Below are 230,686 nucleotides of genomic sequence, written 5' to 3'. Positions count from 1 at the left end.
TGGGTATTGACTTTACGGGTTTCGACAACCGATTGACGGTGAATTTTGACTTGTACCACAAGTACACCCGCGATATGTTGATGTATGTAACGCTGCCAGCCGGAGCTTCGGTAGCGAACTCTTTAGTGAGAAACGAAGGCGAAATGCTGAACCGCGGTATGGAATTCAATGTCAGCAGTCGCAACCTGGTACAGAATTTTATGTGGACAACAGATTTCAACATCTCGTTCAACAGAAACCGCCTAGAGAAATTGGAATTGCAACAGATTTACAACACAGCGAATACCTCCGAAGTGGTGAATGAACCTGTAGTTCGTAATACTCCAGGACAACCTTTAGGTCGTTTCTTTGGCTATATCGCCGATGGGGTTGATCCTGAAACGGGCGATATGATCTACCGTGATTTGAATGGAGATGGCAGAATCTCACCGAGCGACCGTACGTTTATCGGCGATCCGAATCCTAAGTTTACTTTCGGTCTGACCAACAATTTCAGCTACAAAGGTTTCAATCTATCCGTGTTCTTACAAGGATCGTATGGCAATGATATTTTCAATGCTTCGCGTATGGAGATGGAAGGTATGTACGATGGTAAAAACCAGTCCACACGCGTATTGGACAGATGGCAAGTGCCAGGCCAAATTACAGATGTGCCACGGGCAAATTACACTATGCGTAATTCGACTTACTTTATTGAAAATGGCAGTTTCCTTCGTCTGAAAAACCTATCCTTCTCGTACAATATTCAAGCAGATAAATTGACACGCATGGGTATCACGCGCTTGCAGCCTTTTATCTCGGCGACCAACTTATTGACTTGGACCAACTATAGCGGTATGGATCCAGAAGTAAATCAGTGGGGAAATAGTGGTGCAGTACAAGGAATTGACTGGGGAACATATCCGCAGACAAAGTCGTACGTGCTTGGTGTAAACATTGATTTTTAATTGGCATAAAACATAAATCTGATGATACAGAAAATATATACGATAATCCTACTGGCAGGTGTGTTGGTAACCAGCAGCTGCTCTCTAGGGCTTGATCCGTTGGATAGCTATTCTGATGTGACCGAGGGAATCGACGAAAAAGGAAACGAGGTGGTGTTCAGAGACAAAGCCGCGGTGCTTAGTCATTTGCAAACCATCTACCAGCAAATGCGCGACCGACAAGAACATTGGTATTTGGACTTGTTGCTGCTTGCCGAAAGTCATTCGGATAATGCGTATGCCGGCACGACGGGCGCAGAGGTATTACCTTTCGAGAACAATGCTATAGATGGCGCCAACTCGGTATTGGGCAGAGATTGGGATCGTTATATGGTGGATGTGGCGAGAGCCAACCGATTGATCGTAAATATCGACTCGGTAACCGACGCGTCATTGACTAGTGCAGAACGCAGACAATACAAAGCCGAGGCACAGATCTTTCGTGCCATGGTGTACTTCGATATGGTGCGTATTTGGGGCAATGTGCCAGTCGTTACGATCGAAGGTCGCGACATTACCTCCGAAAATATTACCGATGTATACAATGATTACTTCCCTGATCAAAATACGACCGAAGAAGTCTATCAGCAAATTGAAAAGGATCTATTGGAAGCCGTAGAGTATGCCCCTGCCAATAATCCAGCCAACAAAACGCTGTTTACCAAATCAGTTGCTAGAGCATTGTTAGCGAAAGTGTACGCCGAAAAACCATTACGCGATTATGCAAAAGTGGTACAATATGCGGATCAGCTTGCCGCAGATGGCTTCGGTTTGGAAGAAGATTTTAGCAACCTATTTGGCATGAATGCCAATAATACCGATGCCAAAATGCGCAATACACGCGAATCGATCTTAGAAGCACAATTCTTTGCCGGTAGCGGCAATTGGGTCACTTGGATGCTGGGTCGTGATTTGTCCAACTACAATAATCAATTCTCCTGGGCCAAATGGATCACGCCATCGCGCGATTTGATTCGTGTATTCCAAGCGGAGAATGATGAAGTACGCTTCCGCGAATCGGTGGTGTATTATGCGGCGGGTTGGAGCAACTATTACCCATCCAACAATTACCCATTCATGTTCAAAACGCGTTCGGCATTCAATAGCATTATCAAATACCGCTATGCGGATATCCTGTTGCTGAAAGCAGAAGCGTTGTTACTCGGGCCGTCTGCGAACCTGACCGAAGCTGCAGCGATCATCGACCAAGTAAGACAACGCGTTGATTTACCCGTATTGCCTGCTGCGGTGCGCAACAATCGCGATCAATTGCTACAAGCTCTGATGAAAGAAAGACGCCTAGAATTGGCTTTTGAAGGCGAACGTTGGTTTGACCTCGTGCGCTGGGAAAAGGTAGAAGAAGTGATGAATAGCGTATACGGTCGCGATACCGGTCGCCGTCCGCAGGTATATTCTTTCGGTAGCGATTCCTACTTATTGCCTATTCCGCAAGGCGTATTGGATCAGAATTTAAAGCTAAACCAAAACCCAGGCTATTAACCCATAAATAATGATAACCATGATAAAACGACATATGATGCTACAATTTTCTTTAGGATTTCTGCTGATGCTTTCCTGTGGTTCGGAGAGTTCATTCACCGAAATGATGCCAGAGCCCGAGCCCACTTCTGGCGATGTGACCTTATACGTAACCTCCGGATACCGTATTCAGGAATTCAAGAAAACGTACCTCAATTTTAGTGCGAATGACAATCTATCGCCTAATACCTTATTCTTAGATCCGCAGCAAACTTACCAGACCATGGATGGTTTTGGCGCAGCCATCACCGGATCTTCGGCGTACAACCTATTAAAAATGTCTGCGGCAGATCGTACGAAGTTCTTGAAAGAAACCTTCTCGACTACCGAAGGAATGGGACAGAGCTATGTGCGTATTGCCATTGGCTGTTCAGACTTTTCGCTTAGCGAATACACGCTGAATGACAAACCGGGCATCGAGAATTTTGCTTTGCAAAAAGAAGAACTAGAATATGTAATCCCCGTGATGAAGGAGATCTTGGCGATCAACCCAGATATCAAAGTGATGGGTTCGCCATGGACAGCGCCACTTTGGATGAAGGTCAATAACCTGCAAGAGCGTGCTCCGTACACATCTTGGACAGGTGGACACCTTAATCCAGCGCATTACCAAGATTATGGAACGTACTTCGTAAAATGGATTCAAGCCATGGAAGCACAAGGCATTCGTATCCATTCCATCACGCCACAAAACGAGCCATTGAATCACTTGAATTCTGCTTCGATGGTGATGAAGTGGGAAGAGCAGCGCGATTTCATCAAGCAAGCTTTAGGCCCTAAATTGCGCGGTGCAGGCTTGCAAACGAAGATCTATGCCTACGATCATAACTACAACTATGATAATATGGCCGATCAGCAAAGTTACCCAGTCCGCATCTATGAAGATGCTGAAGCGTCGCAATACATTGCGGGAGCGGCGTATCATAACTATGGTGGCGATCGCAGTGAGTTGTTGGATATTCATGCCAAAGCACCAGACAAAGAATTGATCTTTTCTGAAACATCGATCGGTACGTGGAACAACGGAAATGTGTTGAGTACGCAGTTAATCGCCGATATGCGTGAAGTTGGCTTAGGAACGATCAACAACTGGAGCCGCGGTGTAATCGTGTGGAACTTGATGTTGGATGCGGATCGCGGCCCGACGCGTGAAGGCGGTTGTCTTACTTGCTATGGTGCGGTAGATATTGACTCGGATTACCGTACTATCAAGAAAAACTCGCATTACTTCGTCGTAGGTCATCTTTCGGCTGTGGTGAAATCAGGTGCGGTTCGCATTGGTTCAAAAGGAAAAACGCCAGAGGGGATCATACATAGCGCATTCCGCAATCCGGATAATAGCTTTGCGATTGTATTGGCCAACAGCAATTCGGTAGATACATCGGTCACATTTAGTGATGGTGATAAGCATTTCACACACATTGTACCAGCCAATTCCGTGGTTTCTTACCAATGGAGTAAATAAGAATTCGTATGAAAAGATATAGTTTTTTGATCGGATGCGTGATCGCTCTTATGGCGACCACAAGCTGCCAGAAAGAGCAATCTGCGATGGACGGCAGTCCAGAAATGACCCTACATACCACTTATGAAACAGCCTATTTCGCAGACAGTCTACAGTTTAGTGTAGACGTCAGCGATGGCAGTGGTGTACCTTTATCCACGTTAAAAGCCTATTTGTATTACGGGGACGAAATCGTGTCGGAAACGACTATTCGTACGAAAGAATATGGTCGCTACGAAGGCAAACTATTTGCGCCATATTATGCCGAAATCCCGAATGGCGCTGCTACCATCAAATTGGTGTTGCAAAACATCAACAAAGGAACAAGCGAAGAGCAAATTGCGGTGCCGCTGCAACGTCCAGATTATCCGCACCTTACGCTGGTGGCAGAAGACGGAACGCGACACGAAATGAGTAGAACGGCGCTTTATCAGTATACGGTGGAGAAAGAATTTCCAATGAAATTGAAAGGCTACATCGAAGCACCGGCTTTTGGTGCGCATGGCAATGTGCTGCAATTTGGCTACAGCGGTGATAAAATTACACAAGGCACTAACAGCCTAATCTCCTTCTCGTACCTTTCTGATGGGGTGTATCCGATCACCTTCAATACGATGAATTATGCAGCAGGACCATTCTTGAGCTATAGCATCAACGATGTGGATCTTCTGTTATCGGGAGAAGAATTGTATACGGCTGACTTATCATTGCAGAAAGATCAAGTGCTGCGCATTGATGGCATTGCGGATTTAGCAGATTGGTCGATCGATGCGGATTATATCCGTCAGGAAAATGGCGAATATCGTTTTGATGCGATGAATGGAACTTATCGTATTACGGCTGACTTCGTGCGTAAATATTTTATTATCGAAGCTATGCAAGCGGGGCAATTAGCGAAGCTAAATACCGATGGAACAGGAGCGATTTGGATTATCGGAGAAGGCATCGGAAAACCAAACTTGGCTAATCAAGTCGGTTGGACAACGGAAAAAGCATTATGTATGGCGCCAATCGGAAACAAACGCTACCGCGTAACGGTAGTAGGCGGCGAATCCATGCGTGCTGATAACATCAACTTTAAGTTTTTCCACCAGAAAGGTTGGGGCGGTGAGTTTGGTGGCACACATATCCGTACCGAAAGTGAATTGATTTTTATCGGTGATGGTACCAATGGCAGAGATTCTGGTAACTTGGGCATCACGACGGGCGCAGCATTAGAAGCGGGCAGTACGTATGTGCTAACCGTAGATGTGAGCGCCGGTAATCAAGCGGCCGTGCTTACCGTCGACAAACGCTAGAAACACGCAACACAAACTAAGATAGCTAGCCCGCTGTTGCCTGATCTCCAGATCAGGCAACAGCGGGCTTTTTTTATTCTGGAATCTTGTAATGATTGAGGTAGCGGACAATGCTATTTGCACGTCGGTTGACGTAAGCTGATGGTCTGCGTGCATCCCATTTGCGTGGGTTAGGCAATATCGCGATGATTAGCGCTGCTTCCTTACGACTCAAACTTTTGCCCGATTTACCATAATAATAATGTGATGCAGCTTCAGCACCATATACACCTTGTCCCATCTCAATGACATTGAGATACACCTCCAAAATCCGTTTCTTCGACCAGAATAATTCAATCAAGACAGTAAAGTAAGTTTCCAAGCCTTTGCGAAACCAAGATCGCGCTGGCCAAAGAAAAACATTCTTGGCCACTTGTTGACTGATTGTACTGCCGCCACGCAGTGCATCACCCGATTGATTACGTTTTATAGCTTGCTCGATGGCTTTGGTGTCAAAGCCATGATGCGTCATGAAAAAAGCATCTTCACCAGCCAAAGCTGCTTTCTTGAGGTTATCAGACATGTCCTCGTAAGGCAACCAAGTTTTGTCAATCTTAAAACCTTTGCCTTGCGCTTGCCATTCAAATCCGCGCTTGATCATCAGATACGTGATCGGCGGATTAATAAAACGTAAAGCAATTACCCAAAGGAAGCTAAAGGCGACCATGCCGAGAAAGATACGCACAGCCCACCAAAGGATCTTGTTCTGCTTTTTGCTTACCTTTTTCTTTTTGCTATTTTTTGTACCGCGCTTTATCGCCATGCTGATGATATGATCTCAATTAAAAATGCAAAGCTACGATCAAAGTAGACATAATTCCTAATTCGACTTTGAGATTGAGAGAGAAATATTGTTCTAAGCTGCTAAGTGTTGGGTTAAACGAAGAGCGGCCTGATCAACTTTGTTGATCAGGCCGCTCTTATTCTTAAATGCCTCGTTGGCTGATATTATTTCTTTCCACCAGCTACTTTGGAGATAATCCAAATGATGAGTGCAACGACAGCGACCACTATGATCACGCCTGTCCACATACCTGCTTTGAAAATTCCTTCGATGGCTTCACAACTTGTCAATAGAGTGGCGGCAAGCGTAAATAGCAGCGCCATTGGTATAAATCTTTTCATAATAGTTTTGTTTACCTATAAGAACAAGATGCTAAGCATAATGTTTGATCTTGTTGCGTGAAATACGGTTTTTGGATAACAAAAAAATAACCCCGAAACGGCTTGCCGTCTCGGGGTTATTGATATGATCTACATTTTAACGAGGGGAGGATTACTCCGCACGTAAAATTTTAGCTGCTTCTACCATCGATTCCAAAGCCGCTTTAGTTTCTGGCCAAGCACGAGTTTTCAATCCACAGTCAGGGTTTACCCACAATTGTTCCGCTGGCACTACGGCTTTTGCTTTACGCAATAGCTCCACCATCTCATCAGTACTAGGCACGCGTGGCGAGTGGATATCGTAAACACCAGGACCAATGTCGTTCGGGTATTTGAAATCACCCGCAAAAGCGTTCAATAATTTCATCTGAGAACGAGAAGTCTCGATCGTAATAACGTCTGCATCCATCGCGGCGATATCTTCAATCACATTGTTGAACTCCGAATAACACATGTGCGTGTGGATCTGTGTATCGTCATCTACATTCGAAGAAGAAACCCGGAAAGCACGTACAGCCCAGTTCAAGTAATCTTTTTGATCGGCTTTGCGCAAAGGTAATCCTTCACGGATAGCTGGCTCGTCGATTTGGATGATTTTGATACCTGCTTTTTCCAAAGCTTGTACCTCGTCTAAGATCGCTAAAGCGATTTGGTAAGTCGTGGTAGAGCGTGGTTGGTCGTTACGAACGAATGACCATTGCAAGATTGTAACTGGTCCGGTCAACATCCCTTTTACTGGACGGTTTGTCAACGATTGTGCGTAAGCAGACCAACGTACCGTCATATCTGCTGGGCGATAAACATCTCCATAAATAACCGGAGGTTTTACACAACGAGAACCGTAGGATTGTACCCAACCGTATTGCGTGAAAGCATATCCAGCTAATTGCTCACCAAAATATTCTACCATGTCATTACGTTCGAATTCGCCGTGTACTAATACGTCGATATCTAACTGCTCTTGCAAGCGAATCGTGTTTTCTGTTTCTTCTGCAATTGCTTTATCGTATTCTTCCTGCGAGATAGCGCCTTTTTTCAAATCAGCACGCCATTTACGGACGTCCTTCGTTTGAGGGAATGAACCAATCGTGGTGGTTGCAAACGCTGGAAGATTGAATTTCTCTTGTTGTGCTGCCTTACGATCTGCAAATACCGAAGTACGTTTTGCATCGTCATCGGTAATGTTGCTCGTACGTGTTTTTACTTCTGGTTTGTGGATTAGTGGCGATGTACGACGGCTTTCGGCAGCCGCTTTGTTGCTTTCGAAACGTTTTTGTGTTTCTGCATCAACATCACCATCAGCTAAAGTAGCCAGATCTTTTACCTCGGCTAATTTTTGTTTAGCAAATGCCAACCAGTTTTTAACCTCCGCAGGAAGAGATTCTTCATTTGTCTCATTGTCCAAATCAAATGGCACGTGCAATAGGGAAGAAGCTGGAGCTACCCAAACGCGGTCTTTGCCCAATGCATCTACTGCTTGTTGGATCTTGCTTAAGGATTTTTCATAGTCATTTTTCCAAATGTTACGCCCTTCTACCACACCTAAAGAAAGTGTTAGTGAAGCAGGAACTTTCGCCAAAATAGTATCCAATTGATCTTCGCCACGTACCAAATCAATGTGTAATGCGTGAACTGGAAGGTTTAGTGCTAAATCTTCGTTGTCTTTTAATGCCTCGAAGTAAGTAGTCGCGATCAATTTGGTATTGCCCGCTGCAGCATTCAACTTTTCGAATACTGTTTTGTACAATCCTTTTACTTTTTCGTCGATATCCAACGCCAAGTACGGCTCATCAATCTGTATGTATTGTGCACCAGCAGCGGCTAATTTGGAAACGATCTCTTCGTATACTGGCAACAAACGCTCGATTAGGTCGATGCGATCAAAGCCTTCTTCTTTTTCTTTACCCAACAAAAGGTATGTGATTGGTCCGATTAGCACCGGTTTGGTCTCGATGCCCAATGATTTAGCTTCGTTGTATTCTTTTAAGAATTTTTCAGAAGTTAATTTGAATTCCTGATTCTTAGTGAATTCAGGCACCATGTAATGGTAGTTGGTGTCAAACCACTTGGTCATTTCCATCGCCGTAACGTCTACGCCTTCTGCTTGGAAACCTCTTGCCAAAGCAAAATATAGGTCTAAGCTGTAATCACCATCGATTTTGTTTAAAAGCGATTGGTAACGCGCAGGAATAGCGCCAATGGTAAGCGACAAATCCAATACTTGATCGTAGAATGAAAAATCATTCGAAGGGATCAACGTAAAGCCATTGTCTTGTTGCAATTTCCAGTTGGCTTCACGGATGCTTTTTGCGGTATGTAGAAGTTCTTCTTGGCTGATTTTTTTTGCCCAATATGCCTCGTTCGCTTTTTTTAATTCGCGGAAAGGTCCTACTCTTGGGTAACCTAAGTTGTTTGTCGTTAACATAGTTTTATTTCTCTAATTTTTTTTCGGATGTAATACTTTGCTATCAGAGAAGGGCACCAGAAACAGTGACTTCAGCTTATCTTTCTCTTATCGCTCCCGTAAAGGGTAAGAGTAGAATGTAGCACCTTGTCCAAGTGACAGGTTGCCAAGGCTTCATCGGGTCTATTCCCTCTGCCTTTCTCTATAAGCACCACAAACTTATGTAACAAATGTATAAATTCCAAATTTCTTGCGAAAAGAGCAATGAAAAATGGATTAGCTTACCAAAAGTTTATATCCTTTGCCATGAACGTTGACAATTTCTACATTCGGATCTTCTTTCAGGTATTTGCGAAGCTTGCTCAAAAACACATCCATACTTCTGCCGGTGAAATAATTGTCATCGTGCCAGATTTTCACCAAAGCCTCTTCGCGTGTGAGCACGTCATTCTTTTTCAAGCAAAGTAAACGTAATAACTCCGCTTCTTTGGTAGACAATTTCTGCTGTTGTCCCTTGTACGAGATCACTTGGTTGGTGTAGTCAAAGAAATAACCGCCGATTTCAAATTTGTCTGGCGTTTCATCGTCTTTCTCTCGAGACGAGCGCTTTAAAAGCGCATTGATGCGCAACAATAATTCTTCCACCCGAAAGGGTTTGGTGATATAATCATCTCCACCCAATTCAAAGGCCTGTGTTTTGTCTTCCATCATGCCTTTGGCTGTAGCATAGATAATCGGTACGGTTTGATCCACCTTGCGGATATCCTTACCCAAGGAGAATCCGTCTTTTTTAGGCATCATCACATCGAAGATGCACAGATCAAATTCGCCTTTGCGGAATGCTTCCAGTGCTTCGATACCGTCTTTGCACAGCACCACGTCAAACTTTCCCTTGAGTTCGAGATAATCTTTTAAGAGATCGCCTAGGTTGGGATCGTCTTCTGCTAGTAGTATTTTTTGAGACATAAGTTCGTTTTAATATGTATTGATAATCAAGCTTAGCTTGTGCTGTTGGTAGCATGAAGTGGTAATGTCACCTCAAATTGTGTGCCTTTATCTTTTTCGCTTTTTACAGAGATCTTGCCATGTAGGATCTTAATAATGTTATTCACATAACTAAGCCCCAATCCAAAACCTTTTACGTTATGGATATTACCGGTAGGTATTCTATAAAATTGCTCAAAGATCTTTTCCTGATGCTCTTTAGACATGCCCACACCTTTATCTGCTACCGAAATGGTAATGCTATGCTTTGTGTTGATTGATTTTACGGTGATGTGCGGTGTGTCCTTGCTGTATTTGATGGCATTATCCAGCAAGTTGAAGATCACATTAGAAAGGTGTAATTCATCGCCAATCACCACATCTTCCGTCGCCGCTAGATCAATCTGTAAGGTGCCATCAGCTTTGTCCATCTGCAAGTGCATACTTTCTAATACATTCGATACCAACGCATTCATATGCACCTTGGTACGCTCGATATTCAGATTTTCCTTTTCTAAGCGTGCAATATTGAGCACGCGCTCAATGTGAGAACCTAATCGTACATTCTCATCATAAATGATATTAGCGAGTTTGGCTACCCGATTCTCATTGGATGCGATCTCCTTATCACGCAGCGATTCGCTGGCAATCATGATGGTTGCTACAGGCGTTTTGAATTCGTGCGTCATATTGTTGATGAAATCGGTCTTCATCTCAGAGATCTTTTTCTGTCTAAAAATGATGGTGAGCGTATATGCAAAACAACCTACTAATAAGGAGAGCAAAGCGAGCACGGCAATCACCATGAAGGTCATATTGCCGGCGATATGACTGTCTTTGTAGGGGAAATAAATGGAGAGCAAACCCGGAGATTTTCCTTGATCGCCTTGAAATAGTGCCGTACTGTAACCAACAACATCTTTTATAGGCAAAAGATTCTCATTGTCCATCTGAGATGCGGCCTGAATGATGAGTGGAGCACTAGGGCTGGATCGAATCTCCATTAAAAACGGCGATACAATGCCGCGATTATGTAATTCTTCTTGCAGGTAATGCATCGCTAGATCTGTTTTGATCCTTTCTTTCAGCGGACGCTTGGACATGGCGATGCTGGCAGTGATATCTTCCATCACTTTATTGTCCTTACCACCCAAAATGGCGATCGTATCGTATAAGTTGGTCGCGACCGAAAGCTTTCGGAAATTCAGATCTTTCAGTTTTTGCTCGACTTCCTGCAAGCGCATTCGCGTAGCTGCATCTTCCGTAGGCGGCAAAGTGGCCCAAGCAAAAGAGTGAACTTGCAGCGTAGCATCGTTCACAATCGGAATGATGAAACGCGTACTATCATCGCGACCTGCCACTTCGGCAATGCGTTTGCTGGCACCTACCACGGTAGAAATGGTGGGTAAAGTCGGGTCTAAAATATCGTAACTTTTCTCGATCGAGAAGGTAATTAAGTGATGATAATCTTTTCTGCGGACATAGGTTTCAAAGAAGGTATTGCTGACGTATGCGGCATTTGGAAAATTCCGTTTTAGATCTTCCTCTTCGTTTCTATAGCGGTCGCGCGCATCAAAGTTCTTTACCCTAAGCTTGTTGATCTCATCTTGCAAGGCAATTTGTTCGGCCAGGATAATCTCCTTTTCTCGTTGTATTTTTTGATCTTCCGCAAATTTTTTCTGATTTAATTTCGCTTGTTTGTTCGTGTATTCATATACCTCTTGGCGTTCTATCTTATTGGCTACGACCGACAAAGAAGCCTTGACGCTCTCGTCAAAGATTTGAGATTTCTGAATGTACGATTGGCGGATAAAGAAGTATTGCATGGCCATCACACCAAGCAGTGCGATAGACATGAACCAAATGATTAACGTAATACTTCTCTTCTTCATAGTTGCAAAAATAATTAGGCAAATGCGGTCTGCAGGGACTTTAACACAATTTAACAGCGTTTAGCACAGGGGATTATCGGGGGCGCGACCATATTAAACTAAAACAGTCACCAAGGCAAACCTTGGTGACTGTTTAAATATAGTATTAATAATACGAATATCTCGAATTACTGAACTTCAGAAACGCGGATCGTATTCGTTCTGCCTTTAGCATGTAATGGCGTAGAAGATGTGTTGATCACAATCTGTCCAGGATTTACCAATTTGTGCTCTTTTAGCAAATCATTCACATCTTGGATCGTACCGTCTGTACTTTCAAATTTATCGTAGATAAAAGTCTGTACACCCCAAACCAAACTTAGCGTAGTCAATAATTTCTTGTTGCCCGTGAACACATAGATATCTGCATTCGGACGGAAACTTGCAATTTCTAATGCGGTGTATCCAGATGAAGTCATGGCTACGATCGCAGAAGCATTTGTTTTTTCTGCCAAGAAAATAGAACTGTTACAAATAGCATCAGCTACTTTTGTAATGTTTACTGACTCACCATTCTCTTTATCGCTATAATAAGGATATGAAGTAGATTCTACGTGTGTGATGATTTTCGCCATGGTCTCGATTACGATCTCTGGGAATTCACCTACTGAAGTTTCTCCACTTAACATCACGGCATCAGCACCATCCAATACCGAGTTTGCTACGTCATTTACTTCTGCACGCGTAGGGCGTGGTGTAGTCGTCATCGTTTCCAACATTTGCGTTGCGATGATTACTGGTTTAGAAAGATCACGACATTTTTGTACAATGATTTTCTGCAAACCTGGTACTTCTTCCATCGGAAGCTCCACACCGAGGTCACCACGTGCTACCATGATGGCGTCCGTCTCTGCGATGATGGCGTCAATATTTTCGATGGCTTCTGGTTTCTCGATTTTAGCGATAACTTTCGCTTGAGAACCTTTCTTAGCAATGATTTCTTTACATTGGATGATATCATCTGCCGAACGTACGAATGACATCGCGATCCAGTCAGCACCGTGATCTAAGGCAAAGTCTAAGTTATCCAAATCCTCTTCTGTTAGCGAAGGGATAGATACTTTCGTATTTGGAAGGTTTACACCTTTACGAGAAGTCAAGATACCACCATGTACTACCGTACAAGTTACGGTATCCTTACGGTTAGTAGAGATGACACGAAGTTGTAATTTACCATCGTCCAACAAGATGACCTCATTTTCCTTCACATCGTTCGGGAAGTTTTGGTACGTAATATAAATACTATTCTCGTCGCCGATTTTCTCCTGAGTAGTGATTTCTACACGGCTACCATTCACCAAAATAGCACCACCTTCTTTCATTTTTCCGATCCGGATTTTCGGACCTTGAAGGTCGGCTAGGATACCAACATTAAATGGATTTTCCTGATTGATCTCATTGATTGTGTTGATCACTTTCAAATGATCCTCTTGCGCACCGTGAGAGAAGTTAAGACGACATACATCGACACCTTTAGCAATCAAACGAGTCAGAACTTCCTTGTTGGCTGAAGCAGGGCCTATTGTGGCGACAATCTTGGTGCGCTTTTTGAGCTTTTCCATTTACTTTATTATTTATGTTTCTTTAAATCAATTCTTGTAATAATAGCAGTGAAAGTAAGGCAAATGTCTTGCAATCGCTTGCTATATAAGTGTATCAATTACACTTTAATAAATCGCTAAAATATCAGATTTTCTTTGGATTTCAATATTATTGGATCTATTTCTTTTACGAGCAGTATGTCTACGACACTCTTTAAGCTATCGATTAAATTTTTTAAATCATCTTGGTCAATAAAATGTTTGATTAAGATGAAATAATCAAAGTTAGGTGCTTCGGGTATGAGTAAACCACCTTCTTCGCCACGATTACTAATCAGATAATATTCGTGATCGTAAGTGGTATTCACATATCGAAAAGTCTTGAAGTGTTGTGTTGTTGCTGTCTTTCCCCGCTTCTGCTCGTAGATAATATGGTAGTCCATTTCATTGCGCGACTTCTCTTTTGGAATACCTTTGTGGTCAATATAATCCTCTTTGCCGTGAGTGAGCTGCAGGTTGGTATGCTTGTTTACAAAATGGCATAGGCGATAATCGCGGAGCGAAGAACTAAGGCCAATCAGTACAAAATCCAACTCCAGATCAAAATCTGTTTCCAGTTTAAAAGTAACTTTACTCACAAGTTGCCGACATTTGGTGGACGCACAAAGGTACTATTTTAGTCGCGAACCGCTTGGCGCTATCGATTTATATTTATGTTATTTGATTGTTTAGGTAATTTAAAGTTGCGAAGAAGTAAATTAATCCCTATAATTGAGTGTCTATAGTCTGTGAAAGACACATCCTGCAAAACAACAGCGCAGCTGAATTGTTCTTTATTTGTATTTCTCAAAATCGGAGTTTGATTTTTGAGTAAATTTATTTTTCTTTGCACAGATTTATTAAACAATTAAATTAGAGAATCATGTCAGATATCGCATCAAGAGTAAAAGCTATTATCGTTGAAAAATTAGGTGTTGATGAAAATGAAGTTACACCTGAAGCTTCTTTCACAAACGATTTAGGTGCAGACTCACTTGACACTGTAGAATTGATCATGGAATTTGAAAAAGAATTCAACGTTGCTATTCCAGACGATCAAGCAGAAAACATCAGTACAGTTGGTCAAGCTATCACTTATTTAGAAAAGAACGTTAACTAACATTTTTATTAGGCCAAGCATATTTAATGGAGCTTAAAAGAGTAGTTGTTACAGGATTAGGCGCACTTACACCTATTGGCAATTCCGTCCCAGAATATTGGGAAGGTTTGATAAATGGTGTAAGTGGCGCTGCTCCTATTACACATTTTGATGCATCAAAATTCAAGACCCAATTTGCTTGTGAAGTAAAGGGCTTCGATCCACATAAGTATATGGATCGAAAAGAAGCACGTAAAGTAGATCCGTTTGTGCAATATGCCATCGCATCTACAGACGAAGCGGTAAAGGATGCTAATTTAGATTTTGAGAAACTAAACAGAAATCGAATTGGCGTAATTTGGGGAGCAGGTATTGGTGGTTTGACGACTTTTACAGAAGAGGTGGCAAACTATGTGAAGGGTGATGGAACGCCACGTTTTAATCCTTTCTTCATACCTAAGATGCTTATTGATATAGCTCCTGGCCATATTTCAATGCGTTACGGTCTTCACGGACCCAACTTTTCAGCAGTTTCTGCCTGTGCTTCAGCAACCAATGCGATGATTGATGCATTTACCTACATTCGTTTAGGTCGTGCAGACGTTATTATCACTGGTGGTTCCGAGGCCACAGTTAACGAAGCGGGAATTGGTGGTTTCAATGCGATGCATGCATTGTCTACACGTAATGATGATCCATCAACGGCTTCACGTCCGTTTGATAAAGATCGTGACGGATTTGTGTCGGGCGAAGGCTCTGGTGCAATCATTTTAGAAAGTCTTGAGCACGCTTTAGCACGCGGAGCGAAGATATATGCTGAAGTAGTTGGTGGTGGTATGAGTGCTGATGCACATCACATCACGGCTTCACACCCAGAAGGATTAGGTGCAAAATTGTCTATGGAGATGGCTGTCAAAGATGCTGAACTCGATTTTACGGACATTGATTATATCAACCTTCACGGCACATCGACTCCAGTTGGTGATTTGAGTGAACCAAAGGCTATTCTTGGTCTATTTGGTGAGCACGCTTACAAAATGAACTTGAGTTCTACAAAATCAATGACTGGTCACCTGTTAGGTGCTGCAGGTGCTGTAGAAACCATTGCTTCAATTCTTGCTGTGCAGAACGATATTGTCCCGCCAACGATCAATCACTTTACCGATGATCCAGAGATCGATAGTAAATTGAATTTTACCTTTAACAAAGCGCAAAAACGGGTTGTTAACGTCGCTCTTAGTAATACTTTTGGATTTGGAGGGCACAATGCTTCCATCATTGTCAAAAAGTATAAAGCGTAATGGTTATTTTATACAAGTAATAAAGAATTTGGTAGGTAGTCTTCGAAACGAGACTACCTATTTCTTTTTAAGGATTGTGCATGGCGCTTAACGTTTACAAATTATACCTTTCTCCCAAACGGAAATACTACAAGAAGCTGAAGAATATACTAGGATTCGTACCTGGTAATATCAAACTCTATCAGATGGCTTTTCGGCACAAGTCGGTGGCGGTAGCGATCAAAGAAGGAGTAAAAAACAGCAATGAAAGATTAGAGTTTCTGGGGGATGCCGTTTTAGGATCGGTGATCGCAGAGCTTTTATTTAAACTGTATCCGTACAAAGGCGAGGGCTTTTTGACGGAGATGCGCTCTAAAATTGTGTCTCGCGCCAACCTCAACCAGCTTTCTCGCAAGCTAGGACTGAATGAATTGATCGAATACGATAAGCGTTTAATTCATTTTTCTGCCAAGCAAGGTTCATTACTTGGAGATGCATTTGAAGCATTAATTGGCGCAGTATATCTGGATAAAGGCTATGAATTTACGCGCGAACTACTATTGGAACGCATCGTAAAAGCCCATGTGGATATCCATACTCTGGAAATGACGGAGACAAATTTCAAGAGCCGTCTGATCGAATGGTGCCAGCATAATAATAAAGAAGTATCCTTCGAACCAACCGCAAACCCAGAAGGTGAAACCGCAAAAATGTTTTCCGTGCGCGTAATGGTGGATGGTGAAGAGTGCGGTGTAGGTCGCGATTTCAATAAGAAAAGCGCCGAAAAGCTAGCTGCCGAAAAAGCTTGCGAGCACCTCAAAATTCTAGATGTGGTATAAAGCGACCTTCTTCGTTGCTTAAACCTTTTTACATATCACTTTCTTCTATTACCTTTGCCCCATGGCACAAGTAAAACCGACTCTGGCAAAGGGTACGCGCGATTTTTCTCCCGTAGAGATGGAGAAGCGTAATCATATCTTCAATACGCTACGCGCGATCTTCCGCAAATACGGATACAACGAAATACAAACTCCTTCTTTTGAAAACTTATCTACGCTAACGGGTAAATATGGCGAAGAAGGTGATCGGTTGATCTTCAAAATCCTGAATTCGGGTGATTATTTGGCCAAAGCATCGGCAGATTTATTAGCAGACAAAAATTCGCTAAAGCTCGTTCCGCAGATTTCAGAAAAAGCATTACGCTACGATCTAACTGTGCCATTTGCACGCTACGTTGTGATGCACCAGAATGATATCACGTTACCTTTCAAACGTTTTCAGATCCAGCCAGTATGGCGCGCAGATCGTCCGCAGCGTGGTCGCTATCGCGAGTTTTACCAGTGCGATGTCGATGTCGTGGGATCCCCATCTTTGCTTAACGAAGCCGAGTTTGTGCTCATTTACCACGAAGCGCTGCGCGCGTTAGGTTTGTCGGACTTCGATATTAAGATCAATAATCGCAAAATTCTCTCTGGAATTGCCGAAGTGATTGGCAAGCCAGAACTAATCGTCGATATGACGGTGGCTATAGATAAATTGGATAAAATTGGCTTAGAAGGCGTTAATAAAGAACTTCTAGAGCGTGGTTTTACGGATCAGGATTTGACAGTCTTGGAGCCAATTATCCTATTATCCGGTACGAATACAGAGAAGTTAGAAGCCTTAAAAACAGTATTGGCTTCCTCATCCGTTGGCTTGGCCGGTGTAGCAGAATTAGAAGAAGTTTTTGCGTACATCGCCGCATTAGATACCACCGGTGAAGTACTTTCTAACGCTGTAGAAGTAGATATTACACTAGCACGTGGCCTTAATTATTACACCGGTTGTATTTTTGAGGTGAAAACCAATGAAGTGCAAATGGGAAGTATCGGCGGTGGCGGACGCTACGATGATCTGACGAGCATGTTTGGTTTGAAAAACCTAACTGGTGTGGGCGTCTCTTTTGGTGCAGATCGGATCTACGATGTATTGGAAGAGTTAGGCTTGTTTCCTGAACAGTCTTCTGCCACTACACAAGTACTCATCTGTAACTTCGAGAAAAGTTTGGAACGCCATACCTTGCCGATGGTGAATCGTCTTCGTGAACAAGGTATCGCAGCCGAAATGTATCCCGAACCTTCAAAATTAAAAAAGCAAATGAGCTACGCGAATGGCAAAGGCATACCTTTTGTATGGCTAGTGGGGGAGGAAGAAGTAAATACAAATACCATCGCGGTAAAAGATATGAAATCGGGTGAACAAGTGATCCTCGACGAAGCTGCGGCGATCGAAAAAATACGTTCTTCACTTTCTCTGGGATAATATCGTACGATCGGCACAAGCCATGGCACATATGTCGCGATTAATTATTAGATTTGTAGTCAGAATAATAAGAAATTCAATACTTAGAAATTCAATACTTAGAAATGAGTTCAACACCTATAACGAAAGAAACTTATCTAGAGTGGTATAAGTCCATGCTACTCATGCGTAAATTTGAAGAGAAAGCAGGCCAGCTATATGGACAGCAGAAAATTCGTGGTTTTTGTCACTTGTACATCGGTCAAGAAGCTGTAGTTGCGGGTACTATGTCGGTGATCAATCCAGAGGATTCCATGATTACGGCATACCGTGACCATGCGCATGCTTTGGCTAAAGGTATTTCTGCAGATGCCTGTATGGCTGAGCTTTTTGGTAAAGCAACAGGCTGTTCTAAAGGTAAAGGCGGATCTATGCACTTCTTCTCTAAAGAACACAAATTCATGGGTGGCCATGGTATCGTTGGTGGACAAATTCCATTAGGTGCTGGTATCGCATTCGCGGAAAAATATTTGGGCACGAATAATGTAAACATTTGTTACATGGGTGATGGTGCTGTGCGTCAAGGTGCGTTCAACGAAACCTTGAACATGGCGATGTTGTGGAAATTACCAGTAGTATTCGTTTGTGAAAACAATGGCTATGCGATGGGAACTTCTGTACAACGCACCACAAACATGCAAGATATCTACAAAATGGGATTGGGCTTCGATATGCCAAGCGCACCTGTAGATGGAATGGATGTAGTAGCAGTACACAATGCCATGGACGAAGCGGTACAACGCGCACGTGCTGGTGAAGGACCAACATTCTTAGAAATTCGTACTTACCGTTACAAAGGTCACTCCATGTCTGACCCGGCTAAATACCGTACAAAAGACGAGTTAGAAGAGTACAAAGGCAGAGATCCATTGATCAATGTAAAACATGCCATCTTAGAGAACAAATACGCAGACGAAGCGTGGTTCAAAGAAATCGAAGAAGGCGTGAAAAAAGAAGTAGAACAATCTGTGAAGTTTGCAGAAGAGTCTGAATACCCAGATGCATCTGAAATCTACAAAGATGTCTACGTACAGGAAGACTATCCATTCATTATGGATTAATAATTGATATAATTACTTTAACTAAATAGATTAGAATCCTACCAAATGGCTGAAGTAGTAAAAATGCCCAAAATGAGCGATACCATGACCGAAGGGGTTATCGCAAAATGGCACAAAAAAGTGGGCGACAAAGTAAACTCTGGCGATTTGATCGCGGAGGTCGAAACCGACAAAGCAACGATGGACTTCGAGTCCTACCAAGAAGGTACTATCCTTTATATTGGTCCTAAAGAAGGTGAAGCAGTAGCAATCGACGCTGTGATCGCAGTTCTAGGGGAAGAAGGCGAAGATTATGAAGCCTTGTTGAAAGACGGCGGATCATCTTCGAAAGAAAGCAAATCAGAAGATAAATCGGAGGAGAAAGAGGAAGCAAAGTCAGAATCATCCGATAAGAAAGAAGAAACGGAAGAAGAAGATGCTGCTGATGATGTTACTGCCGAGGATCTCGGCGTAACCGTAATCACGATGCCATTGTTGAGTGATACCATGAAAGAAGGTGTCATCGCGCAATGGAACTTCAAAGTAGGCGATGCGATCAAATCTGATGATGCGATTGCAGATGTAGAGACGGATAAAGCAACGATGGAAGTGACGGCTTACGCAGATGGTACATTATTGTACATTGGTGTAGAAGCGGGTGATGCAGCTCAAGTGAATGAGATCATTGCTATCGTAGGACCAGAAGGTACCGACATCAAGCCATTGTTGAACAAAAAATCTTCTCCATCAAAATCTTCATCCGAAGACAAGAAAGAAGAAAAGTCAGCAGACAAAAAGGATGATACTTCCGCAAAAGCAGAGAGCGCAGAGAGCACATCATCTTCAGATGATTCACGTGTGAAAGCTTCTCCTTTGGCGCGCAAGATTGCAAAAGATAAAGGAATTGATCTGACTCAGGTAAAAGGTTCTGCAGAGGGCGGCCGTATCGTGAAGAAAGATGTAGAAGACTTTACGCCTTCGGCGGCAGCTTCTGCACCGGCTAAAGAAGCTTCGGCTCCAGCAGCATCTTCCGAGAAAACCACCATCAGCATTCCGCAATACATCGGCGAAGAGCGTTATACGGAGAAACCGGTGAATCAAATGCGTAAAACCATTGCGCGTAGATTGTCTGAGTCATTATTCACAGCGCCACATTTCTACCTAACGATCAGTTTGGATATGGACAATGCGATGGCTGCTCGTGCTCAGATCAACGAGGTTGCTCCAGTAAAAGTTTCATTCAACGATATCGTGATCAAAGCGGTAGCGGTAGCCTTGAAAAAACACCCTGCGGTGAACTCTTCTTGGCAAGGTGACAAGGTAAGATACAACGAGCATACCAACATCGGTGTGGCAATCGCAGTAGAAGATGGTCTTTTAGTACCCGTGGTACGTTTTGCAGATGGCAAATCACTATCACACATCTCTGCCGAAGTAAAAGATTTCGCTGGTAAAGCGAAAGCCAAAAAACTTCAGCCATCGGATTGGGAAGGTTCTACCTTCACCGTATCTAACTTAGGTATGTTCGGTATCGACGAGTTTACATCAATCATTAACTCACCTGATGGTGCAATCCTATCTGTAGGAGCAATCCAGCAAGTACCTGTCGTGAAGAATGGCGCAGTAGTACCAGGCAATGTGATGAAAGTGACATTAGGCTGTGATCACCGCGTAGTAGATGGCGCAACTGGCGCTGCCTTCTTACAGACTGTAAAAAGTTTGATCGAATCGCCAATTCGTTTGTTGGCGTAACTCGATTTCTTATATTTAAGGCCACTTCATTAGAAGTGGCTTTTTTGTTATCTCAATTTTTTTAAGCAAATACCATAGCGTGAAGTTTACCCTATCCTCTATATTATTCAGTGTATTGATTTTAGCGTCCTGCGCCTCCTCAGAAGAGAAACAAGCAGAGGCGGCGCAAAAGCAAGCCAACATAGACAGTATTGCCCTCGTGTACGATCCGGCGAATGCCGATCCAGAGATCGATCAATTTATGCGTAATCTTCATAGAAAGGGTTTCAATGGTAATGTGCTCGTAGCCAAGCAAGGTAAAATCATTTACCAAAATGCGTTTGGTTGGGCGAATTATTTGTTGAAAGACAGTTTGAACGTCAATTCCAAATTCGAATTAGCTTCGGTCTCAAAACCACTAACCGGCGTAGGCGTGATGCAATTAGTAGAGGCGGGCAAGTTACGCTTGGATCAGACGGTCACGGAGTTCTTTCCTGATTTCCCATTCCCCGGCGTCACCATTCAGCAATTGTTGTCCCATCGATCGGGCTTGCCTAATTATGTGTATTTCTCCGAAGATCATTGGAAAGATCGTAAGAAAGGAATGAGTAATATGGATGCGATGGCCTTATTGGCCGAGCATAAGCCCAACCGCTACGGTGCGCCAGATGGTCGTTTCCATTACAATAATTCCAATTTCATGGTGTTGGCTTCGATCGTGGAGAAGGTGACTGGACAAGATTTTGCGGTGTATATGCAAGAAAATGTATTCAAGCCTGCCGGAATGAAAAACACGGCTATTCTTTCTCGCGCCGTATACGAAAAAATCCCAACGGATGTAATTGGTCATGATAAAACTTGGCGCAGATCGGTCGTGCAAAATTATTTGGATGGACCAGTTGGAGATAAGGGAGCATATAGTACGGTGCAAGATTTATTTTTATTTGACCGCGCCTTGCGAGATGGTCGCTTACTCAAGCAAGAAACACAAGATTCCAGTTATGTAGCACGTAGTGATGCGCGTCGCAGCTTGTTTAGCTACGGTTACGGTTGGCGTACATTTAGTCCGCCAAACAACCCGATTGTATACCACACCGGTTGGTGGCACGGCTTCAAAAGTTTATATGTGCGCGATCTCAAAAACGATATCACCATTGTTTTGTTAACTAATATGGCAAACGGAAGTTTAAATCAGTTAGATGACTTGTATAAAATCCTGAAAATGCCTATTTTGAGACAAAACGCTTACAACTCAAACGGCGATTTGGTAAACTAAATAAACTTGGATACAAGATGAAAAAAACATTGATATTGGGCGCGAGCACGAACCCAGCAAGATACTCATACTTAGTAGCGAATAAACTAACACGCAAAGGCCACACTATCGTCAACGTTGGACTGAAACAAGGATCAGTAGCAGGAGTAGAAATCGAACCAGCAGAAACAGTGCATACGGATATTGATACGATTACCTTGTATGTAGGTCCGAGAAATCAAGCCGTCTATTACGACTATATTCTAAATACAAAACCCAAGCGCTTGATTATGAATCCGGGTACGGAGAATCCGGAGTTGAGCGAGAAGGCAACAGCCGCAGGCATCGAAGTGGTAGAAGCCTGCACCTTAGTTATGCTCAATACAGGACAGTTCTAAGATAGAATTCTAGAGATTAAATATTACGAGCGGCGGCATCTTCCAAGATGCCGCCGCTTTGTGTATGTATTCGTTCTAATGAATCTTTTCTCAATAATACTTTCGCTTGCACGATTTGATAGTATTTTTTCAGAAATGCAATAATTTATGGAATAATTAAGTTTCGTTTTTATTTATATTTTTCTTTTAAATTAAATATTGTTTCTGTATTTTGGTTTACTTACTGCGTCGCAGTGGGGCTAACTAATTAAATTATGAAGATTTTTTCTCGAATTGGTCTGCTGAGCATTTTATTATGCTTTGCAAGTGAAACTGTAGCGCAGCAGCAGATTGTTGTAACGGGGAGCGTCAATAATTCTCTTGGAGAGAGCCTAGCTGGGGCAACTATTCGTGTCAAATCTAACGGTGTGGTTGTCGCTACGAACGAAAATGGTCAGTTCAGTATTAGGTCTCCATCCACCGATACGCTCGTTGCGTCCAATGTAGGTTATGTAGCCAGAGAACTCCCTTTAGACAATAGACGCACGGTGCATATAACACTCGATGCCAGCGATGATTTCATCGATGAGGTCGTTGTTGTGGGTTACGGTACGCGTTCAAGATCCAAATTGCTGGGGTCGGTTTCTACTATTAATGCTGATCAACTACAGAATAGGCCCGTCACAAATGTTTCGTCTGCATTGTCTGGTTTGGCGGCGGGTGTTCAAGTTAAGCAAGGAAATGGTAGGCCAGGTAGCGATGGAGCAACGATACGTATTCGTGGTACGGGTACCTTAAACAACAATAATGCTCTGGTAATTATAGACGGTATTCAAGGGGCAATGGATGCTGTGAATCCAGAAGATATTGAAACAATATCTGTATTGAAAGACGCATCGGCAGCAGCAATATACGGTGCAAGAGCTGCTAATGGTGTTATCCTGATCACCACCAAAAAAGGTCAACAGAATCAAGCTACGCAGATAAGCTATTCGGGAATTATGTCTCACACGACACCGAGTAACAAGCCGGTCTTTGTAAACGATTATGTCACACACATGCGTCTCACTAATGAGGCTTCGAACAATGTGGGTAACAATGCAGGCATGTATCCACAAACGGCCATTGATCTTTGGATTGCTGCCAATGAAAATCCGAATGGACTTGCTCCATCTGGACTTCCTAATTATGTTGCTTATCCTAATACAGATTGGGGAGAATGGATCTATGACAACAGCTGGCTACAAAACCATAATATATCTGTGAACGGTGGTTCGACAGCCTCAAAATATCAGCTATCTGCCAGGATATTGGACAACCCAGGAATTATGTACAATACCGGTTTGAAGAGATATGAAGGGAGAATCAACTTTGAAACAGATATAAAAAACTTCTTGACCGTAGGTACGAATACATTTGGATCAATGGAAAACATAGATAGGGGAAGTGACACTTTTCTCTACAACTTTTTGAGACAAACTACGCCTGGTATTTACCCGAGATACGAGGGCATGTTTGGTGGAGCGGTAGCGGGTTCTAGCGAATCGCCACAGGTGAACAATATCTTGCGAAATCTGTACGATGTGATGGGCAGTAACGTAATCTCACAGCTCAATACAACGTGGTTTGCGAATCTCAAGATAGTAGAAGGGTTGTCATTTGAGACGCGCTTCAACTATCAAATAAGATTTGATGAACGTACTGCCTATTCAAATCCATCGGGAATGTATGATTTCTCGACGATGCAACGCGTCAATAGTGAAGTCAATCCCGCAACATTAACTACGTCGCAAACTACAGATAGGCGATATAGAAAATCATTTGATAACGTTTTGAGATACAAACGCCAATTTGCTGAACACAGTATCGGCGTGGTGTTGGGGCACAATGAATTTTATTACAATCGATATGTTTTTTCTGCTCAGCAACGAGGTTTGATTGATGAAACTATCACCAACATCGGGACGGGAAACGAGATGGTGAGTATCACGGGTGACGAGATTGACAATGCCATGCGTTCTTTTTTTGGAAATGTCACTTATGATTATGATGGCAAATATTTGGCAGAGTTTACATTGAGGCGAGATGGCTCTTCTAAATTTGGGTATGGTCGGCAATATGGCACTTTTCCGTCTATTGCCTTGGGATATTTATTGTCAAAAGAGTCTTTTATGGAGCCAGTAAACCCATATGTGCAAGATATCAAGATTAGAGGGTCGTGGGGTAGATTAGGGAATGATGGTGGAGATAATTTAAATGTATATGGTTGGCATGGTGTATATGGTGGGGTAAATTATTCTTTCAATGGTGCTCCGGTAAATGGTTTGCAATTAGTGAGGTTTGGGAATGATCTTTTGCAGTGGGAAGAGGCCGAAACGAAGGAGTTGGGATTAGAATTTGCAACATTTAATAAAAGGGCCACTTTTGAAGCGACGATCTACGATCGGCAAACCAACAATATCATTCGGCCTGCACAAGTTCCTATTACAACAGGTACCACGGAAGCACCATTTTACAATCAAGCCGCAGTTAGTAATAGGGGTATGGAGTTTAATGTTCGATGGCAAGACAAAATAGGGAAAGATTTTACCTATCGATTGGGGGCCAACTTTGCCTATAATAGTAATAAGGTAACAAGTTTCGAAGGCCGATTTGAAGAAGGTTATGTGCTCGATGCAACAGGAAATCAGATATGGCTTAGCAATTTAGGGGAAGTATCTTCGGGTGGGCTAAACCGAGTATTAGAAGGGTATCAAATCGATGAATTTTACGTGCGAAAAGTTTATCGCGGCAATGGCACTTATTTCAATAGTGACGGTACCGTAAATATTAATGGAGGTCCTAAGACCGGTATGATTCGTACAGAACAAGACTATCAATGGGTGCAGGCCATGAAGCAAGCAGGATATTCCTTTCTGACGGCGAGCATGAATGTTGCAGACCGATTTGGTTCTGGACTGTATTACGGAGATCTCATCTACGCTGATCTGAATGGAGACGGCATCTATGGTAATGCTTCCGATCAGTATTTCACAGGTACATCAACTACGCCAAGATATGTTCTTGGTTTCAATCTTGGCTTTACATATAAAGGATTTGATATGGCGGCACTTTTCTCGGGCGAGTTTGGACTCCAGTACTATTGGAACGAGCTCGGTTACAATAATAATGTCTTGCTTGCTGGTAATCAGATTACACAAAGAGTAGCAGACAATCGATACTATTATGACCCGAATAATCCTACTGACCCTAGAACAAATATAGACGGTTATTTTCCAAGATTGAAATTCGGTGCGGCCAATGAAGTAATCAATACGCAATTCAGTGATTATTGGTTGTACGATGCTGATTTTATAAGGCTGCGAAATCTACAAGTGGGTTATACATTCAACAACAGACTAACCGAGCGTCTAAAAGTGAGAAATCTACGTGTGTTTTTTTCAGGAGAAAACTTACTGATGTGGACTCGGTTTCCTGGATTAGATCCAGAGGTCGGAGCTGGTGCGGAGTATCCCACTATGAGACAGTATGCTTTTGGGTTAAATTTTGGCTTTTAAAACACAATAGGTATGAGAATGCAGATAAAAAAAACAAGAATAGTCATAAATGCACATTTATAGCACTTTTCCTTGTTGGAGTAACTTTCATAAGTGCTTGCGATAAAGATTTATTGAATACCACGCCTAACACGCAAATACTCACCAATAATATGTGGCTGACAGACAATTTAACAGATCAAGGCGTAAATGGAGTCTACCAAGCACTTCGATTGGGAATTCGCTTGTATGAATTCGATTCTTATGTGACAATGCAGGGAAGAGATAATTCTGCTTTGACAAACGGTAATGCCACTTCATCGACGGGTATTTTCTCTAATACTTGGCAGAATCTTTATGAAGGTGTGCAGCGAGCAAACAACGCTCTTTATGGTATTGTAAATATCTCGCCCACAGAGGAAACAAAGAAGGGGAGGTTAATTGCCGAAGTCAAATTTCTAAGGGCATTTTATTACTATCGACTTAATCAACTATTTAAAGGGGTGCCTATCTACACAGAGCCCATTGTTTGGAATGGAGCTACTTTGCCTCGAAATAGTGAACAAGAAGTTTGGACATTCATTCTCAACGATCTTGCTGATTGTATCGCCGAAGTCAATCTGCCCGATCGATATCCGGCTGCTAGCGCCAACTATGGTAGGATCACCAAATCTGCTGCATATGCATTACGAGGAAAAGTGTATATGTACTTAAGCGATTGGCAGAGTGCGATTCAGGATTTTAGAATAGTGCAGGAGCTTGGACATACCTTATTTCCTAGCTATCAAGAACTATTTTTGGATGTCAACGAACAAGCCCCAGAAATCATCTTTAGTATTCAAAACGCGCCGATACCCGGTTATGGCTCCGATTATCAATTTACATTTGGTTCTCGGACTGCTTTTGGATCCAATTGGAATACTTATTTAGTGCACCCAGATCTAGTCGATCTCTATCAAATGGCAGACGGTAGCCCTTTTAGTTGGAATGATCATATCGCTGGATACAATGAAATGACACCTGCACAGAGAGAAATTTATTTTTTGCGAAATAATTTGACAGATGGAGAGCGAACAGCCGCACAAAATAGGCAGTTGAACCTTTCTTTGTATCTGCCAACTCAGAACGAAGAAAGAATTCGGCGGGCTTACACTAATCGAGATCCAAGATTAGCCGCGAACGTTATTTTGCCATATGCTACATTTCTAGGGGATAATGCCGGTAGTGATCAGGTTTTTACCAATAGATGGCCGTTTAGACAAGATTTGGGAATAGGCTCGCCATTTGACCTCAGGACTGATATAGTGGCGAGGTTTTATTACCTGCCTAGAAAATTTGTGTATACAGGTGGAAATCCTCCGATTCCTGATCGCACTAGTGGCGGATATGATTATATCGTGATGAGATACGCAGATATTTTATTGCTCTGGTCAGAGGCTTTGAATGAACTTGGTCAAGTTACTAATGCTATTGCCAAAATAAATGAGGTAAGAGCGCGAGCCGGAGTTGGATTGTTGGATAATAGTTGGCATCAAGCATCACTCCGCGATGAAATTCGTGATGAGCGAAGAAGGGAATTCATGGGTGAAGGTGTTATTTTCTTTGATGAGATGAGGTGGCAAACGCTTCGACAAACCACATTTTACGAGGGCAATGGTATAAAGGAAGTATGGGGAACAAGAATAGCTCCATACAATTGGGTTGGCGATCAGCTGTATGCATGGCCTATACCACGTGTGGAACTAGATCTAAATACTTCTTTGCAACAAAATCCAGGTTGGATAGATTAATGCGTGATAATACAAAAACAAAGCGAGATAAGACTATAGCAATCTAAGATATCAACACTATTGACCTTCTCAACTCTATAATCTGCAATATGCGCCAAAAAAGAAACACCTGAAGCGGGGAACTTCAGGTGTTTCACTAACTAACCAATTATTAACCTAAATTATGAATACTAGTTTATTTACAAGATCTGTGCCATTTTAAAAGCGGACATATCCTTTAACAATCTTTTAACAAATATGGAGGCCTCGTACTAATATGTATCTTTGAGAAGCATGTCAGATATCAAGAAAAGGTTCGATAGGATATTATCCATTTACATTCATTTGCAGACAAAACGACTCGTCACCTCGTCGGAATTGGCTAATAAATTTAATGTAAGCGTGCGCACAATCTATCGCGATGTGCAATCTCTGCTGCAAGCTGGCATCCCAATTTATGGCGAAGCCGGTACTGGCTATTCTATGATGCCAGAGTTCCGACTTCCGGCAATCCCCTTTACGCGAGAGGAAGCATTGAGTTTCGTGGCGGCCGAGAAATTAGTCAGTCAGTACACCGACAAACAGTTGGCTCATAATTTTGCGACCGCGATTAGTAAGATGAAGGCTTTATTGAGGTATTCTGAAAAACAGCATTTGGAAGAAGCGCATACGCAGTTGCTGGTGCAAGGAATGGAGAATGTGTTCAACCAAGAAGTGCCCGATGGGTTGAGCGTCTTGATTGAAAGTATCGTGTCCAAACGATGTGTACACATTCGATATCAAAAACCAGCCAACGGATCACCTGATGAACGCATCATCGAACCAGTTGGTGTCTTCATTGAAGGACGGTTTTGGTACGTCATGGCGTACTGCCAGCTCAGACAAGATTACCGTCAATTTCGATTGGATCGAATACACTACATTAGACTTACGACAGATTCCTTTACCAAGGCGCATCAAGAGTTAGCTTTTTATTTAGCGAAGAAAAATCAAGCACCCAAAATAGCAGTAATTATTCACGTCGATCATGCTATTGCAAGATACCTAAACTGGGATCGGGTGAATTATGGATTTACGCATGAAGTCGTATTGGAAGATGCTATCGAAATGCATTTCCTGACGGACAATCTTGATGGTTATTTCGCCCGATGGTTTTTGATGTTTGCGGATCAGGCCAGAATTGTCGAACCGGCAAGTCTGCGCGATAGAATAGGAGAGCTGATCGCCGATAGCCTACAAAAGTGGCGTGAAAGTACGCCTTAAAAAAATAGGAGCTTCGCCAAGCAAAGCTCCTATCCGTAATTATTGATAAAGTCTAATTCTTTTCACGATCCCAGAAAAAAGGCGGTTCGATCCCCAACATGCGTAAATACACAAAACCCTGTCCGCGGTGATGTACTTCGTTGTCGATAAAATATAGGATGTTGTAAATGATTGGGAAATTGTACTGCCCAAATAAATTGTAATCTTCTGGAAAGCGCTCTTCAGGAATCTGTAGGAACAACTTTTCAATTTGTGGGGTTGCCTCGTCCCACGCTTGCAATAATGCTTCCTTAGTATTATAAGGCAAATCGTGATCGTAGGGTTTAGTTTCCTGATGTACGATGCCTTCCAGTCCCGGTACAGCTAGGCTAAGCAATTCTTTAATAAGATCTGCAAAGGTCCGCATGTTTTCGACGTGGAAGGTGAATAATTGATCTTCTGGAAACTTCTCAATGACGCGGCGCGTCAGGTTACGATGTCCAAGCCAGTGGGTTAATAAGTCATGTTTTGAGATAAGTGATGTGCTCATGATAATATGTTATTGATAAATGTATGCTGCAAACCTACGACCTGAAAATGACAACAGTATGTCAGCATATTTTTGTAATCTTCTTTTATTTTTCTTGAATTGATCAGGCTGATCCCTGAACATTACCGTTTGACAGAAATGCGGAAGAAGAATAACTTTTAAAAAATAATACACTAACTATTTGATAGTTATAACAAATTGTATACCTTTGCAAACCCTAAATGGGGGAAGTGTGTCTTGAGCGAAGCCCTACTGCTTCGATGGACGTTTAATTAATTTATTTTATAACATGTCAGGAATTATTGGTAAAAAAGTAGGAATGACCAGCCTGTTCAGTACAGAAGGGAAGAATATCCCTTGTACAGTAATCGAGGCTGGGCCGTGCGTGGTAACGCAGATACGTACGGTAGAGAAAGATGGCTATTCTGCTATTCAACTTGGCTATGATGATGCTAAGGAAAAGAATACGTCAGCTCCTCTAAAAGGACACTTCGCAAAAGCGGGAGTGGCTCCTAAGCGTAAACTAGTGGAATTCAAAACTTTCGAAGATGAGAAAGCACTAGGAGACACTGTAGATGTAACTTTATTCGAAGAAGGCGAGTTTGTCGACGTAGTCGGTACTTCTAAAGGTAAAGGTTTTCAAGGTGTAATGAAGCGTCATGGCTTTGGTGGTGTAGGTGGTGCGACTCACGGTCAGCACAACAGACTGCGTGCACCAGGTTCATTAGGTGCTTCATCTTGGCCTTCACGCGTATTCAAAGGGATGCGTATGGCGGGTCGTACAGGTGGTGAGAGAGTAAAAGTTCAAAACCTTCAGGTGTTGAAAGTTTACCCTGAGCAAAACCTAATCGTGGTTAGTGGTTCCATTCCTGGAGCCAAAGGTTCTTATGTAATCGTAGACAAGTAGAGAGAGATGGAAATTAACGTATTTAATTTATCAGGAAAAGAAACAGGTGCCAAGGTGCAGCTTCCTGAGTCGGTATTCGGTGTTAAGCCAAGCGACCATGCGATCTATTTGGATGTGAAACAGTACTTAGCGAACCAACGCCAGGGAACACACAAATCAAAACAACGTAATGAGATTGCTGGTTCTACCCGCAAATTACACAAGCAAAAAGGTACAGGTGGTGCTCGTGCGGGCTCTATCAAATCTCCTTTGTTCAATGGTGGTGGTCGTGTATTCGGTCCTCAACCACGTGACTATTCTTTCAAATTGAATAAAAAATTGAAACAATTGGCACGTAAATCAGCGTTGAGCTACAAAGCACAAGAAAATAATGTAGTTGTGTTGGACGAAATCAATTTCGATACCATCAAAACTAAAAACTACTTGGCTTTAGTAAACGCATTGAACATTGCTGATGACAAAACCTTATTGGTATTGCCAGCATACAATAACAATGTTTATTTATCAAGCAGAAACTTGAAGAAAGCAAAAGTAATCGTTGCTTCTGAGTTGAATACATACGATGTATTGAACGCAACGAAACTTGTGTTGACGACAGATTCTGTAAAAACTTTGGAGGAGGCATTCGCTAAGTAATTATGGAAATTATCAAAAAACCAGTCTTAACTGAGAAAGCTTCAATCTTGACGGAAAAACAAAACCGTTATGCTTTCAAAGTAGATCATAGAGCTAATAAAATCCAGATCAAAGAAGCTATCGAAGCGATGTTTGGTGTAACTGTTGTGGGCGTGAATACCATGGTCGTAGCAGGTAAAGCTAAAAGCCGTTTCACAAAAGCTGGAAACGTATCTGGTAGAGCTCCTAAGTACAAAAAAGCCGTCATCACTGTGAAAGATGGCGATACTATTGACTTTTACACTACACTATAATAAGAAATGGCAGTTAAAAGATTCAAACCGGTAACCCCTGGTACACGTTTCAGAGTTGGTGCAGACTACTCTGATGTGACTACTAACGTCCCTGAAAAGTCGTTGACAGTAGGATCTAACAAAAGATCAGGCGGTCGTAATAAATCCGGTAAAATGACTATGCGTTATATCGGTGGGGGACACAAAAAAGTGTACCGATTAATAGATTTCAAACGCGATAAAAAAGATATCCCTGCAAATGTTGCTACTATCGAGTACGATCCAAATCGTACAGCACGTATTGCTTTGTTGCACTACGCAGATGGTGAGAAACGCTACATCCTTGCTCCAGCTGGTTTAACAGTAGGCATGACTGTAGTAGCAGGTGAGTCAGTAGCCCCAGAAATTGGAAATACCTTGCCATTGGCAAAAATTCCTTTGGGTTCGATCATTCACAACATCGAGTTGAATCCAGGTCAAGGTGGTTCGATCGCTCGTTCTGCTGGTACATACGCTCAATTATCAGCGCGTGATGGCAAATATGCGATTATCAAATTGCCTTCTGGCGAGACTCGTATGATCCTTTCTACTTGTGTTGCTACAGTAGGTTCGGTTTCTAACGCCGAGCGTTCTAACGAAGTATTGGGTAAAGCAGGTCGTAAACGTTGGTTAGGCCGTCGTCCTCGCGTTCGTGGTGTAGCTATGAACCCGGTTGATCACCCTATGGGTGGTGGTGAAGGCCGTTCATCTGGAGGTCACCCACGCTCACGTACAGGTGTGTTAGCGAAAGGTTACAAAACACGCTACAAGAAGAAAACATCGAATCGTTACATCATTGAAAGAAGGAAAAAATAATGGCTCGTTCAATTAAAAAAGGTCCTTATATCGATCACAACTTAGAAAGAAAAGTTCTTTCTATGAATGAAACAAACAAAAAATCAGTTATCAAAACTTGGTCTCGTAGATCTATGATTTCACCTGATTTTGTGGGCCATACCTTCGCAGTGCACAACGGGAATAAATTTATCCCTGTTTATGTAACGGAAAATATGGTTGGTCACAAGCTTGGTGAGTTTGCACCTACGCGTACATTCAGAGGCCACGCAGAAAAGAAAAAATAATAGGTAATGGAAGCAACAAAAAAACTCAAAAAATCTGTCTTAATTAGACAGCGCAAAGAGCAGGAAAAAGCTCAAGTAGGAGGAGCTTCTACTGCCAAATTGTTGAACTGCCCTACCTCTCCGCGCAAAATGCGTTTGGTAGTGGATCTGATTCGTGGTGAAAAAGTAGAAAACGCTCTTTACATCTTGAAGCATACAGGTAAAGAAGCTGCTATTCGTGTTGAAAAACTATTATTGTCGGCGATCAAAAACTGGGAAACTAGTAATGAAGGCGCTACAGTAGAAGATAGCACTTTGTATGTAAAAGAAGTATCTGTAGGTGGTGGTCGTCAATTGAAAAGATTGCGCCCAGCTCCACAAGGTCGTGGCTATAGAATTCGCAAACGTTCGAATCACGTGACTTTGGTAGTAGATAGTTTAAAAAACGTTAACAACTAATTTATATACAAGAATGGGACAAAAAGCAAATCCAATAGGTAGCAGATTAGGAATCATCAAAGGATGGGATTCTAATTGGTTCGGAGGCAACAACTATTCCGATAAATTAGTTGAAGACGAGAAAATCAGAAAATATCTTTCTGTACGTATCGCTAAAGGTGGCGTAGCGAAAGTGGTTATCGAAAGAACACTTAAACGCATCACAGTTACGATCCATACAGCACGTCCAGGTATCGTTATCGGTAAAGGTGGTCAAGAAGTGGATAAGATCAAAGAAGAGTTGAAAAAACTGACTAAAAAGGATGTTCAAATCAACATTTTCGAGATCAAACGCCCAGAGCTTGACGCTAAATTGGTAGCAGAAGGTGTCGCTAAACAATTGGAAGCAAGGATTTCTTTCCGTCGCGCCATGAAGACAACTATTGCAGCTACGATGCGTATGGGTGCCGAAGGTATCAAGATTATGTGTTCTGGTCGTTTAGGTGGTGCTGAGATGGCACGTACCGAGCAGTACAAAGAAGGAAGAACTCCTCTACACACGCTACGTGCAGATATTGATTATGCATTAGCTGAAGCCTTGACTACTTATGGTAAGATTGGTGTAAAAGTGTGGATCTGTAAAGGCGAAGTGTATGGTAAACGTGATCTTTCTCCGAACATCGGACAAGGCGCTAACACCAAAACACGCGGCGGCAACGAAGGTGCTGGCGATCGTCGTGACAATCGTGGTGGTGCTCGTGGCGGACGTCGTGATGGCGGACGTGGTGGCAACAACAACCGCGGTGGCGCAGGTGCTAAAAGAGGATAATTAATAATTTTAGATTAAAGTAAGTGTCTGCGTGATGCAGACTTAAACAGAATACGAACATGTTACAGCCAAAAAGAACGAAGTTCAGAAAGATGCAGAAAGGCCGCATGAAAGGCAACGCTACTCGTGGAGCAGAGTTGGCTTTCGGATCTTTCGGTATCAAATCATTGGAACCAGCATGGATCACCAGTCGTCAGATCGAGGCAGCGCGTATCGCGGTTACTCGTTTCATGAAACGTGAGGGTCAAGTATGGATCCGCATTTTCCCTGACAAGCCTGTTACCAAAAAACCTGCAGAGGTACGTATGGGTAAAGGTAAGGGTGCTCCTGAGTATTGGGTGGCAGTTGTACGCCCAGGCCGGATGTTATTCGAAGCAGAAGGTGTATCTTTGGAAATTGCCAAAGAAGCATTGCGCCTAGCAGCTCAGAAATTACCGGTTCAAACCAAGTTTGTGATACGTAGAGATTACGTAGAAGCATAATAATCATCGGTAATGTCAACGATTAAGGCTTGTGGCCGTTACCCACAAGCCATTCTATAAATCAGCGATAACCCGGTAAAATTAGACATGATGAAAAATTCAGAAATCGTAGAATTATCAAAAGAGGATCTTGCAGCTCAACTTAAAGAAGAGAAGGCAGCCCTTAACAAATTGAAATTTGCACATGCTGTTTCAGCTGTTGAAAACCCTAACGTGATCAAAGCAGCTCGCAAAAACATTGCGCGTCTCTCTACAGAGATCTCTAAGCGTAAAAACGAAGCGAAAGCACAAGAAACAGCCTCTGAGGCATAAATTAAAAGTCGAAATGGAAAGAAATTTAAGAAAAACAAGAATCGGCTTAGTAGTTAGCAACAAGATGGACAAGTCTATCGTAGTAACGGTTGAACGTAAAGTGAAACACCCGATCTATGGTAAGTTCGTTAAAAAAACTACTAAATTTAAAGCTCATGACGAAACAAATACCTGCGGTATCGGCGACACGGTATTAATCATGGAAACTCGTCCGCTGAGTAAAACAAAGAACTGGAGATTGGTTGAAATTTTAGAAAGAGCTAAGTAATGTTACAACAGGAATCAAGATTAAATGTAGCCGACAATTCTGGAGCTAAAGAAGTTTTAGTGATCCGTGTGTTAGGCGGTACGCGCAAGCGTTATGCATCTATCGGTGATAAGATTGTTGTTACCGTAAAAAGCGCGATGCCTTCTGGAAACGTAAAGAAGGGATCAGTATCTAAAGCTGTAGTAGTACGTACGAAAAAAGAAATCCGTCGTAAAGATGGTTCTTACATTCGTTTCGATGACAATGCTGCAGTATTGTTAAACAACAACGATGAGCCACGCGGCACACGTATCTTTGGCCCAGTTGCTAGAGAGTTACGTGAGAAGCAGTTCATGAAGATTGTATCACTAGCACCGGAGGTTTTATAATTATGGCACAAAAGAAAAAAACAACTAGTCACAAAATCAAACTTAAAAAAGGAGATTTAGTGAAAGTTATCGCTGGTAACTCTAAAGGTGTACAAGGTAAAGTATTGCAGATCTTAGTAGATGCAGACAGAGCCGTGGTAGAAGGCGCTAACATCGTAAAAAAACACACTAAACCTAGTGCAGCAAATCCTAACGGTGGTATCATCGAGAAAGAAGCTGCTATCAATATCTCTAACTTGACTTTGATCGATCCTAAAACAGGAGAGCCTACTCGCGTAGGACGTCGAGTTAATGAAGATGGTAAAATTGTTCGTTACGCAAAAAAATCAGGGGAGGAAATTAAATAATGACTTACGCACCAAGATTAAAAGCGAAATATGCGGATGAAATTCGTAATTCGCTGAAAGAAAAATTTCAGTACAAAAGCGTGATGCAAGTTCCTAAACTGCAGAAGATTGTTGTATCTCAAGGTGTAGGCGCTGCGACAGCAGACAAGAAATTGATCGACAATGCAGTAGCAGAGTTGACAATGATTACTGGTCAGCAAGCAGTATCTACTAAATCTAAGAAAGATATCTCCAACTTCAAGTTGCGTAAAGGTATGCCTGTTGGTGCTCGCGTAACATTACGTGACAACACCATGTATGAATTCCTTGATCGTTTGATCTCTGTATCATTGCCACGTATCCGTGACTTCCGCGGTATCAATGATAAAGGTTTTGACGGTCGTGGTAACTACAACTTAGGTGTTACTGAGCAGATCATCTTCCCTGAGATCAACATTGATAAGATCAACAAGATCCAAGGTATGGATATCACTTTCGTGACTTCTGCTAACAATGACATTGAAGCATTGGAGTTATTGAAACAATTCGGTTTACCATTCAAAAATCAAAATACCAACAACAATGGCTAGAGAAGGTGTAAAAGCACGCGAAATTAAGCGTCAGAAATTAGTTGCAAAGTATGCAGACAAGCGCGCAGAATTAAAAGCTGCCGGTGATTATGCTGCTTTGGACAAATTGCCTAAGAATGCTTCTCCAGTACGTTTGCACAATCGTTGTAAATTGACTGGTCGTCCTAGAGGATATATGCGTCAATTTGGTATCTCTCGTGTAACTTTCCGTGAGATGGCTCTTGATGGCAAGATCCCGGGAGTGAGAAAAGCCTCTTGGTAATTTAAAAAAAATCTTTACTTTTGCCCCGATAAGCTTGTAAATAGCTTATCAGGGCATTTGCTTTGCAATTTTATGTACCGATAACAGGTCCGCAGCTAAGGTTAGCCCGTGGAAACCGTTGTCACAATTTTATTATATAATGAATACAGATCCAATAGCGGATTACCTTACACGAGTAAGGAATGCCATCAAGGCCAACCACAGGGTTGTTGAAATTCCTGCATCGAACCTTAAAAAAGAAATTACTAAAGTTCTCTTTGATAAAGGTTACATTGCTAATTACAAATTCGTAGAGGAAGGTCCTCAAGGCGCGATCAAAGTAGCTTTGAAGTACCACCCAGTTAGCAAAATCTCGGCTATTCGCACCTTGACACGTGTGAGTAAACCTGGTTTAAGAAAGTATGCAAGTGTTGAAAACATGCCTCGCGTGTTGAACGGTTTGGGTATCGCCATCTTGTCCACTTCTAAAGGAGTGATGACAGATAAAGAAGCTCGCGTTCAGAACGTTGGTGGTGAGGTTTTATGTTACGTTTATTAATCTAGGAAAAACACGAAGAAATGTCAAGAATTGGAAAAGCGCCTATCGCCATCCCTGCGGGTGTGACGGTAACTGTATCAGATAAGAATCTGGTAACAGTAAAAGGGCCAAAAGGAGAATTACTGCAGCAGGTAGATAGCGACATTACCGTTAGTCAAGAAGATGGTAATATCGTCGTAACTCGTCCTACTGAACAAAAAAGACACAAAGCTTTGCACGGTCTTTACCGCGCATTGATCAACAACATGGTTGTTGGTGTTACAGAAGGGTACAAAACTACGCAAGAATTGGTAGGTGTGGGTTACCGTGCCGCTGCCAATGGTAATACACTAGAGTTAACTTTAGGTTTCTCGCACCAGATCGTTTTCGTACTGCCAAAAGAGATCACCGTTACAACTACTGCCGATAAAGGTAAGAACCCAACGATCACGTTGGAATCTACTGACAAGCAATTGATCGGTCAAGTAGCGGCTAAGATCCGTAGCCTACGCAAACCAGAACCATACAAAGGTAAAGGTATCAAGTTTGCTGGCGAAGTGTTAAGAAGAAAAGCAGGTAAATCAGCTAAAAAATAATAACGATGGCAGGAAGTAAATTATCTCGCAGAGCGAGAATCAAAAAAGGAATTAGAAAACACCTGACCGGAACAACTGCACGTCCACGTTTGACCGTATTCAGAAGTAATAAAGCAATCTACGCGCAAGTAATCGACGATACTACTGGTAAAACATTGGCGTCTGCTTCTAGCATTTCGAAAGAATTTGCTGCAACAGGCAACAAAGTAGATCAGTCTAAAGCCGTAGGTACTATGGTTGCTGAGAAAGCAAAAGCTGCAGGTGTAGAAAAAGTAGTGTTTGACCGTAATGGGTATTTGTACCATGGCCGTATCAAGTCATTGGCTGAAGGTGCTCGCGAAGGCGGTTTAGACTTTTAATCAAACGAAGAGATGTCAACAAGCAATATTAAAAGAGTAAAATCAAGCGAGATGGAATTGAAAGATCGCTTAGTAAGCATTCAGCGTGTAGCGAAAGTAACTAAAGGTGGTCGTACCTTCAGTTTCTCTGCTATCGTTGTTGTAGGTGACGAAAATGGTATCGTAGGTTTTGGCCTAGGAAAAGCTAAAGAAGTTACTGAAGCGATCACTAAAGGAATCGATGACGCGAAAAAGAACTTGGTTAAAGTTCCTATCATTCATGGTACTGTGCCTCACGAGCAGTTAGGCAAATACTCAGGTGGATCTGTTTTGATCAAGCCTGCAGTAAGTGGTACTGGAGTACTTGCCGGCGGTGCGATGCGTGCCGTGTTGGAGAGTGCTGGTATTACAGACGTATTAGCAAAATCATTAGGTTCATCTAACCCACACAACGTAGTTAAAGCAACTATCGAAGCATTGGGTAGCATGAGAGATGCCTATACAGTAGCGCAACAACGCGGAATCGATTTGAATAAAGTATTTAACGGTTAATATCATGGCAAAAATTAAAATCACCCAGATAAAGAGCGTTATCGACAGAAGCGAGCGCCAAAAGAAAACAATTGAAGCTTTGGGATTGCGTAAAATCAATCATGCAGTGGAAGTTGAAGCCACACCAGCAATCATTGGTATGGTAAGAAAGGTCAACCACTTGGTAAAAGTAGAGACCGTCTAAGTAAAGACAATCTATGGAAAGGACACTCACTGTTCTTTCCATTTATAGTTTATTATCTAGTATTTATCGTTATGGCCTGTTTAGTGAGAGCGAAGGCATAACACAACATTAACAAAAATGAATTTAAGTAATTTAAGACCGGCTGAAGGATCAACTAAAAACAAAAAACGTATTGGTCGTGGTCAAGGTTCTGGACGTGGTGGTACTTCCACTCGTGGTCACAAAGGTGCTGGTTCTCGTTCTGGTCACAAAACCAAAATCGGTTTCGAAGGTGGTCAGATGCCTTTGCAACGTCGCGTACCTAAAGTTGGTTTCAAAAACATCAACCGTGTAGAATACGTAGGTGTAAACCTAGATGTATTGCAAGAATTAGTTACTAAGCACAACCTTACTACGGTAGATTTCGAAACTTTAAGAACTCATGGTCTTGCATCTAAAAATGATTTAGTAAAAGTACTAGGTCGTGGCGAATTAAGCGCTAAAGTAGATGTACAAGCTCATGCCTTCTCAGCAACAGCTCAGAAAGCAATTGAAGCAGCTGGAGGTTCTATCGTTAAAATTTAATTCATGAATAAACTAATCACAACATTAACCAATATATGGAAGATCGAAGAGCTTCGTAAACGTATCTTGTATACGTTCTTGTTGCTTTTTATCTACCGTGTAGGATGTCACGTTGTTTTGCCTGGAGTAAATCCGGCTCAATTGATGATTGGAAGTGGTAGAGACGGGACAGACATACTTGATATCATCAACATGTTTGCTGGGGGAGCATTCTCGAGTGCGGCTATCTTCGCCTTAGGTGTAATGCCGTATATCTCCGCATCCATTGTTGTGCAGCTTTTGGGAATAGCAGTGCCTTCTTTTCAGAAAATGCAGAAAGAAGGCGAATCCGGTCGTAAGAAATTGACCCAAATCACGCGTTACCTAACGGTCGCGATTACCGTGGTACAGGCGATCGCTTACGTCAGAACGCAAATTACTCCTGATGCCAAATTGATTGCTGATCCGATGTTTACTATTCTGGCAGCGATTGTTTTGACAGCGGGTACGTTATTTGTCATGTGGTTAGGTGAACGAATTACAGATAAAGGAATAGGAAACGGTATTTCTTTGATCATTATGTCGGGTATTATCGCACAACTTCCTGCTGGTATTTCAGCAGAAACGGTTTCCCGCATGGGTGGCCAAGGTGGTCCGATTGCCTTATTGGTCGAGTTTGTCGCGTTATTGTTCGTGGTTATCTTTACTATCTTGGTTGTACAAGGTGTGCGTAAGATCCCGGTTCAGTATGCTAAGAAAATCGTTGGAAACAAGCAAGTGGGTGGTGTAAGACAATACATCCCGTTGAAAGTAAATGCAGCGGGTGTCATGCCAATCATCTTCGCACAAGCGATCATGTTTTTACCGATGTCCTTGATTCAGTTCTTTCCAGATATTCAATCCGAATTTCTTCGGTCGTTGAGTAACTATACGTCATTCACGTACAACATGGTGTTTGCCATCCTGATCATTGCATTTACATTCTTTTATACAGCCATCATGGTGAATCCGCAGCAGATGTCGGAAGATATGAAGAAGAATGGTGGTTTTATCCCAGGTATCAAGCCAGGGCACGACACTAATCTATTCATTGACAATGTGATTTCACATATCACATTCCCGGGTGCTGTGTTTGTCGCAATCATCGCGATCTTGCCAGCCATTGCGGCGCTATTTGGCGTCAACAATCAGTTCGCACACTTCTTCGGAGGTACGTCATTACTGATCTTGGTGGGGGTAGTATTAGATACGTTGCAACAGATTGAAAGTCATCTATTGATGCGTCACTACGACGGTTTGATGAAAACTGGTCGTGTGAAAGGCCGTTCGGCTGCTGCAGTAGAAGGTGTAGATCAATCGGCATTATAAGTTCAATAGATGTCGAAGATCTTTCTGAAATCAGACGAAGAAATTGAGCAAGTGCGAGAGTCCGCTAAGGTACTCTCGCACTTATTAGCTGAAATCGCAGGTCGTGTCGAACCCGGCATTACCACGTTATCTCTGGATAAGTTTGCTTTTGAATTCATTAAAGACCACGGTGGTACACCGGCGTTTTTAAATTATCAAGGCTTTCCGTATTCGTTATGTATATCGGTCAATGATCAAATCGTGCACGGCTTTCCGAGCGAGTACGTATTGAAAGAAGGCGATATCGTATCGGTAGATGGCGGCGTTAACTTGAACGGATTCATTAGTGATTCGGCGTATACTTTCGCTGTGGGTACTATTTCAGCAGAGGCGCAGCAGTTACTGGATGTAACTAAAGCGGCTTTGGTAAAAGGAGTAGAACAAGCCCTAGCAGGTAAGCGTGTCGGAGATATTTCCTCGGCAGTACAAGATCACGTTGTTCCCTATAATTATGGTATCGTGCGCGAATTAGTCGGACATGGCGTCGGCTTTGAATTGCACGAAAAACCAGAAGTGCCTAACTATGGTAAACGTGGATCAGGTACTAAATTGGAAGAAGGCGTGGTGATTTGTATCGAGCCGATGATCAATGCGGGAAAAGCTGGAATCAAATTCTGGGATGATGGATGGACGGTCAGCACAATCGACGGAAAGTTATCTGCTCACTTTGAGCAAATGGTAGCGATCCGCAAGGGACGTCCAGATGTACTTTTGGACTTTCAGGAGATTGAAGCGGTTTTGAGTAAAAAGTAATTGGTTTTCAATTATTTTGTTTATCTTTGCACTCCTGTTTGTGCAGGCTATTAACACGTAAATTACAAGGGATATATGGCTAAGCAAGCCTCAATAGAACAAGACGGAATTATTCGGGAAGCACTTTCCAACGCTATGTTTCGTGTAGAATTGGAGAATGGGCATGAGATTATCGCTCATATTTCGGGTAAAATGCGGATGCATTATATCAAGATTTTACCAGGCGATAAAGTGAAGTTGGAAATGTCCCCATATGATTTAACCAAAGGAAGAATTACCTACCGTTACAAATAGCGGGTAATTTCCATTTGGTTTACAGCTTTTAAAAATATTATTAGACATGAAAGTTAGAGCATCAATTAAAAAACGCAGTGCGGACTGTAAAGTTATCCGCCGCAAAGGAAAACTATTTGTAATCAACAAAAAGAACCCTAAGTTCAAGCAACGCCAAGGGTAGTATTAACATAATCGCTAAAGTATTATATGGCAAGGATTTCAGGTATAGATTTACCTAAAAACAAAAGAGGAGTTATCGGCCTTACGTACATTTTCGGGATTGGTCGTTCGACGTCTGAATATATCTTAGATAAAGCAGGCATCAGTCACGATGTGAAAGTCCAAGAATGGGATGATGAGCAATTGACAGCTATTCGTACGATCATCAACGAAGAGATCAAAGTAGAAGGTGCATTGCGTTCTGAGGTTCAGTTGAACATCAAACGTCTGATGGACATCGGTTGTTACCGTGGTCTTCGTCACCGTAAACACTTACCACTTCGTGGTCAGCGTACTAAAAACAACTCTCGTACCCGTAAAGGTAAACGTAAGACTGTTGCAAACAAGAAAAAAGCTACTAAATAAGAATTAAGAAATGGCTAAAACTAAAAAAGTTACTAAAAAGCGTATTGTTATTGTGGAGCCAGTGGGTCAAGCCCATATCAGCGCTACTTTTAATAACATTATCGTAACTTTAACAAACAACCAAGGACAAACTATCTCTTGGTCGTCTGCCGGTAAAATGGGTTTCAGAGGTTCTAAAAAGAACACACCTTACGCGGCATCACAAGCAGCTCAAGATTGCGGTAAAGTCGCACACGATTTGGGATTGCGTAAAGTAGAGGTTTTCGTGAAAGGTCCTGGATCAGGTCGCGAGTCTGCTATCCGCACACTACAAACGATTGGTATCGATGTTACATTGATTAAAGATGTGACTCCACTTCCACACAACGGTTGTCGTCCTCCAAAACGTAGAAGAGTTTAATTAATAGAATTGTTTAAGATAAGATTCATCAGCTATAGGCTGATTGATACTTCAAACAGATAAGAAAATGGCAAGATATACAGGACCTAAGTCCAAGATTGCACGTAAATTCAGAGAGCCTATTTTTGGCCCAGATAAAGCGTTAGATAAAAAGAATTATCCTCCTGGTCAGCACGGACCATCTAAAAGAAGAGGGAAACAATCTGAATACGCTATTCAGTTGTTAGAAAAACAAAAAGCGAAATACACGTACGGAGTTTTAGAGCGTCAGTTCTCTAACCTATTCGTGAAAGCTTCTTCAAAACAAGGGGTTACTGGTGAGAACTTCTTGAAATTGCTAGAAGCGCGTTTAGACAACGTAGTATACCGTTTAGGCATCGCGCCAACGCGTTCATCTGCTCGTCAATTCGTATCCCACAAGCACATTACTGTTAATGGCGAAGTCGTTAACATTCCATCATACAGTTTACGTCCAGGTGATGTAGTAGCTGTTCGTGAGCGTTCAAAATCAGTTGAAGCAATCACAGATTCAGTAGCTAGTCACAAAATCAACAAATTCAGTTGGTTAGAGTGGAACGCAAACGATTTACAAGGTACATTCGTATCTTACCCAGAGAGATCTGATATTCCAGAGAATATCAAAGAGAACTTAATCGTAGAGTTGTACTCTAAATAAGAAATGATAGCATTAGGATAGTGGTATTCACTATCCTAATGCTATTGTATAAGTATATAATTTGTAACAAAATTAAAAGCAGATAAATGGCAATTTTAGCATTTCAAAGACCGGATAAGGTAATCATGCAGAAATCGACTGATTTTGATGGTACTTTTGAGTTTCGTCCACTTGAACCAGGTTTTGGTGTAACTATTGGTAATGCTTTGCGCCGTATTTTATTGTCCTCATTAGAAGGATATGCAATTACGTCAATAAGATTTTCAGGCGTTTCGCACGAATTTTCGACTATCAAAGGCGTTGTTGAAGACGTTACCGATATCATCTTAAACTTGAAACAAGTACGTTTCAAGAAAACAGGAGATCAAGGTGATTCAGAGAAGATATTTATCGTGCTGAACGGACAAGATCAGTTCAAAGCAGGTGATATTTCTAAGTTTTCTAACAACTTCGAGGTATTGAACCCTGATTTTGTGGTTTGCAACATGGATCCAGCCGTGACTATCGAAGTAGAACTTTCTGTTTCTAAAGGTCGTGGTTATGTCAATGCAGAAGAAAACAAAGTAACTGATGGTCCAGTAGGTGTCATCGCTATTGATTCTATCTACACGCCGATCAAAAATGTGAAATATACCATTGAGAACTATCGTGTAGAACAAAAGACCGATTACGAGAAATTGTTATTGGACATCTCTACTGATGGATCTATTCATCCAGAAGATGCATTGAAAGAAGCTGCTCGTATCTTGATTCAGCACTTCATGTTGTTCTCTGATGAAAACATGTTATTAGAGTCACAAACTAAAGAAGAAACTAAAGTAGTTGACGAGGAAATCTTGCACATGCGTAAGATCTTGAAAACTGAATTAGTAGATCTAGATCTTTCAGTTCGTGCTCTTAACTGTTTGAAAGCAGCAGACATTCGCACTTTAGCTGAATTGGTTACTTACGATGTAGCAGATATGTTGAAATTCCGCAACTTCGGTAAGAAATCATTGAGCGAGATTCAAGAGCTGGTAAAAGCGAAAGGTCTTTCTTTCGGTATGAATTTGTCTAAGTACAAATTGGAAGAAGATTAACAAAAATTAATAATAATAAGCGACCTGTTGCGTAATTCCTCTATACAGTATTGAGCAATGCGTATTGAGTAATGAGTTTTTGACTTCTTACTTTTTACTTCTCACTTTTTACTTAGAATAAGAACGGTACGCACAAAAACAAAACAAAAATGAGACACGGAAAAAAAGTAAACCACTTAGGCCGCACTGACAGTCACCGTAAAGCTATGCTTGCGAATATGGCGACTTCATTGATCAAGCACAAACGCATTATCACTACATTGGCGAAAGCGAAAGCATTACGTCAGTATGTAGAGCCATTAATCACTAAATCTAAAAACGATACGACTCACTCTCGTCGTACAGTGTTTGCTTATCTTAAAGATAAAGATGCTGTTACTTTGCTTTTCCGCGAGATTTCTGAGAAAGTAGCAAATCGTCCAGGTGGTTATACGCGTATCATCAAAATGGAAAACCGTTTAGGTGACAACGCAGAAATGGCATTCATCGAACTAGTAGATTACAACGAAGTATACGGTAAAACGGTACAAGCTGAGAAGAAAACTACTCGTCGTCGTGGTGGTGCGAAGAAGAAAGCAACTGCTGAAGCAGCTCCTGTTGAAGAAATAGTAGCAGCGGAAGAAGTAGCAGTAGAAGAAGTGGAAGCTACACCAGCTGTAGAAGAAACTCCAGCTACGGAAGAATCTTCAGAAGAAAAGAAAGACTAATTAGTTATTAGTTTCTAACTTACAGAAAGCCTGTTGTGCATTTGCACAACAGGCTTTTTTTTATGCTTTGGGATAATTACTATTTTCCATCCTTTTTCAATTCTCCTTAGCTATATTTGCTAGTACAGATGTTTACAAGTTCGTAGAGCTGGCAAATTACTATTTCGATGAAACTATTTGACGTTTACCCCATTAACCCGATTAGCATTACAAAGGCAATGGGATCATCCGTTTGGGATGATAATGGTACGCAGTACCTAGATCTATACGGCGGTCACGCTGTGATCTCGATTGGACATACGCACCCGCATTATGTGGATATGCTCAAACGACAGCTAGATCGCATTGGATTTTATTCTAATTCTGTCGAAATGCCATTGCAAAGGGAATTGGCAGAAAAGTTAGGACGTGTATCTGGCAAAGAAGATTTTGAACTATTTCTATGTAACTCAGGTGCAGAAGCCAATGAGAATGCGTTGAAATTAGCATCATTCCATACCGGACGAAAGAAAATAGTTTCTTTTTCTAAAGCATTTCACGGTCGTACTTCGCTAGCGGTAGCTGCTACCGACAATCCTGCTATTGTCGCTCCGGTAAACGAAACAGATAATATTATTTTCAGCGCCTTCAACGATGAAGAAGCCTTGGAACAAGTTTTTGCAACACAAGGTCATCAAATTGCCGCTGTGATCATTGAAGGTATACAAGGCGTAGGTGGCATTCGTGAAGCTTCTGTTTCATTTTTACAGGCAATCAGACGTTTTTGCGATCAGTATGGCGCGATCTACATTGCCGATTCGGTACAATGTGGTTATGGCCGTACAGGATTGTTCTATTCGCATGATTACGCTGGCGTCGAAGCAGATATTTATACGATGGCCAAAGGAATGGGAAATGGATTCCCAATCGGTGCAATATCTGTCTCTCCTAAATTCAAAGCATCTTACGGTATGCTAGGCACCACCTTTGGTGGTAATCACTTGGCATGTGCAGCCGCTATCGCCGTCTTGGATGTGATGGAACAAGATGACTTGATGAGCAATGCAGCAAAGGTAGGAGATTACCTTATCGAGAAATTGCGTGCCTTTGATCAAGTGTTGGAAGTACGCGGCCGTGGTCTGATGATTGGCATAGAATTACCAGCGGAGTTGGCGTCTGTGAAAAAAGACTTATTGATGAAGAATAAAATCTTTACCGGTGAGGCGAAGCCAAATGTGATTCGTTTATTACCAGCTCTGAATCTTAGTATAGCACATGCCGATCAGTTTTTGGCTGCATTTGCGGAGCAATTGCAGGCACAACAGGTTACAGCATAATTTAAGTAGAAACATGTGCGCTCTCGATAGAGCAATACCATATCATAATTTGAAATAAGAAGCATGCAGAAATTTTTCTCAGCGGCAGACATCGACAACTTGTCTGAAGCTGTACAAGAAGCATTGACATTAAAAGCCAACCCAAGAGCACACGCCGAATTGGGTAAGCATAAAACTTTAGGCCTCGTATTCTTAAATCCCAGCCTGCGTACGCGTTTGAGTACACAAAAAGCTGCTATTCAGCTTGGAATGGATGTGATGGTGATGAATATGGACAAAGATGGCTGGGCGCTAGAAACGCAAGATGGCGTAGTCATGAATGGCACCACCGTAGAGCATATTCGCGAAGCGGCAGCCGTCATGGGCGAATACTGTGATATCTTGGGTTTACGCTCTTTTCCATCTTTGAAAGACAAAGAAGCCGACTATACGGAAGATTTGTTCAACAAGTTTATCAAATTCTGTGGTGTTCCTGTCGTGTCGTTAGAAAGTGCAACGCGCCATCCATTACAAAGTTTGACGGATCTTATCACGATCACGGAGCATAAGACGGTCGACAAACCAAAAGTGGTACTCGCTTGGGCGCCACATGTCAAAGCTTTGCCGCAGGCAGTTCCTAACTCTTTCAGCGAGTGGATGGGAAAAGCGCAACAACAAGGTTTGGTCGATTTTGTGATTGCTCATCCAAAAGGCTACGAGTTATCCCAAGAGTTTACAGAGGGAGTTAATATTACGCATGATTTGAATGAAGCATTAGCAGGAGCTGATTTTGTGTATGTCAAAAACTGGTCTTCGTTTGAGGATTATGGCAAAGTATACCCGGTAGAAGAGGACTGGTTGATTACCAACAAAACGTTGGAGCAGACCAATGCAGCAAAAGTAATGCACTGTCTGCCTGTACGTCGCGATCTAGAATTATCTGCCGAAGTATTGGATGGACCACATTCTTTAGTCATTAAGGAAGCCAGCAACCGAGTCTGGGCAGCACAATTGGTGCTGAAACGTATGTTGGAAAACCTTAAATAGTACGTCAAGTAAACATGTCAAATCATTCGGATTTAAGTATCATAAAGATCGGTGGCAATATCATCGATGATCCAGCGAGGCTGGATGCATTTCTGGAAAAATTTGCTGCACTGCCAGGCAAAAAAATCTTGGTACATGGCGGCGGAAAGATCGCTACGCGCTTGGCCGCTGATTTGGGTTTAGAAGCACAAGTGGTGGATGGCCGACGCATTACTGATGCAGAAATGCTAAAAGTAGTAACCATGGTATATGCGGGTCTGACCAATAAGTCGATCGTAGCCTATTTGCAAAAGTATTCTTGCGACGCCGTTGGTTTAAGTGGGGCAGATGGTAATGCCATCAAAGCGGTAAAGCGACCGGTCGGTGAGATTGATTATGGATTTGCAGGCGATATTTTAGCAGATTCTGTCAATGAGCATGCGATCAAGCGTTTTTTGGAATCAGGCTTTACACCGGTATTCTCGGCGATCACGCACAACGGTTTGGGGCAACTGCTCAATACCAATGCCGATACCATTGCTTCTGCATTAGCGGTAGGTTTAGCATCTTCTTACAACGTATCCTTATTATACTGTTTTGAGAAAGATGGCGTATTGCGCGACGTGAATGATGATAGCTCCGTGATTGAAGTGATTAGAAGTGGCGAGTTTGAGTCGCTAAAAGCAAATCAGGTCGTACATGCAGGCATGATTCCAAAATTGCAAAACGCTTTTGACGCGATCGCTAAAGGCGTAGTCGATGTATTTATTGGTAATGCCGACAATCTACATCATTATCAACAACAAAAATTCGGTACGCGGCTGTCCGCATAACCGACTATAAAAATTAAAAATCGGAGTACCATGGCTAGAATCACCATCATCGGAAGCGGCAATATTGGCTTTTCTCTAGCCAAAGGGATGGCGCAGGCAGGCATCTATACACCTGAAGATATTACGTTGACCAGACGATCCGTACAATCTCTCACGCAGGAATCTGCTGCAGGTTTTTCTGTTAGTGCCGATAATGCCGCGGCCGTGCTAGGAGCGGAGATTGTGGTGCTCGCCATTTTGCCACAGCAAGCAAAGTTGGTGATGGAAGAGATTCGTGCCGCATTGAAACCGGAGCAGATCATCGTCTCGGTAATTTCGGGCGTTTCTTGCGCCGATATGCGTGCTGTGCTGGGGGAGCAAACGATCATCGTGCGCGCTATGCCCAATACCGCCATTGCTATCGGGCAGTCGATGACCTGTATTACGACCGATCGCGCTACAAATGATGAAGTGGCCGTAGTGGAAAAACTCTTCAATACCGTTGGTTCTGTAGTCGTTATCCAAGAAGAATTGATGACTGCGGCGACAGCATTATGCGCCTGCGGAATTGCTTTCTTCTTACGTAGTATTCGTGCGGCATCACAAGGTGGCGTCGAAATAGGTTTTCATGCACACGATGCGCTAAAGATGGCGGTGCAAACGGCCAAAGGTGCTGCCGATCTATTATTGCAAATGCAATCGCACCCAGAAAGCGAGATCGATAAAGTGACTTCTCCAAAAGGATGCACTATTGCCGGACTCAACGAGATGGAACACCATGGTTTCAGCTCTGCATTCATCAAAGGCATCAAATTATCTGCACAAAAAGCAGGAGGATTATACGATGAGTAAATACACGATTGAGCAGCTGCAACAAGACAGCCTTGCCTTATTGCATCAGCTGATTCAGACCCCGTCGCTAAGTAGGGAAGAAGAACAGACCGCTCAATTGATTCAAAATTTCCTGAAACAAAAAGGCATCGTTTCTGAGCGTGTGGGCCATAACGTAATTGCTTACAATCAATTCTTTGATGAGACAAAGCCCACTATTTTACTCAATTCACACCACGATACGGTTAAGCCAAATCCGGGATACACCCGTGATCCATTCCATGCCGAAATTGTTGATGGTAAATTGTATGGCTTAGGATCTAATGATGCCGGCGGTTGTTTGGTCGCTTTGATAGCCGCTTTCTGCTATTATTACGGGAAACCGAATTTAGCCTATAATTTATGTCTCGTTGCGTCAGCCGAAGAAGAAGTTTCAGGGAAGAATGGCGTAGAGTTAGCATACGCATCCATCAAACCTTGTGCGTTTGCGATTGTCGGCGAACCGACGCTCTTGGATTTGGCGGTAGCAGAAAAGGGCTTGATGGTGCTAGATTGTGTAGCACATGGCGAATCTGGTCATGCAGCACGCGAAGAAGGTGTAAATGCCATTTACCAAGCAATCGAGGACATCAACTGGTTTCGCTCATATCAATTTCCGAAGGAGTCGGCTTATTTAGGTCCGATCAAAATGTCGGTCACCATGATCAACGCAGGCTCGCAACATAACGTGGTGCCGGCTGAATGTACTTATGTGGTTGATGTACGTACAACGGACGTGTATAGCAATAACGAAGTGTTAGAAATCATCCGCTCAAAGGTGAAATCGGAGGTGACACCACGTTCTACGCGATTGAACTCATCTACGATACCAATGGATCATCCTATTGTGAAAGCGGGAATAAAGTTGGGCAAAAAAACGTATGGGAGCCCGACGATGAGCGACCAAGCCTTACTTCCAATTCCTTCACTGAAAGTCGGTCCCGGGCACTCCGCACGCTCCCATTCCGCGGATGAATTTATCTATGTAGCGGAGGTAAACGACGGAGTCGCATTTTATATCCAGCTACTTCAAGAGATTTTATAAGGTAATCTGTCTTTTGATACTCTCTTCTAGTGAGATGATCGTCTCCGTGCGCTGTATGCCTTTTAGCGCCTGAATATCTTCGTTCAATACCTTTCTAAGATGTGCTGTATCGCGACAAACAATTTTGGCAAATGCGCTGTATTGTCCAGTACAATAATGAAGCTCCACGACTTCTTTAATTTCTTTCAACTGATCCACCGCATCAGAGTATTGCGAACCTTTTTCTAAATAAATGCCTAGAAAAGCAGTGATATCATACCCGACTTTCTGAGGGTTAATCATCAGGTGCGAGCCGCGGATAATGCCCAATTCTTCCATTTTTTTCATGCGAACGTGGATCGTTCCGCCTGATACGATTAGCTTTTTAGCTATTTCCGTATAAGGTATGGATGCATTCTCCATTAGAATTGACAAGATTTGAACATCCAAATTATCTAAATCATAATTCGCATATTTCTTTTCCATATAGAATTCAGTTAAGTCAGTAGATTAAACTTTTTCAAAAATAATAAGATTTAACGGTATTATTATGTTTTGTTTGTAATATTGAGGGGTGTTTTTTGTGATATTATCATACTTGTAGTATATGCATGACTCATTTAGAATGCTTAAATTTATGAGGTTGCAATAATTACATGAACAGTTTGTATCAGCAAATAATCTCCTGCATTATTTAATAAATGGCTGGCTTTCTAGTTGCTAACGATGTAGGAGCATATTGCAGCACTCAAAACAAGATCAAGACAGATGCAAGATGATGTAACCATTTCTAGAAAGAAGCCACGTTTTCCGGTACATGCTGGATTAGCCAAGTACCTCAAATTTTATCAGCGCGATGCACGCTTACCCGTACGCTATAACGATCTGTTGGAATTTGACGAATCTGTGCCGGTATACGATAAACACGGAGAAGATACCTATTGGGAATCGCCGCTCTATCCGCAGCATACATTGGAGCAGTTGCATGCCAAGCTGAAGGTAGTATATGCGAGTCTGAAAGCTTCTGGCAATACCAAGATCGTAGAACATAAAATTGTAGACAGAATTGAATATTGTGCTTTTGGCAATACCAAACCTTTTCGGGTACGGATTATTAATCGCTTGAATGATGTATACGACTATTTCTACATCAAGCAAGCAGATGCGTCGCGCATACTAGGATTGGAGTTGGAAGAAATTGTGTCACCCAATCAGGTGAATTACATTTATGATCGAGATACCTTGGTAGAAGAGCATATCGTAGGCATCCCAGGAGATGTGTTTTCGAAAACCAGTATGCATCGCGAAGACTTTAACCAAACTCGGATTGCCAAAGAGTTCGTAAAATTTAACGAGCGCTGTATTATATCGTTGTTGGGAGATATGCGAGCTTACAATTTCGTGATGCAGATTACACCCGATTTCGACGACTATCAATTCCGGATTAGGGCCATAGACTTCGATCAACAATTCTACGAAGGCAATCCCAAAGTGTACATGCCGCAATTCTTTAAGGAAAACTTTCCTTATGTGAAGCTCTCCATGGAATATCTGACAGAGCGAACCGTATTACAATATCAGCAAGAAGAGCATTCGTCCATCGTGCATCGCGTTCGTAGCGAACGCCACCGCATCAAGGATCTGCGAGATGCCTCGCGCATGCAGCCGGTATCTACGCCGGAGAATATCGAACAGCTCAAATCTGGCTATGCCGAATTCTATAAAAACAGCGCGTACGAACGATGTAAGACGATGATAGATATTGTGGAGTTAAATGTGAAAAATGTGATCCGACAGGTGAGGCTATAGATTCCTATTTCACGCGAGATTTATTGTCCTTTACAAAAGATTCCCAGCCAGAATAGCTCTTGCTGTTACCCGCTGAACCAACCTTTTGAAAAGAATGACATACGGCAACCGCCAAACCATCCGTCGCATCTAGAAATTCAGGACTTTCTTCGAATTTCAATAGGCTCTTTAGCATGGCAGCAACTTGTTCTTTCGTGGCGTTCCCGTTGCCGGTGACAGATTGTTTTATTTTACGAGGCGCATATTCGAAGATCGGAAGATCGTAGTTCAGTCCTGCCGCCATGGCCACACCTTGCGCACGTCCCAGTTTTAGCATTACCTGCACATTTTTCCCATAGAAAGGCGCTTCTAAAGCCATGCAATCTGGTTTGTATTGCTCAATCAGCGAAGTGGTTTTTTTGAAGATACGCTGCAATTTAAGTGCGTGATCGTCCAGATGTCCCATCTTGATAACGCCCATACTCACCAGCGTAATTTTGCTGCCGACTTCCTTCACGACGCCGTAACCCAATACAACCGTGCCCGGATCGATCCCCAGTATAATTCGCTCTTTCGCCTTCTCCCTTTGCATGGAGCAATATTACAAAATATTATGGACAGTCAGGAAGACGGTTTGCTTGGCTATTGCGTGTAGATACGCTGAAAATCACTGGCAAATTACCGATCTGTTTGCCTCACTATGTCTTAAAAAATTCTTAACATTGTGCTTTCAAAATTCTCTTGAACAAAGTACAGAAGTCATATCTTAATATTTTCATCAAAGTGCTCATCGTGGCGCTGACATCCTGGTTTGTATACAGCAAAATCACGCATCAGCAAAACTTGAAGCAATTCAACGCATTGATCAGCGAATTTGATGGGTCTTCTATCTGGCTAATTTTGGGTGTAGTGGTCGTGATGATGTTTGCCAATTGGTCTCTAGAAGTCATAAAATGGCGTCATTTGAGCAAAAAGATCGAACCGCTAGGTTGGTGGACTGCGATTCGATCGGTTTTTTGCGGACTAACCTGGGCAATTTTCACACCCAATCGCATTGGAGAATATGGTGGGCGTGTGCTTTTATTGCAGCCTGAGAATCGTGCTTCAGGGGCAGTTGCGATGGGTGTAGGACTATTTGCACAACTCGTCTTGACCAGTGTATTCGGTGCGTTGAGTATTGCTTGGTTCGTGCAGACATTTCTTCCAACACCTGTTTTTGTAAAGATGGCCGTTTGGATGATCGCGATTATCTATGCCAGTGCTTTCCTGATTCTCTATTTCAATGTACATTGGGTAGATACACTAGTGGGCAAAGTAAAGTTTCTCGCGAAGGTCAAACCTTTCTTTAGCATCTTAGAAGATTTCACATCAAAAGAATTGTGTCATGTATTATTGATTTCCTTTGCGCGCTTTGCTATCTTCACGTCTCAATATATGGTGCTCATGCTTTTCTTCCTGCCCGAGCTACCATTGTTATCGATGGTGTTAATGATTTTTATTTTGTTTTTTGTACAGGCTGCAGTGCCCTCACTCGATCTATTTGATTTTAGTGTGCGGAGCTTCGTAGCTAGTAATTTATATGCTTATATCACCACACAAGAGATTGCCGTGATGGCTATTGTTTCTTTTGTATGGTTTGTCAATCTGATCTTGCCTGCTATTATAGGTACTTTCTTTGTGTTTCAAGTTAATTATGTCGGAGGCAATGGAAAGTCTTAATAGTTGCTTATTGGTTGCTACGCTGGTCTATGTAGGATTGGTGCTATACATGCGTTTTGGCTGGTATCGTACAGGCTTATCCATCGCACGTACTATAGAAACATCCTTGAAAAAGGTATCTGTACTTATTGCCGCTCGTAATGAGGAAGACAATATTGGTCGCACATTGGATTGTTTGGTTGCGCAATCGTATCCGAAAGAATTCTTAGAAGTAATTGTGATAGATGATCACTCTACCGATCTTACGGCAGAAATTGTCAGGAGCTACCAAAATCAAGGAGTGCGTCTGCTCCAATTGGATGAAGGCGATAAGCTTAACTCGTATAAGAAGTTGGCGATTGCCAAAGCTATTGATATGTCATCTGGAGATATCATCATGACTACCGATGCCGATTGTCGAATGGGAGCTAATTGGGTTAAAACCGTGGTCGATTATATGGAGCATGGCGGTTTTGAAATGGTATCTTCTCCGGTAGCTTATCACGAAGAGAAATCATTATTTGAACGATTGCAAACATTAGAGTTTCTTTATCTGATCGGATTAGGAGCTTCAGGAATTGGCAATGGCGTTCCGACAACTTGTAATGGTGCGAATTTAGCGTATCGCAAAGAAACTTTCTATCGCGTAGGTGGCTTCAAAGGAATTGATGATTTGGCCTCCGGCGATGATGAATTATTGTTGCACAAAGTGTCGGAAGAGGCAGCTCACCATATTGGCTTTTGTCGATCGGAAGAAGCGATCGTCTACACCGAGGCAAAACCAACATTGGCCTCTTTTATCAGTCAACGTAAACGTTGGGCGTCCAAGAGTACCAAATATAAAGATAAACGCATTGTAGCACTTGGTGTTGTTATTTGGCTCTTCAACTTGGCTCTTTTATGGGGCACGGTGCATTTCTTTTATATGCTACCCGTTTTTGATTGGGTTTTTGCCCTCTGCGTCGGGCTGAAAGTAGCCGTTGAATTTATATTTCTGCTGCCTATTACCCAATTTGTGCGTCGTACGGAGTTATTGCGCTATCTACCTTTCTTGTCCTTTGCACACGCCTTGTACCTCGTATACATCGGTGTAGCTGGTAATATGGGTAAATACGACTGGAAAGGTCGGACCGTCAAATAAGGTTATGCTTCTACCTTGGCGCGAATCGCGTTCTCCGCGGCCAATACAATTTCATCCAATAGCAAATCTCCTTTTTCTATAGGAGCCAATACTTCCCACGACATCGGCGTAAATGGTCTAAGTGGAAACATACCCCATTGTACCATCTTGTATGAGCCTTTTATCGCGATAGGAACTACGAGCGCGTCTGGATTTTTCTTTAATAGTGTGGCAATACCGCCTACAGAAAAGGCCTTCATCTGACCAGTTTTCGTGCGCGTGCCTTCTGGGAAAATGAATGCAGACCATTTTTGGTTATGCATATGCTGAGCTAGCTTCAGTATCTCAGCAATAGATTGCTTAGGGTCTTTGCGGTCAATGTTGGCTGCACCACCATGTTTCAGATTAAATGAAATGCTAGGAATACCCGCATTAGCCAGTTCTAGCTTAGAGATAAACTTTCCGTGAAAGCGGCGTAGAAAGAAGATAAGCGGTGGTATATCGTACATACTCTGGTGGTTCGCAACGAACACAATCGGTTTGCCAGTGGGCAATTGCTTATTATCAATAAATTGTACTCGGTTGAATAGTAAATAATTGCACGACACCAAGCCAGCGTTCAGCATATCTACACTCCATTTGTGCGCGCGATAACCACCTAATTTCAAACAAAGCCACTGAATAGGATGAAAGATCACGATCAGCACCCCAAAAGCGGCGTAGAAGAGCGGTGATAGCAAATAACCGATAATTTTTCTCATAATTTAAACTACTTGCAAAGATACAAAATGTCCAATACCTAATTTTCATCCATGAATTTGATAATGTTTATTTTTGTTTTAATAATATTTATATTATATTTAATAAAGTTAATATTTGAAATGAAGCTACCCACTATTTGTCCCAGTTGCGATGCGGATTTGCGCGTCGCCAAGTTGGAATGCCTTGCCTGCGGTACCGCGGTGAGTGGCACGTATGATTTGCCTCCGCTGATGTTATTGGATCGAGAGGAGCAGGAGTTTGTGATCCGTTTTTTGGAAAACTCTGGTAGCCTGAAAGAAATGGCCAGCCAGATGGGAAAAAGTTATCCAACCGTCCGAAATAAACTGGACGACCTGATCACAAAGCTAAAGAGTAATAAAAAGAGTAAATGATTTAATCCGTATACTTTTAAAACCTATATAATATGAAAAATAAGACCTATGTGGAGACGCAAAGTTTTTGGTCACGGTGGCTTATCGTGGTATTTCTACTTTTTATCGCATTGGGAATTTATGGTGCGATCAGAGATAATGAGTGGGAGTCAGATAAGATCATTGGTATATCTATCCTCGTCTTGATTATCGCCTTTTTCACTTTCATACGGTTGCATACTTCCGTCGACAGCACGGGGATAATGGTAGACTTCAAACCTTTTCTATGGCGGAAGATGTGGGCTTGGGACAAAATCGAAGATGTACAAATTCAGAAATACAGTTTGCTCGATTACGGTGGCTGGGGCTATCGGATAGGGCCTAAAGGTACGGCGTATACGGTGAAAGGAAAGTATGGTTTCCAAATCCATTTTAAGGATGGCAGCAAGATATTAGTCGGTACGCAAAAACCAGAAGAAGTTCAACAATTTTTAGATCAAATCAAGCATGAGCAGCTTTAGCCAAGTCTTCATAAATCCTTTTGCTAATCTATCCGATCGGATGATGCTTCGAATTGGTTTAGTCGCCTATGTTTGGGCTTCTTTACAAGTATATCTGTTTCGCTATGTGCCTGATGGTGTATTTCAGCAACACCTGACCTGTGAGATTTCTTGGTACGCAGGTTTTGTCAATGTAGCCATCAATATTCTATTTCCTGCTGCACTATTGTGGCTCATGGCCAAAGTGCTTTACAACAAGGTGCGCTGGCAAGATGTACTCGTAGTAGTCATGCTGGCACAAGTGGTCAATTATGTGACTGGTTTTTTGCTGATGAATCCCTATTCGCGATCTAAGAGCGAGCATATCCTTGCAGCCATCGAATCAGGAGATATGATGCTGAAAACAGTCGCTCCTTTTGATCTTTTTATTATCGTTAGTGCAGGCCTTGTTGGATTAGCCATGCTTATCTATTTTTTCTATTTACTCGTAGTTGGCATGAAGATAGCCATGAATTCGAAGAAAAAGGTTCACGCAGTCTGGATTGTATTAGTGACATTGTTGGCCGATACGCTTTTGCACCTGTGGGGACCATACCTTAAATAGATAACATGAGAATTGCTTTTATAATATTATTGACATTGTTTTATTCCTGCCGAGGTGTCTCGCAGTCTTTTGAAGGTGCTTGGAAAGGTGATTTGGCCGTGCCCACAGGCTCATTGCCACTTCACTTTTCACTACAAAAAGGAGATACGTGGACGGGCACTATGCGTAGTCCATCACAAACACGTTTGGATTTTAAATTAAATGTCATTGAAGTGGCAGGCGATTCTATTCATCTCCAATCAGCGGCATTGGGTATGTCTTATAAAGGGCGCATCAGCGCCGATGGTGAACATGTAGAAGGTACTTTTCGTCAAGGAAATTACACAGCACCTTTACGTTTGGGAAGATACGATAGCACACAAACCGTAAAACGACCACAAGAACCAGTAGCACCATTTCCATATAATGTTAAAGAAGTGACCTTCGAGAATACAGCGAGTGAGGTTACTTTGGCCGGTACGTTGACGCAACCTAAAGCGCCGGGAAAATATCCCGCTTTGATTTTAGTCAGTGGCTCAGGTCCGCAAAACCGTAATTCTGAACTAGAAGGGCACAAACCGTTTGAGGTATTGGCTGATTATCTAACACGTCAAGGTGTTGTCGTGTTGCGGTACGATGATCGCGGCGTAGCACAATCGACTGGAAATTTTTTGCAAAGCAATATTGGTGATTTTAGTCGCGATGCACTAGCTGGGTTACGATTTCTTAAAGCGCAAGCCACCGTAGATTCCACACGAGTAGGCATGATTGGACATAGCGAAGGCGGATTGATCTCGCTTCTGCTCGCAGGTCAGCATGCGCCCGATCTCAAATTTATCGTGTCGCTGGCTGGCCCATCTTTGCCGATAGATTCGTTGATGGTATTGCAATTATATCATGTGGGTAAAAGTCAGGGGATGAGCGAGAAGCAATTGGCCAAGGTGCGTCCAATCAATCGCAAGAATTTTGAAGTAGTCAAAAGTGACTTACCTGCGCCCAAGGCAATGACTCAGCTGTTGGAAAACATGAAATCGGTAGGTGGGGCTTCGGGTACGCTTCGAAAGGAGCTGCAAGTCATGTTGTTGGAGCCTTATCGCTATTTTATGCGCATAGATCCCGTGCCATTTATTCAAAAGATCAACATTCCGCTCTACGCCGCATTTGGCGAGAAAGATGTTCAGGTGCCTGCCAAAGAAAATCAGGAATCGCTCGTCGCCAATCTGGCGGGTAATCCCCAAAGCAGAATTAAAACGTACGCAAACTTGAATCATCTGCTACAGCCGGCTAAAACCGGTGGTTTACAAGAATATTATACGATTGAGACGACCATCGATCCAACACTCTTGAAAGATATTGCCGATTGGATTAAAGGGCTGTAACAAACGGAAGCAACGCCTTTAAGGCGTTGTATTGGCCACAGGCAAAACTTTTCCGTTAAAATACTTATGGCCTGTTTGCGCAAATTCTGCGATATACCTGCCCATTTCGAAAGCGAGCGTACCGGCTTGAACACCAGGAAACGCCTGCTCAAACATTTCTGTTTGGGAAGAGCCTAGCGCCAAGCAATTCACCGAAATGCCTAAAGGTTTGAATTCTTCTGCCAAGCATTCTGTCAAGATGGCCAAAGCACCTTTACTGGCCGAATAAGCCGCTAAACCGGGGAATTTAGATGAACCTTGCACGCCACCCATGCTACCAATATTCACGATATGCGCGCCGGGTTTCATCATCGGAACGATGTGCTGAATCATCTGGCTATGTCCTAGTAAATTAGTCTGTAGCACCTGCGCAAAATCTTGCGCAGAAGTTTCCAAAAAAGGTTTATTAATCAATACACCAGCATTATTGATCAAGATATCCACTTGCTCAAATTTAGATGCTATAAAAGGGACAAGAGAATCCGCGTAGTTGTCATTGACAATATCAAATTGCGCAGGATACAAGGTGCCACCATCGGGATTGAGTGAAGTCGCAATTTCATGTAATTTCCGCAGTTTATCAGCAGATCTTGCCAAGGCAATGACCTTATTTTCCTTTTTTGCGGTAAGATCCAAGACGGCTTCAAAGCCTACGCCGCTACTTGCTCCAGTAATAATGATATTTGCCATTTTCTATTTTTTATTTTACGTCGCGTAAAGATGAGGAATCTAATTGATATGCTACTGTGCGGTATACTATCCAAAAACCAATGGATAAATCCGTGCAAATAGGAGTAGTGTATACGCTATTAAGAAACCACCACTCAACGACATCAACCAATTGTACTCTTCGCGTTCGTACTTATTTTTTAATACGAGGATCAAGAGTGTTACGTACAGTAAGAAGAGCGTGATCGGGAAAAGTAGTACCCACTTATTTGTAAAATATAAGTTGATGCCACTCAGTTTGCTGGCATCCTGCGTGACATAAAAAGCCAGTAACATCACAAACAAAACAAAAAATAATCGTAATATTGACTTTGCGACGATCTTGCTAGTGGTATGATTTTTGGAAGACGAAGGCTTCATAGTAGTGAATAAATTTAGAATGATCAAAAATATCAAATTTAATATTATGCGTAAACAGGTAATGTCGATATTATCGCTTTTAGCGATTGTCTTTGTGATGGGTTCTTGCGGAGCACCACGTAAAACTACCGGTTCTGCCGCGGCAGAGTCTGGACCAACAGCGTCACAATGGCGCGCGGGAGTAAAAGGCAAGTGGGTGTTAAACACGGTAGATCGGGAGGATATTCCTGCTGCATACACGGTGAAAAATATTTTTGATGAAGCTCCTGTAGAGTGTTTTGTAGGAAGCGTATGGGAATTGCCAACAGGAAATTACCGTGGAAGTATTGAGTTTAGAAGCGAAGGTACGTTATGTGCTAACGGCGCTGTTCGCAACATCGTGTGGTCTATCTTCAATCCGGGTAAAGGAATGGGCGAGCCTCAATTCCAATTCAAGAAATTGTATGCTGGCGACAAAGCATCTAACGTTACTACTGGTTACCGTTTAGACTTATCCTATGCTGATGGAGAGACTATGGTGATGCGTATGCCGATTCCTTTAGATCAAGGAGAGGGAAATTTAGTTTTTAATTTTACTCGCTTAGATTAGGCTACAGGGCAATAAAACGGTATCAATCAGCTGAAACCTCCTAAAGTGTGTTACACATTAGGAGGTTTTTTTTATTTTTGGACAAATTATCAGATTACAATGCAACAAAAGGTAGCGTTAATTACAGGTATCACTGGGCAGGATGGAGCTTATCTTTCCGAATTCTTGCTGAAGAAAGGGTACATCGTGCACGGACTAAAACGTCGCAGTTCGCTGTTCAACACCGATCGTATTGATCACCTGTATCAAGATCCGCATACACAGCATCGTAATCTAATCTTGCACTACGGTGATTTGACCGATTCCACGAATTTGATTCGCGTTATCCAAGAAACACAACCTGACGAGATCTACAATCTGGCCGCACAGTCTCATGTGAAAGTGAGCTTCGATACACCTGAATATACGGCTAACGCCGATGGTGTAGGCGTACTACGTATTATGGAAGCTGTTCGTCTATTAGGTTTAGTCGAAAAAACAAAGATATACCAAGCCTCTACCTCCGAACTGTATGGTTTAGTGCAAGCAGTACCACAATCAGAAACGACACCATTTTATCCAAGAAGTCCTTATGCTGTGGCAAAAATGTATGCCTATTGGATTACGGTAAATTATCGTGAGGCGTATGGCATGTTTGCTTGCAATGGTATCCTGTTTAACCACGAAAGTCCGGTTCGCGGAGAGACTTTCGTCACGCGCAAGATTACACGTGCAGCAGCTAAGATCGCGTTGGGATTGCAGGACAAATTGTTTTTAGGAAATTTATCTGCACAACGCGATTGGGGACACGCTAAAGACTACGTAGAAGCGATGTGGCTCATGCTGCAACAAGAAAAACCCGAAGATTTCGTCATTGCAACTGGAGTCACTACCAGCGTGCGTGATTTCGTTCGTCTGAGTTTTGCAGAATTGGGAATCGAAATCGAGTTTAGTGGAAAAGGCGTTGCAGAGAAAGGCGTCATAATCGATCGCGATCAGGATCGTATGAAAGAATTGGGCATTAATGCCGATCACATCAAACTAGGACAAACTGTAGTGAAAGTAGATGCTGCCTACTTCCGTCCGACCGAAGTAGATCTGTTGGTTGGAGATCCAAATAAAGCAAAAAGCCGGTTGAACTGGCAACCAAAATACGGATTGGATGAGCTAGTAAGTGAGATGGTACAGGCCGATTTGCAGTTGATGCGCAAAGATGCTTACCTTAAAGCTGGCGGATTCGACACGTTGAACTATTTCGAATAAATCTACCTTGGAATAGTTTTTGTTTACATGTTATATAATCGTTAAAATTTAAACACTTTATAGTTAGAGTTTTCTCGACTTTTGGGTATATAAGGGATGAATGTTGATCGAGTGGAATTAGAAAGAGAAGAAGAAAAAAAAGCACCACAATCCGGTGTAAATAGAAATGTATACTTCTTTATATTGGCCATTGCCGCACTAATAGTGACCAATGTCTATTTTTATATAAAATTTAAATCGTCGGGTGAGAAACTATACACGGTAACCCTGCAGCGTGAAAACCTACAGACCGATATAGATCGCATCGAGGCCGAATTAGACAACGCTAGCAATCAAGGCGTCGAATACACCGATGATTTGGAAGCCTCCGAGAGCGAAGCGCGGATGGTTATTAACAATTTGCGTCAAGACTTAAGCAAAAACGATATTTCGGAAACTGAACTAGTGAATGTTCGCAATGAGGTAGCCGGTCTCAAAGATCGTGTATCTCAGTTTCGGGATGAAGTAGTGGGTCTACGTGTAAAAACCGAATTATTGGCCAGGGAGAATAGTCTCTTACAGGACGAATTGGATGCCAGTGAGCGCCAAATTGCGAATCTTAAAGACAGACAATCTGCCATGACAACAAAGATGTCTAAAGCATCTTCTATTAAGGTTTCGAATGTAAGTCTAAACGGTATCTCCGTGAAACGAGATGGTACGCATACCACCAATGTCAGAGCTAAACGCATCGATCAGATGCAAATCAGTTTTACCATTGCAGACAATCCAATCGCAGAGATCGGGAAGAAAGAGATATATGTACGCATCATTAATCCTAGCGGTAATCTTATTGCAAACTCAGAGGATTTATTCTATGTACATGGAGAGAAGCTGCAGTATACCTTTAAGGAAAACATCAGCTTTACGAATAATGGAGAAGAATATCAATTATTCTGGTCTGATGAAAATGCTGGGTTCAAAAAAGGAGCATATACTGTATTACTCTATGCCGATAACGCAATAATGGGGCGTGCAAGTGTGGTATTTAAATAGTAGCGTATTTATAATACTGTTCCAATCCTAGGATATTTTTCTTAATACTTTTAGTGACCATTAGTAGGTGCAGTCATTGGTAATAATATAGTAAAGGTTGTTCCTACATTTTCTGCTGTCTGAAATGATATTTCTCCTTGCATTGATTCTACAGTTTTCTTGACAAATGCAAGTCCCAGTCCAGTCCCCGAGCTTTTAGTCGTAAAATTAGGTTGAAATATTTTGGGAATGACATCCAGTGGAATTCCCAATCCATTGTCGCCAATGGCAATCTTCAACAGCTCATTTTCCGCTAAAGACAAACCAATCTTAATCATCACTTTTTTGCGACCACGGGAGGCTTCAATGGCGTTTTTAATTAAGTTATTGAAGCTGCGCAATATTTGATCTTTGTCGCCTAAGACAAAAAGCCTGTCTCGCCCAGTTTTATTTGCAATCAGAATATTGGTATTCATAGAGCTGTTAAAGAAAGTCACCACTTCCCGAACCTTTTCTAAAATATCAATATTCACTAATTCAGTACTCGGAAGTTTTGCAAAATTGGAGAATTCTACCGCAATCTTGGATAAGCTATCTATCTGTTCTACAAAGGAATCAGAGAATTTCTTAAAACGATCCTCAAACCGTGGATCGTTTTCATTGAAAGAACGCATTAATTGCTGTATGCCCAATTTCATAGGGGTTAGTGGGTTTTTAATCTCATGTGCTACTTGTCTAGCCATTTCGCGCCAAGCGTATTCTCGCTCTGCACTCATCAATTGTTTAGTGTTCTGCTCCATTTTAACCAACATCAGATTATACGCTTTAACCAAGGCTCCGATTTCGTCATCACGTTCCCAATATAGTGGCTCATTATTTTTATCACTCACGGTCGTCTCTACCATCTTCTCGCCAATTATTAACAATGGTCTGGTGATTAATCGAGAGACCGATACCGCAATAAACCCTGCAATCAGAATAATTACCGTGTAGATGTTTAGCAGCGAGTTAAGTAGCAAATTACTATTTCGGATTTCTTCTTTCTTCGCTGCATAATTGGGGATGTTCACAAACGCAGCCGAACTATTATCTTCATTTTTAATCGTCGAATAGCTCGAGTTAAAATCAAAATCACCAATCCTTTCCGTCAGTGTCACATTTGTTTTTTTAATGACATTGAGCTCATTATAAGCATCAGGATGGATGAATTGTGAGACTAATCCTGTCTCAAATATTCGTGGTTGCGAGGAGTAGACCAAAATGCCTCTTTTGTCGTATACATTGGCATCAAGATTAGAAAACTCATTAATCTCTCGAATCCGCTCAATAGCCCCTTCCGTCCATGCCTTCTTTTCATTAGCAGACAGAAGGTTCTCTAGCTTGTGCGATACTTCTTTGCTATAGCTTTCTTGCAATGCCAAATTGCTAGACTCTAGTTGTTTACGGATGGTGAAAAAGGCTATAGTGCCGGAGATCAGAATGGCCAAAATTACCGTACAGATAACAATGGTTTGAATCCTTGTACTATATCTTAGTTTGTTGCGTAATAATATGAACTGATATTGTAGTGTACGCCAATTGAATGATTTTCGAAATACCACTGTGGTTAGGTATTGAATCATCAGCGCGAGTAGGTATACCGTAAATAGCGAAATAAAGAGAAATGAAATGATTGCAAGTGATTGCCAAATGTCGAACTTGGGCTTACTCACAACAATGGTAGTATGCACATCTGGGCGAAAGACCATATGATAGAATCCCTTGTCATCGGGTAGTTCAAGGGCTTTGTTCAAATCTGGTGGAAATTGAACATCTTGAGACGGATATACATAGTTACCATTCTGCGTGAGTAATACTCGATCTTTATACAAAGCAAACGCTGCATCGCTAGCATAATGTTCCCGAATAATATCAACCTTACTGTCCACCAGAAATTCTGGATAGGGAAGCGAAGGGCTATAGGCGTAATTTCGCAAATTAACAAATATTTGCGCGTTACTTCTTTCATCTAAAAGTACGTCCATCTGAAAGAAATACTCGTGTGTGCCTAATTCACTTCGTACACGATAAAAATGATCAGTATTTGGTACACGTACTGCATTATTGATCACCTTTTCGCGATATTCTACCATCTTATTACTGTCGTAGTTATCCAAAGGCACTTCGTCAATATAATAGTAAAATTGATGCTCGTATCGAGAAAGGTAACCACTGAAGTAATGTGTTTTAATATGATTGTCAAGAAGTTGTGTTTGTTGAGTAACCATAGCATCCTGCAATAGTTGGCGCATGATGGTCGAGTCCGCTACCAAATTTTTCTCCATTTCCGAAAAAATGGAAATAGCATTTAGATCGTTTTCGGCTTCAAGGTATTTTAGAGTCAACGCCATTTGCTTCTGTTTTACCTTTCGTATACTTTGATGGTATATGAAGGAAGATAACAGGGATATTGATAATAAAACGATGACGATGTTGAAGAATGAATATTGTGTGTTTTTGTGCCGCGTATACGAACGGATTAGCAATACCGCCCCTACCAATAAGTTGTAATAGATAGCTTGCTCAAAAAATAACGCACTGATCAGTAGAAATAGGATTAACGTAATCAGCTGTATGTTGATTTCCGTAGTTAGATTTCGGAGCATGGTACGCACTTGTCCAATAGCAAAATCAATGTATAGAAGCAACAAAATAATATTGACACAGAATAAAAAGACGTTCACCCAACTGTAGCTACTAAAACCTAAGATATTGGTGAAATCCATATTCACACTCGATGTGTGGGTAATCAACGTACTTAGATGCTCCAACAACAAGTTACTAAACAAATAGATAGTGGATAATGCAAATCCGGCTAGTAATAATGCTTTGACATTTCGATTAATGGGATTCTGTGCTGCCAAAAAGACCTGTATGCTGCGGATATAAAAGATTAGCCATGCCGCGCTGGCTGTCGTGATTATGAATTCCCAAAGATTGGGCAAAAAAGGATTATAAGCGTAATAGCGTGGATCAAATAACTCCATGCTTGACGTGGCTGATAACCAATCGGCTTGTAGAGAGATCCATTTAAGTATAGCTAAGATCGTGGCCATTGCTAACACAGAAAGCCATGCACGTCCTTTCTTCGCTAACATGAAACAACCTCGGTTAATCAATGAAAGAAAAATAATCGAACCTAATACCCAAGCAAGCAGTTGCATGGTTAGGTAGACATTGTGATATTTTCCCTGTTTAAATTTGACAGAAAAAAGATAGCTGCCCGATTTACTGTACACATTGCGAACGATGTCATTATCGCTGTATCTGGCAATCTCAAGATTATCGGACGGGATAATGTTTTTGTAAAATCGATTCGAAAGATAACTATTCGAGTGGTTGAATGCACGTCTTACCAAGATGACTGCTAGGACAGATACATCTCGGTCTAATTTTTTTTTCTTGACAATATACGACCGTGGTTCGGCATCTACATAGGTAGTTTCTTGTACAAATGGTCGATCGCTAGGAGGCACAATTAGGTTCGAACTCCAGAATATGGGATTGTTATTTTTATAGACATAAAAATAAATCAGATTTTCGTCATCCGATAGGTTTTTAGTTAATTCTAATGCTTGTGTAGGATACCGTTCAACGTTAGAGAAGGTCTTTAGTGCCAATGAATCTGCGAACAAATCCTCAACAACCTTCTCTTTTCTATGAATATTTTTAGAAATAGTTTCGGTATTTATTGTTAGCATATCTGCTTCAGTGATCGTATTGTGTATGATCAGTGCTGTTGCAAAAAGCAAAAACATGACTATTGACAACAGAAGAAGCACCCTATTTCCCATGCAAAAATACTGTTTAGAAGTTTTTAAATATAACAAAAAAAGTCCGCGCTCATTAAATAGCGCGGACTCTTTGTAGTATTTAAACGAAGGCTAGTTGTGAACGTCTTCTTCGCGGAACAATTTTGCGGTGAAGTATTCTCTGTTCATTCGCGCAATGTTCGTCATCTTGATGCCAACTGGACATTCTGCTTCACAAGCACCCGTATTCGTACAGTTACCAAAACCTTCAGCGTCCATTTGATCTACCATACTTTGTGCACGCTCGTAACGCTCCGTTTGTCCTTGTGGCAACAAAGCAAATTGAGAGATCTTAGCAGATACGAATAGCATGGCAGAAGCATTTTTACAAGCTGCAACACAAGCTCCACAACCAATACACGTTGCAGACTCAAATGCTTCGTCAGCAATACGCTTTGGAATAGGAATAGAGTTCGCATCAGGCACACCACCTGTATTTACATTTACATAACCTCCAGCTTGTTGAATGCGTTCAAAAGAGGTGCGATCTACCGCCAAATCTTTCAACACAGGGAAAGCGGCAGCTCTCCAAGGTTCTATGACGATAGTTTGTCCGTCGTGGAAAGAACGCATGTGTAATTGACAGGTTGTCGTGCCATATTCTGGTCCGTGCGGGCGACCATTGATCACCAAAGAACACATTCCACAAATACCTTCGCGACAATCGTGATCGAAATAAATAGGATCTTCCCCTTTACGCGTAAGGTCATCATTTACGATATCCAACATCTCTAAGAAAGACATGTCATCTGCGATATCATTCGCTTGATAAGTGACAAATTGCCCTTTGTCTTTTATATTTGTTTGACGCCAAACTTTTAGCGTTAAATTCATCTGTCCACTCATAACTTCTATATAGAGTAACACATTGAGCCGAAGCTCAATGGATCTTATTTATAACTTCTTTGGGTTAATTTAACATTCTCGAATATCAGCTCCTCTTTGTGTAATACTTCAGGCTGATTGTCGGCAGTGTATTGCCATGCAGCTACATACGTGTAATCTTCGTCATTACGTAATGCCTCGCCTTCTTCTGTTTGTGATTCCAAACGGAAGTGACCACCACAAGACTCATTACGATTCAACGCATCGTCTACCATCAACTCACCCAGTTCCAAGAAGTCGGCTACGCGGCCAGCTTTCTCTAAAGACATATTTAGCTCTTCGTTGTTACCGAGTACATTCGCATTTTTCCAGAAATCTTTACGCAACTCCTGAATCATGCCTTTTGCTTTCGTCAAACCTTCAGCTGTACGCGCCATACCACAATATTCCCACATGATTTTACCCAACTCTTTGTGGATATCATCTACGGTTTTTGTACCGCGTAAGGCAAGTAGCGCATTTACGTTTGCTTCTACTTCTTTACGCGTTTCTTCGAATGCAGGATGGTTTTTATCTACAGGTGCAAATGAACCAAGATTTGCCAAGTAATCACCTACGGTGAATGGAATGACAAAATAACCATCTGAAAGACCTTGCATTAGTGCAGAAGCACCTAGACGATTCGCACCGTGATCGGAGAAGTTACATTCTCCCAAAGCATACAAACCAGGTACAGTAGTCATCAAGTTGTAATCTACCCAAATACCGCCCATTGTGTAGTGAACTGCTGGATAGATACGCATCGGTTGTTTGTATGGATTTTCGTCCGTGATTTTGTGGTACATGTCAAACAAGTTACCATATTTAGCACGTACAGTATCTTCGCCCAAACGAGCAATTGCGTCTGCAAAATCTAAGAATACCGCCACGCCCGATTTACCGACACCACGCTCATCATCCACCGCTTCTTTGGCGTTACGAGAAGCCACATCACGCGGCACCAAGTTACCGAAAGAAGGATATTTACGCTCCAAGAAGTAATCTCTGTCGTCTTCTTTGATATCGGCAGGGTGCAATTCGCCTTTACGCAATTTTGCAGCAACCTCTTTTGTTTTAGGAACCCATACACGACCATCGTTACGCAATGATTCAGACATCAAAGTCAGTTTCGATTGGTGATCGCCCGTTACTGGAATACAAGTTGGGTGGATCTGTGTATAACATGGATTGGCAAAGTACGCACCACGTTTGTGTGCGCGCCATGCTGCGGTCACATTACAGCCCATAGCGTTGGTAGACAAGAAGAATACGTTTCCGTAACCTCCCGTACACAACAATACGGCATGTCCTTCATGTGTTTCTATTTTTCCGGAAATCATATCACGGGTAACAATACCACGTGCATGTCCATCTATCTTCACCAAGTCAAGCATTTCATGACGGGTGTACGAAGTTACTTTTCCTTTTTGGATTTGACGGTTAAGCGCCGAATACGCACCTAATAATAATTGTTGTCCAGTTTGACCACGAGCGTAGAATGTACGGGATACCTGAGCACCACCGAAAGAACGGTTGTCTAAAAGACCACCATATTCACGTGCAAATGGAACACCTTGCGCCACACATTGATCGATGATGTTTACCGATACTTCTGCCAAACGATGTACGTTGGCTTCGCGAGCGCGGTAATCTCCACCTTTGATCGTGTCATAGAATAAACGGTAAACCGAGTCACCATCATTTTGATAGTTTTTCGCCGCATTGATACCACCTTGTGCTGCGATAGAGTGTGCACGACGTGGTGAATCTTGGTAGCAAAATGTTTTCACATTATAGCCCAGTTCTGCTAAAGAAGCAGCTGCCGAAGCGCCCGCCAAACCAGTACCCACTACGATGATAGTGAATTTACGTTTGTTGGCTGGGTTTACCAGCTTCATATTGAATTTATGTTTGGACCATTTTTCGGCTAATGGGCCAGCAGGTACTTTAGAATCTAACATAGTTAACGATCTATATATTTAAAAGATGCTGCGGAGCAACATCTGTAAATAACATTATTTTAAAAAGTAAAAATACAAAGGCATTAAAGCGAACAGAACCGGAATAATAACGCCAAATCCCCAAACGCCAATCGCACGAATCACGCCGATATAGCGACGGTGATTAAAACCGACGGTCTGAAAGGCAGACTGAAAGCCGTGGATCAAGTGAAATGAAAGCGCTCCCATCGCCACCACGTAGAATAATACAAGTAATGGGTTTTTGAAAGTTACTGCCACTTGCGTGTAAAGATCTTTCGATTTTATTGTTTCGATCCCATCATTTTCAGTTTTTAGATAGCCATTGTAGTTATCCGGTACATTATCGAACTGGTCAGTCTGACGATCACCTGTAGCGATCTCCGTACGGTACTCTACGTAAGGCGTAGTTCCGAATTTGTATTGAAACCAGAAATTCTGCATGTGCGTAGCGATAAAGATCAACAACACGGTGCCAAGAATACCCATATTTCTGGAATTCCAGGTACTGTTTGCTTTGCCGTCCGTTTCTTTGTACTGAATCGGGCGGGCAGCTTTGTTTTTGATCGTCAGGATCAATGCGTACACAGCGTGAATGATAATCGATGCATACAATAAATACGAAACCACTTTAATCGGAGTAAAGTGCGTCATGAAGTATGCATAGTTGTTGAATGAATAGCCTAGGTCGTCGTTGAATAACTGAAAGTTACCGATCAAATGGACTATTAAAAATGTACACAGGAATAGGCCTGTTAAGCTCATCACGAGTTTCTTCCCTAGCGAAGAAGTTAACACCGGCTTTGATTTACTCATTAGTCTTCTGAATTTATATAATTTAGTCACAAATTTATCATATAAACAACAATATGTCCCGTGGATAGGACTAAAAAGGACAATTTAGAATTGTTCTAAAAAAATAGGGCTATCGATGTCCGATAGCCCTATTTTTTTGGCTGTTAAAGCCAGTATGCTTTTGATCAAAGATCAACGAAGTCTATAAGAAATTATATCCTATAGCTAGTGTCCATAGATTTAATCGCTGTCTGTTATCACCGCGGTTGATGTTGCCTAGTCCGGCTTCATAACGCAGATCCAAAGATAACTTGGAGATATCTACCCCTACACCGCCTACAATAGCAGCAAAGTTCTTTTTGTAATCTACCTCAGATCCAAAGCTAGTAACATTGTCTTTGTCTACAATAAATGAAAACAAAGGTCCAGCCTGAATGCGTGCACCAATTGGTCCTAACCCAATTTTAGTACCTAACAATACTGGTACGTCAACAGTAGAAAACTTTACATCTTCACTGGTATTACCACGATTCAATGAGGTGTTTTTTGAAGTGTAATAAAGCTCCGGTTGTATGTGGAATCCTAGTACGCCAACACGTGCCCAAGCACCAGCTAAGAAACCTGCTTTAGTGCTAGAATCAAAATAATTTCCGTTTGAACGAAGGCTAGTAAAGTTCGCACCCGCTTTCAATCCTAAATCAAAAGATGGGAAAAGCTGTGCTTGCGCAGAAAAGATGGTAGTGATCGCAACGATTAGTGTAAGTATTCGTTTTTTCATAGTATTGTTTTAATTTTAACTTTTTCAAAGATACGAGAGAATAGCAAAAATTAAGCCACTAAAAATCAGAAATCATGACTAGCCTAAAAATATCAGCGGACGACTGGAAAGTTATTCGATTCAAGATTACACGCAAATACAACACATTAAGTGAAGAAGATCTTGCTTATGTGGAGGGCGAGGAAGAGCAATTGGTACAGCGGTTGGCTAAGCGTATTCGTCGCAATGCGGATTATGTGCGCTTTACATTGGGTAAAGAATTACAAGATATTCATACCAACAGATTGTAAGGAATGGAAGAAATTGCATGGTCGGACTTTGAAAAGGTGATCCTTTGCGTAGGAACCATTATAGACGCGCAAGATTTTCCAAAAGCAAAAAAGCCAGCCTATCAGTTGCAGATCGATTTTGGTGCGGAAATAGGTGTTCGTAAATCGAGTGCGCAAATTACAGCTCATTACACGCGGGAGGATTTGATTGGGAGGCAAATTGTTGCTGTCGTAAATTTCCCACGAAAGCAGATTGCCAATTTCTTTTCCGAATGCCTAGTGACGGGTTTCGCAGATGCGAATGGCGATATTGTGTTGACAGCAGTGGATAAGGCCGTTCCGAACGGCACAAGATTAAGTTAGATAATTCGAAAAAAGAGTAGATGAGATATTTTAGTGGGGAGGCCGAAACCTCAGGCTCGGTAGATGAATTGTTTATGCGTGAAGCGTTGCGCTTGGCCAAGATGGCGTACGACGAAGATGAGATTCCAATTGGAGCGGTCATCGTAGCTAATGGGCAGATCATTGCTAAAGGCTATAACCTGACAGAGCGCCTAAACGATGTTACCGCACATGCCGAGATGCAAGCATTCACCGCTGCTGCCAATCATTTGGGTGGCAAATATCTGAAAGGTTGTACGTTGTACGTCACGATAGAACCCTGTGTGATGTGCGCTGGCGCGGCTTATTGGGCGCAAATAGATCGCGTCGTGTATGGTGCAAAAGACGATAAACGCGGTTATAGCGCATTTCATGATCGCATTATTCATCCAAAGACAGAAATCGTTGGTGGTGTGTTAGAATCCTCTTGCAGCGAGCTCATACAATCATTTTTTCGTAATAAAAGGAGATAAGAGGTTGGAGAAAATGATGTTTTCAAACATAAAAACCAAACATTTGTTATCTTCGTAACGCAGCGTAAGCAGCATTGATTTATACTAAAATTATATAATTATGGCATTCGAATTAGCAGCGTTACCATACGCTAATGACGCATTAGAACCACACATTGATAAAGATACGATGGAAATCCATCACGATCGTCATCATCAGGCATACGTGGATAACTTGAATAAAGCTATCGCAGATACCGATGGAGCTGGCGCATCTTTGGAAGATTTGATCAAAAACATCAGCAAATATCCTGCAGCTGTTCGCAACAACGGTGGCGGTCACTTCAATCACGATTTATTCTGGTCTGTATTAGGCCCAAATGCAGGTGGTGAACCGACTGGTGAGTTAGCAGAGGCGATCAACGAAACATTTGGTTCATTCGCTGACTTGAAAAAGAAATTGCAAGAAGCTGGCGCTACGCGCTTTGGTTCAGGTTGGTCTTGGTTAATCGTTGGTCAAGATGGAAAATTGGCAGTAACTTCTACACCAAACCAAGACAACCCTTTAATGGATGTGGCAGAAGTAAAAGGTACGCCTATCTTCGGTATCGATGTATGGGAGCACGCTTACTACTTGAAATATCAAAACAAGCGCCCAGCATACTTAGAAGCTATCTTCGAGGTAGTAAACTGGGATGCTGTCGCAAAAAGATACGCAGCAGCAAAAGGATAATTTTTGTCCTGACGCTTTAGTGTTAAATATGTTAAGAAGCTGCCTTGGTGAAAACCAAAGGGCAGCTTCTTTCGTATTTTGTAATATATGATAGGAGGAATTATGAGTAACAAAATAATGTATTTATTCGCTTTGTGCACGCTGGTTTTTACCTCTTGCCAAGCCACGTCCAATACGTCTAAGCCGGTTTCTTTGGCGACATTGCCTGTCAATGGCGATCGCGAAGAAGCAATCATGGCAGCAGGATGTTTCTGGTGTATCGAAACTTCGCTTGGATTGTTAGAAGGAGTGGATACCGTGATCTCAGGATACATCGGTGGCAAAGGGGCAAATCCAACTTATGCACAAGTAACTACGGGGCAAACGGGATATGCCGAAGCTGTCAAAATCACTTATGATCCAAAGGTAATTTCGTACGATGAGCTGCTAAAAGCATTTTTTCAATTGCATGATCCAACTCAGTTGAACAGACAAGGAAATGATGTAGGGACGCAATATCGATCTGCGCTGTTTCCGTTGAATGCGGAGCAGGAAGAAAAAGCAGATTATTATATCTCGCAGCTGAATGCCGAGAAAGCGTATGACAAGCCGATCGTAACGACGATCGAAAAAGCGGATGTATTTTATCCGGCAGAAGATTATCATCAGGATTATTTTAATAAAAATCCGGGAAATAGCTATTGCCAATTCGTGGTACAGCCGAAGTTGGACAAGTTCAAAAAAGTCTTTGCCGACAAGCTAAAATAGTTCAACTTCTGATGGAACCCATTCAGTTTACCGTTCCTGTTTATGGTGAGGGTGTATTTGCCACTTTGGAGAATAAGGGCGGTAAATTGTATGGCTATTATCACCGTCATTCCGAGTTGCAAGTTACTTGCGTGCTGCAAGGAAAAGGAACGATCCTCGTCGGCAATATTGCACAATCGTTTCAACAAGGCGATGTATTTATTCTTCGTCCTGATGAACCGCACATGTTCACAAAATATGATGAGCCAAATTTGCTCAATGAAGACATTCATTTAGTCCATGTTTTTGTGCACCTCGAACGCATGGAAAAACTGTTTGTCATTCCCGAATTCGATCAAGTTGGTAGCTATTTGATTGGCTTGGATGCCAGCAAAAAGATACGCGCAGAGCGCGCAAGTGATTTGCAACAATTCTTTAGAGCGCTTTCGCAGAAAAATGGCATTCCACGTTTTGTAGAGTTTATTAGCTTATTGCACACGCTTACGCAGCGCGGGCAAGAAGGGGAGTCGCTTTATTCTGGTGCGCGAAAGATCAGTTACTCCGACAAAGACGGTGCACGAATCAGTGCGGTCTATAAGTATACCTTCGATCATTTGCAGGATGACGTCGCGGTTGCGGATGTAGCCAGTTTGGTGCATATGACGTCAAGTTCCTTTTGTAAATTTTTCAAAAAACACACGACCAAAACGTATGTAGGCTTCTTAAATGAAGTGCGGATTGAGAAATCTTGCCAGCTGTTAGTAAATAGACGGACAGAATCCGTCGCGGAAGCGGCATTTCAAGTAGGTTTTAGAACTACAGTTCATTTCAATCGCGTATTCAAGCAAATAATGGGCACCTCGCCTCGTCTGTACTTACAGCAGCACGGCATATAATATATACGATATTTGTCGTAATTAATCCTGGCATTTTATTCATTATGTCTATTATAAATAGCTTATATAGTTGTTTAATAGCTTGATATAAGTTTTTGTCCTTGTGGGTGCAATGTGCTTACAGGACAATATATGTTTACATTCAGACAATCGGTGTTTATGAGTTCTCCATACATAACCTTATCTTTACAGATAAGAATAAGATAAAAAGGAAAGATATGCTTAAAGGATTTTTTAATGTTCCTAGCCCAACAAACGAACCTATTTATTCGTACGCTCCGGGAACGAAGGAAAGAAAACTGCTTCAAGACGCGATTGCGACTGCTAGAGCGCAGGAAGTAGATATACCGATGTACATCGGATCAGAAGAAGTGCGCACTGGCAATAAATTGCCATTAACTCCTCCGCACGATCACAAACATGTTTTAGGATATTTCCATAAAGGAACACAAGAGCATGTAAAGGCTGCGATTGATGCGGCATTGTCTGCCAAAGAAGCTTGGGAAAACCTGCCATGGGAGCACCGTGCAGCTATTTTCTTGAAAGCAGCCGAATTGATCTCTACCAAATATCGCTATAAGCTGAATGCAGCTACGATGTTAGGACAATCAAAAAATGCCTTCCAAGCAGAGATTGATTCCGCTTGTGAAATTGCAGATTTCTTGCGTTTCAATGTACAATACATGACGGAGATCTATTCTCAGCAACCTCCAGTATCGCCCAAAGGTGTGTGGAATCGTGTAGAACAGCGTCCATTAGAAGGGTTTGTGTTTGCATTGACGCCATTTAACTTTACGGCTATTGCCGGTAACTTGCCTACTTCTGTAGCGATGATGGGTAATGTAGTGGTTTGGAAACCGTCTGACACCCAAATTTATTCAGCAAATGTATTGATGGAAATCTTCCGTGAGGCGGGCGTACCAGATGGCGTAATCAACTTGGTATACGTGCATGGTCCTGATGCGGGTGAGGTGATTTTCAAACACCCAGATTTTGCAGGTATTCACTTTACAGGATCTACAGGAGTTTTTCAAGATATCTGGAAAACAATCGGAGAGAACATTCATGTGTACAAAACTTATCCACGTATCGTGGGAGAGACGGGCGGTAAAGATTTTATCTTGGCACACCCTTCTGCAGAGGCAAAAGTAGTGAGCACGGCTCTAGTACGTGGCGCTTTCGAATTCCAAGGGCAGAAATGTTCGGCAGCATCTCGTGCCTACATTCCAAAATCACTTTGGCCAACGATTAAAGATCTAATCGGTAAAGATTTAGAAACGTTCAAAATGGGCGGTACAGAGGATTTCTCTAACTTCATCAATGCGGTGATCGATGAGAAATCATTTGATAAAATCACGAAGTACATCGACCGCGCAAAAGAATCTAGCGAAGCGGAAGTTGTTTTTGGTGGCGACTATGATAAATCAACAGGTTACTTCATTCGTCCTACGGTGATCGTTGCGCAAAATGCTGATTACGAAACCATGCAAGAAGAATTGTTCGGTCCTGTATTGACGATTTTTGTTTATGAAGATGATAAATGGTCTGAAACCTTGAAAACGATAGATCAGACTTCCATCTACGCCTTGACAGGTGCCGTGATTGCACAAGATCGCTACGCGATCGAAGAAGCAACTCATGCTTTGCGTCATTCGGCTGGTAACTTCTATATCAATGATAAATGTACTGGTGCTGTTGTAGGCCAACAACCATTTGGTGGTGCGCGCGGATCTGGTACCAATGATAAAGCTGGTTCAATGATTAACTTGTTGCGTTGGGTTTCTCCACGTACAATCAAGGAAACTTTCAATCCCGATACGGATTATCGTTACCCGTTTTTAGGAGAAGAATAATAAAATAAAGGTAGCATCAGCCGCCTTCCTGATAAACAAAAAGGAGCTTTCATCTCAGATGAAAGCTCCTTTTTTATGTTAGCAAACCAAGTAATTAAGATTTTGGATCTGCTAAATAGTGTTGATTGACTTACTTAACCGTATCGCGATTGAGTGTGCGCAAGATGCTGTCTGCTTCGCGCTCTTGCTGGCGTGCATCGATCTGATGTTGTTTATAGTTTTGCACCGCAATTCTACTCGCGCGTTGCGATACCACAAAACCAGCAATAGCGATAACGGTAATCACCGTGACGCCCCAAGCATGTTTTTTCTTATCCTGCTTGATTAACCAATACATGATTCCGATATAAGGAATCGCAAAAAAGAGATAGAAAACGATACTTGGAGTAATCATAATGCTGCTATATTTTATCCTGCAAAAGTAGGCTTTTAACTAGCATAGTTTAAAATTTTAACGTCATAAAATTGATGCATTTAATTTTGTGAAGTCAGTATTCAAGTGAGATTTTTTTGAAGTTGGTCGTATTTTTGATCTGCCATTTAGTGTATTCGTAAAAAAAGTTGAATACCATTGTTGACACGGAAATATTTCATACTTTTGTCTGTCAGAATTTTAAGAAGAAGATAGGATGCACTGTCATAACCACAATCAGCACATAGTTTTGCAAGCCAATAGTAGGTTTGTAGCTTATGCTATGCGCCATGATTATGCGTTGTGTTGTCCAATTCTGAGATTACGACGACCAATACTGCCTCGAGCTTGATAAAGGGGCAGGAAATTTCCGGATAGGCGGCCACCATTAAGCGCTCGAGCGTGTGCTGCTATTACAATCGTTAATTCATGTTTAGATTCCACGTTGAGTGGAGTGTTTTTTAGGTCGAAGTCTCAGAATGATACTTTCAGATTTTTTGATTATTCCTGCTAATGCCTCGCATAAAGATTATGCTCAGCAGATTTGTGACGAAATGTTTGAGTCTGCCAAAGCGCGAGGAACAGGTATTGCCCGTCGGCAACCCGAATATATTGCCAAGAAAATGGAGGAAGGCAAATCCGTTATTGCCTTGCACAAAGATGGTCGTTGGGCTGGTTTTTGTTACATAGAAACTTGGAGTCACGGCGATTACGTGGCCAATTCAGGCCTTATTGTCAACCCTATATTTCGTAAAGAAGGTTTAGCGAAAGCTATCAAGAAAGAGATTTTTGAGCTTTCGCGCGAGCGTTATCCGAAATCCAAAATTTTTGGATTGACGACCGGTTTGGCCGTGATGAAGATCAATTCTGATCTCGGCTATGAGCCGGTTACTTATGGTGAGCTTACCCAAGATGAAGAATTTTGGAAAGGATGCCAATCTTGTGTAAATTTCGATATTTTGACAGCCAAAGAGCGGAAAAACTGCATGTGCACCGCCATGCTGTGGGATCCGGTCGAGAAAGAACGAGAACTGAAAGAAAAAATCCAGCGTAAAGCAGAAGCGAAGGAGCGGCTAAATCGTATTGCTAAAAAGCAATCGCTGCTCAAACGCATCGAAGCTCGGCTTTGGAAATCTACCAAAAAAATGGTCACTTTTGTATTCCCAGTTGGTGTAAAACCAGTGAAGGGATTTTAATTTATATATCACAACAATAAGATGAAGAAAGTCGTTTTAGCATTCAGTGGTGGTTTGGATACCTCGTTTTGCTGTATATACTTATCGAAAGATTTAGGTTTGGAAGTACACTCGGTCATTATCAATACCGGAGGGTTTTCAGCCGAAGAATTGCAGACTGTAGAAAAACGGGCGTACGAACTGGGCGTAAAATCGCACACTACGATTGACGAAACAGAAGATTATTATAAAGATACGATCAAGTATTTGATCTTTGGTAATGTGCTCAAGAATGCCACGTATCCATTATCAGTATCGGCAGAACGCGTAACGCAGGCAACTGCGATTGCGAATTATGCGAAGAAAATTGGGGCTACTTGCGTAGCGCACGGTTCTACTGGCGCTGGAAACGATCAGGTACGTTTTGACATGATCTTCCAGACTTTGATTCCGGGCATCGAAATCATTACGCCGATTCGTGACCTTAAATTATCTCGCGAAGCGGAGATCGAATACCTCAACAAACATGGTGTAGAATATTCGGCCGAGAAAGCTAAATACTCGATCAACAAAGGACTTTGGGGAACATCTGTAGGTGGTGCAGAAACACTTACTTCGAATCAGTACTTGCCGGAATCGGCTTGGCCAACCCCAATCACGCAGGATCAACCGCGTCAGATCACAATCGACTTTGAAAAAGGCGAGCCAGTTGGTTTGAATGGCGAGAAAATTGGTGCGGTGAAAGTGATCCAACAATTGCAAGAGTTGGCACAACCTTATGGAATTGGTCGTGATATTCACGTGGGCGATACCATCATCGGTATCAAAGGTCGTGTTGGTTTTGAAGCTGCTGGGCCAATCATTTTGGTCAAAGCGCACCACATGTTGGAAAAACATACGTTGACGAAATGGCAATTGTCTTGGAAAGACCAAATCGCTGCTTTCTACGGAAACTATATGCACGAAGGGCAAATGCACGACCCAGTGATGCGCGATATTGAAGCGTTCTTGAGTAGTGCGCAAGCTACGGTAACTGGACGTGTGATCGTGGAGTTGCATCCGCACCGTTTTGTAATTATTGGTGTGGAGTCGGATCATGATTTGATGAACAACAAGTTCGGAAGTTATGGCGAAATGAATGAGGGCTACACCGGCGACGATGTGAAAGGCTTTTCAAAAATATTTGGTAATCAAGTAGGAATCTGGTTTAAAGTGAACGGGCAGTCGTAATCAGCGACAGCCAACAAATAAGAAAGTACATGACGAAGATAAAAGCAGGAATAGTAGGCTCGGCTGGCTATACCGGGGGTGAATTGTTGAGAGTGTTGATCTACCATCCTGAGGTAGAAATTGTATTTGCAAATAGCGGATCCAATGCCGGAAAGAAAGTGTATGCGGTGCATAATGACTTGTTGGGCGATACCGAACTCGAATTTTCTACAGATTTCCACGCTAATATCGATGTACTTTTCTTGTGCTTAGGTCATGGTGATGCGCGCAAATTTCTGGATGAAAATCCAGTTGATAGCAAGGTTAAGATTATTGATCTATCGCAGGATTACCGTTTGCGTGATCATCAGGCATATGCCAACGGTCAATTTGTATACGGATTGCCAGAACTGAACCGCGAAGCGATTAAGCAAGCGCATTATATCGCTAATCCAGGTTGTTTTGCTACTAATATTCAATTGGCACTGTTGCCACTGGCTAAGGCTGGCTTATTGCCGAATCAGATTCATGTAAATGCGACGACGGGATCTACGGGTGCCGGACAAAAACCGAGCGCGACAACGCATTTCTCTTGGCGCAACAATAATCTATCGGCTTATAAATCCTTCGAGCACCAACATTTGCAAGAAATCTCGGAGTCACTAGATCAATTGCAAACAGGTTATTTGCCAACGGGCGAAGAATCCTTGTTAGCGCGTGCCCAACAACGGATCAACTTCATTCCTCAACGTGGTGATTTTGCGAGGGGAATTTTCTCTGCGATCTATGTAGATGCCGATATTTCAGCGGCTGATGCCTATGCTTTGTATGAAGATTATTATCAATCGCATCCTTTTACATTTGTGAGTGAGCAAAATATCGATCTAAAACAAGTGGTGAATACCAATAAGAGCATCATGCATTTAGAAAAGCATGGCGATAAATTGTTGATTCTGAATGCGACAGATAATTTGCTCAAAGGTGCTTCTGGACAGGCTGTGCAGAATATGAACCTGATGTTTGGCTTAGACGAACGTGCTGGTTTGAACTTGAAGCCGGCTAGTTTTTAGATTAATCGATGCAATATAAAAAATGGCAGTGAGCAGTAGCTTGCTGCCATTTTTTTATGCGTCTTCGCGAGGCACGAGGCGATCTGTTTTTTTAAGTTGATAAGGTTAAGAAAGTTCAGAAAGTTGATAGCCATTGTTCCAAATCGAGTTTAGATTGCCGCAGCCTCGTTTCTCGGCTTCGCAAAGACGTGTCGATCAAGGGCTATGCAAAACCTACTTTTAAGATATGCAAACACAGATTTTTGTTATTCACGGATATACTTTCGTTCGGTTTTACGCAGTCGGAACGCTAGGTCGGATGAAGCAGTAACTTTCCAACTCATCAAATGCCGCCTTAGCGGATTGGCAATAGCAATGGGATGCACGAACGTTGTGCCAATACGGTCAAGCGGCGAGTTTTGGATACTTTTGCGATCAAAAGTATCATGCCTGCCCGGCTCGAGGGCAAGCATAGGATCTTATAAAACACAAAATGGGCTGCGTCCTTCAACGCAGCCCATTTTGTGTCTATTAAAACTTCTTTTTATGAAGCAAAAACTACATCTAGCGATTCTTGCAGTGCGATAATCGTTTTGCTCAGATCTTCCTCGGTATGCGCGGCAGAAATAAAGCCAACCTCGTAGCCCGAAGGGCCGAAGTAAATACCGCGGTTGAGTAATTCGCGGTGCATCACCTTGTACTGCTCCATCGATTCGTGCACGATCTCGTCAGCACGTTGAATTTTGTCTTGATCTGTGAAGGCAAACCAAAAGATCGATCCAATAGTAAATACCTTGACACGATATTCTTTTTGCGCAATATATGCTTGGATTTCCTGTACAAATTTTTGCGTGACCGCTTCCAGATTTTCATAAAATCCGTCTTGCGCCAAGATGCTCAATGCCGCAATACCGGCAGACATCGCTACAGGATTTCCTGACAACGTGCCGGCTTGATAAACACCGCCATCTGGCGATATGTGGCTCATCAATTCGTTGGATGCGCCGTAGGCACCTACCGGCATTCCGCCGCCGATGATTTTTCCATAAGTGATAATATCCGGTTTGACATCGTAGTAACGCGCTGCGCCTTCAAATCCTAAACGGAATCCGGTGATCACTTCATCAAAAATCAAAAGAGCACCATTCTCCTGCGTTATCTCGCGCAAGAATTGTACGTATTCGCGGTCTTGCATCAGCAATCCATTATTCGCTGGCACACCTTCGATGATTACCGTGGCGATCTGATCTTTAAAATCTGCGAAAACTTGTTTTAAAGCTTCATAATCATTTAATGCGATCACGATCGTTTCTTCTGCAAAAGCTTTTGGTACACCGGCCGAAGACGTTTCTCCGAAAGTGACCAAACCAGAACCCGCTTTTACCAACAACGCATCGGAGTGACCGTGGTAGCAACCTTCAAATTTGACGATCTTATCTCGTTTGGTATATCCTCTCGCTAAGCGAATGGCCGACATCACGGCTTCTGTGCCAGAACTTACAAAACGAATTTTTTCAAGGTATTGATTATTATTGATGATGAGGCTGGCCAATTTGTTTTCTAAAGCAGTAGGTGCGCCAAAGCTCAATCCTTTGTGCAATTGCTCCGCAACAGCTTCGCGTACGGCATCATTATTATGCCCCAAAATAAGTGGTCCCCAAGAACAGCAATAATCAATAAATTCATTGCCATCGGCATCCCACAAGTGTGCTTTGTCGCCACGCTCGATAAATAGGGGCGTGCCGTACACCGATTTGAAAGCACGTACCGGTGAGTTTACGCCGCCTGGGAAATAACCTTTTGCTTCTTCGAATAATTGACCTGATTTTTCTCTGGAAATATCCTTTTCTACCTTCGCCATCTAAAATTTTATTTTGAAATGCGAATTTATCCATTTCAGGCTAGATATCATTCATGTGAAAGTCAATATTGAATCCAAAGCTTTTGGATTAATGGTTTTAGACGCTGTGGGGCTTGTTTCTGTGATAAAAACCGTATATTCAGCGCTCAAACATAACTTACCGATGATATTTACTAAAAAAATAGCTGTAGCAGTAGGATTGTTAGCTGGTACGCTTACCGCATGCAAAACGAGTGCTCCTCCTGCACCAGAACCCTACGGCGCATTGCCTTCCGAACGTCAGCTACGCTGGCACGAAATGGAGACCTACGCGTTGATCCATTTTACACCGACTACGTATCAAAATAAAGAATGGGGATTTGGCGATGCCGATCCAGCTATATTTAATCCGACCGAGTTTGATGCGAATCAAATTGCGAGTGCAGCGGCAGCTGGCGGATTTAAAGGATTAATTTCTGTAGCGAAACACCACGATGGTTTCTGTCTGTGGCCAACTGCTACGACCAAATATAGCGTAGCAAGTTCTCCTTGGAGAGGTGGCAAGGGCGACATGGTGAAAGAGTTTATGGAAGCGGCCAAAAAGAATAATTTGAAATTTGGCGTTTATCTATCGGCTTGGGATCGCAATGATGAACGTTATGGATCCGAGGCTTATCCAGAAGCATATCGTCAGCAATTGACGGAATTGATGACCGGTTATGGCGATCTATTTACTTCATGGCATGATGGTGCCAACGGAGGCGATGGATATTACGGCGGCAGAAATGAAAAACGAACGATCGACCGCACTACATATTACAGTTGGAAAGATAAAACATGGCCAATTGTGCGGGAGCATCAACCTATGGCGATGATCTTTTCAGATATTGGTCTGGATATGCGTTGGGTTGGTAATGAGCACGGTCACGCGGCAGAAACAAGCTGGGCGACGATCACGCTAAAAGGAAAAGAAGGCAAAGAACCGATGCCAGGATTTATGGATGATAGCAACCTATCAACCGGTACGCGCGGTGGTGAAGCTTGGATTCCAGCAGAATGTGATGTGCCACATCGTTCAGGTTGGTTTTATCACCCAGAGCAAGATGGACAAGTAAAAAGTCCGGATGCCTTGTTCGATATTTATCTGAAATCGGTCGGTCGCGGAGCGAATATGAACCTAGGATTGGCACCTATGCCTAGTGGTTTGCTGCACGCTAATGATGTTGCTTCCTTGAAAGGTTTTGGGGAGAAACTAGAGAAAACATTTGCCACCAACTTGGCGGCTAACGCAAAAATTAAAACATTGAATACGCGTGGCGATCACAAGGCGTATGCAGCCGAGCAAATTCTAGATGACGATCGTTATTCTTACTACGCATCAGATGACGATGTATTGGAGCCTTGGTTGGAGTTGGATTTAGGAAGCGAACAAGAATTTGATTTGATTCGCTTGCGCGAAAACATCAAGTTAGGTCAACGTTTAGATAGTGTTCGGATCTCTACTTGGGACGGTCAAGATTGGAAAAAGATTGCCGGAGCAACCAGCATTGGCGCTACACGCATCATCAAATTAAGTGAGCCTGTAAAAGCGCGCAAACTTCGTATAGAGCTTTTTGCGCCAGTGGCGCCTACATTGAGTGACTTTGGTTTGTATAAAGAAGCTTTTGTAGATTATCAAGTGAGTGATGAAGCAAAGAAAATCGACCGTCTGAAAGCTACCGATTACAAAATTGTGTCTACAACTGACATATCTGCTGCTACAGATAATGATCCGAAAACCTGGGTGCAGGTGAATGAGAAAAACCTAGTTTTCGAATTGGGTGGAAAAACTGTTGCTGGCTTCTTCTACTTGCCACGCCAAGATGGCCAAAAAGATGGTATGGTAACACGGTATCGCTTTGCCGGAAGTCAGGACAATAAGAACTGGGAATCTTTCTTTGAGGGGGAGTTCTCCAACATTAAATCTAACCCTATTGAGCAAGTGGTGCGATTTAGCAAAAACGTGCAATATAAATTTATACGTTTTGAAGCTGTAGAGGCGACAGGTGAAGGGTTTACGGCAAGTGCTGTCGGCTTTTTCAAATAAATTCCTATTTCTGTAGGATAAAATTTACTTAAATAGCAACACTATTTCTTTTTAAGAAACAGTGTTGCTATTTTGCTCGTGCACTAATGGCTAACAATATGCTGCACTCGCAAAACTCCTTCAAGCTCACATGGTTGAGTGGGTTGATCATCGTCCTCATGATGATTGGTTGCCAAAAAGATCCGCGTTTTGCTGGATCTGAAATAAATAATACGTATACCATCAATTTCGATTTACAAAATGCCAATTTTGCTTCTTCCCAAGGAAATTCCAGTTTGCAAGCCCAAGTGCGGCAAGCGAACAATTTGAACGATATTGTCGACTATCTCTTTTTCTGGTCATTCAACAATGAAACGCTACAACCTGATGTCGCCATTCAGCCCGGTGCACAAATTACCTACAATGATGGTTTAATTCCCGCTAGCTTTGCCGCGGGCTGGCCATTTGAAGATTATGCAGCTGGCCGAGCGTTGTCTCAGACTGGTGTAAGAGAACTGGTGGTTGAAGTTCCTCTACAGGTGATCGCTTCTTTTGAAAGTCTTGGATTTGATATCAGTTCATCTGCCACCGGCCCTAAAGCATTTGATCTATATTATCGTTTTGCTGATGAAGATTGGCAACTTTTGCAAGGCAATAATCAATTTTCAAATTTCCTAACCAGTCAGGCACGTAATAGTTTCACCTTTAATTTAAGTACTCTCAATTTAACGATGCAGGAGCGAATCAGTTTTCAGTTGGTGACAGCAGCAGGTGAGCGTGGTAGTGGAAATGCGTACAATGAAAATAGCGGCGCATTGCGGATTGATAATTTGCGTCTTCGTGGAACGGTAAAAGCGACCGAAAGAACCGAAGGAGACCAGTTGCATGTTTACGCATTTGATCAGGTTACCGGAAATCTGACCTCTTCTGTTGTACAAGATTATATACCTAATATGCCTGCCATTTCCATGGAATTGCCGCATGGGCAATATCGGTTTTCTTTTGTGCGACGAACAGGTGATTCGGATTTACTCTTGCCGGCCTTCGTTTCATCGGCAGAAACCTATTTTTTTACCAATCGTTTTTCAGCTTATGCCGGCGAAGTATTCGGAGTGGAGAAATCGATCTTTGTTAACCAAAATATCCGAGAATCGGTATCGCTTGATCGCTATTATAGCCAGATCAAATTTCAATTTATCGATGCACAAGATCTATCTGCAGTAGATCGGGTAGTGGTAGTGCGACGAGGAGAACCGTTATTTTATGCTCCTTTTAATCCACAGATGGCAAATCCGGTACTTGATCAATCAGAAATAGTACTGATGCCTAATTTTGCACAAAGCAAGGAATTGCAGTTTAATCAATTTATTGGCAAAGTGGATAATCCAGTAAATTTATCGTACTCCTTATTAATTTATGGCATCAATGGCGAACTGCTGCGTACATTGGAAGTTTCTGCTATGGCTCGAAACAATGTGCAGGTACTTTTTAGAGGGGAGTTATTAGGTGATTTGCCATTCCAGACGAGTTTCCAAATAACTATCAATGAAGAATGGGACGAACAGGTAGAAGTACAGTTCTAAATCAAGGGGTTACAGCATTAATTTTTTATAATTGATTTTGTTTGTGTTGGTATATTGTATATCTTTGCACCTCGTTTGGTTGCAAGACTTGTTTTTGTGACCTGCGAATAAATGTTACAGTATAGCTTCCACTTACTAACAAACATTTACAAATATTAAATTTATAACGAAATGGCAAAAGAAGTCGGTGCGTTAGTAAAATTACAAGTAAAGGGCGGTGCGGCTAATCCATCACCTCCGGTAGGACCTGCGTTAGGTGCTAAAGGGGTGAACATTATGGATTTCTGTAAGCAGTTCAATGCTCGTACGCAAGACAAACCTGGTCAAGTTCTACCAGTTGTCATTACAGTTTACACGGACAAATCTTTTGATTTTATCATCAAAACTCCTCCGGTTGCGGTACAGTTGAAAGACGCTACCAAAATCAAGAGTGGATCTGGTGAGCCTAACCGTAAAAAAGTAGCTTCAGTTACTTGGGATCAGGTAAAACAGATTGCAGAAGATAAAATGCCAGATTTGAATGCGTTTACTGTAGAGTCAGCTATGAGAATGGTGGCAGGTACGGCGCGCAGTATGGGTATCACTGTATCAGGTGACGCTCCTTGGAACAATTAATTAACGAAATCAGTTTAAGAAAGTGGCTAGATTAACAAAAAATCAAAAAGCGGCACTATCCAAAATTGAAGCTGGTAAAGCGTATTCTTTGAAAGAAGCTGCGGCTTTGGTAAAAGAAATTACAACGACTAAGTTTGATGCTTCTGTGGATATCGACGTTCGTTTGGGCGTAGATCCTCGTAAAGCGAATCAAATGGTTCGTGGTATTGCAACGTTACCTCACGGAACAGGTAAAACTGTTCGTGTTTTAGTATTGTGTACTCCTGATAAGGAAGAAGAAGCTAAAGCAGCAGGTGCAGACTACGTAGGTCTTGATGATTACATCAGCAAGATCGAAGGTGGTTGGACTGACGTTGACATCATTATTACTATGCCTAGTGTAATGGCAAAAGTGGGTAAATTGGGCCGTATTTTAGGACCAAGAAACTTGATGCCTAACCCTAAAACAGGTACTGTAACTACAGAAGTAGGTAAAGCAGTAACTGATGTAAAAGGCGGTAAAATTGATTTCAAAGTCGACAAAACCGGTATCATCCACACTTCAGTTGGAAAAGTGTCATTCGATGCAGACAAGATTTATGATAACGCGTTAGAAGTGTTGCAAACACTTTCACGCCTTAAACCATCTGCAGCGAAAGGTACATACTTTAAAAGTATTCACATTTCATCGACTATGAGTCCTGGTATTCATATCGAGACTAAATCAGTAGCGGGTATTTAATCATGAGAAAAGAAGAAAAACAAGAAATTGTTCAAGCTTTGGCAGAGCAGATTAAATCCTACGGCAATTTTTACATTGCTGATACAGCTGATTTGTCTGTTGAAAAAGTGAGTAAAATCCGTCGCAAATGTTTCGAAAGCGGTATCGAGGTTCAAGTAGTGAAAAATACTTTGATCAAGAAAGCGTTATTAGAAGCAGGTGTAGATTCAGAAGAGATCTTTAGCGTATTGAAAGGTGCATCTACTATGATGTTCTCTGAGACTGGAAACGGTCCTGCGAAATTGATCAAACAATTGCGTAAAGAAGGTGAAAAGCCCCTATTAAAAGCGGCTTATATCCAAGAAACAGCTTTCGTAGGTGATTCTCAGCTAGATGCTTTGGTAAACCTAAAATCGAAAGAAGAATTAATCGCAGACGTTATTGCTCTACTTCAATCTCCAGCGAAAAACGTTATTTCTGCACTACAATCAGGCGGAAATACAGTTTCAGGATTGCTTAAAGCTTTAGAAGATAGAGGCTAACGAACCCTCTTATAAACGTTCGTTAAAATTTTAATTAACAATATTCATTTAGTACATTCAAAAAATCAAAATAAAATGGCAGATTTAAAACAACTTGCTGAGCAACTAGTAAACTTAACTGTAAAAGAAGTTAAAGAACTAGCTGATATCTTAAAAGACGAGTATGGCATCGAACCAGCTGCTGCTGCAGTTGCTGTTGCTGCTGCTCCTGCTGAAGGTGCTGCTGCTGCAGAAGAAAAAACTTCTTTCGACGTAATCTTGAAAGAAGCTGGTGGTTCTAAACTAGCAGTAGTTAAATTGGTAAAAGATTTAGCTGGTCTAGGTTTGAAAGAAGCAAAAGATCTAGTTGATGGTGCACCTAAAGAATTGAAAACTGGTGTTTCTAAAGACGAAGCTGAAGCTTTGAAAAAACAATTAGAAGAAGCTGGAGCTGTAGTTGAGGTTAAGTAATCTCTCCTGCGTAAAGCACCTTTAAGGTATAGACTCTGATGGATTTTCTATCAGAGTCTTTCCCTGTTTATACTATTTACCCCTCGATGTGGTGTTGTTGACTCATCGATTTTCAGGTTTTCAACAACAATGTTAGCGCAGTTTATTAAAACTAAAATCTTATTCCCTTGGCAAACAACAATATTCAAAAAGAAAGAGTGAATTTTGCTACAAGTAAGAAGGTAATTGATTATCCTGATTTCTTGGACGTGCAATTAGAATCTTTCAGGGAGTTTTTTCAACTAGAAACTACTTCTGACGACCGCCATCAGGAAGGGCTTTATCAGGTTTTCGCCGAAAACTTCCCTATTTCTGATTCAAGAAACATTTTTGTGCTAGAGTTTTTGGACTATTTTATAGATCCACCACGTTACGACATCCAAGAGTGTATTGAGCGTGGCTTAACGTACAGTGTACCTCTAAAAGCAAAATTAAAGTTATCTTGTAACGACGAAGAGCACGAAGATTTCGAGACAATTGTACAGGACGTGTACTTAGGTACTATTCCTTACATGACACCAAAAGGTACTTTCGTGATCAATGGTGCGGAACGGGTAATCGTATCCCAACTACACCGCTCACCTGGCGTATTCTTCGGTCAGAGTAGACACACAAATGGAACAAAACTTTATTCTGCTAGGGTAATTCCTTTTAAAGGATCTTGGATCGAATTCGCAACAGACGTAAACAATGTCATGTATGCTTACATCGATCGTAAGAAAAAATTCCCGGTTACCACTTTATTACGTGCTATCGGATTCGATTCGGATAAAGATATCCTCGAATTGTTCGACTTAGCGGATGAAGTTAAGGTAAGTAAATCGGGTCTTAAAAAATACGTTGGTCGTCGTTTGGCGGCAAGAGTATTGAAAAAATGGATAGAAGATTTCGTAGATGAGGATACTGGTGAAGTAGTATCTATCGATCGTAACGAAATCATCCTTGAACGTGAAACCGTACTAGAAGAAGATCACATTGAAATGATCATCGATGCTGGCGTTAAGTCTATTATCTTAGCGAAAGACGATGAGTCCAACAATGCGGATTACTCTATTATATATAACACATTACAAAAGGATACGTCTAACTCGGAAAAAGAAGCGGTGGAGCACATCTATCGCCAATTGCGTAACGCCGAACCACCTGATGAGGAAACAGCTCGCGGTATTATCGACCGTTTGTTCTTCTCCGATAAACGTTACGATTTAGGTGATGTAGGTCGTTACCGTATCAACCGTAAATTAGGCTTATCGACTGGATCAGAAACTAAAGTATTGACGCGCGAAGACATTATCGCAATTGTAAAATACTTGATCAACCTGATCAACTCAAAAGCTGAGGTGGATGATATCGATCACTTGTCCAACCGTCGTGTTCGTACCGTAGGTGAGCAATTATACGCTCAGTTCGGTGTAGGTCTTGCTCGTATGGCACGTACTATTCGTGAGCGTATGAACATCCGCGACAATGAAGTCTTTACACCAACAGATTTGATCAACGCTCGTACTTTATCGTCTGTGATCAACTCTTTCTTCGGAACCAACCAGTTATCTCAGTTCATGGATCAAACCAATCCATTGGCGGAGATCACCCACAAGCGTCGTTTATCAGCATTAGGTCCAGGTGGTCTATCTCGTGAGCGTGCAGGTTTCGAGGTTCGTGACGTTCACTACACGCACTACGGTCGTTTGTGTACTATCGAAACTCCAGAGGGACCAAACATTGGTTTGATTTCATCTTTAGCCGTACACGCGAAAATCAATAACCTTGGTTTTATCGAAACTCCTTACCGTAAGGTGGATGATGGTAAAGTCGTCGTAGATCAGCCAGTAGTATATCTTTCAGCGGAAGATGAAGATGGTAAAACGATCGCACAAGCGAATGCTATCTATGATGATAAAGGTAACTTCGAGGATGCTAAAGTAAAAGCAAGATACGAGGGTGACTTCCCGATTATCGAGCCAGAGAAATTGGATTACATGGACGTTGCGCCAAATCAGATTACCTCGATTGCGGCTTCATTGATTCCTTTCTTAGAGCATGATGATGCCAACCGTGCCTTGATGGGTTCCAACATGCAGCGCCAAGCGGTGCCATTGTTGCGTCCGCAAGCGCCGATCGTGGGTACAGGACTAGAAGGCCGTGTGGCTTCTGACTCTCGCACCTTGATCAATGCAGAAGGAAATGGTGTTGTTGAATACGTAGATGCACAAGAGATTCAAATTCGTTACGAACGTACCGATGCAGATCGTTTGGTATCTTTCGATGACGACGTCAAAACATATAAATTAATCAAATTCAAGAAAACCAACCAAAATACGTGTATCAATTTGAAGCCAATCGTTGTTAAAGGCGAGAAGGTAGTAAAAGGACAAGTATTGTGTGAAGGTTATGCAACAGAAGATGGCGAGTTGGCATTAGGCCGTAACTTGAAAGTAGCATTCATGCCTTGGCAAGGATATAACTTTGAGGATGCGATCGTAATTTCAGAGCGTGTGGTATCTCAGGATATCTTTACCTCATTGCATATCGAAGAGTTTGAATTAGAAGTTCGTGATACCAAACGTGGTGAAGAAGAATTGACTTCAGACATCCCTAACGTATCCGAAGAAGCTACAAAAGATCTAGACGAGAACGGTATCATCCGTATCGGTGCTGAAGTTGTAGAAGGCGATATCTTGATCGGTAAGATTACACCTAAAGGTGAATCTGATCCTTCACCAGAAGAGAAATTGCTTCGCGCAATCTTCGGTGATAAAGCTGGTGATGTGAAAGATGCTTCTTTGAAAACGCCACCATCTATCAAAGGTGTGGTTATTGATACGAAGTTGTTCTCACGTGCGAAGAAAATGTCTAAAGACATCGAAAGAAAAGCATTAGAGAAACTAGAAACTACGCATGAGAAAAACTTGCGCGTGTTGAAAGAGCGTTTGGTAGATAAATTATTCACGATCGTGAATGGTAAAACTAGCCAAGGTATTTACAACGTGTACAAAGAGCTATTAGTAGCCAAAGGTGCGAAGTTCACTCAGAAGATCTTAACTGACTTGGATTACGCGAACGTAAATCCAGCGGGTTGGACAACGGATGACGATAAAAACGATGCCATCAAAATTGCATTGCACAACTACGGCATCAAGTTCAATGAAGAGTTAGGAGCCTTCAAACGCGACAAGTTTGCGGTATCTGTCGGTGATGAGTTACCATCCGGAATCGTTCAAATGGCTAAAGTTTACGTCGCTAAAAAACGTAAGTTGAAAGTAGGTGATAAGATGGCTGGTCGTCACGGTAACAAAGGTATCGTAGCACGTATCGTGCGTGATGAGGATATGCCTTTCTTGGCCGACGGAACTCCAGTAGATATCGTATTGAATCCATTAGGTGTACCTTCTCGAATGAACTTGGGTCAGATTTATGAAACTGTTCTTGGATGGGCAGGTCAAAAACTGGGTATGAAGTTCGCTACGCCAATCTTTGACGGTGCCGAAATGGGACAAGTAGAAGAGTGGGTACAAAAAGCAGATCTTCCTGCATCGGGTCGTACGTACTTGTACAACGGTCTTACAGGTGAGCGCTTTGACCAACCAACAACAGTAGGTGTAATCTACATGTTGAAATTAGGTCACATGGTAGACGATAAGATGCATGCGCGTTCGATCGGACCATACTCATTGATCACACAACAACCTTTGGGTGGTAAAGCCCAGTTCGGTGGTCAGCGTTTTGGTGAGATGGAGGTTTGGGCACTAGAGGCATTCGGTGCATCTAATATCCTACAAGAGATCTTAACCGTGAAATCCGATGATGTGATTGGCCGTGCGAAAACCTATGAAGCGATCGTAAAAGGTAACAACTTACCAACGCCATCTGTACCAGAATCATTCAACGTATTGGTTCATGAGCTACGTGGTTTAGGTTTGGATATCACATTAGATTAATCAAGTAATTTGAGTTTGGGAGGTGCGAGCTTCCCAAACTTTACATACAGCTTTTAAGTTATACAACGTATGTCTTATAAAAAAGATAATAAAATCAAAAGTAACTTCACGTCGATTACGATCAGCTTAGCTTCTCCAGAGACTATCTTGGAGCGTTCTAGCGGTGAAGTAACTAAGCCGGAAACGATTAACTATCGTACCTACAAGCCGGAACGCGATGGATTATTCTGTGAGCGTATCTTCGGTCCGGTAAAGGATTACGAATGTCACTGTGGTAAGTACAAGCGTATCCGTTACAAAGGTATCGTTTGTGACCGTTGTGGTGTAGAAGTAACGGAGAAAAAAGTACGTCGTGAGCGTATGGGCCACATCAACTTGGTGGTTCCTGTAGCACATATCTGGTACTTCCGTTCTTTGCCAAACAAAATCGGTTACTTATTAGGTCTTCCAACCAAGAAATTGGATATGATCATCTACTACGAAAGATATGTGGTTATCCAAGCCGGTATCAAAGAAGATGATGGTCTTTCTTACATGGATTTCTTGACAGAAGAAGAGTACCTGGATATCCTAGATACTTTACCAAAAGAAAACCAATATTTAGACGACAATGATCCACAAAAATTTGTGGCTAAAATGGGTGCCGACGCTTTAGAAGAATTACTAAAACGTCTTGACCTTGATCAGTTGTCATACGATCTACGTCACCAAGCAGCGAACGAGACTTCACAACAACGTAAGAATGAGGCCTTGAAACGCCTTCACGTAGTAGAAGCTTTCCGTGGCGCTAATACACGTATCGAAAACCGTCCAGAATGGATGATCGTGAAAATTGTACCTATTATTCCACCAGAGTTGCGCCCATTAGTGCCTTTGGATGGTGGTCGTTTCGCAACTTCCGATTTGAATGATTTGTACCGTCGTGTTATCATCCGTAACAACCGTTTGAAACGTTTGATTGAGATCAAAGCACCAGAGGTCATCTTGCGTAACGAGAAGCGTATGCTTCAAGAAGCGGTAGATTCCTTGTTCGATAACTCTCGTAAGGTAAATGCGGTAAAAACCGAAGGTAACCGTGCCTTGAAATCCCTTTCAGATATCTTGAAAGGTAAGCAAGGTCGTTTCCGTCAAAACTTACTAGGTAAACGTGTGGATTATTCAGCACGTTCGGTTATCGTCGTAGGTCCACACTTGAAATTACACGAATGTGGTCTTCCAAAAGACATGGCTGCGGAGCTTTACAAACCGTTTATCATTCGTAAGATGATCGAGCGTGGTATCGTGAAAACAGTTAAATCTGCGAAGAAAATTGTTGATCGCAAAGATCCAGTCGTTTGGGATATCTTGGAAAATGTATTGAAAGGTCACCCGGTATTATTAAACCGTGCACCTACGCTTCACCGTTTGGGTATCCAAGCGTTCCAACCAACATTGGTAGAAGGTAAAGCGATTCAATTACACCCATTAGTATGTACGGCTTTCAACGCCGATTTTGATGGTGACCAGATGGCAGTCCACTTACCACTAGGTAACGCGGCAATCTTGGAAGCCCAAATCTTGATGTTGGCAGCACACAATATCTTAAACCCTGCGAATGGTTCACCGGTAACGGTTCCATCTCAGGATATGGTATTGGGTCTTTACTACATTACTAAAGGCCGTAAAACAGACGAATCTCGTCGTATGAAAGGGGAGGGAACTACGTTCTATTCTCCAGAAGAGGTGATTATTGCGTTGAACGAGAAGCAACTAGATTTGCACTCTTTTATCAAAGTAAAAACACAAGTAAAAACAAAAGAGGGTAACTTCGAACAACAAGTCATTGAAACTACAGTAGGCCGCGTGATCTTCAACCAGATCGTACCGGAAGAAGTAGGTTATATCAACGAATTGTTGACCAAGAAATCACTTCGTAACGTCATCGGTGAAATCGTAAAGAACACTGGTATGGCACGTGCGGCGCGTTTCTTGGATGATATGAAAGAATTAGGTTTCCAAACCGCTTTCAAAGGTGGTCTGTCATTTAACTTGCAGGATCTAAACATCCCAGCAGCGAAAACAGACTTGCTAGATCAAGCAACGAACGAGGTGGAAGAAGTAATGAACAACTATAACATGGGTTTCATTACCAACAACGAGCGTTACAACCAAATCATCGATATCTGGACACGTATCAACAACCGCCTTACAGCGCACGTAATGGATATCTTGTCTAACGATAACCAAGGATTCAACTCTGTTTACATGATGTTGGATTCTGGTGCACGTGGTTCCAAAGAGCAGATTCGTCAGCTATGTGGTATGCGTGGTTTGATGGCTAAGCCACAGAAATCAGGTACATCTGGTGGTGAGATTATCGAAAACCCGATCTTGTCCAACTTTAAAGAAGGACTTTCAGTACTCGAATACTTTATCTCTACTCACGGTGCGCGTAAAGGTTTGGCCGATACGGCTTTGAAAACGGCCGATGCGGGTTACTTGACACGTCGTTTGCATGATGTTGCACAAGATATGATTGTCATTGATCAGGATTGTGGAACGTTGCGCGGTATTTACACGACGGCATTGAAAGACAACGATGATATCATCGAGCCATTGTTCGATCGTATCTTGGGTCGTACACCGTTGAACGATGTAATACATCCAGAGACCAACGAAGTAATCGTTGCTGCCAACGAAGATATCACCGAAGAGATTGCAGAGGTGATTGAAAATGCTGGTATCGAAGGTATCGAAATCCGTTCGGTATTGACTTGTGAAGCTAAACGTGGTGTATGTGCTTGTTGTTACGGCCGTAACTTGGCGTCTGGTAAGCGAGTTCAAAAAGGAGAAGCTGTCGGTGTAATTGCGGCACAATCTATTGGTGAGCCGGGTACACAGTTGACACTTCGTACATTCCACGTGGGTGGTACGGCTTCCAACATTGCTTCTGATTCAGCGATCATCGCAAAATATGAAGGTATTGTGGAGTTTGAAAACTTACGTACCGTAGAAAAAGAAGGTGATGATGGTAAATATGATGTCGTACTAGGTCGTTCAGGTGAGATCAAAATCTTGAACGGAGAAAGACGCGTCGTATACCAACAAGTTATCCCTTACGGATCTAACTTATTCGTAAAAGAAGGTGATACCGTCGAAAAAGGCCAAAAATTGGTAGACTGGGATCCATATAATGCGGTAATTATCTCGGAGTTTGCCGGTAAAGTAGAGTTTGATGCCATCATCGAAGGGGTTACCTTCCGTGAAGAATCAGATGAGCAGACTGGTCACAAAGAGAAAGTAATTATCGAGACGCGTGATAAAACGAAAAACCCGACGATTAAAATCTTAGATTTGAAAGGCGAGATCATTCGTTCGTACAACATTCCGGTAGGTGCTCACGTTTCGGTATCTAACGGACAGAAAGTGAAAGATGGTGCGATCTTGGTTAAGATCCCTCGTTCTACTGGAAAAACGCGAGATATTACGGGTGGTCTTCCACGTGTTACCGAGCTTTTCGAAGCGCGTAATCCATCGAACCCAGCTGTCGTAACAGAGATCGACGGTGTAGTAACATTGGGCGGTGTGAAACGTGGTAACCGCGAGGTTTCTATCGAATCACGCGATGGTCAAGTGAAGAAATACTTAGTGCCATTGTCTAAACACATCTTGGTACAGGATAATGACTTTATCAAAGCAGGTATGCCACTTTCTGATGGTCAGATTTCTCCTGGAGATATCTTATCTATCAAAGGCCCATCTGCCGTACAAGAATACATTGTAAATGGTATCCAAGAGGTTTATCGTCTACAAGGTGTGAAGATCAATGATAAGCACTTCGAGACCATCGTTCACCAAATGATGCAGAAGGTAAATATTGAGGATCCAGGAGATACTCGTTTCTTAGAAAAAGAAGCGGTAAGCAAGTGGGACTTCATGGAAGAAAACGACTCCTTGTATGACAAAAAAGTCATCGTGGATGCCGGTGATTCTAAAACCCTTCGTCCAGGTCAGATTGTGACCCTTCGTAACTTACGTGAGGAGAACTCTAGCTTGAAACGTCAGGATATGAAATTGGCGGAAGTTCGCGATGCGATTCCAGCTACTTCTAGTCCATTGTTGCAAGGTATTACGCGTGCATCGTTAGGTACTAAATCATTCATCTCAGCAGCTTCCTTCCAGGAAACTACGAAAGTGTTGAATGAGGCAGCTATCGCAGGTAAACGTGATGATTTGTTAGGATTGAAAGAAAACGTAATTGTTGGACACTTAATCCCTTCAGGTACTGGTTTACGTCAGTACAGCAACATCATCGTAGGTTCTCGCGAAGAATACGATCAGCTATTAGCATCTAAAGAAGAAGACTAGTCTTCTTCTTTAGAATTTTGTAATTATAAATTATTAAGGCCGTGCTTAGTAAATTCGCACGGCCTTTTTTAATGAGTTTTTTCTGTCTTTAAAGACTAAGATGTTGGAGAATGCTTTAGCGCTTTACTAAGCTCATCAAAGTATGGACACGATCTACTAACCACTGATGATCCGCATCGTTATTGTCTGGTCTTTGAAAAAGCTTCGAACCTAATCCTACCGAGAATACGCCTGCTCCAAACCACTCATCAATACTTTCTTTGCTCACATCGACACCGCCGGTCGGCATAAAATGTAGATGTGGAAATAAGGGCTTGATTGCCTTGACGAATTTTGAGCCAACAATATCACCTGGGAAAAGTTTGACCAGCGATGCGCCCAATGATTCGGCGAGAGCGATTTCAGTGGGCGTCATACAACCCGGAATCCAGTGATGCCCTTTGGCAATAGTTTCTTGCGCAATCTCAGCAGATACAATGGGGCTAACGATAAATTCAGCACCCAATGCCAAAAAGTCCTTTGCTTCTTGTGCCGTCTTGATCGTGCCGATTCCTAAGGCCATATCGGGGAAATGCTCTTGCTTGTAAGCTAATAGCGTTTCGAAGTTGGCTTTTGCTTTTGCACCGCGATTGACGAACTCAAAGACACGTATACCACCTTGATAACAGGCTTTCAGCACATCTAAGCACGTGTTTGGATCATCATGATAATAAACGGGTATGGCAGGATGTTGTTGTATAAGAGAGAGTAATTTGTTCATTCTTTTAAGGGTAAAAATTAATATTTTCCGTTTCCAAAATCACCAGCTACGAAGAGTTTCTGATAGCCAGCGCCAGTCGCGATATCCACCACTTGTTGCGGCGTTGCATCTGTGATTAAGGCATGAATAAGGCCAGCCATAAAAGCATCGCCACTACCAATGCGATCGATCACTTCATGAGTTTCATAGATTGTGGACAAAGTGTCTTCCGAGCGATTATGGTACGTGCCATAAAAGAGGTTATGCTGTGGGTTATCGATAAACCGAAAAGTATTAGCTACATGTTGCACCGATGGAAATAGGGAGAAGATCTCGGCAGCAGATTGTTTGGCCGCTTCAAAATAATCCACGGAGGATGTTTGCCGATCCAATGTAGGATCTACATAAGTTCCTAGCATTTTATTCGCTGCCCAGATATTGCCCATCACCACATCACAATAAGCCACTAAATCGGGCATGATTTCGATGGGTTCTTGACCATATTGCCATAGTTTAGAGCGATAGTTTAAATCAACAGATATGGTGATGTCCCGTTTTTTTGCTTCTTTTAAAATGGGTTCAATCAGTTCGGCTACATTTTCATTCAACGCAGGAGATAGCGCGGTCCAGTGAAACCAATCGATCCCTTCAAACAATTGATCGAAGTGGATATCTTCTAAAGTAAGCTGGCTAAAGCTTGAATACCGACGATCATAAATCACTTCACCTTTGCTCAATCCATTTGCAGAAAGCAAAATGTAAGAACCAATGCGATCGCCAAAGCTCAGACTTTTGCTGGTATCCACGCCCAGCATCTGCAATTGTTCTTGGATCTCTGTGCTCAATAAATTATCTGGGAATGCACTACAATAGGCCGTTGAAGTGCCCATTTGGGCTAATCCACTAGCGACGTTGGCTTCTGATCCTCCCGGAAATACCTGCAGTTGATTGCGATCTTTCTCGAAGAAACTGTTTCCGACAGCCTGCAGGCGTAGGAGTATTTCTCCGAAACAAAGTACTTTTTTCATTCGAATATCATTCAATTTATTGGTTATGGACTCTCCGAATATACCTCTTAATACGGATTTACGGAGCAAGGTAGACTCGCTTTTTAATTGCAGTCCTTCTAATGTACAGTTTCTTTTTTACAGACACTAGTTTACCTACTACAATTCCTCGCAAACGTTAGCGTAACTAATCCTTTCATGAGCCGACTAATTTTGATAATATTGAAATGTTATAAACACTAAATAAACCACATGAGCATATTGGATAAGTTTTCCCTCGCGGGCAAAGTTATTGTTTTAACCGGTGCTACCGGAGTTCTCGGAAAGAGTTTTGTGCGCGCATTAGCGGAAGCAGGCGCGAAGATCGCGATCGTTGGTCGAAATGAAGAACGTGCTACGGAGCGTTTAAATTTAGTAAATAGCTTAGGCGCAGAGGGAATGATGATCGTGGCTGATGTGCTCCATGAGGCTTCTATGTTGGAGGCTAAAGAAGCGATTTTAGCCAAGTGGGGAACGATTGATGGATTGATCAATGCCGCGGGAGGAAATATCCCTGGTGCTACTATTGGTCCAGATCAGGATATTTTCGAAGCGAATATTCAAGACACCTTGAAGGCGGTCGAATTAAATCTTTTTGGTACCATCATCCCAACACATGTATTTGGCAAAGTGATGGCTGCGCAAGGGCGTGGTAGTATTATCAATATTGCTTCGCTGTCTTCTAGTCAGGCGATCAGTCGCGTATTAGGATATACAGTTGCCAAAAATGGGGTGGTAGGTTTCACCAAATGGATGGCTTCAGAATTGGCACTTCGATATGGCGATCAACTCCGTGTCAATGCCATTGCTCCGGGAGTATTTTTGACCGAACAGAATAGAACTTTATTAACCAATCCAGATGGATCTTATACCGATCGTGCACAGAAATTTGTAAATGGTACGCCATTTTCGCGGTTGGGTGATCCCGAAGAGCTCAATGGAACCTTAGTATATCTGTTAAGCGATGCATCGGCTTTCGTAAACGGCGAGACCGTGTATGTCGATGGCGGCTTCAACGCTTGGTCTGGTGTATAATAGAAAAAATAAGATGCAAAAATTTGAACAAACTTGGCGATGGTACGGACCGCAGGATCCGGTGAGCTTACAAGACGTACGGCAAGCTGGCGCGACGGGTATCGTCACGGCATTACATCATATCGCACACGGCGAAGTATGGCCGCTAGAAGATATACAAGAGCGTAAAAGTATCATTGAGGCAGCTGGCTTGGTATGGTCGGTTGTAGAAAGTGTACCGGTGCATGAAGCTATCAAAACCAAAAGAGATGATGCTGCAGCAAAGTACATTGAAAATTATAAACAAACGCTGCGCAACTTAGCGGCCTGCGATATCCATGTTGTCACGTACAACTTTATGCCTGTGCTGGATTGGACGCGCACCAAGCTAGATCTAGAAATGCCCAACGGCGCAAAAGCCTTATACTTCGATTGGGCTGATCTGGCTGCATTTGATTTATATATCTTTCAGCGGGAGCAGGCAGAAAAAGATTATCCCGAATCCGTAATCGCCGAAGCAAAGAAAAGATTTACGAGCTTCAGTGCCGCCGATGTAGAAGAATTAAAGCGTGTAATCCTCATGGGAATCCCAAGTGAGAAAGATATCTCTTTAGAAGATTTGCAGCGTAGTTTGATCTTGTACAAGGAAATCGGACGCGCAGGTTTATTAGAAAATTTAGGCTGGTTTTTGCGCGAAATACAATCGGTTTGTGAGGAGCATGGTATTAAGATGGCTATCCATCCGGATGATCCTCCGTATCCTATCTTAGGATTACCACGCATCGCCTCTGGCTTGGAAGATTACGTGAAGATTATCGAAGGAGTTAATGCTGAGTTCAATGGTGTGTGTTTCTGCACAGGCTCTTTGGGCGCTGGAGTGGATAATGATGTGCCAGCAATAGCAAGAGCCATAAAGCATCGCGTGCATTTTGCTCATTTCCGCAATGTGAAGAAAGATGCCGTAGGCAACTTTTACGAGGCCGATCACTTAGGCGGTGACGTGGATATGGCGCAAGTGCTGGACATCTTTATCGAAGAAAATCAGTCGCGAGCACAACCGATTCCTTTTCGTCCAGATCATGGACATCAGATGTTGGATGATCTCCATAAAGTGACCAATCCGGGTTATTCGGCTATCGGGCGACTGCGTGGACTGGCAGAGCTGCGTGGTCTCGAAGAAGGGTTGATCTATGCTAGAACAATGAAAAATACCAATAAATAAACCAAACACGAGAAATGGGGAGCAACGTAAAGGGGAACTACAGATGGGTGATATGTGGATTGTTGTTTGTTGCAACAACCATCAATTATTTGGACAGGCAGGTGCTGTCCCTTACTTGGAAGGACTTTATAGCACCAGAGTTTCATTGGACCAATAATGATTATGGTAATATCACGGCGCTGTTCTCGATTTTCTATGCAATTAGTATGTTGCTGGCCGGTAGGTTTGTAGATCTCGTCGGTACAAAAAAGGGGTTTTTGTGGGCTATTGGCGTATGGTCTGTTGGAGCTCTATTACATGCGTTTTGTGGTATTGCGACAGCTGGTATCACAGCGGGAGAATGGTTTGTTGGTTTTGAAGGGGCAAAAGAAGCCATCAGTCGAGTACATGATTTTTCACGCGTAGTCAATGTCAGTGTGGTACTCTTTATATTTGCACGTTTTGTATTGGCAGTAGGTGAGGCCGGAAACTTTCCAGCAGCGATCAAAGCTACTGCAGAATTTTTCCCAAAAAAGGATCGCGCTTTGTCTACCAGCATCTTCAATGCGGGTACGACCGTCGGTGCACTGGCTGCGCCGTTAACAATACCATACATTGCTGAAGCATTGGGCTGGGAGATGGCCTTTATCATCATCGGTGCGCTAGGTTTTGTCTGGATGGGATTCTGGATATTTATGTACGAAAAACCCGAGCTACATCCACGTGTCACACGCGAAGAGCTAGCCTACATTCAACAAGATGAAACACCTGTTTTAGCGCCGGCGGCAACGGAAGTTGTCGTTGAGCAACCTAAAGTCACCATAACAAAATGCTTGAAATATCGGCAGACTTGGGCATTTGCCTTAGGCAAATTTATGACGGATGGCGTATGGTGGTTTTTGCTGTTTTGGATGCCGGCATATTTGAGCTCCGTTTACGGTATCAAATCCTCGGATTTCATTGGACAAATTGCGCTCTTTGTCTTGTATAGCATCACGATGTTATCGATCATTGGTGGCTGGCTACCTACCTATTTCGTAGATAAGTTTGGGCTAGATCCGTATGCAGGCCGTATGCGAGCTATGCTAATTTTTGCCTTTTTCCCTTTGGTCGTATTATTAGCTCAACCATTAGGCGCCATTTCTTTTTGGTATCCTGTTTTGCTGATCGGTATTGGTGCAGCAGCGCATCAGTCTTGGTCTGCCAATCTTTATTCGGTGGTGGGTGATATGTTTCCTAAACGAGCGATTGCGACCGTTACGGGTATAGGCGGTTTGGCAGGTGGAGTGGGTGCATTCCTGATCAATAAATGTTCGGGTATGTTATTCGATTATGCCGAAAGACATTGGAGTACGGTAAATGGTACATCACTTCACGAGGCATTTCCACAATTTGAAAATATAGAGGCCGAAAAAATCTTGCTAGAACAACATGGTGTGGTGAATATCGAAGAATTCTTGAGTCAATTGGCATCTACGGGTGAAGTCGTAAGCAATGGTATTAATACAGGCTATTTGCTTGTGTTTTCTTTCTGTGGAATTGCCTATTTATTAGCATGGACCGTGATGAAAACCTTAGTGCCTAAGATGAAGCCGGTTGAGCTGTAGTCGACTTACGAAACACCAGCATAGGATCAAGCTTGGTCGTGGTCGTCACCGCTTGAAAGCGATTTTTACAGTTCATTAATTCTACCAGCTTTTCGATACCTAGCTTTCCCATTTCTAGAGCAGGTTGTACGACGGTGGATAGTGCCGGATTCAGTGAATCTGCCGCCTCCGTATTAGAAAACCCAATCACGGCAGCCTCTTCAGGTACACAGATTTCCATCTCCGATAGGATGGCTAGTGTGCTGAGTGTGAGTATGTCCGTGTTGCCCAATATTCCGATAGGTTTATCTACTTTAGAAAGTTTTTCCTGTAGCATTTCACGCAAGCTATGCACCAAATCTTGCCGTGATAATTGGTAATCGACTTCAATAATATTATCCTCTGAAAAAGGAATCTGGTTGGCCAGTAAAGCATTTTTGTGCCCAGCGGTACGCTTCTGGGTGACGCCCAAATCCTTGCCATTCAGCACCAAAATATGCTCTCGGCCCATATCAATCAAGTGCTGGGTAGCCGCAAATGCCCCACGCTCATTATCTACACCGATCTTGTGCGTTTCTAACTCAAAATCGATCCGATCAATCAGTACAATAGGTACTTCCTGATGTACTTCTTGCAAGAATTCAACACTCGTATTTGCCGAAGGCGAAATCAAGATACCATCTATGTTCTGACTCAAGAGTGATTGCAACAATTCAATTTCTTTGTCAGCATCCTCTCGGCTCTGCATGAAGATCAGCTTATAATTGTTGCTGTAGGCTGCTTGATGCGCGCCTTCTAATATCTGAGCCTGAAAGGGATTGGCCAAGTAAGGAATGATAATCGCTACCGTATTTGTACGACCTGTCTTCAAACTCTTGCCGAACATGTTCGGACGGTAATTATGAGCTGATGCTAGTTCCTGTACTTTACGTTTTGTTTCTACACTAATTTCATGGCTATCATTGAGCGCTTTGGATACCGAGGAGACCGATAGTCCCAGCATCTTTGCCAACTCTTTTAAAGTGATATTGCCCATGTTTTCCGTTTAGTAGAAATGTTCTATTAAGAGCGCAGATTAGCGTAAATCTACCAGCTCAAAATCCTTGAATTGATTCTTTTGAAAGGTAAACATACTTTGTGGAATTTTCTGGTTTACGTACAATGCATTCACCGTATACGTATAGCTTGAACTCGCTTTATCGTACACCGTGATATCATGAATATGATTATTTCCGTTGATGCGGATCTTTATTTTAGCGTAGCTAGACGATTTATCTGTCGGCGTAAGCTGAATGGCTTTCAAAGATTGATTGCCTGCCCGCTCATCGGCTAACGAGGTATACGTGTAGCCGGTACGGTAGAAGGTGAACAGGTTTTGTGGGCCGAGTGTTTCTGCACTCTTGTCCACTTCGCTCACTTGGATTTCTTGGTCTTCTGGCAAGATCGACCACACCGATTTCCCATCGCTTATAATTTCCTGAGCATTGAGCTTGATGTGGTATTTATTGCCCGCTTTGTCCAATTTCAGTGATCCGCTATCGTTGTATTGCTGTCCATCCGCTTGCTTCGCTTCGAAAGTGAAATCTGCCATCATGGTACGGTAGCTATCGTATTTTTTCGATACCTGATCCAAAGTTGCTTTTGCGCTGCCTGCTTTAGTTTGTGCTTTTGCTGCCGCAATAGGTAGGCACAACAAGGCTAAAATTAGGATTCGTGTTATCGGTATAATTCTCATACTTGCTTTCTTATCTTAATGTCTCCAAATACTGTTCTAAGGAGTACTCATCTGGATAGAGCACTTCGCGTGCCTTACTACCTTCAAATTGACCGACGATCCCAGCGGCCTCTAGCTGATCGATAATGCGGCCAGCCCGATTATAACCTAGTTTAAGTTTGCGTTGGATTAGCGATGTCGAGCCTTGCTGGTGCATCACGATTAGCCGTGCCGCATCTTCAAACAGCGCATCCCGATCAGACAAGTCGAAGTCGGCCAAACCACTGCCTTCGCCATTTTCATCGACATATTCTGGTAGATAATGCGCCGAAGGATAGCCGCGTTGTCCGCCAATGAAATCCGATACCTGATCCACCTCTGGTGTGTCTACAAAAGCACACTGAATCCGAATCAATTCACTTCCGGTGGCCAATAACATATCTCCACGACCAATCAGTTGATCTGCACCGCCCGAATCCAGAATCGTTCTCGAATCGACTTTAGATAACACACGGAACGCCAAACGCGCCGGAAAGTTAGCCTTGATCGTACCGGTAATGATATTTACCGAAGGCCGCTGTGTCGCGATGACCAAGTGTATACCTACTGCACGCGCTAATTGAGCCAATCGCGCAATAGGTGTTTCTACTTCTTTTCCGGCCGTCATCATCAAATCCGCAAACTCATCCACAATGAGTACAATGAATGGTAAGAATCGATGACCCTCCTCAGGGTTTAATCTTCGACCCACAAATTTCGCATTATACTCCTTCAAATTGCGGACGTGACCATTTTTCAATAGGTCGTAGCGCTGATCCATCTCGATACACAAGGAATTCAGCGTATTGATCACCTTCTTGGTATCTGTGATGATCGCGTCATCCTCGCCCGGAAGTTTTGCCAAGAAATGGCGTTCGATCTTCTTGAACAGCGAAAGCTCTACTTTCTTAGGATCCACCAAGACAAATTTCAGCTCTGCTGGATGTCTTTTGTATAGCAGTGACGTCAGAATCGCATTAATTCCAACCGATTTACCTTGTCCTGTCGCTCCAGCGACCAAAAGGTGTGGCATTTTTGCTAAATCGGCAATATAGACTTCATTTGAAATCGTTTTTCCCAATGCGATAGGCAGATCCATATCTGTTTTCTGAAATTTCTCCGTCGCAATAACCGAGCGCATCGATACCATCTCGGGATTGCTATTCGGCACTTCAATACCAATTGTTCCTTTGCCGGGCATCGGCGCAATAATCCGGATACCCAAAGCGGCTAAACTTAGTGCGATATCGTCTTCTAGGTTTTTGATCCGTGAAATACGAACTCCGGGTTTCGGTATAATCTCATACAGCGTAACCGTAGGTCCGATCGTCGCTTTAATATGCTCAATCTCGATGCTGTAGTTTCTCAGCGTATCAACAATCTTATTTTTATTGGCTTCGAGCTCCTGCTGATTAATCGTGATCTTACCTGTACCATAATCTTTCAGTAAATCGAGTGGGGGATGTTGATAGCCCGACAAATCCAATTTGGGGTCGTATTCGCCAAATTGCTTCACCAAATCACTTGCTTCTACCGCTTTTTCTTCCTTCACGGCTTCTACCGTAAGCGCCAGTTCTTCGTCATCGGCTTCTTCGATCTCGAAAGAGAGATCTGGTTCAACCGAAAGTGCAATGGCATCAGCTTCGTTGGTCGCCGGAATCGTCGGTTCGGGCGTATGCGTATCGACTACGTCAAAAGAGATCGTGCCCGATTGTGCCTCCGATCGAAGCGTATTTTTCTCCTTCGGTGTGCTTAGTTCTGGTTCCCAAGTAGGATTCTCTTGCTGATGTTGTTCTAGGCTGTCTTTCTCAACAGCATTTGCTCTTGGCTGTTGTACGATCCGTTCCCGCGATATGGATCTATCTTCGATGAAGCTATTCGTAGCCGTTGGTCTATCCAATCGTTCATTATCAAGATCATCATCGGTTTCTTCTCCGTCGTCATAGGCCTCTTCTTCAGGTGATCGCGCACTTTGAAAAGAGATCTTTAAATCATAGTTGTAGATCAGGATCAACGCCGCCAGCAATACAAAAATTAAAATCCCTGCTACACCCGCCGTGCCGATCTGCAAAGTGAGGATTTGGTTAGTCCAATACCCAAATTTACCTTCCAGAATATGTGGTGTGTCGGTGATAAAATCTTGTAAAAATCCTAACGTTAGAGAGGTAAAGATGATCGCAATAAGTGAATACAAGATGGTTTTGCCGACAGGCAATAACGAACGAAGATAAAGCAGTCGGTATCCAACCACGAATAAGATTAGAATGAACAAGAAGGACGCAACACCAAACCATTCGAAGATAAACTGATTGGCCAATAAGGCGCCAAACTTTCCAAGCTTATTTTCTATAACAGGTATTTCTAGAGCCTCGTCCAGTACTTCTTCCGAAGAGCTAAATAGTGTATTCCATCCGCCATTAGTTACATATATATAACTTTGATCTGCTTTCCAAGTGAAGAGGTAAGAGATAAATGCTACAGCAAAAAGCCCAGATGTGATGAGTAAAAACAAGCCAAACACCTTCATGACTTTTTGCTGTCCTTCCGTAAAATCTATTTTACGGAAGGTACGCGTTGTCTTCTTTGGTGTGTAAGAAGACGTTGTGCTTTTTGCGCGCCTCGCCCCACCAGTATCCGTATTTCCACTTTTGAATGAATTTCCTTTAGCCATGTAGATGACAGTTTATGCCTTTTACAAACTTACTAAAAATAGACAAAACTCCAGTTTTGACAAGCGCTGAAGTTGTATATTGTAGCAAGTACCGTGCTAGCACCGTTTGTTAAGGTATGAGTGCCAGAGAATAGGCATTTCAAAAAGATTTATTATGAGAAAATTTTGTGCATTCATAGCCGCAGTTGCCTTGTTATTAGCTTCGTGTAATAACAATGATCTGTTGTCAGGTCAATTAAGTAATGATGCGACAAATCAAATGGCTGTTTTAGCGATATTTAATGGTGTTTCCGATTCTGATCAGATGGAAGTCTTTTTGAACGGTGAACGACAAAATACAACGATTGACATGTTGCGGTACGGAGAATTTATGCGACATAAAACGGTCTATCCTGGTAGCAAGAGGTTGACGTTAAATGTCCGCTATGGCAACCAAACATTGTCTCCGCCAGCGACTGATTTAAACTTAGCGGCAGGCCGAAATTATTCTTTGCTACTCACCGGTGGCAACCCTATACAATCCACCTTGGTTGAAGACGATTTGATCTTGCCAAGAAGTGGTCAGTTTAAAGTGCGATTTGTCAATACAAATCCAGATGGATTAACAGTTTCCGTAGGTACATCAACGGATCCAGTGGGATTCTTTCGCCCATTGGAGGCAGGAAAGGTTTCAGCATTCGCGACGTACGATTTAGCTGATTATCCCTTGCGGTTTATGACTGGTGGTAGCATACAGAAGAGTCATGCTTTCGAATTAAAACCTGCCAACCAAGGTGTGTATACCATTTGGTTGACAGGTTCATTAGTAGCTAAAGATCGCAATGATCAGAATGCGCTATATACGGTGATTCAACACCCGTAATTAGTCCTTAACGACAATTAAATAATAGTTTTTCTTACCCCTTTGGGCAATGATGTACCGATCATTGATCAAATGATTGCTCGATACCACCAGCTCGCCGTCAGCTATTTTTTCGCGATTGAGCGACACGCCACCACCTTGTAGCATTTTACGCGCCTCACCTTTCGAAGGGAATATTTGCGTGGTTACTGCCAGAAAATCCAATATATGGATTCCATTATTTAACTCTGCGCGACTAAGATCGTATTGTGGCAGGCCTTCGAATACTTCGCGCACCTCTTCTTCGCTAAGTGACGCTAAGAAATCCAACGAACCATTGTTGAATAAGAAATCCGATGTTTTGATCGCCGTCTCGTAAGCCTCTACAGAGTGTGTGCGGATGGTGATATCCTGAGCCAAAGCTTTCTGCACAACACGTAAATGTGGCGCTTGATCGTGCTCCGTAATGATCGCGTCAATCTCCTCTTTTGTCTTTAACGTAAAGATTTTGATCCAACTTTTCGCGTCATCATCGGTAGCGTTCAGCCAGAATTGGTAGTATTTATAAGGCGAAGTTTTCTTTGCGTCAAGCCATACTGCTCCAGACTCCGTTTTGCCAAATTTCTGTCCATCCGATTTTTTAATCAGTTGTGTTGTCAAAGCATGAGCGCTTCCTTGATCAATACGACGAATCATCTCACTGCCGGTGACGATATTGCCCCACTGATCGGAGCCACCCATCTGTATTTTGCAATTGTGGTGTTTCCACAAATAATAGAAGTCGTATCCTTGGATCAGTTGATAGGTGAACTCCGTGAATGAAAGACCATTTTCGCCTTCCAATCGCTTCTTGACAGAATCCTTGGACATCATATAATTGACGGTAATTAACTTACCGACATCTCGGATAAAATCCAAGAAGCTGAAATCCTTAAACCAGTCATAGTTGTTGACCATTTTTGCATCTGTCTCGCCTTCGCCGAAAGACAGGAACTTCGAAAGCTGCGCCTTCAACCCATTGAGGTTGTGCTGCAAGGTGCTTTCATCCAATAGATTGCGTTCTGTGGATTTGAACGAAGGATCTCCGATCATACCTGTCGCGCCACCAACTAACGCGAAGGGTTTGTGCCCAGCAGATTGAAAGTGGATCAACGTCATGATCTGTGTAAGATGACCTACGTGCAAAGAATCTCCTGTCGGATCGAAGCCGATATATCCCGCAACGCGCTCGTTACTCAATACCTCTTCTGTACCGGGCATAATATCCTGGAGCATGCCACGCCAACGCAATTCTTCTACAAAATTCATCTTTAAATGATTTGATTTTTACGTGCTTATGTCGCTGTAGTGGAGTTTCGCATATGTTGCCATGTCACACGAACGCATAAGTCACCAATTTGTTAACATTATACTAAGATTGCAAAGATAAAACTTAAAGTGTATCTTACAGTTATTATATTCGGTTTGATTAATCCATTCAGCAAGTGAACTTTCTTTCGCATTTCTACTTTGAACGTTATGCATCCGAGTCGGCGCGGGTGGTAGGCTGCCTATTGCCTGATTTGCTGAAAAATGCGGATAAAGATTATGTTTTTCATCCCAACCGGTTTGAAGAGCAATTATTTGCGCATCCGCAGCTAACGGAAATCTACCAAGGCTGGTATCGACATGTGGACGTAGACAAGGTTTTCCATAGCAGTACATTTTTTCTAGAACACAACCATCAGCTTCGTAAGAAGCTTGATCCGATACTGAGCCATCTGCCCATACGAGCTTCTTTCATGGGGCATATCTCTTTAGAGTTGTTGCTTGATCATCTGCTAATAGAACATCAGATGGTCAATGTAAATCGATTGTATGAGCACCTTGCCCACGTCAACCGACCGATATTGAAGCGGTTTTTGGAAATCATCGGCTTGGCAGATACCAGCAAGTTTTTTCATTTCTATGATCAGTTTCTAGAATGGAAATACATACGTGAGTATGCTGACCTACGGAGTTTGCCTGTGCCATTATTCAATATCTCGAAGCGAGTGTGGAGTTTTCAGGAAACAGAAGCCGATCGACATGCCCTTGGTAATGCCCTAGAAGAGTATGCGGCTGATTCACTAAACGACTTTCGAGAGATATTCCGATTCGTAAATGATAAACTGACAGTCGTATAGACAAGTACGAAATTGCATTATCGAGCTCTTAGCGTGAGCGTCGTCTCCTGATAGTAATCCGATCTGCTAAACGTATTAATAAGTTTTAGTTCCCTCGAACCCACACTGAATTTGTAGCCGCGCCTACTACCATTCAAATCAAGATATAATGAATCTCCTCTAGCATCGAACATTCCTGGCCCTAAGTGGCTGTCGAACGTGTTGTCCACGTGGAATTTGTAAAACATGGGACCATCTTCCGCGAACGATCTAGTATCTCTTTTTGAGGAACTATTAGGGTCGCCCGGATTTTCGTTGTAGATGCGCTCTTCTGACCAAAAATCCCAACGACGATACAGTGCGTTTACATCGGTATCATTTTTCTCACAAGATGAGAATAAAAGACATAGCAATAGAGGCATGATTCGCAGGTTTTTCATGTAGTAGTTTTAGTATAATAAACTCTATTTTTTTAGATTTTGTTGTGCGTTACACTAGAAAAAAGTCGTTTAAAGCAGTTTGTAAGCTATCTCTCATTCCCATCTAGAAGATGTGATTGATGAAGTTTTTGATTTCATTATGCGGCTATTTAAATATTTTATATTAGGCTGTTTTAGCTCTAACGCAGCTCGTAACTTCGTTGATTTTGACAATACTTGGTGACACTTCCTCGCATATAAGCAAACATTTATATGTGATTAAAGGATTATTTTTAGACATTTGTAGTCGAATTGAATACAATTATTCTTAACTGCCACGAGTTGACTAACACAATTTTCTATGGGTAATAATAAGCTTTTCCGTAAGAAAAGTATAGATCAGATTCTGCTTGATTCACAAAAAGGAGGTTCTGGGCTGGCGCGCGTGCTTGGCGTGCGTGATTTAGTTTCTTTGGGAATAGCCGCTATCGTAGGGGCAGGGATATTTAGTACAATTGGTCTAGCCAGTTACAATGGTGGGCCTGCTATTTCTTTGCTTTTCTTATTTGTAGCTTTTGCCTGTGTTTTTACGGCTTTATCTTATGCTCAGTTTGCCAGTGCAGTGCCGGTTTCAGGTAGTGCATACACCTATGCTTATGTGTCTTTTGGTGAACTGTTCGCTTGGATCATTGGTTGGGCATTGGTATTAGAATATGCTGTTTCCAACATGGTGGTGGCCATATCTTGGTCACAATACTTTGTGTCGATGTTGGAAGGGTTTGGGATTTTGGTGCCCAAATGGCTGACGATGGCGCCAGCATACGCTTTTGACGCACATGCAAAAATGTTGGAAGTTGGGATTGCTAATTTAGAAGGTATTGATAGGATTGCTTTGCAAGCTTATGAAACTGCACCGCGAATCTTTGATCTACCAATCATTTTCGATTTGCCGGCAGGTTTGGTGACGGTATTTGTCACGTGGCTCGTGTATATTGGCATTAAGGAATCACGCCGTGCGAGCAACTTTATGGTACTCGTCAAGATCGGTGTTATTCTAGCTGTCATCTTCGGAGGAATGTTTTTCGTAAAGCCAGAAAACTGGACGCCTTTTGCGCCCAATGGTATGGAAGGTGTGCTTAGTGGCGTTGCAGCGGTATTTTTTGCTTTTATCGGATTTGACTCCATTTCCACCACAGCCGAAGAAAGTAAAAATCCGCAGCGTGATCTTCCACGGGCAATGATTTACTGTTTGCTGATCTGCGCCGTATTGTACGTATGTATCACCTTGGTTTTGACCGGTATGGTCAATTACAGCGCGTTGAATGTAAAAGATCCGCTGGCGTACGTTTTTTCGTATGTGGGATTTGATCACATGGCCGGGATTGTTTCTGTTACTTCCGTTATTGCTATTACCAGTGCACTTTTGGTTTTTCAACTGGCTCAGCCGAGAATCTGGATGACAATGAGTCGCGATGGGCTTTTGTGGAAGAAGTTTGCTACCATCCACCCAAAATATAAAACGCCTTCCTTTGCGACAATCATCACAGGCATTGTGGTAGCCGTACCAGCGTTATTCTTCAAGATGGATTTCTTTGTCGACCTTACCAGCGTCGGAACTTTCTTTGCCTTCATTATGGTTTGCGGTGGTGTGCTCTATATGGATCATGCCGGATTGACGGCGAAAGCAAAATTTAAAGTGCCATATATCAATGGTAAGTACATCGTAGGTTTGACTTTCATTGTCGGTTTGGTATTAGTTTATATCTACGGCGCCCCGCTGAGTGGAGCGCACGATCTGAAGTTGGGAAATGCATTGCTACACAATTCATTATTGGTCGTATTTTGGTTGGTATGGCTAGCCTTAAGTGTGTTAAGCTTCAAACATAATTTTTCACTACTTCCAGTAATCGGCATCCTGATCAATCTTTACCTAATGAGCGAGTTGGGTGCGAGCAATTGGATCATCTTTGTGATCTGGTTATTGATCGGTTTGGTTGTGTATTTTGCTTATGGTTATAAAAATTCGAAATTAAATACCGAAAATCGAGCATAAATACGACGAAATAGAAAAAAATGAGTCTAACCTTTTAAACAAAATCTGCGTTTTTGAGCACTGAGGTCGTGATAACGTTAGTCTTGGTTAAAAATTGTTAAAGGCCTCAAAAAAATGTGTAGGAGGTCAACAAAATCTCAGTTTAAAGGTTATATTTGTATACAAGGAAACATCCAATTAAAAAATTCGTTGTTGGCTACAACGCCAATTAAAAACAGAATAATAAATTAAATGAAAAAGCATCTTCAGCATTTCCGGAATTGGCTTTATATCAGTGTAGTAGCACTGATAGTAGGTGCCAATACGTCTTATGCAACAGAGGCGCATAGTTTGTTTAAATTGGATACGGCATCAAGTGTTTCTTTGTCCAGCAATCAGTTAGCTTCTATTGCATCGCGTACACGTCGTGATGTGATGTCCACTGTGGAGTTGAATGATAAAGCTATTACTAATGTCAAAGTTTTCTACAACCCTGTTGCGGAGCAAGTAGCCGTTTCTTTCAAACTTTCTAAACTCAGTCATGTATCTATCCGAGTGATGGATGCCTTAGGCAATGAGGTGATGAGCTTGATGAACGGAGAATTAGATGGTGGCGTACAAAGTTTGAACTTTGATACCAATAGCAAATTGCCCGCTGGTTTTTATTTCGTACGCGTCACATCAGGTAGCGAAACGATCATCAAAAGGATTTCCATCCGCTAAATTTTATTTTAGCATTACACCATTCCACTTTATTAATTATAGCTATTTGTGCCAAGCACCTGTACGGAAACGGGTTTGTATTAGTGAACTATATAAAATATCTCCATTCCTCCCAAAAATTATGATATTTTTGTAGCTGAAAAACATGGGTTGTCGTGATACTCCTTCGGGCTGTCTAAGAACCACCTATAATTTATAAAATTGTTTTATGAAGAGAGAGTCGAAAAATAGCAAACTTACACCGGATGACGTAAAACGGTATACAGGCCTGTTTTGGAAAGTTATCGTCGGTTTTGTTCTTTTTGCGATACTGTTTATGGTTAGTGTACGTATTGGCGTATTTGGACAGCTACCATCATTCGAAGATTTAGAAAATCCCAACAGCAACTTAGCTTCCGAAATCATTACCGATGATAATCGTGTGTTAGGAACCTATTATGTGCATAATAGATCCAATGTGCGGTATAGTGAGTTGTCTCCAGCTTTAGTGCACGCCCTAGTTTCGACGGAAGATAAACGTTTCTATAAACATTCCGGAATCGACTATTCACGTACGATCAGCGTAATCTTTCATACACTCGCTGGCAACAAGCAAGGTGGAAGTACAATTACCCAACAGCTAGCGCTGAATCTTTTCTCCGAAAGACGCGAGAAAAGTTTCCTAAAACGCGTTATGCAGAAGTTTCAGGAATGGATTACCGCAGTACGATTAGAACGGAATTATACCAAAGACGAAATCATCATGATGTATTTCAATACGGTAGATTTTGGAGCGTACAATACATTTGGTATCAAGTCGGCGGCACGTACTTATTTCAATACTACCCCAGATCAATTGACAGCACCTCAAGCAGCGCTATTGGTCGGTATGCTCAAAGGCCCAGGAATCTATTCGCCCGTGCGCTATCCAGAAAATGCACTCAACAGAAGAAATCTGGTTATGCATAATATGGTGGAGCAAGGCTATCTTTCTCAAAACGATTATGACGCTTTCAAACAGGAAGGACTTGATTTGCAATTACGCATTTCGAGCTATTCAGAAGGAATAGGTCCTTATTTCCGTGCAGTGCTCAAAGAGCAGATCCGTCAGGAATTCAAACGACTTGCTATTACTAAACCAGATGGTACACCATATGATCTAGACCGCGATGGCTTACGCGTGTATACACCGATCAACTATCAAATGCAACAGCATGCAGAAGATGCACAGAAGGAGTGGATGAGTAAGTTGCAAAGTGAATTTAGCAAAGAATGGCGTCGCCGCGATGCTTTCTCTGGAGAAAATGCCAAAATTCTGGCAAGAGGAATGAAGCGTTCGGATCGCTACCGGATGTTGAAAGATGAAGGCATGTCGGAAAGCAATATTGCCAAAGAATTTGAAAAGCCAGTGCCGATGACCATCTTCAGTTGGGAAGGAAATATCGATACGGTGATGACACCTTTGGATTCTATTCGATACACCAAGTTGATTTTGCGTAATGCGATGATGTCAATGGAGCCACAAACTGGCCATATTAAAGCTTGGGTAGGTGGTATCAACTTCGAACATTTTAAATACGATCAAGTTAAATTGGGTACAAGACAAGTTGGATCGACTGCCAAGCCTTTTGTCTACGCTTGTGCGATAGACAATGGCTATACACCTTGTAATACCATTCCCAATCACCAACAAAATATTGGTGGATGGAGCCCGCGCGGAGATATTCGCGGCGGAGATCCGATTACGTTGAAAAATGCGGTTAAGTTTTCACAGAATCAGGCTTCGGCATATTTGATCAACGAAATCGGTGCCGATAACGTAGCTTCTTTCACGCATAAAATGGGAATCACATCTGATATTCCAAACAACCTGTCCATCGCTTTAGGCTCGTACGACGCCTCGATCTTTGATATGGTGGGCGCTTATGCTGCCTTTGTGAATCATGGAACTTGGGTAGAGCCGACTATGATCCTGCGTGTAGAAGATAAGAACGGTACACCAATCTATGAGAAAGCACCAAAAGTAGTAAAAGCCATCAACAGCGAAACCGCGTATGCGATGGTCGATATCTTAAAAGGTGTGGTAGACGGTGGTACAGGAAGTCGGTTGCGTTGGGATCCAGATTTTGGTGGACTCAAAAATCCAATCGGAGGAAAAACGGGTACGACTAATAACAATGCGGATGCTTGGTTTATGGGCATTACACCAGAATTAGTGACCGGCGTGTGGACCGGTGCTGAAGATCGCGGAATTAGCTTTAGCAGCACAGCATTAGGTCAAGGAGCACGCTCTGCGATGCCGGTTTTTGGTAAATTCATGCGGAAAGTATATGCTGATAAAGCATTAAACTATTCGCAGGAAGATTTTCCATTGCCTCCAGGCGGTATTCATCGTTTTGAGATTGATTGCTCCAGACATACCGAGTTTTTTGGTGTACCAGAAGAGACGCCACTGCAAGACGATCGTCTAGGATTTTAAGATAAAAAAGTGTTTGATTACAAGCAGGAATTAACGCGCATACCGCACAAACCGGGTGTTTATCAATATTTTGATAAAGACGAGCAGCTGATCTATGTTGGCAAGGCCAAAGATCTGCGCAACCGGGTAGGTTCCTACTTTAATAGTCCGCATCAGCTCAATGGCAAAACGCGTGTGCTGGTGCGCAAGATCAATCGTATCGCATTCACTATTGTAGATACCGAGATCGATGCTTGGCTGCTAGAAAATAGCTTGATTAAAAAACATCAGCCTCGCTACAATGTGATGCTCAAAGATGACAAAACCTATCCTTGGATCGTCATCAAAAACGAGCGTTTTCCACGTATTTATTGGACGCGACGTTATGTCAAAGATGGTTCACGCTATTACGGGCCGTACGCCTCTGTGGGCATGATGCACATCGTGTTGGATATGATTCGCGAGCTATTTCCATTGCGTACCTGCAATCTCAATCTATCCGAAGAGAATATTCAAAAAGGTAAGTTCAAAGTATGCTTGGAATATCAAATCGGCAATTGCAAGGGGCCATGTGAAGGTCTCCAGGAGGAAGAATCTTACAATCAGAATCTAGCGAATATCAAAGATATTCTCAACGGAAAAATCAGCGTGGTAAATAATCGCCTGAAAGAACAGATGCAATCTGCGGTAGAGCAGATGGATTTTGAACAGGCGCATACCCTGAAGCTAAAGTTGGATAAGCTCGGCAACTACCAAAGCAAATCCACCGTCGTTAGTTCGTCCATCACTAATGTGGATGTATTTAGCATCGCTTCCGAAGATAGTTATGCCTTCGTCAACTTTCTAAAAATCGTCAACGGCGTAATCATCCAGACGCAGACTTTAGAAATGAAGAAGCGCTTGGATGAGAGTGATGAAGAGTTATTGGCACTGGCCATTCCAGAGATCAGATCGCGCTTTAAAAGTTTGTCAAGAGAGATCATTGTGCCTTTTGAGTTGGATATCCAAGAAGACGAAAATTTCCATTTTCACGTACCTAAAATGGGTGATAAGCGGAAGCTATTGGACTTGTCACTCAAAAATGTGGCGTACTTTAAAAAAGAGCGCCTCAACCAGTATGAGAAGCTAAATCCTGAGTTGAAGACGGAGCGCATCTTGTCTCAGATGCAGAAGGATTTGCGCATGAATGTGCTACCACAGCATATTGAATGTTTTGATAACTCCAATATACAAGGGAATTACCCTGTATCTGCGATTGTGGTGTTTAAGGATGCAAAACCTTCTAAGAAAGATTACCGACATTTTAATGTGAAGACCGTTGTCGGGCCAGATGATTTTGCCACGATGGAAGAAGCGGTTTTTCGTCGCTATCGCCGCTTGTTAGATGAGGATCAGCCGTTACCGCAACTAATTATTATCGATGGTGGTAAAGGGCAATTAGGTGCCGCTTTGAAAAGCTTGCGCCTGCTTGGCATCGAGAAAAAAGTCACCATAATTGGTATTGCCAAGCGGCTTGAAGAATTATATTATCCGGGTGATCAATTTCCGTTGTATCTGGATAAGAAGTCAGAAACATTGCGTGTTATTCAGCATCTTCGCGATGAAGCCCACCGATTTGGGATTACTTTTCACCGCAATCAACGTAGCCGTAAAACCTTTGTTTCGGAATTGGAACAGATTCCCGGAATCGGTAAGACGACGGTCGAAAAGCTACTCAAAACCTTTAAGTCAATTAAGAAAACACGGGAAGCCAGTGATGAACAGCTCGCAGAGCTGCTAAATAAGAAGCAGATCGCTGCATTTCGTGCTTATTTTGCCGAGGTGGAGTAATATTATTTTGACTACGGTAAGTCTTACTGTCTTTACGACGCCAACGTAGGAGGTTGCCGCAATCAATAAATTTGCGTCATTGCGAACCTGAGGCACGAAGGTGCGGCAATCTCAGCGCTATTTTTTTCTTTAATTAAAAATTTAGATCGCGTCGTCGTGCCTTCTCGCGAAGACGATATGACTGAAGGTTACTCTCTTTGAGAACCGCGTCATTGCGAACCTGAGGCACGAAGGTGCGGCAATCTTAGCTATCAACTCTATCTACCTTATTAACTCTATTAACCTATCGCTCAACCTACAAAAAACCGAGCTCCAATTTCGCTTCTTCCGACATCATGTCTCTGTTCCAAGGTGGATCGAAGGTTAGTTCAACGACTGCTTGGTTGACTCCGTCAATATCCGCTACTTTGCGTTGCACCTCATCCATAATGTCTCCAGCCACTGGGCAGCCAGGAGCCGTAAGCGTCATCACAATTTTTGCCGAACCATCTGCTTTCGTGATGATCTCGTATACCAAACCCAAGTCCACAATGTTTGCAGGCTTTAATTCCGGGTCATACACGGTCTCTAATACTTCACGGATCTGTGGCGCAAGGCCAATAGCATCCATCACAATTATTTGATTCATATGTATTATTTTTTATCAGACGTATGGCCACTCTTGCGAATGGCATCCTACAAATTTAGGTATTTCGGGCGCAAACTTGATCATACTCCTGTTGTAATAAAGCCATAATGCGCTTTTGGCTATGCATGCGCTGCGCTTTCTCAGCCGCGCGGGCAGTGATAATTTGATGCGCTGCTGTACTGTCACTTTCAAATCGATCTATAGCATGCACGATCGATGCCGCATCCGTCGGTTGAAATAGATAACCTGTTTCCCCCTCTTTCACGGCATCGGCAATAGCACCAATATCACTGGCGATAATTGGTGTGTGCAACATCATGCCTTCAATAATTGTCAATGGTGTACCGCCTTCATAACAGACCGAAGGCACGATGAGTGCTTTGCACTGCAACAGTTCTGTATATACCGCCTCTTTTGGTAGCGCGCCAACGTAGGAGAAGTTCGGCGTATTATTTACGATCTCTTTCACTTGCTCTTCTAAAGGTCCGGATCCAACGATGCGCAGCGGATAATCCGTGTTTTTTAAAGCATTTAATAATTCCAAAATGCCTTTCTCCTCAGATACTCTACCGACATACAGATAGTTTTTCTGCCGCTCAGGCAGTATATCGGGAGCTGGTATATTTACAAAGTTCGGTTTCACGACGATATGTTCAGCAGGTACGTCTAGTGAACTTTTTACGAATAAATCCTTCGAAAAATCTGCCAACACTAGAAAACGATCCACCATCTTCCAAGTGCCTATTTTGCGGTGCATCCAATAACTGACGGCCGTTAACACCGTTTTTAGGAATGAATGATCCAGCACACGGTTTCGAATCGCCTTCCAAGGAAAAGTAGCATACACACTATCGGTAAATAGCTTTCCACGGTAGAATAATGTGGCAGAAGGGCAGAGCAAACGGAAGTTATGTAAAGACATGACCACCGGAATACCCGCTTTCTTTGCCGTCCGAATTAAGATGGGCCCAGCCGCATATTGCGTATTGTGGAAATGAATCACATCTGGTCTAATACGACGGATCGCGTCGCGTAATTTTTTCGCCGCAAATATATTCCATGCCGACCACCCAAATTGCCACAAGCCTTTCCAACCTTTTTCATTCTGATAGGTGAGTGAAAATACTTCATAACCTGACACTTCAGACAGGGCCTTCATCTCCTGATGGAAGACCACATCTTCTCCACCAAGATCCTGATAATAGTTATGAACAAAGAGTACGCGCATGTATGAGATCATCAAAAGTAGTTATTTTTGTATATTCGTCATATTTTCTTTCGCATGCTGACACAATCTACATATAGTACACACATCACCGAAGCCATTGAGCAAGCACAATTCCCGACAGATCCACCAAAACTATACGATCCTATACGCTATATTTTGGGTTTATCGGGCAAGCGCGTTCGACCTTTACTGGTAATGTTGGGTGCCGATTTATTCGCTTTTGAAGATATGGAATCCACGATTCCGGCAGCTTTGGCGGTAGAATATTTCCATAATTTCTCCCTCATTCACGATGACATCATGGATGAGGCACCATTACGTCGGGGCGCGATGACGGTACATAAGAAATGGAGTGAAAATGTGGCCATTCTTTCTGGCGATGCTTTGCTTGTGAAAGCATACGAAGAGATTGCACGATGTACACCGACCAAGATTCCAGCTTTGCTGAAAGTATTTAATCGCATGGCATTGGAAGTATGCGAAGGACAGCAAAAAGACATGGATTTTGAAACGCAAGATCTGGTAGCAGAAGATGACTATATTGCAATGATTCGAGCAAAGACTTCCGTGCTATTAGGCGGAGCCTTGCAAATGGGTGCCATTCTAGCGGATGCGAATGCCGAAGAGCAAGAATTGCTCTATCAGTTTGGCGTCAATCTCGGTATTGCATTTCAATTGCAAGATGATATCTTGGATGTGTATGGTAATCCAGAAAATTTTGGAAAACAAGTCGGTGGCGATATTTTGTGTGACAAGAAAACGATATTACGTATTCATTTGCAGCAACGCGTTGGTGCGCAAGATGCGGTGATCTTGGATAATCTGGTGAGCGAGCCGGATGCGGAGGCTAAGATACAGACCACGAAGGAATTGTATGCCAAATATGAGGTGCGTGCTATTGCCGAAAAGTTAAAGGAAGACTATTCCGATCGTGCTTATGAAGCCCTAAGCAAGATCCCTGTTGCTGATCAGCAAAAAGCAGCTTTATTAGATTTGGCACAGAATCTGATGGTTCGCACACATTAATCCATTAGGATTACTGCGAATTATTCCCTAATTTGTATTAAAGGGTACCGAAAGGTGTCGATCGAACACGTATTTATGGAGCAAATAAAAGTTACAATATTTCAAGCGTACCTATTCTGGGAGAATGCCGAGAAGAATCTTCAAAACCTCTCGCTTCGCTTATCTGGATTGCGCGAAAAGACAGATCTGATTATTCTGCCAGAAATGTTCAATACTGGTTTTACCATGAATGTAGCTGCTTGTGCTGAGACCATGTCTGGTCCAACGATGCATTGGATGTTTGATCTTTCTAAAAAGTTTGACTGCGTGGTTGCTGGCTCTTTAATTATCGAAGAAGAAGGCCGTTATTATAACCGCTTTGTGTGGATGTCGCCCGATGGTACTTTTGTGCACTACGATAAGCGCCATCTTTTCGGCATGGGAAAAGAGGATGAGCACTTTACTGCTGGCTCATCTCGGGTCATATTGAATATTAAAGGCTGGCGCATCTGTCCGATGGTATGTTATGATCTTCGTTTCCCCGTTTGGTCACGCAATGAGAATGATGCGTACGACTTGTTGGTTTACACCGCCAACTGGCCGGACAAACGCTCGGCACATTGGCGCGCACTCATACCAGCAAGAGCTATTGAAAATCAATCGTATGTGATTGGTGTGAACCGAGTAGGTCACGATGGCAATGAAACGTATTATTCTGGCGGATCGATGTGCATATCACCAGCTGGTGATGTGGTGTATTATAAACCAGAGGATGAGGATTTATATACATTTACACTAAATCCCAAAGATCTCATAGAAACACGGCAGAACTTACCTTTCTTAAAAGATCAAGATAAATTTACGATCCTCTAACTTTTGAAAAGATTAGTCTGCGTACGGCCGCTCTAATATGGCTGCGTGAATTACTGCTTGTCTCAGGTCAAAATGAGCTTGCTGCTGTTCTGGCAAAGCGTCTGCTACGTTTACCAATTCCATTTTGTGGGCTAATTTCTGCTTTGCCTTTTGCGCGCGCAGGCGAGTTACTTCGACAGGTACTTCTTGTTCCAGTACCATTTTCTCCGGCATCTCCACTGGTTTTCGAACAATTTTGGTCGGCTTTGGTCTGCCAAGCTGTCTATCATAAACTGGTTGTGGCGTAGGATGCGCAGGAGCAGTTGTTTCCCGACGTTTCGCTGTACTAGTACGCGGAGTTGCCACGACGGTCTTCGGAGTGGTCTTCTTCGGCAAATTTTGCTGACGCTTCCGAGCCTTTTCCATCTCCTCCTGATAATTCTGATAGATTTTGTAAATCAATCCACCCACAACAAGAAGAACAGGTATAATACTTTCCATCTATTTGATCTTTTTTAAAAACTTACCCCGTGAGCAATACAATCGCAACCAGAGAAACAAATGTCATTCGAGCTATCCTTTAACAGTTTGCACGTTTGAATCGTCCCTTAAATGTACTGATTTTTTTTGAAACAGTTTTGCCCATAAAAAAGTAAACCCCTGACTCATCTGAGCCAAGGGTTCCGCTTTGTTTGTGTTTGTTGTATTTATTTTTTACTCGAAAATTTCCGGTTCAAATCCGCTTCGGTTATTAACGAACTTACCCGTATTACGGAAGTAAATCTCGTGGAAGCTCAGTGTGGTTTGATTATCTACTTTACGGAAAAACTTATCAGCACTTACATCTTCCAATGTTTTGAAACCGCAGGCTTCCATAATTTCGACTGTTGCGCGTAAGGTGTTGCGGTGAAATTGTCCCACACGTACATATTTATCCTCCACATCAAGGCCTTTGTACAAGTGTGGACGTTGTGTAGCCACACCTACAGGACAAACGTCTTCATTACATTTTAAAGCTTGTATACAGCCTAACGCAAACATCATTCCGCGTGCGCTGTAGCATGCATCAGCTCCCAAAGCTACCGCTTTTAAAATATCAAATCCAGTTACAATGCGACTCGATACAATCAGCTTGATGTGTTTCTTCAAGCCGAAACGAATCAACGTAGTGGTAATAAATGCCAAGGCATCGTATAAAGGCATTCCCAAGTTGTCGGTAAACTCCAATGGTGCTGCACCAGTACCACCTTCTGATCCATCGATGGAGATGAAATCTGGGAAAATCTGCGTTTGCTGCATGGCATGACAGATGTCAATGAATTCCTGCTTGTCACCCACACAAAGCTTAAAGCCCACCGGTTTTCCATCGGATAAATCACGCAAATGTTGTACAAACTCGATCAAACCTTCGGCCGTAGAAAATGCATTGTGCGCCGGCGGCGACATGACATCAGTTCCGGGTACCACATGTCGGATGGCAGCGACCTCTGGCGTATTTTTTGCCGCAGGCAAAATACCGCCGTGGCCTGGTTTTGCACCTTGTGAAAGCTTGATCTCAATCATTTTCACGTACGGCTTATTCGCTTTCTCCCGGAATAGTTCTGCGCTAAACTTGCCCAAATCGTCCCGACAGCCGAAATATCCGGTGCCAATCTGCCAAATCAAATCGCCACCATTAATATGGTATTGGCTAATGCCACCTTCACCGGTATTGTGCGCAAAATTTTGCAAAGCAGCGCCTTTATTGAGGGCTGTGATGGCAGTTCGGCTCAACGCACCGTAACTCATCGCCGAAATGTTGTACACACTCAGACTATACGGCTGCTTACATTGAAAGTTGCCGACCATCGTGCGTAAATCGTGGTTTTCGATATGTACTGGAAATACCGAATGCGCAGCCCATTCATTGCCAATGGCTTGTGGATCGGTCTGCATTCCGAATGCTACCGTTTCGCGTTGGTTTTTCGCTCTCTGGTATACGATAGAACGCTGCCGTCTATTGAATGGACGACCATCCGTATCTGATTCCCAGAAATATTGACGCAATTCCGGACGAATCGATTCAAAAATATACCGAAAGTAACCCACCAAAGGATAGTTTCTCAAGATAGCATGGCTACTTTGAAAACTGTGATATAAGGCGATAATCAATAAAGGAACTGGTATGATTAACAGCCAAAACCAACTTTGGGTGAAAATAAAACCAAACGAAATGATAATCAGATTGATGATTATAATCGTTCCAAGGATCAGATTTCTAACACGCATGATACGTATATAATTAAATTAATATCTCTTCTCAATACTACTCAAGTAATCACTGCCAAAATTAGGCCATTCGATTACGGAACCATGCATGCTAACCTATTTAGATGACACACAAATCGTATTGCAAAATTAGGAAGATCGGAGAGTATATAGAAGGAATATATGCTCCGTAAAAAGATTTATTTATTTGGTAATAAAGAGATTTTAAATCTCACTTTTTTTAATGAACTGCGATATTAATTGGTAAATCGTTTGCCAATCAGGCTCTTGTTTGAGATAGTCCAAATGCTTTTGCATCGTTTGCTGATCATTTCTGCGCGCCGGACCAGTTTGTACTTCTTGCGGAAGTCGTTTTTGTACCTTATTCGCCGTCTCTAATATGATCGGCCGAATGAGGTCTGCCGAAAGGTTTTGCGCTGCAAGAAGGTCAAAAGCAATTTGGTACATCGCATTGGAAAAGTTGTTCGCAAACACTGCCGCCAGATGCAAAGCCAAGCGCTGTTCGGTATTTGCCTCGAATGATAGCGGTGCCCAGGCGAGCATTTCGCGAAGCAAGAAGTTAGTGACTTGCTCTGTATTGCCTTCGATAGCAAAAGGAATACGAGAAAGATCTGTAGGTACGTCTTTCGAAAGACTTTGCGGCGGATAGATCACACCATGTCTTTCCCATTTTTCCAGAACAGCCAAGGGAGTTGCTCCCGAACAATGCACAATAGTCCCTTGCCAAGATGCCGGCAAATGCTCTACCAGCTCTGGCAACGCTTGATCTGTAACAGCGAGCAAATACAAGTCGGCATCTGGACTAATTGCGGCGAGAGAATCAAGGGATTCGCTGCGCAATAATTTCGCTAATTGCTGCGCATGATCTGCCGTACGACTGTATACTTGTACGATACGATGACCGGCGGCTTGCAATCCTGCACCCAGATGATGCGCTACATTTCCGCTTCCGATCAGTACAATATTCATTATGATGCAATGCGTGGGCGATTGTCTTTCCAACGTCTGTAGATCGCCATCAAGAAACCAATGGTCATCACGATCGTACCACACCAGAAAAAGTTGATGTATGGGAATTTGATCGCTTTGAAAACCACCCATTTTTTCTCTGGTAATGGTTTTTGGTATACCATCAATTCCAGTTTATCGGCTTGCGGCTTAATATTCGAGAATCGGAAGCGTAAGCCCTGCTCTTCTACATCTTTATGAAAATCGAATACATTGCCATCCTTAATCAGGAATAAGGGTTCTGCCTGAAACTCTTTGCCATCTGCCGCTACAACGCGAATCTTCAAACCAAAAACGATATCATCTTCTCCTTTCGGAATGTTTTCGATTTTTGCATCACGATTGATGTTTTCTACAATAAAGAAGCCGTTGCGGTAGCGTAATGTATCGCCTAAGTTTACCTCATAAGTTGCTGGTTCATCGTAGTCTTCAAATCCAGATTTCTCGCTATCACTCGCTTTTGTATCGTTGGTATGGCTATCCGATGCTGCTGCAGTAATCAATGTATAGATATCGTGCGTCACATAGTGTTTCGTAGACGGGGTACCGATCAATCCACCCATTTGCGGATTGTTTTGCGCAAATGGTGTCAATACAAATTCTTCTTTCACCTTGCCTGTTTCCTCGTCGATGTTCTCGTATTTGATCTTGTAAAACACATTGGGCATGGCTACACTATCGCCCATGTACGTCAAGCGATAATCGCCCATTTGTACGGGCTCACCTTCGGTAAGAAATAGATTCTCACCTGGTTTTTCGACTTGATCAAAACCTGCTACCGCGATATAACCGCTGCTGTTCTGAGAAATCACCTCGCTCGTTGCGGCAGCAACTAAAGCACCGATCAACAATAAACCAAAGCCAATGTGCGATACGGCCGAACCAGCAAGACGCCATTTGCCTTTAAACGCATCCGTCAATATTTTGCCGTTGGCAAGGATACAGAAGACTGCACCAAAGGTGATCAAGATATACATGATGTTGGTGTACACTTTAGTGACATACACCACACCTGCTGATAAGATTAAGGTTATGGCTAAGACAATCAAAAGTGAAGTCCAAAATTTCTTCGCATCGCTGCGTTTATACTTTAAGAATTGCGTGAAGCCGGTGACCAACATCACAACCACGGCAAAAGCACCCTGCCATTTGTTGTAATGTGGAATAGGATCAATCGGAGGCGCTACTTTTGTGCCAAATATAGCATTAAACACAGGGATAGAAGTGGTCGCGATAATCTGAATACAAGCTACCGTTAAGATCAATGCACCAATAAAAAGCCAGAATTCGCGGGAATAAATATCTTCTTCTTTTTGTGTGCTTGGAAGTTCTTTGCGACGCCAAACTAATAGCCCGACCATCACAAAAAAGAAAATAGCATTGAAAATAATCAGCTGCCCAGACATCCCCAAACTGGTGAATGAGTGTACCGAGGTTTCGCCCAAAATACCGCTACGCGTTAAATAAGAAGCGTAAATTACCAATACGAAGCTGATTAAAGCCAAAAAAGTGGCTGTAAAATAGGCGTGACCAGAATTCTTATACGCCACCATCACATGCACCGCTGCGATGAGCGTAAACCATGGAATAATCGACACATTTTCTACGGGATCCCAAGCCCAAAAGCCACCAAAGTTTAAGGCTTCGTAAGCCCAGAATGAACCCATGATAATACCAGCGCCTAAGATCATCACCGCAAAAAGTGCCCACGGTAATCCTGGTGAAATCCATTCTTTGTAACGGCGTTGCCACAATCCTGCTCCAGCAAATGCAAAAGGAACGATCATCGAAGCAAATCCTAAAAATAAGGTCGGCGGATGGATCACCATCCAATAATTTTGTAAGAGTGGATTGAGTCCGCGGCCATCAGAAATCATCGAGAGATAATTCGGGTCGCTCAAGATTGGCCAGTTCATCGCATCGCGCAATAAAATAAAGGGCGAGCTACCCACACGTGTGCCAAATACTTCCACACCAATCAGCATCGATGCCAAGAACGTCTGGCATAGCATCACGAAGGTCATCACCGGACTTTCCCAAGATTTGGCGGTTGCCACCAGAATCGTACTTAACACACATTGCCAGAACATCCACAGCCAAAAACTACCTTCCTGACCTTCCCAGAAAGAAGAAATGATATAGTGTGTAGGTAAGGCTTTTGAAGAGTGCGCGTAGGCGTAATGGTATTCGAATAAATGATTGTAGATTATGTAGAATAGAATAGAACCGATCGTGATCACGGAGATCGTGTTGATCCAGAATGCTCCTCTAGCAATCGTTTTCCAGGCCGTATCCAGCGGATCTTTGCTTGCGAAGAAATACGCAATACAAGAAAGTAATGCGGCGCCAAAAGATAAAATAACGAAAAACTGACCGATCTGGCCGGGTAATAAGTTTTCGCCTATAAAGTTGATATCCATATCTGAGATTGGGATGTAGAGGAGTTTATTTTACGGTAGAGGTATTGAAAGCAGAAGATGTCTCTATGACTTCCATCTGGTCTTGATTGTATTTCGACGGGCATTTCATCAAGATTTTGGAAGCATGAAAGACATTGCCATCCATCTTGCCCGTCAATACGATCTGCTCAGAACGTTCAATATCCTGCGGTTTAGCGCCATTGAACACCACCATACATTCCGTGCTATCATTGTCAAACATATGAAAGGAGAAATGATTAGGATCTTTCACCGGGTCGTAATCCAAAGATTTCTCTTTATTCAACACACCGACCACATACAGCTCCGTTTGCTTTTCTTTGGCTTCGGTAAACGTAGAATACGTGCTAGAATCGGTGTAGATCACCAAAATCATAGCAATCGCTACGGCAATGATGACCATCAATAAAATGGAACTCTTTTTCATATTATGCTCTTTTCGAATTGCAAAATTACGAATTAAGCATGGAAGGAATGAATTTTACAATTTTCACTAATTATTTAGAAATATTCTAAAGAAACGGATAAGTGATTGACCACTAGTAAAACGTGATTATGCACATATTATTGATGCGGTGTAACTAAATTATCACGTATCGCGCACTGTCGCTATTTCTGGAGAAGTGGCTTCGGCTTTGACAAAGCGAGCCACCAACATGGCAGCTACCGTATCGCCCGTAGCATTCAATATGGTGGCCAATGGGTCGACCAATGCACCAATGATCAGTACAGCTGGAACTGCTTCATTCGGAATATTATAGATGGAAATCATCAACAGTTCGCCGATGAAACCGCCATTGGGAATGCCGCCAGCAACCATGCTGACCAACAGCGTGATGCCCACGGCCAGTACCATTGTTTCTAATTCAAAGAAATTCCAACCCAAAATAGCAAAGGCAACATAAATCTTTAAGATGGAAGAAATAGCGGAGCCATTTTTATAAAGCGTATTTCCCAGCGGAATAACCACATTAGCCACTATATCAGGTATGCCCATTCGTTTTGCCGCGGCAATATTAGCAGGCATCGTTGCTAAGCTACTGCAGGTACTAATTGCTGTCAGACTTGGGGTAATATTATTACGCCAGTACGTGCCAATTCCAGAAAATCCGCGTGCTACATACGCGTACAAACTAAAAAACACGAAAAAGTAAAGCAGACTAAATAGGTAATAAAAAGCCATGGGCTTGGCATAAAATCCAAAAAGCTCCGGACCATATGTTTTTACTTGGTAGGCGAAATACGCCCCCAAACCAACAGGGCCAGCCTTCATAATGAGTGCCAATAGTTGCTGCATCACTTCGCTACCAGAAGTTAAGAAACTCAGAAATGCATCAGCTCCTTTACCAGTTTTGCGTACGGCAATACCAATCAATACCGAAATAAGTACAAATGCCAATATATTTTGACGTGATAACAGTTGATTAAATTCGCTCACGCTCAGAAAACGAACGATGCGGTCGCCCCACGATTCATTCGCCACTCCACTATCTAACAAGGATTGTGTTGCGTCAGCATCAGCCACAGCGGTGACTGGCACGAGCCAGAGACCTGCGATAGTGGCTATAGCTGCAATGCAGATCGTAACAACAAAAACAGCAGTCATTGTTCCGACAATCTTCACCAAATGACCGCCATCTTGGATGGTGCCAATGGATGCGGTGATCGCAAAAAAGAGTAAAGGAATGACTGCGACGAAGAGTAGATTCAGAAAAATCTCTCCAATAGGTTTCAGATACGTCACCAGATCTGGCGCAAATAGGCCGATCAGACTACCAAGTAAGATACCGATAAGCAGCAATATGATCGATTGATAGTTTTTTAAAATATGACGCATGCTTCTAAGTTACTGCTTTTTCATACAAGATGCACATCCAACGGTAATGCCGGATATAATCGTATTTTTGGCGCATGGATAATACACATTTTGTGGTGACGGCCGATGGCTCTCGTACCTTGTTTCAACCTGAGGTGGGAGAACATTATCATTCCAAACACGGTGCGCATCAAGAAAGTAAACATGTTTTCTTGGGGCAAGGCTTGCAGCATTACTTATCAGGAAATCCATCCGATACCGAAGTGAATATTCTGGAAGTCGGTTTTGGAACGGGACTCAATTTCTTGTTGACCGCTGATTATGTTACTTCGATTGAGCTGAACTTGCATTACTGCGGTGTAGAAGCGTATCCCCTGAGCAAAGAAGTGATCAGTCAAACAGGTTATGAAGCATATATGGAGCCGGAGTTGTGGGAGAGCTTTTTGGTAAATTATGAAAAGGCTTTGGTAGGAGAGGAGAAAGTGAATGCGCAAGTTACCTTAGCGATAGCACATCAGAAGATCCTCGAATTCGAGCCAACAAAGCGTTTTCATGTCGTGTATTTTGATGCGTTTGCGGCCATTCATCAGCCGGACATGTGGACCGACGAAGTATTGAGCCATGTCGCTAATTTGCTGGTGACTGGTGGCGTATTTGTGACGTATGCGATTACGGGGAATCTGAAAAGAAGTATGAAGGCATTGGGCTTCTCGATCGAGAAAGCGCCAGGAGCGCCGGGTAAAAGGGAAATGCTCCGAGCCACAAAGCTATAGAAAACAAAAAGCCACCAAATTGGTGGCTTTTTGATGTTAGTTTAGTGAGCTTCTGTACCGTCAGCACCGTGAGCATGTCCGTGAGACAACTCTTCTTCAGTAGCTGGGCGTACACTTAAAATCTCGATATCGAAATTCAATTTCTTACCTGCCATTGGATGATTTAGATCGGCAACCACTGCTTCTGGAGTAACCTCTACTACGACAGCACGGAATTGGTTTCCGTCATTGTCTTGCAAAGGCAATACTTCACCTACAGGTGGCAAACCCATCTCGCCAAACATATCTGCTGGCAATTGTGCGATAGCTTTATCATCACGCTCACCGTATGCATCTGCTGCATTTAGCTCAAAAGAAGTCTTATCTCCAGCGTCTAGACCAGTGATGTTTTCCTCGAACTTAGGAAGCATCATGCCTACGCCATGTAAAAATGTCAAAGGATTTTCTGAGGTAGTTTGTTCTACGAACGTTTTCTCACCGTTTTCTTCCACGGTATGGAGTGTGTAGTTCAACGTAACCACGTTGTTGTTTTCTACTGCCATTTTTTTTGTTTTAGGAGGAGCTTAAATACTCCCCGTTACTGATTTATTAATTCTAGTATTGATTTCACGGAGTCTTGCGGAAGACTACATGTACTATGTCGACAAAGGTAGGCTTTTGATTCCAAACCCTGTCTATCAGACAACAACGGAAGTGTACTTTTTGTTCCCCCGAGTGTCAATTTGTTGGGAACATAGTGTCGATCAAGTTCCTTACGCCAGTCTGTAGCATCTTTTCCGGTAAGGGCAATTTCATTGATGCCGTACACCAACTCCGTGAGCTGAATGGCCCAATTGGAGTAAGCCGATCCATACCTTTTTATAGAAGGAAATACATTGGCAAATATTTGTTCGGCGATCTCCGTCCATTCTTGTTTGTCGTATAGCAGCCCCAGTTTAAAAAGCTGACGTACCATGGTAGAAGCTGAAGCAGGAATGACGTTATCCATGATTTCGCTCTTTCTTGCAATCAACTTTTCGCTGCTTGAGCTGGTGTAATAGAATGTCTGCGCGGCAGGATCGTAGAATAGCTGGATAGCCTGCTCACTGATCGTCTTAGCAAAATCTAACCATTGCTCATCGAAAGTCGCTTCGTACAAGCTCGTGAAACCTTCGATGGTAAAGGCATAATCATCTAGGAATCCACCTATTTCTCGGTTTTTATCTGCCGGTTGATGTAGTAATTGTCCGTCGGCTGTAAGGCCATGCTGGCGAATAAAATGGGCAATATCAATGGCTTGCTGTAGGTATTCTGGTTTGTCGAATACGCGAAAAGCATCTACAAAACCTTTCATCAGAAGTGCGTTCCAAGTGATAATCTGCTTATCATCGAGGGCAGGTCGCACACGGTTTTCCCGATAGGAATATAGCTTGTGTTTTATTTCTTGAAGATACTCATGCCATTCCTCGTCGGTAAATCCTGCTTCTTGAATCAGCGCTTTTTCACCGTGACTCACATACAGTACATTCGTGGCTTCCTCTTCCCAGTTTCCCTTCTGCGTCACGTGGTAATAGTGGCGGAAAAGATCCGCATCTTCACCGAGCAGATCAAACTCTTCGTGATTAAAGGTATAATATTTTCCTTCTACGCCTTCGCTATCGGCATCTAAGGCACTATAAAAACCGCCATTGGGTGCTTTCATCTCGCGAACCAACCAAGAAATGGTTTCTTCTACCGTTCTTTTATACAGTACAGAGGGATGCTGTTGGTAAGCTTCGCTATACAATCCGATGAGTTGAGCATTGTCATACAACATTTTTTCAAAATGCGGCACATGCCAACGGCCATCTACCGAATAGCGTGCAAATCCGCCACCTACATGATCGTAAATGCCGCCATTGGCCATCTGTTCTAACGAAAAATGTACATGATCCAAAAGATCCTGATCTTTGGATAGTGCGCCGAAGCGCAAAAAGAATAACCAGTTGTTGGGTAATGGGAATTTTGGAGCACGATCGTATCCGCCATCTTTATAATCAAAAGTGGCTTTCCACGGTCGTACGATATCTTGCAAATCGTCCAGCGTATACTTTTCTGGAATAGCACTGATCGGCAGTTGCTCTGCCTGATGTATTCCCGCTGTGAGTTTTTCCGCGTATTCGATCGCTATTTCTGGTGTTTCTTCCCACATTTTGGCAATCTGCAACAAGGTGTTTTGCCAATCTTGGGGTTTGAAATACGTGCCACCATAGATGGGCCGTCCATCCGGTAAGCAAACGGCGTGCAGCGGCCAGCCGCCCGCATTGGTCATCAACTGCACGGCAATCATGTAAATCTGATCGATATCAGGCCGCTCCTCGCGATCTACTTTGATCGGTACAAAGAATTTGTTCATCGTCTGGGCGATGGCTTCATTCTCAAAACTCTGCTTCTCCATCACATGACACCAATGGCAAGCCGAATAGCCAATACTCACGATCAAGAGCTTGTTTTCTGCTTTGGCTTTCTCCAATGCTTCGGCAGACCAAGGATGCCAGTCCACGGGATTATGTGCATGTTGACGAAGATAGGGTGAGCGTTCGTTTGCTAGTTTGTTGGCCATGATGGTGATGGATGAGTACGATTATTCAAAGACGTGCTTCAGCGTTGCGGTCTGTCCGGAAAGCTGTGCAAAAGTCATGTTATCTGGGAATTCTAGGTAAGCAGCGTTAGCCGTTTTCAGTTCTGCGTAATCGTCTGTCAAGTAACTTACTAGCGCAGAGAGCCCTGGGTTATGTCCGAACACGAGCAGTGTAGCCACATGATCAGGTACCTCATTAATAACTTTTAAGATATCCAGATGATGTGCTTCGTAAATCTCTACGGCCTGTTTGATCTGATCTGTAGGATAATTGAATGTCGGGCACATCAGTTCGGCCGTTTCAATAGCCCGATTTGCAGAGGAGGAAACTACCAAGGTATTATCATCAAAAGTGCTATTCTGCACGATATCATTCGCTATGCGCAAGGCATCTTGCTTCCCTCTTTCTACTAAATTACGGTCGAAATCGCGCTTCGAAAAATTGGGATCTTCAGCTTTTCCGTGACGAATGATGTACAATCTTTTCATGTGGACTTAGGTTTTTATTTAAACGAAGCAATGAATTCTGAAATATCAGTCGCCGCTACATTTTCTTTCCCTAATACCCTCACAAAAGCCGTTCCGACGATTGCGCCATTGGCATAATTTGTTGCTTTTTGATGCGTTTCTCGGTTAGAGATGCCAAATCCAATCACGATCGGGGAAGATAATCCCATGTTTTTGATACGGGCAAAATAGGCTTCCGAACGATCTTCAACCTGTAGTTGTTTACCTGTGGTCGCATTAGAGCTCAATAAATAGATGAAGCTCGTGCTTAGGGCATCGATCTTACGAATCCGTTCATCCGAAGTTTGCGGCGTGACCAAGAATACATTGCTGATACCGTATTTTTCAAAAATGGGCTGATACATCTCCTCGTATTCGTACAGAGGAAGATCTGGAATGATCGCCCCATCTACGCCGACCGCTTGACAATCCGCACAAAATTTTTCGACGCCGTACTGCAGTATCGTATTGAAATAGCCCATCAAGAAGACGGGAATTTGTACCTGTTCGCGTAATGGTTTCAGCTGTTCAAATAGCACTTTTAGTGACATGCCATTTTGCAAGGCTTTCTGTGAGCTTTCCTGAATCACGGGGCCATCGGCTACGGGATCCGAATAAGGAATGCCGATTTCCAAGAAATCCGCTCCGCTTTTTTCTAAAGTCGCGGCGATGTCTAAGGTGGATTCCAACGTGGGGTAGCCCGCCGTGTAATAAATGGATAACAGGCGTTCGCCTTGTAAGGTTTTTCGGGTATGATCTAGTGTACGCATGTGTTCTTAAAAGCCAAAGTATTTCATGTAATTATCCAAGTCCTTGTCGCCGCGGCCAGACAGACAAACTACCACGGTTTCGTCGCCTTTGAAGGTCATTTTCTCCAGATGTGCCAAAGCATGGGCACTTTCTATTGCGGGAATAATGCCTTCTAACTTCGTCAATAACAATCCTGCCTGCATGGCTTCGTCATCTGTGGCGCTCACAAACGTGCCGCGTCCGCTTTTGAACAACCATGCATGCTGCGGTCCGATTCCCGGATAATCCAATCCGGCTGAAATGGAGTAGGGCTCAATGACCTGGCCATCTTCGGTTTGCATTAAGATCGAGCGACTGCCGTGCAATACGCCTTCGCGTCCTAAAGCGGTCGTCGCTGCCGATTCTCCCGAATTGACGCCATGACCTGCCGCTTCTACGGCGATAAGATTCACCGCTTCATCATCCAAGAAATGATAAAACATGCCGGCCGCATTCGAGCCACCACCAACGCAGGCTATAACGTGATCAGCATGGCTGCTGCCTGTTTGCTCGACCAATTGTTTGCGCGTTTCTTCTGAAATGATGGATTGAAAACGCGCGACCATATCGGGATAAGGATGCGGTCCAACGACTGAGCCAATGATATAATGCGTATCTACCGGATTATTGATCCAATCGCGTAATGCTTCGTTTGTCGCATCTTTCAAAGTTTTGCTGCCCGACGTAGCGGGTACTACGGTGGCGCCCATCATTTTCATACGAGCAACGTTGGGCGCTTGGCGTTCAATATCGATCTCGCCCATATACACCACGCATTCCAAACCTTTCAGCGCACAAACAGTCGCTGTTGCCACACCATGTTGGCCAGCGCCCGTTTCGGCGATAATGCGTTTTTTGCCTAAGCGCTCAGCCAGCAAAATTTGGCCAATGGTATTGTTGATTTTATGCGCGCCCGTATGATTAAGATCTTCTCTTTTCAAAAAGATGCGTGCACCATATTTTTCAGATAAACGATTCGCCAAATACAAAGGCGAAGGCCGACCCACGTAATCTTTTAGCAATTTGATAAAATCCTCCCGAAAGCTGGGGTCTTGGATGATGTTTTGATATTCATTTTGTAGTTCCTCTACATTCGGGTAAAGCATTTCGGGTACGTACGCTCCGCCAAACGGACCATAATATCCCCGACTATCTACTTGATATTGGCTCATGATGAATTATTTTGAGTGCTTTTTGTACTAAATCTATGTCTTTGAGGCCGGGGGCAATTTCCAGTTTGGAGTTTAGATCCAGCCCGACCATTCTACTATCTTTTTGTTCTAACGCGGACGCCAAGTTATGTACGCCGATACCACCGCTCAGCAGATAAGGAGTTTTTCCACTGTATTGGTCTAACAAATCCCAGTCAAAAGTATTACCGCTACCGCCATGTGCCGGTGTTTTTGTGTCAAAGAGAAATAGATCTACCACATCGCTGTACGCATCCAGTATGCCGAAGTCGAATTCCGTATTTACGCCGAAAGCTTTCCAAACCGTCAAGCCTTTGTTTTTTAACGCTTGACAAAACGTTGGAGATTCCTGCCCGTGCAATTGTATCACATCCAGCTGAAATGCTTGCTGCTTTTCTAGTATTTCTTCCAGTGGCTGATCAACGAAAACGCCCGCTTTGCGTATGTTGTATTGATCGAAAATCTGCGGATCTAAATTTCCAACAAATCTTGGCGATTTTGCATAAAAGATCAGGCCGATAAAATCTACCGGCAATTGAAGTAAGGATGCGATATTACTCGCTTCCTTCATTCCACAGACCTTTACCACTAATTTCCTATCCATTGGTCAACTTCAATAAGCTATTAAGCGCTTTCTTTCCTAATAAGGATGATTCTGCCTCGTAAAAACAATCTCCGAAAGTTTTCTCTGGTTCTAATGTTTTGATGGCAAAGGCCGCGTTGGTCAAAACCACCTGATTTTGCGCATCAGTTCCTTCTCCGTCAATGATCTTGCGAAAAACAGCTGCGGATTCAGCTGGATTGCTGCCGCCGCCAATCTGTTCTGCCAAGACCGGATCGAAGCCAAGATCGGAAACTTGAAAGTAATGCTCGCCCGCATTGTCGATCACTTTAAAATCGCCTGTTAGGGAGATCTCATCGTAGCCATCCAGCGCATGCATAATGCTGTATTTCTTTTCGCCACCTTGATAAAGGTATGCATACAAGCGAGCCAATTCTAAACTGAACACGCCAACGGATTGAAATTCTGGATTTGCCGGATTGGTCAATGGCCCTAGCATATTGAAAAAGGTTTTGACACCCAATGCGCGACGAATCGGCGCTACGGTTTTCATCGCCGGGTGGAAGAGGGGAGCGTGTAAGAAGCAAATATTGGCTTCATCCAACTGCTTTTGTAAAGCATCGCGATCGCTGGTAAATGTGTAGCCCAATAATTCCATCACGTTAGAAGATCCGCACCCAGAAGATACGCCCACATTGCCATGTTTGGCGACGTGATAGCCTGCTCCTGCAACGACAAAGGACGCTAACGTCGAAATGTTAAAGGTGTCTTTTCCATCTCCGCCCGTACCGCACATGTCGATGAGTCGATAACCCGGGAACTCTACCTTAAGACATAGGTCGTACATCGCGTCGCGAAATCCCTGTAATTCTTCTACTCGGATGCTGCGCATGCCATAAGTAGTCATAAAAGCCGCAATCTGGTGACTATCATATTTGCCCGTGGCAATATTGGTCAATATATCATAAGCCTCCTTGCGGTCGAAGGATTTGTATTCGAATAGATGGGATAATATTTCTTTCATCTGTATTTGTTTCGCGTTTTATCACGCCGTTTGAAGTACGCTTGTTGATTCAGTTCTGTTTATCAAGCGCCTTCAGATCATAAAAAAAGGCTTGCCAAAAAGGCAAGCCCACTATTTCTATCAGTATAATTTTGAAGACATAGGATGTTGCCACAACGTTATCCGTTATGCCACCACCAAGCTTTAAATGTACTGTAATTTCTCATGTTTCTGTAAAACAAATATTGCGAATAGTTTTTGATAAAACAAATAATTTGACAATCAATACGTCACAAAATGTGCACGATTTCCTCCTTTAGATACTAGTGTGAAAGAGGCAATCTTATTATTTTGTGTTAATAAAGCAGTCATTTGGCGCTTACCAGAGTACAGAAAGACCATATCCGCAGTATTTTTTCCTTCGGTATCAATGTCCGCCACCTCCTTGCGTGGCATCTCCTGGTAGGTTACGTATCGAATATCTTCGATGCGCTTGCTCATCAGGTTCAGTCGTATTTCCGCCAAGCTGGCTAGTAAATAATCATACATTTCATCATCAGCATCTTGTACGAGAACGTGCTTACTTAGTACAATGTCCAAAGCGAGATCCGGATTGGCCAAATCTGCGATAAACTGTTGTGCGGTGCGTAAGCTATTGGATCGCGTTGTCGGTGCGGCGACTGTATCCGTATTGATTTGCATGGCTTTCGTTTGCGGCGTTTTGTCGCGATTAATGCGCATCTGCGCAAAAAGCGGTAAGCTGACAATCGATATTAGGAGCGCCAATAAAGTCTTTTTCATTCCGGTGTTTTTTGTTAGACAGGGATTTGGTGGAAAGGATTAAAGAAAGGAGTTGATAGACGGTTGATAAGGTTAATAACTTAAACTGCCACAGCCTCGTTACTAGGCTTCGCAACGACTTGTTCCCCCACGTCGTCTTCGCGCGGAGATACGACAACGCGATAAAACAAAAGCCGCTTGATTTCGTGTCAAGCGGCTTTTTAAGGTCTAGTATTCATCTTCGTTGAAGAAGAAATCATCCTTTGTCGGATAGTCTGGCCATATCTCTTCGATATTTTCGTATGGCTCACCATCGTCTTCCAGTGCCTGTAGATTTTCAATAACCTCTACCGGTGCTCCTGAACGAATTCCGTAGTCAATTAACTCGTCTTTCGTAGCAGGCCACGGCGCATCTTCCAAATGCGAAGCTAATTCAAGTGTCCAATACATAGTCTTCTCTATTTAAGCTTGTTACTTTTCGCAAAAGTAGCAAAATAGTTGTTTTATGCAAGTCTTATCACGGAATGCTGTCCTATTAAATAGTAACTATCTATTTTACAGGTAATTATTTTTTTCGTGACATAGGGTTTCTTGCATACGATTGTAGGTCAAATCTGCTATAGAGTCTAAATTTTCGGTCATTAGATGGTCTGCCGCGATAGGTTTTAGCACGGAGATATGAATAGTGCCAGGCCTCGACCCATATTTGCCGCCATCATCCCATAATAACTGCCAGGCATTGTGTATCACGATAGGCAATACCAGCACTTGATTGTCTTTTGCTAATCGAAAAGGTCCTGACTTGAATGGGTGTAAACGTGGCGGGTATTCATCATCGATTTTCCCTTCGGGGAAAACGACCAGCGAACGTTCTTTTTTGAGTATTTCACTTCCTCGCTGAAAAGCCCGAAAGGAGGACATTCTATTGCTTCGATCTACTGGAACATCAATACTGCGAAAAAAAATGGCAGTTACCGGATTGCGCAATAATTCTACTTTTCCCAAGAACGAAAACGGCTGTGGACACAAATGCGTCAACACCGATATATCCAGTATAGAGGTGTGATTGGGGCATAGCACATAAGGGCGAGACCAATCTATGGGCACTTCAAAATGAAATTGAAAACGAATTCCGGCTGCGGCCGCACTTATGACGCTAATCCATTTGCGAAAAAAAACCAGCTGATTGTAATACCGTTCAGGTTTGCGCGCCAATACCAAAAGAATTGGCAAGCAGAGTAAAAAGCATAAAAATACCATACTCAAATAGTATATGCGATGTGCCTTCCGAAAAAATAGCTTCATGTAGCGAGTGGCTCTGATTAGTGAGCCGTCCAAAAAAAATCTTAAATCAAGTGAAAGGGGTTCGTAAGCTGACTGCCCTGAACCCTCTTGATTATTTACTTAACTCTGTAAAGTATTTGTGAAACAATGGAATCGTCTCAATACCTTTCAGGTAATTGTCGATTCCATATTTCTCATTTGGAGAGTGCAGGTTGTCGCTATCCAAACCAAATCCTAAAAGAACAGTCTTGATGCCCAATTCTTTCTCAAATAAGGCGACGATCGGAATCGATCCACCACCACGAGTCGGAATAGGCATTTTGCCAAATGTCTCGTGCAGGGCTTTTTCTGCTGCTTTGTATGCGATGCTGTCCGTCGGTGTTACCACCGGTTCACCCCCGTGATGCGGTGTTACCTTTACCTTTACCGATTTTGGAGCAATACCTTCAAAATGTGATTGGAAAAGTTCGGTGATGCGCGCTGAGTTCTGATTAGGTACCAAACGCATAGAGATCTTAGCAAATGCTTTAGAAGGTAATACCGTTTTCGCACCTTCACCAATATATCCGCCCCAGATACCGTTCACTTCCAAGGTTGGTCTTGTACCAGCTCGCTCAATAGAAGAGTAGCCCGCTTCGCCCCAGATCTCATTTACTCCAAGATCAGCCTTATATTCTTCTACATCAAATGGTGCTTCATTGAGTGCTTTTCGTTCTGCGTCCGATAATTCTACCACATCATCGTAGAAGCCCGGAATGGCAATATGATTGTTTTCATCGTGCAATGAAGCAATCATTTTCGATAAGATGGTCGCTGGATTGGCTACAGCGCCACCATAAACACCGGAGTGCAAATCGCGATTTGGTCCAGTCACTTCAACTTCTACATAAGAAAGTCCACGCAGCCCAGTTTCGATAGATGGCTGCTCTAAGCTGATCATCGCCGTGTCAGAGATGACAATCACATCAGCACTAAGACGCTCTTTGTTTTCTTTGACGAATGTACCTAAGTTCGAAGAACCAACTTCTTCCTCGCCTTCGATCATGAATTTAATATTACAAGGTAGCTCTTGCTCGCGCATCATGTATTCGAATGCCTTTACGTGCATGTAAAACTGTCCTTTATCATCGGCCGCGCCACGCGCATAAATCTTACCGTCGCGTACCGTAGGCTCAAAAGGAGGTGTATCCCACAATTCTAATGGGTCCGCTGGTTGAACATCGTAGTGTCCGTATACCAATACGGTTGGCAAGTTCGGATCAATTAATTTCTCTCCATATACGATTGGGTAACCAGCCGTTTCACAAACTTCTACTTTGTCTGCGCCAGCTTCTTCTAATTTCTGTGCAACGAAAGCAGCCGTTTTTACGACATCTTCCTTGAATTTAGGATCAGCACTTACTGATGGGAAACGTAATAGCTCAAATAATTCAGCCAAGAAGCGATCGGTGTTCGCCGATACATAATCTTTAATTTTTTGCATGACTTGTTGTGTTTCCACAAAACTACTGAAATATTTTTTGTTAAAAATTGTAACATTATTCGCTTTCGCGCGACAAAGTTTAATAGAAGGGTTCATAGTCTACTGTGAAAGAAAAAATGTGCATGCTGTAAGAAGGATAATTCTGCACCCGACTGACTGATAAAACTAATTTAATACATGAAAAAATTTACTATTCCTTTAGTAATTGTGCTAACATTCTTGTGTGCCTTGGGAGGGTACGCGCAATCCAAAGTAGGCGGTAAAGTGGTAGACGATACCGATAAAACCGGTCTTCAAAACGCCACGGTTATGCTGTTGCAAGCGAAGGATTCTATTTTAGTAGACTTTACCCGAGTGGACGAAGCCGGCCGCTTTAGTTTGACAAAATCCGATTCGCAAGATTATCTTTTGATGATTAGTTACCCAAAATATGGTTCGTTCTCTCAGCTTTTGGAGAAAGGTGCTGGCAACGTCGATATTGGGGAAGTCGGACTTACTGGCGTAGCCAACTTAATTGAGGAAGTCATGATCACCGGTCGTATTCCTGTGGTTATTAAAGGTGATACGATTGAATATGATGCAGGTAGTTTTACCACCGAGAAAAATGCTAAAGTCGAAGATTTGTTAAAAGTACTTCCAGGTATTACCGTCGATGCGGCAGGTAAAATTACGGCTCAGGGAAAGACGGTAGAGAAAGTATTGCTAGATGGTGAAGAGTTTTTTGGAGATGATCCCACTCTAGTGACCCGCAATATTCGTTCGGATATGGTCGATAAGGTACAGGTATATGAAAAGAAATCTGATTTGGCAGAACGTACGGGTGTAGATGATGGCGAACGTATTCAGACCATCAATGTCACGCTAAAAGAAGATGCTAAAAACGGCATGTTTGGAAAAGTAGAAGGTGCGGTCGGTAATGATGACTTCTATATGGGTAAGGTCGCCGTCAATAAATTTAAGGGATCGCGTAAAATCGCTGCTTATGGTCTAACTTCTAATGACGGAACAGTGAGCCTCGGTTGGCAAGATGAAGAAAAGTTCGGACTGGAAAATGACCAAATGCAGATGTCGGATGATGGTTCTATGATGTTTTTTGGAAGCGGTGGCGATGAATTTAGTTACTGGAACGGTCGCGGTCGTCCTAAAGCTATTAACACGGGTGTCAGCTTTATGGATCGCTTAGGCAAAAGAAACAGTAAGCTCAACCTCAGCTACAAGTTCGGCCGCATTGAAAACAATGAAATTACGACGGGATTGAGTCAGCAAAATTTACCTAACGGCACATTTAATCAAAATACGTTAAGCGATAACTATGTCGAGAATCAACGTCATCGCTTCAATGGTAGATACGATTGGAATATCGATTCATTAACCACCTTGATCGTGAAGTTATCTGGTACACGCGGACAACGCCAATCCAATGATTATAGCGAAGCGTTTAGTGTCAACGAAGCAAACGTGCGTATTAATGATAATACAACTCGATTAGTCACCGATGCAAAGACCTCTAATATCACTTACGACGGTTTGCTCACGCGCAAATTTAACAAAGTTGGTCGCTCGTTATCATTACGCGTAGCGGGAAACGTCGCAGATGATACCGGTGATTCATTTCTAGATGCTACCACAAATCAATTTAATGCAGATGGGACATTGGTAAATACCAATATTACGGATCAGTACAAAGACATAGCGCGGAACTCCAATAACTTGCAAACATCTGCTACGTACACGGAGCCTATTACCGACAAATGGAGGACATCGATCGGGTATACATTTAATAATTCTAAGACCCATTCCATTAACAATTCATTCAATGCAGATGCTAATGGCGATTACACGGTGTTTGATGAAGAATTTAGTAATGACTTTAACTTCAATACTGTTCGTAATGCCGGTGATCTTTCCGTCGGTTACAAATCGGATAAGATCGAATTTAACTTTAATAATAATCTGCGTAATGATGATTTATTCCAGCGCAATAATCATCAGAATATGGAGCTGGATCGTGGTTTTCTTACCTATAATCCCTCTGCGCGCATTCGTTATAACATAACGAAAGCGAAGATGATTAGTCTCAATTTCAACCGAAATAATATCCTGCCATCATTAACGCAGATTCAGCCTCTGCGCCAGAATAATGATCCATTGAATATTGTACAAGGTAATGCTGATTTGACTCCGGCTCAGAGCAATAGCTATAATTTGTCTTACAACTCTTGGGATCTATTGAAAAACACGTGGGTTTTTGCTTCGGTTGGATTTTCTCAGCAGTATAATGCAATTCAGCAGAACGTAAACATCAGTGAGTCGGGTGTGCGAACCATCATCTTTGATAATATGCGCGAACGGGTAAACAACAATGCCAATATCTGGACCGGCATGGGTAGAACCTTGATCAAAAAATACAAAATTGATGCGCGCTATGGTGTGAATGGTAATATTAATGACAACTACAATTTCTTGAATGGTGACCTGAATAGAAACCAGAATTACAACTATGGTTTTGATTTGAACATTGAAAGAAATACCACGAAATCCATTGACTTCCGTGTTGGGGTGAATCCAGGATGGAGACGCTTAGCTTCGTCTCTACAGCCACAATTCAATAGCTCTGGTTTTACCTTGGGCTCCAATATTTGGTTTAAAGCTTATTTGCCATGGAAAATACAGCTATACGGGACAGGAAACTATACGTACGAAGCACCTACTGAAGTATTCGATCAGAGCTTCAAACGGTTTATCTTTACTCCAGGTGTTTCAAAACGCTTCCTGAAGAATGAAACGTTGACGGCGGAAGTATACGTAAACGATGTGTTTAATCAAAATATTGGTTTCAGCCGTTTTCAGCAAGCAGGTATGATTTCTCAGCAGAATTACAATACGATCTCCCGTTTCTTTATGGTAAAAGTATCTTGGGACTTCAGTATGATGGGAGGCATGTCTGCCGATTAATTAGTAGAATTTAATGACGATGAAAAATCAAACAATGAAAAAGATATTACAGCTATTGGTGCTTGTCGCGTTGTTGCCCATGTATTCGGCTACAGCACAGTACGCCTACTTTCCGCAAGAAGGAGTGATTACCTTTGATAAGACGGTGCACATTAAAAACTTACTCAAACGCCACGTTAATTCCTTGAAAGATGGCGACTTTCAAAAGCGCTTTATCGAAGAACTGATCCCTAAGGTGAGCGAAACCATTGTGTTGAAGAAAAAGTTGTCCTTTAGTGGCCAAGAAACCAACTGGGAACCCATCAAGGAAACGATGAATCCAATCGTCACTAACCTACTTAATATGGGCTTGGTGGATTACCAAAATACCGCCTATCAGAATATTAAGACAGATGAGGCACAATCCTCTTTCGACTTGGCTGGCTCCAATATTTATGTCAAAGATTCACTGTTGAATGTGAAATGGAAAATTACGGATGAATACCGTGAAATCGCTGGTTATTCGTGTCGTCGTGCCAATGGTGTCGTCTTAGATTCGGTTTATGTGGTTGCGTTTTACACGGATCAAATTCCTTTGTCTGCCGGGCCCAATGTAATGCACGGTCTGCCGGGAATGATTTTGGGGTTGGTCGTTCCAGAGCAACATTTTAACATGTACGCCACCAAAGTAGATTTCTCTTCTCCAGTAATTAAAACCAACATCGGTGGCAAGCGCGCTACTGCGATGACGCGACGTGAGATGGAAGCGAAAATGCGCGAGACCATGGGCAATTGGCTGTCGGAAAAACAGCTGAATTTGCTCTTAGCAGCTATGCAACTTTAATATCCTAATACCCATACATGAAAAACGCTCCTCTTTCTAAAAGAGGAGCGTTCTTTTTTGCTATAAAATCATTTAGACGATGAAGTTCCATCCAAATGGATCTTCAATCTTGCCATAGCGAAGATCATTCAAGTATTGAAATACCTTATTCGAAAATTCTCGCGTCTCTACCGGTGGCAATTCGTAATCCTTACCATCGTACCCAATTTTAGAGATATGCGTAATAGTTGCCGCAGTACCGGCAGCAAAAGCTTCTGTGACCGCACCAGATTCAATACCTTCGATTAGTTCAGCTACAGACACCTTGCGTTGTTCTGTTTTCAATCCCCATTTGTCCGCTAGCTCAATGATGGTACGACGCGTAACACCATGCAAAATGGTGTCGCCATGTGGTGTGATAATCGTATCGCCGATACGGAAAAGTAAATTTGCCGTTCCAGCTTCCTCTATGTACTTATGGTCGCGGGCATCAGTCCACATCACCTGATCGTAACCTTCCTTGTGCGCCAACTCTGTTGGGTACAAGGCTAATGCATAGTTTCCAGCATTTTTGGAAAAGCCAACCCCGCCATCTGCTGCGCGTGTATAGTGCGTTTCAACTTTTAAACTAATTGGCTTGCTGTAGTACGCACCAACTGGCCCTGTAATAATGATAAACTTATATGAATCCGATGGATGTACGCCCAGCGCCGCTTCCGTAGCAAACATAAATGGGCGAATGTATAATGAAGCACCATCTTTGCTAGGAACCCAGTTTTGATCTAATTCCAGCAATTGCTTCAAGCCATCTAAAAAGATTTCTTTCGGCACCTCTGGCATCTGCAATCTTGCCGCAGATTTGTTAAAACGTTCCCAGTTTTGATCTGGTCTGAAGATACTCACCCTGCCGTCGTTGAGTTTATATGCCTTAACGCCTTCAAAGATGGATTGACCGTAATGCAATGCGGACATAGACGGGCTGATCGAAATATTCCCATAAGGTACGATGCTCACTTCATTCCAATTGCCATTGCTGTATTCAGCAACAAGCATGTGGTCAGATAAAATCTTGCCGAAAACCAAATTGTCAAAATCAACGGCGGGTAGCCTAGACTGTTGTGTTTGCTCTATACGAATATTAGTATTGCTCATTGCTAAATTATTTGTGCTGAATGCCTGCAATTTAGGGAAAAAAATAGAATTGAGACGATTTCTTTTTCGCTGAGCGCAACGTCGTTAAAATAAATTTATTGTATTTGGGATAAAATTAACATACCTTTGTAGCAGATTCAAGCGGTTCGCGTTTAATAGAAGAGAATCAACAATAATAATTAAGATGAATACTACGCAGATGCTTCAAAACGAGGGTGTTAAACAAAATAAGAAGGTGAATATGATTCAGTTTATTGCTGGATATTTTGTCTACCTCTACAAAGTTGCGGTTCGACCCAACTGATCATTCATGCGTATTTCCACTAAAATAGGGTCTATATAAGTGCGATCATTCGCTAGGCGAGGAACTTTATTTTGTCCGCCTAACTTTCCCCTAGATTTCATCCATTGATAGAAAGTATTGACAGGTGCATTATGTACAATGGGAAAAGTCAATGCCATATCTTTATGACGCTTAGCATCATAGTCCGAATTTATCTCTCGTAATTTAGCGTCTAATACTTCGCAAAATTCCCTGAAGGAGCTAGGCTGCTGCACAAATTCAATAACCCATTCGTGTGCGCCAGCTTTACCGCTATCAAAATAGACCGGCCCAGCTGTATAATCCTTTACCGTCGCTCCCGTAGCCACACTTGCGGCTTGAATAGCCTGATCCGCATTATCCACGATTAATTCTTCTCCAAACGTATTAATATAAGCAGTCGTACGCCCGGATATTTGAAATCTATAGGGCGATAAAGACGTGAATTTGATCGTGTCACCAATCATGTAGCGCCACAATCCCGCATTCGTAGATATGATTAAAGCATAATTTTTACCCAATTCTACTTCACCTAAACTGTAGGTTTTGGGTTCAGCATCGCCGATGTTTTCCATGGGAAGAAATTCATAATAAATTCCGTAATCCAACATCAATAACAAGTCTTCAGAATCGGATTGATCCTGAATACCGAAATATCCTTCTGATGCATTGTAATTCTCGAGGTAATACATGTCAGCCGAAGGAATCAATCGTTTGAATTCTTCGCGGTACGGTTTAAAACTTACGCCGCCATGGCCGTAGAATTCTAAGTTGGGCCACACCTCTAGTAAGTTGCTTTTACCTGTAATTTCTAAAATACGCTGCGCCATCACGATATTCCAGGTAGGTACGCCAGCCAAACTGGTGACATCTTCTTCGATAGTGATGCGCGCAATCTGATCGATCTTGTCTTCGAAGTTCGGGTTTAGCGTTACTTCCAATGTTGGAGTTCGCTTGAATTCTGCCCAGAATGGCAGATTACGAATCAAGATCGAGGATAAATCGCCGGAATAAGAATCACTGCTAAAATTGTTGAATTGCGAAGATCCACCAATCACCACCGATTTGCCGGTAAATACTTTATTTTCTGGTCTATTATGGCAATAGATTGAAAGCATATCCTTGCCACCTTGATAATGGCATTCATCCAAGGCTTCTCGACTAACGGGGATAAACTTGCTGCGATCGGCGGTAGTTCCCGAAGATTTTGCGAACCACTTGATATCCGAAGGCCATAGGATATTTTGCTCTCCCTTGATCATCCGGTCTACATGTCCTTTGATTGAGTCGTACGTTTGTATCGGTACGCGGTTCTTAAAGTCTTCGACCGAAAAAATGCTCTTATAATCGTGTTGTTTGCCCCATTCCGTTGCTTCCGCAGTAGATATCAAGCTCTGAAACCATTCCTCTTGCACATCATGCGGATATTTCATAAAAAGCTCAATCTGATGAATGCGCTTTTTCATAAACCATGTGAATAATGAATTTAGAATGGCCATATAGGTTTAGTGTAATGTCGGTTGCTACTAATTTAGAGTTTTTTTCTTCTCAACTCAAAATGTCGACCGAGATAAAACTTACGCGCCAATTCGTTGTCCGCGATTTCCTCGGGCGTACCTGTTAGCATGATCTTACCTTCGGTCAATAAATAGGCACGATCCGTGATCGAAAGCGTTTCCTGCACATTGTGGTCGGTGATCAAAATTCCAATGTTCTTGGTTTTCAGTTTGGCTACGATCGTCTGAATTTCTTCCACGGCAATCGGGTCTACACCGGCAAAAGGCTCATCTAGTAAAATAAAGCTGGGATTAGCCGCTAATGCGCGCGCAATTTCTGTACGTCTGCGTTCCCCACCGGAAAGTAAGTCGCCTCGGTTTTTGCGGACACGGTGCAGGCTAAACTCGGTCAATAATTCCTCAAGTTTTTCTTTGCGTTCCTGTTTGTTGGGGTAGTGTATCTCTAATACAGCCAGAATGTTATTTTCCACCGTAATTTTGCGGAAGACAGATGCTTCCTGCGCCAAATATCCGATTCCGCGCTGCGCGCGTTGATACATGGCATCTTGAGTGATATCTACATCGTCTAGGTAAACGTGCCCGTCGTTAGGTTTAATTAAGCCCACGATCATGTAAAATGAAGTCGTTTTTCCGGCACCGTTTGGTCCTAAAAGACCAACGATTTCGCCTTGCTCCACTTGAAATGAGACATCATTTACAACCGTACGTTGCCGATATTTTTTAACTAGGTGTTCCGCTTTTAGTATCATGTATCCAACTTCTTCACCTACAAATATATCGGTTAATATCGAATTGCCTTAATGTTCAACTGTAAATTCTTCCGAGTTTTCCAGGTGTTTTCTTCAATGGTATAGCAAATATCAAACCGCTTACCCGCATTGATATGCGCAATATGTTCTGATAAGCCGAAGGCGATGCAAGAAAATGGCGCGCTATCTTCTTGTATAACAGTCATCTTGATATGGTTTGCGCCCACAATATGAGCCTGCCCTTGTACCGTGACGCCTTTAGAGATAAAGGTCGGCTGTTCATTTTGTGGCCCGTAAGGCTCAAATTGTTTTAGTAAACGAAAGAGTTTCGCATCGATCTCCTTCAAATGTATCGCCAGGTCAATGGAAATTTCCTGCGTAAGCATCTCCGGTGTGATGCTTTGTGTGACCACCTCTTCAAAGCGCTGTTGAAACAAAGCGACATTTTCTACCGGCATAGTCATGCCAGCAGCATACTTATGTCCGCCGAATTGCTCCAACAAATCACTGCAGGATTCGAGCGCTTGATACAGGTCAAATCCCAACACCGAACGTGCAGAACCGGCTACATGCCCATTGGTTTGTGTCAAGATGATGGTCGGTCGGTAATATTTCTCCGTAAGTCTTGATGCCACAATACCGATCACGCCCTTATGCCAATCTGCTTTGTAGAGTACGGTCGAATTACGCTTTTGCAGCGACTCGTCGTCTGCAATGAGTGCCATGGCCTCTTCGGTAATTCGAAGATCTACATCTTTACGCTCATTATTTTGCAAGTTCACCTTTTCGGAGAATACCAGCGCATCTGCCACAGATTTAGAAGTCAGCAGTTTTACGGCGTCTTTCGCATGTTCAATGCGGCCAGCGGCATTGATGCGTGGGCCTATTTGAAATACAATATCATTGACCGTAAAAAAATCTTTTCGATTGTTGGATAATTCGATCAAGGCACGGATGCCGAAAGAAGGATTGCTATTCAGCTTTTGCAAGCCGAAATGGCACAGCAAGCGATTTTCTCCGGTGATCGGTACGATGTCTGAGGCAATGCTCACCGCCACTAAATCCAAATATTGGTAAGCCATTTCCATATCCATATCATTCGACTGGATGAAGGCTTGTATGATTTTGAAGCCAATGCCGCAACCCGACAGTTCTTTGTACGGATAGTCGCAATCTACGCGTTTTGGATCGAGCACAGCTAATGCATCAGGAATCGTGTCGCCCGGCAAGTGATGATCTCCGATGATAAAATCAATGCCTTTTTCTTTTGCGTAAGCTACTTTTTCGATTTCTTTGATGCCACAATCCAAAGCGATGATCAAGGTGTAACCGTGCTCCTGCGCGTAATCAATACCTTGGTACGAAATGCCATAACCTTCCGCATAGCGGTCAGGAATGTAATAGGCTAATTTGGTGTGGAATTGATGAAAAAAGGTGTACACGATCGATACAGCCGTAGTGCCATCTACGTCATAATCGCCGTACACCAAGATCTTTTCCTTATTCGTGATAGCTTGTGTAATTCGGGCGATCGCTACGTCCATATCTTTCATCAGGAATGGATCGTGCAAATATGACAAGGAAGGTCTGAAAAATTCCCGTGCGCCTTCGTAGGTTTCGATTTTCCGATAAGCTAAAAGGTTGGCAACTACGTCACTTACTCCGAGTTCATCGCGTAAATGTCGGGTCGCTTCCGCATTATTTTTGGGTTTCAGTAACCACCTTTTTTGCATACCTTTGCTTTGTGAAATCACGGTAAATGTACGGTTTTAAACACGTAAAAGCCTAATTTCTACGTCCTATACCTTTACGCTACGTTGTAAAGCACATAGTAACAACTATATAGAATGATACAAGCACATTCCCTATACGAAGGATCTTTTTCGGTCGATGCCAGTAAAGTTTTTGTTCCCTTCGATCCAGAAAAAGATGATCCCAAAGACAGACCAGCTTCTTTATTTGTTCACGTAAGACCTTTTTTAGTAGAAACGAGCCATGGTTTGGTCGTTATCGATGCCGGTTTGGGCGAGCGTACGGCAGATGATCAATTATTGATCCATCATAATATTGAAAAATTAGGCTTTGATCCTGCGGATGTCAAATACGTCCTGATGTCGCACTTACATAAAGATCATATGGGCGGCGTGGTCGATGTTCAAGACGGGTCTACGCGCATCACATTTCCCAATGCGGAATATATCGTGCAAGAGAAGGAGTGGGAAGCTGCTTATAGTAGCGAATCCGCTTCGTATAGAAAAGACCTATTTCGCGCTTTGCAGCGCAGTGGCAACCTGGTGTTAGTTGACGGAGATGGTGAGCTGAATGACGAGATCTCATACGTGCTGACGGGCGGGCATTCGGAGTTTCATCAGGTGTTTCACATCAGAACGGGTGGTGAACACTATTTCTTTGGAGGCGATGTGCTATCGGAACCGGGTGAAATATTTCGCAACTTTGTGGCGAAGTATGATTTTGATGGAAAGAAATCACGCGATTTGCGCACTGCTTTTTGGGAAAAGGGAGCGCCAGAAGGATGGTTGTTTTTATTCTACCATTCCAAAACGATACAAATCGGTCGTCCAGAAGAGAAGGAAGATGGTACCTTCAAATTGATCGAAGTTGCAGAATAAGTACATTTGTGAAAAATATTATATCATTAAAAGGAAGTAAATCATGTCGATAGTTAGAGAAAGCGATCTGATAGGAATCGGGAAGAAGTACGAAATTGATACAGATGCCGGTGACCAGATGGTAGTGGTTATTCACGACGATGGTCGTAGAGAACTGTACCGCCACGAACGTTCGGACCATGAAACACATTGTGTCATGACGCTTTCCGACGAGGAATCGCGTCACGTAGCAGGTATTTTGGGCGGACTTTCTTATAAGCCCAAAGCTTTAGAGACCATTGAAGTAGCATTGGACGACTTGCGTATCGAATGGTACAAAGTAGGCGAGTCTAATAACGGCGTTGATAACAAAAGCATTGGAGAGTTGGGCGTCCGCCAAAAAACGGGAGCTTCGATCATTGCGGCGATCAAAGACGATGATACCATCATCAATCCGGGTCCAGATTATGTGATCACCTCTGGTACCACCTTAGTGATTGCAGGAAAAAGAAATAATATCAAATTGCTAAAAGAAATTTTGCTATAACCTAACTTGTATTCATGCTAAGTCATACCTTAATATTAGAAATCGGAATTGCTGTTTTATTAGTGGCGCTAGTTGGCTTGTTGGCCAATAAGTTGCGTTTTTCTGTTATTCCATTTTTTATATTGATCGGTATGGTGTTGGGTCAGCATGCGCCTACTTTCGGAGCGGTAGATCTTACTTTCACCGAAAGTAAGCCTTTTATCGATTTCATGGGGCGATTGGGCGTACTGTTTCTGTTGTTTTATCTCGGTCTGGAGTTTTCCGTCGGCCGACTCGTGAAGTCCGGTAAATCTATCGTATCAGGTGGATTATTCTACGTGTTGCTCAACTTTTTCTCCGGTTTGTTTATCGGTTGGATGATGGAGCTGCCCTTTAAAGAGATGATGGTGCTATGTGGACTTATGACCAGCTCTTCTACTGCGATCGTTGCCAAGGTATTGACAGATCTAAAGCGCACCGCTAATCCAGAGACGGAGGTGATCATGGGCATGATCATGTTTGATGATTTGTTCATCGCCATGCATATTTCATTTTTGTCGGGATTGATCCTCACTGGATCAACGTCGATCTTGGCGGTCGCCGGAACATCGGCTTTGGCCCTGACATTTATTCTGACATTCTTGGTATTAGGGCGTAAGTTAGTACCAGCGATCGACAAGGTTTTACAGGATAAAACTTCGGAACTTTTTGTCCTGATCATATTCAGCTTATTGTTTGTCATTGCGGGTTTCTCCGAAACGATTCACGTGGCCGAAGCGATCGGCGCACTGATGGCTGGTTTGGTGTTGGCCGATTCGAAATACATCAAAAAGATTGAGGGCATGGTATTGCCTTATAAAGATTTTTTCGGTGCAATGTTCTTTTTTAGCTTTGGATTGTCTATCGATATGTACTCCTTAGGAGGTGCGGTAGGTTGGGGTGCATTAGCAGCCTTAATTACCGTAATGGTCAATGTGGCATCTGGTTACTTTGCGACTAAATTCTCCGGTCTTAAGCCAAGAAATGCCGTAGATATTGGCTTTACTTTGTCTGCTCGTGGCGAGTTTTCAATCATTATGGCCAACATCGGTAAGGCCGGTGGTTTGTTGCCGGTTGTACAGTCCTTCGTAGTCGTTTATGTGCTATTGTTGTCGATCATTTCTCCATTACTTACAAAAGAGTCTAAGAACATCTGGAATGCTTTGAGTGGCACGTCGAAAGAGGTGAAACCTGTTCGTAAAAAATTGAGTGACCTCGAAGCACTTTCCGAGTTGAATAAAAACGCGCAATCATAGCCCATTATTAACCGCTATTATTGCGCGTAGATATATTCGATAAGTTAATTAATCCTCGTAACCGAATCGTTTGAGGTAATTCTTCTTACTTCTCCAATCGGGCAATACTTTTACGAATAATTCCAAGAATACTTTGCCATCGATGAATTCTTCAATGTCTTGGCGAGCATAGGTGCCCACTTTTTTGATCATAGCACCTGCTGTTCCGATGATAATGTTTTTCTGAGAATCTCTTTCTACAATAATCTCTGCAGCGATCTTGGTAATCCGTCCTTCTTCTTTGTAGGAAGTTACGACCACCTCCGTACTGTATGGGATTTCTTTATCGTACAATTTGAAAATCTTTTCCCGGATCATCTCTGATACGAAGAAACGAACTGATTTATCGGTGAGCTCGTCTTTCTCGTAATAGGGTGGGTGCACAGGCATTTTCTCCTTGATGTAAGCCATGACACCGTCCACATTGTATTTGTGCAATGCAGATAGGGCAAAAACCACATCAGGGTTTATCTTTTCTTTCCAGTACGCTGCTTTCTCTTTAACCTCCTCTTCAGAAGATTTATCTACTTTGTTAATCAATACGGCGACCGGAGATTTTGTGTTGCGCAATTTCTCTAGGACATCCTCTTCGTCATAGCGCTCATGAATATCGGTTACGAAAAGAATGACATCGGCGTCGATAATCGATCCTTGTACAAAACTCATCATCGATTCCTGCAAGGAATAGTTGGGTTTGATGATTCCCGGAGTATCCGAAAAGACAATTTGGTAGTCCTCCTCATTCACAATACCAATAATTCTATGCCTAGTAGTTTGTGCTTTAGGAGTGATGATTGACATCTTTTCCCCCACTAATGCATTCATTAACGTTGATTTCCCCGCGTTCGGCTTACCTATTATACTTACGAATCCAGCTTTATGAGACATTTTTCATTTTTTATTTGCTTTTCAAAAGTACAAGTTATATCTTTGTGAAACAATTCAGGAAAGCAATATCTGCGAATAACACCAAATAAACGCAGAATTTATAAAAATATATTGCGGGGTGGAGCAGTTGGTAGCTCGTCGGGCTCATAACCCGAAGGTCGCACGTTCGAGTCGTGTCCCCGCTACTAAAAGCCGTTCATCTTTGAGCGGCTTTATTTTTTGCTTCTGTAATCTTCTCGTATCATTCAGCAACTTTTTATCTTCTAAATATCAAAAAATCTTTAGAAGATGTGTTCGATGGGAGATTTATCTAAATACCTCTATAATAAGTACTGAATTATGTGGTGACTCTGATCTCTTGGACAGGCAGAGTTTTATTGACTGTAATGAGTTCCCATCTTGCTTGCGTCGCAAAAATCCTACTCTTGATATAAAGTGGTGAAGTTTTTTAATTTAAATCCTAAATCCTTTATAATAAATGATGTTATAAATTTCTTTTGAAGAAAAAAAACAAAACAATTTTAGAGGTGTGTTGTTGAAAACATACTTAAGCTATAGAGAAAGTTTTTCTTTGGTAAATTTTTTTACTATTTGGATTAATCTTGTGAAGTTTCAAGCTATTTGCATTGCTGCACAGTAATAAGCATGAGAAAAGAGCGACTCTGTTATGCTCTCGTATCTATTCTAGATCAATGGTATTGTGTCTGTCTCGAAAGTTAATAGTATAGCGCTAAGGATTAATATCACTAAAAATATTCTTATCATGAATCATTTGAAAGGGCGAAATCAGAATACAACTATCTATTTTGGATGGTACGTAATTTTGGTTGGTTTTCTAATTACCGCGATACGAGCGGGTATCGGTATGCAGACCTTGGGTTTCATTGTCGCTCCGATGGAAGATGAAATGAACTGGAGTTCTTCCGCGATTACGATGTGTATCACATTGCAATTAGTCGTAGCTGCCATGGTAGGTCCTTCTATTGGAAGATTGCTTGATAAGATAGGTGCAAAAAAAATTCTCTGCGTAGGACTGGTTGCCAATGGTATCATGCTTGTTTTGGTTTCAATGGTTACAGCATTGTGGCAACTAGCGGTGGTTATGATTGTGCTTGGTGGTGTTACGCAAGCTTGTATTGGTAATACCTTAATCATGCCATTTATCACCAAATGGTTTTCAAAAAAACGTGGCTTTGTCATGGGATTAGTTTCCGCGGGAGCGAATTTAGGGTCTGCTTTGCTGGCTCCATTGATTGTGTCGCTAATGGGAGATAGTGCAGATTGGAGACACGCATGGTTCATTATTGGATTGATTCCAATATTTGTTATTGCTCCTATAGTTTATTTTATTTTGAATAAAAGTGAAAATAAAGCAAAGATTAGAGAAGAGGTAACTAAGGAAAATGGTGATGCAGATAAACCTGAGATGACTTTTACCGTTAAAGCAGCACTGAAAACTGTGGTTTTTTGGCGCGTAATTGTGGCATGGAATCTTATAGATTTTGCGATGAAAGGCGTTTTATTAAACAAAATACCGTATGCGCTTGAAATGAATTTTTCGCAAAATGATGCAGCTGGTATCCTGGTCGTATACGGAGTTTGTGCTCTGTTGGGAAAATTAATTATTGGGTGGATTTCTGATAAAATAGGATTGCATTGGATCGGTATTATACTCAGTATATTTCAAGCGATAGGTATCTTTATGTTCGTAGATGCTAGTAGTACATATGTTTTATATATTGCCTATGGAGTATTAAGTGGCCTTAGTGCAGGTGGTCTCATCGCGTTAATGCCCATTATCCTAGCCGACTATTTTGGTAGTAAATTTCAAGGTGCACTAAGTGGTATAACCATATCATTATTATTATTTTCTAGTGTTGGCGGACCATTATCTGCTTCTATAATTAGCGATATTACAGGTAGTTATAAAAATGGTTTTTTGCTCTACGCACTGCTCACAGCAATTGCTGTTATCCTATTTGTTTTTATTAGAAAACCTCAAAATCTAGAAAGAGTATGACAAAAGTAGCCATTCTGTATCCTGGTGACATGGGTGTGAATATTGCCAAGCTGTTAATTGAAAAAGGGTTCGATGTTTATTCGGACTTGGACGAGCGAAGTGAATCGACTAGAAAAAAGGCTTTTGCGATTGGTGTCCAACAGCTTTCAATTAATGAAATAGTGAGCGAAGTTGACTTTGTAGTTTCTTTAGTACCTCCTTCCGCAGTAAAAGATGTCGCCCAGGCCTACATTGATGCATGCGATGGCCAAAATAGGATTGCAATGTTCGTCGATATGAATGCCAAATCGACCGACATGGTAAAAGAATTATCAACGATGTTTAAAGCGGTTGATGTCCCGTTTATAAATGCCTGTGTGATTGGGCGAGCTGCTTTTCTAAGAGATGAAGGCGTTGTTTACTATAGTGGAGAGCAGGTTGTTGAATGGGAGAATTTAATCAATAACATTTTGGAGATAAAATATTTGGGAGATCAGGTTACAGCAGCTACGGCTTTCAAAATGTGTTTCGCAGGATTCAACAAAACAATTACCGCTGTCTTCTTTGAGATAGCGACTGCTGCTAATCATTTTGGTATTACAGATGAGCTTTTTGAAGAAATTAATCGAAAAATGTCCGGCACTATGGGAGATATAAGCAAGATTGTGGGCAATTATCCAAAACACATTAATAGACGTAAACAAGAAATGAGTGAACTAAATAATATGCTAGTCTCAGAAAATATATACACTAAAATGGCTAGTGCAGCGGCATTGACGTTTGAGGAAATAGCAGATAAACAATATTTTAGATCTCTTAAGGAAGAAGGAAGCTTCTCGCTGATGACTATTTTGAAAAAATTGTCTTAATAATAACGTTTAATGAATATTATAAGAATCTCGGAGGGCTAGCTTTCTAAGCCTTTTCTCAACTCATTCTCTAAAGCTGCTGCTTTCATAATCCTCTCCGTCTGTCACCAAGGTTTGATCAATTACATACTACTTAGCGATCGTTATATGAGAAATTTCCATCAACAAAAAGTGTTAATTACTGGAGGAGCGTCCGGAATTGGCAAAATAATGAGCGGACTATTCTTAGATTATGGTGCGCGGGTCATTATTTGGGATATAGATCCTATAGCGATAAAAGCGATAGTGGACGAATTTGCACAGCGGGGAGAGATCCATGGCTATTCCGTAGATATAGCAGATCAAACGAAGGTGCAGCGAGCTTTTGAAAAAGTGAAAGCAAACCACGGTGTGATTGATGTGTTAATAAACAATGCCGGTATCGTGGTTGGAAAGTATTTTCACGAACATACCGAATTAGACATTAGGCGAACTATGGATATAAATGCTTTGGCACCTATGTACATAACCAGCTTATTCTTGCCAGATATGATCGCACAAAATAATGGTTCCATATGCAATATTGCCTCTTCAGCATCTTACATATCTAATCCGAAGATGTCGGTATATGTGGCAAGCAAGTGGTCTATATTTGGCTGGTCGGATAGTTTGCGTATTGAGATGAAGCTATTGCAAAAAAATATACGTGTAACTACCGTCACACCGTACTACATTAATACAGGTATGTTTGATGGTGTACGATCTTTGGTGCCGATCCTCCGCCCTGAAAAAGTTGCCAAAAAAATTTTACGTGGTATAGCTTCTGGTAAACCGATCGTGAGTATGCCGTGGAGCATTCATTTCGTACGATTTTTTCAAGGGATATTTCCCATCCGGTTTTTTGATTGGTTTGTGGGCGGTGTATTAGGTATTTATAAAACAATGGACAATTTTAAAGGACGACAAAATACGTAGCGATGAAAGATTCGATCGAAAACTTAGTAAACGCACAGCGCAATTTTTTTTGGAGTGATGCCACTAAGCCAATTGACTTTAGATTGCAACAACTTAAGAAGTTGAAAAGTGTGATCAAAGCACATGAGGACGAAATGATTGCCGGTATTGCGCTGGATTTTAAAAAGTCTGAATTTGATACCTATACCAACGAGTTGGCCTTGTTGTACCATGATTTGGATGAGGCGATTCGAAAATTAAAATCTTGGAGTCGAATCCGTCGTGTAGGTACAAATATGGTCAATTTTCCAGCGCGCAGTTACATCATTCCCGAGCCACTAGGTGTTGTTCTAGTCATCGGAGCTTGGAATTATCCCTATCAGCTTTCCCTTGCCCCGATAATTCCGGCAATAGCTGCTGGCTGCACGGTGATCTTGAAACCCAGCGAATTGCCCAGCAATACGAGCCGCATCATGGCCAATATGATTGCCAATAATTTTAATCCAAACTATCTAGCAGTCGTAGAAGGTGATGTCGAAACAACGACCACCTTGTTGGAGCAGCGCTTTGACAAGATTTTTTTCACGGGCAGTACCACGGTTGGTCGCATTGTATACCAAGCGGCAGCAAAACATCTCACGCCTGTCACGCTAGAGTTAGGTGGGAAAAGTCCGGCCTTTATCACCGAAAGTTGTGACATGAAAATGTCGGTAAAACGATTGGTATGGGCCAAGTTTCTGAATTCAGGGCAAACGTGTATTGCGCCAGATTATATTTTGGTAAACCATAAGGTCAAGCAAGCTTTCTTGGATGCTTTAACAGCCGAAATGAAAAAGAATGAGTTTAGCTTCGAAGCGGGAACCTTGGTGCAGATTATTAATGATAAAAATGTGGATCGGTTGGCCAAGTTAATCGACCCAGCGAAAGTATATGCTGGCGGACATGTGGATCGCGAAAGCCGCTATGTAGAACCCACGATCTTGAATGATGTAAGCTTTGATGATCCGGTCATGCAAGAAGAGATCTTCGGACCTATTTTGCCTGTGATTGTTTATCAGGATCTCTCGGAAGCGATCCAACAAGTGAAACGATTGCCAAAACCGCTCTCCTGTTATGTATTTACCAACGACAGTAAGATCAAGAAACGTATTCTGCGGGAATTATCATTCGGCGGTGGTGCTGTGAATGATGCGGTCATGCATATCACAAATCCCAAACTGCCTTTTGGTGGAGTGGGCAATAGTGGCATGGGAGCCTACCATGGCGAAGCTGGCTTCAAAAGCTTCACACACTATAAAAGTGTGCTCGACAAACCTACTTGGATCGAATTTGGTCTTAAATATTATCCACGAACTGCTTCAAAACTAAATATTATTAAGAGATTCTTCGGGTAATAACAGATGCGGGATCGCTAGATACTTGAAAAGTCAACATAGTAGTATTTACTTCTTGTCTTAGTGAAATAAACTAATTTCGGCTAATCCGTTTTCGCTGGTATAAGTAACGTGAAATCTGCCTCTTTAAAATCATGATCTGTTGCCTCTTTAGTAATGGAAGTAATTGTAAGCATTTTATCTGGATGAACCGATTTCATAAAAGATATAATCCCTTCGCGATTTTTGGTGTGATAGACACCATTCAGGTGCAATATGATCTGATCTCCTTTCGTGTGTGCTAAGATCTGATGCGCCATGCTAGCATCTTTGAGCGCCTGCGACTGCAACATGTTTTCTCCACCATGGCCGGGAATCATATTCTTCAATTCCCGGTAGGAAGCTAAGGTAGAATCAACTTCCATTGGTAATGACGGCAAGAGGTTTTTAGCATAATCCGATAAACTATCCAAAATCCCGACACCTTGATGATACACGGCGTTGGCATAACGGCGTGGCACGTTGGTTGCCACCAACGGAATCTGATGTGCCTTAGCAAATTCGACTAAAGGACGATAATCCGCATAATTGTTCCAAACACGAGCTTCGCTTTCGAAGCTGCGCGTATTGATATGACCTTGCCAATATTCATTGATGATCGGCTGCACATCTGTTTCAAACATTTCCATCCCTAGGAACAGCTTGTCACCATGTTTGGCATATAATTGCTGTAATAGTTCTAACTCCAACTGATGAGCTGGCGCTTCACCATGCAGTTCGCCAACGAAGACAAACTGCTTACCTTTAGCAGCTTCTGAAATAGCTTCCAACGTTACGCTTTCACCGTTTGAATTGCGAATGTTAAGTGCCTGCTGCGCGTACGCGCAATGCAGGCAAAGAGATAGCAAAAGACCGATAATAATTCGCATGCTATGAAGTTAAGGATTCTAATGCAGCTCTCCAATCTTCGCGCTCAGGTACGTCCGGTTTGCGTTTGCCAAAGAATTGTGCAACCAGATTGCCTTCCACGTCATAAGTTTCGATGCTGTGTACTGCGCCCAAATTTGTCGGTTTTTTTACGATCCACACGCTGCTCAGCGCCTCATCGCGTAGGTGCATATTGAAATCTGGATCCAAGATGTTGATCCACGGTCCGGTACGTAGAATGCGCTGTGCTTTGCCCGTGTGGATCTGCAAACAATTGGCATTGCCAATAAAAACCATGATTTCTAAACCTTTTTCGGAAACTATATTTAGTAAATCTTCTACTTTGTTCAGCGCGAGGGGAGTGGCATGGCCTGCTGGCGCTAGGCGCAAAGCTTGGGTACGCGTCACACCATGCTTGCGCAGCAATCCAAAGAAATCATGTGTATCCTGCAAGCCCAACCATTCTTGTTGGAAAGCTACTTGATCAATCTCTTCATCCGATTTTTCGGTTGATTCAGCGGACACTTGTGGCTGCAAAATCACAAGATCACTATTGGTCGCTTTATATTTTTTTACCAATTCCTGATACGCTTCTTGATTACTTTCCTCCGTCAAATAGATCTTATGAACAGCATTCCCCAAAGTATCAAAAAACTGAATGCTTTGGCGATCATTCTCAGAAACTGCAAAAACATTTGCCCATTTGGACATGAAAAGACGTAAATCAATATCCGCTCCGACTACCAAACCCATATGTCCGTTGAAAGAAGGTTTATTATAAATGCCCTTTCGTTCGTGTACTGCATGCTCATTTCTAGTGAGCGCCATGACACGACCAAGAGAAGGAATTTCCTCTAAAATCTCTTGCATAGCAGGATTGAGCAGCAAATTCTGCGGATTGGTTGCCACCAATTCTGCTTCCGAAACACCTAATGCCGTAGCGGCATCACGAATGCGTGTTTTTGGGTTAGCTATTTTATAGTTGTCGTATTTTTCTTTTAAATCTGTTGTCATAGTGAAATGTGTTTTTTAAGATGTAGGGACAATAAAAGGATAGCCGATCTCTGGATCTTGCCATACTTTTGTACGAATGTTATAGGTTTTAAGCATATTTTCCGCGGTAATAATTTCTGTAGGAGTACCAAAATTGGCTACCTCGCCAGCTTTCAAAATTAAGATCTTGTCCGCATACTTGGAAGCAAAATTGATGTCGTGTAAAACGCATAATACCGTCCAGCCTTTTGCGGCCATTTTTTTAGCCTTCTCTAAGATGATCTGTTGATACTGGATATCCAAGCCATTGATTGGCTCATCCAAAAACAAGATGGCATCCGGTCTTTCGTAAATCTGTGCTAGTACACGCGCCAATTGTACGCGTTGTTTTTCACCGCCAGAGAGCGAATGATAACTACGGTCTTTAAAATGTTGAATACCCATTTCTTCCAGCACCGCCTCGATGATTTCGAGATCAGTCATACTTGGATTTACTTCAAAATGAGGATATCTCCCCATTGTCACGAGCTCCTGCACGCTGAAGTCGACACTGACTTCGTTGGCTTGCGTCAGCACAGCGCGCATCAAAGCGAGTTCTTTTGACTTATATCCGGAGAGCGTTTTTCCATGTAGAGAAATGGAATCTTGAGGACTTTTCACTTCGCCGCAGAGCAACTTCATCAAAGTACTTTTTCCAGCTCCATTCGGTCCGATCATCGCCAGCAATTCGCCCGGTCGTGCTTGCATATCAATATGCCGAAGAATTGGTTTATTACCAATCTGATACGATAGATTCTTTACCTCAATCATAGCCGACTCCTCTTTTTTCGATCTTGTAAGATAATGAATAAAAAAACGGGCACACCAAATAAGGCCGTGAGTATACCGATGGGTAATTCGGATGGTGCGGCAATGGTACGCGCGATCAGATCCGAAGCAACGAGAATAGTGGCACCAAAGAGGGCTGAGGCCGGCAATAGAAACTTATGATCACCAGAAATACTAATCCGTAGAATGTGTGGAATTACCAGTCCGATAAAACCAATTATACCCGTCAGAGCAACTGATGCACCAACGCCTACTGCTGCTAGCACGATAATGTATTTCTTGGTTTGCTGTACGGGGATACCGAGGTGCTCTGCCTGCGCTTCGCCTAATGCTATCGCATTGAGTGGTTTGGCGAAATAACATAAGCCCAGAATGGAGATCAAGCTAAATGGGATCAAGGTGCTGACTGTTTGCCAACTTGCAGCTCCCAAACTGCCTAAACTCCAAAAGGTGATGCTACGCAGTTGGTCGTCGCTAGCGATATAAGTCAATAGTCCGGTAAAGGACATCACCAAGGCATTGATCGCAATACCAATGAGCAGTAAGGATGTGACATCCGTACGACCTTGGCGCACCGAAAAGCGGTAAATAATCAACGTGGTAATAACTGCGCCAAGAAATGCGACAAAAGCTAACGTATAGTAACCAAGTAGTCCTGTGATTACATGAAACAGTTTGGCTTCTAATACAATCACCAATACGGCAAAAAATGTCGCGCCGGAAGAGATTCCAATAATACCGGGTTCGGCCAATGGATTGCGAAACAAACCTTGGATAGCAGCTCCTGAAATACTCAATGTCGCCCCAACTAAAACGCCTAATACCATTCTAGGAAGACGAATATTAAGCAAGACGGCTTTTTGCTGCATCGCGTAATCGGCAGAATCCGTTATGCCGAGTGCATCGCCAATAATAGAAAATAAGGAACGCATCGGAATATTAAGCGCCCCGATGCAAAGCGAAGCGATGCACGAGGCGATTAATAAGATGATTAAAATCAGAAAATTGATCTTTCTTTTTGGGTACTGCATTAATGAATTTTGTGGTGCAACTCATCAATAGCTTGGGCTACGCGCGGCCCGAAGCCAGTGAGTAAAGCGCCATCCATCTCTACAATTTTTTTGTTTTTTCCGGCCTTAGTTTCTTTCACGCCTTGAATGTTTAGAATACCATCTACGCCGCCCAAACTAGACAATCCAGAGTCAAAAAGCAGAATGACATCAGGATTATACGCCACCAGAGCTTCTGCTGTCAGGGGTTTGTATTCTTGAATATCTTGCGCCACGTTGGTACCTCCTGCCAATGCGATCATCTCATCTACTTCTGTGCCTTTGCCGCCTACCATCATGGTGCCAGCGCCACGTGCATAGATAAATAATACATTGGGTTTATCGGTGGCTTCTTTCTGGTGTTCGGCCACGTGTTTCAGATCCTTTTTCAAGACCTTCGTCAAGGAATCACCTTTGCTGCTGATTTTTAGGGAATCTGCCAATGATTTGATCAATTGGATGCTACCATCTGTGCTGTGCGCATGAGGCAATAGTAACACGCGTAATCCTGCTTGCTTAAGCTGTTGGAGCGTCTCGGGTTTTAGATCATTTTCAGTGCCGATAATGATATTTGGATTTAGAGCTAGAATACCTTCTGCCGAAATGTTCTTGTTGTGGCCTACTTTGGGTAATTTGTTTAATTCCTCCGGGTAAGTAGAGGTCACGTCGGTGCCTATAATGTTGTTCAATAAACCGAATTGAGCTAAGACTTCCGAGGTCGCGCCATTGATGGATACGATTTTCAAGCTGTCTATATTGCCTTCTTCTTGATGAGCCTGTTTGTCGCCCGATTGGTTGCAACTGCCTAATAAAGCTGCGGCTACCGCAGCTGGGAATACTATTTTTTTAATATTTCTCTTAAGTATCATGACTGATTTTTAATATTTATTTTTATTAGTTTTGTAATGTCAGTTAATAATTCTTCAATCCAAATAATGTCTCGATATAATCTACTTCTTCTAACTGTTTAAATGACCATTGCTCCATGTTATATCGCCATATTGGTTGTATTATGACGTTACTGAAACCAGTATTTTGACCGTATATGTAAGTTATACTGTCATAATATTCAAAATCAATATTACCGGCGTTAGCTGCAGCATCGAAAACTAAATAACGTATCCCGCCATTTTTTTCGCCGAATTTATCCTTCAATCTTTGTCTTTGTAAGGGAGAAGTTGTTAGAACGGGATTGTAAAAATTCAAAATTGACTCTCCTAGATCAAAAGATGTAATCGTGGTTTTGTATTGATAAGTCTCAGTAACAGTTCTTTCGCTTGATCCACCTCCACCTCCACCAATCTTAAATATACCGATGTTGAATCCGACATCGGCTTTAAAATTGGTAGTGAATTTTGAAGAAACTTGTTGGTTGACAGTTTTTTCAGCTCCTGGGTTATATTCTTCAAGCAAGATTTTCCAGATTGAGCCATATCTTTGTACATCCCATGAGGTAATTTCTATTGGGTTTATATTGTAGTACAATAAATTGCCATCTTTTATTAAATCCGATTTTGATACACTAAAACCTTTTCTTATCGAACCAACAGAAGTTCCGTCTACGAATAGTATTGTTACGTAGATATCATAAAAACCATCTGTCCAATCTTTGTTTAATGCGTCAATGGACGCAAAGCTGTTTGCATTGTTAAGGTAGAATCCAGTAATATATTCTGAATAGTTTGAGTCAAAAAAACCTGAATCTAAGTTGTTTTTTAAATTATAGTATATGAGATCTCTGTGATAATTGACATCATAATTAATAAATCCATGTGTGAGTTTCAGTTGTCGGTTAAAAGAGTATCCAGTGTTAATAGGTACGAGTCTGTATCCAGACTGCGGAGTATAATTGTACACTGCGCGATTTATTGTGTTTTTTGTTGTGCCATTATCAATTATATCTTGATCCGAAGAAATAAAGTTGTCTTGAGGGGCAAACCCTTCTGATAAGTAAACTAAATTGCCTTTTTTAGTGCTTTTTAGTGTGTTTGAGTTAGTTTGAATTCTTTCTAATTGAGACTTTTTTTCATTACTTGCGCTTTCATTTGCAACACCTATTCTTTCATTTGTTTTAATCACTACAATAGGGATGTCTGGCTGTTCGAAATAAGACAGTTCTATCTTATTTTGTTTATTATCATAAGCATATAACGCACGGTTATTAATCATGTCTCGCTCATTTCTAACTGCCACTACCGGAATTTGATTAACAGTATTCCATTTATCTGGACTAAATGAAGTGATGGAAGGTACAAAGATTGTTAATAAGACTTCCTCATCTATTAATTCCTTGAATCTTTGATCTTCTAGTTCGGAATATTGTGATACAAAGTCGATAACTTTGCTGCCGTTTGATAGGGTTTGATCTTTGACTAATTGGAACAAAACATCGTGATCCCTATTAAACATCTTAATCGATTCATCTTTTATGAGATCTCTAATCTCTTTGTTTTCAAGTGCTTTAGAAAATGCTTTTGCGAATTCTGTATAAATTAATTGACGTTCTATTAGTGTCGCATCCTCAATTATTTGGTTGTCATTCATTATGTGTGATTTTGAACATGACGCAAAAAATATCACATAAAAAGATATTTTGATCGCTAAAATTTGGTTAATTTTCATAATTGTTAATTTTAAGATTTTGTATTTATTTCATTTATCCTTCTTTTAGTAATTTATATTCTAATTGTGGGTATCCGCGATTGCCACCGTCAGTAGTACCAGCTCCCATCGATAGAAACCTGATTTTAAAAATATTGTTGTCGTTGTCTTTAAGGATGTAATAACGATCTTGCAGTGCGCCAAAAGGTGCGCTTAAAATACCTCTCCAAGTCGATCCAATAGTATTTCGATTGTTGGTTAATGTAATTTGATTCAAATGTGTTTCACTGAAATCGGCATAAGTAACATTAAAATCACCGTTCTCAAAGATGACTTCCGCGGCTTGTACACTTGCCAGATGATTAATTAAAATGATATCAGAAAAAGAGTAAGGAACATATCTACCCTGAAAAAAGTGGATATACATGGATTTGCTCCATACAAAATCCCAGTCAGCTTTTTGAGGCTCCACTTGTACTGCTCCACCAGTAAAGGAGAAAAATTGAAAATTATAGGTCGCGTCTTTCGTGATATTAGCTGTCTGGAAATTGGTATCTGCCAATCGCGCATATTGCAGCGTATAGCCATTGCTTCCGTTGCGTAGTACACGGATTTTCCATAGGTTTTCAGCAGCGACGGTTGTTGCAAGTACAGGATTAACGATATACACACGGTTTTCAGAAGCCGTCGCGCTAATTTCGGCAATAGCGGTTTGGTTTATACGGCCAAGGCTGTCGTCTAGTAGGTCAAATAGTGCGGGTGATGGCGCTGTTTGATTAAAAACCATAGCACTGAAATCTACGTTTGAAGGGTTTACAGCATTGATGTCCGTAAATTCGGTAGCCAAGGCTGTGGCGTCAGTTTGATTATTGACGATGACACGAAATTCGGAACCCGTATAAAAGCCCAAATGCCAGGAGTTGCGAGCGATAGATGTTTGCTTCTCCGCGCTTAAGTCTACATAAACCGCATTGACTGCGTTGCTTGCGCCTTCGCCACCTTGTAAGGTCATCTCTGTCCCGTCGGAAGGTGGAATTTCGGGAGTAATGGTTTCATCGCGCTTGCAAGATGCAGAGGCAAATATCAGCCCACACAAAAGGCTGGTTTTGAATAGTGTAGTTTTCATGATTAGTGCTGTTTATTTTGTCATATTAAATTGTAAAGCCAAAAAGTAAGAACGACCATAGGCCATGGGCACAGTAGGGCTGACGCCATCATGTACACCTTCACCAACGGTGCCCGAATTGCGTACGTCTTGAACGCCGAAAAGATTACGAATACCGCCCGTGACGTTGAATTGATTAGTTATTCTTTTGTTTACCGTAAAGTCGCTCATCGTGAAACTATTCACAAATACTTGTCGTGTTATCGGTTCACTATTCACTTCCCGCGTCGTTTCAAATCTTGGCCTACGGCCATAAAATTTAAAAAATAGGCTAGCATTCAAGCCCCAAGGCGCATAATGATACGAGAGATTACTATTTACCTCTGGACTCCATAAAAACTCGGAAAGCGAAGAGTCGGATTCTCGAGATAGATTGTATCGACCAATGTAGGAGAAACCCAGCCCTGCCTGCAGACCTTTATGTACTAGAGTGCCTTCCCACACCAGACCGGTAGTTTTGAAATTTTCGATGTTGACATACGTGAAGAGTGTTGGATCATCGACTGGAGAGCCAAGAGCGATCATATTTCTAAACGTATTGTAGAAACCTCCCAATGAGGAGTTGAGGTTGGTGACTTCGCTAAAACTACGGTGGTACGATAAGTAGGAATTAAAGCTATTGGAATTTTCTGGTCTTAGGTTTTCATTGCCAATGATCGAGTGGTTGGCATCAAAAAAGCTGAAGAATAATTCACGTAGGGCGGGAGATCGATATCCCATCGCATAAGCAGCTCGGATATCGAATTGCTCATCCAGCGCGTATTTAAGGTTGATGGAAGGAATTACAGGCAATGTTTCAAATACATTATTCCCAATAAAACGAACTCCCGGACGAATGTTTAATTGTGGGGTCGGTCGTATTTCGGCCGACAGGAAAGCTGCATACTGCGCTACGGTCGCGTTTTCCAATAGACGATCGCCACGACCAGATTCAGCGTCGTATTCTAAACCCAGTTGCGTATGAATTTTTGGGGAGAATCTATATTGCATTGTTCCGCGGAAGAAAACGGTACTGAATTTGGCTACATCAGCTTGTCCAGCTCCGGTCAATGTTTCTGTTTCGTTTGTCTGTAGATTGGTACGCTTCGTGACTGTACTACGATCATAGTTTTGCAAGGAGAATGACCCATTAGCGGTAAGCCGGTCCGAAAATTTCCAGTTACTCTGGATCATATTGTTGTAGCGATTGGAGATGAAGTTGGTGTTGACCACGGTATTGTTCAGGTTGAAACCTCCTGGTGTATAAATGTCTTCATTCGTGTAATCGAATCGATACCAAGTCTGATGTTTGGCACCTTTGTATCCAACTTTGCCAGATGCTAGCCACTGATCTTTGGGTTGCCATTGCAGCTGCGGTAGAGTTGCTGATCCCTGCCATCCGCCAAAAGTGTTACGGCTGGCATTCACATCAAAATTCCATTTGTTAAGATTATGCGAGATACCGACATAAGCATTGTGCACGCCTTCGCCATTCAATGGATTATATTCCTCACCAACCGTTTCTTCGAGTAATCGCGCAGTAATTCGCCAGCGATGACCACCCAGATTATTTTTGGTGATGATGTTGATCACGCCGGCCAAGGCACTTGTGCCGTAGGTCACCGAAACAGGACCTTCAATAATTTCGATCTTCTCGATCATATTCACATCGATTTGCGTGAGGCTTTGGCGCTCGGCACCCCGATCAAATAGCGGTACGCCATCAAGTAAGATTTTTACGTTTTGACCACTCATTCCCATCAATTCGATATCGGACTCGCCCAGCATCATATCATTGCTGAATCGGATTCCTAGTTCGGTATTTAGTAGCGTCTTAATATCGACCGTACCACGGCGGACAATCTGATCCTGCGAAATAGTCCGCACTTTATAAACTGAATTTTTTAGCGATGTCGCTTCCAATTGTCCGGTGACGACCACCTCTTCAATTTGATTCCGGATGCTATCCTGTGCAGAAACTGAATAACAGGTGGTTGTTATGATAATTGATGTTAAATAAAATATATTGCGCATCGATAATTATTTTCGTGCCGTAAATCTAGTTTTTATTTAGATTAATTACAAATAAATGACAAAATTCGAATGCTTTTTGTTTATCAGTTGTACAGATAAGACAGCTGATAATGGAATTTAGTGCTTTTTATGATATGAAGGTGTCTTGCTATTGAATCGAATTATTCGCTACAGGACGCTAAATTACGCATAGCGGCCTGTTCAGATCTGTGGATGATCTGTTTTATTAATTTTAATGAAAAATAATTTCTAATTAATGTGTGCTTATTTGTCCTCTAATGCCGGACAGGCATGATACTTTTGACCGCAAAAGTATCCAAAACTCGCCGCTGACCGTATTGGCACAACGTTAGTGCATCCCACTGCTATTGCCAATCCGCTAAGGCGGCATTTTATGAGTTGGAAGGATGGTGCTTTAACGGAGTGTTATTTCATGAATAATGGATTTTATCGCCGACTTAGCGCGTGCCTAGCGACGACGAGGTAAATTCGTCCTTGCGAAGCCGAGGCACGAGGTTGTGGCAATCCAGAAGTAGTTTGTATTACTCCAATTGGATATAACCTCTTATGAACTCTATTAACTTTCTGAACTCTATTAACTATATACTTACTTTGTCCTCTAATGCCGGACAGGCATGATACTTTTGACCGCAAAAGTATCCAAAACTCGCCGCTGAGCGTATTGGCACAACGTTAGTGCATCCCACTGCTATTGCCAATCCGCTAAGGCGGCATTTTATGAGTTGGAAGGATGGTGCTTTAACGGAGTGTTATTTCATGAATAATGGATTTTATCGCCGACTTAGCGCGTGCCTAGCGACGACGAGGTAAATTCGTCCTTGCGAAGCCGAGGCACGAGGTTGTGGCAATCCAGAAGTAGTTTGTATTACTCCAATTGGATATAACCTCTTATGAACTCTATTAACTTTCTGAACTCTATTAACTATATACTTACTTTGTCCTCTAATGCCGGACAGGCATGATACTTTTGACCGCAAAAGTATCCAAAACTCGCCGCTGAGCGTATTGGCACAACGTTAGTGCATCCCACTGCTATTGCCAATCCGCTAAGGCGGCATTTTATGAGTTGGAAGGATGGTGCTTTAACGGAGTGTTATTTCATGAATAATGGATTTTACCGCCGACCTAGCGCGTGCCTAGCGACGACGAGGTAAATTCGTCCTTGCGAAGCCGAGGCACGAGGCTGTGGCAATCTGTCAACCAAGGTCTGCGATTATTCAGGAATTCATCATTCAACTAGAGAACGCCATTAATTTTCTGAACTCTATCAACCTGAAAAAGATTGCTTTGTCGTACCTCCGCGCAATGACGAGGATCATTGTAATCTCGCGATGAAGACTTAATTTCGTCTTACCTCCGCGCAATGACGAAATTTTTCTTAAATAATCCTCGCCGTATAGCGGATTGATTTTTTTGCTTTGCTCAATTCATCTAGATTGATTGCGTTTCGGAACTCATTGTCCGTTGTGGTCTGCGCAGCATCCACCTCCGTTTTGATTTTAGAACCGGTATCCGCATTTGTTACACCAGTTGTGTTGGCTTCGTCCAAGGCGGCTTTTATCTTTTCGGTATACTGTTCGGTGTAGCGATTATGCTTGCTATATTGGAATTCCAACTGATTGATCAAGCCCACAAATTCTTCTAAGCGATTATTGGCATCCTTTAGGTCATTACCTTCATCAGTGATCAACATCTGATCATAGTTTACACGATTTCCGGAACGATTTTTCTGCTCAAACTGCGAAAACAAGTTCACCATATAATTCTGATCTAAGCGTAGAAAGAGTTTGTTTAGGTATTCATCAACACTTTCTTTATCCCCTCTAGCTTCGGGTTCTAAGCCCACCTTTTCTGCAAAATAGCGGACTTGATCATACAAGTTGCGTTGTAGTAAGCCCAACTCTTGCCGTTGTATATTGAGATTGTAATCAAACTCGGTATTGGCTTCGGCTAATAAGTTATAAAAGCGAATGTAACCGTTCAACTCGTTCTCCATCTTAGCAATGGTGGCTTGATCTACATCATCGGTCATGATACTGGTGCTGCGCAAGAATCCCATTACGCTACTCGTCAATTGTGCCGCAGGCGATACCACCGGAATAGCACTCACAATAGGATTCTTAGCAATCGAGGTCACACCATCATAAATTTTTGAAGCCATATTTTTCTTTTTAGGCTTCACATTATCTTCTACCAAAGACACCACTTTTTGATCAAACCGAAATCCCAGCTTGTCGCTTTCAGGATTCCCCAATTCCTTGACCAATGGTTCAAACGAACGGCCGGATGGGTAATTTTTCATGACTTGGATCTTGGTATGTAATAGGCGGTAAGCGTTTGTCGCATTTTCTAGATTTTGGCGTACAATCATATACCGATTTTGAGCATCCAGATCCTTACTCGCCATCAACATATTGATGTTTTCGGTATTGTTCTTCAGCTCACGCGTCATGCTTTCTACCTGCTTTGTGAGAAGCGCAATAGTCTGGGCATCCTCGCTTTGCATATTCTGGTTGCTATTTTGCAACAAGGTACTATCCGGTTCCTGACTTAGAGCCGAGTAACAAAATCCAGTCATCAGCACCATTAAATAAAAGTTTTTCATGGTATCACATTGATTAAGGCCAAAAGTGGCGTAATTCATTGTATGTATTCCATTTACAACAAAATAAGTACTGAGCTGTTTTAAATGGAGGCGTTTTATGATGGAGACGCAGGTAGTTCGCTGCAATTTTGGGGATTAAATGTTATTTTTACAACATGTCTACAATATTAATTAAGAATGCACAAGTCGTCAACGAAGGCGAAATCAAGGTGTTAGATATATTTATAAAGGATGGCCGCATCGAGCAGATCGCGCCGACAATTGATAAAGCCGCTGCGCAAGAAATCAATGCAGAAGGATTGCACCTCTTGCCAGGACTGATCGATGATCAGGTTCATTTTCGCGAACCGGGACTTACCTACAAGGCAGATATCGCTACCGAAAGTCGTGCAGCAGTAGCAGGCGGTACCACATCTTTTATGGAGATGCCAAACACGGTGCCCAATGCCTTGACACAAAAGTTGCTGCAAGATAAATATGATATTGGACAGGATAGCTCATTGGCCAATTACTCCTTCTTTATGGGGGCAGGCAATGATAACTTAGAAGAAGTGCTAAAAACCAATCCGCGCGATGTGTGTGGTATTAAGGTATTTATGGGGTCTTCTACTGGGAATATGTTGGTGGACAACGAGACGGCATTGGCCAATGTTTTCCAGAATGCACCGACGCTTGTGGCAACACATTGCGAAGACGAAACGACGATTCGTACGAACATGGCCGTTTACAAAGAAAAGTACGGCGAAAATGTTACTATTGATATGCACCCAGCCATTCGTTCGGAAGAAGCGTGTTATTTATCTTCTTCTAAAGCAGTCGAATTAGCGCTAAAGTACGATACCAGATTGCATATCTTGCATATTTCGACCGGAAAAGAGACTCATCTTTTTAGTAAGGATATTCCGTTAGAGCAGAAACGAATCACTGCCGAAGCCTGCGTGCATCATTTATGGTTTTCGGATGCGGATTATGCCACAAAAGGAAATTTCATCAAGTGGAATCCGGCGGTGAAAACAGCAGCAGATCGCGATGAAATTTGGCGAGCCGTATTGGATGGACGGATTGATGTGATCGCTACAGATCATGCGCCACATACTTTTGAAGAGAAATCACAGCCTTATTTACAAGCGCCCTCAGGCGGGCCATTGGTACAGCATGCCCTGCAGGCTTTGTTGGATAAGGTCAAAGAAGGGCGATTGACATTGGAGCAATTGGTGCAAAAAACAGCGCATAATACGGCAAGGTGTTTTCAGATCGAGCAACGCGGATTTATCCGCGAGGGATATTGGGCAGATTTGGTATTAGTGGATCTGAACAAACCGTACACCGTAACAAAAGAAAATATTTTGTCGAAATGTAAATGGTCTCCATTTGAAGGACACACTTTTAGCGCGAATATCGAGCATACGATCGTATCGGGAAATGTGGCCTATACGAATGGAAAAATACAAGAAGTAGGATCGGGGCATCGTATGCTTTTTGATCGTTAACAAAACGAGAAATAATAAGCAAGATCGGACGGCGTGCACGTGTTAACACATTATAATCAGAAAAACCATGGGTAAAGTTATTTTGTATATCTGCCTGCTTGGGCTGCTGACAGTAAGTTGCCAGCAAGTAGATAAGACCGTCACATCGTTTAAAAAAGACTATTCATCGGCCATGACACTTACGACTTCCGAATGGGATTCGCTGTTTGCAACCTATCGCGAACCGGCGATCCAGCACCGCCGATTCAAACATCAGGATGTGGATTCGCTGGTGCAGCAGCACGCGCAGAAAGGCATTTTGCAAGTAGAACGAATCGGTGCGTCGGCCGCAGGCCGATCTATTTCTGAATTGACCTACGGCGATGGCGATATCAAAGTGATGCTGTGGTCGCAGATGCATGGTGACGAACCAACCGCTACGATGGCCTTGCTGGATATTTTCAATTTTCTGGAAGGTAAAGAACACGATGGAGATTCCCTGCGCAATTTGTTAAAGGACAAATTGCAGATTCATTTCATTCCGATGCTGAATCCGGATGGAGCAGAAATCTACAATCGTCGGAATGCACAAAGTGTGGATCTGAACCGAGATGCACGTGCGCAGCAGACGGTGGAAGGAAAGCTTTTGGCAGCACGTGCTGATGCTGTAAAACCTTCTTTTGGTTTCAATCTACATGATCAGTCTATTTATTACCACGTGCCCGAAACCCAAAATCCGGTCACCATCTCCCTATTAGCGCCAGCATACAATCCGGAACGCGATATCAACGAAACGCGCGGCAATGCGATGAAGTTGATTGCGGGAATTCAGCAAATGGTGCAACAGTATGTGCCTGATGCCGTGGCAAAATACGACGATACGCATTCGCCGCGAGGCTTTGGAGATAATTTTCAAAAATGGGGCGCATCCACCGTACTCATCGAATCGGGTGGACTAAAAGGCGATGTAGAGAAGCAGCAAATTCGTAAGCTCAATTTTATTATTATCCTCAATGCATTGATGCAGATCGCAGAAGGTAGTTATGAGCAATATGAAATCGCGCAATACGAAGATATTCCATTCAACGGCTCTTCTTTATTGCACGATGTCTTTATCCACAACCTAGAAATTGGGTCTGATTCTATTCCACTCCGTACGGATATTGCGATCCGCCGAGCAGAGAATACCGTCGGTCGCGATTACTTTGTACGCGGTTGGGTAGAAGATTTGGGTGATCTCCAAGAATCATTCGGATACGATCAAGTGGATGCTTCCTCATTGCATTTTGTGCAAGGTAAAGTATCGGATAAGATGATTTCTTCGGTGAAGGAACTTTCCAAATCGCAAGCATTTGCTTTGCTAAAACAAGGTTTTATGGCTATTCGGTTAAATCCCGCAGTGGTGGGCAGCGCCGAACAATTTCATAATCTACCCATACATGTATTTAGTCAACCTGCCTTTTACACCACTTCACGAATTGACTTGGGCGGAACAGCCAATTTTTATCTAGCGGATGAAAGTGGAGCGCTACGTTATGCGGTGCTCAATGGTTATCTCATCGACTTAAGTCAACCCCTAAAAGAAACCTTCAAAAATCGCGTGCTCTAATTACTCACTAAGCGATTTATTTTATATCTTAGGTTGGTCAACCTGACTATTTCTAATCTCGGGAATTACTCGTTTTTGGATGAATGTGAGCTGCTTACGCTTTTCGCGAATTCAGCATTTGGCTATATACTAGAAAACCATTATTAATGAATCGTATTATCTTCCTTTATCTGGGCATCCTGTGCTTATGCGGTATGACTGCTCAGGCACAATCGCCGACAGATTACAGCAACAAACAGCAGCTGGCACAGCGTGTGAAAGCATTAGCATCGCGCTATCCTCAACTAGTAAAAGTGACTTCCATGACCAAGACCTTGGGCGGATCAGACATTTGGATGCTCTCCATCGGTACGGGAAACTTGGAGCAAAAACCTGCTGTCGCTGTGGTTGGTGGCGTTTCTGGAGATCATTTGTTGGGTGTAGAATTGGCGGTTGGATTTGTGGAGAAATTGTTAGCTAGCGCTTCGCAAGACAGCATTCGTACTTTGTTAAATCAGCAAACGTTTTACGTATTTCCAAATATGAGTCCGGATGCTACGGAGCAATATTTTGCCAAATTGCAATACGAACGTACGGGCAATGCACGCCCATTGGATTATGATCGCGATGGCCAAAAAGGAGAAGACGGGTACGACGATTTAGATGGCGACGGTAAGATAACTTGGATGCGCGTGGTTGATCCGAGTGGAACTTATTTGGCCAATCCAAAAGATCCAAGATCAATGGTCTTAGCCGATCCGGCAAAAAATCAGCGCGGTCAATACTTGTTGCTTTCCGAAGGACTGGACAATGATAAGGATGGGCAGTTTAATGAAGATGGCGAAGAGGGTATAGCTTTTAATAAAAATAACACGTACAATTATAAAAACTTCCAACCTGGAGCTGGAGATCATGCCGTGTCGGAGCTAGAAAATAGAGCTCTGTATGATTTTCTGTACGATGCATTCAATGTATATGCAGTCGTGTCTTTTGGGCCGGAGAATAATTTATCGACACCACAACAAGCTGGTCGTGGAGGCGAATCGGCCGCACCTTATGGCAGTCGCCGGCCAGGCGGTCGCATGATCAATAGTTGGTCGGAGCGCGATGCGCAAGTTAATGGCGCTGTTTCTGCCTTATATAATAGCATAGTACAACTCGGAGATGCACCAAAGCAAAAAGCCGGAAATGGCAACTTTGCTGATTGGGCATATTATCATTACGGGAGATTGAGCTTTTCTACGCCAGGATGGTGGGTGCCTGATACCGAAAAAGATCCAGTAGCTTCTTATTTGAAGTGGGCAGATGCGCAAGGAGTAACGGGCAATTACACACCGTGGAAAACCGTTTCTCATCCTGATTTCCCGAACAAAACGGTAGAAGTAGGCGGTATTCATCCATTTGTGCTACACAATCCGCCATACAATATGGTCGATAGTTTGGTCACCAAGCATACGGACTTTGTAATCAAGCTGACGGATATGGCGCCCATGATTGACATCGTGGACGTGCAGACGGAGAAATTGGATGGCGGACTAACGCGCGTTTCAGTGAAGGTGCTAAATAAAGGTGCTTTCCCAACATTGACGCAGGTGGGCGAACGCAGTTATTTTCTGAAACATGTGGCGGTTGAAGTGAAGACCGGTAGCGGACAGAAAGTGCTGAGTGGAAAGAACCGACAAACGATCGGCGCACTGGAAGGACATGGATTTACCGAATTGAGCTGGTTGATCCAAGGAAGTGGAAAGCTATCTATTGAAGCAGGCAATGCTTCCAGTGGCAAAAAAACAGTCAACGTATCACTCTAATTTAGCCGCAGAAATCATGAATTTATATAAATATACTATCATAATAGGCTTGGCAGTACTTTGTGCTACTCAGTCATTCGCTCAGAAAGCAGAAAATATATTAGCTGCGGCAGGTTCGCCGGCCAATCCAAAGGTATCCATCAGCTGGAATCGCTACCACGACAATACCGCCTTATTAGAAATCTATCGTAAGATGGTTTCTGCGCATCCTGATTTGGTTAATTTGGAATCTATCGGCAAATCTGTTGAAGGGCGCGATCTGTGGTTGCTGACTATTTCTGACAAGAAAAAAGGGGAATCTGCCACCAAGCCGGCTACTTATATTGATGGTGGAATCCATGCCAATGAAGTGCAAACGGTGGAGTTTGCTCTGTACATTGCTTGGTACGTGACCGAGATGCACGCCGCTGGAAATCCATTCTTCCAACAACTATTAGCTGATAAGACATTCTATATTGTGCCGAGCATTAGTCCGGATTCTCGTGATAACTTTATCCACGGAGCCAATACGCAACACTCTTCGCGTACGGGACGCAAACCTCTGGATAATGATCGGGATGGCTTGGTGGACGAAGATGATTTTGATGATCTAAATGGCGACGGGCATATTACGCAGATGCGTAGAAAAAGTGATTATGGTCGCTTCATCACCGATCCGGCAGATCCACGTCGCCTGATCCCAGCACCCGAAGGACAGCAAGGCGTTTACGAATTGCTAGGTTATGAAGGTTTGGATAATGACGGTGATGGCTTGGTCAACGAAGATGGTGTGGGTGGATATGACCCGAATCGCGATTGGGGCTGGAATTGGCAGCCGAATTATGTGCAAAGTGGCGCGTACAAGTATCCGTTCTCTTTGCCGGAGAATCGTGCTGTGGCCGACTTTATCATGGCGCATCCGAATATCGCTGCCGGACAAAGTTTTCACAACTATGGCGGTATGATTTTGCGAGGCCCTGGTGCGCAAGATGACGAGGGAAATTTCAGACCGGCGGACATCGCTGTGTACGATGCTTTGGGCAAAAAGGCAGAGTTATTGATTCCGGGTTATCGCTACATCGTCACGTACAAAGATTTGTACTCGGTGTATGGTGGCGAATTTGACTGGATGCACAGTGCGCGTGGGATATTTGCCATGAGCAATGAGCTGTGGATGGCCAACTATTATTTCCAAAAAACCGGACAACAGCCAAATGATTACGCGAGTGCGCAAAATGAACAATATATATTTGATCAATTTCTGCTCTTTGGCGATGGCTTTGTCGAGTGGACTCCCTACGAACATCCGCAATATGGCGCGATCGAGATTGGTGGATTTAAAAAGAACTACGGCCGCATGCATCCGGGATTTTTGATGGAAAGTGATGCACATCGCAATGCTTCTTTTGTGATTTATCATGCTTATCATACCCCTAAGTTGGAGGTAGCTGAAATTTCCGTCAAGGATTTGGGCGCTGGTTTATCCGAAGTGACTGCAGTGATCAGAAATCAGCGGATTATTCCGACACATTCGTCGTTGGATGTGGCCAATAAAATTGAAGTACCTGATGTGGCTACCTTAAGTGGAGGAACGGTGGTTGCCGGTATGATTGTCAATGACCGAGATTTCGGAATAACGACAGAGCAGAAACGAGATGCAGCGAATATTCAAATACCAAACATTCCGGGTAACGGCATCGTGACGGTACGTTGGATTGTGAAGGGAAATGGGAAATATACCGTAACGGTCAACAGTAAAAAAGGAGGGAAAGCAGCTAAGACAACTTAGCCGCTTTCCACTTTATTTCTTCTTCTTTTTCTTGTCTTTGTACGACCCAATCAGATACGCATAAGGTTTCAGACTGGGAACATGATCAAACACGATCAATAAAATGCCCAATAGCGGTATGGCAAGTACCATGCCGCCTACTCCCCAGATTAATTCCCCGACTACGAGCCCAATAATCGTAAAGAGCGGATTGATGCGCACTTCATTGCCTACGACCAATGGTTCTAACAAGTAGGTTTGAATAAATTGCACCAGCAGATATACACCAATAACACCGAGAATCATTTTGCTATCGCCACCTTGTACTGCGACCGCCAATACGGTGAAGGAGGTGCCCAGTAAGTTTCCTACAAAAGGAATGATCTCCATCAATCCGCAAAATACTGCGAAAAAGATGGCGTTTTCTACACCTAGCAGAGAAAACCCTAGGCCATACATAATCCAAAGCGCGACAATCATCTTAGATAAGCCTCCTAGATAATGTTGCGCCACGCTAGCCGATTCATGCAATACTTTGGTGGTTTTGTCGCGCTGATCTAAAGGAACAAGCAACAATACAAAATTTTTGAGCTGTCGTCGGAAAGTGATGAATAGAAAGGTATACACCATTACCAAAATGGTATCTACTGCTATACTCATCGTGCCAGAGGCAAAATCCATCAAGACACTGCTTGCACCTCCAGCAGAAGAGGAGGGACTGTCTACAATTTTTTGTTGCTGTTGCTGATCTATACCTAGGCTATTTTGTAGCCAAGCGCGAAATTGGGCAGCTACCTCAGTCGCTCTTTGCTGCAGTTCATCCATGTTTTCGGAGAAGCCTGCTAATTGCCAGCCAAGTAAAGTCAGTACACCAGCAAAGAGGAGAACAAATCCGAATAAAGCCAAAAGAGCTGCCACGCCACGTGGGATCTTAAATCGTTCCAGTCGTTCGCATACTTTGGTCAATAGCATGGCTAAAAGACCGCCCAAGGCAAATGGAACTAAGAAAGGTTTTCCGAAATATAAGAGCGCGATGCTCAATCCAAATAGAGCAAGGATTAGAACCGCTCGCTCTAGCTTCGTTTGTTGTCTCATCTGCAAATTGCTCTGTTTTTCGTGTAGAAATCTGCTCTATCACGAGCAGTCACAGATGAGAACAACTAATTATAAGATTAGTTTCGGATTATTTGATGGTAAGCGCGGTGCCTTCGAATCGTACGCCTTCCCAACCATGTAACATAAATGCCCGAATATTCTGATGGTCATTTCCATTAGGATTATCCAATACAGCACTGTAATGCTCTGCAAAAAGTTGTAAAGTATCTTCCTCGCTTAGCGATTTGATTAAAGCAAATTGCAATACCTTGGCACTTCCCTGATTTTGCGTCGCTTCATTGTGTATCTCTCCGTTCCAAAACGCTGTTGGCATATGATTGTATGCAGATTCAATATAAGCGATTACATCCGTAAAAATAAGCTTTCCGTCTTTCAGGTCTTGTAATAAAGTATTTTTCATGAAATAAATATGAGCAGTAAAATGGAGGTAGTCGTTATAATGCGACCTCGTTCTCTTCGATCCAGAGACCGTCTCCTTTGATGATATTGATTAACTCGTCCAATGCGTTGGCCGAGGATACATTTCGTTTAATGACTTCTTTGCCACGATAAAGTGTGATTTTGTCGGGGCCAGCACCTACGTAGCCATAATCGGCATCAGCCATCTCTCCCGGGCCATTTACGATACAACCCATTATGGCAATTTTGAGCCCTTTGAGATGATTGGTTCGCTGGCGAATCATCTGCGTAGTATCTTGCAAATCGAATAACGTACGACCACAGCTCGGGCAGGAGATGTACTCCGTTTTGGAAATTCGAGAACGTGTAGCTTGCAAAATGCCGAACGAAAGCGAAGCTAATTTATCGACTGGCGTTGCTGGAGAATCGATCCAGATGCCCGATCCTAATCCGTCAATAAGCAGCGCACCAAAATCCGTGGCAGCATAAAGCTGAATTTTAGAAATAGGTTCTTCGGGGTTCATAATATCTCCAACCGGGCCGCTGAAATCCTCCGCAGCATAGCTGCGTTTTAAGATGACGGGATTCGACAAGCCTAATTCCTGCATATTAGCAAAGAACTGGCGTTGGTCGGCCATACCGTGTGTATAATCCGTTTCCAGAATAAAAACCACCGTCTCATCCAGCGCCATTTCAGCAAAGCTATCCGTTGCCAGATCGCGATTGCTGATATACACCATATTCAGTACCGGGTCTTTATGGGTACTGTGATTAAATTCTGAAAGCGTATATATGGGATGGATATTTGCTCGTTCTTGAATGTTAAGCCAAGTTTGGTAGTTATACAGCTGTTTCAAATTGCCTGGCATAGCAAACGAAGGCAAAGCATCTCCGAGAAATACAAAATCCACCGATTGATCACCCATATGAAACTTGTCCAGTAATGCATCGTAGCGATAGCCGACTTGGGTTAGAACGAAAGGATCTTTCAAGTTTTGTAGAGATAGATCCATGATGACACGTGGCACTAATGAGCCGCCCACAAAAGTATTTACCTCGGCCGCTTCGTACGGTTTTGTACGAGATTCTTCCTTCAAATGCAAAATCTCTCGAGGCGATTCTTTCGCGATCTGAGCTTCTCTTTTACTGTACCGATTAACTAGCGCTCGCGCAACTGGCGCTTCCTTCTCTGGTTCTTCCGTTAGCGAAACACGAACGGTATCTCCCAAACCATCTTCCAGCAAAGTACCAATACCGACTGCCGATTTTACACGACCATCTTCACCATCGCCCGCTTCGGTAACGCCAAGGTGCAGCGGATAATTCATGTTTTCGGCCACCATTTTCTCCACGAGTAAACGGTACGCTTGTACCATGACTTGTGGATTAGAAGACTTCATCGAAATCACCAAATTGTAATAGTTCAAATCTTCGCAGATGCGAATGAATTCCATGGCTGACTCCACCATACCATCTGGTGTATCACCATAGCGGCTCATGATGCGGTCAGAAAGCGAACCATGGTTCGTACCAATACGCATTGCCGTGCCGTACTCTTTGCAAATCCCGACCAAAGGTGCAAACTTCTTATAAATCCGCTCCAGCTCAGCTTGATAGGCCGCATCGGTGAAGTCAATTTGATCAAATTTCTTTTTGTCGGCATAGTTTCCGGGGTTTACCCGTACTTTTTCGACTATGCGAGCAGCAACTTCTGCTGCGTTTGGCGTAAAATGTATATCTGCCACCAAAGGAACTTCATAACCTCTGGCGCGTAGTTCTTTCTTGATATTTTGTAGGTTTTCGGCTTCCTTCATACTTGGCGCCGTAATACGCACGTATTCACAGCCTGCATCCACCATTTTGATGGTTTGCTCAACCGATCCGATCGTATCCATGGTGTCTATCGTCGTCATACTCTGTATACGGATCGGATTATCCGCGCCCATCGGTATGTTGCCTACAAAAACCTCGCGCGTCCGAAACCGGCTATACGCCAGTTTGGTGTTACAATATTCTCCAGTCAATCGAGTTGAATTTGGTGCTTCCATCTGGCACCAAAGTTAGCTATTTTTAAAACTAATAGGTGTTAATAGAACATGAATTTGCAGCACCATTCAGTTCGATGTCGTACTTCAATGAAGCGGATTGATAATTCTCGGTTTCATAGACGCCCTTACTCACCTTCTCTGCACCTTCGTATCGTGTTGATGACATCACGTTTTTGCCAGTCACACGATAAGCAGCACCTTTTGGTACACGTAAGCTTAAATTGGAAGCTCCGGTATTGATTTCTATTTTGGTATTTTCTAATGTAGGTTCGCCAAAAGTAAGCCCAATATTACTTGCCCCAGCATTGATAGCCAAAGTCTGAAAACGATATATAGAAAAGTCAGCTTTGAAATTGACAGCACCTACATTCAATTCTAAATCCCAAACGGGCGCCGGGTTTAAATAAAACTCTATCGTGTTTTTCTTAGATCGGCTATCGTTGTGTTTCGCGTCGAAGACGATTTCTTTCTCCTTAGTTCCAGATTCATCGAGTCTAAGACCAACGCTTGGGCTATCCGTCCAAGCCGCGATTAGTTTAGTGGAATCTTCAGGTTTCACCAATTTAAAACTAGCAGCACCGCCATTAAGATGCAACTTTGCTTGTTCTATCTCTGTACTATAATCTAGCGCGACACGCTGGCTTTGAGCTTGTGAATCTATTCCAGCTTCGCCGTTAGAAAAGTTGTGATCGCTATTTGTAGTGCCCTGATATACTAAAAAAGAACAGATCAAAATATTACATACGGTACTGATCAATACGCCATGAGGTCGATTTTGCAATAAAAGGGATATCCCAACCGACACAATCGCCAGCGGCCAGTATTTGATGATCGCATAGAAATTGAAATGTATAATATCCATATTGTGAAGCAATATGATTGCTCCGATAAACACGAGCCAGATTCCAGTTGCAATTTTGTTATTCATTTTTGTGATGTTTTGGTCTAATAGGATCAAACTTACGAGCTAAAATAGTGTAATAAGCCCTATATTAGGCTATATTATTCAAATATTCGGTAAAGCTCCGCGTTTTGTCGGTAAAGAAATAATAAACAAATTTGTATATTAATAGTATCGTTGAAACATTTTCTGTCAAATAGAGTTAGCTATTTACAGTATATATTGTCCAAACACGTCATTTAAACAGCTGAATATGTTTTTCTATTATTTCGGGGAATATCTCCTATTGTTGCAACAAGTGTTTCGCAGGCCGGAGAAATGGAAAATTTACCGGAAAGAAATATTACATGAAATGAACGAGATAGGTGTTGGGTCACTCGGGCTAATCTTTATCATTTCAAGTTTTATTGGAGCGGTTATGACAATGCAGATTGCCTTTCAATTGACCTCTGATTTAATTCCTACTTCAATTATTGGACAAATTAATCGAGATTCTAATATTTTAGAGCTTGGGCCTACTATTTCCGCTTTGGTATTGATGGGTAAAGTGGGATCTGCGATATCCTCTCAGATCGGATCAATGCGGGTGACAGAACAAATTGATGCGTTAGAGATTATGGGGATAAATGCGGCAGGTTATCTTATCTTGCCGAAGATCGTGGCGGGTGTATTGATGGTGCCCGTGCTTGTTATAATTGCCATTGTTTGTGCGTTAGTCGGTGGTTTGATTGGTGGAGCGCTTTCAGGGGCTGTTTCTCCGAATGATTATATCTTAGGAATTCGAGAGTCTTTCAATGGGTTTACCGTTTCTGTTGCAATGGTGAAGGCTGTTGTTTTCGGATTTATCATTACGTCAATCCCCGCACACAAAGGTTTTCATGTGCGAGGAGGAGCTTTGGAAGTGGGACAAGCAGGGACGCGTGCTGTTGTGATTGGTTGTATCGCCATTCTTGCCTGTGATTATATGATTACGGCCTTAATGTTATAATTATTACTATGATCGAAATTCAAAATATTAATAAATCCTTTGACGATAATCATGTTTTGAAGGGAATAGATGCCATTTTTGAACCAGGTAAGGTGAGTTTAATAATTGGCGGTTCTGGATCTGGGAAAAGTACGTTGTTGAAATGTATAGTAGGTTTGCACGCTCCCGAAAGCGGAAAGGTTTTCTTTGATAAGCAAGAATTTACAAAACTGAGCTTTGAGGATCGTGTGCCTATTCGTAAAGAGATTGGTATGCTATTTCAGAATTCGGCCTTGTTTGACTCCATGACTGTAGAGCAAAATATCGTATTTAGTTTAGATATGTTTACCAATATGAGCCAAGCTGAGAAGGTAGATCGAGCCAACTTTTGTTTGGAAAGAGTGAACTTGGCTGGTCGAAACAAACTATTTCCTTCCGAACTTTCTGGTGGTATGAAGAAAAGGGTCGGAATTGCGCGTGCCATTAGCATGAATCCAAAGTATCTGTTTTGTGACGAGCCCAATTCAGGTTTAGATCCAGCAACTTCTATTTTGATTGATGAGCTTATTCAGGAGCTTACCGAAGAGTACAATTCCACTACCGTTGTGGTGACGCACGATATGAATTCGGTCATGGGAATTGGGCAATATATCTTATTCTTGCATAAGGGACAAAAATTTTGGGAAGGTTCAAGTCAAGACATGTTGCAAGCAGATATACAGGAACTAAATGACTTTGTGTTTGCCAGTCCTTTAATGCGGTCTGCGAAAGAAAGTTTATAAAAAATTGGATTTGAGAATTTTGTTATTCTTTTGTAGGTGATTTAGCCTTGATGTAGCGTTTTACATTTCCTGTTTTGACGTATTCCAACTCACCTTCTCTGCAATATGCCGACAAATAAACCGAGAATTTGTTACTAACGCTTCGGTCATAATCCAGTTCTTCCAATACTTCGGATACACGTCTCGGCACTGTGAAAAAATCTGATTCAGAGACCAGTCTTTCCAGTTTTGTGCGTAGATCTATTCGGCTTTTGGATTGCGGTGAAATATCGTATAAAGGGGTAAGGTCCATGTCTTCTGGAAAAAACTTACGCGGTTGAAAATTTAACGCTCTGCATACTAACAAAAAGTTGTGCATAGTAGAGCCTGACCCCCTTTCCATAGCTGCAATAGTGGTCATCGTAAGTCCAGTCATACTCGCTACGTCACGTTGTGAATAGGACAAATGTTCGCGTCGCGATCGGAGTAGATCCCCAAGTTTCTTTAAAATTAATTCATTAGTTTCAGTCACGTTGCAAAATGAATAAATATTCTCGCAAAATGGGAATAAACAAAATCTATAATTATTTGCTTAATCAAATATTTTATTTACATTTGATTTCAGATAAGGAATAATAATTAATTTTTAAGAAATACAAATGTGGCCACTTGAGTTTTGAGGATGCGTAGTTGACTTTTGAACTTGCAAAATTCCTTTTTATATCGTACAAATATTCTGGGTAGTGTAGTGATTTAACTTAAATGCACTTAATAAAAAAAGTGGAGGTGTCTTGTGATGCCATAGGGTGAGGATTTTAATCTCTCACTAAGCGATTTCGGGTGTATTAGTGTACTGACATTAATAGCTGATGTTGCACACAACAGCGTCCGCAGATTTTATGATATGGATTCTACTAAATAATGATTGACTTTTTTTGAAAGCCTTAATATGAAAAGTATCGCTAAGTGCGCTATCAAATAAGTTAATAATAGTATTATGAGTGTAAAACAAGCGATAGATTTGTCGCAACAATATGTACGCTTTCTAAATAATGGCGAGGAGCGAGCGTTAGGTTACTTTTACAACTATTTCTATAGTGATCTTTTTAAAAAAGCACAACTGTCTATCGGAGACATAGATATTAGCAGGACTTTTGTCCAAGAAGCTTTTTTTCGTTTATGGCTTTTTCGTAAACATGTAAGCAGTTTAGAAAATGTAGAGATACTTTTGTTTGAAGAGATTAAACGAGCGACGAAAGAATACTACGGAAATCCATCCGAGCAATTTAGGCGTAACTTCGTGCCACTTCAAACTTTTCATGCTGAAAGTAATTGTTTCTGGATAGCAGACTTGGATGATAAGCAATATAGTCAGAAACAGGATCCTGAAGATCGGATCTATATCCGAAAGATTAACGCACTTATGCCCAATCTCCGGCAGGATCAGCAAACGCTCATTCGGTTGTGTTTAGAGTATAGCTTTAATTATGAGAGGATTGCAGATCACCTTGGAGGTCGCTCTTCGCAAGAAGTTCGATTTAAAGCGGAGCAGGCAATCGCGCATATGCGCTCAGTTTTTAAGAACACAGAAAAACTACAGGCATTGGAGGCAAACCTTATGCAGCAGCAGGTGACAAATTTAGATTCCGACGAAGCTCTTGTGCTTGATCTAAGATTTAATCAACAACAAACTTTTACAGAGATCGCCAATGCTTTAGAGGTAGACGTGGCTGTTGCACAAAGTTTGTTTGTCCGCGCCTATCGCAAAACTAAACTGTCGCATTCTCAAGATCAGTGTCTAACGGAGTGGTAAAATGGCACGAAAGAAAGTTATATTAACGAGCAAAATACAAATTTTGCTAGATGAGTCCGATCCCAAAAAACGGCGGGTACATCAACATCGCCTGTATCAATGGCATGATTTAGTCTTTAAAGCTTCTAATATTGCTATTACGCATCAGTTTCTGCAGGAAAATATAAAAGAAATTCTTTACCTAAAGGAGGATACAAAAGTTAAATTGCTGGACGCAAAGCATAATGCAGAAGGAATACTTACAACCTCGCGCAGAAACACCACGTATCAGTTATTGTCTAAATTTTTTAAAGGCAAAGTGCATTCAAATATCATTACCAATTTGAACACATCAATTGTAAAAGCTTTTTTTACAGATCGTCAAGCATATTCTAAAGGAGAGCAATCGCTTCGAAATTACCAGAAAAATATGCCGATACCGTTTTCTGGAAGCTTGTTGAAATGGTTAGGTATGATAGGTGATTGGGATTTTAGATTTGTATTGTTTAGAATACCCTTTCGTACTTTTTTGGGGAAAGATAGCGGGCGAAAGAAGAAGTTGATTCAACAGATAATGGCGGGTGAAATAAAAATTGTACAATGTGCGATTAAACGGGAAAAATATGGCTTGTTCTTATTTCTGTCTTTTGAGAAACCTATCGACGAAATTGATTTAAAACAAAGCGTCGTAGCTGAAGCATCTTTGTCATTAGAGCATCCTATCGTGGTGAAAATAGGGCCCCATTCATGTCGCATCGGAAATAAGGAAGAATTTCTTTATCGCCGATTAGCAATACAAGCAGCTAGACATCGAATTGAAGCCTCTTGCAGCTATAACAACGGTGGACACGGCAAGAAGAAGAAGCTACAGCGCTTAGAGACATTCCGGCAGAAAGAAAAAAACTATGTACAGAGTAAGTTGCATCTCTATAGTCGTCAGCTCATCGATTTTTGTGTTCGCCACCAAGCAGGCACTTTGATACTTGTGAACCAAACTCCTAAGAATGCCGTTGCAAAAGATGACCTTTTTCTGCTGCGAAACTGGAGTTATCACGGATTGATAGAAAAGATTCGCTACAAGGCAGAACTAGCAGGCATACACCTCATTGTGGAATAGCTTAGCTCGTACGCATTGGATGATATGTAAATTGTTATCTTTGCCCAATAAAAGATACAATAATTTTGACGACAACCACAGATATACAGCTGCTTACACCGAAACACTGGAAAGACTACGAATTGATCGATTGCGGAGATTTTGAAAAACTAGAGCGATTCGGCGACATGATTTTGATTCGCCCCGAGCCGCAGGCCGTATGGCCAAAAAGTTTGTCCAATGCCGAATGGGAGAAAAGATATCATATCAAATTCAAAGGAAGATCGGCTACCAGTGGTGAATGGTTGAAGAAAAATCCTAAATTGGCCGACCGCTGGCATATTGCATACCGCAATGATTTGGTAGAGATCCGCTTTCGCCTGGGGCTTACTTCCTTCAAGCATGTAGGGATTTTTCCGGAGCAAGCCGTGAACTGGGATTACATATCCGAATCGGTCAAAGCGATTAAAAATCCAAAACCAAAATTCTTAAATCTGTTTGCCTACACCGGTGGCGCATCTTTGATTGCGCGTGCTGCCGGAGCGGAGGTGACGCATGTGGATTCTATCAAGCAGGTCGTAACTTGGGCGAATGAAAATCAAGAGCTATCCGGATTGCAGGATATCCGCTGGATGGTTGAAGATGCATTGAAGTTCGTGCAGCGTGAGCTGAAACGAGGTAATACCTATCACGGTATCATACTAGATCCGCCAGCTTATGGTCACGGACCAAAAGGGGAGAAGTGGAAGCTAGAAGATAATATCCGGGATATGATGCGTGATGTGGTTCAGTTGCTTGATCCCGAAGAGCATTTCTTGATTCTTAATACGTATTCACTCGGGTTTTCTTCTGTAATTGTGGAGAATTTGATTCGCACTTCATTCCCAGCGGTGCAGAATTTAGAAGTGGGTGAATTATACCTACAAGCCACCGCTGGTGTCAAATTACCACTGGGGGTGTTCGGAAAATTCAGAAAGTTTAAATAAAATAAAAGTTACGGAATCGCCCTAAGCGTTTCCGTAACTTTCTAAGAATTTCTTCAGCTTCGGCGCCACTACTGCTTGGCAATATTGGTTTTCCGGATTGCGGTTGAAATAGTTTACATGGTAATCCTCAGCCTTCCAAAAGGTCACTGCTGGCTCTACCGCAGTTACGATAGGATCAACAAAAACGCCTTGCGACGTCAAGCCTTCGATAAATTGTACGGCCTGCAAATGCTGTTCTTCGCTATGATAAAATACCACTGAGCGATATTGTGTGCCCACATCAGCTCCCTGACGATTTAACGTCGTTGGGTTGTGTGTTCTGAAAAAGATGCCCAATAGATCGATAAAGGAAAGTTTCGTTTCGTCAAATTCAATCTGAATCACCTCCACATGGCCTGTTGCTCCACTGCAAACTTGCTCATAAGTTGGATTTTCACGTTGTCCACCCATATAACCAGGCAACACGGATACAATGCCATCAAGTTGTTGAAATATAACCTCTGTACACCAGAAACAACCTCCTCCGAATGTCGCTAACATAATCGTATGATTTTAAATGAAAAAAATGCGTGATTTGCATAGGTCAAATCACTATACAAAGATACGTACTAAAAAATATGTTTGCCTTTTTCGAGAATATCCTGCTGCTCATTATGACATACGGCAAACGAAAAACCTGATTGCAAAGCATATGATCCATATTCACCTTTTTTGTTGAGTGCCAAAAATCCAACCTGAATTTCTTTGGCGATTTCGGGTTTCTTTTTCACGATCCGCTCCACGGCTTCTTTACAGGCCGCCTCCGGCGAATAACCTTGCCGCATCAACTCTACCACGAGAAAGCTGCCAACAGTACGAATCACCTCTTCACCAACACCGGTTGAAGTTGCCGCGCCGATCTCATTATCTACATACAGACCAGCGCCAATGATTGGGCTATCGCCTACACGACCACGCATTTTAAAAGCCATGCCACTGGTCGTGCACGCACCAGAAAGATTTCCGGATGCATCCAAAGCGAGCATGCCAATCGTGTCGTGATTATACTGATTGCCGGGCAAACGTTCTGTATTGAAGGATTTGTTCTCAATATTCATGATGGGCTTATACTGGCGTTCTTTCAACCATTCTTGCCAAGCTTCTTTCGACGACGGGATTAATAAATCTTCTTTCTCAAATCCTTTTTCTAAAGCAAATTGCAAGGCACCTTCGCCTACCAGCATCACATGCGGCGTATCTTCCATCACTTTACGCGCTACAGAAATGGGGTGCGCAATATGTTCTAATGCCGCGACAGATCCACAATTCCCTTCCGCATCCATGATGCAAGCATCCAGCGTCACATGGCCATCGCGATCCGGATAGCCACCTTTGCCCACCGTAGGATTTGAAAGATCCGATTCAGCAACTTGTACACCCGCTTCCACGGCGTCCAATGCTGATCCGCCCGTTTGCAAGATTTTCCATGCAGCCTGATTTGCTGCAACACCAAAATCCCAAGTCGAGATGACGATTGGTTTTTTAGCCCCTTTTTGTGCGGTATTTGCCATGGCCAACGAAGTTGGAAGTGCGCTGGCCGATATGGCGCCTATCATTGCTTTTTTAAGGAAAATGCGTCGAGAATCTATCTTTTTATTCATGAATGTTGTTCTTTTTCTATGCCGATTTATTCGTATTTTAGCTTACGGCAAGTCGTGGTTTGTCGTATTATAACCGCACGCTTATTAAAGTCTTTTAGCGATTGAATATAGCAGGGCTTAAAAGTAAATATTTGACAGCAAAAAAGGAAAACATTCAGCACGGTCATGCACAACGCTTCGGCTCCAACCAATTGGACAACGCATCAACAAGGTAAATTCCAACTTCGGTATAAACCTTACACGTTACAGATGCATCATGTATTCACGGTCGCATCATTTACTCGAAATACCACACCAGTGGTATTATTGGAATTAGAGTTTGACGGTATTATTGGATATGGTGAAGCATCTATGCCGCCATACTTGGGCGAATCACAGGAAAGTGTTTTTGCTTTTCTACAACAAGTAGATCTATCTCGGTTCTCTTCTCCATTCGAAACGGCTGATATATTAGCCTATGTAGATACGATTGCCGCTAACAATACCGCCGCCAAAGCCGCGCTAGATATCGCCTTACATGATTTGCTGGGTAAGATCATGCAACAGCCTTTTTACAAAATCTGGGGATTAGATCCGCAGATAATTCCAGCGACTTCCTTTACCATTGGGATAGATACCGAAGCGATGATTCGGCAAAAAGTATCGGAAGCCAGTGAATACCGAATGCTGAAAGTGAAGCTGGGTCTGGAAACCGACAAAATGATTATCGAAACCATCCGATCCGTGACAGATGTACCATTGTGTGCCGATGTGAATCAAGGTTGGAAAGACAAGCATTTGGCGGTGGATATGGCCGGTTGGCTAGCCGAAAGAAATGTAGTTTTTCTCGAGCAACCCATGCCCAAAGATCGACCTGAAGATAATGCTTGGCTGACCGAAAGATCGCCTATTCCTACGATAGCAGATGAAGCCTGTCAGCGTTTAGCGGATATTGTTGCGCTGAAAGATATGTATAGCGGTATCAATATCAAATTGATGAAGTGCGCGGGTATGCGCGAAGCAAAGCAAATGGCAGAGTTGGCGCGTGCCTTAGACATGAAAGTGATGTTGGGCTGCATGACAGAAACGTCGTGCGCGATCTCTGCGGCGGCACAATTAGCGCCATTGGCAGATTGGGCAGATTTGGATGGCGCATTGTTGATTGATAATGATTTGTTTGAAGGCATGCGTGTAGAAGATGGGCTATGTATTTTGCCCGATCGTCCCGGTATTGGCGTTATTAAAAAGTCTGATTAAGGCGATTGCGCTAATTTTATTATTTTTGTATTCCGACCACCAAATACCTCCATATTACAATACATAGATACGCATGAGCACATATAACGAAGATAGTATACGATCACTGGATTGGAAAGAGCATATTAGGCTTCGCCCAGGGATGTACATCGGTAAGCTGGGCGACGGTTCGGCGTATGATGATGGCATCTATGTACTGCTAAAAGAGGTGATGGACAACTCCATCGATGAGTTTGTGATGGGCGCAGGCCGATCCATTGATATCACGGTGAATGAAAATAAAGTGTCTATTCGCGATTACGGTCGTGGTATTCCGATTGGTTCTGTCGTGGATGTGGTCTCCAAGATCAACACTGGAGGTAAATACGATAGTAAAGCTTTCCAAAAATCGGTCGGACTGAATGGTGTAGGTACCAAAGCGGTCAATGCGCTTTCTACACAGTTCACGGTACAATCTTACCGTCAGAACGTGACGCGGATTGCGCAATTTGCACAAGGCGAATTGGTGTCGGATGAGAAAAAGGATACCACACAACGCAATGGAACTGCGGTGACGTTTTATCCAGACAATAGCATCTTTAGAAACTACAAATACCGGATGGAATTTGTAGAAAACATGATCTGGAACTATGTTTTCTTGAATTCTGGCTTGACGATCAATTTCAACGGACAAAAGTTTGTTTCGGAGAATGGTTTGAAAGATCTGCTGGAGCGCAATATAGAAACCGAATCGATGCGCTACCCAATTATTCATCTCCGCGGAGAGGATATTGAGATCGCATTAACGCACGGCCAGCAATACGGTGAGGAATATTATTCCTTCGTTAATGGCCAACATACCACGCAAGGTGGTACGCACCAAGCAGCATTCCGCGAAGCGGTGGTCAAAACCATTCGGGAGTTTTACAAGAAAGATTACGATGCTTCGGATATTCGGGCTTCCATTATCGGTGCGATTGCCGTTAAGGTGCAGGAGCCGGTCTTTGAATCGCAAACCAAGACGAAGTTAGGTTCGCAAAATATCGGTCCTGATGGGCCAAGCGTGCGGACTTTCATCAATGATTTTCTGAAAAAAGCGCTGGACGATTATTTGCACCGCAATCCAGATACGGCTGATGCTTTGCAAAAAAGAATTTTGCAATCCGAGCGCGAGCGTAAGGATATCGCCGGAATCAAGAAATTGGCCAACGAACGCGCCAAAAAGGCTTCGGTGCACAATCGCAAATTGCGGGATTGTAAGCTGCATTTCTCCGACAAGCACGAACGCAATCTGGAAACCACCCTGTTTATTACCGAGGGAGATTCAGCCAGTGGTTCGATTACCAAATCGCGCGATGTGATGACGCAAGCGGTATTCAGCTTGAAGGGTAAACCGCTAAACTCGTATGGCATGTCTAAAAAGATTGTGTACGAGAATGAAGAGTTTAACTTGCTACAGCATGCGCTGAATATAGAAGAAGGTTTGGATGGCTTACGCTATAATAATATCGTCGTAGCTACCGATGCCGATGTGGATGGTATGCACATCCGCCTATTGTTGCTTACATTTTTCTTGCAGTTCTTCCCTGATTTGGTCAAAGCAGGGCATGTTTCGATTTTGCAAACGCCATTATTCCGTGTTCGTAATAAGAAAGAAACGATTTACTGTTACTCCGAAGAAGAGAAGCAACAAGCGATAAAAAAATTGGGAGCAAAGCCAGAGATTACCCGATTCAAAGGATTGGGAGAGATTTCTCCTTCCGAATTTGGCTTATTCATCGGTAAGGATATGCGCCTAGATCCAGTCATTCTTTCTAAGGAAAACAAGCTGTCGCACTTGTTGGAATACTATATGGGCAAGAATACGCCAGATCGACAAAAACACATCGTCAATAACTTGCGCGTGGAATTGGATACAGAAGATGTATTAACCCAAGTGGCCGGCTAGAAAGGATTGGACGGCGGCTATGCCGTTTTCCAAGCGTGCTTCACCTTGCCCAGATATCAGGCTATAGTTGGCGTTGAGCTGGCTGAGTTCTTTCTTCCAGACCTCCAAAAAATGCGGGCGTTGTTCTGGGAAATCGCGTAAAGGATCATCTTCCCATGGTAAGTCAATATCCATGAGCAAGTAAAAGTCGTATTTGCGAAGCTTGATTTCGTTCAATACTTCTTCGGGCGTATGGCCAAATAAGTGATCGCTCCAAATCTTAATAGTCATAATGGTGGTATCTGCTATCAATAGCCCGTTACTCGCTAAAGGTATCAGCGATTCTTCTAAAGCGACCTGCCCATAATACATGTTCACTTCGTCTTGCAGCGTATATTTATTGTCGAGGTTTTGGCAGTAATAGCGCGCGTATTCCGGCACGCATACGGTTTGGTAGCGCTCGGCTAATTTTTTAGCCATAGTGGATTTTCCCGTAGATTCTGGACCGACAACGGCTATTTTAAGAAGTGGGGTTTCGTGCATGTTCTAAAGTGTTCGCAGAGTAAGTTTTTTTCCAATCGCGGTATCCATTCCAAGCAATTCCAGCAAATATAACATATAAAACTGCGGTCATGGCCAGTTCCTTGTGCAGATACAATGGAATATAACACAGATTGACGGCGATCCAGATCGCCCAACTTTGTAGTATTTTGCGTGTCATGAGGAATTGAGCGACGAAACTCATGGCGGTACACATGCCATCGGCAAAAGGTACGTCGGTATCGGTCCAATATCGCAAGGTAAATCCCAAGCTTAATCCTAATACAACGATCGCTGCGATGGTGAGTGCTATGTATGTTAAGGAAAGAGAACTGATCGGTTTTTCGTCGGAAAGGTCGCGCTTACGCCAATAATACCAGCCGTAGATGGCGGTGAGCAGGAAGTAGATCTGTAGGATGCTATCGCCATACAAGCGATGTTGGTAAAATATAATGAGATAGCAACACACGCTCACGATGCTGATCGGCCAATTCCAAATATGCTGCTTCGCAGCCAAATAGACACAGGCTACACCAGTGACGGTTCCTATCCACTCCAGCTCTGAAGTACTCTTGAGCTGATGCAAAAAATCGAAAATAAGTTGCGGCATGCGTGTCTGAGTAAGCAGAAATAAAGATACGATTATCCCCGCAAAATCAGGCTTTGCATGAACCCTCGGTTTACTGTACGAGCTTGTTTGCGCAATTCGTACTAGCGAAGGATTCTGGTTTAGCCTTGAACATGAATCCCATTCCCATAATGTATCCCATAGCCTCTTTCAGCGCAGTATTCGATTGGAAATTTGGATTGGTGTTGATGTCCGCATGCACTTCCAGATCCACATGATACTGCTCTAATAGCGGACATACCTGATAGGCGATATCGATCGAATGCTGCACTTCGATCAGCATGCGCTCTTTAATAGACATGTTGTGTGTCTTTCGATCTTTGTGGATAAACATAAATCCACCTCGGTGCTCGCGTAGGAACACGATAACCGTCGCAAATTCGACGATGCCACGCTTTACTTGAGAGTCGGTGCCGATGTAGATCTTAAGTTTGTTTCCTAATTGATGCTCGCGGATGATGGTGTCTTCGACCGCTTGGAGGATGGGTACGTGGAGTGTTTCTCCATTGAATTTTTGCCAATTCATAGTTAAGAGATTACGTATCTCTAAATTTACGAACTTGTATCTTATTTATTATTAAGGATTTATTAATTTTTTACGATTTAACTTTTTCATCACACAGCTAATCCTTCGTGCCGTAAGACAGATCTCCAGCATCACCTAATCCGGGTACAATGTATGCTTTGCTCGTTAGTTCTTTGTCTAAATCTCCAATCCAAATCTTCGCTTCCGGTAGGAATGCGCGTACATGTTGCACGCCTTCTTCGGAAGCAATAACGGTAGCGATGTGCATTTCTTTGATATTGTAGTCAGCCAACAATTCTTTGCAACACAGTACCAAACTTTGGCCGGTGGCCAACATGGTATCGGCCACGATGACGATTTTATCATCCAGATTGGGCGTATTTTGGTATTTCTTGTGAATCTCAAATTCTCCACTTTTCTTCGTGTGGCGGTACGCGCCGATAAATCCACTATCTGCTTCGTCAAAAGCATTTAAAAAACCTTGATGAAACGGTAATCCGGCCCGAATAATGGTGAGGAGTACAGGTTGTTCGGACAGCACATTTGTTTCGGCCAAGCCCAAAGGCGTATCTACTTCGGCTGGCTGATAGGGCAGGACTTTGCTAATCTCGTAGGCCATCATTTCACCGATACGTTCCAGATTACGGCGAAAACGCATACGATCCTTCTGTATATCGGTATTTCTTAATTCTACCAAGTACTGGTTCACCAGACTATTTTGCTCTGTCAAGATCGTAATCATGTTTCTCCTGTTAGTTATGGTGCTAAACAAATAGAGGCTAGAATAGTTTACAAAAACCCTTTTTCCAACGCCTTGTTATTGTAAGAATAATCGCTTACATTGCTATCACATGAAATTCGAATTAACATCAGAATACCAACCTACCGGAGATCAACCGCAAGCGATTAAAGAGCTTGTTGCGGGCGTCAATGGCGGAGAAACTTATCAAACATTGTTGGGAGTGACTGGTTCCGGAAAAACGTTTACGGTAGCCAATGTGATCCAGCAAACGCAAAAGCCGACCTTGATCCTAAGTCACAACAAGACGCTGGCAGCGCAGTTGTATGGCGAGTTCAAGCAGTTTTTTCCGAATAATTCGGTGCAGTATTTTGTGAGTTATTACGATTATTATCAGCCAGAGGCTTTCATTGCTTCCACCAGTACCTATATCGAGAAGGATTTGCAGATCAACGAAGAAATCGAAAAGCTTCGTTTGGCCACGACCTCCGCTTTGATGTCTGGTCGACGGGATGTGATTGTCGTGTCGTCTGTATCTTGTATTTATGGTATGGGTAATCCAGAAGATTTCTCTCGATCCATCTTTCGTTTTGGCGTGGGAATGACCGTATCGCGCAATTCCTTTTTGCATCGCCTGGTGGAAATTCTTTATGCACGGACGACGAGCGATTTCAAGCGCGGAACATTTCGTGTGAAAGGCGATACGGTAGATGTGTACCCGGCGTATTTGGATACGGCTTATCGTATTTCTTTCTTTGGTGACGAGATCGAAGAGTTGAGCACCATTGATCCGATATCTGGCAGTACGTTGGAAAAGCACGAAGATTTAGCGCTTTTTCCAGCCAATTTATTCGTGACGCCGAAAGAGAAATTTACAGAGTCCATTTGGCAGATTCAAGAAGAATTAACACAACGAAAAGCCCAATTAGAGGCTGATGGACAATTGCTCGAGGCCAAACGTTTGGAAGAACGCGTGAACTACGATCTGGAGATGATGCGTGAATTAGGATATTGTTCGGGTATTGAGAATTATTCGCGTTTCTTCGATGGTCGTACTCCTGGTATGCGACCATTCTGTTTGCTCGATTATTTTCCAGAAGATTATTTATTGGTGATCGATGAAAGCCATGTGACGCTGCCGCAAGTACGTGCCATGTATGGTGGTGACCGGTCACGTAAGATTTCGCTCGTAGAGCATGGATTTCGTTTGCCCGCTGCGTTGGATAACCGACCGTTGAACTTTCCAGAATTTGAATCCTTGACCAATCAAACGCTGTATGTATCGGCTACGCCGGGTGATTATGAACTGCAACAAACGGAGGGCGTGGTGGTTGAGCAGGTGATTCGCCCTACAGGATTGTTGGATCCAGTAATCGAGGTTCGTCCGGCCGTCAATCAAGTCGATGATTTATTAGAAGAAGTTGATAAAACGATCAAAGAAGGAGGTCGTATCTTGGCTACGACGCTGACCAAGCGCATGGCTGAGGAGTTAACCAAATACATGAATCGCCTCAACATTAAAGTGCGTTACATTCACTCGGAAGTAAAGACATTAGAAAGGGTGGAAATCTTGCGTGGCTTGCGTTTGGGCGAGTTTGATGTGTTGGTCGGCGTGAATTTGTTGCGGGAAGGTTTGGATCTTCCAGAAGTAACCTTGGTGGCCATCTTGGATGCGGATAAAGAAGGTTTCTTACGCTCCGAAAGATCGTTGATTCAAACGATTGGTCGCGCTGCGCGGAATGATAAAGGCCGCGTAATTATGTATGCCGATCAGATGACACAGAGTATGAATGTCACGATTGAAGAAACCAATCGTCGTCGTGATAAGCAGATCGCCTACAATTTGAAGCATGGCATCACACCAAGAACGGTAGGAAAATCTCGTGAAGAAATTATAGAACAAACTTCTGTTGCTGATCTTAAAGTCGGTGAAGCAAAAGCTTATGTAGAGCCAGAAGTAGGCAGCATGGTCGCAGCAGATCCTTTAATCGAATACATGGGCGAGAAGGATTTGAGTAAAGCTATCGAGACGGTGCGCAAGCGCATGGAAAAAGCCGCCAAGAACATGGACTTCTTGGAAGCGGCAAAGCTGCGTGATGAAATGTTTAGCTTAGAAAATGCCTATAAAGAGCGCTTCGGATAATTTTATTCAGCAAGTCGATAGGTAGCTGCACATTTTGCCGTTTCCTCGACCTTACAAAGAATCAATTTGGTATTAGTGCCAGCCAATTGTGCTGGTCCTACTACCTCCACCAGATGTTGTGCGATATTTTCAGCAGTTGGGTTGAATGGCACGATGACTAAGCTTTCGCCGCTGAGCACTTGCAGTTGCGGTAGCAACTCATCTTGCTCCCAGATGAGAAACTTGTGATCATAATGTTCCTCCAACCACATGCAGAGTTTTTCTTTGATCACCGAGAAATCCAGTACGCGACCGATTTCATCCAGCTGCTCTCCAGCTACTACAAAGTGAATCCGGTAATTGTGCCCGTGTAAAAACCGACACTTGCCTTCGTGACCGACCACTCTATGGCCACAAGATATATCGTGATATCGCTCTGCTGTAATCATGCCGCAAAGATACAGAATTTTTGAACAGACAAATATAGGCTGATGCGGTTGTCTACCGAATAAGCCTAGTCGGGAAATCGCTCACTTTCTCCAAGGTCAATTGTTGCATCACCTGATAGAGTTGCGCTTTGAACATATTGATGGTATGATCCGCTCCTTCGTCGCCCAGTGCACCCACGCCATACATAAATGGCCGACCCATGAAATTAAATTCAGATCCCACCGCATGCGCTCTTCCTAGATCCACGCCCGAACGGATACCGCCATCCATCATGATTTTTACTTTACCTGTATATTTCGGGTTATTAGCTAGTTTTATGAGAGAAATCAACGAAGATTCACCCGCATCGATCTGACGACCGCCGTGGTTAGAAATAATGACGCCATCTACACCTAGGCTGATTGCACCTTCCATATCTTCTTCGCTCGCTACTCCCTTCAACACCAATGGTCCAGGCCACAGGTCACGGATGGCTTTTACTTTCTCCATATTCACCTTGCCGGTGAATGTTTTGTTCATGAATTGACCAAGCTGGCTAAGATCCAACCCTTTTTCCATGTAAGGTTTTAGGGTGGCGAAAGATGGAATACCATGTTGCAACGTTTTGATTCCCCATTCTGGACAAATCATCGCTTGGAATATATTTTCGATATTCATCTTTGGTGGCATGGATAGGCCACTTTTAATTTCGCGGTAGCGTAAACCGAAAGAAGGGACATCGATTAGCACGACCAAGACCGGACAAGACACTGATTTCAACCGATTGAGAATATCATCGCGTAAGCGATCTTCCGTCGGGTGATACAGTTGAAACCACGCTTTTCCATCCGATACTTCAGCAATGCGCTCAATACTCGAAGTAGATACGGTGCTCAACGTATATGGAATATCATGTTTTGCGGCAGCTTTTGCCAAAATTTCTGGCGCATTGGGCCACATCAATCCTTGCAATCCAATCGGCGAAATACCAAATGGCGCACTGTAGGTACGACCAAATAACTCGACGGACATATCGATCTCGCCGCCGGTTTTCAAATAATGCGGTTTCAGGTAGATATTGTCAAAATCCGACTCATTACGCTCCAGATTAAGCTCCTCGTTACAGCCTCCTTGCAGATAGTCGAAAGCAAATTTTGGAATACGCCATTTAGCACGGCGTTTTAAATCGGCTACAGAAGGATATTTTGGATTGTATGGGAAAAGTGGTTTCTTAATCATTGCCTGTATGCGTGAGTATTTTTACTGTGCACAAATTTACTATTATAACCGATAATTATATCGTCTAAATGCCAGATGAGTGAAAGAAAATCAGCGATATAAACCTGATATCATGGAAGGCGGAAGAAATCTAATAGCAAATCGGGGAATAGACCAAAGACTAGTAACAGCACTGTGAAAAACAGGGCAATTCCATAGATAGGACAGGAAATCCTGTTGCTTAAATCCATTATAGTACCAGAAGATGCTTGCCGAAGAAAACCGTAAAGCGGAATCTTGAGATAATAGAATAAAGATATGACCGAGGTCAGTACACCGACAATCAATAAATACAAATACAGCGATTGATCCAAGGTCTGATAGATGTCGAAGATTGAGGTAAAGACCAATAGTTTTCCAACAAAGCCTGCGGTTGGCGGAAGGCCAACGAGCGATATTCCGGCAAAGGTAAGCCCTGTGAACACGAGGGGAAAGCGCTTGCCCAAGCCAGCATAATCGGCTAGATAGGCAGATCCGGTTTGTTTTTCCAAGATCATGATGAAGCCAAAAACAGCTAAATTCATCAAGGTGTAGGTCGCCAAATAAAAGAACAGCACTTCGGGCTCATGATGTACGTAACTCAGTACCGCCAACAAGAGGAAGCCCGTATGCCCGACGGATGAATAGGCTAAAAGTCGTTTGATATTTTGCTGCCGCAATGCAACCAAATTACCAATCAGCATCGTGACGATAGCCACAAAACACAAGAAATGCAAAGTCACTTCTCCAAAATAAAATGGACTTGCCGTCCACGCTAATATCAGTCGACTAAATAATACAATGGCACCGACCTTTGGTACCGTGGCCAAGAAAGCTGTAATTGGAGTAGGAGCACCTTCATAGACATCGGGCGTCCAAACGTGAAAGGGCACGAAACCCAACTTAAAGCCAATGCCTACAAAGACGAAAAGCAGCGCTACGGTGCTCAATACCATTGGGGCAGCAATCAAGCCTTTCATCTGCGCGATGCTGCTGAAATCTAATGAACCGGTGAATCCATACAATAACGACAGTCCGTACAACATAAACGCGGCACAAGTAGATCCAAACAAGACGTATTTCATCGCCGCTTCGGACTCTTTTTTGTTTTGTGCAAAGTAGGCGACGAGTACGTAAGAACCAATAGACACCATTTCTACAGCAATAAATGCCATAATCCAATGCGTGGTCAAAGTCAATAAATGCAATCCCAAGGTCGTGGCTAACAAAATAGAGTAGATGTCACCCAAGCGTTTTTTTGGCAATTGGTAACTTCCATATTGCTGAATGTATAGACCAATAATGGTCACTGCAAACAGGATGATTAATCGCGCATACTGAGAAAAAGTATCGATACGCAGCATGTCGAAGAATACCGGTATGTTTTCTGTGTTTTGGGTGTACGTCAAGTAACCTGCAGCTAGTAATCCAATTAGGAAAACGCTAAAAGAGGCTTGTTTCCAATACCGATCAGCAAAAAGGCTGCAGAATATGGTGCCTATAAAAGCAATGCTTATCGCGATCTCGGGTCGGAAAGAACGAACCGAATCGATAATGTGATCAATGATAGGCGTAATCTGAGGAGCGAATTCATACATAGTTACGAAGGCCTATAGAAATGATGAAACCACAGAAACTAGACGCATCACACTTTCATTAAGCGGTGTAAATACCAAGGAAGGCATGATACCTAGAATAATAGCCAATGCTAAAGCTGGATACAAGATGGTTTGTTCGCGTACGGTCACGTCAGTCAATGCCGTCGCCCACTCCTCACCACCTTTAAATCGGGTTTGTCCGAAAAACATGCGCTGCAAAGTCCATAAGAAATAAACCGCACTCAGCAAGATACCGATTGAACCTCCAACGGCCATCCAACGCGGCAGTCCCGTTCCCACCGATTCGCTATTAAATGCGCCAATAATGACAAAGGCTTCGCCAATAAAAGCTGAAAAACCCGGAAGACCTAGCGAAGCGAAAAAAGCAATGGCCACAAACACGGTGTATCGTGGCATATGACTCGCCAAGCCGCGGAAATTGTAGATATTCCGATCATGCACGCGGTCATAGATCACGCCAACCAAAAAGAATAAGGCGGCCGATAGAAAACCGTGACTGATCATTTGGAACATCGCACCAGAAATACCTTCGGTCGTCAGTGTCGCGATACCCAGCAACACAAAACCCATGTGTGAAACGGAAGAGTAGGCAATCAAACGTTTAAGATCTTTTTGTGCCAACGCATTAAATGCGCCATACAAAATGGATATCACGCCGATTAATCCCAGCCACCAGTTGCTGAGCGCTGCCATATCTGGGAATATCCCAATACAGATGCGTAAAATACCGTATCCACCAACTTTCAATAGAATACCGGCTAATATAATGGAAACAGGAGTAGGAGCCTCTACGTGTGCATCGGGAAGCCAAGTGTGCAAGGGTACAATAGGAACTTTGATTGCGAAGGCGATAAATAAAATCGCAAAACCGATCAAGCGAGCTGGAATGCCAAATATTTCGTGAAAATTACGCACCCAGCCAAAGAATGATTCCTCCCCATAATTAGCCGGATTCATCATATGCAACATGTTGAACGTGTTCGCACCTGTCGCTGGATTGGTTACCGAGAAATACAAACCGACGATCACCAATAGCATAAACACCGAGCCCAAGAGCGTATAAATGAAAAACTTGACGGCGGCATATTCCCGTCTGACGCCACCCCAGATTCCGATTAGGAAATAAAGTGGCAAGAGCATCACCTCATAAAACACATAAAACAGGAAGAAGTCCAATGCGCAGAATACGCCCATCACTGCCGTATTCAAAAGCATCAGCAAAGCAAAATAACCTTTGACACTTTTCGTGATATTCCACGATGCGCCAATGGCCATCAGCATCACGACCGCACTTAGTACAATCAAGGGTAGCGACAAACCATCTAATCCTAAGAAATAGTCAATTTCCAACAACTTATCGGCACCGATCTGCAAACGAATCCACGATAACTGCTCTACATATTGGAAGCTATTGACATCATTGATGCCCGCTTGCGCGGTGTCAAAATGCACATACAGGTATCCGGTTAGCAGCAGTTGCCCAGCTGTCGCAGCTAAAGCCAAGTATTTCGCACTCCCTGCCGCAGATTTGGGCAGTAATAACATCACTAATGCCGCGAGTAAGGGTAGGAATATGAGTATAGATAAAAATCCCATGTTATCTTAAAACCAAATAAAGTATGCCAAATAAAACCATCGTAAACGCAAAACCCATATAGTTTTGTAAGCGTCCATTTTGCACCCAGCGTAGCAAATGACCAGCGTAATAACTCGTCTGTGCTACTAAATTAACTAATCCATCAACCAGATTACGATCTATCCATGCTGAAATGCGGCCAATCGCCCGTGTCACGCTAGCTGCTCCATTGGTCAATCCGTCTACGATATAATGATCAAACCAATATAATCCTCGTGAAAGATACAACGTACTGCGCACGATGATGAGCTGATAAAATTCGTTGATATAAGCTTGTTTCTGCACGTGCTGCACCCAAGCATTGTTTTCTTGAAAAGGATATTTTCCTTGTACGTACCAGCGGTAGCCAAGCCACCAGCCAATGGCAGAGCCTGTAATGAGTACGATGGGAATAAACATATGCAGCGAATCGATCGGTTGAAATCCAGTCAGTAAGGTCAAGCCCTGCATCAGGGCGGCGTTTTGGTGGGAAATTGGATTGAACGAGAAAACAAAGAAAAGCGAACACAAGCCAAGAAAAGCCATCGGGATCAACATCCCTTTCGGCGCTTCATGAAATACCGTAACCTTTTCATCGCTCCACAATTTGGGTTTTCCAAAAAACACTTTGAAAATCATTCGCCCGATGTAAAATGCCGTAAGAAAACTCACCACTACCAATACAACCGGAATAATAAGGTAAGCACCGCCACGCTCGACCGCCCATTCGAAAGCCGCGATGATGATCGAATCTTTGGATAAAAACCCCGAAGTGAGGGGGAATCCAGCTAAGGCTAGGGAAGCAATCACCATTAAGATGAATGTATATGGCATAAAGCGACGCAATCCGCCCATGTTGCGCATATCTTGTGGATCTACTTTTGCGGCAGCTGGAATCGCATGCGCCATCTCATGAATGATCGCTCCCGCACAAAGGAAAAGTAAACATTTAAAAAAGGCATGCGTCACCAAATGGAAGATCGCGGCATTCCAAGCGCCAATTCCGACGGCAACCACCATAAATCCAAGCTGTGATATGGTCGAAAAGGCCAATACTTTTTTGATATCCTGTTGCGCCAGCGCAAAGTACGATGCGGTAAGGGCGGTAATCGTGCCAATAATAGCGATGACTAAAAGTATACTTTCGTTGAACAATGGAAATACTGTAGCCAATAAAAATACTCCGGCCGCGACCATTGTTGCCGCGTGAATAAGTGACGATACCGAAGTTGGTCCTTCCATCGCATCAGGCAGCCAAACGTGCAATGGGAATTGTGCGGATTTGGCCATCGCTCCTACAAAAAAAGCGAGTCCAGCATAGCTCATCCATCGCTCGGTATGCCATAAAGGAATCTGTTCAAAAAGGGGGCTTTGCTTGCCAAATAGTTCGGACAAGTTTAACGTTCCCATGTGTGCATACACCAAGGCAATACCAATTAAGAAGCCGATATCACCAATTCGGTTCACGATAAATGCCTTTTTGTTGGCCTGTACAGCGGCATCCTTGGTAAACCAAAATCCGATGAGTAGGTAAGATGCAAAGCCTACCAATTCCCAAAATACGTACATCAATAATAAATTATTGGCTACGCAAAGCGCCAACATCGCAAAGCAAAAAAGGCTGAGATACATCCAATAACGGTGAATGCCCGGATCACCTTTCATGTATACGCGAGAATAAATATGTACTGGCAAGGCAATGATACAGACCAACAGTTGCATCAGCACCGTCAAGTTATTCAACAGAATGCCCGCTGAAAAAGTATGTTTTCCGACCGTAAACCAAGAAACGGAGGCTTCCACAGGCGCTTGTTGCCAAATAGGGAAAAAGACGAAAAAGGCACTTGCTGCGGTACTTAATAGAATAGCTAACAAACCTACGATGCCCGATTGATCTTGTTTGCCGCGCAAAGCTTGATAAAGAAATGCCGCTAATGGAAATAGCAGCACCGCTAAGCTGGCATATATGGGCGATATGTGTAGCAAATTCGTCATTAGTCGCGCAGATCGGTGATTTGGTCTGGATTAATGGTTTTATATTTTCGGTAGGTCATTAGTATAATCGACAAGCCTACAGCGACCGCCGCCGCAGCGAGCACAATCGCAAATAAGGCAAATACCTGTCCGCCGTAGTCCGCTTTATCATAGCGGCCGAAGGCTACCAAATTGAGAATGGCCGCATTGATCATGAGCTCAATACCGACCAAAATCATGATCGCGTTTCGTTTGGAGATCACGGCATACAAACCAATGCAGAAGATACAAGCACTTACTACTAAGAAATGTGTAATCGGAATCACGCTTCATCCCCCTTCCTGGCAATATGCGCTGCACCGATCAAGGTCATCATCAGAAAGATCGAAATAATCTCGAAAGGCAGTATATAGCGTGACATGAACATCATGCCCAGCTGATTGATATTGTTATCTCGCGAAAGGATAATCTGTCCTGTTCTTATATTCTGTTCCATCCAAGCTGGCGAATACGCTTGATCCCACTGCCATATGCCGTAGCTCATCAAACCCAAAAAGCCGAGTGAAAGTGCGAGCGATTGCCAGTTGGGTAATGTGATGAAGGATCCGGAAAGATCCTGCAGATCGCTCAACAATTCTTTGTTGCTCAACATAAAGGCAAAGATCATCAAAATCAGTACGCCACCTACATATACCAGCACTTGCGTAATAGCGACAAAATCTGCTAATGCAAAGAGATACAATCCCGCCATGGCAAATAGCACAATAAAAAATAAGAAAAGCGCACGAGCCGTATTTTTGAGACTCACGACCAACAAGGCGCTGGTAATCGCTAAGAAAGCAAAAGCGTAAAAAAGAAATAAGTCCATTATTTTTTAGATTTTGCCGCCTCCTTCTCAGCTTGAAAACGTGTCCATTCTTCCTTTCGTTGTACGATCTCTTGATCTGTCATTTCGCCAAAGCCGTAAATCAAATCCGTTAATTTGGTGGTGGTGCGGTCGTATTGATCGGTCATGGTAATACATTCCGTAGGGCATACCACCGTACATAATCCACAGTACATGCATTTGGCCATGTCAATCTCAAATTTCTCGGCGTACAATCTTTTTACGCTGCCATCCGAGGTTTTACCAATCGCCTCCGGCGATTTGATCGATTCAATGGCAATACAATCTACCGGACAAGCCTTAGCACAAAGATCGCAGACAATACAATCGTCCATTTCTACGTCCAACTGATAGCGCGCAACTTCTGGAATAGGAATCTTTTGTTTCGGAAACTGAATGGTGACCGTACCCTCTTGTTTATCGAAATAACCATCTTCGCGGATATCCAGGTTTTCTCTTTTTTTGCCAGCGGCAAAAAAGTGTCTCACCGTCAGAAGTAATCCTTTGACAGCAGTCTTTAATCCATATAGAGTAGTTTTTAAGATCACAGGCACATTTTAAATTATACCATCACCAATATACGCCACAATCCCGAAATGGCCATGCCAACAAAAGCAGCCGGAATTAAAATCTTCCAGCACAAGTTCATCAATTGGTCGGCGCGGAATCGCGGTAACGTCCAACGAATCCACATTTGGACGCCCACTATAAGGGTTGATTTAAAGATTGTCCAGAAAATACCCCAATACAAACCCGTAGTCCAAGTCGCCAATTGCAAGGCACCAATGTTGGGCAACGGCGTATTCCATGCGCCTAGAAAAAGCACGACGCCTAGCATCGATACCAAAAACATCATCGCATATTCGGCCAAGAACACGAAAGCAAAGCGAATACCACCGTACTCCGTGTGGAAACCGCCAATTAATTCACTTTCCGCTTCTGGAATGTCGAAAGGCGCACGATTACATTCGGCCAAAGTAGCAATGAAGAAAATAACGTAGACAAATAGGAGGTGGGGCGCTTGAAAAACATGCCAAGCCAAAACACCACCAATCTCATTCACATTCCAAATGCCCAAAAATTTAATATCCTGCGTCGCCAAAATACCTTGATTGAAGGCGATATCGTTAAGATTCAAGGTTTGCGACAGCATCACCACTGCGATAAGGGAAAGTCCGATTGGAATTTCGTAAGATAGCATCTGCGCAATCGCGCGTATGGAGCCTAACAAGGAATATTTATTATTCGAACCCCAACCCGCCATCAAAATGCCCAGTGCATCAATGGAAATCACAGCCATAATGAAAAATAAGCCCGTGTTTGTATTCGCTGGCGCAAAACCCGGTGCCCAAGGTATTACACTGAAACCAATGTAAACCGCTATAAAAATCACAATTGGAGCGAGCGCGAACAAGATCCTATCGGCTACCGTCGGTGTGATGAATTCTTTTTGTAAAAGTTTTAGAATATCAGCAATGGTTTGCAAAGATCCATGCTTACCCGTTTCCATTGGCCCAAGTCTATCCTGAACAAAACCCGCGATTTTGCGTTCTGCATATACGGCAAACAACGTAAAGCCAGCGATAAATAGGAATATCGCTATGGGCGGGATGATATGAGCTAGAATTTCTTGCAACTGTTTTAGAACAATTCTTAATTGTATACAAACTTAGCAAAAACGCTTCGATAAAGTCGTGTAAATGTCGATAGATATTGTCGTTTTTATGTAGCAATGTTATCAGATTCTTCGTATCTTTTCGTGAAAAAAAAGAAACAATTATGAAATATTATTTTTGGACTGCCTTAATGTTGGCAAGTGTACTACTCATGGCTTGTAGTTTATTTAAGAAAAGTGAATCCGATAAGTCTGTGAGCAAATTGGAAAACGTTACTTGGAGAATAGCGGAATTAGAAGGAAAAGCAGTTCCTGCCGAGATCGGGGATAGAGTGCCTTCCTTAACATTTACGTCCGCTGAAAAGCGTTACAGTGCGGTAACTGGTTGTAATGGAATTGGCGGTGAGTACAAGCTAGAGAAAGATAACAAACTGACTTTTTCTAGAGGAATGTCTACTCAGATGTGGTGCGAGAATATGGATGTGGAGAAAGGATTAGGTAAGATTATTCCTTTGGTAAAAAGTTACGAAATCCAAAATGATCGCTTAGAATTGAAAGATGAAGCGTCTAAGGTATTAGCAATATTTGTATTGATGCCCTAATTAGGGCATCAATACATTATCATGTTAGTCTACTATTTTGAGAACTTTAATCTCAAAAATCAGCGGCGAGTTTGCTGGAATCCTCGGGTTATTGCTGTTCTTATAAGCGTAATATGATGGGGTAATAATTCGTATGGTGTCGCCCGGCTGTAGACCGCGTGCAATCAATCCCAGATGTTTTTGATTTCCTATAGCACGTGGGAAAAAGGTAATTTGCCATGCTGGAATAACATTATTCAGACGGGTAGTAAAACCTTCGGCTGTTTGGTTTTTATCGACTTCCGTGCCATTCAGCAATTGAAGTCTGTAGTTTACTGTAATGTTAGGAATGATCTGCGTGCCATTTTGATTGAATTTGTAATTAAATGTAGCTGTTTCGGCGGTATCTAATAATTCATACCAAATCCCGGTACTATCCTCAATAGCATCAGGATATTCTCTCGCTGCAAAAGCTTTGATCGTTTGTTTCTCCAAAGCTAATTGCGCTTCCGCGTCAAAAGGTTCTAAATTCATATTATCGGAAGAGCACGAGAATAATAGCGCTGCACATGCTACTAGCAACGTCGTTGCTAAATTAAAAAATTTCATAGAAGATGTTTGTTTTACTTATTATCCGGTAAACGTACAAAATGGTATTCTGCTACAGAATACCATTTTGTTTTTTTGTATTTCGTAAGGGAGAAATTATCCCTTTAAGAGATCAATTGATTGTGATCATCTGGGAACACTAAGGCTGGTTCATGTTGCTTTGCTTCTTCATGAGTCATCCAAGCATAAGAAATAATAATAACTACGTCGCCAACTTGTACCAATCGCGCTGCTGCGCCATTTAGACAAACCGTACCAGAGCCGCGGGCGCCTTTGATCACATAAGTCTCAAAACGAGCACCATTATTATTATTTACAATCTGCACCTTCTCATTGGCTATAATATTAGCCGCATCCATTAGATCTTCATCAATAGTGATACTGCCGACATAATTCAATTCGGCTTGCGTCACCTTTGCTCGGTGGATCTTGGATTTCATCACTTCGATCATCATGGCGCAAAGTTACGGCTTTTTTCGATAGTGTTGAAATAGGAAGCCGCTTGTGAATTCTTCTATTTACACTGTATTGACGAAAACAAAACAGGATTACTACAGGAGCATATTGTCGATCAGCCGCACACCTTCTAACCATGCCGCAACAAGCACCACATAATCTTTGTTAGGATCTATATTGGTGCTAATTTCCAATGTAGTGGTTTCGCAAATCGCTAGATATTCCAATTCTAATCCGTCTACATCATGGAGCAATGCAGTTGCTTCCGCGATCAGCGTGTTCACGTCTTTTTCTCGTGAATAGTGCTGGATATGGCGCAATGCCTTAGATATAGCATATGCCTTTTCTATTCCGGTAGGCGAAAGGCGGGCATTGCGGGAGCTTAATGCTAGTCCATGTGCGTCGCGAAGTGTCGGTACGATATGTAGTTTTACACTTAAAGCCTTTTCTGCAATCATGCGTTGGATCACCATGACCTGCTGAAAATCTTTCTGACCAAAAAAAGCAATATCCGGATTCACCAATTGAAATAATTTGTACACAATTTGCGTCACCCCTTGGAAATGACCAGGGCGATGTTCGCCTTCCCAGATTTGGTCGAGATTGCCTAAATCGATCTCCCAATGTGGGTCATTTTCTGGGTACATGACGTTTACTTCTGGCAAGAATAAAATATCGCAATTTGCTGCCGTTAACAATGCTTTGTCATGCTCAATCGGGCGTGGGTATTTTTCTAAATCTTTGGGATCGTTGAATTGCGTGGGATTGACGAAAATGCTACATACAACCACATCTGTCGCAGCTTTTGCTGCTTGTATCAATGAAATATGTCCGTCGTGCAATGCGCCCATGGTCGGTACAAAGCCAATCTTTTTATGTTGTTGCTGGAGGGTTGCTAAATGTTGCTTTAGTGCGCTTGCCGTAACGAAAATTTCCACGTGTGTATTGGATAAAATAGCCCGCTAAGGTGCGGATTATTTTTGGTAATATAAAACCATGAGTAGCAATAGATTGGTAGAAATGATAAAATTTCGTATCTTTGTAAACCGATTTTATTTATCAAAACAAAAAAAGTAAGTGGAGATGGCAAAAACGAAAATACTGTTTGTAACCCATGAAATGTCGCCTTTCCTCGAAATAAGCAAAATTTCTGAAATCACACGCCAATTACCCCAAGCAATGCAAGAACGCGGATTCGAAATCCGTATCCTAATGCCACGCTTCGGATGTATCAATGAGCGCAGAAATAGGCTTCACGAGGTTATTCGTCTATCAGGTATGAACATCGTAGTGGATGGGAATGATAATCCCTTGATTATTAAAGTGGCATCTTTGCCAGCAGCACGTATGCAGGTGTATTTCTTGGATAATGAAGATTATTTCCAAAGAAAGAAGATTTTCCGCGATGACAAGGGCGAATTTTTTAACGATAACAACGAGCGCGCTTTGTTTTTCGGCAAAGGTGCGATCGAAACCGTTAAGAAATTAGGATGGTCTCCTGATGTCATTCATTGCCACGGCTGGTTTTCTGCGATGATTCCTGCTTACATCAAAAATGTATATAATCAGGATCCGGCATTTAAGGATACGAAGATTATCTACTCTTTGTACGAAGAGGATTTTCAATCCGGAGATACTTTGACGTCCAAATTAGGAGAGATGGCTGGTCAATCGGATTTATCTGCAGAAGATGCGGGTAAATATGGCGATGGATCGCAAACAGATCTATACAAAGGAGCGCTTGCATTTACCGATGTGGTGATTAACGCTGGTTTGCCTGAAGATCATGCGATTCTGCAGCACGTGCAGGAGCAAGGTATTCGCTTACACGCTACACAAGGTGATGAGGATTATGAAGCATTTGCATCATTATACGATGAGTTTGTAGGTGAGGAAATAGTGGCTTAATTATTTTTGATTAAGGCTTTAGTACCCGCAAAGTATATTATTGAAAGCAAAGACGAATTCGTCTTTGCTTTTTTTTTGTGCCATCTAACCACTTCATTGCACACCCGAGGCACGAGGGTGGGGCAATTTGGTGTACGGTTTTTGATCCCATTCTTAGGTTAATAATGAGTCGGAGTACTACAGACTTCCTGAGCGCTATCAACTATATCAACTTCCTGAACCTTATCAACCTTCCAATAAAACAAACAAGCTCAGCACCTTTTTGGTACTGAGCTCATTTATCTTTAAGATTAAGGTGTTAGGCCTTATTTCTTTGCATCATTTTTAGCTGCAGTAATTTCGTTACGAATGTCCTGAGCTAAAGTTTTGATTTCTTGTAGTCCTTTACGTACACGTGTTCCAGCAGCGGCGTTGCCATTGTTGAAGAACTTGTCAGCGTCACCTTCGATTGAAGCAAGAAGGTCTTTTAGTTGATTGAAATTTTTCATGTTTGAATACAATAATAAATAATTAATATAAAAGTCGTTTTTTATCTAGATGTGATCCTAAGATAGGATAAATATACAAAAGGTTCTATTAAAAAGTAATTTTTTAGTTTTTTTATCAATGTGCCTTTAGGACCTGTTAATCTACAATTGTCAGCTCGTTAATAATGTTTTTCGCGCCAGCATATTTATCAATGATAAATAACACATAGCGTATATCAACAGATATAGTACGTTGCAATTTGGGGTCAAATATCACATCTCCCGCCATTGCTTCAATATTACCGTCAAATGCAATGCCAATTAATTCACCTTTTGCATTTAAAACAGGAGATCCGGAGTTTCCACCAGTAATATCTTGGTCGCTAAGGAAGTTAACAGGCAAGTGTCCTGCCTTATCTGCGTAGCGTCCATAGTCCTTGTTTTTTTCTAACTCTATCAATTTTTCTGAAAGATCAAACTCCTCATCTCCAGGTATATACTTCGCAATTGTGCCTGTTAATGTGGTGTAGTTATTCACCTTAGCATCATTACGTTTATCTTTAGGAAGGGCACGAATACTACCATAAGTTAAGCGTAAAGTAGAATTTGCATCAGGATAATATTTTCCTTTTGGATCCATCTCCAAAACGCCTTTCACATACAGACGTTGCGCTGTTTGGAACGCATCTTTCTCTTTTTCGAGCTCTGGAGAGGTCTCGCGATACTTCTGCATTAAGGCAGATGATAGTTGAAACAAGGGATCATTTTCTACCGTTGCGGCGTCAGGATTATCTAAGAAAGTATGAAGACTTTCCATCGATTTGAAAAGACTTTTTTCCACGGCAGCGTCAATATCTGCTGAAAAATTACCTTGATTTTTGCTGGCCATTGTCGCAAAATAAGGAGCAACATCGCCTGCTTTGGCTGTATACAAGTTCAATTCGCTCGCTAATACATCTTTCTCCAACGGCAAGTACATCTTCTCGTAGTTATTTGTGATGTAGGCTTCCAAGCGAGGACGCATTTCTTGGCGCTTGGCTTCATTCTCTTGACTGTATTGGATCAATCCATTCCCTAATGAAGAAGGAATAGCCGCTAAAGACGAAGAACGTAATAATCCAGTCAGGTAATTATCATGGCGCGCTTTTGCATTCGTAGCTGCATAGTATGCGTTAATTGTAGGCAATACTTGGCCATACAATTCTTTATTTTCTGGACGATTTGCCCATTTTTGAAAACGTTTTTCTTGCTTACGTTTGGTAGCCGCAGTGCCATGTTTGGTCAATGCATCGATCATACCTTGACGATTTTTCCAGTAATTGGCTACGCCAGAATATGTAGACGCATAGTTTAATTTAACCTCTTGATGCTGATCCATGTGTTTTTTCATGGCATCCATACCTGCTTTTGAGGCTTCCACCCAAGCCGGATACGCAAATTTCACGTTTTGATCAATGCCGGCCGCATTCATCCATCTATTGGTTCTGCCAGGGTAACCTAAAATCATCGAGAAGTCGCCTTCTTTGATTCCTTTAATGCTAATTGGCAACGAGTATTTTGGTTTTAAAGGTACGTTTTCTGTAGAGTATGCTGCTGGATTACCGTCTTTATCGCCATATACACGAAAAACCGAGAAATCTCCGGTGTGGCGTGGCCATTCCCAGTTATCCGTGTCGCCACCAAACTTCCCAATGCTGTTGGGAGGCGTACCTACTAATCGGACATCAGTATAGTCTTGGTATACGAAATAGTAATATTCATTGCCATTGTAAAAAGGGCGTACGGATACCACATATTTACCACCTTCGCTGTTTTCTTGTTCGATCTTTGCGATTTCTTTGTTGATGATTTGCTCGCGCTCTTTCTCGCTCATGCTATTGTTCACCAAACCTAAGATACGTTTTGAAACATCATCCATGCGTACAAAGAAACGTACGTAAAGCGATTTCGGCTTTAATTCCTCTTGGTAGTTTTGTGCCCAAAAGCCATTCGTTAAGTAATCTTTCTCTGGCGTAGATAGCTCCGCGATCGCGCCATAACCACAGTGGTGATTCGTGAATACTAGACCTGTCTTAGACACAATCTCTGCCGTACAGCCGCCATTGAATTGTACAATGGCATCTTTAATGCTCGAGTTGTTGATGCTGTAAATTTCTTCTGCGGTTAGCTGTAGTCCTTTTTTCTGCATGTCGGCTTCATTTAGCCTTTTGAGGTGCATCAAAAACCACATTCCTTCGTCTGCCCAAGCAGCAAGGCTTACTACGGATAGCAGTAAGATAAACGTTATTCTTTTCATGTATGTTGTGTTTATATAGTGTTGACAAAATTCGCGCAAATAATCCTGAAAACAAAACCCATTGATATGACTATGCGGTGAGCATCCTATTCTACGGGTTGTCATAGGTTTTACTATCTTTGTACGATGGCATCTTTTGAAGATTTTAAACTCAACAGACAACTGTTGAACGCAATTGCGGAGGCAGGATATACTGTGCCTACCGAGATTCAGCAAAAGGCGATTACGCCTTTGCTGTCAGGACAAGATGTTATGGGGATTGCCCAAACGGGCACCGGAAAAACAGCGGCATTTGTATTGCCGTTGTTAATGGCATTAAAATACGCCCAAGGCGATCATCCGCGAGCGCTGATCTTATCGCCAACCAGAGAACTGGCGATGCAGATTGAAGAGCAAATTCGTCTTTTTTCTACTTACCTCGATCTGCGTACGGTATTATTATATGGCGGTTTAGGGCCGAAAACACAAAAAGAGCAATTAGAGAAAGGGTGTGACATTATCGTCGCGACACCGGGTCGTTTCCTAGATCTTTATCTTTCCCAGCATATCCAGACCAAAATGATTAAATTTTTGGTGATGGACGAAGCCGATAAGATGATGGACATGGGATTCATCGGTAAAATTCACCGCATTCTAGAAGTGTTACCTCGAAAACGGCAAAATATGCTTTTTTCGGCGACCATGAGTGAGCTGGTGCGCAAAATAGCCGGCGATTTTCTAGCCTTTCCAACGGTGATTGAAGTCACAGAACAAGCAACACCCGCATCTACTGTCACGCAGGTGCTATATAAAGCTCCTAACCTAAGAACGAAGCTTAATTTACTACAGGTTTTATTTAAAGACGACGAAGCTTTTCACCGAGTGATCGTTTTCTGCAAAACCAAGACCGTAGCGGACAATATTTTCGTGTACCTCGATCGCAAATATAGTTCGGATGAAGTGCGTGTTATCCATGCCAACAAAGGACAAAATACACGCATAAACTCAATCAATGCTTTTAAAGAAGGTGATGTACGTATTCTTGTCGCAACGGATGTGGCGGCGCGCGGTTTGGATGTTTCCAATGTGAGTCATGTCATCAACTTTGATGTACCTATTGTAATCGAAGATTATGTACACCGCATTGGCCGTACGGGAAGAGCGTTTAATAATGGTGATGCGATTACATTCTGCAATCCGGCCGAAGAATATTACGTCAAGAAAATCGAGAAGCTCATTAGGCAGTCCATTCCAGTACTGGAACTGCCTGAAGGTGTGATTGTGGAGCCAACGGGATTTGATGAAAGGCAAGCTATTGCGCGCGAGATTGATATGCAGATGCGTAAGGAAAATCCAGACTTCAAAGGAGCATTTCACGAGAAAAAATTCACCCCGAAACCAAAGAAGTCTAAGTCTGGCAGCGGCGGCAACAAACGAAGCTCTAAAAAAACCGCAAAACGTCGATGAGATTGTCTCCGCTAAATATCGTACTAGCATGCATCTTAGTATGGGCTATCTCCGAATTAGGAGAGGAAGGCAAAGCGCTGTTCTCTTGGGGCTGGCTTATCTTATTAGTCATTGTGGTGCTGGTGGTTGATATTTTGTGTAGACTGTGGGCGCGCGATACGCAAAAGCTATGGTGGATGCAGATTACGTTTATTCTATTTACGGCGGTATGTGCCGTGCTTATCAAAATCCTATAATGAATACCCATGAGTTTTTGGGGTTGATATAAAAACACGTTTATAATTTTAGTAAGAAGAGATATGAAGAAAGCAGAGATAAAACTCAATGTAGAGTTAGACGATAAAAATGTTCCGGAAGTCATCCGTTGGTCTTCCTCTGATGGTGAAACATCAGACGAGATGGTATCTAAAGCGATGTTCTTAGCGCTTTGGGATGCGCAATACAAGAATTCATTGCGTATTGACTTGTGGACCAAAGATATGCCGTACGATGAGATGAAGCGTTTCTTTTACGAAACGGTGCAAACATTGGGCGATTCCTTTTTACGCGCTTCTGGCGGTGATCCAATGGCAGAGAAAGTAATCGGAGATTTGCGCGACTACTGTGCTCATTTTGCGGAGAAGATGGAAGTATTAGAGCAGCAAAGCTAAGCCATCCACTTTTAAACGATTAAATCATTCCTTGCATATGAATTACTTTTTAGTGAAGTCCGAACCTTTCAAATACAGTTGGGATCAGTTTAATGAAGACGGTCAAACTTTTTGGGATGGTGTGCGCAATTATCAAGCGCGCAATAACATGAAAGCCATGAAGAAAGGCGATCTAGTGCTTTTCTATCATAGCAATGAAGGCAAGGAAGTAGTCGGTATGGCCAAGGTCGTGAAAGAGTTCTATCAAGATCCTACGACGGATGATGAGAAATGGGTGGTCGTAGATTTGGCACCTGTACAATCTTTTGAACGGCCAGTCACGCTAGAAGCGATCAAAGCAGATAAAATGTTGGAAGATGTGGCTTTGGTAAGGCAAGGCCGCTTGTCGGTGATGCCGCTAAAGCAAGCAGAATTTGACCGTATTGTGGAAATGGGGAATAGCTAAGCGTTAGCTATTCTCCTTTTTGAAATAACTTGATCAGATCTTGCAATACTTCTGCGTTCTCTGGTTTTAGTTTTCCTGATAAGATCAAACGCAGTTCCCTTCTTTGCAATGCGGAGGTATATAATGCTTTTTCGCCTTCGGTTTCAGGAATAAGCATCGGCACTGCTTTTGGCTTACCATCTTCATCCAATGCTACGAAAGTATAATACGCCTCATTGGATTTTTCCATTGTACCTTTCGGGAGATTTTGTGCAAAAACTTCCATACGCACTTCCAAAGAACTATTAAATGCACGGGTAACTTGTGCTTTAATGGTCACGACTTCACCTAGCTTGACCGATCTTCTGAAAGAAACATTGTCTACCGATGCCGTAACGACCACATTGTTGCAGTGTTTCTGTGCGGCCATTGCCGAGCAGATATCCATCCAGTACAATAATTTTCCACCCATCAGGTTGCCAAAGGTGTTGGTATCATTCGGGAGTACCAATTCGTTCATCTCCGTATAGGAGTGATTGGCTGTTTTTGCTTGTTGCATGGTCATTATTCGTTAAATACTGTTTAATTCTTCCTCGATCCGCTCCAAGGATGTACGAAATAGGGTAGGCGTATAGCCAAGTTCACGTTTGGCTTTATCTAAGATAAAACCTGTTTTTCGAGGTCGATTTTTGTCTTGACCAATTTCCTGCGCTGTGATCGGTGTGATCAGCGACGGATCCAACTTCCAATAATCGGCTACTTCGCGTACGATTTCTTCCACAGAAAACATCTCGTCACCACTGATATGGTAAATACCATTCGCCTGTTTCTTTGCCGCCAGATGGCAGGCTTCGACTAAATCTTCTACCCAAGTGGGCATGCGCCATTGATCGGATACCACCCGAATAGCTTCCTGCTTAGATAAGGCTTCTTTTGCCCAAATCACCAGATTACGTGCAGTGCTGCCTTTATTGGGTGTGCCATACACTAAGATGGTTCGAAGAATCGCATGTCGGCAACCCGAATCGTGTAAGACCTTTTCCGCATCAACTTTACTTTGTCCATAGGCATTGCAGGCAGATGTAGTATCGGTTTCCGTGTAAGGTCCGTTCTGTCCGTCGAACACGAAGTCAGTCGAGAGAAAGGTAAGGTGAATATCTTGCTTGTGTGCCACAGCGGCCAACTCGCGCACGATATCTACATTCACCGTTTGACATTGCCTAGGATCTTTTTCGCAGACATCCACACTGCTGATTGCGGCCGTATGGATAATATGAGTCGGTCGGAAACTGGCTATGGCCTCCAATAATGGTTTAGGATCGCTAAAATCTACCTGTAAGAAATCGTGTGGAGTATCTTGACTAATACGATCTGCTGAACCGGAAGTGCACAATAGACTGTAGCCTGATTCGGCTGCTAATCGCTTGACTAACTTTTGTCCGAGAAATCCATTAGAACCGGTAATGAGTACGCGCATAGCGAATGTAGATTAGTTGGTCCACTGAAATGGCATTTTTGCCACAAGCATTGATTTGTCGATGATTTTTATTTCCAGATCAACGATGGATTGCAATGCTTTATAGTCAATTTTATCGGCATCATCGCTGGCCATATGATAGTCAGGGTGTCCGCCGGTATGGAAGAACAACACCGGAATATCTTTTTTGTAAAACGATGTTTGATCTGATCCGCCGTTGCCATCTTTGCTCGTGTAAAATTTGATGTCGCTGGTAACGCCGTCAAAGATCTCGACGAATGCTGGGCTAGTGCCATGGCCAATAATGGCCAAGCCATTTTCAGGCTGATAGCGGCCAATCATATCCATATTGAGCATCCAATGAATTTGATTCAACGGAATGGTAGGGTTTTGTGTGAAATGCTTGGAACCTAACAAGCCCAGTTCTTCAGCGCCAAAGGCAATGAAAAGCAGGTTGAAGGATTCTTTCACTTCGTTCTGGCTATAGTGACGCGCCAGCTCTAGCAACCCGGCTACGCCGGATGCGTTGTCGTCTGCGCCATTATGGATCTCGCCAATATGCAACGTGTCGCGCGAACCACCGATTGTGCCGTGACCCAAATGGTCATAATGTGCTCCGATCACGATCGTCTTCGCAGCACCATTATCCAGAAAACCAATAATATTCGCTGCTGCGCGTAATGAATCTGTCACGGGTACACGCGTAATTTTTGCCGTGAAATCTTGGCGGTAACCATCAGTGCCTTTCGGTTGTAAACCGTAATTTTTGAATGCCGCTTCGATATACTGCGCTGCTTGTTCTACTTGTGTACTACCTGTTTCGCGACCTTTCATTTCGTCCGAAGCCAGATAATAAATGTGTTGTTTCAAGATCGCTTTGCTCGATTGGGCTAGTACAGCAGGTGTGCCCAACAGTACGAAGAGTGCCATCATCCAGAAAGCGTAGCGAGAAAAAGACATAGGATATTCTTTAGGTATTAGATGGAGTTTTCGGCAGTTATGGTTTTCTTCTGTTCTTTTTGGTCATCTTCCTCTTTGAAATATCTTTTTTGAAAGATCAAGATCAGGAAAACGCCAACCGATATCGCCGAATCGGCGATATTAAATACAGGGCTAAAGAAGAGGAAATTCTCACCGCCCCATACTGGAAACCAAGTCGGGAACGTGCCCTCAAAAAGTGGAAAGTACAACATGTCTACCACTTTGCCATGAAACCACGAAGCGTAACCGCCGCCCGCAGGGAATAGTTCCGCTTTCTCGTAAAAGGTGCTTTCACTAAAAATACGGCCATAGAAAACACTATCAATAATGTTGCCCATAGCGCCTGCCATGATCAAAGCAACATTCAGGATAAATCCTTTGTGGTAGTTGTTTTTGATCATGTGGTGCAGACCATAGCCGATACCGCAGATCGCTGCAATACGAAATAAGGTAAGTAAAAGCTTGCCATAGTCGCCACCAAACTCCATTCCCCAAGCCATGCCATTGTTTTCGATGAAGTGGATGAGAAACTTATCACCTAGCACAGGGATATCCTGTCCGATAGTCATACTCAACTTCACCCAAAATTTGGAAAGTTGGTCGATCAATAATACCCCAAAGATTAATAGTAACGGACGCGAGTAGGCTTTCATGTATATGTACAAAACAGTAAAACTGTCCAAATATAGGAGTCTACTTTGATAATAAAGTACCCTCCGGCTATTTGGACAGTCTTAAATTGTAAAATTAATGTCTAGTATTGCTTGTTTTTTGCTTCGATACTCAATGTCGTATGTGGCACTGCCTTCAAACGTTCCTTTTGGATCAGCTTGCCAGTCTCACGGCATACACCATAAGTTTTATTCTCGATACGCACTAAGGCAGCTTCTAAGTTGTCAATAAATTTCTTTTGACGGGCAGCCAACTGATTGATTTGCTCTTTCTCTAATGTGGCAGATCCATCTTCTAAGGTTTTGTACGTACCGGCGGTATCGTCCGTACCATTCGCATTGCTATTGCTTAACGATTTGGTCAATGAGGAAAGCTCCTCTTTAGCTACGCGAAGTTTTTCAAGAATAATTGCTTTAAACTCTTGAAGTTCCGCGTCGCCATAACGTGTTTTTTCAAATTTTTCCATAATTTAATTTTTTTCAACCAATAGCAATAAATTCTTTTCGTCTATCTCAACGCTGTCTCCTACAGAAATACTGCCAAAGTTGAGGGCGTCAGCTAAAATCTCGGTGCAAATATACGACAAATTATCGGTAACCGCTTCGCGGATTTCCGTATTGTCGCTGATAGTCACTTGGATACGGTCTGTGACTGCAAATCCCTTATCCTTGCGAATATTTTGAATTCGATTGATTAATTCGCGAGCAAGACCCTCTTTGCGCAATTCTGGCGAAATATGCACATCCAATGCGACGGTCAATCTGCCTAAGTTAGCCACTTGCCAGCCTTCCACGTCCTCCGCAATAATTTCTACATCTTCCAACGTAATGGTGTATGGTAGGTCATTCAAAGCCAGCTGATTGTTGGTTTCCAGCTCCTGAATGTCGGCCGCGCTGAAAGCTTGAATTGCTGCAGCCACAGGCTTCATATCCTTGCCTACCTTAGCGCCAAGGGCTTTAAAATTTGGTTTAATTTTTTTCTTGATAATACCGGTGGTGTCTGTGATGAAATTTATTTGCTTGATATTTGTCTCCGACAAGATTAATTCCTGTACTTTCTCCACTTTCGCTTGGAAAGCACTGTCCAATACCGGTAGCAAAATCTTTTCTAAAGGCTGACGCACATTGATGCTCGTCTTCTTACGCAATGACAATGTCAGTGACGAAATGTCTTGTGCCAAACGCATACGCTCTTCTAAGTCGGTATCAATCACCTCGGTGCTGAAGGTAGGGAAATCAGCCAAATGCACAGATTCAAATGATTCCTTTTTCGTAGCATTGTTCAGATCCAGATATAAGTTATCCGCGAAGAATGGTGCAATTGGAGCGATCAATTTAGACAACGTGTCCAAACAAGTGTACAATGTTTGGTAGGCCGAGATCTTATCTGCACTGTAATCTCCTTTCCAGAAACGACGACGGCACAAACGCACGTACCAGTTGCTTAGATTTTCATCCACAAAGGTTTGAATTGCCCTCGCAGCTTTGGTTGGCTCGTATTCGTTGTAGTATGTATCCACTTCTTGCGTCAAGCTATTTAGTAACGATAATACCCAACGATCAATCTCCGGACGTTCGGCTAAAGCGATATCTGGCTCGCTGTACGAGAATTTGTCTATGTTCGCATATAATGCAAAGAATGCATAGGTATTGTAGATCGTTCCGAAGAACTTACGGCGTACCTCATCCAAACCTTCTTCATTGAATTTAAGGTTTTCCCAAGGTGATGCATTGCTAATCATGTACCAACGCGTGGCATCAGCGCTGTATTTTTCTAAAGTGCTGAATGGATCGACGGCGTTGCCCAATCGTTTGGACATTTTGTTGCCATTTTTGTCCAATACCAGACCATTGGAGATGACATTTTTGAATGCGACCGAATCTTTGACCATAGTCGAGATCGCATGCAACGTAAAGAACCAACCGCGGGTCTGATCCACACCTTCGGCGATGAAATCTGCTGGGAAAGCATTCAAGAAATCTGGGCGGAATGGCATGTCCTCGCCAGCAGCCAATTTCTCCTGATCCAATCCCCATTGGGCATATGGCATCGCACCCGAGTCAAACCATACGTCGATCAGATCTGGCTCGCGGAACAATTTCTGTCCGCCATCAGATACCAATACGATATCGTCCACGTAAGGACGGTGCAGATCCAGCTCTTCTGTGCCGAATTTATCCAAATAAGATTGGTTCACCGCTTTCTCCTCGTCAGAAAGTGCAGCCGATTGTACAGCATCTTCCAAACGCGATTTTAGCTCTGCGATCGAACCGATACAGATTTCTTCATTCTCATCTTCACTACGCCAGATCGGAAGCGGCGTGCCCCAATAGCGCGAGCGCGATAGATTCCAATCCACCAAATTTTCCAACCAGTTGCCAAAGCGACCCGTTCCGGTTGATTCTGGTTTCCAGTTGATGGTTTTATTTAGTTCTACCAAACGATCTTTTACGGCCGTGGTGCGGATGAACCAACTATCCAACGGATAGTACAAAATCGGCTTGTCGGTGCGCCAACAGTGCGGATAAGTGTGTTCGTATTTCTTAACGTCAAACGCTTTATTTTCTTCTTTCAGCTTGATCGCTATAAGTACATCCGTTGGGCGGAAATCTTTATCTGCACGCTCCTCGGCGCTGTAATATTCTTCTTTCACGAAGCGACCGCCGAAGTCGGTGATTTCTTTGACAAAGCGACCTGTACGATCTACCGTTGGTACGTCTTTGCCGTTTTCATCTTTTACCAAGATGGCTGGTACGCCGTGCTCTTTAGCTACCCGAAAATCGTCTGCACCGTAAGTAGGTGAGGCGTGTACGATACCGGTACCATCTTCTGTCGTAACGAAATCTCCCGGAATAACACGGAAACCCTTTTCGATCAACTCATCAGAAGTGATGTACGGCATCAATTGATGATAACGTAATCCTACCAGTTCCTCGCCTTTGAAGTTGGCTACTATTTCCCAAGGAATGATTTTGTCGCCTAACTTATAATCTTGAAACGACGCATCTTTCCCTTCGGCTTTGAAATGCTTGTTGATCAAGTTTTGTGCGAGCACAACAGATACGGGCTCGCCGGTATATTGATTGAAAGTGCGCACTTTGACGTAGTCAATGTTTTTGCCAACGACCAAAGCTGTGTTGGAAGGTAAAGTCCATGGCGTAGTTGTCCAAGCGATGAAAGCGACATCTTCTTCGGGAGTTTCTACCAAAGTGCCGATCAACGGATGCACCTGTCCTTTGTCTAGTCTAAATTGAGCGACAATGGTGGTGTCTTTCACATCCTGATATGTGCCCGGTTGATTAAGCTCGTGGGAGCTCAAACCTGTACCGGCCGCAGGCGAATACGGTTGGATCGTATATCCTTTGTATAAATATCCTTTTTTGTACAGTTTCTGCAATAGAAACCACAGCGTCTCGATGTAGCTATTTTTGTAAGTGATGTACGGATTTTCCAAATCAACCCAGTAACCCATCTTCATCGTTAGGTCGTTCCACACATCGGTGTAGCGCATCACTTCGTTGCGACAAGCTTCGTTATATGCTTCTACGGTGATTTTTTTGCCGATATCTTCTTTGGTGATGCCTAATGTTTTTTCTACCGCCAATTCGATCGGTAGGCCATGCGTATCCCATCCGCCTTTACGCTTTACCTGAAAACCTTTTAATGTCTTGTAGCGGCAGAATATATCCTTAATCGCCCGCGCCATTACGTGGTGGATGCCGGGCATCCCATTCGCCGATGGAGGACCTTCGTAGAAAGTATAAGGCTTGCTGGCAGGGCGGTTCGAAATACTTTTTTCAAAGATTTTATCCGATTCCCAACGCTTCAATACTTCCTTACCGATTTCGGGTAGATTTAGTTGTTTATATTCTTTGTACATGACTTGTATTATCAGTTTTTAAAGGTCGCTAATTTACATATTTTCGCCGAAAGGATGAACCTGCATTCCAGATCGTTGAAATATCATTTTTAAGTGGATGCGAACGTTGTTTTGAGAGAGAAAAAGAGAATTTATATCATGGAGCGTCTTGTTCGAACAGATGTTGAATATTACGCACGAATTTGAGACGAGCTTTATATAAATACCCTGATTGAAAAAGGCATTTATTCTTCCCTTAAGCAGGTAGAATAAACGCCTTTAATTGCTAGTTCACTCCAAAGAGTGGTATATCAAATAGGATGCGCTAAGAAAGTACTAAGCGGAGAATGAACTTCCGCAACCACAGGTGCTCGAAGCATTCGGGTTGTTGAAAGTGAATCCTCTGGCATCCAATCCGTTCTTAAAGTCTACTTCCATACCAGCAAGGTACAATCCATGTCCTTTGTTCATAAAAATACGGATGCCTTCAATATTGTATTCGCTATCGCCTTCCTTTTTTTGGTCGAAGCCCAAAAGGTAGCTCATGCCCGAGCATCCGCCGCCTTCTACACCTACGCGCAAACCAAAATCAGGACTAATCTCTTGCTGATCGATCAGTTTTCGTAATTCTTTTATAGCTCCTTCCGTCAACGTAAGAGGTGCCGGAGCTACTATACTTTCTGTACTCATAATCCTTACCTTTTAATCTTTAATCCTTAACAAAAATACACATTTTTTAATACAATATTTTGGATGCTATGTTTTTGACAATAGGGCTACATTTCAAAGATATCGTGCCTGCATTGATTAGATCATTAAAATAGCACTAGATTTTAGATAAGTTCTTAAATAAGAAGTATATTTGCTCACAATTATTAAAAGAGTAAAATCTACTAAAATTTACATACAATATGGAAAGAGATCAGGCTATATTTAATCTGATAGCGGAGGAGCTAAAACGTCAAGAGGAGGGTATTGAATTAATTGCCTCAGAAAACTTTGTCAGCAAGCAGGTGATGGAAGCTGCTGGTTCCGTTTTAACGAACAAATACGCAGAAGGCTTACCGGGAAAACGTTATTATGGTGGCTGTGAAGTGGTTGACCAGATTGAAGATATCGCTATTGATCGTGCTAAGCAACTTTTCGGTGCACAATGGGTGAACGTTCAACCTCACTCTGGAGCGCAAGCAAATGCTGCTGTCTTTTTAGCGATCCTTAAGCCGGGTGATAAGATCTTAGGTTTTGACCTTTCTCATGGTGGTCACTTGACACATGGTTCTCCAGTAAACTTTTCAGGTAAATTGTATGAGCCACATTTCTATGGTGTCGTAAAAGAAACAGGGTTGATCGATTACGATCAATTGGAGGAAACAGCGCGCCGCGAGAAACCAAAAGTAATTATCTGTGGTGCGTCTTCGTACTCACGCGATTGGGATTATGCACGTATTCGCAAAGTAGCGGATGAAGTGGGCGCTTTAGTGGTAGCCGACATCTCGCATCCAGCTGGATTGATCGCGCGCGGTTTATTGACCGATCCACTTCCACACTGTCACATCGTAACCACGACAACGCACAAAACATTGCGCGGGCCACGTGGCGGTATGATCATGGTTGGACAAGATTTTGAAAATCCTTGGGGAATCAAAGGACCTAAAGGCGATGTTCGTACGATTACACAATTATTAGATCTTGCAGTATTCCCAGGTACACAAGGTGGTCCATTGGAGCACACGATCGCAGCTAAAGCAATTGCCTACGGCGAAGCATTGAGCGACTCATACATGGATTATATCGTGCAGGTGAAGAAAAATGCCGCTGCCTTGGCCAAATTCTTCGTAGAGAAAGATTATCACATCATTTCTGGCGGTACAGACAATCACTTGATGTTGGTGGACCTTCGTAACAAAGATATCTCTGGTAAAGAAGCCGAAGCAGTATTGGGCAAAGCGGGTATCACCACCAATAAGAATATGGTTCCTTTTGATACGCGTTCTCCATTCGTTACCTCAGGCGTGCGTTTTGGAACAGCAGCGATCACAACTCGCGGTATCAAAGAGCAAGAAATTGTTCAGATTGGTGAATTGATCGACGAGGCATTAGTAAATGCTGGAAATGATACACAATTAGCTGCTATTCACGGTAAAGTAGTAGAATTGATGGGTCAATTTCCATTGTACAAATAAATACATCAAAATAGATGATATGAATAGCTCCACTTTGAAAAAAGTGGAGCTATTTTTGTAGCAATGCTTTGTGAATAAACGTTAAAAAGAACAACAAAATGTTTGAATAGTCAGATATTTTGATTCAATTTGATAAACACTAATACGGACTTCGCCTATCGAAACAAGACTACGCAAAAAAGGACATATAACTCTTAGTACTTAGGAGACCATTATGAAAATACTAAAAAAATTGAGTGATCAAGAGTTGATCCAAGCGTACGTTTCGGGTGATGAAAGAGCCCTTCAGGTTCTTTTAGAACGACATAAATCAAAGATTTATACGTCGATCTACCTTCAGGTCAAAGATGATTTTTTGGCGGAAGATATTTTCCAAGAAACTTTTATTAAAGTAATTAACACGCTTCAGGCGGGTCGTTATAATGATGAAGGTAAGTTTTTGCCGTGGGTAATGCGTATTGCCCATAATATGGTCATCGATCATTTCCGGAAGGAGAAGCGAGCACCATCAGTGGTGAATAATGATGGATTTGATATTTTTGAGGTACTTCAATTTTCGGATGACAACGCCGAATCTAAGTTGGTCAAAGATCAACGTGATCTAGATCTTAAGAAATTGATTCAGCTACTGCCTGACGATCAAAAGGAAGTATTGATCATGCGTCACTTTTGTGATATGAGCTTCAAGGATATTGCGGATGTAACCGAGGTGAGTATCAATACGGCATTAGGCCGGATGCGGTATGCCTTGAGCAACCTGCGCAAGATGATCGAAGATCATCAGATGATATTGCAAACGGGATAGTATATAGCCTATTTAGGCTTTACTATCCCGTTTATTTTTTTTTGGTTGTATGACTCCCGGTTTAGAAGTTGGTGTTTTCTACTTCTGCTGCCGATTCTTCTACCTTCTCTTTTAGATCTGCTTTAAAAGCGATCAGTTTCTCTGCCACATTTGGATCGGCAATAGCCACCATTTGCGCCGCCAGAATTCCTGCATTTTTTGCGGCATTCAGCGCCACTGTAGCCACAGGTATGCCATTCGGCATTTGTAAAATGGATAAGATAGAATCCCACCCGTCAATCGAGTTCGAAGATTTTACCGGAACACCAATAACAGGTAAGTGCGTAATCGAAGCGACCATGCCAGGCAAGTGCGCCGCACCGCCAGCTCCAGCAATAATGACTTTCAGGCCGCGTTCTGCGGCAGCATTCGCATAATCAAACATACGCTGTGGCGTACGATGAGCAGATACTACGGATACTTCAAAAGGGACATTTAAATGTTTCAATACGTTGATCGCATCTTGCATCACCGGAAGATCAGATTTGCTCCCCATGATGATCCCAATTAGCGGATTATTTGTACTCATTATGCTATTACTTTTAAGATTGATTGGACTTTACGGGCATTTGCGATAGCTGTTTCGCGATCTTCGTTTACGATGCAGACGTGGCCCATCTTGCGAAATGGTTTGGTTATTTTCTTTCCATAAAGATGCACGTATACGCCCTCTATAGCAAGAATATCTTCTACGCCTTCATATTTTGCCAAACCTTCGTAGCCATCTTCGCCTAATACATTGATCATGACGGCATGTTGAAGATTGTCTGTATTGCCTAACGGCAAATTGAAAATCGCACGCAAATGTTGATTGAATTGAGAAGTAACATTGCCTTCAATGGTTTGATGGCCACTGTTGTGTGGTCTCGGAGCCAATTCGTTGACTAGGATCTCGCCTGTCTTCGTCAAAAACATTTCTACTGCTAGCAAGCCGACTATTTGCAAATCGTTGGCAATCTTTTTTGCGATCTCTTCGGCCTCCGCTTGTATCTCTTCGGAATAGGTAGAAGGAGAGATCAGAAATTCTACTAGGTTGGCTTGTGGATTGAATTCCATCTCTACCATCGGAAATGTGCTCACATCGCCATGGTCATTGCGCGCGACAATAATGCCGATTTCCTTTTCGAAATCTACCATTTTTTCAATGATAGAAGGTTCGGAGAAAGCGGTTTTGTGATCGGCAGCGCTATTTATTTTCTTAACCCCTTTACCGTCGTAACCGTCTTTGCGGAGTTTTTGGATGTAGGGGAATGACCAGTCGATTTGTTGCAAGCCTTCATTGGCCGATACAAATTGGAATGGTGCGGTAGGGATATCGTTTTGTTTGAAGAATTGTTTCTGCAATCCTTTGTCCTGAATCAAGCGAATCACGCGTGATTGTGGATACACTAAGACGCCTTCGTCTTCTAATTTTTCTAAGGCATCTACATTGACTTTTTCGATCTCGATAGTGATCATATCAAGGCCTTTACCAAAGTTGTACACCGTGTCGAAGTCTGATAATGAACCTACTTCGAAGTGATTGCAGAGTCGTTTGCAAGGGGCATTCTGGTCGGGATCCAACACGTGAATACTCACGTTGTAATTAATCGCGTCTTGGATAAGCATGCGGCCTAATTGGCCACCGCCCAGAATACCCAAACGTAAGTCCCCATAAAAATCTTTTCCCATATTATGTGTTTGCTACTGCTTGCGGGAAGATATTTTCCTTCAGCAGATTTTCTTTTTCTATTATTTTCTGTAATTCTAAAAATGCGCCAATGAGTGCTTCCGGCCTTGGTGGACAACCTTGTACATACACATCGACTGGAATGATTTTGTCCACACCTTTCACCACATGATAACCATGTTGCCAGTAGGGTCCGCCGCAATTGGAGCAAGAGCCCATTGAGATCACGTACCGCGGCTCGGGCATTTGCTCGTATAATTTTTTGATCCGGTCAGCCATTTTGAATGTCACGGTGCCAGCGATAATCATCACATCCGACTGTCGTGGCGAAGGCCGCGGAAACACTCCTAAACGATCCAAATCGTAGTTTGCTGCCATAGCACCCATCATTTCGATCGCACAACAGGCGATTCCGAAGCTAAGTGGCCAAAGGGAAGAAAGTCGAGCCCAATTTAATAGGTCGTCCATCTTGGCGATCATCACGCCGCCTTGTTGTCCTGCTTGCTCCATACTTGTTAATCTTTAGCTTTTTTGAAACGAGGTGTAAAACCAGGCTTAGCGGAAGCCGCTTTCTCGATCTTCGCCGGTTCGATCTGCTCTGCAGTAGTTTGCTGATAGCTGCGTACAGCGTATGTTTTTTGGTTAATGGAATCGTAAGCTGATGCCGGAATAGGCACATCCACGCGCGGAATCTGTGTCTTCGGTTTGATCCAATTAAGATCTCCATTTTTCCAAACGTACACCAATCCGACGACCAAAATACCGATAAAGATCGCCATTTCAATCAAAGTAAACCATCCCCATCGTCCGTCCCAAGCAATAAATTCGGCATTGCCAAAAACGGTTGCCCACGGAAAGATAAAGATCAGCTCGACATCGAAAAGTAAGAAAACTAAGGCGACGACATAGAATCTTGGATTGAATTGAACCCAAGAAGTGCCGAGTGCTTCTTCACCACATTCGTACGTACTTTGCTTGATTGGATTAGGTTTCTTCGGAGAGATCAGCTTCGCTGTGAAGATGGTACCACACACCAAAATAAGGCCTACTATCGCAAGAGATAGTATTTTTCCATATTCTGATAACTGTGCGGGGTCATCCATACTACAAAGTTAAGGAAAATGTACTTGTCCAAGAAAAAAAAGAAATGTATCCCGTTTTCTTAGAAAGGTTTGCCTGGAGATTTTGGTATATTGCGCATCATCTTAGCCATCATTCCTGGATTAGACATTTGTTTCATCACCTTACGCATATCACCAAATTGCTTCATTAGCTTATTGACCTCGTCGATATTCGTGCCCGAACCTTTGGCGATTCGTACGCGTCTTTTCTGATCAATAACGTCTGGATTCTGACGTTCGTATGGTGTCATTGAATCGATGATCGCTTCGATAGGTTTGAAAGCGTCGTCCTCGATTTCAATGTCTTTTATAGCTTTTCCAACACCCGGGATCATGCCCATCAGGTCTTTCATATTACCCATTTTTTTGATCTGTTGGATCTGGGATTTGAAATCGTTGAAATCGAATTTATTCTTGCGAATTTTTTTCTGAAGTTCAGCAGCTTCTTTTTCGTCAAATTGCTGTTGTGCACGTTCTACTAAGGAAACCACGTCACCCATACCCAAGATACGGGAAGCCATACGATCGGGGTGGAATACATCTAGCGCTTCCATCTTCTCGCCTGTACCGATAAATTTGATCGGCTTGTTGACGACAGATTTAATCGATAACGCTGCACCACCACGTGTATCACCATCTAATTTGGTTAAGACGACACCGGTGAAATCCAAACGATCGTTGAACGCTTTTGCGGTATTTACGGCATCTTGTCCGGTCATGGAATCAACTACGAACAAAATTTCGTGTGGTTGTGTCGCTTCTTTAACGGCCGTGATCTCGACCATTAAGGCCTCGTCAATCGCCAAACGACCAGCCGTATCGATAATCACGACATTATTACCATTGCGTTTTGCTTCGGCAACACCGGCTACAGCAATGGCAATCGGATCTTCGGATGCACGGTCTACGTAAACAGGTACGCCGACTTGCTGTCCTAATACTTCTAATTGATCGATCGCTGCCGGACGGTATACGTCACCCGCTACCAACAATGGTTTCTTACCTTTTTGTTCGCGTAGAAAGTTGGCTAGTTTTCCAGAGAAAGTAGTTTTACCCGCACCGTTCAATCCAGCGATCAAGATAACCGTTGGATTTTTGGTGATCTCTAATTCCGTTACTGAACCACCCATCAGGTTGGTCAATTCGTCGCTCATAATCTTGGTGAGCAACTGACCAGGGGAGATGCTGGTTAATACATTTTGACCTAATGCTTTCGTTCTTACTTCGTCGGTAAAAGATTTAGCGGTTTTGTAGTTCACATCGGCATCCAACAATGCCTTCCGGATCTCCTTCATGGTCTCGGCCACGTTGATTTCCGTAATGTTACCTTGTCCTTTAAGGACTTTAAACGCTCTGTCTAATTTGTCTTGTAAGTTTGAAAACATAATCCTGTATTATCCGCAATATGATACGTAGTGCAAATCTAACAAAAAAAGCCGGAGCAATGCCCCGGCTTTATAAATTTTATACGCTTTAGTATACTTAGTCTCTACGTCCAAAAAGGATGTAAGCGTAGTACAATAAAGTAGCTAATGATGCTAATGCTGCAACCACGTAAGTCATAGCGGCCCATTTCAAAGCGTCTTTTGCGCCATCATGCTCTTCTGTGCTGTGTGTGATATTTGCACCATCTAACCAAGCTAATGCGCGGTTTGAGGCATCAAATTCTACTGGAAGCGTTACAAAGCTAAACAATGTGGTAAGCGCTAAAGCACCAACACCAATCGCCAATACCCAAATGTTTCCAGAAAATGCCATCAACAATATACCTCCCAATAGTACCCAGGTAGTCATGCGGGAAGCAATGCTCACAATCGGTACTAATGCCGAGCGAAATTGTAACCAAGAGTACGCAGTAGCATGTTGTACAGCGTGTCCACATTCGTGTGAAGCTACCGCAGCAGCAGCCACGCTACGACCGTGGTATACTTCTGGGCTCAAGTTTACTGTTTTGTTGGCCGGGTTGTAGTGATCCGTCAATTGTCCTTCTACCGAAATGATTTCTACATCCGTCAATCCGTTGTCGCGCAGCATCTTTTCTGCTACTTCGGCACCTGATAAACCCGATGTAAGGGGCATTTCCGAGTACTTCTTAAATTTACTCTTGAATCGATATTGTACGATCCAGCTGATTACGGCAATTCCTATAAAAATAATCCAATACATATTCTTTCGTCTTAATGTCTACTGAAACTTACTCAAAAAATATTCCAATCCTCCGAATAAGCTAAATATAGTATTTCTGTCTTGTTTATTTTGAAAGCACTGCAATTATGGCAGTAGAATTACGATTTAGCTAAGTTGCGTTGTACGTAATCGTAACTTTTCTTTATGCTCTCAAATTTGTTAGGCATGTAGATCTCATCTTGTTCTACAAAAGCATATTTCAACCCAGATTGCTCATCGAAGCGGATGATATTGGCAAAGTCAATACTGCCAGATCCCACTTCGGCGTATTTGATCTGTTTGAATACTTCGCCAAGATCCATTGGCTCCCGTTTCCCCGTGCGTGGATTTACTTCTGGAGTTACCAAAGGATCACTAAAGCTACGATCCATATCTTTTACGTGCCACATCGGGAAACGGTTCGGATACTTTTCAAAATAGGTTTGTGGTTTTTCACCCGCTTTCACGGCCCAGTAAAGATCTAATTCGAAGTCCACCAATTCAGGATCAGTGAAGGCAATCAAGATATCTAGTCCTTTGGTGCCATTGCCAAAAGGTCTAAATTCCCAGAAATGATTATGATAGGCCATCTTGATGCCTGCTTTCTTCGATAATTCACCCGCAGCATTGAGCTGTTCTGCGAAAAACTGATAATCAGACGCGGTCAATTTATTGAGATCGTTCATCGGAGGAACAGGAGCAACAATGTACTCTTGACCTAGTGTATGTGCAATCTCGATGTATTTATTGATGTCTTCGGGTTGTGTGCTTCCTTTTGTCAGGTAATTGCTGAGGTCATAATGCCCGCTGTGGGTTTTCAGGTTATTATCTTTCAGGATATTGACTAAATCTGCTACCGGAATTCCCCAAAAGCTACTATTGCCCGTATTGACACCAAAAGTTTCGACGTGTTTGTAGCCCACCTTTGCTACATTTTCTAAGGTATCTTTGGCATCTTTATCCAATAGATCACGTAGTGTGAATAATTGAATCCCAATATTTTTGAATGGCGAACCGGTAACGTCCTCTGTGGAGCTACAGGATAACCAGTGCGGAGCCAACGCTGCGGCCGCTAAGCCAAGACCAGAGTGACGTAAGAAGTTTCTGCGATTGATAGATTTCATGGTATGTGTTTGTGTTGGGTTTATTGTTGTGGTTATACCAAAAATAAGAAAGGATTTCTATAAACTAGAAATCCTTTCTTATTTTTTTGATAGAGCGGTTTTTATACCGTCATCACATCTTTCTCTTTCAGATCAGCCAATTGATCTACTTTAACGATATAGCTGTCGGTTAGCTTCTGTACTTCGGCTTCACCTGTTTTGATCTCGTCTTCTGAAACGCCGTCATTTTTCAATTTTTTGATTGACTCGTTGGCATCTTTACGAATATTACGGATTGACACGCGACCACGTTCTGCTTCTTCTTTTACTTTTTTGACTAAATCTCGTCTTCTTTCTTCGGTAAGAGCTGGTACAGCTAAGCGAATCACGATACCATCATTCTGTGGATTCAAGCCTAGATTAGCATCGATGATAGCTTTCTCGATAGCACCAATTAAAGACTTTTCCCATGGCTGAACGACAATCGTACGAGCATCAGGCGTGTTGACATTACTTACCTGCGCTAACGGTGTAGCAGCACCATAATAATCCACGAAAACACCATCTAACATACCTGGAGAGGCTTTGCCTGCACGGATTTTTGTCAACTCATTTTCGGTATGTGCTACCGATTTATTCATGCTGTCTTTGCAATCGTCTAATTCGAAAGAAATTAACTCATTCATATCTTGATAATCTTTATTAACTAACTATGGTGCCGATGTCTTCGCCTTCAGCCAATTTTTTAAGGTTTCCTGCTTTGTTCATGTCAAAAACAACGATGGGAAGGTTGTTTTCTTGGCACAGGGTGAATGCCGTCATATCCATCACATTCAATCCTTTCTCATAAACCTCTGTAAAGGAGATTTGTTCGAATTTCTGTGCATTAGGATCTTTCTCTGGATCGGCAGTGTAAATGCCGTCCACACGTGTTCCCTTGAGTACCGCATCGGCATTGATCTCAATGGCACGTAGGGAAGCTGCAGTATCAGTCGTGAAATAAGGGTTTCCGGTTCCTGCTCCGAAGATCACAACACGCCCTTTTTCGAGGTGACGTACGGCACGTCTACGAATGAATGGTTCGCAGATTTGCTCCATTTTGATGGCCGTCAGCAAACGGGTTTTCATACCGTTTTTCTCCAGCGCATCTTGCAAAGCCATACTGTTGATTACTGTGGCAAGCATGCCCATATAGTCTGCCTGTACACGATCCATTCCAGCTTTTTCCGCGCTTAGTCCGCGGTGAATGTTGCCACCACCGATCACGATAGCGACTTCCAATCCCATGCTGTGAATTTCCTGAATGTCTTTGGCGTATTGTTGGACACGATTGATATCAATACCGTAGCTTTGCTCTCCCATCAAAGCTTCTCCACTTAGTTTTAGTAGGATCCGTTTGTATTTCATATGTGTTTTTTGGAGTGTTTCCAAAAGCCAAATATAAGACAATTTTGTCGGCCAACGACCTTTATTCTGCTTTTTTCACGCGGGCTATGACCTCATCGTAAAAACGCTCGTAATGTGGAACGATTTTGCAGATCTTAAAATCCTCTGCTCTGGTTAGTGCATTTTCTTTGAATTCTGCCAATCTAGCATCATCTTCTAGGATATGAATACCTTGTTTTGCCATACCTTCCACGTCACTTACATCGCTCATGTAGCCGCTAAAACCGTCGATGTTGAGCTCGGGCA

Annotated in this window: 221 protein-coding genes, 1 tRNA gene and 1 riboswitch (2 of these 223 only partly in view); of the genes, 119 read left to right on the top strand and 103 right to left on the bottom strand. The window is 42.6% G+C overall.

The features are described from left to right. The 4 genes in view from DC487_RS12845 to DC487_RS12830 are tightly spaced (at most 34 nt apart) and all read left to right on the top strand, a layout consistent with a single transcriptional unit that may run on beyond the window. On the top strand, positions 1-947 hold the 3' end of the coding sequence (locus DC487_RS12845) for a SusC/RagA family TonB-linked outer membrane protein (RefSeq protein WP_116776351.1). It extends 2,026 nt beyond the left edge of the window; 947 of the gene's 2,973 nt are visible here — the last part of the coding sequence; its start codon lies beyond the left edge, outside the window; the stop codon is at positions 945-947. Positions 948-968: 21 nt separating this feature from the next. Further along, the gene (locus tag DC487_RS12840; RefSeq protein WP_116776350.1) at positions 969-2,486 is read left to right on the top strand and encodes a RagB/SusD family nutrient uptake outer membrane protein; all 1,518 of its coding nucleotides are present in this window, start codon (positions 969-971) and stop codon (positions 2,484-2,486) included. 34 nt (positions 2,487-2,520) lie between these two features. After that, the gene (locus DC487_RS12835) at positions 2,521-3,990 is read left to right on the top strand and encodes a glycoside hydrolase family 30 protein (RefSeq protein ID WP_239016379.1); all 1,470 of its coding nucleotides are present in this window, start codon (positions 2,521-2,523) and stop codon (positions 3,988-3,990) included. An 8-nt stretch (positions 3,991-3,998) separates the two neighbouring features. Beyond that, the gene (locus tag DC487_RS12830; protein ID WP_116776348.1) at positions 3,999-5,327 is read left to right on the top strand and encodes a DUF5125 domain-containing protein; all 1,329 of its coding nucleotides are present in this window, start codon (positions 3,999-4,001) and stop codon (positions 5,325-5,327) included. 73 nt (positions 5,328-5,400) lie between these two features. Here DC487_RS12830 and mtgA read toward each other — a convergent pair whose 3' ends face one another. The 7 genes from mtgA to DC487_RS12800 form a co-directional block, all read right to left on the bottom strand. Next, positions 5,401-6,129, bottom strand: a complete 729-nt coding sequence (gene mtgA / locus DC487_RS12825) for a monofunctional biosynthetic peptidoglycan transglycosylase (RefSeq protein WP_116776347.1) — start codon at positions 6,127-6,129, stop codon at positions 5,401-5,403. Between the two features lie 185 nt (positions 6,130-6,314). Beyond that, entirely contained in the window at positions 6,315-6,491 is a 177-nt protein-coding gene (locus DC487_RS17260) for a hypothetical protein (RefSeq protein WP_165799085.1), read from the bottom strand. 151 nt (positions 6,492-6,642) lie between these two features. Beyond that, positions 6,643-8,955 (bottom strand): 5-methyltetrahydropteroyltriglutamate--homocysteine S-methyltransferase, encoded by a 2,313-nt coding sequence (metE, locus tag DC487_RS12820; protein ID WP_116776346.1) that lies wholly within the window; start codon positions 8,953-8,955, stop codon positions 6,643-6,645. Positions 8,956-9,039: 84 nt separating this feature from the next. After that, a riboswitch (SAM riboswitch) is annotated at positions 9,040-9,145 on the bottom strand. Between the two features lie 65 nt (positions 9,146-9,210). Next, a complete protein-coding gene (locus DC487_RS12815) occupies positions 9,211-9,900 on the bottom strand; it encodes a response regulator transcription factor (protein WP_116776345.1) in 690 nt (229 codons plus the stop codon). A 32-nt stretch (positions 9,901-9,932) separates the two neighbouring features. Then, positions 9,933-11,810 carry a sensor histidine kinase gene (locus DC487_RS12810; protein ID WP_116776344.1) on the bottom strand — a complete coding sequence of 626 codons (1,878 nt, stop codon included), beginning with the start codon at positions 11,808-11,810 and terminating at the stop codon, positions 9,933-9,935. A gap of 167 nt (positions 11,811-11,977) precedes the next feature. Next, positions 11,978-13,411 (bottom strand): pyruvate kinase, encoded by a 1,434-nt coding sequence (gene pyk / locus DC487_RS12805; protein ID WP_116776343.1) that lies wholly within the window; start codon positions 13,409-13,411, stop codon positions 11,978-11,980. Positions 13,412-13,527: 116 nt separating this feature from the next. Continuing rightward, positions 13,528-14,028, bottom strand: coding sequence for an IPExxxVDY family protein (locus DC487_RS12800; RefSeq protein WP_116776342.1), 501 nt, complete (start codon positions 14,026-14,028; stop codon positions 13,528-13,530). 284 nt (positions 14,029-14,312) lie between these two features. On the opposite strand from DC487_RS12800, the gene DC487_RS12795 reads away from it, so the two are divergent. The 11 genes from DC487_RS12795 (at position 14,313) to DC487_RS12745 (ending at position 29,119) form a co-directional block, all read left to right on the top strand. Then, the gene (locus DC487_RS12795) at positions 14,313-14,549 is read left to right on the top strand and encodes an acyl carrier protein (protein ID WP_066754720.1); all 237 of its coding nucleotides are present in this window, start codon (positions 14,313-14,315) and stop codon (positions 14,547-14,549) included. Between the two features lie 26 nt (positions 14,550-14,575). Beyond that, on the top strand, positions 14,576-15,829 hold the full coding sequence (fabF, locus tag DC487_RS12790) for a beta-ketoacyl-ACP synthase II (RefSeq protein WP_116776341.1): 1,254 nt from the start codon (positions 14,576-14,578) through the stop codon (positions 15,827-15,829). A gap of 80 nt (positions 15,830-15,909) precedes the next feature. Further along, positions 15,910-16,647 (top strand): ribonuclease III, encoded by a 738-nt coding sequence (rnc, locus tag DC487_RS12785; RefSeq protein WP_116776340.1) that lies wholly within the window; start codon positions 15,910-15,912, stop codon positions 16,645-16,647. A gap of 61 nt (positions 16,648-16,708) precedes the next feature. After that, positions 16,709-18,109 carry a histidine--tRNA ligase gene (gene hisS, locus DC487_RS12780; protein WP_116776339.1) on the top strand — a complete coding sequence of 467 codons (1,401 nt, stop codon included), beginning with the start codon at positions 16,709-16,711 and terminating at the stop codon, positions 18,107-18,109. Positions 18,110-18,213: 104 nt separating this feature from the next. Beyond that, on the top strand, positions 18,214-19,209 hold the full coding sequence (gene pdhA / locus DC487_RS12775; protein ID WP_116776338.1) for a pyruvate dehydrogenase (acetyl-transferring) E1 component subunit alpha: 996 nt from the start codon (positions 18,214-18,216) through the stop codon (positions 19,207-19,209). Positions 19,210-19,254: 45 nt separating this feature from the next. Then, the gene (locus DC487_RS12770) at positions 19,255-20,940 is read left to right on the top strand and encodes a dihydrolipoamide acetyltransferase family protein (protein ID WP_116776337.1); all 1,686 of its coding nucleotides are present in this window, start codon (positions 19,255-19,257) and stop codon (positions 20,938-20,940) included. Between the two features lie 79 nt (positions 20,941-21,019). Continuing rightward, positions 21,020-22,195 carry a serine hydrolase domain-containing protein gene (locus DC487_RS12765; protein ID WP_116776336.1) on the top strand — a complete coding sequence of 392 codons (1,176 nt, stop codon included), beginning with the start codon at positions 21,020-21,022 and terminating at the stop codon, positions 22,193-22,195. Between the two features lie 17 nt (positions 22,196-22,212). Continuing rightward, on the top strand, positions 22,213-22,572 hold the full coding sequence (locus DC487_RS12760) for a CoA-binding protein (RefSeq protein WP_116776335.1): 360 nt from the start codon (positions 22,213-22,215) through the stop codon (positions 22,570-22,572). 254 nt (positions 22,573-22,826) lie between these two features. After that, positions 22,827-26,108, top strand: a complete 3,282-nt coding sequence (locus DC487_RS12755; protein WP_239016378.1) for a SusC/RagA family TonB-linked outer membrane protein — start codon at positions 22,827-22,829, stop codon at positions 26,106-26,108. A 113-nt stretch (positions 26,109-26,221) separates the two neighbouring features. Next, positions 26,222-27,877: a RagB/SusD family nutrient uptake outer membrane protein gene (locus tag DC487_RS12750; protein WP_394341841.1), complete on the top strand. Its 1,656-nt coding sequence runs from the start codon at positions 26,222-26,224 to the stop codon at positions 27,875-27,877. Positions 27,878-28,150: 273 nt separating this feature from the next. Continuing rightward, complete coding sequence (locus DC487_RS12745; protein ID WP_116776333.1) at positions 28,151-29,119, top strand: helix-turn-helix transcriptional regulator; 969 nt, start codon at positions 28,151-28,153, stop codon at positions 29,117-29,119. A 52-nt stretch (positions 29,120-29,171) separates the two neighbouring features. On the opposite strand, the gene DC487_RS12740 is transcribed toward DC487_RS12745, so the two are convergent. Beyond that, a complete protein-coding gene (locus DC487_RS12740; RefSeq protein ID WP_116776332.1) occupies positions 29,172-29,648 on the bottom strand; it encodes a DinB family protein in 477 nt (158 codons plus the stop codon). Between the two features lie 289 nt (positions 29,649-29,937). Here DC487_RS12740 and rplC point away from each other — a divergent pair, with 289 nt between their 5' ends. The 34 genes from rplC (at position 29,938) to DC487_RS12570 (ending at position 50,099) form a co-directional block, all read left to right on the top strand. Continuing rightward, the gene (rplC, locus tag DC487_RS12735) at positions 29,938-30,555 is read left to right on the top strand and encodes a 50S ribosomal protein L3 (RefSeq protein ID WP_066754740.1); all 618 of its coding nucleotides are present in this window, start codon (positions 29,938-29,940) and stop codon (positions 30,553-30,555) included. A 6-nt stretch (positions 30,556-30,561) separates the two neighbouring features. Continuing rightward, positions 30,562-31,191, top strand: a complete 630-nt coding sequence (gene rplD, locus DC487_RS12730) for a 50S ribosomal protein L4 (protein WP_116776331.1) — start codon at positions 30,562-30,564, stop codon at positions 31,189-31,191. Between the two features lie 2 nt (positions 31,192-31,193). Next, the gene (gene rplW / locus DC487_RS12725; RefSeq protein WP_066754744.1) at positions 31,194-31,484 is read left to right on the top strand and encodes a 50S ribosomal protein L23; all 291 of its coding nucleotides are present in this window, start codon (positions 31,194-31,196) and stop codon (positions 31,482-31,484) included. Positions 31,485-31,490: 6 nt separating this feature from the next. Further along, entirely contained in the window at positions 31,491-32,318 is an 828-nt protein-coding gene (rplB, locus tag DC487_RS12720; RefSeq protein ID WP_116776330.1) for a 50S ribosomal protein L2, read from the top strand. Beyond that, a complete protein-coding gene (gene rpsS, locus DC487_RS12715) occupies positions 32,318-32,584 on the top strand; it encodes a 30S ribosomal protein S19 (RefSeq protein ID WP_002997495.1) in 267 nt (88 codons plus the stop codon). Before rplB ends, rpsS begins: the two co-directional genes overlap by 1 nt. Positions 32,585-32,590: 6 nt before the next feature. Next, positions 32,591-33,022, top strand: coding sequence for a 50S ribosomal protein L22 (gene rplV / locus DC487_RS12710; protein ID WP_116776329.1), 432 nt, complete (start codon positions 32,591-32,593; stop codon positions 33,020-33,022). A 13-nt stretch (positions 33,023-33,035) separates the two neighbouring features. Continuing rightward, entirely contained in the window at positions 33,036-33,830 is a 795-nt protein-coding gene (gene rpsC / locus DC487_RS12705) for a 30S ribosomal protein S3 (RefSeq protein WP_066754748.1), read from the top strand. Positions 33,831-33,889: 59 nt separating this feature from the next. Next, positions 33,890-34,312: a 50S ribosomal protein L16 gene (gene rplP / locus DC487_RS12700; protein WP_116776328.1), complete on the top strand. Its 423-nt coding sequence runs from the start codon at positions 33,890-33,892 to the stop codon at positions 34,310-34,312. A gap of 90 nt (positions 34,313-34,402) precedes the next feature. Further along, complete coding sequence (gene rpmC / locus DC487_RS12695; RefSeq protein WP_116776380.1) at positions 34,403-34,624, top strand: 50S ribosomal protein L29; 222 nt, start codon at positions 34,403-34,405, stop codon at positions 34,622-34,624. A gap of 13 nt (positions 34,625-34,637) precedes the next feature. Next, a complete protein-coding gene (gene rpsQ / locus DC487_RS12690) occupies positions 34,638-34,892 on the top strand; it encodes a 30S ribosomal protein S17 (protein WP_066754754.1) in 255 nt (84 codons plus the stop codon). After that, a complete protein-coding gene (gene rplN / locus DC487_RS12685) occupies positions 34,892-35,260 on the top strand; it encodes a 50S ribosomal protein L14 (protein WP_116776327.1) in 369 nt (122 codons plus the stop codon). The genes rpsQ and rplN overlap by 1 nt, the downstream gene beginning before the upstream one ends. A gap of 2 nt (positions 35,261-35,262) precedes the next feature. Continuing rightward, on the top strand, positions 35,263-35,607 hold the full coding sequence (rplX, locus tag DC487_RS12680; protein WP_116776326.1) for a 50S ribosomal protein L24: 345 nt from the start codon (positions 35,263-35,265) through the stop codon (positions 35,605-35,607). Further along, positions 35,607-36,176: a 50S ribosomal protein L5 gene (gene rplE / locus DC487_RS12675; protein WP_116776325.1), complete on the top strand. Its 570-nt coding sequence runs from the start codon at positions 35,607-35,609 to the stop codon at positions 36,174-36,176. Before rplX ends, rplE begins: the two co-directional genes overlap by 1 nt. Next, complete coding sequence (gene rpsN, locus DC487_RS12670; protein WP_066754762.1) at positions 36,169-36,438, top strand: 30S ribosomal protein S14; 270 nt, start codon at positions 36,169-36,171, stop codon at positions 36,436-36,438. Before rplE ends, rpsN begins: the two co-directional genes overlap by 8 nt. A gap of 139 nt (positions 36,439-36,577) precedes the next feature. Further along, positions 36,578-36,976 (top strand): 30S ribosomal protein S8, encoded by a 399-nt coding sequence (rpsH, locus tag DC487_RS12665; RefSeq protein ID WP_066754768.1) that lies wholly within the window; start codon positions 36,578-36,580, stop codon positions 36,974-36,976. 20 nt (positions 36,977-36,996) lie between these two features. After that, positions 36,997-37,551, top strand: a complete 555-nt coding sequence (gene rplF, locus DC487_RS12660) for a 50S ribosomal protein L6 (RefSeq protein WP_066754770.1) — start codon at positions 36,997-36,999, stop codon at positions 37,549-37,551. Positions 37,552-37,556: 5 nt separating this feature from the next. After that, a complete protein-coding gene (gene rplR / locus DC487_RS12655; protein ID WP_066754773.1) occupies positions 37,557-37,910 on the top strand; it encodes a 50S ribosomal protein L18 in 354 nt (117 codons plus the stop codon). 12 nt (positions 37,911-37,922) lie between these two features. Further along, entirely contained in the window at positions 37,923-38,441 is a 519-nt protein-coding gene (rpsE, locus tag DC487_RS12650) for a 30S ribosomal protein S5 (RefSeq protein ID WP_066754775.1), read from the top strand. A gap of 4 nt (positions 38,442-38,445) precedes the next feature. Next, entirely contained in the window at positions 38,446-38,625 is a 180-nt protein-coding gene (gene rpmD / locus DC487_RS12645; protein ID WP_066754777.1) for a 50S ribosomal protein L30, read from the top strand. Between the two features lie 117 nt (positions 38,626-38,742). Next, positions 38,743-39,189 (top strand): 50S ribosomal protein L15, encoded by a 447-nt coding sequence (rplO, locus tag DC487_RS12640; protein WP_116776324.1) that lies wholly within the window; start codon positions 38,743-38,745, stop codon positions 39,187-39,189. A 3-nt stretch (positions 39,190-39,192) separates the two neighbouring features. Further along, a complete protein-coding gene (gene secY / locus DC487_RS12635; RefSeq protein ID WP_066754781.1) occupies positions 39,193-40,536 on the top strand; it encodes a preprotein translocase subunit SecY in 1,344 nt (447 codons plus the stop codon). 9 nt (positions 40,537-40,545) lie between these two features. Beyond that, the gene (gene map, locus DC487_RS12630; protein ID WP_116776323.1) at positions 40,546-41,328 is read left to right on the top strand and encodes a type I methionyl aminopeptidase; all 783 of its coding nucleotides are present in this window, start codon (positions 40,546-40,548) and stop codon (positions 41,326-41,328) included. A gap of 75 nt (positions 41,329-41,403) precedes the next feature. Continuing rightward, positions 41,404-41,622, top strand: coding sequence for a translation initiation factor IF-1 (gene infA / locus DC487_RS12625; RefSeq protein ID WP_002997456.1), 219 nt, complete (start codon positions 41,404-41,406; stop codon positions 41,620-41,622). Positions 41,623-41,668: 46 nt separating this feature from the next. Further along, a complete protein-coding gene (gene ykgO / locus DC487_RS12620) occupies positions 41,669-41,785 on the top strand; it encodes a type B 50S ribosomal protein L36 (RefSeq protein ID WP_082784980.1) in 117 nt (38 codons plus the stop codon). Positions 41,786-41,811: 26 nt separating this feature from the next. Beyond that, entirely contained in the window at positions 41,812-42,189 is a 378-nt protein-coding gene (gene rpsM / locus DC487_RS12615; protein ID WP_116776322.1) for a 30S ribosomal protein S13, read from the top strand. Positions 42,190-42,199: 10 nt separating this feature from the next. Beyond that, on the top strand, positions 42,200-42,589 hold the full coding sequence (gene rpsK / locus DC487_RS12610; protein WP_116776321.1) for a 30S ribosomal protein S11: 390 nt from the start codon (positions 42,200-42,202) through the stop codon (positions 42,587-42,589). A 67-nt stretch (positions 42,590-42,656) separates the two neighbouring features. After that, positions 42,657-43,265 (top strand): 30S ribosomal protein S4, encoded by a 609-nt coding sequence (gene rpsD / locus DC487_RS12605; protein ID WP_116776320.1) that lies wholly within the window; start codon positions 42,657-42,659, stop codon positions 43,263-43,265. A gap of 86 nt (positions 43,266-43,351) precedes the next feature. Then, the gene (locus DC487_RS12600; RefSeq protein ID WP_066754787.1) at positions 43,352-44,344 is read left to right on the top strand and encodes a DNA-directed RNA polymerase subunit alpha; all 993 of its coding nucleotides are present in this window, start codon (positions 43,352-43,354) and stop codon (positions 44,342-44,344) included. 149 nt (positions 44,345-44,493) lie between these two features. Further along, entirely contained in the window at positions 44,494-45,051 is a 558-nt protein-coding gene (gene rplQ, locus DC487_RS12595; RefSeq protein WP_116776319.1) for a 50S ribosomal protein L17, read from the top strand. Positions 45,052-45,218: 167 nt separating this feature from the next. Continuing rightward, positions 45,219-46,367: an aspartate aminotransferase family protein gene (locus DC487_RS12590; protein WP_116776318.1), complete on the top strand. Its 1,149-nt coding sequence runs from the start codon at positions 45,219-45,221 to the stop codon at positions 46,365-46,367. A 63-nt stretch (positions 46,368-46,430) separates the two neighbouring features. Then, positions 46,431-47,393 (top strand): Rossmann-fold NAD(P)-binding domain-containing protein, encoded by a 963-nt coding sequence (locus tag DC487_RS12585; protein ID WP_116776317.1) that lies wholly within the window; start codon positions 46,431-46,433, stop codon positions 47,391-47,393. A gap of 14 nt (positions 47,394-47,407) precedes the next feature. Beyond that, positions 47,408-48,205 carry an acetylglutamate kinase gene (argB, locus tag DC487_RS12580; RefSeq protein ID WP_116776316.1) on the top strand — a complete coding sequence of 266 codons (798 nt, stop codon included), beginning with the start codon at positions 47,408-47,410 and terminating at the stop codon, positions 48,203-48,205. A 30-nt stretch (positions 48,206-48,235) separates the two neighbouring features. Beyond that, a complete protein-coding gene (gene proC / locus DC487_RS12575; RefSeq protein ID WP_116776315.1) occupies positions 48,236-49,036 on the top strand; it encodes a pyrroline-5-carboxylate reductase in 801 nt (266 codons plus the stop codon). Further along, positions 49,029-50,099, top strand: coding sequence for a M20 family metallo-hydrolase (locus DC487_RS12570; RefSeq protein WP_116776314.1), 1,071 nt, complete (start codon positions 49,029-49,031; stop codon positions 50,097-50,099). Before proC ends, DC487_RS12570 begins: the two co-directional genes overlap by 8 nt. Here DC487_RS12570 and DC487_RS12565 read toward each other — a convergent pair. Next, the gene (locus tag DC487_RS12565; RefSeq protein WP_116776313.1) at positions 50,094-50,564 is read right to left on the bottom strand and encodes an Lrp/AsnC ligand binding domain-containing protein; all 471 of its coding nucleotides are present in this window, start codon (positions 50,562-50,564) and stop codon (positions 50,094-50,096) included. The two genes, DC487_RS12570 and DC487_RS12565, sit on opposite strands and share 6 nt — an antisense overlap. A 282-nt stretch (positions 50,565-50,846) precedes the next feature. Between DC487_RS12565 and DC487_RS12560 the strand changes: the two genes are divergently transcribed. Then, on the top strand, positions 50,847-51,887 hold the full coding sequence (locus DC487_RS12560) for a hypothetical protein (RefSeq protein WP_116776312.1): 1,041 nt from the start codon (positions 50,847-50,849) through the stop codon (positions 51,885-51,887). A 4-nt stretch (positions 51,888-51,891) separates the two neighbouring features. Here DC487_RS12560 and ruvC read toward each other — a convergent pair whose 3' ends face one another. After that, positions 51,892-52,458, bottom strand: coding sequence for a crossover junction endodeoxyribonuclease RuvC (gene ruvC / locus DC487_RS12555; protein WP_116776311.1), 567 nt, complete (start codon positions 52,456-52,458; stop codon positions 51,892-51,894). Positions 52,459-52,607: 149 nt separating this feature from the next. Between ruvC and DC487_RS12550 the strand changes: the two genes are divergently transcribed. Continuing rightward, complete coding sequence (locus tag DC487_RS12550) at positions 52,608-53,585, top strand: hypothetical protein (protein WP_239016376.1); 978 nt, start codon at positions 52,608-52,610, stop codon at positions 53,583-53,585. Further along, a complete protein-coding gene (locus tag DC487_RS12545) occupies positions 53,572-54,705 on the top strand; it encodes a glycosyltransferase family 2 protein (RefSeq protein ID WP_116776309.1) in 1,134 nt (377 codons plus the stop codon). Before DC487_RS12550 ends, DC487_RS12545 begins: the two co-directional genes overlap by 14 nt. A 2-nt stretch (positions 54,706-54,707) precedes the next feature. On the opposite strand, the gene DC487_RS12540 is transcribed toward DC487_RS12545, so the two are convergent. Then, a complete protein-coding gene (locus DC487_RS12540; RefSeq protein ID WP_116776308.1) occupies positions 54,708-55,445 on the bottom strand; it encodes a lysophospholipid acyltransferase family protein in 738 nt (245 codons plus the stop codon). A gap of 120 nt (positions 55,446-55,565) precedes the next feature. Here DC487_RS12540 and DC487_RS12535 point away from each other — a divergent pair, with 120 nt between their 5' ends. The 4 genes from DC487_RS12535 to DC487_RS12520 are packed head-to-tail and all read left to right on the top strand — an operon-like array spanning position 55,566 to position 58,279. Beyond that, complete coding sequence (locus tag DC487_RS12535) at positions 55,566-55,838, top strand: DUF2089 family protein (protein WP_116776379.1); 273 nt, start codon at positions 55,566-55,568, stop codon at positions 55,836-55,838. Positions 55,839-55,870: 32 nt separating this feature from the next. Beyond that, positions 55,871-56,338, top strand: coding sequence for a hypothetical protein (locus tag DC487_RS12530; RefSeq protein WP_116776307.1), 468 nt, complete (start codon positions 55,871-55,873; stop codon positions 56,336-56,338). Then, a complete protein-coding gene (locus DC487_RS12525; protein ID WP_133228563.1) occupies positions 56,325-56,921 on the top strand; it encodes a YIP1 family protein in 597 nt (198 codons plus the stop codon). The genes DC487_RS12530 and DC487_RS12525 overlap by 14 nt, the downstream gene beginning before the upstream one ends. Positions 56,922-56,926: 5 nt before the next feature. After that, on the top strand, positions 56,927-58,279 hold the full coding sequence (locus DC487_RS12520; RefSeq protein ID WP_116776305.1) for an alpha/beta hydrolase family protein: 1,353 nt from the start codon (positions 56,927-56,929) through the stop codon (positions 58,277-58,279). Positions 58,280-58,297: 18 nt separating this feature from the next. Here the strand turns inward: DC487_RS12520 and DC487_RS12515 are convergent, their stop codons facing one another. Both DC487_RS12515 and DC487_RS12510 read right to left on the bottom strand, forming a co-directional pair. Continuing rightward, entirely contained in the window at positions 58,298-59,008 is a 711-nt protein-coding gene (locus DC487_RS12515; RefSeq protein ID WP_116776304.1) for an SDR family NAD(P)-dependent oxidoreductase, read from the bottom strand. Between the two features lie 66 nt (positions 59,009-59,074). Continuing rightward, positions 59,075-59,407 (bottom strand): hypothetical protein, encoded by a 333-nt coding sequence (locus DC487_RS12510; RefSeq protein ID WP_116776303.1) that lies wholly within the window; start codon positions 59,405-59,407, stop codon positions 59,075-59,077. 46 nt (positions 59,408-59,453) lie between these two features. On the opposite strand from DC487_RS12510, the gene DC487_RS12505 reads away from it, so the two are divergent. The 3 genes from DC487_RS12505 to DC487_RS12495 all read left to right on the top strand — a co-directional run bounded on the left by DC487_RS12505 (position 59,454) and on the right by DC487_RS12495 (position 62,273). Next, the gene (locus DC487_RS12505; protein WP_116776378.1) at positions 59,454-59,996 is read left to right on the top strand and encodes a hypothetical protein; all 543 of its coding nucleotides are present in this window, start codon (positions 59,454-59,456) and stop codon (positions 59,994-59,996) included. A 99-nt stretch (positions 59,997-60,095) separates the two neighbouring features. Continuing rightward, positions 60,096-61,238: a GDP-mannose 4,6-dehydratase gene (gmd, locus tag DC487_RS12500; protein ID WP_116776302.1), complete on the top strand. Its 1,143-nt coding sequence runs from the start codon at positions 60,096-60,098 to the stop codon at positions 61,236-61,238. Positions 61,239-61,334: 96 nt separating this feature from the next. Continuing rightward, positions 61,335-62,273 (top strand): hypothetical protein, encoded by a 939-nt coding sequence (locus DC487_RS12495; RefSeq protein ID WP_116776301.1) that lies wholly within the window; start codon positions 61,335-61,337, stop codon positions 62,271-62,273. 50 nt (positions 62,274-62,323) lie between these two features. On the opposite strand, the gene DC487_RS12490 is transcribed toward DC487_RS12495, so the two are convergent. The 5 genes from DC487_RS12490 to DC487_RS12470 form a co-directional block, all read right to left on the bottom strand. Further along, entirely contained in the window at positions 62,324-65,992 is a 3,669-nt protein-coding gene (locus DC487_RS12490; RefSeq protein ID WP_165799084.1) for an ATP-binding protein, read from the bottom strand. A gap of 183 nt (positions 65,993-66,175) precedes the next feature. Then, the gene (locus DC487_RS12485) at positions 66,176-66,949 is read right to left on the bottom strand and encodes a succinate dehydrogenase/fumarate reductase iron-sulfur subunit (RefSeq protein WP_206367775.1); all 774 of its coding nucleotides are present in this window, start codon (positions 66,947-66,949) and stop codon (positions 66,176-66,178) included. A 44-nt stretch (positions 66,950-66,993) separates the two neighbouring features. Beyond that, complete coding sequence (locus tag DC487_RS12480; protein WP_116776299.1) at positions 66,994-68,928, bottom strand: fumarate reductase/succinate dehydrogenase flavoprotein subunit; 1,935 nt, start codon at positions 68,926-68,928, stop codon at positions 66,994-66,996. A 54-nt stretch (positions 68,929-68,982) separates the two neighbouring features. Beyond that, positions 68,983-69,762 carry a succinate dehydrogenase cytochrome b subunit gene (locus DC487_RS12475; protein ID WP_116776298.1) on the bottom strand — a complete coding sequence of 260 codons (780 nt, stop codon included), beginning with the start codon at positions 69,760-69,762 and terminating at the stop codon, positions 68,983-68,985. Positions 69,763-69,943: 181 nt separating this feature from the next. Beyond that, positions 69,944-70,519, bottom strand: a complete 576-nt coding sequence (locus DC487_RS12470) for a porin family protein (protein ID WP_116776297.1) — start codon at positions 70,517-70,519, stop codon at positions 69,944-69,946. A gap of 74 nt (positions 70,520-70,593) precedes the next feature. Here DC487_RS12470 and DC487_RS12465 point away from each other — a divergent pair, with 74 nt between their 5' ends. From DC487_RS12465 to pruA, 7 genes are all read left to right on the top strand, one after another. After that, positions 70,594-70,809: a hypothetical protein gene (locus DC487_RS12465; RefSeq protein ID WP_116776296.1), complete on the top strand. Its 216-nt coding sequence runs from the start codon at positions 70,594-70,596 to the stop codon at positions 70,807-70,809. Between the two features lie 3 nt (positions 70,810-70,812). Further along, the gene (locus DC487_RS12460; RefSeq protein ID WP_116776295.1) at positions 70,813-71,151 is read left to right on the top strand and encodes a tRNA-binding protein; all 339 of its coding nucleotides are present in this window, start codon (positions 70,813-70,815) and stop codon (positions 71,149-71,151) included. A gap of 20 nt (positions 71,152-71,171) precedes the next feature. Next, a complete protein-coding gene (locus DC487_RS12455) occupies positions 71,172-71,642 on the top strand; it encodes a nucleoside deaminase (RefSeq protein WP_116776294.1) in 471 nt (156 codons plus the stop codon). A gap of 100 nt (positions 71,643-71,742) precedes the next feature. Continuing rightward, positions 71,743-72,354, top strand: a complete 612-nt coding sequence (locus tag DC487_RS12450) for a superoxide dismutase (protein WP_116776293.1) — start codon at positions 71,743-71,745, stop codon at positions 72,352-72,354. A gap of 102 nt (positions 72,355-72,456) precedes the next feature. Continuing rightward, positions 72,457-73,101 carry a peptide-methionine (S)-S-oxide reductase MsrA gene (msrA, locus tag DC487_RS12445; RefSeq protein WP_116776292.1) on the top strand — a complete coding sequence of 215 codons (645 nt, stop codon included), beginning with the start codon at positions 72,457-72,459 and terminating at the stop codon, positions 73,099-73,101. Positions 73,102-73,112: 11 nt separating this feature from the next. Beyond that, on the top strand, positions 73,113-73,976 hold the full coding sequence (locus DC487_RS12440; RefSeq protein ID WP_116776291.1) for an AraC family transcriptional regulator: 864 nt from the start codon (positions 73,113-73,115) through the stop codon (positions 73,974-73,976). 218 nt (positions 73,977-74,194) lie between these two features. Then, the gene (gene pruA, locus DC487_RS12435) at positions 74,195-75,829 is read left to right on the top strand and encodes an L-glutamate gamma-semialdehyde dehydrogenase (protein ID WP_116776290.1); all 1,635 of its coding nucleotides are present in this window, start codon (positions 74,195-74,197) and stop codon (positions 75,827-75,829) included. A 130-nt stretch (positions 75,830-75,959) separates the two neighbouring features. Here pruA and DC487_RS12430 read toward each other — a convergent pair whose 3' ends face one another. Continuing rightward, on the bottom strand, positions 75,960-76,223 hold the full coding sequence (locus DC487_RS12430; protein ID WP_116776289.1) for a hypothetical protein: 264 nt from the start codon (positions 76,221-76,223) through the stop codon (positions 75,960-75,962). Between the two features lie 497 nt (positions 76,224-76,720). Here DC487_RS12430 and DC487_RS12425 point away from each other — a divergent pair, with 497 nt between their 5' ends. Genes DC487_RS12425 through argC form a run of 3 tightly spaced genes read left to right on the top strand, consistent with a single transcriptional unit; the run spans position 76,721 to position 79,695 of the window. Beyond that, entirely contained in the window at positions 76,721-77,437 is a 717-nt protein-coding gene (locus DC487_RS12425) for a GNAT family N-acetyltransferase (protein WP_116776288.1), read from the top strand. A 21-nt stretch (positions 77,438-77,458) separates the two neighbouring features. Next, on the top strand, positions 77,459-78,646 hold the full coding sequence (gene argG, locus DC487_RS12420; protein WP_116776287.1) for an argininosuccinate synthase: 1,188 nt from the start codon (positions 77,459-77,461) through the stop codon (positions 78,644-78,646). A 29-nt stretch (positions 78,647-78,675) separates the two neighbouring features. Beyond that, positions 78,676-79,695, top strand: coding sequence for an N-acetyl-gamma-glutamyl-phosphate reductase (gene argC / locus DC487_RS12415; RefSeq protein ID WP_116776286.1), 1,020 nt, complete (start codon positions 78,676-78,678; stop codon positions 79,693-79,695). A gap of 245 nt (positions 79,696-79,940) precedes the next feature. Here the strand turns inward: argC and DC487_RS12410 are convergent, their stop codons facing one another. Both DC487_RS12410 and hemL read right to left on the bottom strand, forming a co-directional pair. Next, on the bottom strand, positions 79,941-80,147 hold the full coding sequence (locus tag DC487_RS12410) for a hypothetical protein (protein WP_116776285.1): 207 nt from the start codon (positions 80,145-80,147) through the stop codon (positions 79,941-79,943). 71 nt (positions 80,148-80,218) lie between these two features. Continuing rightward, the gene (hemL, locus tag DC487_RS12405; protein WP_116776284.1) at positions 80,219-81,535 is read right to left on the bottom strand and encodes a glutamate-1-semialdehyde 2,1-aminomutase; all 1,317 of its coding nucleotides are present in this window, start codon (positions 81,533-81,535) and stop codon (positions 80,219-80,221) included. Between the two features lie 163 nt (positions 81,536-81,698). Between hemL and DC487_RS12400 the strand changes: the two genes are divergently transcribed. The 8 genes from DC487_RS12400 (at position 81,699) to rpoC (ending at position 95,793) form a co-directional block, all read left to right on the top strand. After that, complete coding sequence (locus tag DC487_RS12400) at positions 81,699-83,600, top strand: alpha-L-fucosidase (RefSeq protein WP_116776376.1); 1,902 nt, start codon at positions 81,699-81,701, stop codon at positions 83,598-83,600. Positions 83,601-83,686: 86 nt separating this feature from the next. Beyond that, a complete protein-coding gene (locus DC487_RS12395) occupies positions 83,687-85,162 on the top strand; it encodes a hypothetical protein (protein ID WP_116776283.1) in 1,476 nt (491 codons plus the stop codon). A 171-nt stretch (positions 85,163-85,333) separates the two neighbouring features. After that, positions 85,334-85,777: a 50S ribosomal protein L11 gene (rplK, locus tag DC487_RS12390; RefSeq protein WP_066754869.1), complete on the top strand. Its 444-nt coding sequence runs from the start codon at positions 85,334-85,336 to the stop codon at positions 85,775-85,777. A 22-nt stretch (positions 85,778-85,799) separates the two neighbouring features. Further along, positions 85,800-86,498 carry a 50S ribosomal protein L1 gene (gene rplA, locus DC487_RS12385; RefSeq protein WP_066754870.1) on the top strand — a complete coding sequence of 233 codons (699 nt, stop codon included), beginning with the start codon at positions 85,800-85,802 and terminating at the stop codon, positions 86,496-86,498. A 2-nt stretch (positions 86,499-86,500) separates the two neighbouring features. Beyond that, on the top strand, positions 86,501-87,019 hold the full coding sequence (gene rplJ, locus DC487_RS12380) for a 50S ribosomal protein L10 (protein WP_116776282.1): 519 nt from the start codon (positions 86,501-86,503) through the stop codon (positions 87,017-87,019). A gap of 75 nt (positions 87,020-87,094) precedes the next feature. Continuing rightward, entirely contained in the window at positions 87,095-87,469 is a 375-nt protein-coding gene (gene rplL, locus DC487_RS12375; RefSeq protein ID WP_116776281.1) for a 50S ribosomal protein L7/L12, read from the top strand. A gap of 167 nt (positions 87,470-87,636) precedes the next feature. After that, positions 87,637-91,446: a DNA-directed RNA polymerase subunit beta gene (gene rpoB, locus DC487_RS12370; RefSeq protein WP_116776280.1), complete on the top strand. Its 3,810-nt coding sequence runs from the start codon at positions 87,637-87,639 to the stop codon at positions 91,444-91,446. Positions 91,447-91,515: 69 nt separating this feature from the next. Next, a complete protein-coding gene (gene rpoC, locus DC487_RS12365; RefSeq protein WP_116776279.1) occupies positions 91,516-95,793 on the top strand; it encodes a DNA-directed RNA polymerase subunit beta' in 4,278 nt (1,425 codons plus the stop codon). Positions 95,794-95,908: 115 nt separating this feature from the next. Here the strand turns inward: rpoC and DC487_RS12360 are convergent, their stop codons facing one another. Both DC487_RS12360 and DC487_RS12355 read right to left on the bottom strand, forming a co-directional pair. Continuing rightward, complete coding sequence (locus DC487_RS12360; protein ID WP_116776278.1) at positions 95,909-96,553, bottom strand: beta/alpha barrel domain-containing protein; 645 nt, start codon at positions 96,551-96,553, stop codon at positions 95,909-95,911. A 17-nt stretch (positions 96,554-96,570) separates the two neighbouring features. Further along, entirely contained in the window at positions 96,571-97,560 is a 990-nt protein-coding gene (locus tag DC487_RS12355; protein ID WP_239016375.1) for a sugar kinase, read from the bottom strand. A gap of 231 nt (positions 97,561-97,791) precedes the next feature. On the opposite strand from DC487_RS12355, the gene DC487_RS12350 reads away from it, so the two are divergent. Genes DC487_RS12350 through DC487_RS12340 form a run of 3 tightly spaced genes read left to right on the top strand, consistent with a single transcriptional unit; the run spans position 97,792 to position 101,400 of the window. Next, positions 97,792-98,613, top strand: a complete 822-nt coding sequence (locus DC487_RS12350) for an SDR family oxidoreductase (protein WP_116776277.1) — start codon at positions 97,792-97,794, stop codon at positions 98,611-98,613. A gap of 13 nt (positions 98,614-98,626) precedes the next feature. Next, a complete protein-coding gene (uxuA, locus tag DC487_RS12345; protein ID WP_116776374.1) occupies positions 98,627-99,814 on the top strand; it encodes a mannonate dehydratase in 1,188 nt (395 codons plus the stop codon). 14 nt (positions 99,815-99,828) lie between these two features. Continuing rightward, complete coding sequence (locus DC487_RS12340) at positions 99,829-101,400, top strand: MFS transporter (RefSeq protein WP_116776276.1); 1,572 nt, start codon at positions 99,829-99,831, stop codon at positions 101,398-101,400. Here DC487_RS12340 and DC487_RS12335 read toward each other — a convergent pair. Genes DC487_RS12335 through DC487_RS12325 form a run of 3 tightly spaced genes read right to left on the bottom strand, consistent with a single transcriptional unit; the run spans position 101,375 to position 105,803 of the window. After that, a complete protein-coding gene (locus DC487_RS12335) occupies positions 101,375-102,415 on the bottom strand; it encodes a LacI family DNA-binding transcriptional regulator (protein ID WP_116776275.1) in 1,041 nt (346 codons plus the stop codon). The genes DC487_RS12340 and DC487_RS12335 overlap by 26 nt on opposite strands. A 39-nt stretch (positions 102,416-102,454) precedes the next feature. Continuing rightward, a complete protein-coding gene (locus tag DC487_RS12330; protein ID WP_116776274.1) occupies positions 102,455-103,114 on the bottom strand; it encodes a LolA family protein in 660 nt (219 codons plus the stop codon). A gap of 10 nt (positions 103,115-103,124) precedes the next feature. Next, complete coding sequence (locus DC487_RS12325) at positions 103,125-105,803, bottom strand: DNA translocase FtsK (protein ID WP_116776273.1); 2,679 nt, start codon at positions 105,801-105,803, stop codon at positions 103,125-103,127. Between the two features lie 154 nt (positions 105,804-105,957). Here DC487_RS12325 and DC487_RS12320 point away from each other — a divergent pair, with 154 nt between their 5' ends. Further along, entirely contained in the window at positions 105,958-106,665 is a 708-nt protein-coding gene (locus DC487_RS12320; protein ID WP_116776272.1) for a DUF4397 domain-containing protein, read from the top strand. On the opposite strand, the gene tyrS is transcribed toward DC487_RS12320, so the two are convergent. Then, complete coding sequence (tyrS, locus tag DC487_RS12315) at positions 106,666-107,952, bottom strand: tyrosine--tRNA ligase (protein ID WP_116776271.1); 1,287 nt, start codon at positions 107,950-107,952, stop codon at positions 106,666-106,668. It abuts the gene before it with no gap. A gap of 176 nt (positions 107,953-108,128) precedes the next feature. Between tyrS and DC487_RS12310 the strand changes: the two genes are divergently transcribed. Continuing rightward, on the top strand, positions 108,129-108,809 hold the full coding sequence (locus DC487_RS12310; protein ID WP_116776270.1) for a hypothetical protein: 681 nt from the start codon (positions 108,129-108,131) through the stop codon (positions 108,807-108,809). Between the two features lie 17 nt (positions 108,810-108,826). Here the strand turns inward: DC487_RS12310 and DC487_RS12305 are convergent, their stop codons facing one another. After that, the gene (locus DC487_RS12305; RefSeq protein WP_116776269.1) at positions 108,827-109,228 is read right to left on the bottom strand and encodes a hypothetical protein; all 402 of its coding nucleotides are present in this window, start codon (positions 109,226-109,228) and stop codon (positions 108,827-108,829) included. Positions 109,229-109,568: 340 nt separating this feature from the next. Here DC487_RS12305 and DC487_RS12300 point away from each other — a divergent pair, with 340 nt between their 5' ends. From DC487_RS12300 to uvrC, 4 genes are all read left to right on the top strand, one after another. Then, positions 109,569-111,260, top strand: coding sequence for an amino acid permease (locus DC487_RS12300; RefSeq protein ID WP_116776268.1), 1,692 nt, complete (start codon positions 109,569-109,571; stop codon positions 111,258-111,260). Positions 111,261-111,491: 231 nt separating this feature from the next. After that, entirely contained in the window at positions 111,492-111,962 is a 471-nt protein-coding gene (locus DC487_RS12295; protein ID WP_116776267.1) for a T9SS type A sorting domain-containing protein, read from the top strand. Between the two features lie 208 nt (positions 111,963-112,170). After that, positions 112,171-114,420, top strand: a complete 2,250-nt coding sequence (locus tag DC487_RS12290) for a penicillin-binding protein 1A (protein ID WP_116776266.1) — start codon at positions 112,171-112,173, stop codon at positions 114,418-114,420. A 9-nt stretch (positions 114,421-114,429) separates the two neighbouring features. Then, a complete protein-coding gene (gene uvrC / locus DC487_RS12285; RefSeq protein ID WP_116776265.1) occupies positions 114,430-116,229 on the top strand; it encodes an excinuclease ABC subunit UvrC in 1,800 nt (599 codons plus the stop codon). A 295-nt stretch (positions 116,230-116,524) separates the two neighbouring features. Here uvrC and DC487_RS12280 read toward each other — a convergent pair whose 3' ends face one another. After that, positions 116,525-116,857, bottom strand: coding sequence for a metal-sulfur cluster assembly factor (locus DC487_RS12280; protein WP_116776264.1), 333 nt, complete (start codon positions 116,855-116,857; stop codon positions 116,525-116,527). 55 nt (positions 116,858-116,912) lie between these two features. Further along, a complete protein-coding gene (locus tag DC487_RS12275; protein WP_116776263.1) occupies positions 116,913-118,097 on the bottom strand; it encodes a glycosyltransferase family 4 protein in 1,185 nt (394 codons plus the stop codon). Between the two features lie 42 nt (positions 118,098-118,139). Here DC487_RS12275 and DC487_RS12270 point away from each other — a divergent pair, with 42 nt between their 5' ends. Together DC487_RS12270 and DC487_RS12265 are read left to right on the top strand one after the other, a co-directional pair. Beyond that, the gene (locus tag DC487_RS12270; protein ID WP_116776262.1) at positions 118,140-119,111 is read left to right on the top strand and encodes a polyprenyl synthetase family protein; all 972 of its coding nucleotides are present in this window, start codon (positions 118,140-118,142) and stop codon (positions 119,109-119,111) included. A gap of 75 nt (positions 119,112-119,186) precedes the next feature. After that, a complete protein-coding gene (locus tag DC487_RS12265) occupies positions 119,187-119,963 on the top strand; it encodes an amidohydrolase (RefSeq protein ID WP_116776373.1) in 777 nt (258 codons plus the stop codon). Positions 119,964-119,975: 12 nt separating this feature from the next. Here DC487_RS12265 and DC487_RS12260 read toward each other — a convergent pair whose 3' ends face one another. The 6 genes from DC487_RS12260 to DC487_RS12235 form a co-directional block, all read right to left on the bottom strand. Next, positions 119,976-120,443: a hypothetical protein gene (locus tag DC487_RS12260; RefSeq protein WP_116776261.1), complete on the bottom strand. Its 468-nt coding sequence runs from the start codon at positions 120,441-120,443 to the stop codon at positions 119,976-119,978. 213 nt (positions 120,444-120,656) lie between these two features. After that, on the bottom strand, positions 120,657-122,210 hold the full coding sequence (locus tag DC487_RS12255; RefSeq protein WP_116776260.1) for an FMN-binding glutamate synthase family protein: 1,554 nt from the start codon (positions 122,208-122,210) through the stop codon (positions 120,657-120,659). A 204-nt stretch (positions 122,211-122,414) separates the two neighbouring features. Further along, positions 122,415-123,179 (bottom strand): Rossmann-like and DUF2520 domain-containing protein, encoded by a 765-nt coding sequence (locus DC487_RS12250; protein ID WP_116776259.1) that lies wholly within the window; start codon positions 123,177-123,179, stop codon positions 122,415-122,417. Further along, entirely contained in the window at positions 123,179-125,638 is a 2,460-nt protein-coding gene (locus tag DC487_RS12245; protein ID WP_116776258.1) for a heme lyase CcmF/NrfE family subunit, read from the bottom strand. Before DC487_RS12245 ends, DC487_RS12250 begins: the two co-directional genes overlap by 1 nt. A 25-nt stretch (positions 125,639-125,663) precedes the next feature. Beyond that, the gene (locus tag DC487_RS12240) at positions 125,664-126,083 is read right to left on the bottom strand and encodes a cytochrome c maturation protein CcmE domain-containing protein (RefSeq protein ID WP_116776257.1); all 420 of its coding nucleotides are present in this window, start codon (positions 126,081-126,083) and stop codon (positions 125,664-125,666) included. Between the two features lie 162 nt (positions 126,084-126,245). After that, complete coding sequence (locus DC487_RS12235; RefSeq protein ID WP_116776256.1) at positions 126,246-127,493, bottom strand: dicarboxylate/amino acid:cation symporter; 1,248 nt, start codon at positions 127,491-127,493, stop codon at positions 126,246-126,248. Positions 127,494-127,567: 74 nt separating this feature from the next. Between DC487_RS12235 and mnmD the strand changes: the two genes are divergently transcribed. After that, on the top strand, positions 127,568-128,245 hold the full coding sequence (gene mnmD, locus DC487_RS12230; protein WP_116776255.1) for a tRNA (5-methylaminomethyl-2-thiouridine)(34)-methyltransferase MnmD: 678 nt from the start codon (positions 127,568-127,570) through the stop codon (positions 128,243-128,245). Positions 128,246-128,286: 41 nt separating this feature from the next. Here the strand turns inward: mnmD and DC487_RS12225 are convergent, their stop codons facing one another. The 11 genes from DC487_RS12225 to DC487_RS12175 all read right to left on the bottom strand — a co-directional run bounded on the left by DC487_RS12225 (position 128,287) and on the right by DC487_RS12175 (position 138,442). Beyond that, on the bottom strand, positions 128,287-128,787 hold the full coding sequence (locus DC487_RS12225) for an FKBP-type peptidyl-prolyl cis-trans isomerase (protein WP_116776254.1): 501 nt from the start codon (positions 128,785-128,787) through the stop codon (positions 128,287-128,289). A 35-nt stretch (positions 128,788-128,822) separates the two neighbouring features. Beyond that, on the bottom strand, positions 128,823-130,826 hold the full coding sequence (locus DC487_RS12220; RefSeq protein ID WP_116776253.1) for a thioredoxin domain-containing protein: 2,004 nt from the start codon (positions 130,824-130,826) through the stop codon (positions 128,823-128,825). Between the two features lie 21 nt (positions 130,827-130,847). Then, a complete protein-coding gene (locus DC487_RS12215; RefSeq protein WP_116776252.1) occupies positions 130,848-131,333 on the bottom strand; it encodes a SixA phosphatase family protein in 486 nt (161 codons plus the stop codon). Between the two features lie 14 nt (positions 131,334-131,347). Beyond that, positions 131,348-132,121, bottom strand: coding sequence for a tryptophan synthase subunit alpha (gene trpA, locus DC487_RS12210; RefSeq protein ID WP_116776251.1), 774 nt, complete (start codon positions 132,119-132,121; stop codon positions 131,348-131,350). Positions 132,122-132,127: 6 nt separating this feature from the next. After that, on the bottom strand, positions 132,128-133,312 hold the full coding sequence (gene trpB, locus DC487_RS12205) for a tryptophan synthase subunit beta (RefSeq protein ID WP_116776250.1): 1,185 nt from the start codon (positions 133,310-133,312) through the stop codon (positions 132,128-132,130). Then, positions 133,290-133,934 carry a phosphoribosylanthranilate isomerase gene (locus DC487_RS12200; protein WP_116776249.1) on the bottom strand — a complete coding sequence of 215 codons (645 nt, stop codon included), beginning with the start codon at positions 133,932-133,934 and terminating at the stop codon, positions 133,290-133,292. Before DC487_RS12200 ends, trpB begins: the two co-directional genes overlap by 23 nt. Continuing rightward, entirely contained in the window at positions 133,927-134,916 is a 990-nt protein-coding gene (trpD, locus tag DC487_RS12195) for an anthranilate phosphoribosyltransferase (protein ID WP_116776248.1), read from the bottom strand. The genes DC487_RS12200 and trpD overlap by 8 nt, the downstream gene beginning before the upstream one ends. Before the next feature lie 261 nt (positions 134,917-135,177). After that, complete coding sequence (locus DC487_RS12190; protein WP_133228556.1) at positions 135,178-135,696, bottom strand: hypothetical protein; 519 nt, start codon at positions 135,694-135,696, stop codon at positions 135,178-135,180. A gap of 207 nt (positions 135,697-135,903) precedes the next feature. Beyond that, positions 135,904-136,125, bottom strand: coding sequence for a DUF2795 domain-containing protein (locus DC487_RS12185; RefSeq protein ID WP_017258669.1), 222 nt, complete (start codon positions 136,123-136,125; stop codon positions 135,904-135,906). Positions 136,126-136,230: 105 nt separating this feature from the next. Further along, positions 136,231-136,980, bottom strand: a complete 750-nt coding sequence (locus tag DC487_RS12180) for a lysophospholipid acyltransferase family protein (protein WP_116776246.1) — start codon at positions 136,978-136,980, stop codon at positions 136,231-136,233. Positions 136,981-137,071: 91 nt separating this feature from the next. Next, positions 137,072-138,442: a dipeptidase gene (locus tag DC487_RS12175; protein WP_116776372.1), complete on the bottom strand. Its 1,371-nt coding sequence runs from the start codon at positions 138,440-138,442 to the stop codon at positions 137,072-137,074. A gap of 177 nt (positions 138,443-138,619) precedes the next feature. Here DC487_RS12175 and DC487_RS12170 point away from each other — a divergent pair, with 177 nt between their 5' ends. Then, entirely contained in the window at positions 138,620-141,397 is a 2,778-nt protein-coding gene (locus DC487_RS12170; RefSeq protein ID WP_116776245.1) for an outer membrane beta-barrel protein, read from the top strand. A 34-nt stretch (positions 141,398-141,431) separates the two neighbouring features. Next, entirely contained in the window at positions 141,432-142,220 is a 789-nt protein-coding gene (locus DC487_RS12165) for a GLPGLI family protein (RefSeq protein ID WP_165799083.1), read from the top strand. A gap of 72 nt (positions 142,221-142,292) precedes the next feature. Here the strand turns inward: DC487_RS12165 and DC487_RS12160 are convergent, their stop codons facing one another. From DC487_RS12160 to recJ, 4 genes are all read right to left on the bottom strand, one after another. After that, complete coding sequence (locus DC487_RS12160; protein WP_116776243.1) at positions 142,293-143,351, bottom strand: branched-chain amino acid aminotransferase; 1,059 nt, start codon at positions 143,349-143,351, stop codon at positions 142,293-142,295. 276 nt (positions 143,352-143,627) lie between these two features. Continuing rightward, a complete protein-coding gene (locus tag DC487_RS12155) occupies positions 143,628-145,172 on the bottom strand; it encodes a GH3 auxin-responsive promoter family protein (RefSeq protein WP_116776242.1) in 1,545 nt (514 codons plus the stop codon). Between the two features lie 32 nt (positions 145,173-145,204). Continuing rightward, on the bottom strand, positions 145,205-145,939 hold the full coding sequence (lptB, locus tag DC487_RS12150) for an LPS export ABC transporter ATP-binding protein (protein ID WP_116776241.1): 735 nt from the start codon (positions 145,937-145,939) through the stop codon (positions 145,205-145,207). A gap of 32 nt (positions 145,940-145,971) precedes the next feature. Next, complete coding sequence (gene recJ, locus DC487_RS12145; RefSeq protein WP_116776371.1) at positions 145,972-147,672, bottom strand: single-stranded-DNA-specific exonuclease RecJ; 1,701 nt, start codon at positions 147,670-147,672, stop codon at positions 145,972-145,974. Between the two features lie 114 nt (positions 147,673-147,786). On the opposite strand from recJ, the gene DC487_RS12140 reads away from it, so the two are divergent. Genes DC487_RS12140 through DC487_RS12130 form a run of 3 tightly spaced genes read left to right on the top strand, consistent with a single transcriptional unit; the run spans position 147,787 to position 150,369 of the window. Further along, entirely contained in the window at positions 147,787-148,569 is a 783-nt protein-coding gene (locus tag DC487_RS12140) for an MBL fold metallo-hydrolase (protein ID WP_116776240.1), read from the top strand. 43 nt (positions 148,570-148,612) lie between these two features. After that, a complete protein-coding gene (locus tag DC487_RS12135) occupies positions 148,613-149,095 on the top strand; it encodes a cation:proton antiporter regulatory subunit (protein ID WP_116776239.1) in 483 nt (160 codons plus the stop codon). A 14-nt stretch (positions 149,096-149,109) separates the two neighbouring features. After that, complete coding sequence (locus DC487_RS12130; protein WP_116776238.1) at positions 149,110-150,369, top strand: cation:proton antiporter; 1,260 nt, start codon at positions 149,110-149,112, stop codon at positions 150,367-150,369. Between the two features lie 48 nt (positions 150,370-150,417). On the opposite strand, the gene era is transcribed toward DC487_RS12130, so the two are convergent. Next, a complete protein-coding gene (gene era / locus DC487_RS12125) occupies positions 150,418-151,296 on the bottom strand; it encodes a GTPase Era (protein ID WP_116776237.1) in 879 nt (292 codons plus the stop codon). Between the two features lie 112 nt (positions 151,297-151,408). Here era and DC487_RS12120 point away from each other — a divergent pair. The 5 genes from DC487_RS12120 to DC487_RS12100 all read left to right on the top strand — a co-directional run bounded on the left by DC487_RS12120 (position 151,409) and on the right by DC487_RS12100 (position 156,491). Beyond that, a tRNA-Met gene (locus DC487_RS12120) sits at positions 151,409-151,481 on the top strand. Between the two features lie 578 nt (positions 151,482-152,059). Continuing rightward, positions 152,060-153,316, top strand: a complete 1,257-nt coding sequence (locus tag DC487_RS12115) for an MFS transporter (RefSeq protein WP_116776236.1) — start codon at positions 152,060-152,062, stop codon at positions 153,314-153,316. Next, positions 153,313-154,164: a DUF1932 domain-containing protein gene (locus DC487_RS12110; RefSeq protein ID WP_116776235.1), complete on the top strand. Its 852-nt coding sequence runs from the start codon at positions 153,313-153,315 to the stop codon at positions 154,162-154,164. The genes DC487_RS12115 and DC487_RS12110 overlap by 4 nt, the downstream gene beginning before the upstream one ends. 147 nt (positions 154,165-154,311) lie before the next feature. Further along, positions 154,312-155,118, top strand: coding sequence for an SDR family oxidoreductase (locus DC487_RS12105; RefSeq protein ID WP_116776234.1), 807 nt, complete (start codon positions 154,312-154,314; stop codon positions 155,116-155,118). Positions 155,119-155,120: 2 nt separating this feature from the next. After that, a complete protein-coding gene (locus tag DC487_RS12100) occupies positions 155,121-156,491 on the top strand; it encodes an aldehyde dehydrogenase (protein ID WP_116776233.1) in 1,371 nt (456 codons plus the stop codon). 83 nt (positions 156,492-156,574) lie between these two features. Here DC487_RS12100 and DC487_RS12095 read toward each other — a convergent pair whose 3' ends face one another. From DC487_RS12095 to DC487_RS12055, 9 genes are all read right to left on the bottom strand, one after another. After that, positions 156,575-157,399: a ChaN family lipoprotein gene (locus DC487_RS12095; protein WP_116776232.1), complete on the bottom strand. Its 825-nt coding sequence runs from the start codon at positions 157,397-157,399 to the stop codon at positions 156,575-156,577. A 1-nt stretch (position 157,400) separates the two neighbouring features. After that, positions 157,401-158,411 (bottom strand): hemin-degrading factor, encoded by a 1,011-nt coding sequence (locus DC487_RS12090; protein ID WP_116776231.1) that lies wholly within the window; start codon positions 158,409-158,411, stop codon positions 157,401-157,403. Between the two features lie 15 nt (positions 158,412-158,426). Continuing rightward, positions 158,427-159,200 carry a heme ABC transporter ATP-binding protein gene (locus DC487_RS12085; protein WP_116776230.1) on the bottom strand — a complete coding sequence of 258 codons (774 nt, stop codon included), beginning with the start codon at positions 159,198-159,200 and terminating at the stop codon, positions 158,427-158,429. Next, positions 159,197-160,249 (bottom strand): FecCD family ABC transporter permease, encoded by a 1,053-nt coding sequence (locus tag DC487_RS12080; protein ID WP_116776229.1) that lies wholly within the window; start codon positions 160,247-160,249, stop codon positions 159,197-159,199. Before DC487_RS12080 ends, DC487_RS12085 begins: the two co-directional genes overlap by 4 nt. Next, a complete protein-coding gene (locus DC487_RS12075) occupies positions 160,249-161,136 on the bottom strand; it encodes a heme/hemin ABC transporter substrate-binding protein (RefSeq protein WP_116776228.1) in 888 nt (295 codons plus the stop codon). The genes DC487_RS12080 and DC487_RS12075 overlap by 1 nt, the downstream gene beginning before the upstream one ends. Before the next feature lie 43 nt (positions 161,137-161,179). After that, complete coding sequence (locus tag DC487_RS12070) at positions 161,180-162,889, bottom strand: hypothetical protein (protein WP_133228552.1); 1,710 nt, start codon at positions 162,887-162,889, stop codon at positions 161,180-161,182. A 34-nt stretch (positions 162,890-162,923) separates the two neighbouring features. Next, positions 162,924-163,994 carry an HmuY family protein gene (locus DC487_RS12065; protein ID WP_116776226.1) on the bottom strand — a complete coding sequence of 357 codons (1,071 nt, stop codon included), beginning with the start codon at positions 163,992-163,994 and terminating at the stop codon, positions 162,924-162,926. Between the two features lie 12 nt (positions 163,995-164,006). Next, the gene (locus tag DC487_RS12060) at positions 164,007-166,046 is read right to left on the bottom strand and encodes a TonB-dependent receptor plug domain-containing protein (RefSeq protein WP_116776225.1); all 2,040 of its coding nucleotides are present in this window, start codon (positions 166,044-166,046) and stop codon (positions 164,007-164,009) included. Between the two features lie 1,399 nt (positions 166,047-167,445). Further along, positions 167,446-168,672 (bottom strand): hypothetical protein, encoded by a 1,227-nt coding sequence (locus tag DC487_RS12055; protein WP_133228549.1) that lies wholly within the window; start codon positions 168,670-168,672, stop codon positions 167,446-167,448. A gap of 155 nt (positions 168,673-168,827) precedes the next feature. On the opposite strand from DC487_RS12055, the gene DC487_RS12050 reads away from it, so the two are divergent. The 4 genes from DC487_RS12050 (at position 168,828) to DC487_RS12035 (ending at position 175,305) form a co-directional block, all read left to right on the top strand. Then, on the top strand, positions 168,828-170,162 hold the full coding sequence (locus DC487_RS12050) for a dihydroorotase (RefSeq protein ID WP_116776223.1): 1,335 nt from the start codon (positions 168,828-168,830) through the stop codon (positions 170,160-170,162). Between the two features lie 67 nt (positions 170,163-170,229). Further along, positions 170,230-171,750, top strand: coding sequence for a M14 family zinc carboxypeptidase (locus DC487_RS12045; RefSeq protein ID WP_116776222.1), 1,521 nt, complete (start codon positions 170,230-170,232; stop codon positions 171,748-171,750). Between the two features lie 146 nt (positions 171,751-171,896). Further along, positions 171,897-173,537 (top strand): M14 family metallopeptidase, encoded by a 1,641-nt coding sequence (locus DC487_RS12040; protein WP_116776221.1) that lies wholly within the window; start codon positions 171,897-171,899, stop codon positions 173,535-173,537. 16 nt (positions 173,538-173,553) lie between these two features. Then, a complete protein-coding gene (locus DC487_RS12035) occupies positions 173,554-175,305 on the top strand; it encodes a M14 family metallopeptidase (RefSeq protein ID WP_116776370.1) in 1,752 nt (583 codons plus the stop codon). Positions 175,306-175,317: 12 nt separating this feature from the next. Here DC487_RS12035 and DC487_RS12030 read toward each other — a convergent pair whose 3' ends face one another. The 4 genes from DC487_RS12030 to DC487_RS12015 form a co-directional block, all read right to left on the bottom strand. Beyond that, positions 175,318-176,379 carry an AI-2E family transporter gene (locus DC487_RS12030; protein ID WP_116776220.1) on the bottom strand — a complete coding sequence of 354 codons (1,062 nt, stop codon included), beginning with the start codon at positions 176,377-176,379 and terminating at the stop codon, positions 175,318-175,320. Between the two features lie 88 nt (positions 176,380-176,467). Beyond that, complete coding sequence (locus DC487_RS12025) at positions 176,468-176,800, bottom strand: HopJ type III effector protein (RefSeq protein WP_116776219.1); 333 nt, start codon at positions 176,798-176,800, stop codon at positions 176,468-176,470. A gap of 34 nt (positions 176,801-176,834) precedes the next feature. Beyond that, the gene (gene ispG / locus DC487_RS12020; protein WP_116776218.1) at positions 176,835-178,847 is read right to left on the bottom strand and encodes a (E)-4-hydroxy-3-methylbut-2-enyl-diphosphate synthase; all 2,013 of its coding nucleotides are present in this window, start codon (positions 178,845-178,847) and stop codon (positions 176,835-176,837) included. 28 nt (positions 178,848-178,875) lie between these two features. Next, positions 178,876-179,775, bottom strand: coding sequence for a LiaI-LiaF-like domain-containing protein (locus tag DC487_RS12015; protein ID WP_116776217.1), 900 nt, complete (start codon positions 179,773-179,775; stop codon positions 178,876-178,878). A 226-nt stretch (positions 179,776-180,001) separates the two neighbouring features. Between DC487_RS12015 and DC487_RS12010 the strand changes: the two genes are divergently transcribed. Together DC487_RS12010 and DC487_RS12005 are read left to right on the top strand one after the other, a co-directional pair. Beyond that, the gene (locus tag DC487_RS12010; protein WP_116776216.1) at positions 180,002-180,736 is read left to right on the top strand and encodes an MlaE family ABC transporter permease; all 735 of its coding nucleotides are present in this window, start codon (positions 180,002-180,004) and stop codon (positions 180,734-180,736) included. Between the two features lie 8 nt (positions 180,737-180,744). Then, positions 180,745-181,497, top strand: coding sequence for an ABC transporter ATP-binding protein (locus DC487_RS12005; RefSeq protein WP_116776215.1), 753 nt, complete (start codon positions 180,745-180,747; stop codon positions 181,495-181,497). 22 nt (positions 181,498-181,519) lie between these two features. On the opposite strand, the gene DC487_RS12000 is transcribed toward DC487_RS12005, so the two are convergent. Next, on the bottom strand, positions 181,520-182,008 hold the full coding sequence (locus DC487_RS12000; RefSeq protein WP_165799082.1) for a helix-turn-helix domain-containing protein: 489 nt from the start codon (positions 182,006-182,008) through the stop codon (positions 181,520-181,522). Between the two features lie 465 nt (positions 182,009-182,473). On the opposite strand from DC487_RS12000, the gene DC487_RS11995 reads away from it, so the two are divergent. The 3 genes from DC487_RS11995 (at position 182,474) to DC487_RS11985 (ending at position 185,350) form a co-directional block, all read left to right on the top strand. Continuing rightward, positions 182,474-183,289 (top strand): RNA polymerase sigma factor, encoded by an 816-nt coding sequence (locus tag DC487_RS11995; RefSeq protein WP_116776213.1) that lies wholly within the window; start codon positions 182,474-182,476, stop codon positions 183,287-183,289. A gap of 1 nt (position 183,290) precedes the next feature. Beyond that, on the top strand, positions 183,291-184,385 hold the full coding sequence (locus DC487_RS11990; protein ID WP_116776212.1) for a hypothetical protein: 1,095 nt from the start codon (positions 183,291-183,293) through the stop codon (positions 184,383-184,385). Between the two features lie 65 nt (positions 184,386-184,450). Then, positions 184,451-185,350, top strand: a complete 900-nt coding sequence (locus tag DC487_RS11985; RefSeq protein ID WP_394341840.1) for a class I SAM-dependent methyltransferase — start codon at positions 184,451-184,453, stop codon at positions 185,348-185,350. Between the two features lie 21 nt (positions 185,351-185,371). On the opposite strand, the gene msrA (DC487_RS11980) is transcribed toward DC487_RS11985, so the two are convergent. Together msrA (DC487_RS11980) and DC487_RS11975 are read right to left on the bottom strand one after the other, a co-directional pair. Continuing rightward, a complete protein-coding gene (gene msrA, locus DC487_RS11980; RefSeq protein WP_116776210.1) occupies positions 185,372-185,890 on the bottom strand; it encodes a peptide-methionine (S)-S-oxide reductase MsrA in 519 nt (172 codons plus the stop codon). 68 nt (positions 185,891-185,958) lie between these two features. After that, a complete protein-coding gene (locus DC487_RS11975; RefSeq protein ID WP_394341839.1) occupies positions 185,959-186,990 on the bottom strand; it encodes a N(4)-(beta-N-acetylglucosaminyl)-L-asparaginase in 1,032 nt (343 codons plus the stop codon). A gap of 165 nt (positions 186,991-187,155) precedes the next feature. Here DC487_RS11975 and DC487_RS11970 point away from each other — a divergent pair, with 165 nt between their 5' ends. Together DC487_RS11970 and DC487_RS11965 are read left to right on the top strand one after the other, a co-directional pair. Continuing rightward, the gene (locus DC487_RS11970) at positions 187,156-188,226 is read left to right on the top strand and encodes a dipeptide epimerase (RefSeq protein WP_116776209.1); all 1,071 of its coding nucleotides are present in this window, start codon (positions 187,156-187,158) and stop codon (positions 188,224-188,226) included. 73 nt (positions 188,227-188,299) lie between these two features. After that, positions 188,300-190,153, top strand: coding sequence for a DNA topoisomerase IV subunit B (locus DC487_RS11965; RefSeq protein ID WP_116776208.1), 1,854 nt, complete (start codon positions 188,300-188,302; stop codon positions 190,151-190,153). Here the strand turns inward: DC487_RS11965 and DC487_RS11960 are convergent. The 4 genes from DC487_RS11960 to upp form a co-directional block, all read right to left on the bottom strand. Continuing rightward, on the bottom strand, positions 190,133-190,675 hold the full coding sequence (locus tag DC487_RS11960; RefSeq protein WP_116776207.1) for an AAA family ATPase: 543 nt from the start codon (positions 190,673-190,675) through the stop codon (positions 190,133-190,135). The genes DC487_RS11965 and DC487_RS11960 overlap by 21 nt on opposite strands. After that, entirely contained in the window at positions 190,653-191,282 is a 630-nt protein-coding gene (gene pnuC, locus DC487_RS11955) for a nicotinamide riboside transporter PnuC (protein WP_116776206.1), read from the bottom strand. The genes DC487_RS11960 and pnuC overlap by 23 nt, the downstream gene beginning before the upstream one ends. Positions 191,283-191,352: 70 nt before the next feature. Further along, the gene (locus tag DC487_RS11950) at positions 191,353-191,826 is read right to left on the bottom strand and encodes a ribonuclease H-like YkuK family protein (protein ID WP_116776205.1); all 474 of its coding nucleotides are present in this window, start codon (positions 191,824-191,826) and stop codon (positions 191,353-191,355) included. A 97-nt stretch (positions 191,827-191,923) separates the two neighbouring features. After that, positions 191,924-192,568 carry a uracil phosphoribosyltransferase gene (gene upp, locus DC487_RS11945; protein ID WP_116776204.1) on the bottom strand — a complete coding sequence of 215 codons (645 nt, stop codon included), beginning with the start codon at positions 192,566-192,568 and terminating at the stop codon, positions 191,924-191,926. 109 nt (positions 192,569-192,677) lie between these two features. Between upp and uvrB the strand changes: the two genes are divergently transcribed. After that, positions 192,678-194,708, top strand: coding sequence for an excinuclease ABC subunit UvrB (uvrB, locus tag DC487_RS11940; RefSeq protein WP_116776203.1), 2,031 nt, complete (start codon positions 192,678-192,680; stop codon positions 194,706-194,708). Between the two features lie 2 nt (positions 194,709-194,710). Here uvrB and DC487_RS11935 read toward each other — a convergent pair whose 3' ends face one another. The 9 genes from DC487_RS11935 to DC487_RS11895 all read right to left on the bottom strand — a co-directional run bounded on the left by DC487_RS11935 (position 194,711) and on the right by DC487_RS11895 (position 204,103). Continuing rightward, on the bottom strand, positions 194,711-195,136 hold the full coding sequence (locus DC487_RS11935; protein ID WP_116776202.1) for a 6-pyruvoyl trahydropterin synthase family protein: 426 nt from the start codon (positions 195,134-195,136) through the stop codon (positions 194,711-194,713). Positions 195,137-195,188: 52 nt separating this feature from the next. After that, a complete protein-coding gene (locus tag DC487_RS11930; protein WP_116776201.1) occupies positions 195,189-196,355 on the bottom strand; it encodes an alpha-hydroxy acid oxidase in 1,167 nt (388 codons plus the stop codon). Between the two features lie 110 nt (positions 196,356-196,465). Further along, positions 196,466-197,971 (bottom strand): NADH-quinone oxidoreductase subunit N, encoded by a 1,506-nt coding sequence (locus DC487_RS11925; RefSeq protein WP_116776200.1) that lies wholly within the window; start codon positions 197,969-197,971, stop codon positions 196,466-196,468. Positions 197,972-197,983: 12 nt separating this feature from the next. Beyond that, positions 197,984-199,588, bottom strand: coding sequence for a complex I subunit 4 family protein (locus DC487_RS11920; protein WP_116776199.1), 1,605 nt, complete (start codon positions 199,586-199,588; stop codon positions 197,984-197,986). 1 nt (position 199,589) lies between these two features. Further along, on the bottom strand, positions 199,590-201,602 hold the full coding sequence (nuoL, locus tag DC487_RS11915; protein WP_116776198.1) for an NADH-quinone oxidoreductase subunit L: 2,013 nt from the start codon (positions 201,600-201,602) through the stop codon (positions 199,590-199,592). After that, positions 201,602-201,907, bottom strand: a complete 306-nt coding sequence (gene nuoK, locus DC487_RS11910; RefSeq protein WP_116776197.1) for an NADH-quinone oxidoreductase subunit NuoK — start codon at positions 201,905-201,907, stop codon at positions 201,602-201,604. The genes nuoL and nuoK overlap by 1 nt, the downstream gene beginning before the upstream one ends. Continuing rightward, positions 201,904-202,449, bottom strand: a complete 546-nt coding sequence (locus tag DC487_RS11905) for an NADH-quinone oxidoreductase subunit J family protein (protein ID WP_116776196.1) — start codon at positions 202,447-202,449, stop codon at positions 201,904-201,906. The genes nuoK and DC487_RS11905 overlap by 4 nt, the downstream gene beginning before the upstream one ends. Beyond that, on the bottom strand, positions 202,449-203,012 hold the full coding sequence (locus tag DC487_RS11900; protein WP_116776368.1) for a 4Fe-4S binding protein: 564 nt from the start codon (positions 203,010-203,012) through the stop codon (positions 202,449-202,451). The genes DC487_RS11905 and DC487_RS11900 overlap by 1 nt, the downstream gene beginning before the upstream one ends. 17 nt (positions 203,013-203,029) lie before the next feature. Continuing rightward, on the bottom strand, positions 203,030-204,103 hold the full coding sequence (locus DC487_RS11895) for a complex I subunit 1/NuoH family protein (protein WP_116776195.1): 1,074 nt from the start codon (positions 204,101-204,103) through the stop codon (positions 203,030-203,032). Positions 204,104-204,246: 143 nt separating this feature from the next. Here DC487_RS11895 and DC487_RS11890 point away from each other — a divergent pair, with 143 nt between their 5' ends. Beyond that, positions 204,247-204,684, top strand: coding sequence for an META domain-containing protein (locus DC487_RS11890; RefSeq protein WP_116776194.1), 438 nt, complete (start codon positions 204,247-204,249; stop codon positions 204,682-204,684). Between the two features lie 24 nt (positions 204,685-204,708). On the opposite strand, the gene DC487_RS11885 is transcribed toward DC487_RS11890, so the two are convergent. From DC487_RS11885 to panC, 3 genes are all read right to left on the bottom strand, one after another. Next, a complete protein-coding gene (locus tag DC487_RS11885) occupies positions 204,709-205,272 on the bottom strand; it encodes an FKBP-type peptidyl-prolyl cis-trans isomerase (protein ID WP_116776193.1) in 564 nt (187 codons plus the stop codon). 104 nt (positions 205,273-205,376) lie between these two features. Continuing rightward, positions 205,377-205,727 (bottom strand): aspartate 1-decarboxylase, encoded by a 351-nt coding sequence (gene panD / locus DC487_RS11880; RefSeq protein WP_116776192.1) that lies wholly within the window; start codon positions 205,725-205,727, stop codon positions 205,377-205,379. Between the two features lie 96 nt (positions 205,728-205,823). Next, a complete protein-coding gene (gene panC, locus DC487_RS11875; RefSeq protein WP_116776191.1) occupies positions 205,824-206,666 on the bottom strand; it encodes a pantoate--beta-alanine ligase in 843 nt (280 codons plus the stop codon). 145 nt (positions 206,667-206,811) lie between these two features. Between panC and DC487_RS11870 the strand changes: the two genes are divergently transcribed. Further along, on the top strand, positions 206,812-207,636 hold the full coding sequence (locus DC487_RS11870) for a glycogen/starch synthase (RefSeq protein ID WP_116776190.1): 825 nt from the start codon (positions 206,812-206,814) through the stop codon (positions 207,634-207,636). Between the two features lie 305 nt (positions 207,637-207,941). On the opposite strand, the gene DC487_RS11865 is transcribed toward DC487_RS11870, so the two are convergent. Together DC487_RS11865 and DC487_RS11860 are read right to left on the bottom strand one after the other, a co-directional pair. Continuing rightward, positions 207,942-208,124, bottom strand: a complete 183-nt coding sequence (locus DC487_RS11865; RefSeq protein ID WP_116776189.1) for a histone H1 — start codon at positions 208,122-208,124, stop codon at positions 207,942-207,944. Positions 208,125-208,260: 136 nt separating this feature from the next. Beyond that, on the bottom strand, positions 208,261-210,399 hold the full coding sequence (locus tag DC487_RS11860) for a S46 family peptidase (protein WP_116776188.1): 2,139 nt from the start codon (positions 210,397-210,399) through the stop codon (positions 208,261-208,263). Between the two features lie 126 nt (positions 210,400-210,525). Here DC487_RS11860 and DC487_RS11855 point away from each other — a divergent pair, with 126 nt between their 5' ends. The 4 genes from DC487_RS11855 (at position 210,526) to DC487_RS11840 (ending at position 212,940) form a co-directional block, all read left to right on the top strand. Continuing rightward, complete coding sequence (locus tag DC487_RS11855; RefSeq protein ID WP_116776187.1) at positions 210,526-211,845, top strand: DEAD/DEAH box helicase; 1,320 nt, start codon at positions 210,526-210,528, stop codon at positions 211,843-211,845. Next, positions 211,842-212,081 carry a hypothetical protein gene (locus DC487_RS11850; RefSeq protein ID WP_116776186.1) on the top strand — a complete coding sequence of 80 codons (240 nt, stop codon included), beginning with the start codon at positions 211,842-211,844 and terminating at the stop codon, positions 212,079-212,081. The genes DC487_RS11855 and DC487_RS11850 overlap by 4 nt, the downstream gene beginning before the upstream one ends. A gap of 63 nt (positions 212,082-212,144) precedes the next feature. Further along, positions 212,145-212,495 carry a gliding motility protein GldC gene (gene gldC, locus DC487_RS11845; protein ID WP_116776185.1) on the top strand — a complete coding sequence of 117 codons (351 nt, stop codon included), beginning with the start codon at positions 212,145-212,147 and terminating at the stop codon, positions 212,493-212,495. 37 nt (positions 212,496-212,532) lie between these two features. Then, on the top strand, positions 212,533-212,940 hold the full coding sequence (locus DC487_RS11840) for an EVE domain-containing protein (RefSeq protein ID WP_116776184.1): 408 nt from the start codon (positions 212,533-212,535) through the stop codon (positions 212,938-212,940). A 7-nt stretch (positions 212,941-212,947) separates the two neighbouring features. On the opposite strand, the gene DC487_RS11835 is transcribed toward DC487_RS11840, so the two are convergent. From DC487_RS11835 to DC487_RS11805, 7 genes are all read right to left on the bottom strand, one after another. Continuing rightward, positions 212,948-213,478, bottom strand: coding sequence for an acyl-CoA thioesterase (locus DC487_RS11835; protein WP_394341838.1), 531 nt, complete (start codon positions 213,476-213,478; stop codon positions 212,948-212,950). A gap of 12 nt (positions 213,479-213,490) precedes the next feature. Then, entirely contained in the window at positions 213,491-214,396 is a 906-nt protein-coding gene (locus DC487_RS11830) for an SDR family oxidoreductase (RefSeq protein WP_116776182.1), read from the bottom strand. Between the two features lie 12 nt (positions 214,397-214,408). After that, positions 214,409-215,356, bottom strand: a complete 948-nt coding sequence (locus tag DC487_RS11825; RefSeq protein WP_207774404.1) for a M20/M25/M40 family metallo-hydrolase — start codon at positions 215,354-215,356, stop codon at positions 214,409-214,411. A 17-nt stretch (positions 215,357-215,373) separates the two neighbouring features. Continuing rightward, entirely contained in the window at positions 215,374-216,030 is a 657-nt protein-coding gene (locus DC487_RS11820) for a lipoprotein signal peptidase (protein ID WP_116776180.1), read from the bottom strand. Positions 216,031-216,131: 101 nt separating this feature from the next. Further along, on the bottom strand, positions 216,132-216,515 hold the full coding sequence (locus tag DC487_RS11815; protein ID WP_206367770.1) for a TraR/DksA family transcriptional regulator: 384 nt from the start codon (positions 216,513-216,515) through the stop codon (positions 216,132-216,134). Positions 216,516-216,518: 3 nt separating this feature from the next. Then, on the bottom strand, positions 216,519-219,929 hold the full coding sequence (gene ileS, locus DC487_RS11810; protein ID WP_116776178.1) for an isoleucine--tRNA ligase: 3,411 nt from the start codon (positions 219,927-219,929) through the stop codon (positions 216,519-216,521). A gap of 315 nt (positions 219,930-220,244) precedes the next feature. Further along, entirely contained in the window at positions 220,245-220,598 is a 354-nt protein-coding gene (locus tag DC487_RS11805; protein WP_066755066.1) for a HesB/IscA family protein, read from the bottom strand. Positions 220,599-220,819: 221 nt separating this feature from the next. Between DC487_RS11805 and DC487_RS11800 the strand changes: the two genes are divergently transcribed. Both DC487_RS11800 and DC487_RS11795 read left to right on the top strand, forming a co-directional pair. Then, a complete protein-coding gene (locus DC487_RS11800) occupies positions 220,820-222,091 on the top strand; it encodes a serine hydroxymethyltransferase (RefSeq protein WP_116776177.1) in 1,272 nt (423 codons plus the stop codon). A 214-nt stretch (positions 222,092-222,305) separates the two neighbouring features. Beyond that, a complete protein-coding gene (locus tag DC487_RS11795; RefSeq protein ID WP_116776176.1) occupies positions 222,306-222,896 on the top strand; it encodes an RNA polymerase sigma factor in 591 nt (196 codons plus the stop codon). A gap of 61 nt (positions 222,897-222,957) precedes the next feature. Here the strand turns inward: DC487_RS11795 and purE are convergent, their stop codons facing one another. The 10 genes from purE to bshA all read right to left on the bottom strand — a co-directional run. Further along, positions 222,958-223,464: a 5-(carboxyamino)imidazole ribonucleotide mutase gene (gene purE, locus DC487_RS11790; protein ID WP_116776175.1), complete on the bottom strand. Its 507-nt coding sequence runs from the start codon at positions 223,462-223,464 to the stop codon at positions 222,958-222,960. Continuing rightward, the gene (locus DC487_RS11785) at positions 223,464-224,606 is read right to left on the bottom strand and encodes a 5-(carboxyamino)imidazole ribonucleotide synthase (protein ID WP_116776174.1); all 1,143 of its coding nucleotides are present in this window, start codon (positions 224,604-224,606) and stop codon (positions 223,464-223,466) included. Before DC487_RS11785 ends, purE begins: the two co-directional genes overlap by 1 nt. Before the next feature lies 1 nt (position 224,607). After that, on the bottom strand, positions 224,608-225,114 hold the full coding sequence (locus DC487_RS11780) for an NADH-quinone oxidoreductase subunit B (RefSeq protein WP_116776173.1): 507 nt from the start codon (positions 225,112-225,114) through the stop codon (positions 224,608-224,610). 5 nt (positions 225,115-225,119) lie between these two features. After that, entirely contained in the window at positions 225,120-225,707 is a 588-nt protein-coding gene (locus DC487_RS11775) for an NADH-quinone oxidoreductase subunit A (protein ID WP_116776172.1), read from the bottom strand. A 59-nt stretch (positions 225,708-225,766) separates the two neighbouring features. Then, positions 225,767-227,110: a signal recognition particle protein gene (gene ffh / locus DC487_RS11770; protein WP_116776171.1), complete on the bottom strand. Its 1,344-nt coding sequence runs from the start codon at positions 227,108-227,110 to the stop codon at positions 225,767-225,769. Between the two features lie 97 nt (positions 227,111-227,207). Continuing rightward, positions 227,208-227,891 (bottom strand): zinc metallopeptidase, encoded by a 684-nt coding sequence (locus tag DC487_RS11765; RefSeq protein ID WP_116776170.1) that lies wholly within the window; start codon positions 227,889-227,891, stop codon positions 227,208-227,210. Between the two features lie 119 nt (positions 227,892-228,010). Next, a complete protein-coding gene (locus tag DC487_RS11760; protein WP_116776169.1) occupies positions 228,011-229,015 on the bottom strand; it encodes a sugar phosphate isomerase/epimerase family protein in 1,005 nt (334 codons plus the stop codon). A 101-nt stretch (positions 229,016-229,116) separates the two neighbouring features. Further along, the gene (frr, locus tag DC487_RS11755; protein WP_116776168.1) at positions 229,117-229,680 is read right to left on the bottom strand and encodes a ribosome recycling factor; all 564 of its coding nucleotides are present in this window, start codon (positions 229,678-229,680) and stop codon (positions 229,117-229,119) included. Between the two features lie 16 nt (positions 229,681-229,696). Beyond that, positions 229,697-230,401, bottom strand: a complete 705-nt coding sequence (pyrH, locus tag DC487_RS11750; protein WP_116776167.1) for a UMP kinase — start codon at positions 230,399-230,401, stop codon at positions 229,697-229,699. 61 nt (positions 230,402-230,462) lie between these two features. Beyond that, positions 230,463-230,686 carry the 3' portion of an N-acetyl-alpha-D-glucosaminyl L-malate synthase BshA gene (bshA, locus tag DC487_RS11745; RefSeq protein ID WP_116776166.1) on the bottom strand. Its footprint extends 916 nt past the window's final position, so 224 of the gene's 1,140 nt are visible here — the last part of the coding sequence; its start codon lies beyond the right edge, outside the window; it ends in the stop codon at positions 230,463-230,465.

Origin of the sequence: Sphingobacterium corticibacter (genome assembly GCF_003076635.1) — a bacterium.
Taxonomy (GTDB): domain Bacteria; phylum Bacteroidota; class Bacteroidia; order Sphingobacteriales; family Sphingobacteriaceae; genus Sphingobacterium; species Sphingobacterium corticibacter.
Note: the sequence above shows the minus strand (reverse complement) of the source record. Positions and strands in the feature narration are given on the sequence as shown.

Coding starts and splice junctions, on each gene's coding strand:
- DC487_RS12840 (WP_116776350.1), top strand. CDS start 969: ATGATACAGAAAATATATACGATAATCCTACTGGCAGGTGTGTTGGTA.
- DC487_RS12835 (WP_239016379.1), top strand. CDS start 2,521: ATGATGCTACAATTTTCTTTAGGATTTCTGCTGATGCTTTCCTGTGGT.
- DC487_RS12830 (WP_116776348.1), top strand. CDS start 3,999: ATGAAAAGATATAGTTTTTTGATCGGATGCGTGATCGCTCTTATGGCG.
- mtgA (WP_116776347.1), bottom strand. CDS start 6,129: ATGGCGATAAAGCGCGGTACAAAAAATAGCAAAAAGAAAAAGGTAAGC.
- DC487_RS17260 (WP_165799085.1), bottom strand. CDS start 6,491: ATGAAAAGATTTATACCAATGGCGCTGCTATTTACGCTTGCCGCCACT.
- metE (WP_116776346.1), bottom strand. CDS start 8,955: ATGTTAACGACAAACAACTTAGGTTACCCAAGAGTAGGACCTTTCCGC.
- DC487_RS12815 (WP_116776345.1), bottom strand. CDS start 9,900: ATGTCTCAAAAAATACTACTAGCAGAAGACGATCCCAACCTAGGCGAT.
- DC487_RS12810 (WP_116776344.1), bottom strand. CDS start 11,810: ATGAAGAAGAGAAGTATTACGTTAATCATTTGGTTCATGTCTATCGCA.
- pyk (WP_116776343.1), bottom strand. CDS start 13,411: ATGGAAAAGCTCAAAAAGCGCACCAAGATTGTCGCCACAATAGGCCCT.
- DC487_RS12795 (WP_066754720.1), top strand. CDS start 14,313: ATGTCAGATATCGCATCAAGAGTAAAAGCTATTATCGTTGAAAAATTA.
- fabF (WP_116776341.1), top strand. CDS start 14,576: ATGGAGCTTAAAAGAGTAGTTGTTACAGGATTAGGCGCACTTACACCT.
- rnc (WP_116776340.1), top strand. CDS start 15,910: ATGGCGCTTAACGTTTACAAATTATACCTTTCTCCCAAACGGAAATAC.
- hisS (WP_116776339.1), top strand. CDS start 16,709: ATGGCACAAGTAAAACCGACTCTGGCAAAGGGTACGCGCGATTTTTCT.
- pdhA (WP_116776338.1), top strand. CDS start 18,214: ATGAGTTCAACACCTATAACGAAAGAAACTTATCTAGAGTGGTATAAG.
- DC487_RS12770 (WP_116776337.1), top strand. CDS start 19,255: ATGGCTGAAGTAGTAAAAATGCCCAAAATGAGCGATACCATGACCGAA.
- DC487_RS12760 (WP_116776335.1), top strand. CDS start 22,213: ATGAAAAAAACATTGATATTGGGCGCGAGCACGAACCCAGCAAGATAC.
- DC487_RS12755 (WP_239016378.1), top strand. CDS start 22,827: ATGAAGATTTTTTCTCGAATTGGTCTGCTGAGCATTTTATTATGCTTT.
- DC487_RS12745 (WP_116776333.1), top strand. CDS start 28,151: ATGTCAGATATCAAGAAAAGGTTCGATAGGATATTATCCATTTACATT.
- DC487_RS12740 (WP_116776332.1), bottom strand. CDS start 29,648: ATGAGCACATCACTTATCTCAAAACATGACTTATTAACCCACTGGCTT.
- rplC (WP_066754740.1), top strand. CDS start 29,938: ATGTCAGGAATTATTGGTAAAAAAGTAGGAATGACCAGCCTGTTCAGT.
- rplD (WP_116776331.1), top strand. CDS start 30,562: ATGGAAATTAACGTATTTAATTTATCAGGAAAAGAAACAGGTGCCAAG.
- rplW (WP_066754744.1), top strand. CDS start 31,194: ATGGAAATTATCAAAAAACCAGTCTTAACTGAGAAAGCTTCAATCTTG.
- rplB (WP_116776330.1), top strand. CDS start 31,491: ATGGCAGTTAAAAGATTCAAACCGGTAACCCCTGGTACACGTTTCAGA.
- rpsS (WP_002997495.1), top strand. CDS start 32,318: ATGGCTCGTTCAATTAAAAAAGGTCCTTATATCGATCACAACTTAGAA.
- rplV (WP_116776329.1), top strand. CDS start 32,591: ATGGAAGCAACAAAAAAACTCAAAAAATCTGTCTTAATTAGACAGCGC.
- rpsC (WP_066754748.1), top strand. CDS start 33,036: ATGGGACAAAAAGCAAATCCAATAGGTAGCAGATTAGGAATCATCAAA.
- rplP (WP_116776328.1), top strand. CDS start 33,890: ATGTTACAGCCAAAAAGAACGAAGTTCAGAAAGATGCAGAAAGGCCGC.
- rpmC (WP_116776380.1), top strand. CDS start 34,403: ATGAAAAATTCAGAAATCGTAGAATTATCAAAAGAGGATCTTGCAGCT.
- rpsQ (WP_066754754.1), top strand. CDS start 34,638: ATGGAAAGAAATTTAAGAAAAACAAGAATCGGCTTAGTAGTTAGCAAC.
- rplN (WP_116776327.1), top strand. CDS start 34,892: ATGTTACAACAGGAATCAAGATTAAATGTAGCCGACAATTCTGGAGCT.
- rplX (WP_116776326.1), top strand. CDS start 35,263: ATGGCACAAAAGAAAAAAACAACTAGTCACAAAATCAAACTTAAAAAA.
- rplE (WP_116776325.1), top strand. CDS start 35,607: ATGACTTACGCACCAAGATTAAAAGCGAAATATGCGGATGAAATTCGT.
- rpsN (WP_066754762.1), top strand. CDS start 36,169: ATGGCTAGAGAAGGTGTAAAAGCACGCGAAATTAAGCGTCAGAAATTA.
- rpsH (WP_066754768.1), top strand. CDS start 36,578: ATGAATACAGATCCAATAGCGGATTACCTTACACGAGTAAGGAATGCC.
- rplF (WP_066754770.1), top strand. CDS start 36,997: ATGTCAAGAATTGGAAAAGCGCCTATCGCCATCCCTGCGGGTGTGACG.
- rplR (WP_066754773.1), top strand. CDS start 37,557: ATGGCAGGAAGTAAATTATCTCGCAGAGCGAGAATCAAAAAAGGAATT.
- rpsE (WP_066754775.1), top strand. CDS start 37,923: ATGTCAACAAGCAATATTAAAAGAGTAAAATCAAGCGAGATGGAATTG.
- rpmD (WP_066754777.1), top strand. CDS start 38,446: ATGGCAAAAATTAAAATCACCCAGATAAAGAGCGTTATCGACAGAAGC.
- rplO (WP_116776324.1), top strand. CDS start 38,743: ATGAATTTAAGTAATTTAAGACCGGCTGAAGGATCAACTAAAAACAAA.
- secY (WP_066754781.1), top strand. CDS start 39,193: ATGAATAAACTAATCACAACATTAACCAATATATGGAAGATCGAAGAG.
- map (WP_116776323.1), top strand. CDS start 40,546: ATGTCGAAGATCTTTCTGAAATCAGACGAAGAAATTGAGCAAGTGCGA.
- infA (WP_002997456.1), top strand. CDS start 41,404: ATGGCTAAGCAAGCCTCAATAGAACAAGACGGAATTATTCGGGAAGCA.
- ykgO (WP_082784980.1), top strand. CDS start 41,669: ATGAAAGTTAGAGCATCAATTAAAAAACGCAGTGCGGACTGTAAAGTT.
- rpsM (WP_116776322.1), top strand. CDS start 41,812: ATGGCAAGGATTTCAGGTATAGATTTACCTAAAAACAAAAGAGGAGTT.
- rpsK (WP_116776321.1), top strand. CDS start 42,200: ATGGCTAAAACTAAAAAAGTTACTAAAAAGCGTATTGTTATTGTGGAG.
- rpsD (WP_116776320.1), top strand. CDS start 42,657: ATGGCAAGATATACAGGACCTAAGTCCAAGATTGCACGTAAATTCAGA.
- DC487_RS12600 (WP_066754787.1), top strand. CDS start 43,352: ATGGCAATTTTAGCATTTCAAAGACCGGATAAGGTAATCATGCAGAAA.
- rplQ (WP_116776319.1), top strand. CDS start 44,494: ATGAGACACGGAAAAAAAGTAAACCACTTAGGCCGCACTGACAGTCAC.
- DC487_RS12590 (WP_116776318.1), top strand. CDS start 45,219: ATGAAACTATTTGACGTTTACCCCATTAACCCGATTAGCATTACAAAG.
- DC487_RS12585 (WP_116776317.1), top strand. CDS start 46,431: ATGCAGAAATTTTTCTCAGCGGCAGACATCGACAACTTGTCTGAAGCT.
- argB (WP_116776316.1), top strand. CDS start 47,408: ATGTCAAATCATTCGGATTTAAGTATCATAAAGATCGGTGGCAATATC.
- proC (WP_116776315.1), top strand. CDS start 48,236: ATGGCTAGAATCACCATCATCGGAAGCGGCAATATTGGCTTTTCTCTA.
- DC487_RS12570 (WP_116776314.1), top strand. CDS start 49,029: ATGAGTAAATACACGATTGAGCAGCTGCAACAAGACAGCCTTGCCTTA.
- DC487_RS12565 (WP_116776313.1), bottom strand. CDS start 50,564: ATGGAAAAGAAATATGCGAATTATGATTTAGATAATTTGGATGTTCAA.
- DC487_RS12560 (WP_116776312.1), top strand. CDS start 50,847: ATGCAAGATGATGTAACCATTTCTAGAAAGAAGCCACGTTTTCCGGTA.
- ruvC (WP_116776311.1), bottom strand. CDS start 52,458: ATGCAAAGGGAGAAGGCGAAAGAGCGAATTATACTGGGGATCGATCCG.
- DC487_RS12545 (WP_116776309.1), top strand. CDS start 53,572: ATGGAAAGTCTTAATAGTTGCTTATTGGTTGCTACGCTGGTCTATGTA.
- DC487_RS12540 (WP_116776308.1), bottom strand. CDS start 55,445: ATGAGAAAAATTATCGGTTATTTGCTATCACCGCTCTTCTACGCCGCT.
- DC487_RS12535 (WP_116776379.1), top strand. CDS start 55,566: ATGAAGCTACCCACTATTTGTCCCAGTTGCGATGCGGATTTGCGCGTC.
- DC487_RS12530 (WP_116776307.1), top strand. CDS start 55,871: ATGAAAAATAAGACCTATGTGGAGACGCAAAGTTTTTGGTCACGGTGG.
- DC487_RS12525 (WP_133228563.1), top strand. CDS start 56,325: ATGAGCAGCTTTAGCCAAGTCTTCATAAATCCTTTTGCTAATCTATCC.
- DC487_RS12520 (WP_116776305.1), top strand. CDS start 56,927: ATGAGAATTGCTTTTATAATATTATTGACATTGTTTTATTCCTGCCGA.
- DC487_RS12515 (WP_116776304.1), bottom strand. CDS start 59,008: ATGGCAAATATCATTATTACTGGAGCAAGTAGCGGCGTAGGCTTTGAA.
- DC487_RS12510 (WP_116776303.1), bottom strand. CDS start 59,407: ATGAAGCCTTCGTCTTCCAAAAATCATACCACTAGCAAGATCGTCGCA.
- DC487_RS12505 (WP_116776378.1), top strand. CDS start 59,454: ATGCGTAAACAGGTAATGTCGATATTATCGCTTTTAGCGATTGTCTTT.
- gmd (WP_116776302.1), top strand. CDS start 60,096: ATGCAACAAAAGGTAGCGTTAATTACAGGTATCACTGGGCAGGATGGA.
- DC487_RS12495 (WP_116776301.1), top strand. CDS start 61,335: ATGAATGTTGATCGAGTGGAATTAGAAAGAGAAGAAGAAAAAAAAGCA.
- DC487_RS12490 (WP_165799084.1), bottom strand. CDS start 65,992: ATGCTAACAATAAATACCGAAACTATTTCTAAAAATATTCATAGAAAA.
- DC487_RS12485 (WP_206367775.1), bottom strand. CDS start 66,949: ATGAGTGGACAGATGAATTTAACGCTAAAAGTTTGGCGTCAAACAAAT.
- DC487_RS12480 (WP_116776299.1), bottom strand. CDS start 68,928: ATGTTAGATTCTAAAGTACCTGCTGGCCCATTAGCCGAAAAATGGTCC.
- DC487_RS12475 (WP_116776298.1), bottom strand. CDS start 69,762: ATGAGTAAATCAAAGCCGGTGTTAACTTCTTCGCTAGGGAAGAAACTC.
- DC487_RS12470 (WP_116776297.1), bottom strand. CDS start 70,519: ATGAAAAAACGAATACTTACACTAATCGTTGCGATCACTACCATCTTT.
- DC487_RS12465 (WP_116776296.1), top strand. CDS start 70,594: ATGACTAGCCTAAAAATATCAGCGGACGACTGGAAAGTTATTCGATTC.
- DC487_RS12460 (WP_116776295.1), top strand. CDS start 70,813: ATGGAAGAAATTGCATGGTCGGACTTTGAAAAGGTGATCCTTTGCGTA.
- DC487_RS12455 (WP_116776294.1), top strand. CDS start 71,172: ATGAGATATTTTAGTGGGGAGGCCGAAACCTCAGGCTCGGTAGATGAA.
- DC487_RS12450 (WP_116776293.1), top strand. CDS start 71,743: ATGGCATTCGAATTAGCAGCGTTACCATACGCTAATGACGCATTAGAA.
- msrA (WP_116776292.1), top strand. CDS start 72,457: ATGAGTAACAAAATAATGTATTTATTCGCTTTGTGCACGCTGGTTTTT.
- DC487_RS12440 (WP_116776291.1), top strand. CDS start 73,113: ATGGAACCCATTCAGTTTACCGTTCCTGTTTATGGTGAGGGTGTATTT.
- pruA (WP_116776290.1), top strand. CDS start 74,195: ATGCTTAAAGGATTTTTTAATGTTCCTAGCCCAACAAACGAACCTATT.
- DC487_RS12430 (WP_116776289.1), bottom strand. CDS start 76,223: ATGATTACTCCAAGTATCGTTTTCTATCTCTTTTTTGCGATTCCTTAT.
- DC487_RS12425 (WP_116776288.1), top strand. CDS start 76,721: ATGATACTTTCAGATTTTTTGATTATTCCTGCTAATGCCTCGCATAAA.
- argG (WP_116776287.1), top strand. CDS start 77,459: ATGAAGAAAGTCGTTTTAGCATTCAGTGGTGGTTTGGATACCTCGTTT.
- argC (WP_116776286.1), top strand. CDS start 78,676: ATGACGAAGATAAAAGCAGGAATAGTAGGCTCGGCTGGCTATACCGGG.
- DC487_RS12410 (WP_116776285.1), bottom strand. CDS start 80,147: ATGCTTGCCCTCGAGCCGGGCAGGCATGATACTTTTGATCGCAAAAGT.
- hemL (WP_116776284.1), bottom strand. CDS start 81,535: ATGGCGAAGGTAGAAAAGGATATTTCCAGAGAAAAATCAGGTCAATTA.
- DC487_RS12400 (WP_116776376.1), top strand. CDS start 81,699: ATGATATTTACTAAAAAAATAGCTGTAGCAGTAGGATTGTTAGCTGGT.
- DC487_RS12395 (WP_116776283.1), top strand. CDS start 83,687: ATGGCTAACAATATGCTGCACTCGCAAAACTCCTTCAAGCTCACATGG.
- rplK (WP_066754869.1), top strand. CDS start 85,334: ATGGCAAAAGAAGTCGGTGCGTTAGTAAAATTACAAGTAAAGGGCGGT.
- rplJ (WP_116776282.1), top strand. CDS start 86,501: ATGAGAAAAGAAGAAAAACAAGAAATTGTTCAAGCTTTGGCAGAGCAG.
- rplL (WP_116776281.1), top strand. CDS start 87,095: ATGGCAGATTTAAAACAACTTGCTGAGCAACTAGTAAACTTAACTGTA.
- rpoC (WP_116776279.1), top strand. CDS start 91,516: ATGTCTTATAAAAAAGATAATAAAATCAAAAGTAACTTCACGTCGATT.
- DC487_RS12360 (WP_116776278.1), bottom strand. CDS start 96,553: ATGAACAAATTACTCTCTCTTATACAACAACATCCTGCCATACCCGTT.
- DC487_RS12355 (WP_239016375.1), bottom strand. CDS start 97,560: ATGAAAAAAGTACTTTGTTTCGGAGAAATACTCCTACGCCTGCAGGCT.
- DC487_RS12350 (WP_116776277.1), top strand. CDS start 97,792: ATGAGCATATTGGATAAGTTTTCCCTCGCGGGCAAAGTTATTGTTTTA.
- uxuA (WP_116776374.1), top strand. CDS start 98,627: ATGCAAAAATTTGAACAAACTTGGCGATGGTACGGACCGCAGGATCCG.
- DC487_RS12340 (WP_116776276.1), top strand. CDS start 99,829: ATGGGGAGCAACGTAAAGGGGAACTACAGATGGGTGATATGTGGATTG.
- DC487_RS12335 (WP_116776275.1), bottom strand. CDS start 102,415: ATGGGCAATATCACTTTAAAAGAGTTGGCAAAGATGCTGGGACTATCG.
- DC487_RS12330 (WP_116776274.1), bottom strand. CDS start 103,114: ATGAGAATTATACCGATAACACGAATCCTAATTTTAGCCTTGTTGTGC.
- DC487_RS12325 (WP_116776273.1), bottom strand. CDS start 105,803: ATGGCTAAAGGAAATTCATTCAAAAGTGGAAATACGGATACTGGTGGG.
- DC487_RS12320 (WP_116776272.1), top strand. CDS start 105,958: ATGAGAAAATTTTGTGCATTCATAGCCGCAGTTGCCTTGTTATTAGCT.
- tyrS (WP_116776271.1), bottom strand. CDS start 107,952: ATGAATTTTGTAGAAGAATTGCGTTGGCGTGGCATGCTCCAGGATATT.
- DC487_RS12305 (WP_116776269.1), bottom strand. CDS start 109,228: ATGAAAAACCTGCGAATCATGCCTCTATTGCTATGTCTTTTATTCTCA.
- DC487_RS12300 (WP_116776268.1), top strand. CDS start 109,569: ATGGGTAATAATAAGCTTTTCCGTAAGAAAAGTATAGATCAGATTCTG.
- DC487_RS12295 (WP_116776267.1), top strand. CDS start 111,492: ATGAAAAAGCATCTTCAGCATTTCCGGAATTGGCTTTATATCAGTGTA.
- DC487_RS12290 (WP_116776266.1), top strand. CDS start 112,171: ATGAAGAGAGAGTCGAAAAATAGCAAACTTACACCGGATGACGTAAAA.
- DC487_RS12280 (WP_116776264.1), bottom strand. CDS start 116,857: ATGAATCAAATAATTGTGATGGATGCTATTGGCCTTGCGCCACAGATC.
- DC487_RS12275 (WP_116776263.1), bottom strand. CDS start 118,097: ATGATCTCATACATGCGCGTACTCTTTGTTCATAACTATTATCAGGAT.
- DC487_RS12270 (WP_116776262.1), top strand. CDS start 118,140: ATGCTGACACAATCTACATATAGTACACACATCACCGAAGCCATTGAG.
- DC487_RS12265 (WP_116776373.1), top strand. CDS start 119,187: ATGGAGCAAATAAAAGTTACAATATTTCAAGCGTACCTATTCTGGGAG.
- DC487_RS12260 (WP_116776261.1), bottom strand. CDS start 120,443: ATGGAAAGTATTATACCTGTTCTTCTTGTTGTGGGTGGATTGATTTAC.
- DC487_RS12255 (WP_116776260.1), bottom strand. CDS start 122,210: ATGCGTGTTAGAAATCTGATCCTTGGAACGATTATAATCATCAATCTG.
- DC487_RS12250 (WP_116776259.1), bottom strand. CDS start 123,179: ATGAATATTGTACTGATCGGAAGCGGAAATGTAGCGCATCATCTGGGT.
- DC487_RS12245 (WP_116776258.1), bottom strand. CDS start 125,638: ATGGATATCAACTTTATAGGCGAAAACTTATTACCCGGCCAGATCGGT.
- DC487_RS12240 (WP_116776257.1), bottom strand. CDS start 126,083: ATGAAAAAGAGTTCCATTTTATTGATGGTCATCATTGCCGTAGCGATT.
- DC487_RS12235 (WP_116776256.1), bottom strand. CDS start 127,493: ATGCGTCATATTTTAAAAAACTATCAATCGATCATATTGCTGCTTATC.
- mnmD (WP_116776255.1), top strand. CDS start 127,568: ATGGATAATACACATTTTGTGGTGACGGCCGATGGCTCTCGTACCTTG.
- DC487_RS12225 (WP_116776254.1), bottom strand. CDS start 128,787: ATGGCAGTAGAAAACAACAACGTGGTTACGTTGAACTACACACTCCAT.
- DC487_RS12220 (WP_116776253.1), bottom strand. CDS start 130,826: ATGGCCAACAAACTAGCAAACGAACGCTCACCCTATCTTCGTCAACAT.
- DC487_RS12215 (WP_116776252.1), bottom strand. CDS start 131,333: ATGAAAAGATTGTACATCATTCGTCACGGAAAAGCTGAAGATCCCAAT.
- trpA (WP_116776251.1), bottom strand. CDS start 132,121: ATGCGTACACTAGATCATACCCGAAAAACCTTACAAGGCGAACGCCTG.
- trpB (WP_116776250.1), bottom strand. CDS start 133,312: ATGAGCCAATATCAAGTAGATAGTCGGGGATATTATGGTCCGTTTGGC.
- DC487_RS12200 (WP_116776249.1), bottom strand. CDS start 133,934: ATGGATAGGAAATTAGTGGTAAAGGTCTGTGGAATGAAGGAAGCGAGT.
- trpD (WP_116776248.1), bottom strand. CDS start 134,916: ATGAAAGAAATATTATCCCATCTATTCGAATACAAATCCTTCGACCGC.
- DC487_RS12190 (WP_133228556.1), bottom strand. CDS start 135,696: ATGAAAAAGACTTTATTGGCGCTCCTAATATCGATTGTCAGCTTACCG.
- DC487_RS12185 (WP_017258669.1), bottom strand. CDS start 136,125: ATGTATTGGACACTTGAATTAGCTTCGCATTTGGAAGATGCGCCGTGG.
- DC487_RS12180 (WP_116776246.1), bottom strand. CDS start 136,980: ATGAAGCTATTTTTTCGGAAGGCACATCGCATATACTATTTGAGTATG.
- DC487_RS12175 (WP_116776372.1), bottom strand. CDS start 138,442: ATGCAAAAAATTAAAGATTATGTATCGGCGAACACCGATCGCTTCTTG.
- DC487_RS12170 (WP_116776245.1), top strand. CDS start 138,620: ATGAAAAAATTTACTATTCCTTTAGTAATTGTGCTAACATTCTTGTGT.
- DC487_RS12165 (WP_165799083.1), top strand. CDS start 141,432: ATGAAAAAGATATTACAGCTATTGGTGCTTGTCGCGTTGTTGCCCATG.
- DC487_RS12160 (WP_116776243.1), bottom strand. CDS start 143,351: ATGAGCAATACTAATATTCGTATAGAGCAAACACAACAGTCTAGGCTA.
- DC487_RS12155 (WP_116776242.1), bottom strand. CDS start 145,172: ATGGCCATTCTAAATTCATTATTCACATGGTTTATGAAAAAGCGCATT.
- lptB (WP_116776241.1), bottom strand. CDS start 145,939: ATGATACTAAAAGCGGAACACCTAGTTAAAAAATATCGGCAACGTACG.
- recJ (WP_116776371.1), bottom strand. CDS start 147,672: ATGCAAAAAAGGTGGTTACTGAAACCCAAAAATAATGCGGAAGCGACC.
- DC487_RS12140 (WP_116776240.1), top strand. CDS start 147,787: ATGATACAAGCACATTCCCTATACGAAGGATCTTTTTCGGTCGATGCC.
- DC487_RS12135 (WP_116776239.1), top strand. CDS start 148,613: ATGTCGATAGTTAGAGAAAGCGATCTGATAGGAATCGGGAAGAAGTAC.
- DC487_RS12130 (WP_116776238.1), top strand. CDS start 149,110: ATGCTAAGTCATACCTTAATATTAGAAATCGGAATTGCTGTTTTATTA.
- era (WP_116776237.1), bottom strand. CDS start 151,296: ATGTCTCATAAAGCTGGATTCGTAAGTATAATAGGTAAGCCGAACGCG.
- DC487_RS12115 (WP_116776236.1), top strand. CDS start 152,060: ATGAATCATTTGAAAGGGCGAAATCAGAATACAACTATCTATTTTGGA.
- DC487_RS12110 (WP_116776235.1), top strand. CDS start 153,313: ATGACAAAAGTAGCCATTCTGTATCCTGGTGACATGGGTGTGAATATT.
- DC487_RS12105 (WP_116776234.1), top strand. CDS start 154,312: ATGAGAAATTTCCATCAACAAAAAGTGTTAATTACTGGAGGAGCGTCC.
- DC487_RS12100 (WP_116776233.1), top strand. CDS start 155,121: ATGAAAGATTCGATCGAAAACTTAGTAAACGCACAGCGCAATTTTTTT.
- DC487_RS12095 (WP_116776232.1), bottom strand. CDS start 157,399: ATGCGAATTATTATCGGTCTTTTGCTATCTCTTTGCCTGCATTGCGCG.
- DC487_RS12090 (WP_116776231.1), bottom strand. CDS start 158,411: ATGACAACAGATTTAAAAGAAAAATACGACAACTATAAAATAGCTAAC.
- DC487_RS12085 (WP_116776230.1), bottom strand. CDS start 159,200: ATGATTGAGGTAAAGAATCTATCGTATCAGATTGGTAATAAACCAATT.
- DC487_RS12080 (WP_116776229.1), bottom strand. CDS start 160,249: ATGCAGTACCCAAAAAGAAAGATCAATTTTCTGATTTTAATCATCTTA.
- DC487_RS12075 (WP_116776228.1), bottom strand. CDS start 161,136: ATGATACTTAAGAGAAATATTAAAAAAATAGTATTCCCAGCTGCGGTA.
- DC487_RS12070 (WP_133228552.1), bottom strand. CDS start 162,889: ATGAAAATTAACCAAATTTTAGCGATCAAAATATCTTTTTATGTGATA.
- DC487_RS12065 (WP_116776226.1), bottom strand. CDS start 163,994: ATGAAAACTACACTATTCAAAACCAGCCTTTTGTGTGGGCTGATATTT.
- DC487_RS12060 (WP_116776225.1), bottom strand. CDS start 166,046: ATGCGCAATATATTTTATTTAACATCAATTATCATAACAACCACCTGT.
- DC487_RS12055 (WP_133228549.1), bottom strand. CDS start 168,672: ATGAAAAACTTTTATTTAATGGTGCTGATGACTGGATTTTGTTACTCG.
- DC487_RS12050 (WP_116776223.1), top strand. CDS start 168,828: ATGTCTACAATATTAATTAAGAATGCACAAGTCGTCAACGAAGGCGAA.
- DC487_RS12045 (WP_116776222.1), top strand. CDS start 170,230: ATGGGTAAAGTTATTTTGTATATCTGCCTGCTTGGGCTGCTGACAGTA.
- DC487_RS12040 (WP_116776221.1), top strand. CDS start 171,897: ATGAATCGTATTATCTTCCTTTATCTGGGCATCCTGTGCTTATGCGGT.
- DC487_RS12035 (WP_116776370.1), top strand. CDS start 173,554: ATGAATTTATATAAATATACTATCATAATAGGCTTGGCAGTACTTTGT.
- DC487_RS12030 (WP_116776220.1), bottom strand. CDS start 176,379: ATGAGACAACAAACGAAGCTAGAGCGAGCGGTTCTAATCCTTGCTCTA.
- DC487_RS12025 (WP_116776219.1), bottom strand. CDS start 176,800: ATGAAAAATACTTTATTACAAGACCTGAAAGACGGAAAGCTTATTTTT.
- ispG (WP_116776218.1), bottom strand. CDS start 178,847: ATGGAAGCACCAAATTCAACTCGATTGACTGGAGAATATTGTAACACC.
- DC487_RS12015 (WP_116776217.1), bottom strand. CDS start 179,775: ATGAATAACAAAATTGCAACTGGAATCTGGCTCGTGTTTATCGGAGCA.
- DC487_RS12010 (WP_116776216.1), top strand. CDS start 180,002: ATGTTTTTCTATTATTTCGGGGAATATCTCCTATTGTTGCAACAAGTG.
- DC487_RS12005 (WP_116776215.1), top strand. CDS start 180,745: ATGATCGAAATTCAAAATATTAATAAATCCTTTGACGATAATCATGTT.
- DC487_RS11995 (WP_116776213.1), top strand. CDS start 182,474: ATGAGTGTAAAACAAGCGATAGATTTGTCGCAACAATATGTACGCTTT.
- DC487_RS11990 (WP_116776212.1), top strand. CDS start 183,291: ATGGCACGAAAGAAAGTTATATTAACGAGCAAAATACAAATTTTGCTA.
- msrA (WP_116776210.1), bottom strand. CDS start 185,890: ATGTTAGCGACATTCGGAGGAGGTTGTTTCTGGTGTACAGAGGTTATA.
- DC487_RS11975 (WP_394341839.1), bottom strand. CDS start 186,990: ATGAATAAAAAGATAGATTCTCGACGCATTTTCCTTAAAAAAGCAATG.
- DC487_RS11970 (WP_116776209.1), top strand. CDS start 187,156: ATGCACAACGCTTCGGCTCCAACCAATTGGACAACGCATCAACAAGGT.
- DC487_RS11965 (WP_116776208.1), top strand. CDS start 188,300: ATGAGCACATATAACGAAGATAGTATACGATCACTGGATTGGAAAGAG.
- DC487_RS11960 (WP_116776207.1), bottom strand. CDS start 190,675: ATGCACGAAACCCCACTTCTTAAAATAGCCGTTGTCGGTCCAGAATCT.
- pnuC (WP_116776206.1), bottom strand. CDS start 191,282: ATGCCGCAACTTATTTTCGATTTTTTGCATCAGCTCAAGAGTACTTCA.
- DC487_RS11950 (WP_116776205.1), bottom strand. CDS start 191,826: ATGAATTGGCAAAAATTCAATGGAGAAACACTCCACGTACCCATCCTC.
- upp (WP_116776204.1), bottom strand. CDS start 192,568: ATGATTACGATCTTGACAGAGCAAAATAGTCTGGTGAACCAGTACTTG.
- uvrB (WP_116776203.1), top strand. CDS start 192,678: ATGAAATTCGAATTAACATCAGAATACCAACCTACCGGAGATCAACCG.
- DC487_RS11935 (WP_116776202.1), bottom strand. CDS start 195,136: ATGATTACAGCAGAGCGATATCACGATATATCTTGTGGCCATAGAGTG.
- DC487_RS11930 (WP_116776201.1), bottom strand. CDS start 196,355: ATGATTAAGAAACCACTTTTCCCATACAATCCAAAATATCCTTCTGTA.
- DC487_RS11925 (WP_116776200.1), bottom strand. CDS start 197,971: ATGTATGAATTCGCTCCTCAGATTACGCCTATCATTGATCACATTATC.
- DC487_RS11920 (WP_116776199.1), bottom strand. CDS start 199,588: ATGGGATTTTTATCTATACTCATATTCCTACCCTTACTCGCGGCATTA.
- nuoL (WP_116776198.1), bottom strand. CDS start 201,602: ATGACGAATTTGCTACACATATCGCCCATATATGCCAGCTTAGCGGTG.
- DC487_RS11905 (WP_116776196.1), bottom strand. CDS start 202,449: ATGGACTTATTTCTTTTTTACGCTTTTGCTTTCTTAGCGATTACCAGC.
- DC487_RS11890 (WP_116776194.1), top strand. CDS start 204,247: ATGAAATATTATTTTTGGACTGCCTTAATGTTGGCAAGTGTACTACTC.
- DC487_RS11885 (WP_116776193.1), bottom strand. CDS start 205,272: ATGAAATTTTTTAATTTAGCAACGACGTTGCTAGTAGCATGTGCAGCG.
- panD (WP_116776192.1), bottom strand. CDS start 205,727: ATGATGATCGAAGTGATGAAATCCAAGATCCACCGAGCAAAGGTGACG.
- DC487_RS11870 (WP_116776190.1), top strand. CDS start 206,812: ATGGCAAAAACGAAAATACTGTTTGTAACCCATGAAATGTCGCCTTTC.
- DC487_RS11865 (WP_116776189.1), bottom strand. CDS start 208,124: ATGAAAAATTTCAATCAACTAAAAGACCTTCTTGCTTCAATCGAAGGT.
- DC487_RS11860 (WP_116776188.1), bottom strand. CDS start 210,399: ATGAAAAGAATAACGTTTATCTTACTGCTATCCGTAGTAAGCCTTGCT.
- DC487_RS11855 (WP_116776187.1), top strand. CDS start 210,526: ATGGCATCTTTTGAAGATTTTAAACTCAACAGACAACTGTTGAACGCA.
- DC487_RS11850 (WP_116776186.1), top strand. CDS start 211,842: ATGAGATTGTCTCCGCTAAATATCGTACTAGCATGCATCTTAGTATGG.
- gldC (WP_116776185.1), top strand. CDS start 212,145: ATGAAGAAAGCAGAGATAAAACTCAATGTAGAGTTAGACGATAAAAAT.
- DC487_RS11840 (WP_116776184.1), top strand. CDS start 212,533: ATGAATTACTTTTTAGTGAAGTCCGAACCTTTCAAATACAGTTGGGAT.
- DC487_RS11835 (WP_394341838.1), bottom strand. CDS start 213,478: ATGCAACAAGCAAAAACAGCCAATCACTCCTATACGGAGATGAACGAA.
- DC487_RS11830 (WP_116776182.1), bottom strand. CDS start 214,396: ATGCGCGTACTCATTACCGGTTCTAATGGATTTCTCGGACAAAAGTTA.
- DC487_RS11825 (WP_207774404.1), bottom strand. CDS start 215,356: ATGTCTTTTTCTCGCTACGCTTTCTGGATGATGGCACTCTTCGTACTG.
- DC487_RS11820 (WP_116776180.1), bottom strand. CDS start 216,030: ATGAAAGCCTACTCGCGTCCGTTACTATTAATCTTTGGGGTATTATTG.
- DC487_RS11815 (WP_206367770.1), bottom strand. CDS start 216,515: ATGGAAAAATTTGAAAAAACACGTTATGGCGACGCGGAACTTCAAGAG.
- ileS (WP_116776178.1), bottom strand. CDS start 219,929: ATGTACAAAGAATATAAACAACTAAATCTACCCGAAATCGGTAAGGAA.
- DC487_RS11805 (WP_066755066.1), bottom strand. CDS start 220,598: ATGAGTACAGAAAGTATAGTAGCTCCGGCACCTCTTACGTTGACGGAA.
- DC487_RS11800 (WP_116776177.1), top strand. CDS start 220,820: ATGGAAAGAGATCAGGCTATATTTAATCTGATAGCGGAGGAGCTAAAA.
- DC487_RS11795 (WP_116776176.1), top strand. CDS start 222,306: ATGAAAATACTAAAAAAATTGAGTGATCAAGAGTTGATCCAAGCGTAC.
- purE (WP_116776175.1), bottom strand. CDS start 223,464: ATGAGTACAAATAATCCGCTAATTGGGATCATCATGGGGAGCAAATCT.
- DC487_RS11785 (WP_116776174.1), bottom strand. CDS start 224,606: ATGGGAAAAGATTTTTATGGGGACTTACGTTTGGGTATTCTGGGCGGT.
- DC487_RS11780 (WP_116776173.1), bottom strand. CDS start 225,114: ATGGAGCAAGCAGGACAACAAGGCGGCGTGATGATCGCCAAGATGGAC.
- DC487_RS11775 (WP_116776172.1), bottom strand. CDS start 225,707: ATGGATGACCCCGCACAGTTATCAGAATATGGAAAAATACTATCTCTT.
- ffh (WP_116776171.1), bottom strand. CDS start 227,110: ATGTTTTCAAACTTACAAGACAAATTAGACAGAGCGTTTAAAGTCCTT.
- DC487_RS11765 (WP_116776170.1), bottom strand. CDS start 227,891: ATGTATTGGATTATTTTTATAGGAATTGCCGTAATCAGCTGGATCGTA.
- DC487_RS11760 (WP_116776169.1), bottom strand. CDS start 229,015: ATGAAATCTATCAATCGCAGAAACTTCTTACGTCACTCTGGTCTTGGC.
- frr (WP_116776168.1), bottom strand. CDS start 229,680: ATGAATGAGTTAATTTCTTTCGAATTAGACGATTGCAAAGACAGCATG.
- pyrH (WP_116776167.1), bottom strand. CDS start 230,401: ATGAAATACAAACGGATCCTACTAAAACTAAGTGGAGAAGCTTTGATG.